At 65.0% G+C, this 179,870-nt stretch carries 183 protein-coding genes, 3 tRNA genes, 1 rRNA gene, 2 pseudogenes and 3 riboswitches; of the genes and pseudogenes, 73 read left to right on the top strand and 116 right to left on the bottom strand.

Annotated elements, in window-relative coordinates:
- The first annotated feature begins 605 nt into the window (after positions 1 to 605).
- The 3 genes from BLS61_RS18040 to BLS61_RS18030 all read left to right on the top strand — a co-directional run bounded on the left by BLS61_RS18040 (position 606) and on the right by BLS61_RS18030 (position 1,872).
- A complete protein-coding gene (locus BLS61_RS18040; RefSeq protein WP_004424680.1) occupies positions 606 to 1,085 on the top strand; it encodes an Lrp/AsnC family transcriptional regulator in 480 nt (159 codons plus the stop codon).
- Positions 1,086 to 1,175: 90 nt separating this feature from the next.
- Positions 1,176 to 1,394 carry a DUF2788 domain-containing protein gene (locus BLS61_RS18035; protein ID WP_003240295.1) on the top strand — a complete coding sequence of 73 codons (219 nt, stop codon included), beginning with the start codon at positions 1,176 to 1,178 and terminating at the stop codon, positions 1,392 to 1,394.
- A gap of 85 nt (positions 1,395 to 1,479) precedes the next feature.
- Positions 1,480 to 1,872 carry a globin gene (locus BLS61_RS18030; RefSeq protein ID WP_090433128.1) on the top strand — a complete coding sequence of 131 codons (393 nt, stop codon included), beginning with the start codon at positions 1,480 to 1,482 and terminating at the stop codon, positions 1,870 to 1,872.
- A gap of 194 nt (positions 1,873 to 2,066) precedes the next feature.
- Here the strand turns inward: BLS61_RS18030 and BLS61_RS18025 are convergent, their stop codons facing one another.
- A complete protein-coding gene (locus BLS61_RS18025) occupies positions 2,067 to 2,687 on the bottom strand; it encodes a pseudouridine synthase (protein ID WP_090433126.1) in 621 nt (206 codons plus the stop codon).
- 121 nt (positions 2,688 to 2,808) lie between these two features.
- Between BLS61_RS18025 and ahr the strand changes: the two genes are divergently transcribed.
- Positions 2,809 to 3,840, top strand: a complete 1,032-nt coding sequence (gene ahr / locus BLS61_RS18020) for an NADPH-dependent aldehyde reductase Ahr (protein WP_090433124.1) — start codon at positions 2,809 to 2,811, stop codon at positions 3,838 to 3,840.
- A gap of 59 nt (positions 3,841 to 3,899) precedes the next feature.
- A complete protein-coding gene (locus BLS61_RS18015; protein WP_090433154.1) occupies positions 3,900 to 4,343 on the top strand; it encodes a GNAT family N-acetyltransferase in 444 nt (147 codons plus the stop codon).
- Here the strand turns inward: BLS61_RS18015 and BLS61_RS18010 are convergent.
- Positions 4,333 to 5,676 (bottom strand): aminotransferase-like domain-containing protein, encoded by a 1,344-nt coding sequence (locus BLS61_RS18010; protein ID WP_090433122.1) that lies wholly within the window; start codon positions 5,674 to 5,676, stop codon positions 4,333 to 4,335. The two genes, BLS61_RS18015 and BLS61_RS18010, sit on opposite strands and share 11 nt — an antisense overlap.
- A gap of 80 nt (positions 5,677 to 5,756) precedes the next feature.
- Between BLS61_RS18010 and BLS61_RS18005 the strand changes: the two genes are divergently transcribed.
- Complete coding sequence (locus BLS61_RS18005; RefSeq protein WP_090433120.1) at positions 5,757 to 6,728, top strand: threonine dehydratase; 972 nt, start codon at positions 5,757 to 5,759, stop codon at positions 6,726 to 6,728.
- Between the two features lies 1 nt (position 6,729).
- On the opposite strand, the gene amn is transcribed toward BLS61_RS18005, so the two are convergent.
- Complete coding sequence (gene amn / locus BLS61_RS18000) at positions 6,730 to 8,202, bottom strand: AMP nucleosidase (protein ID WP_090433119.1); 1,473 nt, start codon at positions 8,200 to 8,202, stop codon at positions 6,730 to 6,732.
- Positions 8,203 to 8,323: 121 nt separating this feature from the next.
- Here amn and BLS61_RS17995 point away from each other — a divergent pair, with 121 nt between their 5' ends.
- Positions 8,324 to 9,058: a hypothetical protein gene (locus tag BLS61_RS17995; protein WP_090433117.1), complete on the top strand. Its 735-nt coding sequence runs from the start codon at positions 8,324 to 8,326 to the stop codon at positions 9,056 to 9,058.
- Positions 9,059 to 9,068: 10 nt separating this feature from the next.
- On the opposite strand, the gene BLS61_RS17990 is transcribed toward BLS61_RS17995, so the two are convergent.
- Positions 9,069 to 9,752, bottom strand: coding sequence for an energy-coupling factor ABC transporter permease (locus tag BLS61_RS17990; protein ID WP_090433115.1), 684 nt, complete (start codon positions 9,750 to 9,752; stop codon positions 9,069 to 9,071).
- Between the two features lie 39 nt (positions 9,753 to 9,791).
- Positions 9,792 to 9,993: riboswitch (cobalamin riboswitch) on the bottom strand.
- A 310-nt stretch (positions 9,994 to 10,303) separates the two neighbouring features.
- Here BLS61_RS17990 and BLS61_RS17985 point away from each other — a divergent pair.
- Positions 10,304 to 11,047 carry a carbonic anhydrase gene (locus tag BLS61_RS17985; RefSeq protein WP_090433113.1) on the top strand — a complete coding sequence of 248 codons (744 nt, stop codon included), beginning with the start codon at positions 10,304 to 10,306 and terminating at the stop codon, positions 11,045 to 11,047.
- Between the two features lie 524 nt (positions 11,048 to 11,571).
- Here the strand turns inward: BLS61_RS17985 and BLS61_RS17980 are convergent.
- From BLS61_RS17980 to BLS61_RS17950, 7 genes are all read right to left on the bottom strand, one after another.
- Complete coding sequence (locus tag BLS61_RS17980; protein ID WP_090433111.1) at positions 11,572 to 13,221, bottom strand: acyl-CoA dehydrogenase family protein; 1,650 nt, start codon at positions 13,219 to 13,221, stop codon at positions 11,572 to 11,574.
- Complete coding sequence (locus tag BLS61_RS17975; protein WP_090433109.1) at positions 13,218 to 13,859, bottom strand: TetR/AcrR family transcriptional regulator; 642 nt, start codon at positions 13,857 to 13,859, stop codon at positions 13,218 to 13,220. The genes BLS61_RS17980 and BLS61_RS17975 overlap by 4 nt, the downstream gene beginning before the upstream one ends.
- Positions 13,860 to 13,966: 107 nt before the next feature.
- Complete coding sequence (locus BLS61_RS17970) at positions 13,967 to 16,378, bottom strand: hybrid sensor histidine kinase/response regulator (protein ID WP_090433107.1); 2,412 nt, start codon at positions 16,376 to 16,378, stop codon at positions 13,967 to 13,969.
- Between the two features lie 90 nt (positions 16,379 to 16,468).
- Positions 16,469 to 17,359, bottom strand: coding sequence for an ABC transporter substrate-binding protein (locus BLS61_RS17965; RefSeq protein WP_090433105.1), 891 nt, complete (start codon positions 17,357 to 17,359; stop codon positions 16,469 to 16,471).
- Positions 17,356 to 19,332 carry a Fe(3+)-hydroxamate ABC transporter permease FhuB gene (gene fhuB / locus BLS61_RS17960; protein ID WP_090433103.1) on the bottom strand — a complete coding sequence of 659 codons (1,977 nt, stop codon included), beginning with the start codon at positions 19,330 to 19,332 and terminating at the stop codon, positions 17,356 to 17,358. Before fhuB ends, BLS61_RS17965 begins: the two co-directional genes overlap by 4 nt.
- 2 nt (positions 19,333 to 19,334) lie before the next feature.
- Positions 19,335 to 20,102: an ABC transporter ATP-binding protein gene (locus tag BLS61_RS17955; protein WP_090433101.1), complete on the bottom strand. Its 768-nt coding sequence runs from the start codon at positions 20,100 to 20,102 to the stop codon at positions 19,335 to 19,337.
- Between the two features lie 156 nt (positions 20,103 to 20,258).
- Complete coding sequence (locus BLS61_RS17950; protein ID WP_090433099.1) at positions 20,259 to 21,419, bottom strand: MFS transporter; 1,161 nt, start codon at positions 21,417 to 21,419, stop codon at positions 20,259 to 20,261.
- 143 nt (positions 21,420 to 21,562) lie between these two features.
- Between BLS61_RS17950 and BLS61_RS17945 the strand changes: the two genes are divergently transcribed.
- From BLS61_RS17945 to BLS61_RS17925, 5 genes are all read left to right on the top strand, one after another.
- Positions 21,563 to 22,360 carry a hydroxymethylpyrimidine/phosphomethylpyrimidine kinase gene (locus tag BLS61_RS17945; protein ID WP_090433097.1) on the top strand — a complete coding sequence of 266 codons (798 nt, stop codon included), beginning with the start codon at positions 21,563 to 21,565 and terminating at the stop codon, positions 22,358 to 22,360.
- 10 nt (positions 22,361 to 22,370) lie between these two features.
- Complete coding sequence (gene thiE, locus BLS61_RS17940) at positions 22,371 to 22,994, top strand: thiamine phosphate synthase (RefSeq protein ID WP_090433094.1); 624 nt, start codon at positions 22,371 to 22,373, stop codon at positions 22,992 to 22,994.
- A gap of 23 nt (positions 22,995 to 23,017) precedes the next feature.
- A complete protein-coding gene (gene hemL, locus BLS61_RS17935; RefSeq protein ID WP_090433092.1) occupies positions 23,018 to 24,307 on the top strand; it encodes a glutamate-1-semialdehyde 2,1-aminomutase in 1,290 nt (429 codons plus the stop codon).
- Positions 24,307 to 24,939, top strand: coding sequence for a DUF6962 family protein (locus tag BLS61_RS17930; protein ID WP_090433090.1), 633 nt, complete (start codon positions 24,307 to 24,309; stop codon positions 24,937 to 24,939). Before hemL ends, BLS61_RS17930 begins: the two co-directional genes overlap by 1 nt.
- A 106-nt stretch (positions 24,940 to 25,045) precedes the next feature.
- Positions 25,046 to 25,594, top strand: coding sequence for a tetratricopeptide repeat protein (locus tag BLS61_RS17925; protein WP_090433088.1), 549 nt, complete (start codon positions 25,046 to 25,048; stop codon positions 25,592 to 25,594).
- A gap of 113 nt (positions 25,595 to 25,707) precedes the next feature.
- On the opposite strand, the gene BLS61_RS17920 is transcribed toward BLS61_RS17925, so the two are convergent.
- The gene (locus BLS61_RS17920) at positions 25,708 to 26,031 is read right to left on the bottom strand and encodes a DUF1820 family protein (protein ID WP_013717157.1); all 324 of its coding nucleotides are present in this window, start codon (positions 26,029 to 26,031) and stop codon (positions 25,708 to 25,710) included.
- Between the two features lie 247 nt (positions 26,032 to 26,278).
- Between BLS61_RS17920 and miaB the strand changes: the two genes are divergently transcribed.
- The 5 genes from miaB to lnt all read left to right on the top strand — a co-directional run bounded on the left by miaB (position 26,279) and on the right by lnt (position 31,657).
- Positions 26,279 to 27,622 (top strand): tRNA (N6-isopentenyl adenosine(37)-C2)-methylthiotransferase MiaB, encoded by a 1,344-nt coding sequence (gene miaB / locus BLS61_RS17915; RefSeq protein WP_090433086.1) that lies wholly within the window; start codon positions 26,279 to 26,281, stop codon positions 27,620 to 27,622.
- An 87-nt stretch (positions 27,623 to 27,709) separates the two neighbouring features.
- Complete coding sequence (locus BLS61_RS17910) at positions 27,710 to 28,702, top strand: PhoH family protein (protein ID WP_090433152.1); 993 nt, start codon at positions 27,710 to 27,712, stop codon at positions 28,700 to 28,702.
- Positions 28,695 to 29,174: an rRNA maturation RNase YbeY gene (ybeY, locus tag BLS61_RS17905; protein ID WP_090433084.1), complete on the top strand. Its 480-nt coding sequence runs from the start codon at positions 28,695 to 28,697 to the stop codon at positions 29,172 to 29,174. The genes BLS61_RS17910 and ybeY overlap by 8 nt, the downstream gene beginning before the upstream one ends.
- Positions 29,175 to 29,180: 6 nt before the next feature.
- Entirely contained in the window at positions 29,181 to 30,020 is an 840-nt protein-coding gene (locus BLS61_RS17900; RefSeq protein ID WP_090433082.1) for a CorC family transporter, read from the top strand.
- Between the two features lie 113 nt (positions 30,021 to 30,133).
- Entirely contained in the window at positions 30,134 to 31,657 is a 1,524-nt protein-coding gene (gene lnt, locus BLS61_RS17895; RefSeq protein ID WP_090433080.1) for an apolipoprotein N-acyltransferase, read from the top strand.
- Positions 31,658 to 31,819: 162 nt separating this feature from the next.
- On the opposite strand, the gene BLS61_RS17890 is transcribed toward lnt, so the two are convergent.
- Entirely contained in the window at positions 31,820 to 32,590 is a 771-nt protein-coding gene (locus tag BLS61_RS17890; protein ID WP_090433078.1) for a YdcF family protein, read from the bottom strand.
- A gap of 23 nt (positions 32,591 to 32,613) precedes the next feature.
- Positions 32,614 to 33,042, bottom strand: a complete 429-nt coding sequence (locus tag BLS61_RS17885) for a hypothetical protein (RefSeq protein WP_090433076.1) — start codon at positions 33,040 to 33,042, stop codon at positions 32,614 to 32,616.
- 179 nt (positions 33,043 to 33,221) lie between these two features.
- On the opposite strand from BLS61_RS17885, the gene leuS reads away from it, so the two are divergent.
- The 6 genes and pseudogenes from leuS (at position 33,222) to lipA (ending at position 40,389) form a co-directional block, all read left to right on the top strand.
- Positions 33,222 to 35,834: a leucine--tRNA ligase gene (gene leuS, locus BLS61_RS17880; RefSeq protein ID WP_090433074.1), complete on the top strand. Its 2,613-nt coding sequence runs from the start codon at positions 33,222 to 33,224 to the stop codon at positions 35,832 to 35,834.
- 54 nt (positions 35,835 to 35,888) lie between these two features.
- A complete protein-coding gene (locus tag BLS61_RS17875; RefSeq protein WP_167358750.1) occupies positions 35,889 to 36,500 on the top strand; it encodes an LPS-assembly lipoprotein LptE in 612 nt (203 codons plus the stop codon).
- Positions 36,501 to 36,554: 54 nt separating this feature from the next.
- The gene (holA, locus tag BLS61_RS17870) at positions 36,555 to 37,589 is read left to right on the top strand and encodes a DNA polymerase III subunit delta (RefSeq protein WP_090433072.1); all 1,035 of its coding nucleotides are present in this window, start codon (positions 36,555 to 36,557) and stop codon (positions 37,587 to 37,589) included.
- Positions 37,590 to 37,721: 132 nt separating this feature from the next.
- Positions 37,722 to 37,868, top strand: a pseudogene (gene arfA, locus BLS61_RS17865) (alternative ribosome rescue factor ArfA); the annotation flags it as partial.
- Between the two features lie 81 nt (positions 37,869 to 37,949).
- Positions 37,950 to 39,206 (top strand): lytic murein transglycosylase, encoded by a 1,257-nt coding sequence (locus BLS61_RS17860; protein WP_090433068.1) that lies wholly within the window; start codon positions 37,950 to 37,952, stop codon positions 39,204 to 39,206.
- 130 nt (positions 39,207 to 39,336) lie between these two features.
- Complete coding sequence (lipA, locus tag BLS61_RS17855) at positions 39,337 to 40,389, top strand: lipoyl synthase (protein WP_090433066.1); 1,053 nt, start codon at positions 39,337 to 39,339, stop codon at positions 40,387 to 40,389.
- 186 nt (positions 40,390 to 40,575) lie between these two features.
- On the opposite strand, the gene lipB is transcribed toward lipA, so the two are convergent.
- The 11 genes from lipB to BLS61_RS17800 all read right to left on the bottom strand — a co-directional run bounded on the left by lipB (position 40,576) and on the right by BLS61_RS17800 (position 50,714).
- On the bottom strand, positions 40,576 to 41,193 hold the full coding sequence (gene lipB / locus BLS61_RS17850; RefSeq protein WP_090433148.1) for a lipoyl(octanoyl) transferase LipB: 618 nt from the start codon (positions 41,191 to 41,193) through the stop codon (positions 40,576 to 40,578).
- A 5-nt stretch (positions 41,194 to 41,198) separates the two neighbouring features.
- Complete coding sequence (locus BLS61_RS17845) at positions 41,199 to 41,477, bottom strand: DUF493 domain-containing protein (RefSeq protein WP_090433064.1); 279 nt, start codon at positions 41,475 to 41,477, stop codon at positions 41,199 to 41,201.
- Positions 41,478 to 41,540: 63 nt separating this feature from the next.
- Positions 41,541 to 42,701 (bottom strand): D-alanyl-D-alanine carboxypeptidase family protein, encoded by a 1,161-nt coding sequence (locus tag BLS61_RS17840; protein WP_090433062.1) that lies wholly within the window; start codon positions 42,699 to 42,701, stop codon positions 41,541 to 41,543.
- A gap of 111 nt (positions 42,702 to 42,812) precedes the next feature.
- Positions 42,813 to 43,826: a septal ring lytic transglycosylase RlpA family protein gene (locus tag BLS61_RS17835; RefSeq protein ID WP_090433060.1), complete on the bottom strand. Its 1,014-nt coding sequence runs from the start codon at positions 43,824 to 43,826 to the stop codon at positions 42,813 to 42,815.
- Positions 43,823 to 44,833 carry a lytic murein transglycosylase B gene (mltB, locus tag BLS61_RS17830; protein ID WP_090433058.1) on the bottom strand — a complete coding sequence of 337 codons (1,011 nt, stop codon included), beginning with the start codon at positions 44,831 to 44,833 and terminating at the stop codon, positions 43,823 to 43,825. Before mltB ends, BLS61_RS17835 begins: the two co-directional genes overlap by 4 nt.
- An 18-nt stretch (positions 44,834 to 44,851) precedes the next feature.
- Complete coding sequence (gene rodA, locus BLS61_RS17825) at positions 44,852 to 45,997, bottom strand: rod shape-determining protein RodA (RefSeq protein WP_090433056.1); 1,146 nt, start codon at positions 45,995 to 45,997, stop codon at positions 44,852 to 44,854.
- Positions 45,994 to 47,886: a penicillin-binding protein 2 gene (gene mrdA / locus BLS61_RS17820; protein WP_090433054.1), complete on the bottom strand. Its 1,893-nt coding sequence runs from the start codon at positions 47,884 to 47,886 to the stop codon at positions 45,994 to 45,996. The genes rodA and mrdA overlap by 4 nt, the downstream gene beginning before the upstream one ends.
- Before the next feature lie 6 nt (positions 47,887 to 47,892).
- On the bottom strand, positions 47,893 to 48,360 hold the full coding sequence (gene rlmH, locus BLS61_RS17815; RefSeq protein ID WP_090433052.1) for a 23S rRNA (pseudouridine(1915)-N(3))-methyltransferase RlmH: 468 nt from the start codon (positions 48,358 to 48,360) through the stop codon (positions 47,893 to 47,895).
- A gap of 9 nt (positions 48,361 to 48,369) precedes the next feature.
- On the bottom strand, positions 48,370 to 48,723 hold the full coding sequence (rsfS, locus tag BLS61_RS17810) for a ribosome silencing factor (protein WP_090433146.1): 354 nt from the start codon (positions 48,721 to 48,723) through the stop codon (positions 48,370 to 48,372).
- A gap of 65 nt (positions 48,724 to 48,788) precedes the next feature.
- Positions 48,789 to 49,448 (bottom strand): nicotinate-nucleotide adenylyltransferase, encoded by a 660-nt coding sequence (gene nadD, locus BLS61_RS17805; protein WP_090433049.1) that lies wholly within the window; start codon positions 49,446 to 49,448, stop codon positions 48,789 to 48,791.
- Positions 49,449 to 50,714 (bottom strand): glutamate-5-semialdehyde dehydrogenase, encoded by a 1,266-nt coding sequence (locus BLS61_RS17800; RefSeq protein ID WP_090433047.1) that lies wholly within the window; start codon positions 50,712 to 50,714, stop codon positions 49,449 to 49,451.
- 300 nt (positions 50,715 to 51,014) lie between these two features.
- Between BLS61_RS17800 and BLS61_RS17795 the strand changes: the two genes are divergently transcribed.
- The gene (locus BLS61_RS17795; RefSeq protein WP_090433045.1) at positions 51,015 to 52,244 is read left to right on the top strand and encodes an alpha/beta fold hydrolase; all 1,230 of its coding nucleotides are present in this window, start codon (positions 51,015 to 51,017) and stop codon (positions 52,242 to 52,244) included.
- A 41-nt stretch (positions 52,245 to 52,285) separates the two neighbouring features.
- Here the strand turns inward: BLS61_RS17795 and BLS61_RS17790 are convergent, their stop codons facing one another.
- Positions 52,286 to 53,140, bottom strand: coding sequence for a class I SAM-dependent methyltransferase (locus tag BLS61_RS17790; protein ID WP_090433043.1), 855 nt, complete (start codon positions 53,138 to 53,140; stop codon positions 52,286 to 52,288).
- Positions 53,141 to 53,206: 66 nt separating this feature from the next.
- Between BLS61_RS17790 and BLS61_RS17785 the strand changes: the two genes are divergently transcribed.
- Entirely contained in the window at positions 53,207 to 53,908 is a 702-nt protein-coding gene (locus BLS61_RS17785) for a DNA-3-methyladenine glycosylase (RefSeq protein ID WP_090433041.1), read from the top strand.
- Between the two features lie 11 nt (positions 53,909 to 53,919).
- Positions 53,920 to 55,236: a bifunctional DedA family/phosphatase PAP2 family protein gene (locus tag BLS61_RS17780; RefSeq protein WP_090433039.1), complete on the top strand. Its 1,317-nt coding sequence runs from the start codon at positions 53,920 to 53,922 to the stop codon at positions 55,234 to 55,236.
- Between the two features lie 20 nt (positions 55,237 to 55,256).
- On the opposite strand, the gene BLS61_RS17775 is transcribed toward BLS61_RS17780, so the two are convergent.
- The 3 genes from BLS61_RS17775 to BLS61_RS17765 all read right to left on the bottom strand — a co-directional run bounded on the left by BLS61_RS17775 (position 55,257) and on the right by BLS61_RS17765 (position 56,975).
- Positions 55,257 to 55,841, bottom strand: coding sequence for an LON peptidase substrate-binding domain-containing protein (locus BLS61_RS17775; protein ID WP_090433038.1), 585 nt, complete (start codon positions 55,839 to 55,841; stop codon positions 55,257 to 55,259).
- A 61-nt stretch (positions 55,842 to 55,902) separates the two neighbouring features.
- The gene (locus tag BLS61_RS17770) at positions 55,903 to 56,619 is read right to left on the bottom strand and encodes an LrgB family protein (RefSeq protein WP_090433036.1); all 717 of its coding nucleotides are present in this window, start codon (positions 56,617 to 56,619) and stop codon (positions 55,903 to 55,905) included.
- Positions 56,616 to 56,975, bottom strand: coding sequence for a CidA/LrgA family protein (locus BLS61_RS17765; RefSeq protein ID WP_090433034.1), 360 nt, complete (start codon positions 56,973 to 56,975; stop codon positions 56,616 to 56,618). Before BLS61_RS17765 ends, BLS61_RS17770 begins: the two co-directional genes overlap by 4 nt.
- Before the next feature lie 254 nt (positions 56,976 to 57,229).
- Here BLS61_RS17765 and BLS61_RS17760 point away from each other — a divergent pair, with 254 nt between their 5' ends.
- From BLS61_RS17760 to BLS61_RS17735, 6 genes are all read left to right on the top strand, one after another.
- Positions 57,230 to 57,685 carry a MaoC family dehydratase gene (locus BLS61_RS17760; RefSeq protein WP_090433032.1) on the top strand — a complete coding sequence of 152 codons (456 nt, stop codon included), beginning with the start codon at positions 57,230 to 57,232 and terminating at the stop codon, positions 57,683 to 57,685.
- Between the two features lie 149 nt (positions 57,686 to 57,834).
- Positions 57,835 to 59,559: a C13 family peptidase gene (locus BLS61_RS17755; protein ID WP_090433030.1), complete on the top strand. Its 1,725-nt coding sequence runs from the start codon at positions 57,835 to 57,837 to the stop codon at positions 59,557 to 59,559.
- A 117-nt stretch (positions 59,560 to 59,676) separates the two neighbouring features.
- On the top strand, positions 59,677 to 60,318 hold the full coding sequence (locus BLS61_RS17750; RefSeq protein WP_090433028.1) for an oxidoreductase: 642 nt from the start codon (positions 59,677 to 59,679) through the stop codon (positions 60,316 to 60,318).
- Between the two features lie 16 nt (positions 60,319 to 60,334).
- Positions 60,335 to 60,676, top strand: coding sequence for a DUF5629 family protein (locus BLS61_RS17745; protein ID WP_090433026.1), 342 nt, complete (start codon positions 60,335 to 60,337; stop codon positions 60,674 to 60,676).
- Between the two features lie 3 nt (positions 60,677 to 60,679).
- Positions 60,680 to 61,291: a class I SAM-dependent methyltransferase gene (locus BLS61_RS17740; RefSeq protein WP_090433024.1), complete on the top strand. Its 612-nt coding sequence runs from the start codon at positions 60,680 to 60,682 to the stop codon at positions 61,289 to 61,291.
- An 86-nt stretch (positions 61,292 to 61,377) separates the two neighbouring features.
- The gene (locus tag BLS61_RS17735) at positions 61,378 to 63,969 is read left to right on the top strand and encodes an EAL domain-containing protein (protein ID WP_208598818.1); all 2,592 of its coding nucleotides are present in this window, start codon (positions 61,378 to 61,380) and stop codon (positions 63,967 to 63,969) included.
- Positions 63,970 to 63,973: 4 nt separating this feature from the next.
- On the opposite strand, the gene BLS61_RS17730 is transcribed toward BLS61_RS17735, so the two are convergent.
- Positions 63,974 to 64,612, bottom strand: coding sequence for a response regulator transcription factor (locus BLS61_RS17730; RefSeq protein ID WP_090433022.1), 639 nt, complete (start codon positions 64,610 to 64,612; stop codon positions 63,974 to 63,976).
- 85 nt (positions 64,613 to 64,697) lie between these two features.
- Entirely contained in the window at positions 64,698 to 66,632 is a 1,935-nt protein-coding gene (locus tag BLS61_RS17725; RefSeq protein WP_208598817.1) for a sensor histidine kinase, read from the bottom strand.
- 141 nt (positions 66,633 to 66,773) lie between these two features.
- Between BLS61_RS17725 and BLS61_RS17720 the strand changes: the two genes are divergently transcribed.
- The 6 genes from BLS61_RS17720 to BLS61_RS17695 all read left to right on the top strand — a co-directional run bounded on the left by BLS61_RS17720 (position 66,774) and on the right by BLS61_RS17695 (position 74,651).
- A complete protein-coding gene (locus BLS61_RS17720; protein WP_090433020.1) occupies positions 66,774 to 68,393 on the top strand; it encodes an acyl-CoA synthetase in 1,620 nt (539 codons plus the stop codon).
- Between the two features lie 125 nt (positions 68,394 to 68,518).
- Positions 68,519 to 69,892 carry a solute carrier family 23 protein gene (locus BLS61_RS17715; protein ID WP_090433018.1) on the top strand — a complete coding sequence of 458 codons (1,374 nt, stop codon included), beginning with the start codon at positions 68,519 to 68,521 and terminating at the stop codon, positions 69,890 to 69,892.
- A gap of 57 nt (positions 69,893 to 69,949) precedes the next feature.
- Entirely contained in the window at positions 69,950 to 71,722 is a 1,773-nt protein-coding gene (locus BLS61_RS17710) for an acyl-CoA dehydrogenase C-terminal domain-containing protein (protein ID WP_090433017.1), read from the top strand.
- Positions 71,723 to 71,955: 233 nt separating this feature from the next.
- Entirely contained in the window at positions 71,956 to 73,134 is a 1,179-nt protein-coding gene (locus BLS61_RS17705; RefSeq protein WP_090433015.1) for an acetyl-CoA C-acetyltransferase, read from the top strand.
- Positions 73,135 to 73,171: 37 nt separating this feature from the next.
- Complete coding sequence (locus BLS61_RS17700; protein WP_090433013.1) at positions 73,172 to 74,038, top strand: MBL fold metallo-hydrolase; 867 nt, start codon at positions 73,172 to 73,174, stop codon at positions 74,036 to 74,038.
- A gap of 133 nt (positions 74,039 to 74,171) precedes the next feature.
- On the top strand, positions 74,172 to 74,651 hold the full coding sequence (locus BLS61_RS17695) for a YbaK/EbsC family protein (protein WP_090433011.1): 480 nt from the start codon (positions 74,172 to 74,174) through the stop codon (positions 74,649 to 74,651).
- A gap of 213 nt (positions 74,652 to 74,864) precedes the next feature.
- On the opposite strand, the gene BLS61_RS17690 is transcribed toward BLS61_RS17695, so the two are convergent.
- From BLS61_RS17690 to mpl, 4 genes are all read right to left on the bottom strand, one after another.
- Positions 74,865 to 75,152 (bottom strand): YceK/YidQ family lipoprotein, encoded by a 288-nt coding sequence (locus BLS61_RS17690; RefSeq protein ID WP_012019737.1) that lies wholly within the window; start codon positions 75,150 to 75,152, stop codon positions 74,865 to 74,867.
- Positions 75,149 to 75,433, bottom strand: coding sequence for a DUF2845 domain-containing protein (locus BLS61_RS17685; protein WP_167358749.1), 285 nt, complete (start codon positions 75,431 to 75,433; stop codon positions 75,149 to 75,151). Before BLS61_RS17685 ends, BLS61_RS17690 begins: the two co-directional genes overlap by 4 nt.
- A 14-nt stretch (positions 75,434 to 75,447) precedes the next feature.
- Entirely contained in the window at positions 75,448 to 76,077 is a 630-nt protein-coding gene (gene ubiX / locus BLS61_RS17680; RefSeq protein WP_090433007.1) for a flavin prenyltransferase UbiX, read from the bottom strand.
- 79 nt (positions 76,078 to 76,156) lie between these two features.
- The gene (gene mpl, locus BLS61_RS17675) at positions 76,157 to 77,509 is read right to left on the bottom strand and encodes a UDP-N-acetylmuramate:L-alanyl-gamma-D-glutamyl-meso-diaminopimelate ligase (RefSeq protein ID WP_090433005.1); all 1,353 of its coding nucleotides are present in this window, start codon (positions 77,507 to 77,509) and stop codon (positions 76,157 to 76,159) included.
- 383 nt (positions 77,510 to 77,892) lie between these two features.
- Here mpl and BLS61_RS17670 point away from each other — a divergent pair, with 383 nt between their 5' ends.
- A complete protein-coding gene (locus tag BLS61_RS17670; RefSeq protein WP_090433003.1) occupies positions 77,893 to 78,348 on the top strand; it encodes a GNAT family N-acetyltransferase in 456 nt (151 codons plus the stop codon).
- Positions 78,349 to 78,375: 27 nt separating this feature from the next.
- Here BLS61_RS17670 and BLS61_RS17665 read toward each other — a convergent pair whose 3' ends face one another.
- On the bottom strand, positions 78,376 to 79,959 hold the full coding sequence (locus BLS61_RS17665) for a serine/threonine-protein kinase (RefSeq protein WP_090433001.1): 1,584 nt from the start codon (positions 79,957 to 79,959) through the stop codon (positions 78,376 to 78,378).
- 114 nt (positions 79,960 to 80,073) lie between these two features.
- Here BLS61_RS17665 and BLS61_RS17660 point away from each other — a divergent pair, with 114 nt between their 5' ends.
- From BLS61_RS17660 to BLS61_RS17610, 11 genes are all read left to right on the top strand, one after another.
- Positions 80,074 to 80,901 carry a M90 family metallopeptidase gene (locus BLS61_RS17660; RefSeq protein WP_090432999.1) on the top strand — a complete coding sequence of 276 codons (828 nt, stop codon included), beginning with the start codon at positions 80,074 to 80,076 and terminating at the stop codon, positions 80,899 to 80,901.
- 77 nt (positions 80,902 to 80,978) lie between these two features.
- Positions 80,979 to 81,506: an inorganic diphosphatase gene (gene ppa, locus BLS61_RS17655; protein ID WP_017675534.1), complete on the top strand. Its 528-nt coding sequence runs from the start codon at positions 80,979 to 80,981 to the stop codon at positions 81,504 to 81,506.
- 150 nt (positions 81,507 to 81,656) lie between these two features.
- Positions 81,657 to 83,294, top strand: coding sequence for a methyl-accepting chemotaxis protein (locus tag BLS61_RS17650; protein ID WP_090432997.1), 1,638 nt, complete (start codon positions 81,657 to 81,659; stop codon positions 83,292 to 83,294).
- A 2-nt stretch (positions 83,295 to 83,296) separates the two neighbouring features.
- A complete protein-coding gene (locus BLS61_RS17645) occupies positions 83,297 to 83,791 on the top strand; it encodes a chemotaxis protein CheW (protein ID WP_090432996.1) in 495 nt (164 codons plus the stop codon).
- 4 nt (positions 83,792 to 83,795) lie between these two features.
- Positions 83,796 to 85,043 carry a CheR family methyltransferase gene (locus BLS61_RS17640; protein WP_090432994.1) on the top strand — a complete coding sequence of 416 codons (1,248 nt, stop codon included), beginning with the start codon at positions 83,796 to 83,798 and terminating at the stop codon, positions 85,041 to 85,043.
- Positions 85,036 to 85,719 carry a chemotaxis protein CheW gene (locus tag BLS61_RS17635; protein WP_090432992.1) on the top strand — a complete coding sequence of 228 codons (684 nt, stop codon included), beginning with the start codon at positions 85,036 to 85,038 and terminating at the stop codon, positions 85,717 to 85,719. Before BLS61_RS17640 ends, BLS61_RS17635 begins: the two co-directional genes overlap by 8 nt.
- Complete coding sequence (locus BLS61_RS17630) at positions 85,716 to 87,971, top strand: hybrid sensor histidine kinase/response regulator (RefSeq protein ID WP_090432990.1); 2,256 nt, start codon at positions 85,716 to 85,718, stop codon at positions 87,969 to 87,971. Before BLS61_RS17635 ends, BLS61_RS17630 begins: the two co-directional genes overlap by 4 nt.
- Entirely contained in the window at positions 87,968 to 88,972 is a 1,005-nt protein-coding gene (gene cheB, locus BLS61_RS17625; RefSeq protein WP_090432988.1) for a chemotaxis response regulator protein-glutamate methylesterase, read from the top strand. Before BLS61_RS17630 ends, cheB begins: the two co-directional genes overlap by 4 nt.
- Before the next feature lie 61 nt (positions 88,973 to 89,033).
- Positions 89,034 to 90,056 carry a response regulator gene (locus BLS61_RS17620; protein WP_090432986.1) on the top strand — a complete coding sequence of 341 codons (1,023 nt, stop codon included), beginning with the start codon at positions 89,034 to 89,036 and terminating at the stop codon, positions 90,054 to 90,056.
- 209 nt (positions 90,057 to 90,265) lie between these two features.
- Positions 90,266 to 90,706: a type II 3-dehydroquinate dehydratase gene (gene aroQ / locus BLS61_RS17615; RefSeq protein WP_090432984.1), complete on the top strand. Its 441-nt coding sequence runs from the start codon at positions 90,266 to 90,268 to the stop codon at positions 90,704 to 90,706.
- Positions 90,707 to 90,710: 4 nt separating this feature from the next.
- Positions 90,711 to 91,562: a shikimate dehydrogenase gene (locus BLS61_RS17610; RefSeq protein WP_090432982.1), complete on the top strand. Its 852-nt coding sequence runs from the start codon at positions 90,711 to 90,713 to the stop codon at positions 91,560 to 91,562.
- 251 nt (positions 91,563 to 91,813) lie between these two features.
- On the opposite strand, the gene BLS61_RS17605 is transcribed toward BLS61_RS17610, so the two are convergent.
- The 6 genes and pseudogenes from BLS61_RS17605 to BLS61_RS17580 all read right to left on the bottom strand — a co-directional run bounded on the left by BLS61_RS17605 (position 91,814) and on the right by BLS61_RS17580 (position 98,140).
- A complete protein-coding gene (locus tag BLS61_RS17605) occupies positions 91,814 to 92,485 on the bottom strand; it encodes a TetR/AcrR family transcriptional regulator (protein WP_090432980.1) in 672 nt (223 codons plus the stop codon).
- 99 nt (positions 92,486 to 92,584) lie between these two features.
- On the bottom strand, positions 92,585 to 94,492 hold the full coding sequence (quiC, locus tag BLS61_RS17600) for a 3-dehydroshikimate dehydratase QuiC (protein WP_090432978.1): 1,908 nt from the start codon (positions 94,490 to 94,492) through the stop codon (positions 92,585 to 92,587).
- A 189-nt stretch (positions 94,493 to 94,681) separates the two neighbouring features.
- Positions 94,682 to 94,924 (bottom strand): annotated as a pseudogene (locus BLS61_RS17595) (DMT family transporter); the annotation flags it as partial.
- A 65-nt stretch (positions 94,925 to 94,989) separates the two neighbouring features.
- Positions 94,990 to 95,808 carry a sugar phosphate isomerase/epimerase family protein gene (locus BLS61_RS17590; protein ID WP_090432976.1) on the bottom strand — a complete coding sequence of 273 codons (819 nt, stop codon included), beginning with the start codon at positions 95,806 to 95,808 and terminating at the stop codon, positions 94,990 to 94,992.
- 13 nt (positions 95,809 to 95,821) lie between these two features.
- On the bottom strand, positions 95,822 to 96,871 hold the full coding sequence (locus BLS61_RS17585) for a Gfo/Idh/MocA family protein (protein WP_090432974.1): 1,050 nt from the start codon (positions 96,869 to 96,871) through the stop codon (positions 95,822 to 95,824).
- 492 nt (positions 96,872 to 97,363) lie between these two features.
- Complete coding sequence (locus BLS61_RS17580) at positions 97,364 to 98,140, bottom strand: IclR family transcriptional regulator (protein WP_090432972.1); 777 nt, start codon at positions 98,138 to 98,140, stop codon at positions 97,364 to 97,366.
- 550 nt (positions 98,141 to 98,690) lie between these two features.
- On the opposite strand from BLS61_RS17580, the gene BLS61_RS17575 reads away from it, so the two are divergent.
- The 6 genes from BLS61_RS17575 to BLS61_RS17550 all read left to right on the top strand — a co-directional run bounded on the left by BLS61_RS17575 (position 98,691) and on the right by BLS61_RS17550 (position 107,189).
- Positions 98,691 to 99,161, top strand: coding sequence for a tripartite tricarboxylate transporter TctB family protein (locus BLS61_RS17575; RefSeq protein ID WP_090432971.1), 471 nt, complete (start codon positions 98,691 to 98,693; stop codon positions 99,159 to 99,161).
- 13 nt (positions 99,162 to 99,174) lie between these two features.
- The gene (locus BLS61_RS17570; protein WP_090432969.1) at positions 99,175 to 100,689 is read left to right on the top strand and encodes a tripartite tricarboxylate transporter permease; all 1,515 of its coding nucleotides are present in this window, start codon (positions 99,175 to 99,177) and stop codon (positions 100,687 to 100,689) included.
- Positions 100,690 to 100,757: 68 nt separating this feature from the next.
- On the top strand, positions 100,758 to 101,759 hold the full coding sequence (locus tag BLS61_RS17565) for a tripartite tricarboxylate transporter substrate binding protein (RefSeq protein WP_090432968.1): 1,002 nt from the start codon (positions 100,758 to 100,760) through the stop codon (positions 101,757 to 101,759).
- A gap of 126 nt (positions 101,760 to 101,885) precedes the next feature.
- On the top strand, positions 101,886 to 103,148 hold the full coding sequence (locus BLS61_RS17560; RefSeq protein WP_090432966.1) for an OprD family porin: 1,263 nt from the start codon (positions 101,886 to 101,888) through the stop codon (positions 103,146 to 103,148).
- A 99-nt stretch (positions 103,149 to 103,247) separates the two neighbouring features.
- The gene (locus tag BLS61_RS17555; RefSeq protein ID WP_090432963.1) at positions 103,248 to 105,182 is read left to right on the top strand and encodes a methyl-accepting chemotaxis protein; all 1,935 of its coding nucleotides are present in this window, start codon (positions 103,248 to 103,250) and stop codon (positions 105,180 to 105,182) included.
- A 312-nt stretch (positions 105,183 to 105,494) separates the two neighbouring features.
- The gene (locus BLS61_RS17550; RefSeq protein WP_090432961.1) at positions 105,495 to 107,189 is read left to right on the top strand and encodes an FAD-dependent oxidoreductase; all 1,695 of its coding nucleotides are present in this window, start codon (positions 105,495 to 105,497) and stop codon (positions 107,187 to 107,189) included.
- A gap of 92 nt (positions 107,190 to 107,281) precedes the next feature.
- On the opposite strand, the gene pcaC is transcribed toward BLS61_RS17550, so the two are convergent.
- From pcaC to pcaQ, 12 genes are all read right to left on the bottom strand, one after another.
- A complete protein-coding gene (pcaC, locus tag BLS61_RS17545; protein WP_090432959.1) occupies positions 107,282 to 107,677 on the bottom strand; it encodes a 4-carboxymuconolactone decarboxylase in 396 nt (131 codons plus the stop codon).
- An 84-nt stretch (positions 107,678 to 107,761) separates the two neighbouring features.
- Entirely contained in the window at positions 107,762 to 108,565 is an 804-nt protein-coding gene (pcaD, locus tag BLS61_RS17540) for a 3-oxoadipate enol-lactonase (protein WP_090432957.1), read from the bottom strand.
- Positions 108,566 to 108,574: 9 nt separating this feature from the next.
- A complete protein-coding gene (locus BLS61_RS17535; RefSeq protein ID WP_090432955.1) occupies positions 108,575 to 109,927 on the bottom strand; it encodes a 3-carboxy-cis,cis-muconate cycloisomerase in 1,353 nt (450 codons plus the stop codon).
- A 199-nt stretch (positions 109,928 to 110,126) separates the two neighbouring features.
- Positions 110,127 to 111,332, bottom strand: a complete 1,206-nt coding sequence (pcaF, locus tag BLS61_RS17530) for a 3-oxoadipyl-CoA thiolase (RefSeq protein WP_090432953.1) — start codon at positions 111,330 to 111,332, stop codon at positions 110,127 to 110,129.
- Positions 111,329 to 112,111 carry a CoA-transferase subunit beta gene (locus BLS61_RS17525; protein WP_090432952.1) on the bottom strand — a complete coding sequence of 261 codons (783 nt, stop codon included), beginning with the start codon at positions 112,109 to 112,111 and terminating at the stop codon, positions 111,329 to 111,331. Before BLS61_RS17525 ends, pcaF begins: the two co-directional genes overlap by 4 nt.
- Positions 112,111 to 112,962 carry a CoA transferase subunit A gene (locus BLS61_RS17520; RefSeq protein ID WP_090432950.1) on the bottom strand — a complete coding sequence of 284 codons (852 nt, stop codon included), beginning with the start codon at positions 112,960 to 112,962 and terminating at the stop codon, positions 112,111 to 112,113. Before BLS61_RS17520 ends, BLS61_RS17525 begins: the two co-directional genes overlap by 1 nt.
- A gap of 112 nt (positions 112,963 to 113,074) precedes the next feature.
- Complete coding sequence (locus BLS61_RS17515) at positions 113,075 to 113,920, bottom strand: IclR family transcriptional regulator (protein WP_090432947.1); 846 nt, start codon at positions 113,918 to 113,920, stop codon at positions 113,075 to 113,077.
- A gap of 161 nt (positions 113,921 to 114,081) precedes the next feature.
- Positions 114,082 to 115,029, bottom strand: a complete 948-nt coding sequence (locus BLS61_RS17510; protein ID WP_090432946.1) for an AEC family transporter — start codon at positions 115,027 to 115,029, stop codon at positions 114,082 to 114,084.
- Positions 115,030 to 115,063: 34 nt separating this feature from the next.
- Positions 115,064 to 116,074 (bottom strand): cell division protein ZapE, encoded by a 1,011-nt coding sequence (gene zapE / locus BLS61_RS17505; protein ID WP_244157975.1) that lies wholly within the window; start codon positions 116,072 to 116,074, stop codon positions 115,064 to 115,066.
- Positions 116,064 to 116,672, bottom strand: coding sequence for a protocatechuate 3,4-dioxygenase subunit alpha (gene pcaG / locus BLS61_RS17500; protein ID WP_090433141.1), 609 nt, complete (start codon positions 116,670 to 116,672; stop codon positions 116,064 to 116,066). Before pcaG ends, zapE begins: the two co-directional genes overlap by 11 nt.
- 12 nt (positions 116,673 to 116,684) lie before the next feature.
- Positions 116,685 to 117,404 carry a protocatechuate 3,4-dioxygenase subunit beta gene (gene pcaH / locus BLS61_RS17495; RefSeq protein ID WP_090432942.1) on the bottom strand — a complete coding sequence of 240 codons (720 nt, stop codon included), beginning with the start codon at positions 117,402 to 117,404 and terminating at the stop codon, positions 116,685 to 116,687.
- A 123-nt stretch (positions 117,405 to 117,527) separates the two neighbouring features.
- Positions 117,528 to 118,460, bottom strand: a complete 933-nt coding sequence (gene pcaQ, locus BLS61_RS17490; RefSeq protein ID WP_090433139.1) for a pca operon transcription factor PcaQ — start codon at positions 118,458 to 118,460, stop codon at positions 117,528 to 117,530.
- A 147-nt stretch (positions 118,461 to 118,607) separates the two neighbouring features.
- Here pcaQ and BLS61_RS17485 point away from each other — a divergent pair, with 147 nt between their 5' ends.
- The 7 genes from BLS61_RS17485 to BLS61_RS17455 all read left to right on the top strand — a co-directional run bounded on the left by BLS61_RS17485 (position 118,608) and on the right by BLS61_RS17455 (position 129,507).
- On the top strand, positions 118,608 to 119,384 hold the full coding sequence (locus tag BLS61_RS17485; RefSeq protein ID WP_090432940.1) for a sulfite exporter TauE/SafE family protein: 777 nt from the start codon (positions 118,608 to 118,610) through the stop codon (positions 119,382 to 119,384).
- A gap of 160 nt (positions 119,385 to 119,544) precedes the next feature.
- Positions 119,545 to 119,787 (top strand): exodeoxyribonuclease VII small subunit, encoded by a 243-nt coding sequence (locus tag BLS61_RS17480; protein ID WP_090432938.1) that lies wholly within the window; start codon positions 119,545 to 119,547, stop codon positions 119,785 to 119,787.
- The gene (locus BLS61_RS17475) at positions 119,784 to 120,671 is read left to right on the top strand and encodes a polyprenyl synthetase family protein (RefSeq protein ID WP_090432936.1); all 888 of its coding nucleotides are present in this window, start codon (positions 119,784 to 119,786) and stop codon (positions 120,669 to 120,671) included. Before BLS61_RS17480 ends, BLS61_RS17475 begins: the two co-directional genes overlap by 4 nt.
- Positions 120,672 to 121,048: 377 nt before the next feature.
- Entirely contained in the window at positions 121,049 to 124,321 is a 3,273-nt protein-coding gene (locus BLS61_RS17470; protein WP_090432933.1) for an acetyl-CoA carboxylase family protein, read from the top strand.
- Between the two features lie 5 nt (positions 124,322 to 124,326).
- Positions 124,327 to 125,277 (top strand): alpha/beta fold hydrolase, encoded by a 951-nt coding sequence (locus BLS61_RS17465; RefSeq protein WP_090432931.1) that lies wholly within the window; start codon positions 124,327 to 124,329, stop codon positions 125,275 to 125,277.
- Between the two features lie 82 nt (positions 125,278 to 125,359).
- Positions 125,360 to 127,255, top strand: coding sequence for a 1-deoxy-D-xylulose-5-phosphate synthase (dxs, locus tag BLS61_RS17460; RefSeq protein ID WP_090432929.1), 1,896 nt, complete (start codon positions 125,360 to 125,362; stop codon positions 127,253 to 127,255).
- Between the two features lie 72 nt (positions 127,256 to 127,327).
- A riboswitch (cobalamin riboswitch) is annotated at positions 127,328 to 127,530 on the top strand.
- A 90-nt stretch (positions 127,531 to 127,620) separates the two neighbouring features.
- A complete protein-coding gene (locus BLS61_RS17455; protein ID WP_090432927.1) occupies positions 127,621 to 129,507 on the top strand; it encodes a TonB-dependent receptor domain-containing protein in 1,887 nt (628 codons plus the stop codon).
- A 67-nt stretch (positions 129,508 to 129,574) separates the two neighbouring features.
- Here the strand turns inward: BLS61_RS17455 and BLS61_RS17450 are convergent, their stop codons facing one another.
- From BLS61_RS17450 to nrdR, 13 genes are all read right to left on the bottom strand, one after another.
- Positions 129,575 to 130,369 carry a cobalamin-binding protein gene (locus tag BLS61_RS17450; protein ID WP_090432925.1) on the bottom strand — a complete coding sequence of 265 codons (795 nt, stop codon included), beginning with the start codon at positions 130,367 to 130,369 and terminating at the stop codon, positions 129,575 to 129,577.
- A 1-nt stretch (position 130,370) separates the two neighbouring features.
- Complete coding sequence (locus BLS61_RS17445; RefSeq protein ID WP_024309622.1) at positions 130,371 to 130,784, bottom strand: hypothetical protein; 414 nt, start codon at positions 130,782 to 130,784, stop codon at positions 130,371 to 130,373.
- A complete protein-coding gene (ribA, locus tag BLS61_RS17440; RefSeq protein ID WP_090432923.1) occupies positions 130,781 to 131,401 on the bottom strand; it encodes a GTP cyclohydrolase II in 621 nt (206 codons plus the stop codon). The genes BLS61_RS17445 and ribA overlap by 4 nt, the downstream gene beginning before the upstream one ends.
- 110 nt (positions 131,402 to 131,511) lie before the next feature.
- Positions 131,512 to 132,156 (bottom strand): retropepsin-like aspartic protease family protein, encoded by a 645-nt coding sequence (locus BLS61_RS17435; RefSeq protein ID WP_090432922.1) that lies wholly within the window; start codon positions 132,154 to 132,156, stop codon positions 131,512 to 131,514.
- Positions 132,157 to 132,174: 18 nt separating this feature from the next.
- On the bottom strand, positions 132,175 to 132,909 hold the full coding sequence (locus tag BLS61_RS17430; RefSeq protein ID WP_090433137.1) for a substrate-binding periplasmic protein: 735 nt from the start codon (positions 132,907 to 132,909) through the stop codon (positions 132,175 to 132,177).
- A 13-nt stretch (positions 132,910 to 132,922) separates the two neighbouring features.
- Positions 132,923 to 133,450 (bottom strand): phosphatidylglycerophosphatase A family protein, encoded by a 528-nt coding sequence (locus BLS61_RS17425; RefSeq protein WP_090433135.1) that lies wholly within the window; start codon positions 133,448 to 133,450, stop codon positions 132,923 to 132,925.
- A gap of 15 nt (positions 133,451 to 133,465) precedes the next feature.
- Positions 133,466 to 134,419, bottom strand: coding sequence for a thiamine-phosphate kinase (gene thiL / locus BLS61_RS17420; protein ID WP_090432919.1), 954 nt, complete (start codon positions 134,417 to 134,419; stop codon positions 133,466 to 133,468).
- Positions 134,416 to 134,895 (bottom strand): transcription antitermination factor NusB, encoded by a 480-nt coding sequence (gene nusB, locus BLS61_RS17415; RefSeq protein ID WP_003463208.1) that lies wholly within the window; start codon positions 134,893 to 134,895, stop codon positions 134,416 to 134,418. The genes thiL and nusB overlap by 4 nt, the downstream gene beginning before the upstream one ends.
- Complete coding sequence (gene ribH / locus BLS61_RS17410; protein ID WP_012019761.1) at positions 134,892 to 135,368, bottom strand: 6,7-dimethyl-8-ribityllumazine synthase; 477 nt, start codon at positions 135,366 to 135,368, stop codon at positions 134,892 to 134,894. Before ribH ends, nusB begins: the two co-directional genes overlap by 4 nt.
- Positions 135,369 to 135,637: 269 nt before the next feature.
- Positions 135,638 to 136,717 (bottom strand): bifunctional 3,4-dihydroxy-2-butanone-4-phosphate synthase/GTP cyclohydrolase II, encoded by a 1,080-nt coding sequence (gene ribBA / locus BLS61_RS17405; protein WP_090432917.1) that lies wholly within the window; start codon positions 136,715 to 136,717, stop codon positions 135,638 to 135,640.
- A gap of 12 nt (positions 136,718 to 136,729) precedes the next feature.
- Positions 136,730 to 137,392, bottom strand: a complete 663-nt coding sequence (locus tag BLS61_RS17400; RefSeq protein ID WP_003243995.1) for a riboflavin synthase — start codon at positions 137,390 to 137,392, stop codon at positions 136,730 to 136,732.
- A gap of 127 nt (positions 137,393 to 137,519) precedes the next feature.
- Positions 137,520 to 137,674: riboswitch (FMN riboswitch) on the bottom strand.
- A gap of 167 nt (positions 137,675 to 137,841) precedes the next feature.
- Positions 137,842 to 138,957 (bottom strand): bifunctional diaminohydroxyphosphoribosylaminopyrimidine deaminase/5-amino-6-(5-phosphoribosylamino)uracil reductase RibD, encoded by a 1,116-nt coding sequence (gene ribD, locus BLS61_RS17395; protein WP_090432915.1) that lies wholly within the window; start codon positions 138,955 to 138,957, stop codon positions 137,842 to 137,844.
- On the bottom strand, positions 138,954 to 139,421 hold the full coding sequence (gene nrdR / locus BLS61_RS17390) for a transcriptional regulator NrdR (protein ID WP_003243991.1): 468 nt from the start codon (positions 139,419 to 139,421) through the stop codon (positions 138,954 to 138,956). Before nrdR ends, ribD begins: the two co-directional genes overlap by 4 nt.
- 145 nt (positions 139,422 to 139,566) lie before the next feature.
- Here nrdR and BLS61_RS17385 point away from each other — a divergent pair, with 145 nt between their 5' ends.
- The 3 genes from BLS61_RS17385 to trxA all read left to right on the top strand — a co-directional run bounded on the left by BLS61_RS17385 (position 139,567) and on the right by trxA (position 141,674).
- On the top strand, positions 139,567 to 140,007 hold the full coding sequence (locus tag BLS61_RS17385; RefSeq protein ID WP_090432913.1) for a hypothetical protein: 441 nt from the start codon (positions 139,567 to 139,569) through the stop codon (positions 140,005 to 140,007).
- A complete protein-coding gene (locus tag BLS61_RS17380; protein WP_090432911.1) occupies positions 140,004 to 140,663 on the top strand; it encodes a class I SAM-dependent methyltransferase in 660 nt (219 codons plus the stop codon). The genes BLS61_RS17385 and BLS61_RS17380 overlap by 4 nt, the downstream gene beginning before the upstream one ends.
- 138 nt (positions 140,664 to 140,801) lie before the next feature.
- Complete coding sequence (gene trxA, locus BLS61_RS17375) at positions 140,802 to 141,674, top strand: thioredoxin (RefSeq protein ID WP_090432909.1); 873 nt, start codon at positions 140,802 to 140,804, stop codon at positions 141,672 to 141,674.
- 120 nt (positions 141,675 to 141,794) lie between these two features.
- On the opposite strand, the gene BLS61_RS17370 is transcribed toward trxA, so the two are convergent.
- Positions 141,795 to 142,142, bottom strand: a complete 348-nt coding sequence (locus BLS61_RS17370; RefSeq protein WP_090432907.1) for a hypothetical protein — start codon at positions 142,140 to 142,142, stop codon at positions 141,795 to 141,797.
- A 110-nt stretch (positions 142,143 to 142,252) separates the two neighbouring features.
- Between BLS61_RS17370 and BLS61_RS17365 the strand changes: the two genes are divergently transcribed.
- The 4 genes from BLS61_RS17365 to BLS61_RS17350 all read left to right on the top strand — a co-directional run bounded on the left by BLS61_RS17365 (position 142,253) and on the right by BLS61_RS17350 (position 145,450).
- Positions 142,253 to 142,831, top strand: a complete 579-nt coding sequence (locus tag BLS61_RS17365; protein ID WP_090433132.1) for a DUF2796 domain-containing protein — start codon at positions 142,253 to 142,255, stop codon at positions 142,829 to 142,831.
- Between the two features lie 70 nt (positions 142,832 to 142,901).
- Positions 142,902 to 143,609, top strand: coding sequence for an ABC transporter ATP-binding protein (locus tag BLS61_RS17360; RefSeq protein WP_090432906.1), 708 nt, complete (start codon positions 142,902 to 142,904; stop codon positions 143,607 to 143,609).
- Position 143,610: 1 nt separating this feature from the next.
- Positions 143,611 to 144,876: an ABC transporter permease gene (locus BLS61_RS17355; RefSeq protein ID WP_090432904.1), complete on the top strand. Its 1,266-nt coding sequence runs from the start codon at positions 143,611 to 143,613 to the stop codon at positions 144,874 to 144,876.
- Positions 144,877 to 144,928: 52 nt separating this feature from the next.
- Positions 144,929 to 145,450 carry a DUF3299 domain-containing protein gene (locus BLS61_RS17350; RefSeq protein ID WP_090432902.1) on the top strand — a complete coding sequence of 174 codons (522 nt, stop codon included), beginning with the start codon at positions 144,929 to 144,931 and terminating at the stop codon, positions 145,448 to 145,450.
- Positions 145,451 to 145,635: 185 nt separating this feature from the next.
- Here BLS61_RS17350 and BLS61_RS17345 read toward each other — a convergent pair whose 3' ends face one another.
- Genes BLS61_RS17345 through BLS61_RS17320 form a run of 6 tightly spaced genes read right to left on the bottom strand, consistent with a single transcriptional unit; the run spans position 145,636 to position 150,501 of the window.
- Positions 145,636 to 146,733 carry a tetratricopeptide repeat protein gene (locus tag BLS61_RS17345; RefSeq protein WP_090432900.1) on the bottom strand — a complete coding sequence of 366 codons (1,098 nt, stop codon included), beginning with the start codon at positions 146,731 to 146,733 and terminating at the stop codon, positions 145,636 to 145,638.
- Between the two features lie 2 nt (positions 146,734 to 146,735).
- Complete coding sequence (locus BLS61_RS17340; RefSeq protein WP_090432898.1) at positions 146,736 to 147,419, bottom strand: energy transducer TonB; 684 nt, start codon at positions 147,417 to 147,419, stop codon at positions 146,736 to 146,738.
- Positions 147,419 to 147,829, bottom strand: coding sequence for an ExbD/TolR family protein (locus BLS61_RS17335; protein ID WP_012019771.1), 411 nt, complete (start codon positions 147,827 to 147,829; stop codon positions 147,419 to 147,421). The genes BLS61_RS17340 and BLS61_RS17335 overlap by 1 nt, the downstream gene beginning before the upstream one ends.
- Before the next feature lie 11 nt (positions 147,830 to 147,840).
- On the bottom strand, positions 147,841 to 148,389 hold the full coding sequence (locus tag BLS61_RS17330) for a MotA/TolQ/ExbB proton channel family protein (RefSeq protein ID WP_003243970.1): 549 nt from the start codon (positions 148,387 to 148,389) through the stop codon (positions 147,841 to 147,843).
- Complete coding sequence (locus BLS61_RS17325) at positions 148,382 to 149,731, bottom strand: MotA/TolQ/ExbB proton channel family protein (RefSeq protein ID WP_090432896.1); 1,350 nt, start codon at positions 149,729 to 149,731, stop codon at positions 148,382 to 148,384. The genes BLS61_RS17330 and BLS61_RS17325 overlap by 8 nt, the downstream gene beginning before the upstream one ends.
- Complete coding sequence (locus BLS61_RS17320; RefSeq protein WP_090432894.1) at positions 149,728 to 150,501, bottom strand: DUF3450 domain-containing protein; 774 nt, start codon at positions 150,499 to 150,501, stop codon at positions 149,728 to 149,730. Before BLS61_RS17320 ends, BLS61_RS17325 begins: the two co-directional genes overlap by 4 nt.
- Before the next feature lie 192 nt (positions 150,502 to 150,693).
- Here BLS61_RS17320 and BLS61_RS17315 point away from each other — a divergent pair, with 192 nt between their 5' ends.
- Positions 150,694 to 151,377, top strand: a complete 684-nt coding sequence (locus BLS61_RS17315; RefSeq protein WP_090432892.1) for an OmpW/AlkL family protein — start codon at positions 150,694 to 150,696, stop codon at positions 151,375 to 151,377.
- Between the two features lie 234 nt (positions 151,378 to 151,611).
- Here the strand turns inward: BLS61_RS17315 and BLS61_RS17310 are convergent, their stop codons facing one another.
- From BLS61_RS17310 to BLS61_RS17295, 4 genes are read right to left on the bottom strand one after another with little or no spacing between them, the layout of a single operon-like run.
- A complete protein-coding gene (locus tag BLS61_RS17310; RefSeq protein WP_090432890.1) occupies positions 151,612 to 152,532 on the bottom strand; it encodes an NAD-dependent epimerase/dehydratase family protein in 921 nt (306 codons plus the stop codon).
- Positions 152,525 to 153,409, bottom strand: a complete 885-nt coding sequence (locus tag BLS61_RS17305; RefSeq protein WP_090432888.1) for a sugar nucleotide-binding protein — start codon at positions 153,407 to 153,409, stop codon at positions 152,525 to 152,527. The genes BLS61_RS17310 and BLS61_RS17305 overlap by 8 nt, the downstream gene beginning before the upstream one ends.
- A gap of 19 nt (positions 153,410 to 153,428) precedes the next feature.
- The gene (locus BLS61_RS17300) at positions 153,429 to 153,920 is read right to left on the bottom strand and encodes a single-stranded DNA-binding protein (protein ID WP_003463262.1); all 492 of its coding nucleotides are present in this window, start codon (positions 153,918 to 153,920) and stop codon (positions 153,429 to 153,431) included.
- Positions 153,921 to 153,929: 9 nt separating this feature from the next.
- Positions 153,930 to 155,324, bottom strand: a complete 1,395-nt coding sequence (locus BLS61_RS17295; protein WP_090432886.1) for an MFS transporter — start codon at positions 155,322 to 155,324, stop codon at positions 153,930 to 153,932.
- Between the two features lie 191 nt (positions 155,325 to 155,515).
- On the opposite strand from BLS61_RS17295, the gene uvrA reads away from it, so the two are divergent.
- Entirely contained in the window at positions 155,516 to 158,350 is a 2,835-nt protein-coding gene (gene uvrA / locus BLS61_RS17290) for an excinuclease ABC subunit UvrA (protein WP_090432884.1), read from the top strand.
- A gap of 47 nt (positions 158,351 to 158,397) precedes the next feature.
- On the opposite strand, the gene bfr is transcribed toward uvrA, so the two are convergent.
- From bfr to rrf, 38 genes are all read right to left on the bottom strand, one after another.
- Positions 158,398 to 158,862 (bottom strand): bacterioferritin, encoded by a 465-nt coding sequence (gene bfr / locus BLS61_RS17285; protein ID WP_090432881.1) that lies wholly within the window; start codon positions 158,860 to 158,862, stop codon positions 158,398 to 158,400.
- A 136-nt stretch (positions 158,863 to 158,998) separates the two neighbouring features.
- Positions 158,999 to 161,149 (bottom strand): catalase/peroxidase HPI, encoded by a 2,151-nt coding sequence (gene katG, locus BLS61_RS17280; protein ID WP_090432880.1) that lies wholly within the window; start codon positions 161,147 to 161,149, stop codon positions 158,999 to 159,001.
- A 248-nt stretch (positions 161,150 to 161,397) separates the two neighbouring features.
- Positions 161,398 to 161,784 carry a 50S ribosomal protein L17 gene (gene rplQ / locus BLS61_RS17275; RefSeq protein WP_090432878.1) on the bottom strand — a complete coding sequence of 129 codons (387 nt, stop codon included), beginning with the start codon at positions 161,782 to 161,784 and terminating at the stop codon, positions 161,398 to 161,400.
- 44 nt (positions 161,785 to 161,828) lie between these two features.
- The gene (locus tag BLS61_RS17270; RefSeq protein ID WP_003243938.1) at positions 161,829 to 162,830 is read right to left on the bottom strand and encodes a DNA-directed RNA polymerase subunit alpha; all 1,002 of its coding nucleotides are present in this window, start codon (positions 162,828 to 162,830) and stop codon (positions 161,829 to 161,831) included.
- 22 nt (positions 162,831 to 162,852) lie between these two features.
- Complete coding sequence (gene rpsD, locus BLS61_RS17265; RefSeq protein WP_024309654.1) at positions 162,853 to 163,473, bottom strand: 30S ribosomal protein S4; 621 nt, start codon at positions 163,471 to 163,473, stop codon at positions 162,853 to 162,855.
- Positions 163,474 to 163,490: 17 nt separating this feature from the next.
- Positions 163,491 to 163,880, bottom strand: a complete 390-nt coding sequence (gene rpsK, locus BLS61_RS17260) for a 30S ribosomal protein S11 (RefSeq protein WP_003243933.1) — start codon at positions 163,878 to 163,880, stop codon at positions 163,491 to 163,493.
- Positions 163,881 to 163,910: 30 nt separating this feature from the next.
- Positions 163,911 to 164,267 (bottom strand): 30S ribosomal protein S13, encoded by a 357-nt coding sequence (rpsM, locus tag BLS61_RS17255; RefSeq protein WP_012019780.1) that lies wholly within the window; start codon positions 164,265 to 164,267, stop codon positions 163,911 to 163,913.
- Positions 164,268 to 164,400: 133 nt separating this feature from the next.
- Positions 164,401 to 164,517 (bottom strand): 50S ribosomal protein L36, encoded by a 117-nt coding sequence (rpmJ, locus tag BLS61_RS17250; RefSeq protein ID WP_002555468.1) that lies wholly within the window; start codon positions 164,515 to 164,517, stop codon positions 164,401 to 164,403.
- 28 nt (positions 164,518 to 164,545) lie between these two features.
- Positions 164,546 to 165,874, bottom strand: coding sequence for a preprotein translocase subunit SecY (secY, locus tag BLS61_RS17245; protein ID WP_003243925.1), 1,329 nt, complete (start codon positions 165,872 to 165,874; stop codon positions 164,546 to 164,548).
- A complete protein-coding gene (gene rplO / locus BLS61_RS17240) occupies positions 165,875 to 166,306 on the bottom strand; it encodes a 50S ribosomal protein L15 (RefSeq protein WP_013717341.1) in 432 nt (143 codons plus the stop codon). It lies immediately after the preceding gene.
- A gap of 2 nt (positions 166,307 to 166,308) precedes the next feature.
- Positions 166,309 to 166,488 carry a 50S ribosomal protein L30 gene (rpmD, locus tag BLS61_RS17235; RefSeq protein WP_003243922.1) on the bottom strand — a complete coding sequence of 60 codons (180 nt, stop codon included), beginning with the start codon at positions 166,486 to 166,488 and terminating at the stop codon, positions 166,309 to 166,311.
- 2 nt (positions 166,489 to 166,490) lie between these two features.
- Complete coding sequence (rpsE, locus tag BLS61_RS17230) at positions 166,491 to 166,991, bottom strand: 30S ribosomal protein S5 (protein WP_013717342.1); 501 nt, start codon at positions 166,989 to 166,991, stop codon at positions 166,491 to 166,493.
- A 3-nt stretch (positions 166,992 to 166,994) separates the two neighbouring features.
- A complete protein-coding gene (rplR, locus tag BLS61_RS17225; protein WP_013717343.1) occupies positions 166,995 to 167,345 on the bottom strand; it encodes a 50S ribosomal protein L18 in 351 nt (116 codons plus the stop codon).
- A gap of 11 nt (positions 167,346 to 167,356) precedes the next feature.
- The gene (rplF, locus tag BLS61_RS17220; RefSeq protein WP_003463285.1) at positions 167,357 to 167,890 is read right to left on the bottom strand and encodes a 50S ribosomal protein L6; all 534 of its coding nucleotides are present in this window, start codon (positions 167,888 to 167,890) and stop codon (positions 167,357 to 167,359) included.
- A gap of 12 nt (positions 167,891 to 167,902) precedes the next feature.
- Positions 167,903 to 168,295 (bottom strand): 30S ribosomal protein S8, encoded by a 393-nt coding sequence (gene rpsH, locus BLS61_RS17215; RefSeq protein ID WP_003243915.1) that lies wholly within the window; start codon positions 168,293 to 168,295, stop codon positions 167,903 to 167,905.
- 194 nt (positions 168,296 to 168,489) lie between these two features.
- Positions 168,490 to 168,795, bottom strand: coding sequence for a 30S ribosomal protein S14 (rpsN, locus tag BLS61_RS17210; RefSeq protein ID WP_003243912.1), 306 nt, complete (start codon positions 168,793 to 168,795; stop codon positions 168,490 to 168,492).
- Positions 168,796 to 168,810: 15 nt separating this feature from the next.
- A complete protein-coding gene (gene rplE, locus BLS61_RS17205; RefSeq protein ID WP_003243911.1) occupies positions 168,811 to 169,350 on the bottom strand; it encodes a 50S ribosomal protein L5 in 540 nt (179 codons plus the stop codon).
- Positions 169,351 to 169,369: 19 nt separating this feature from the next.
- On the bottom strand, positions 169,370 to 169,684 hold the full coding sequence (rplX, locus tag BLS61_RS17200) for a 50S ribosomal protein L24 (protein ID WP_003243909.1): 315 nt from the start codon (positions 169,682 to 169,684) through the stop codon (positions 169,370 to 169,372).
- 11 nt (positions 169,685 to 169,695) lie between these two features.
- On the bottom strand, positions 169,696 to 170,064 hold the full coding sequence (gene rplN / locus BLS61_RS17195; RefSeq protein WP_003243907.1) for a 50S ribosomal protein L14: 369 nt from the start codon (positions 170,062 to 170,064) through the stop codon (positions 169,696 to 169,698).
- A 23-nt stretch (positions 170,065 to 170,087) separates the two neighbouring features.
- The gene (gene rpsQ / locus BLS61_RS17190) at positions 170,088 to 170,354 is read right to left on the bottom strand and encodes a 30S ribosomal protein S17 (RefSeq protein WP_013717345.1); all 267 of its coding nucleotides are present in this window, start codon (positions 170,352 to 170,354) and stop codon (positions 170,088 to 170,090) included.
- A gap of 2 nt (positions 170,355 to 170,356) precedes the next feature.
- A complete protein-coding gene (rpmC, locus tag BLS61_RS17185; protein ID WP_003243902.1) occupies positions 170,357 to 170,548 on the bottom strand; it encodes a 50S ribosomal protein L29 in 192 nt (63 codons plus the stop codon).
- A complete protein-coding gene (gene rplP / locus BLS61_RS17180) occupies positions 170,548 to 170,961 on the bottom strand; it encodes a 50S ribosomal protein L16 (RefSeq protein ID WP_003243901.1) in 414 nt (137 codons plus the stop codon). The genes rpmC and rplP overlap by 1 nt, the downstream gene beginning before the upstream one ends.
- Positions 170,962 to 170,973: 12 nt before the next feature.
- Positions 170,974 to 171,660: a 30S ribosomal protein S3 gene (rpsC, locus tag BLS61_RS17175; RefSeq protein WP_003243898.1), complete on the bottom strand. Its 687-nt coding sequence runs from the start codon at positions 171,658 to 171,660 to the stop codon at positions 170,974 to 170,976.
- Between the two features lie 13 nt (positions 171,661 to 171,673).
- Entirely contained in the window at positions 171,674 to 172,006 is a 333-nt protein-coding gene (gene rplV / locus BLS61_RS17170; RefSeq protein WP_003103908.1) for a 50S ribosomal protein L22, read from the bottom strand.
- Between the two features lie 11 nt (positions 172,007 to 172,017).
- On the bottom strand, positions 172,018 to 172,293 hold the full coding sequence (rpsS, locus tag BLS61_RS17165; RefSeq protein WP_003243896.1) for a 30S ribosomal protein S19: 276 nt from the start codon (positions 172,291 to 172,293) through the stop codon (positions 172,018 to 172,020).
- A gap of 16 nt (positions 172,294 to 172,309) precedes the next feature.
- The gene (gene rplB, locus BLS61_RS17160) at positions 172,310 to 173,134 is read right to left on the bottom strand and encodes a 50S ribosomal protein L2 (RefSeq protein ID WP_003243893.1); all 825 of its coding nucleotides are present in this window, start codon (positions 173,132 to 173,134) and stop codon (positions 172,310 to 172,312) included.
- A 14-nt stretch (positions 173,135 to 173,148) separates the two neighbouring features.
- Entirely contained in the window at positions 173,149 to 173,448 is a 300-nt protein-coding gene (rplW, locus tag BLS61_RS17155) for a 50S ribosomal protein L23 (protein ID WP_003243891.1), read from the bottom strand.
- Entirely contained in the window at positions 173,445 to 174,047 is a 603-nt protein-coding gene (gene rplD / locus BLS61_RS17150; protein ID WP_090432876.1) for a 50S ribosomal protein L4, read from the bottom strand. The genes rplW and rplD overlap by 4 nt, the downstream gene beginning before the upstream one ends.
- Before the next feature lie 14 nt (positions 174,048 to 174,061).
- Positions 174,062 to 174,691 (bottom strand): 50S ribosomal protein L3, encoded by a 630-nt coding sequence (gene rplC, locus BLS61_RS17145; protein ID WP_013717347.1) that lies wholly within the window; start codon positions 174,689 to 174,691, stop codon positions 174,062 to 174,064.
- An 83-nt stretch (positions 174,692 to 174,774) separates the two neighbouring features.
- Entirely contained in the window at positions 174,775 to 175,086 is a 312-nt protein-coding gene (gene rpsJ, locus BLS61_RS17140) for a 30S ribosomal protein S10 (RefSeq protein WP_003243886.1), read from the bottom strand.
- Between the two features lie 155 nt (positions 175,087 to 175,241).
- Complete coding sequence (gene tuf, locus BLS61_RS17135) at positions 175,242 to 176,435, bottom strand: elongation factor Tu (protein ID WP_090432875.1); 1,194 nt, start codon at positions 176,433 to 176,435, stop codon at positions 175,242 to 175,244.
- A gap of 84 nt (positions 176,436 to 176,519) precedes the next feature.
- Positions 176,520 to 176,595, bottom strand: a tRNA-Thr gene (locus BLS61_RS17130).
- Between the two features lie 26 nt (positions 176,596 to 176,621).
- Positions 176,622 to 176,695, bottom strand: a tRNA-Gly gene (locus BLS61_RS17125).
- 24 nt (positions 176,696 to 176,719) lie between these two features.
- Positions 176,720 to 176,804, bottom strand: a tRNA-Tyr gene (locus tag BLS61_RS17120).
- 141 nt (positions 176,805 to 176,945) lie between these two features.
- Complete coding sequence (locus BLS61_RS17115) at positions 176,946 to 177,632, bottom strand: SPOR domain-containing protein (protein ID WP_090432873.1); 687 nt, start codon at positions 177,630 to 177,632, stop codon at positions 176,946 to 176,948.
- 8 nt (positions 177,633 to 177,640) lie between these two features.
- Positions 177,641 to 178,390 (bottom strand): pantothenate kinase, encoded by a 750-nt coding sequence (locus BLS61_RS17110; RefSeq protein WP_090432870.1) that lies wholly within the window; start codon positions 178,388 to 178,390, stop codon positions 177,641 to 177,643.
- Positions 178,387 to 179,346, bottom strand: a complete 960-nt coding sequence (birA, locus tag BLS61_RS17105; RefSeq protein ID WP_090433130.1) for a bifunctional biotin--[acetyl-CoA-carboxylase] ligase/biotin operon repressor BirA — start codon at positions 179,344 to 179,346, stop codon at positions 178,387 to 178,389. The genes BLS61_RS17110 and birA overlap by 4 nt, the downstream gene beginning before the upstream one ends.
- Positions 179,347 to 179,562: 216 nt before the next feature.
- Positions 179,563 to 179,678 (bottom strand): 5S ribosomal RNA (gene rrf, locus BLS61_RS17100).
- Between the last annotated feature and the right edge of the window lie 192 nt (positions 179,679 to 179,870).

The raw sequence follows: 179,870 nt of genomic DNA, 5'->3' as shown, positions 1-179,870 counted from the left end.
ATGAGCCGCATGGATGCGGCGAAAGGCTTAATGGGCCAGGGATGGCCCATGTAAGCCGGCCCCCGGAGCAGCACCGGAGCGAGGGAAGTTTCGCGTAGCGAAACCCGGATGTCGGGGTGCCCTTCTTTGGCACACCTTTCTTGGGCAAGCAAGAAAGGTGTGGCGCCCGTAAGGGGCGCAACCCAAACGCTCAGTACACGCGGTAATGGATAGTTCTAAGTCCGCAAGCGATACGCACACAAACTTGCCAGTCCGGTGTCAAGCGTATCTTCCCCGCGAGAATGCGAAGAGCCATGAAAAAAGGGGCCTTGCGGCCCCTTCGGGAAATCTGTCCGGTGCTGGCGTTGTTGTCGCCGCTTTCGTCGCCCGCCTGGTTGGGCAGTGCGGACCCGGGTGCCGGTGCGATCCGGTAGGACCGTCGGCGCCGGCTCACCTGGTTGGGCGAGGCCGGTAGGACTTGTCGTCCGGGCCGTGAAACTGAGAGAAAGCTTACGCCTGCCGCACCGAAATAAGATTGCGAAGATTGCTTTTCAATCCAACGATTGCGCAATTAATCGCTAAAGGAGCACTATTTACCGCAATGCAATAACGAGCTGTTAAAAAAAATGGACAAACTCGATCGTTACGACCTGAACATTCTTGCCGAATTGCAGCGCAATGCCGCCCTGTCCAATCAGGAGCTGGCCGAACGCATCGGCCTGTCACCCTCGCCCTGCTCACGCCGGGTCAAGCAACTGGAAGACGATGGCTACATCACCGGCCAGGTCGCCCTGCTCGACCGCAAGAAACTCGGCCTGAGCCTGACCGCCTACGTCCTGATCGGCATGGACCGGCATACGCCGGAACGCTTCGAGCATTTCCAGGACGAAATACGCAAATGCCCCGAGGTGCTGGAGTGCTGCCTGGTCACCGGGATGGACGCCGACTACCAGCTCAAGGTGGTGGTGCCGGACATGGATCATTACCAGAAGCTGCTACTGGGCACCCTGACTCGCATCGATGGCGTATCCAGCGTGCGCTCGAGCTTCGTGCTGCAGCAGATCCTGTCCAGCACCCAGTTGCCGCTGCAGCACCTGCGCGACTGAAAGTCGCAGGGAGAAACGGATCATGCCGCGGTCCAAGTCAGGGCGCGTATAATCGCCGCCCTGTTTTTCCCGTCCGAATCCCGAGGTCCCATGGAAACCGAACAATTCGAAGCCCTGATGATGTACGTGCTGGTGGGCGGGCTGATGCTGTTCATGTTCTTCATCATCTGGGACCTGGCGAAGAAGTCCAAGGCCGGCCGTCTCGGCACCGCCATCCTGTTCCTCGGCCTGGGCCTGTGCCTGTTCGCCTTCCTGGCCAAGCCGATCATCACCTACATCATCGAGACGGCGCGCGGCATCCACGGCTGAGGTAGCACCCAGCGCCCGCCACGCGTCCGACCGCTTCCGGGCCGCCTTGGTAAGGCGGCCCAGCCGTTAACCCAAGGAGTTTCACATGAGCGCCGCCAATCTGGTGATGCAGAGCTATGGACGCTGCTGCGCCAGCCCCGCCTTCTTCGACGATTTCTACCGCCACTTTCTCGCCAGTTCGCCGCTGATTCGCGAGAAGTTCGTCGATACCGACATGAGCGCGCAGAAGCAGCTGCTGCGCCAGGGCATCATGAATCTGGTGATGCATGCCCGCGGCATGCCGGACAGCAAGCTGCGCGCCCTTGGCGAATCGCACTCGCGCCAGCGCCTGGATATCCGCCCCGAACTCTACGACCTGTGGCTCGACGCGCTGCTGCTGACCATCAGCGAACACGACAAGGAGTGCGACGCGGACATACGCCAGGCCTGGCGTGAAGTGCTGAACAAAGGTATCGCCGTGATCAAATCCGGTTATTGATTCAGGTCATCCCGCCAGGGTCGACCTCTGCGACAAAACGTCCGCTGCGCGGTGACCACCGCGGCCGTCGCCGTTCTCCTCCTGCACCCGTCGTCCAGCGGCGACACGGGAACCCTGGTGCGCGCGGCGCACCCTACAGGGACACGGCGGCGTAGGGTGCGCCGTGCGCACCACTTCCGGAAATGACGCCACCCCTATGGCAATAACGCCGGCACCTCGCGCCACTGGCCGGGTTGCAGACCATCCAACGTCCAAGGGCCGATGGCCACACGCACCAGGCGCAGCGTGGGCAGGCCCACCGCGGCGGTCATGCGCCGTACCTGGCGGTTGCGCCCCTCGCGAATCACCAGCTCCAGCCAGCTGGTCGGCACGCTCTTGCGAAAACGTACCGGCGGATTTCTGTCCCACAACTGCGGCTCGCCCAATAGACGCGCCTCGGCCGGCAGGGTCGGGCCGTCATTGAGCGTCACGCCATCACGGAGCTGCTGCAGCTGCGCCTCGCTCGGCTCGCCCTCGACCTGCACCCAGTAGGTCTTCGGCAGCTTGTGCCTGGGGTCGGCGATACGCGCCTGCAGACGGCCGTCGTTGGTCAGCAGCAGCAGGCCTTCGCTGTCGCGATCGAGGCGCCCGGCCGGATAGACGCCGGGCACCTCGACGAAATCCCTGAGGGTGGCGCGGCCCTGCTCGTCGTTGAACTGGGTCAGCACGTCGAACGGCTTGTTCAGCAACAACAGGCGCGGCTGGGCGGGTGGCGCCTTGGCCACGCGACGGGGAGCGGCTGGGCGACGAGAGGCAGGGGGACGAGGACGTGGCATGCAACGGGCTTCGGCGGAACGGGGCTGCGCAGTGTAACCCACGATAAGCGGCACTGATGGTGCTTCACAGTGGCACGGCGGCAGCTAAGCTGCTGACTCAACCTGCCATCGGGAGCCAACCATGAGCAACAACGCCGAACTCGCCACCTTTACCGGCTGGGCCGCCACCGCGCCCAAGGCACCATTGGAGCCCCTGAGCTATGACCCCGGCCCGCTGGGGGCCGAGGAAGTCGAGATCGCGGTGGAATACTGCGGCATCTGCCATTCCGACCAGTCGATGATCGACAACGAGTGGGGCAACGCGCGCTACCCCTTCATCCCCGGCCATGAAGTGGTGGGCACCATCGTCCGCCTCGGCGAGCAGGCGCGCGGCCTCAAGCTGGGCCAGCGCGTCGGCATCGGCTGGTACAAGGGCAGCTGCATGCATTGCGGCTCGTGCATGGAGGGCTCGCACCAGCTGTGTCGTTCGGTCAAACCCACCATCGTCGGCAGCCACGGCGGTTTCGCCGACCGCCTGCGCTCGCACTGGGCCTGGGCCGTGCCGCTGCCCGACGGGCTCGACCCGGCACTGGTCGGCCCGCTGTTCTGCGCCGGCTCCACGGTGTTCAGCCCGCTGCTGGAATTCGACATCAAGCCCACCGACCGCGTCGGCGTGGTCGGCATCGGCGGCCTCGGCCACCTGGCGCTGCGTTTTCTCAACGCCTGGGGCTGCGAGGTGACCGCCTTCACCTCCTCGCTGAACAAGCAGGACGAAGCCAGGCGCCTGGGCGCGCACAAGGTGGTGGCCTCCACCGACAGCGCGGCGATGAAGGCGATTGCCGGCACGCTGGACTTCCTCCTGGTCACCGCCAGCGCCGATCTGGACTGGCAGGCGCTGATCGCCACCCTGCGCGGCAAGGGTCGCCTGCACTTCGTCGGCATCGTGCCCAGCGCCATACCGGTGCACGTGTTCAACCTGATCCCGCAGCAGAAGAGCCTGTCCGGCTCGCCGGTGGGCTCGCCGAGCACCATGGCGACGATGCTGGAGTTCTGCGCCCGCCACCAGATCCTGCCGCAGGTCGAGCAATTCCCCATGAGCCAGGTGAACGCGGCCATCGACCACCTGCGCAGCGGCAAGGCGCGCTACCGCGTGGTGCTCGACGCGAGCAAATGACAGCACAGGCGCGGAGCTGGCATGCTCTGCGCCCCGCTTCATCCAAGTTGCCCGCCGCCATGCCGCTGACGCTCGATACCCCCAGCCCTGCCGAACTGCCCATCCTGGTGGAAATCTGGGAGGCCGCCGTGCGCGCCACCCACCACTTCCTGCCGGAGAGCGACCTGCAGGTGATCAAACCGCTGCTGCGCGAGCATTATTTCCCGGCCGTGCAGCTGACCTGCGCGCGCGATGATGCGGGGCGGATCCTGGGTTTTCTCGGCACGACCGAGGGCATGGTGGAAATGCTCTTCGTCGACCCGGCCTGTCACGGCCAGGGCGTAGGCAAGCGGCTGATGCTTCATGCCATCGACGAACTGGGCGCCACGCGGGTCGACGTCAACGAGCAGAACCCCCAGGCCGTCGGTTTCTACCAGCACCTGGGTTTCGTGGTGACCGATCGCTCGCGCCTGGATGGCGGCGGGCGGCCCTTCCCGATTCTGCATATGGCGCTCAGCCCATAGGCCAGGCGTCGGCTATCCCTTCCAGTGCACGCTTGAGCTCGACCCGGCTGGCCGCCGCGGCGAGGCTGATGCGCACCGCATGCCCCGGATTAGCCTCCACCGCGAACACCTCGGCCGGCACCACCTCGACGCCATGCTGCCGACAGGCCTCGGCCAAACCAGCCGGCGGCGCGCCATCGAGCCACAGGTGCGGCGCCACCGCCCTGCCCTGCGGCATACGTGGCCCGAGCACCCGCGCGGCCAGGCGCCAGCGCTGCTGCAATTCCTCGATCTGCCAGGCCAGGCGCCGTTCGGCGATGCCGCTTTCGACCCATTCGCAGGCCAGCGCCAGGCTCAGCGGCGTCACGGCCCAGCGGGTAGCCTGAGCCTCGGGGTCGATACGCTCGAGCAGCTCGGGTGCGCCGGCGATAAAGCCCAGGCGCAAGCCCGGGGCCACGCTCTTGGACAAACTGCTGATCAGCAGGCAGCGTTCGGGCACCTGCACCGCGAGTGGCGCGGCGCTACCGAGCACGCCGTAGACGTCATCCTCGACGATCCACAGCTCGCGTCGGCGCGCCACCTCGGCGATGGCGGCGCGCCGCTCGGCGTCCAGGCTGGCGCCGGTGGGGTTCTGCAGGCAGGGCGTAAGCACCACCACGCGAGCACCGGTGGCACGTGCCTGGCGGTCGAGGTCATCGGGCAGGATGCCGCGCTCGTCCATCGCCACGCCATGCAGCGGCAGGCGCAACTGGCGCGCGGCGGCCTTGATCCCCGGCGCGGTGAAGCGCTCCACCAGAATCGGCTCGCCGGCCTCGCACAGCGCCAGCAGCGCTGCGGAGACGCCCTGCTGGGCGCCGGCGCAGAGCAGCAGGCCGTTCGGCGCCAGTTCCAGGCCGCGGCGGCGCAGCCAGGTGGCGCCGGCCAAGTGCGCACGCTCGACCAGCGCCGCCGAAGGATAGGCCTGCAGCCCATCCAGCTCGCCGCGTGCAGCCAGCGCAGCAAGGCTGACGGACAGGTCGCGGTTGTCCGGGTCGTGCACCGGCACATTGGTCGACAGATCGATCAGCGCGCCCTGCGCGGCCGGTTGTTTGAGGCGGAACAGGCTCGCCTCGCGGCTACCGGCCAATACATAAGTGCCGCGGCCGACCTCGCCGGAAACCAGATGGCGACGCGCCGCCTCGCGGTAGGCGAGCATCACCGTGCTCGGGTTGATACCCAGCGTCCAGGCCAGGCGCCGCTGCGGCGGCAGGCGTTCGCCGGGCTTGAGTTCACCTCGGCCGATGGCGGCAGCAATGGCCTCCACCAAGGCGAGGTAGGTGGGCAAGGAACTGCCGGTCAGGTCAGGGAGCCACATTGTTTGCCATGCAATATAAAGATTTACCCATACAATGCGCCGCACTAGCATCGGGGTCAACACCACCCGGAGTGCCCGTCATGTTCGACCTCGCCCAACTGCGCCAGAGCGCCCAACTGGTTCACCGCCATATGGCGTCCACGCCGCAGCTGAGCTGGCCGCTGCTGTGCGAGCGCACCGGCTGCGAGCTGTGGGTCAAGCACGAGAACCACGCTCCCACCGCCGCCTTCAAGGTGCGCGGCGGGCTGGTCTATATCGACGCGCTGCTGCGCCGCGAGCCGCAGGTGCGCGGGCTGGTCACCGCCACCCGCGGCAACCATGGCCAGAGCCTGGCCCTGGCCGCGCGTCAGGCCGGCCTGGCGATCCGCATCCTGGTGCCGCACGGCAACGCCCGCGAGAAGAATGCGGCGATGCGCGCCCTTGGCGCCGAGGTGATCGAACATGGCCGCGACTTCGACGAAGCGCGCGCAGAGGCCGCGCGCCTGGCCGAACGCGACGGACTGCACTGGGTGCCGTCACTGCATGAGGACCTGGTGCGCGGCGTGGCGACCTACGCCCTTGAATTGCTGGAGGCTGTACCGAACCTGCGCCGGGTGTACGTGCCCATCGGCCTCGGCTCGGGTATCTGCGGCATGATCCGCACCCGTGACCTGCTCGGCCTCGACACCGAAATCGTCGGCGTGGTCGCCAGCGGCGCCGATGCCTACGCGCAGAGTTTCGAACAAGGTTGCCTGGTACAGACCGAACGCGCCGTCACCCTGGCCGACGGCATGGCCTGTCGTCAGCCGCAGCCACTGGCGCTGGAGATGATCCGCGCCGGCGCCGCGCGCATCGTGCGCGTGACTGATGAAGAGATCCGCGCCGCCATCCGCGCCTATCACGAGGACACCCACAACCTCGCCGAAGGCGCCGGCGCCGCGGCACTGGCCGCGCTGATGCAGGAGCGCGAGCGCAACGCCGGCCAGCGCGTGGCCGTGGTGCTCAGCGGCGCCAATATCGACCGGCTGGCGCTGGCCGAGCTGCTGCGCGACGAGGCGCCAGCCGCAGCCTGAGCTAGCGGAACGGCGGCTCGTCGAAGCTGCGCAGCTTGCGCGAATGCAGCGAGTTGAGCTGGCTACGCATCAGTTCCAGCGCGGCGATGCCGATATGCAGATGCTGGGTCACCGCACGCTCGTAGAAGGCCCCGGCCGCGCCGGGCAGCTTGATCTCGCTATGCAGGGGTTTGTCCGACACGCACAGCAGCGTGCCGTAGGGCACCCGCAGGCGATAGCCCTGCGCGGCGATGGTGCCGCTCTCCATGTCCACCGCCACCGCGCGCGACAGGTTGATCAGCGGCCGTTCCTGTGCCCAGCGCAGTTCCCAGTTGCGATCGTCGTAGGTGAGCACGGTGCCGGTGCGCAGGCGTTTCTTCAGCTCGTCGCCCTCTTCACCGGTAACCAGCTTGGCCGCTTCCTGCAGCGCCTGCTGCACCTCGGCCAGCGCGGGCAAAGGGATATGTGGCGGCAACACGCGATCGAGAATGCCGTCGCGACGCATATAGGCGTGGGCCAGCACGTAGTCGCCGATGGTCTGCGATTGGCGCAGGCCGCCGCAGTGGCCGATCATCAGCCAGCAATGCGGGCGCAGCACGGCCAGGTGGTCGGTGATGTTCTTGGCGTTGGACGGGCCGACCCCTATGTTGACCAGGGTAATGCCGTGACCGTCCGCGGCCTGCAGGTGGTAGGCCGGCATCTGATAGCGGTGCCAGACCACGTTCTCGATCACTGCCTGCATCTCGCCTTCGGCCATGCCGCGCTCGACCACCACATTGCCCGGCAGCACCATGCGGGTGAAGCGCGAGTCCCCCACCAGCATGTCCAGACCATGGCGAATGAACTGATCGACATAGCGGTGATAGTTGGTCAGCAGAATCCACGGCTGCACATGGCGCCAGTCGCTGCCGGTGTAGTGCTGGATGCGCTTGAGCGAGAAGTCGGTACGCGCCGCGTCGAACAGTGCCAGCGGCAGCGGGTCGATGTTCTCCCAGTCGTACAGGCCGTCGGCAGTGCCGTCGGTGGCGGCGGACAGGTCGGTGCTGGGGAACACCCGCGCCAGCTCGGCAGCGGTCACGCCGCTGCCGGCCAGCTCGTCGCCGCCGTCGACCACGTAGGGGTAGGGAATGTTCTGCTGGCTGCGGCCGACCTCGACACGCAGGGTGAAGTCATTCATCAGCGGGCGCAGCTGCTCCAGCAGGTATTTGCGGAAGGCCGCCGGCTGGGTCACGGTGATCGCATAGGTGCCGGGCACCTGCACCTTGGCGTAGGCGCGCACGGTGGTCGGCACCTCGCCCTGGCACAGGTAGGTCAGGCGCAGTTCGGGGTAGCGGAACAGGCAGTGTTCGCTGGCATCCGGGCGGATGCGCTCCTTGAGGTAGCGTTTGAGCGCATGGCTCAGGGCACCGGTGGCTTCCTGGTGCAACGCGGCAAGGCGGTCGACCGCTTCTTCGGGAGTGTGGGCAATGATGAAATCATCTGAGCAGGCTTTCACGGCGCATCTTCCTGACTGAACGTTCGCGCCTATCTTGCCTGCATACGGTGACGAAAACATAGCGCGCGACGCCCTGCCGGCCGCTAGGCTTAGGGCAATCAGCCAGCCAGAGTGTCAGCTCATGCTCCGCATCGCCGCGCCATTGCTGCTTGCCCTGATCGGCTTCGCCACTCAAGCCGGCGAACTCGACGGCCACTATCACGTGGTGCTCGACGGCCAGCCGAGCGAGCTGATCCTGCGCCAGCACGGCGCCGCAGTGGAAGGCGAGTACGTGGAGAGCAAGCACCTGCGCCTGACCGTCAAGGGCCGCTACGACGGCAAGCTGCTGCGTGCCGAGATCAGCGATCCGCGCTCGGGTCTGTTGCTGGCCAACATGAATGCCACCTACGCCAATGCCATGCTCAACACCAGCATCGCCGCACGCGATCCGCGCAACGGCCAGGTGCTCGAGCGCCAGGCCCTGTTCCAGCGCATCGCCGCCCCCGCGGCGCAAACGCCGCCGGTAGCCACGCCAGGCAGGCAGGACCCGGCACTTGTCGGTACCTGGGTACACGAGAAGATCATCGACAGCGGCGGCGCCAGTTTCGCTTCGCTCACGACCCTGCTGACCCTGCAACTGAACGCCGATGGCAGTGCCACGCAGTGGACCCGTTCGGTCGGCGGCGGCAGCGACTGGAGCTACGACAGCCCCGGCGAGGTGCAATACAGTGGCCACTGGCGCAGCCAGGACGGCTTGCTGCTGGTGCGCCTGGCAGGCGCTGCCGACTATCAGCCGGCTGCCTACTACCGTTTCAGCGACCAGGCCCTGATCACCGAAAGCAATACCGGCAAGATGATCTGGCAGCGCCGCCGTTAGCGGCGCGAGCTCAGCTGGCGCTGTGGTGCAGGCGCACGTTGAACAGCGGCCCCTGGCTGAAACGCGACAGGGCCTTGGCTGTGGCCAGCACGCCCAGGTCGACCAGCGGCTCGATCAGGATCACGCTCATGTAGGCCAGGCCGAAACTGGCCACTGCCGCCAGGTTCTCGCCAGCCAAGCCCTGACCGTAGAAGGCCCAGAACGCCACCCAGGCGACGATGCCGCCCTGATAGGCGGTCGACAGCGCCAGCGCCTGCTTGTAGGAAAGGTCCACATAGGCCGTGCCCGGCGCGACGATGCGCTTGGCCAGCAGGCTGATACCCCACAGCGGCACTAGCAGGGTGGTGACGTTCATGCCGTACTGCGGCAGGTCGAACTGGGCGAACAGCAGCCCCTGCAGCAGCAGGCCGGCAGCCAGACCGATGGCCGTGGCACCGGCGCCGAACAGCAGCAGCAGGGTCGAGCCGAGAATCAGGTGCACCTCGGAAACCCCCACCGGGTGATGCGGCAACACCTCGAAGAAGCAGAACACCAGGGCAGTGGTCAGCAGGCTGCGCAGCGCCAGGGCGAGCACCCCGCCGTTGTCGCGGATGGCATCGCGCGCCAGTTTGGCGGTCAGGCCCAGGGCCGCGACGGCCGTTGCATAGCTGAGGAAGATCTTGGCGCCTTCGACGACACCGGGTTCGATATGCATGCGAGTTCCTTGGTCGCGCCCACCGCGCGACGAGTTTGAGGATCAATGGGTTCGATGGCAGGTCTCCTGGCTCACGGCTTGGCACTTCGCCCGCCTTCCCGACCGAAGTCAGTGGCATCGAGGGCATCGTTCGCCGCTTACAGTTGCGGGGGCAGCCAGGGCATTGGCGACGCAGCGCCGCACCCTGTTCCCTTTTCATCCGCGCGCCAGAGGCGGCGGAACCATCGGCGGCAACCTTACTCCGCCGCCAGAGCAAAAGACAGCATTGGCGCTCGATCGCCGCGCGCTCAGGCCTTCGACAGCAGCCGGAGCAGGCGCTGTGCCCCTTGTGGCGCATGCCAGGTGCGGCAGCGGAAAGCATCCCCGCTGTGTCGCTGCTGGCTGAACGCAGGCTGTCCGGAAAGCGCCCGATCTGCCCGCAAATGCGCCAACTGTCACACGGCCAAGGATAAACGTAACTTTTTATTACAATGACGTCGTAGTATTTCCGTACTCGCGTCGGCGCTGGCCACGCGAGCCTGCAGGCCCATCATCCAGTCACGAGAGCGCATATGAAGAAGACCCTGATCGTTGCGTTGACCGCCCTGTTCGCAACCGGCGCCATGGCCGCCGAACAGCAACCTCACTGGACCTACGACGGCAAGGAAGGCCCCGAACACTGGGCCCAGCTGGACCCAGGCTACGAAACCTGCGCGATCGGCCACGCCCAATCGCCCATCGACATCCGCAATGCCACGCGTGCCGCCCTGCCGCGCATCGCCTTCGACTATCAGGCCAGCCCGGCCGAAGTGGTGAACAACGGCCACACCGTCCAGGTGAACCTGGCCAATGCCGGCGGCATCGAGATCGACGGCAAGCCCTATCGCCTGGTGCAGTTCCATTTCCATACGCCCAGTGAGGAACACATCGCCGGCAAGGCATTCCCGATGGTGGCGCACTTCGTCCACCAGGCCGCCGACGGCCGCCTGGCGGTGGTCGCGGTGCTGTTCAAGGAAGGCGCGCAGAACCAGGCCCTGGCTCAGGTGTTCGACGCCATGCCACCCAGGGCAGGCGACAAAGTCGAACTGGCCGACAGCTTCACGCCGCAGGCCGTGCTGCCACAGCAGCAGGGCTACTACGCCTTCGCCGGCTCACTGACCACGCCGCCGTGCAGCGAGAACGTGCAATGGCGTGTACTGAAGCAACCCGTCGAGCTATCCCACGCACAACTGCTGCAGTTCCAGCACCTGTACGCCATGAACGCACGCCCGATCCAGGCGCTTCACGACCGTCAAGTGCTGGAAAGCGACGACTGAACCCGATGCGCCGGCCGCATGGCCGGCGCATCGTTACACCAACTCGACATCCCCGCTGGAGCGGGGAACACATATCCCGCCTTTATCGCAATGATGTTCACAAGAAACGGTGGAACGCGATCAGTCCCCTCGCCCCTCCGGGGAGAGGGTTAGGGAGAGGGGAAAATGGCAGTCCCGCGGTGTTTTCGGCCCTCTCCCCTAACCCCTCTCCCATAAATGGGAGAGGGGAACGAAGCGTGTACAACCTTAAGTGAACAGCATTACACCTTTATCGCGCTTTCCCTGTGTTCGGTTCATCCCCGCTGGCGCGGGGAACACAAGGAGCTGATCACCGCACCTGACCTCGGCTACGGTTCACCCCCGCTGGCGCGGGGAACACCGCACCACTCAAGGCAGTGATCCCGTAGCGAACGGTTCATCCCCGCTCACGCGGGGAACACACTTAGCGTAACCAACTGTTCCCAAAGGGAAAAATCAGTCGCTAAAAATCCACCAACTTTTCCTTGTTAAAGATCGCCCTCGCATCAAAGCAGATGCGGCATGCTGCGCGCCACCAGAGCCTCGACGTCGACGCTGCGCGGCAGGGTGCCGTAGACGCGGCCGCGGCCTTCCAGGCGACTGGCGATGAAGGCGTCGCTGACCGCGCTGTTGCCAGCCTCCAGCAACAGCTTGGCCTGCAGCGCCACGGCCATGTCCTCGGTCAGCTGGCGGGCGCGGTACTGGATGTCGGCGGTGTCGCTGAAGTCGGCTTTCAGGCGCTGGATGTGCGCCTTCAGGCGGGCATCGCCATGGCCGTCACCCAGCTCGTTGAACAGCGCGTCGAGCACGCCGGGCTCCTTGGACAGGGCACGCAGCACGTCCAGGCACTGCACGTTGCCCGAGCCTTCCCAGATAGAGTTGACCGGCGCCTCACGATACAGACGCGGCATGATGGTTTCCTCGACGTAGCCGGCGCCGCCCATGCACTCGCTGGCCTCGTAGATCATTTCCGGTGCGCGCTTGCAGATCCAGTACTTGCCCACGGCGGTGACCAGGCGGGCGAACTTGTCTTCCTGCTCGTCATGCTGATGATCGAGCGCGCGGCCCATGCGCATGCACAGCGCCAGGGCGGCCTCGCTCTCCAGTGCCAGGTCGGCCAGCACGTTCTGCATCAGCGGCTGGTCGGCGAGCAGCTTGCCGCCCACCTGGCGATGCGCGCAGTGGTGCGCGGCCTGGGTCAGCGCCTGGCGCATCAGGCTGCTGGACCCGACCATGCAGTCGAAGCGGGTCATGGCCACCATCTCGATGATGGTGGGCACGCCGCGCCCTTCCTCGCCGAGCATCCAGGCGAAGGCGCCGCGGTATTCCACTTCGCTGGAGGCGTTGGCCCAGTTGCCCAGCTTGTTCTTCAGGCGCTGGATGTAGAACTGGTTGCGCGTGCCATCCGGGCGATGGCGCGGCAGCAGGAAGCAGCTCAAGCCCTTGTCGGTGTAGGCCAGGGTGAGGAAGGCATCGCACATCGGCGCCGAGCAGAACCACTTGTGGCCGACCAGCTCGTACGCCTGCCCCGGCCCGCCTAGGCCGATGGGATAGGCGCGGGTGGTGTTGGCGCGCACGTCGGTGCCGCCCTGTTTCTCGGTCATGGCCATGCCGATGGTGACACCGGCCTTCTGCTCCATCGGCAGGTTGCGCGGGTCGTACTGCGTGGCAAGGATCTTCGGCAGCCACTGCTCGGCCACGTTGGGCTGCAGGCGAATGGCCGGCACCGCGGCGAAGGTCATGGTCAGCGGGCAGCCGCTGGCGGACTCGGCCTGGCTGTGCAGGTAGGAAAGCCCGGCGCGAGCGACATGGGCGCCGGCGCGCGGATCGGTCCAGGGCAGCGATGGCAGGCCATGTTCGATGGCCGTGCGCATCAGCTCGTGATAGGCCGGGTGAAACTCCACCAGGTCGATGCGGTTGCCGTAACGGTCGTGGCTCTTGAACACCGGCTTGTTCTCGTTGGCGAGAAAGCCGGCCTGCATCAGGGCGCCGCCGGCCAGCGCGCCATAGGCGCTCAGACGATCATCGGCCCAGCCGCCATCGTAGCGGCGAACCCACTCCTGCAACGGCAGATCGAGGCGATAGAGATTGGCGCCATCCAGGCTCGGCACCTGGTTGAACACCTCGTGGGTTTCGGCGTGCAGGCTGGGTTTCATCGCGTGGACTCCTCGGCGCCGACGGCGCGCAGGCAGAAGGTGACGAGGCCGGCGCTGACCTGCGCCAGCGACGGACTGGGTCGACCCGCTTCGCGAGCGGCGCGGGCAGGTGGTGACAGCGGCCCGACCAGGGCCTCGGCAATAGCGCCGACCAGACAGGCCGCGACCAGGCCGATCTGCTCGAGCCGGAACTCGCCGATACGAACACCCTCGTCGAGCAGGTCGCCGAACAGTTCGGCATAGGCTTCGCGATAGAGCAGGCGCTGCTCGTCGACTTCCGGATCGACCGGCTCGGCGATCAGTGCGAAGGCCAGGCGCCGGCTGTGCCAGGCACGGGCGGCGAACTGTTGCAGGCCGCTGCGCAGGCGCTCGCTGGCGCTACCCGGCCCACGCAAGGCAGCGGCCAGGGCATCCACCTCACGCTGGCTGGCAGCGGCGAAGACTTCGGCGGCCAACTCGCCCTTGCTGCGAAAGTGGCGGTACAGGCTGCCGGTGGCGATGCCGACATCGTCGGCCAGCGCCTGCATGGTCAGGGCCGCGAAACCACCCGCGACGACCCGCTCCAGCGCGCAGGCGAGAATGCGCTGACGCTGTGCCTGGTCACGGTCGATTCGAGCTTCGGTGATACGGTAGGCCATGGTCTGAATCCTGATTCATATCCAGCAGTGAATCAGGATTCAGACCATGACTAAAGGGACGATACGGCCAAATCTGCCGGCGAATCGGGAAGGAGCGGTGCAGGTCGTCAGATCGGAGCAGCGCCGCCGGATACCTGCGGCGGACGGCACAGCACCCAGTCGTGCAGCAGCACGCGCAACTCCTCGAACTTCACCGGCTTGGCCAGGTAGTCGCTCATGCCCGCGGCCAGACAGCGCTCGCGGTCGCCGCTATGGCTGTGCGCGGTAATCGCCAGCACCGGCACCTCGGCAAAGCCCGGCAGTGCGCGGATGGCACGGCAGGTGGCGAAGCCGTCCATCACCGGCATCTGGCAGTCCAGCAGCACGGCGTCGACCCCTTCACCGCGCAGCAGGTCCAGGGCTTCGGCGCCATTGTCGGCGGTACGCACGCGGTAACCCAACTTGAGCAGCATGCCGCGCGTCACCAGTTGGTTGATCGCGTTGTCCTCGACGATCAGCACCGTGCACTGCTGCGCCTGGCGCAGTGCCGTGCCACTCGGCACGCGCTGCGGACGGGCAACGGGCACCGCTTGCTGCTCCGGCAGCGTCAGCGGCACATTGAGACGAAAGCGGCTGCCAACACCGGGCTGCGATTCGTGGCCGAGGCTGCCGCCGAGCAGATCGACCAGCTGCCGGCAGATCGCCAGGCCGATGCCCAGGCCGCCGTACTTGCGCGTCATGGAGCCGTCGAGCTGGTGGAAGCGCTGATACAGATCGCCCTCGCCATGCGCGAAGCCGATACCGGTATCGCTGACCACCACGCTCAGCGGCAGGTTGCTGCCCTGGCTGCCGGCGCGGCCGACCTGCAGCGTCACGCCGCCCTCGCTGGTGAACTTGATGGCGTTGTCCAGCAGATAGCCCAGGGCCTGCGCCAGCTTGGCGGCGTCGCCTTCGAGGATATCGGGCAGGTTGTCATCCAGCTCCAGGGCGAAGGTCAGCCCCTTGTCCTCGGCACGCGGCGCGTACTGCGCGCGCAGCCCGTCGAACAGGCCGCGCAGGCTGAACGCCTCACGCCGCGGATAGAGCTTGCCGGCCTGCAGTTCGGTCAGGGCGAGGATGTCGTTGACCATGCGCATCATGTCGCGCGCCGAGGCGGCGGCGGTCTTCTGGTACTGCTCCAGTTCGACGTCCATCTTCACCGTCTGCATCAGTTCCAGCGAGCCAATCACGCCGTTCATCGGCGTGCGCAGTTCATGGGTCACGGTGGCGAGGAATTCGTCCTTGAAGCGGTTGCTGTCGGCCAGTTCCTGGTTCAGCTCCTCGAGCTTGCGCCCGGCCTCCTGGAGGATGCGCGTGCGCTCTTCCTTCATCGCGTTGATGCGGTCGGCCAGTGCCAGCGACAGCAGGCTGACTTCCAGGGCCGAGCCGATCTGGCTGGCGTACATGGTCAGGAAGACGTTGGGCAGGTAACCCAGCACCATCAGCGTGTTGACCAGGCCGCCGACGAGAAAGGCGGTCCAGGCGAAGATGAAATAGCGCGCCACGCGCATGCCGCGCAGCCAGGCGAGGATACCGGCGGCGAAGATCACCACGGTGAACAGCAGCGCCAGGTAGGTCGCCAGGCGCAGGGCGGTGGCGTAGCTGACGCTCAGCGCCAGGATCATCACCGCGGCGCCGCAGGCCATCAGCAGCAGCAACAGGCGGTCGACCCAGCGGCTGTGCTCGGCGGTGTGCAGGAAACTGCGCGCGAACTGGCAGCCGAACAGGGCAGCCGAGCCGATCAGGAAGGGGGTGGCGGCATTGGCCCACCAGGGATTGTCGGGCCAGAAATACTCGATGCCGGCGCCGTTGACCGAGACCTGATACAGGCCGAACGAGGCGATGTAGAGGATGTAGTAGAGGTAGCTGGTGTCGCGCACGCTGAGGAAGATGAACAGGTTGTACACCAGCATCACCAGCAGCACGCCGTAGATGATGCCGAGTACGTAGATGCGCCCGGGCTGCTCTTCCAGGTAGGCGTTGGGCGCCCACAGGGTCAGCGGCGCCTGGATCGAGCCCTGGCTTTCCAGGCGCAGGTAGATGCGCTTGCTCTGCCCCGGCTCCAGGTTCAGTTCGAACAGGTAATTGTTCTGGCGGATCTGCCGCGTGTCGAATGGCAGCGCATCGCCGGTGCGTTGCGCCAGGGCGAAGCTGCCCTGCTCATCCGGGACATACAGCTCGATATGGTCGAGCGGCGGATAGGCCAGCTCGAGCAGCCAGTTGCGGTCGCCCTGGGCCTGCACGGGGCGGTATTCCAGGTCCAGGCGCAACCAGAACACCGAACGCGAGTAGCCGGCGTTGAGCACCGGCTTGTCATGCAGGCGGAAACTGCCCTGCACCGCCGGCGAGGCGACATCGTCGATGCTGGCGTCGCCGCGCACGTCCTCGAACACGTACATGCTCTGCCCCAGCGGGAGCATGCGCGTCTGTTCGTCGAAGGTAACGGCGCCCACGAGCGAGGAAAAAACGAAGCTCAGAACGAGCAGGAGCAGCCGGTACATACAACCCCACGAGCCTTGTCGGACGACATCGGGGCCCCATTACCCCCTCGATGATGTCGTCACGCATGGCAGACTTATATTCGAATCGCACTACTCTAGGGGCTGGCGTGGCGCTTTTCCAGATTCAGAAGGCAGTTTCAGCAGCGCTTGAGCCATGGCCTCGGCCAGGTACTGCAGGGAAAACACCCCGCCATAGGTCCAGGTCGAAGGCATCCCGGCGAACCGCTGCTCACGCACGAAGGGCATCGCCTGCCACAACGGCGAGGCGAACAGCTGGGCCTCCTGGGCGAAGGGCTCGATGTGCAGCACCACGCCGCGATCGATGCGCCCCAGGGCGGTGATCGGCACCTGGGTGATGCCCCAGGGGCTGGGCGCCAACTCCATGGCCGGCTGCAGACCGAGCAAGTCCAGCGCGTGCTGCGGCATGGAGTTGGGGCCGTTGATGAAGGCTGCCGTCGGCGAGGACAGGCGGATCACCGTCACCGCGGGCAAGTGCCCGCCGTAATGCGCTTGCAGCCGCTCACGCCAGCGCGCCAGCTCGGCTTCCATCGCCTGCAGGCGCTGCTCGGCCAAGGCCACGCGGCCTAGCGCACGCGCCAGGTCGAGAAAGGCGTCGCGCTGCGCCTGCAGATTGTCGTGCTGCTGGCTGAAGCCCGGGTACACCTGCACCGGCGCGATCCGCTCGAGCAACGGGCGGATGTCCTCCAGCAAGGGAGGTATGACGATCAACTCGGGCCGCAGCTCGGCCAGCAGTTCGAGATTGGGCTCCAGGCGCGAGCCGGCCGAGGGCACGCCAGCGGGCAAGGTCGGCCGTACCACCCAGGTGCGGTAGTCGCCGGCATCGGCCACGGTCAGCGGCGTCACCTCGAGCATCAGCAAATGCTCGGTGGCCTCCCAGCTCAGCGCTGCCACCCGCGGCGCGGTATCAGCCCATACCGGCGCCAGCCAGAGCAGCAGCGCGCCCAGCAGCCACTGCCTCATGCCAGCCTCCCGCGGATCAGCAGGAAAACGAAGTAACCGCCGCACAGCACCGAGGCGACGATGCCCACCGGAATCTGCAGGGGAAAGATCAGCGTGCGCCCGGCCCAGTCGGCCAGCAGCATCAGCAGCGCGCCCAGGGCGGCGGCGAGAAACAGCTGCGGCGCCACCCGACGCGCGCCGAGCATCACCGCGATATGCGGCGCCAGCAGGCCCAGGAACGCCACAGGCCCGAGCAGGCTGGTGACCAGCGCACAGAGCAGCGCCACCAGCACCAGCAGCGCCAGGCGCAGCCGCGGCACGTCGAGGCCGCGGCTGGCGGCCACGCCATCGCCGATGCCGATCAAGGTCAGCGCGCGCTGGAACAGCAGCGCCAGCGCGCCAAACAGCAGCACGCCCAGCGTCAGCCACAGCGCCTGCGCCGGCGTGGCGCGGTAGGTGGAGCCGGCCAGCCAGCCCAGTAGCGCGAACGAATCGCTGCTGCCCTTGGCCAGCACGAACTGCAAGGCGGCGTTGAGCAGCGCGCCGAGGGAAATCCCCAGTAGCGCCATCAGCGCCGGCGAATACTGGTGACGGCGGCCCAGCAGCATCAGCAGTGCCAGAACGGCGAGGCAGCCGACGAAGGCCGCCAGCGGCGCGACGGCACCGAGCAAGGCGCCGCCGAACCAGGTCAGCGCCAGCATCACCGCCAGGGTGGCGCCGGCCGACAGGCCGAGGATATCCGGGCTGGCCAGGGGGTTGCGCAGCAGGCGCTGCAGCAACAGACCGGCAATCGCCAACCCGGCGCCCGCCGAGGCGGCGGTCAGCACGCGCGGCCAGCGCAGCGACCAGACCAGCGCCGACGGCCATTGCAGACGCCAGCCCTCGACGCCGCGCGCCAGGCCCAGGGCGAGCACAAGTGCCAGCCCAGCCAGCAGCCCGAGCCACAATGCGCCGCGCCAGCCGAAGCGTTCGGCGCCGGTCGGCAAGCGCAGGCCGTGCGGGTCTTCCGCCGCCAGATGCCGACGCGCCAGCCACAGCAGCACCGGTGCGCCGATCAGCGCAGCCGCCGCGCCGCTGGGTACCAGCTGGCCGCTGAGCTGGTTGGCCAGCAGCGCCAGGGCATCGGTGGCCAGCAGCAGCAAGGCGCCGAGCAGCACGCTGTAACTCAGCTCGTCGCGTGCCGTGCGGGCGCCCAGCATTTTCGCCAGATTGGGCGTGAGCAGGCCGATGAAGCCGATCAGGCCAACCGCGGTTATCGACACCGCGCACAGCCACAGCGCCGCCAGAAACAGCACCAGCATCACCGGCCACAGCGCCAGGCCACGGGCCTGAGCGGCGTCGCCGCCCAGCTGCAGCAGGCTCAACGGCCGCGGCGCGAGGATCAGCAGCGGCACGGCCAGCAGCAGCTTGGGCCACAGCCACTGCACCCAGTGCCAGTCGATCTGCGCCAGGTCCCCCGCACCCCAGACGAACAAGCCCTGGGTGTACTGGTTGTTGATCAGCACCAGCCCGGCAGCCAGCGCACCGAGCAGCAGGTTCATGGCCATGCCGCCGAGCACCAGCGGCAGGCCGCCGATGCCGCTGCGCCCGGCGATCAGCAGCACCAGGCCGACCGCCAGCAGCGCTCCGCCGAGCGCCGCCCACTGACCGTGGCTGGCGGCGAAGGCCGGCACCAGCAGGGTGGCCAGGACCAGGCCGAGCCAGGCCCCGGACGAGGCGCCAATGGTCATGGGGGAAACCAGGCGATTCTGCGTGATCTGCTGCAACAGGCTGCCGGACAAGCCCAGCGCAGCGCCCACCAGCAAGGCCATGCTCAACCGCGGCAACGCCGACAATTGCAGTTGCAGGCGCTCGAAGCTCTGCTCCGCAGCGCCGAGCATGGCCCAGAGTTCGAACGGGTCGAGGTCGGCTGCCAGCCACAGGTGCAGCAGCGCCAGGGGCAGCAACGCCAGCAGCGTCAGGACATGGCGTGACGGCGCCGAAACTGCCGCCATGCTCAGGCCACCACGGCGATCTTGCGCGCGCTGCCGGGCTGCTCGATCAGCTGGATGTCGATGTCGTAAAGCTGGCTGAGCAGCGGCCCGCTGAGCAGCTCGTCCGGGCTGCCATCGAAGAAGATGCGCCCCTGCTTGAGGGCGATCACCCGGTCGGCATGCCGCGCGGTGAGGTTGATGTCGTGGAGGATGGCAACGATGCCGCGCCCGCTGTCGCGGTTGAGCTGGCGCAGCAGGCCCATCAGCTCGTACTGGTGCGCCAGATCCAGCGCCGAGGTCGGCTCGTCGAGCAAAAGCAGCGGCGACTGCTGCGCCAGCAGCATGGCGATCCAGGCGCGCTGGCGCTCGCCGCCGGACAGGCTGTCGGCCAGGTGCTCGGCGTAATGGACGACATCGGTCTGCGCCAGCGCCTGATCGACGGCGGCGTGGTCGTCGGCACGCCAGCGACCGAGCAGCCCGCGCCAGGGAAAACGCCCCAGACGCACCAGCTCACGCACGGTCAGGCCGGCCACATCCGGCAGATGCTGCGGCAGAAAGGCCACGCGGCGGGCGAAGTCACGCGCGGAGAAGCGCGCCAGCGGCTGCTCGTCCAGCGCCAGCGTGCCGCGCGTCGGCTGCAACTGTCGCGCCAGCAGGTTCATCAGGGTCGACTTGCCCGAGCCGTTGTGGCCGAGGATCACGGTGAAGCGATCGCCTTCGAGGTGCAGCTCGTCCAGCGCCAGCGTCACCCGCTCGCCGCGACGCACTTCGATATCACGCAGCGTCAGCATGCCGGGGTCAGCTCCCCGGACAGACGGCGGCAGATCACATCGAGCGGCTTGAAGAGGTCTTGCATCGCGGCGAACCCGGACGGCGGCGGCTATGGCGGAGGGCGAATTTAAACATCGATACCCATCTGCATCAAATTATCATTCGCCACTCAAGACTCAGGTCGCGCGCGGTTTGCGCACCAGCAACGGAAACAGTGCAGCGGTCACCAGCAGGCCGGCAGTACCGACCCAGAACGGCATGGCCTGGCCGTAATGGCTGACCAGCAGGCCCGCGCCGTAGGCCGAGCCCATGTTGCCCAGGCACTGGAAGATGTTGATCTTGCTGAAGTCCACCGCGTAGTGCTCAGGCGAGCTGAGCTCGAACAGCAGTGCGTCGAGGCGCACGGTGACCTGATACAGCGCCCAGCCGAACAACACGCGGCCGAGCAGGATCAGCCACTGATCGCCAAAGCCCTGGATGAAGGTGGCCGCCGCGCCCAGCAGCAGACCGGCGAGAATGCCGTCACGGGTGTTGCCCTGTTTGGTCGCGCGGCGCCCCCACCACAGCGCCACCACGGCCACCGCGCCGGGCAGCGCATAGACGAAGCCGGCGGCCATCTCGCTGTTCCAGTGCGCCACCTGCTGCCAATAGACGGCAAAGAACGGCCGGGTGACGTAACCGACGAAGTAGAACAGCAGCATAACCAGGCACAGGCGGTAGATGGCCGGCAGGCTGCGCGCCTGGTTCTGCACCGGCGCCTCGTCGCTTGCCGGCTGCTCGCCCGGCGCCGGCAGGTAGCCGCGCACCAGATGCATGCAGATGGCCATCTGGATGAAGTCGCCGGCGGCCATCACCAGGAACACGTCGCCAATGTTCATCACCTGCAGGATCAGCCCGCCCAGCGCAGCGCCGAGAATGGCGCCGAAGTGCACCACCACTGACAGCGTGCCGATGGTCTGGGTGTGGTTGTCCTGCTGCTGCAGGCTCATCACGTAGGGGTACATCAGCAGGTAGCTGCCCTTGAACACCACCATCAGCAGCGACACCACCCAGAACAGCGGCAGCGAGTCGATGAAGTAGCAGGCAGCGGTCAGGCTACCGGCCATCAGCTGCGCGCTGATCAGGATGCGCACCGGATGCACGCGCCTGGCCAGACGCGCCCAGAGCGGGAACACCGCCATCACCACGAAGCTGACCACCGCCAGATACAGGCCGACGTGCTGCTCCGGCGGGTTGTCGAAGCGCTCGGCGAAGTACTGCGGATAGAAGGGAATGATCAGGTTGTCGGTGATCACCGCCAGGGCGGTCATCATGATCAGGCAGGTACGCAGCGTCATCGGAGGCAATCGGGCAAGGCGGCAGGGCCGCGCATGATGCCATCGACGAACCCGCCAATGCCAATACGGACGAGAATCAGAACGGCTAACAGCCGGCATGACATGCAGCGACCGACCGGCGGTTAGTGATAAGCTCGCGCACCATGAAAACGCCAAACTCCCGCCCCGTAGTGCTGTGCATGTCCGGTCACGACCCCAGCGGTGGTGCCGGCCTGCAGGCCGATATCGAAGCTCTGCTGGCGCAGGGCTGTCACGCCGCCCCGACGGTAACCGCGCTGACCGTGCAGGACACCGTCAACGTCTCCGACTTCCGCGTGCTCGACCGCGACTGGGTGCTGGCCCAGGCCCGCGCCGTGATCGCCGACATGCCGGTGGCCGCCGTCAAGCTGGGCATGCTCGGCTCGGTGGAGATGGTCGAGACCGTGCTCGAGGTGATGAGCCAGCTGCCGGGCGTACCGCTGGTCTGCGACCCGGTGCTGCGCGCCGGCGGCGGCGGCTCGCTGGGCAAGGACGACGTCGGCTATGCCATGCGCGAGCGCCTGTTCGCCGTGTCCACCATCGCCACGCCGAACCTGCCGGAAGCGCGCATCCTCGCCGAACTGCCGCAAGGCAGCGCCGACGAGTGCGCCGAGAAGCTGCTGCCTTTTATAGAACACCTGCTGATCACCGGCGGCCACGGTGACGAAGCCGAAGTGCACAACCGCCTGTACTGCCGTGACGGCAGCCGCCACACCTTCACCTGCGCGCGCCTGCCCGGCAGTTACCACGGCTCCGGCTGCACCCTGGCCAGCACCCTGGCCGGTCGCCTGGCCCTGGGCGAGGAACTGGTCAGCGCCGTGAAAAGTGCCCTGGACTACACCTGGCGCACCCTGCGCGACGCCGAAGAGCCCGGCCATGGCCAATACGTGCCGCGCCGCCTGCCTTTGGATTTTTCACAATGAAGAGCTGGGCATGAATCTTCGCGGCCTCTACGCCATCACCGACACCCCGCTGCTGGCCGGTGGCAAGCTGCTGCCCTATGCCGAAGCGGCGCTGATCGGTGGCGCGCGTCTGCTGCAATACCGCGATAAATCCGGCGATGCCGGGCGCCGTTTCGATGAAGCCCAGGCCCTGGCCGAACTGTGCCAGCGCCACGGCGCCACGCTGATCATCAACGATGACCTGGAGCTGGCGGCACGCCTGGGCGTCGGCCTGCATCTGGGCCAGACCGACGGCTCGCTGGCCGCCGCTCGCGCTCGCCTCGGCGCAGAAGTCGTGATCGGCGGTACCTGCCACGCCCAGCTGGAGCTGGCCGAGCGCGCCGTCGCCGAAGGCGCCAGCTATATCGCCTTCGGCCGCTTCTTCAACTCCAACACCAAGCCCGGCGCCCCGGCCGCCACCGTGGAGCTGCTGGATCAGGCGCGCGCGCGCTTTGCCCAGCCCATCGTCGCCATCGGCGGCGTGACCTTAGGCACCGCGCCAGGCCTGATCGCCCGTGGCGCCAGCATGGTGGCCGTGATCCACACCCTGTTTGCCGCGGACTCCGCCCTCGAGGTGCAAGACCGCGCCCGCGCCTTCGCCGCGCTGTTCGATTGACCCCTTTTCAGAGAGAACCTGCCATGTCCCGCTCCGAAATCCTCTTCGCCAATGCCCAAAAGCACATCCCCGGCGGCGTCAACTCGCCGGTGCGTGCCTTCCGCAGCGTCGGCGGCACGCCGCTGTTCTTCAAGCACGCCGAAGGCGCCTACGTGGTGGATGAAGACGACAAGCGCTACGTCGACTACGTCGGCTCCTGGGGCCCGATGATCCTCGGCCACAGCCACCCGGACGTGCTCGACTCGGTGCGTCGCCAGCTGCAGCACGGCTTGTCCTACGGCGCGCCGACCGCGCTGGAAACCGAGATGGCCGAATTGGTATGCAGCCTGGTGCCGTCGATGGAGATGGTGCGCATGGTCAGCTCCGGCACCGAGGCGACCATGAGCGCCATCCGTCTGGCCCGTGGCTATACCGGCCGCGACAGCATCATCAAGTTCGAGGGCTGCTACCACGGTCACTCCGACAGCCTGCTGGTCAAGGCCGGCTCCGGCGCCCTGACCCAGGGCGTGCCGAACTCCGCGGGCGTGCCGGCGGCCTTCGCCAAGCACACCCTGACCCTGCCGTTCAACGACATCGACGCCGTGGCCGAATGCCTGGCGCAGGTGGGTAAGGAAGTCGCCTGCATCATCGTCGAGCCGGTAGCCGGCAACATGAACTGCGTGCCGCCGGCGCCGGGCTTCCTCGAAGGCCTGCGCGAGCAGTGCGACAAGCACGGCGTGGTGCTGATCTTCGACGAGGTGATGACGGGTTTCCGCGTCGCCCTCGGCGGCGCCCAGGCGCACTACGGCGTCACTCCGGATCTGACCACCTTTGGCAAGATCATCGGCGGCGGCATGCCGGTGGGCTGCTTCGGCGGCAAGCGCGCGATCATGGAGTGCATCGCCCCGCTCGGCCCGGTGTACCAGGCCGGCACCCTGTCGGGTAACCCGCTGGCCATGGCCGCCGGCCTGACCACGCTGAAGCTGATCAGCCGTCCGGGCTTCCACACCGAGCTGACCGACTACACCACACGCATGCTCGATGGCCTGCAACAGCGCGCCGATGCCGCCGGCATCCCCTTCGTCACCACCCAGGCGGGCGCCATGTTCGGCCTGTATTTCAGCGGCGCCGACGACATCGTCACCTTCGCCGACGTGATGGCCAGCGACAGCGCGCGCTTCAACCGCTTCTTCCACCTGATGCTGGAAGGTGGCGTGTACCTGGCGCCGAGCGCCTTCGAAGCGGGCTTCACCTCCATCGCCCATGGCGACAAGGAGCTGGAGATCACCTTCGCCGCCGCCGAACGCGCCTTCGCCGAGCTGAAAAAAGCCTGATGCAATACAGCACCGCCTTCAGCGATGCATTGCTGGCCCTGGCCTGCGCCGTCTGCGTCGTATGGATCGGCCGGGCGCGCGGGCGCTACGGCGAGGGCGATCAGCCGGCGCTGTTCTGCGCCCTGCTCGGTTTTCTGCTGCCGGCTGCGGCGGCCGGCGTCGGCGTGATTCGTTACGGCTTCGACCCGAGCTGGCAGGTCGCGCACCTGTGGCTCTCCCAGGCCAGCAGCTTTCTCGGCCTGCCGCTGCTCGGCGCCGCGGCACTGGCGCTGGGTCGCGGCTGGGCCTGGAGTCGGCCGAACTGGGGGCGCATCGTCCTCGGCCTGTGCGCCTTCTTCGAGCTGTTTCGGCAACTGGGCTATCTGGAGGACTACCGCCTGGCGCTGAACCTGGCCAGCCTGGCGCTGATTCTCTACGCCGGTGCCGTGCAGTGGCCACGGCGCGCGCCGGTGATCGCCGCCGCCATGGTGGTGGGCCTGTTCCTGCTGGCCGGTCTGGCGGTCGGCACCGACGGCGTGATCGGACCGCTGCGCCGTATCGACCTGTTCCACGTGCTGCTGGCGCCGGCCTACCCACTGCTGGCCTGGCTGCTGCTGAGCCTGCCGGGAAGTGCGAAACGACAGACCGGGTAAAGCCTTTGTAACGAGCACGCGGTTTATTCCATAATGCGACGGTCGGCACGCTTTGCGCCGACCGGGCACGTCACCCGACCTGAACTGCCGAGGTCCCGTTATCCAGATGAACCGCACCGGCCGCACCCTGTCCCTGGGCTGCCTGTTGCTTTTCCTCCCGCTGTTTGCGTTCGCAGGCGGCAACTCTCTGCTGATCCCCGCCAGCGGCAGCTGCGCCCTGAACGCCTCCCCCGAAGAAATGCCCGATGCCCTGGCCAGCTGCCAGGAAATGGCGCGCGCCGGCAACATGCAGGCCGCCTTCGAGCTGGGCGAGTATTACTACGACGGCAAGCGCACCCCGCGCGACCTCAAGCAGGCGCTGACCTGGTTCGAGCGCGCCTCGCTGCAGGGCCACGCCGAAGCGCAACTGCGCCTGGGCACCATGTTCTTCCGCGGCGAAGGCGTACCGGCCAACAATGTGCAGGCCTACATCGTGTTGAAGATGGCGTCGGTCAATGGCTCGGACGAAGCCATGGACAGCGCCGACCTGGTTTCGGCGCAGATGCGTCGCGATGAACTGGAAATCGCCAGCCAGGTGCTGGGGCAGATCTTCCGCAGCTACCTGCTGGAGCTGCAGACAGCTGAAGGTCGCTCGCCTTTCGCGCCGCTGCCCTGAAGGGCCTTGACGCCGTAGGGTTCTTCAGGTCGTAGGGTGGGCTTCAGCCCACCAAGTGGCATCGCAATAAAGCTGGTGGGCTGAAGCCCACCCTACCTATCCCGTGCCGCCGCTTACTTGTCCGGCATCGGCATGGGGAATGGCATGACATTGCCGCCACCCTTGGCCTCGCTGATCTTCGCCGTGCCCAGGCGCTCCACCTCATCGATGCGGATGATCGCGTGCATCGGCACGAAGCTGCGTACCACACCCTCGAACTGCGCCTTGAGCTTCTCCTCGCTGGGGTCGACCACCAGTTGGCTGCGTTCGCCGAAGACGAACTCCTCCACCTCCAGAAAGCCCCACAGATCGCTCTGGTAGATCTGCTTGGCATACATCTCGTACACCTGGCCCTGGTTGAGGAAAATCACCTTGTAGATGGGATCGCGCTTGCTCATGGAGACTCGAAGGCAGGAAAAAACGGGGCGCGCAGAATAGCACAAGGCACAGGCAGCAGGCGGCAGGCGGCAGGCGGCAGGCGGCAGGCAAGCGTAGCCCGGATGCAATCCGGGGATGGACGCCGCAAGTCCCGGATTGCATCCGGGCTACCCGCCGACGCTCTTGCCTGTGGCCTGCCGCCTGTAGCCTGTAGCCCACCTCTCCCCTATAATGCGCGGTCATTTTTTAACCACCTCAGACAGTGCCATGACCAAGAAGCTCTATATCGAAACCCACGGTTGCCAGATGAACGAGTACGACAGCTCGCGCATGGTCGACCTGCTGGGCGAGCATCAGGCTCTGGAGGTTACGGAAAAACCCGAAGAAGCCGACGTGATCCTGCTCAATACCTGCTCGATCCGCGAGAAGGCGCAGGACAAGGTGTTCTCCCAGCTCGGCCGCTGGCGCGAGCTGAAGCAGGCCAACCCGGACCTGGTGATCGGCGTCGGTGGCTGCGTGGCCAGCCAGGAAGGCGCGGCGATTCGCGACCGAGCGCCCTATGTCGACGTGGTGTTCGGCCCGCAGACCCTGCACCGCCTGCCGGAAATGATCGACGCCGCGCGCACCACCAAGACCGCCCAGGTGGACATCAGCTTCCCCGAGATCGAGAAATTCGACCGCCTGCCCGAGCCGCGCGTCGATGGTCCCAGCGCCTTCGTCTCGGTGATGGAAGGCTGCAGCAAGTACTGCACCTTCTGCGTAGTGCCCTACACCCGCGGCGAGGAAGTCAGCCGCCCGCTGGTCGACGTACTGATGGAAATCACCTCCCTCACCGAGAAGGGCGTGAAGGAAGTCACCCTGCTCGGGCAGAACGTCAACGGCTATCGCGGGCAAGCCCCGGACGGCCATATCGCCGATTTCGCCGAGCTGCTGCATGCCGTTGCTGCCCTCGACGGTATCGAGCGCATCCGTTACACCACCAGCCACCCGCTGGAGTTCTCCGACGCCATCATCCAGGCTCACGCCGAAATTCCGCAGCTGGTGAAATACCTGCACCTGCCGGTGCAGTCCGGCTCGGATCGCATCCTCGCGGCGATGAAGCGCAACCACACCGCCCTGGAATACAAGTCGCGCATCCGCAAGCTGCGCGCCGCCGTGCCGGACATTCTGATCAGCTCGGACTTCATCGTCGGCTTCCCCGGCGAGACCGAGAAGGATTTCGAGCAGACCATGAAGCTGATCGAGGATGTCGGTTTCGACTTCTCCTTCTCCTTCATCTACAGCTCGCGCCCCGGTACTCCGGCCGCCGATCTGGTCGACGACACCCCGGAAGAAGTGAAGAAGCAGCGTCTGGCCCTGCTGCAGCACCGCATCAACCAGAACGGTTTCGAGAACAGCCGGCGCATGGTCGGCACGGTGCAGCGCATCCTGGTCAGCGACTACTCGAAGAAGGACCCGGGCATGCTCCAGGGCCGCACCGAGCAGAATCGCATCGTCAATTTCCGTTGCGACAATCCGCGCCTGATCGGCCAGTTCGTCGATGTGCACATCGACGACGCCCTGCCCCATTCGCTGCGCGGCACCCTGCTGGATGCCGACACCCTCCATTAACGCACTGGTCGCCCACACTTTGCGTTGTGGGCGACCGGCGTTATGCTGCCTTTCACTACCCAGACAAGTGACGATCACACCATCACCTTGAAAGCCTCTCTAGAACCTCATCGCTTCACCCTCGAACCTTTCGAGGCCCGCCGTTTCGCCAACCTCTGCGGCCAGTTCGACGAGCACCTGCGCCTGATCGAAGAGCGCCTCGGTCTGGAAATCCGCAACCGCGGCAACCAGTTCGAGATGCTCGGCAGCGCCGACAAGACCCAGGCCGCCGAGACCCTGCTGCGCAAGCTGTACCGCGAAACCAAAGCCACCGAGCTGTCGCCTGACCTGGTGCACCTGTACCTGCAGGAGTCCGGCGTCGAGGAGCTGGTCAACCCCAGCAACGTGCCGCAGGTGACCCTGCGCACGCGCAAAGGCGTGATCAAGCCGCGCGGCGCCAACCAGCAGCGTTACGTCAAGGCCATCCTCGACAACGACATCAACTTCGGCATCGGCCCGGCCGGCACCGGCAAGACCTACCTGGCCGTGGCCTGCGCCGTCGATGCGCTGGAGCGCGAGCAGGTGCGGCGCATCCTGCTGGTGCGCCCGGCGGTGGAAGCTGGCGAGAAGCTGGGCTTCCTGCCCGGTGACCTGGCGCAAAAGATCGACCCTTACCTGCGCCCGCTGTATGACGCACTCTATGAAATGCTCGGCTTCGATCACGTGGCCAAGCTGATCGAGAAGCAGGTGATCGAGATCGCGCCGCTGGCCTACATGCGCGGTCGTACGCTTAACAACAGCTTCATCATTCTCGACGAGAGTCAGAACACCACCGTCGAGCAGATGAAGATGTTCCTCACCCGTATCGGTTTCGGCTCCACCGCCGTGATCACCGGCGACATCACCCAGGTCGACCTGCCACGCGGCACCAAGAGCGGCCTGGCGCACGTCATCGAAGTACTGCGCGATGTGCCCGGCATCAGCTTCACCCACTTCAAGCCCAAGGACGTCGTGCGCCACCCGCTGGTGCAGCGCATCGTCGAAGCCTACGAGCGCCACGACGCGCGCCTGAATGGCAAGGGCGACGGCAACGATGCTTGAACTGGACCTGCAACTGGCCACTGACGGCCAGCACCCGGACGAGGCGCAACTGCGCCGCTGGTGCGAACTGGCGCTGCGCCAGCGCACGGCCGATTCGGAGCTGACCATCCGGCTGGTCGACGAGGCCGAGGGCCGCGAGCTGAACCACACCTGGCGGCACAAGGACTACGCCACCAACGTCCTGTCCTTCCCCGCCGAGATTCCCGAAGGGATTCTCGACATCCCGCTGCTGGGCGACCTGGTGATCTGCGGGCCGGTGGTCGAGCGCGAAGCGGCCGAGCAGGGCAAAACGCTGGAAGCGCACTGGGCGCATCTGGTGATCCACGGCTGCCTGCACCTGCTGGGCTATGACCATATCGAGGAAGACGAAGCCCTCGAGATGGAAGAACTGGAACGACAATTGCTCGCCGAGCTGGGTCACCCCGACCCCTATGCCGGCGACGAACCTCCTAATGAAAAGGACCCCGAGTAAAACGCCATGAGCGAAGACCGATCGAGCAACGAGCAGAAGTCCTGGTTCAACAAGCTGACCCAGGCTTTTGCTCATGAGCCGAGAAACCGCCAGGAACTGCTGGAAGTCCTGCGCGAAGCCCACCAGAACAAGCTGCTCGACAGCGAAGCGCTGGCCATCGTCGAAGGCGCCATCCAGGTCGCCGACCTGCAGGTACGCGACATCATGGTGCCGCGCTCGCAGATGATCAGCATCAAGGCCAACCAGAGTCCGCGCGAATTCCTGCCCGCCATCATCGATGCCGCCCACTCGCGCTACCCGGTAGTCGGCGAGAGCCTCGACGACGTCATCGGCATTCTCCTGGCCAAGGATCTGCTGCCGCTGATCCTGCAGGGCGAGCAGCCCAACTTCAACATCAAGGACCTGCTGCGCCCGGCCACCTTCGTGCCCGAGTCCAAGCGCCTCAACGTCCTGCTGCGCGAGTTCCGCGCCAACCACAACCACATGGCCGTGGTGATCGACGAATACGGCGGCGTCGCCGGTCTGGTGACCATCGAGGACGTGCTGGAACAGATCGTCGGCGACATCGAAGACGAGCACGATGTCGAGGAAGACGGCTACATCAAGCCGCTGCCCTCCGGCGACTACCTGATCAAGGCGCTGACGCCCATCGACAGCTTCAACGAGACCTTCGACAGCGAGTTTTCCGACGACGAATACGACACCGTCGGCGGCCTGGTGATGAACGCCTTCGGCCACCTGCCCAAGCGCAACGAAGTCACCGAGATCGGCGAATTCCGCTTCCGCGTGCTCAACGCCGACAGCCGCCGCATCCACCTGCTGCGCCTGACTCCGGTCAACCGCTGACGGAGTATCCGGGGATGGCTGGCGCGCCTCCCCGGATTGCATCCGGGCTACCACTTGCCGCCTGCCACTGCCTGCCCCTACCCTTGCGCCACTCCGCTTCCAAGGATCACCCCATGCTGCAATGGATCACTCGTCCGGGCTGGCCCGGCCACCTGCTCGCCTGCGGCGCAGGCGCCCTGACCACCCTGGCGCTCGCCCCCTTCGACCTGTGGCCGCTGGCCGTGCTGTCCATTGCCCTGTTCTATCTCGGCCTGCGCGAACTGCGTCCGGGCCAGGCGGCGCTGCGCGGCTGGAGCTACGGCTTCGGCCTGTTCGCCGCCGGCACCAGCTGGGTGTATGTCAGCATCCATGACTATGGCGCCGCCTCGCCGGCGCTGGCAGGCATTCTCACCCTGGGCTTCGTCGCCGGACTGGGCCTGTTCTTCGCCCTGACCGCCGCGCTCTGGGCGCGTTGGATACGCCGCAGTGAAGCGCCGCTGGCCGACGCCCTGGCGTTCGCTGCGCTGTGGGTGGTGCAGGAGGTGTTTCGCGGCTGGTTCCTTACCGGTTTTCCCTGGCTCTACGCCGGCTACAGCCAGCTCGAAGGCCCGCTGAGTGGTCTGGTGCCGGTCGGCGGGGTCTGGCTGGCCTCCTTCGTCATCGCCCTGTCGGCCGCGCTGATCATCAATCTGGAGCGTCTGCGTGCGCACAAACCGCGCTACATCTGCGCCCTGCTCCTGCTGCTGGCCCCCTGGCTTGCAGGCCTGGCGCTGAAGGGCCACGAATGGACCCGCGCAGCAGGCGGCAGCCTGAGCGTCGCCCTGGTGCAGGGCAATGTCGAACAGAACCTGAAATGGGACCCGGCCCAGCTCAACGCGCAACTGGCGCTGTATCGCGACCTCAGCTTCAGCGCCAAGCAGGTCGACCTGCTGGTCTGGCCGGAGACCGCCATTCCGGTGCTCAAGGACCTGGCCCAGGGCTATATCGGCGTGATGGACCGCTTTGCCCGTGACCGCAACAGTGCACTGATCACCGGCGTGCCGGTGCGGCAGTCCAACGAGCGCGGCGAGATTCGTTACTACAACGCCATCACCAGCTTCGGCGAAGGCCAGGGCACCTATCTCAAGCAGAAACTGGTGCCCTTTGGTGAGTACGTGCCGCTGCAGGAAGTGCTGCGCGGATTGATCGCCTTCTTCGACCTGCCGATGTCCGACTTCGCCCGCGGCCCGGCCGACCAGCCGCCGCTACTGGCCAAGGGGTATCGCATTGCGCCGTTCATCTGCTACGAGGTGGTCTACCCGGAATTCGCCGCGGCGCTGGCGGCGGACAGCGACATCCTGCTGACGGTGAGCAACGACGCCTGGTTCGGCACCTCCATCGGCCCCCTGCAACACCTGCAGATGGCGCAGATGCGCGCGCTGGAGGCCGGGCGCTGGATGATCCGCGCCACCAACAACGGCATGACCGTGGTGATCGACCCGCAGGGCAGGATCCAGACGGCACTGCCGCAGTTCGAGCAAGGCGTGCTCTACGGCGAAGTGCTGCCGATGCAGGGGCTGACGCCCTACCTGCAATGGCGCATCTGGCCGCTGGCGATTCTCTGCGCCCTGCTGCTGGGCTGGGCGCTGCTGGCCAGTCGTATGGCCAAGACGCTTTAGCCGCTACGCCGCCTGCAGTTCCTAGGGTGCACCTTGCGCACCGGAGGAGCGCACTTCCGTTTCAGGGCGTGGATTGGCCTGGAGCGCTGGTGCGCACGGCGCACCCTACTTCCCTGCCGCACGGATCGCCGCGGCTCCTTCTTGCAGCTTTTGGCTTATCGCTTAACGCTGCCCATAGGCCAGAGGATAAAACCACAGGCCCAGCGCCTCGTTGAGCAGCTGGCTGTTCTGCCAGATGGCCCGGGACTCCGGTAGCCAGCCGCCCAGCGGGCGCTGGTAGCCAGCGCTGAGAAAGCCCATGGGCGCCGTGATCACCTCGAAGCCGGCCTGCTCGAAACACCAGCGCGCCCGCGGCATATGCCAGGCCTGGGTCACCAGCACCACGCGCCGCACACCCTGCGCCTGCAGCAGCTCGGCGCTCAGCTGGGCATTCTCCCAGGTGGTGCGGCTCTGCTCCTCCAGCCAGCGGATTGTGAGCCCGTAGTCGCGCTGCATGACATCGGCCATCAGCGCCGCCTCGCTGGGCGGCTGGCCGTAGTGCAGGCCGCCAGTGGCGGCCAGCGGCAGACCGGAGGCGCGTGCCAGTCGCGCTGCATAACGCAGGCGCTCAAGGGCCATCAACCCAGGCTGATCGACATGCCCCCAGCCCGGATCGCCCTGCTCGCGCCCTGCTCCCAGAATCACGATGGCATCGGCGCGCTGAGCCAGGCCCGCCCACTGCGCCTCAGCCAATGCCGGCTCGCTCTCCAGCTGCCGCGCGCTCCACTCCACCACGGCCGGAAGGCTCATCAGCCAGAGGCCGCCCACCCCAGCGACGAAGCAAACGGCCGCCAGACGAGGAAAGCGTCGGCGCAGCCACCAGGCGAGCAGGATGAGCAGCAGGAGCACGCCGGGCGGCATCAACAGCTGTTTGAGGGTGAAGCGAATCGGCATGGGCACCTCCAGGGTGCCCAAGCCTAACGAGGATTGCCGCTACGAAACAACTTGGAGCCACAGGCCTGGCAGGCCTGAGCATCCTGCCCCCGATGCCAGCTCACCGGCGTACCGCAGAGTGCGCAGCACAGGGCCTGGCGCCGTTTCATCAGCGGCTTGAACTTGCTCGCTGGTCTGCCGCCAGCGGCCTTGGCGCTGCGCATGGGCTGACGCTGGATCAGCGCCAGCTCCTCGGCCGCTGCATGCCAGCCACGCAGCCAGTGAAGGTCACGATTGAGGTAGGCGCGGATCAGTTCCAGCTCGGCCGGGCTGAGACCATCGAGCTCCAGCTCGCGCAGCGGCACGGCATGCAGGCGGCTGGCCGTGTCGGCTTCCTCCAGCGCCAGGGCGAGCCGCTGCAAGAGCCGCTCGTACAGCCCACCGCCTCGTTCCGCCTGCCGTGCATCCACCATGCAACACCTCGCAAGGCCCGAGATTCGCGGCCCTTGCATAAAGCTTAGCGAAGGCCCTGCAAGCAGCCGGACGCCGCGACAAACGGCGGACGCGGCGCAATCTGGGTTTCCCTCGGCAGACGGCGCTCATGTATGCTACGACGTTTTCCGAAAAGCCCCATTCCTTCAGCGCCAGAGCCATGCACGAACAGTACTCGCCCCGTGAAATAGAAGCCGCCGCGCAGTCCCACTGGGACGCGCAGAAATCCTTCGTCGTCAGCGAACAGCCCGGCAAGGACACCTTCTACTGCCTGTCGATGTTCCCCTACCCCAGCGGCAAGCTACACATGGGGCACGTGCGCAACTACACCATCGGTGACGTGATTGCCCGCTACCAGCGCATGCAGGGCAAGAACGTGCTGCAGCCGATGGGCTGGGACGCCTTCGGCATGCCGGCGGAAAACGCCGCGATGAAGAACCAGGTGGCGCCGGCCAAGTGGACCTACGAGAACATCGCCTACATGAAGTCCCAGCTCAAATCGCTGGGCCTGGCCATCGACTGGACGCGCGAAGTCACCACCTGCAAGCCGGACTACTACCGCTGGGAACAGTGGCTGTTCACCCGCCTGTTCGAGAAGGGCGTGATCTACCGCAAGAACGGCACCGTCAACTGGGACCCGGTGGACCAGACCGTACTGGCCAACGAGCAGGTCATCGACGGCCGGGGCTGGCGTTCGGGCGCGCTGATCGAGAAGCGCGAAATCCCGATGTACTACTTCAAGATCACCGCCTATGCCGATGAGCTGCTGAGCAGCCTGGACGAGCTGGATGGCTGGCCCGAGCAGGTCAAGACCATGCAGCGCAACTGGATCGGCAAGAGTTTCGGTGCCGACATCGTGTTCGACTACGACGTCGCCAGCATCGGCATCGATGGTCAGCTGAAGGTCTACTCCACTCGCCCCGACACCCTGATGGGTGCCACCTACGTCGCCGTGGCCGCCGAACATCCGCTGGCCCAGCGCGCTGCCGAATCCAATCCGGCCATCGCTGCCTTTATCGCCGAGTGCAAGGCCGGCTCCGTGGCCGAGGCCGACATGGCCACCATGGAGAAGAAAGGCCTGGCCACCGGCCAGTTCGTCATTCATCCGCTGACCGGCGACAAGCTGCCGGTCTTTGTCGCCAACTACGTGCTCTGGGGCTACGGCGAAGGCGCGGTGATGGCCGTGCCGGCGCATGACGAGCGTGACTTCGAATTCGCGGGCAAGTACGACCTGCCGATCAAGCAGGTATACACCGGCGAAGGCAAGGACTACGACACCAGCACCTGGCAGGACTGGTACGGCGACAAGGCCGGCCTGACCACCATCAACTCCGGCAAGTACGACGGTCTGGATTTCAGCGCCGCCTTCGACGCCATCGTCGGCGACCTGGAAGCCAGCGCGCACGGCGCGCGCAAGACCCAGTTCCGCCTGCGCGACTGGGGCATCAGCCGCCAGCGCTACTGGGGCTGCCCGATCCCGATCATCCACTGCGAAAGCTGCGGCGACGTACCGGTGCCGGAAGACCAGCTGCCGGTGGTGCTGCCCGAAGACGTGGTGCCGGACGGCGCAGGCAGCCCGCTGGCGAAGATGCCCGAGTTCTACGAGTGCAGCTGCCCGAAATGCGGCGCCCCGGCCAAGCGCGAAACCGACACCATGGACACCTTCGTGGAGTCGTCCTGGTACTTCGCCCGCTACGCCAGCCCGAACTACGAGGGCGGCATGGTCGACCCGCAAGCGGCCAACCACTGGCTGCCGGTGGATCAGTACATCGGCGGCATCGAGCACGCCATCCTGCACCTGTTGTACGCGCGCTTCTTCCACAAGCTGATGCGCGACGAAGGTTTGGTGTCATCGAATGAGCCGTTCAAGAATCTGCTGACCCAGGGCATGGTGGTTGCCGAGACCTACTACCGCACCCTGGAAAACGGCGGCAAGGACTGGTTCAACCCGGCCGACGTCGAGGTCGAGCGTGATGCCAAGGCCAAGGTCATCGGCGCCAAGCTGAAGAGCGACGGTCTGCCGGTGGAGATCGGCGGCACCGAGAAGATGTCCAAGTCGAAGAACAACGGCGTCGACCCGCAGGACATGATCGATCAGTACGGCGCCGACACCTGCCGCCTGTTCATGATGTTCGCCTCGCCGCCCGATCAGAGCTGCGAATGGTCGGATGCCGGCGTCGAGGGCGCCAATCGCTTCCTGCGTCGCGTCTGGCGTCTGGCTCACGCTCACGTCAGCGCCGGCCTGCCGGGCAAGCTGGATATCACCAGCCTCAGCGACGAGCAGAAGGCCGTGCGCCGCGCCATTCACCTGGCGATCAAGCAGGCCAGCAACGATATCGGCCAGCACCACAAGTTCAACACCGCCGTCGCCCAGGTGATGACGCTGATGAACGTGCTGGAAAAGGCCGCCACCGCAACCGAACAGGACCGCGCGCTGGTGCACGAAGGCCTGGAGATCGTCACCCTGCTGCTGGCGCCGATCACCCCGCACATCAGCCACGAGCTGTGGCAGCGCCTGGGTCACAGCGATGCAGTGATCGACGCGCAATGGCCGCAGGTCGACGAATCGGCCCTGGTGCAGGACAGCCTGACCCTGGTGGTGCAGGTCAACGGCAAGCTGCGCGGGCAGATCGAAGTACCGGCCTCCGCTTCCCGCGAAGAAGTCGAGGCCGCCGCCCGCGCCAACGAGAACGTGCTGCGCTTCACCGAAGGCCTGAGCATCCGCAAGGTCATCGTGGTGCCGGGCAAGCTGGTCAACATAGTCGCCAACTGATTAAGCTCGGCGCCACCGATACGTGGCGCCGTGATCCGCCAAGGGGATATGAGAATGATGAAACGGAATCTGCTGGTCATCGGCCTGGCCGGCCTGCTCAGCGCCTGTGGCTTCCAGCTGCGCGGCACCGGCGACGTGCAGTTCGCCCTCAAGGAACTGGACGTCAGCGCGCGCGACGCCTACGGCGACACCGTGCAGCAGGTGCGCGAAGTGCTGGAGAACAATGGCGTGCGCGTTTACGCCGGTGCGCCCTACAAGCTGGTGATCGCCCGCGAAACCGAGAACCGCCGCAGCGCCAGCTACAGCAGTGGCGCTCGTACCGCCGAGTATGAGCTGACCATGGCGCTGGACTATGAAATCCGTGGCGGGCAGAACCTGCTGCTGACCGGCAACAAGGTGGAAGTGCAGAACTACTACCAGCAGGACGACAACAACCTGGCCGGCTCCGACCAGGAAGCCGCGCAGCTGCGCAGCGAACTGCGCCGCGAGATGATCCAGCAGCTCACGCAGAACCTGCAGCAGATCACCCCGGCCCAGCTCGACCAGTTGCAGCAGACCGCCGAAGCCCGCGCCAGGGCAGAAGCCGAAGCACTGGAAGCGGCTCGTCGTGCTCGCGAGAGCCAGGTCGCGCCGCAGCAGTCGCCGATCGAACTGCCAATCCAGTAAGGCACCAGGGCCGCCTCTGCGGCCCTCGCCCACTCGCCTCATGACATCACCTCGATGAAGCTCGCCCCCGCGCAACTCGGCAAACACCTGCAAGGCGCGCTCGCACCCGTCTATGCGATCAGCGGTGACGAGCCGCTGCTCTGTCAGGAAACCGCTGACGCCATCCGCAACGCCTGCCGCCAGCAGGGTTTCAGCGAACGCCAGGTGTTCAACGCCGAAGCCAACTTCGACTGGGGCAATCTGCTGCAGGCCGGCGCCAGCCTCTCGCTGTTCGCCGAAAAGCGTCTGCTGGAACTGCGCCTGCCTTCCGGCAAGCCAGGCGACAAGGGCACCGCAGCGCTGCTCGAATACCTGTCTCGGCCGCCCGAGGACACCGTGCTGCTGCTGAGCCTGCCCAAGCTCGACGGCAGCACGCAGAAATCCAAATGGGCCAAGGCGCTGATCGACGGCCAGGTGAGCCAGTTCATCCAGATCTGGCCGGTGGACGCCAACCAGCTGCCGCAATGGATTCGCCAGCGCCTGGCGCAGGCCGGCCTGAGCGCCAGCGCCGATGCGGTGGAAATGATCGCTGCCCGCGTCGAAGGCAACCTGCTGGCCGCCGCCCAGGAAGTGGAAAAGCTCAAGCTGCTCGCCGAAGGCAATCAGGTGGATGCCGAAACCGTGCAGGCCGCCGTGGCCGACAGCGCCCGCTTCGACGTGTTCGGCCTGATCGACTGCGCCCTGGCCGGCGACGCGGCGCACGCCCTGCGTGTCCTCGAAGGGCTGCGCGGCGAAGGCGTGGAAACCCCGGTGATCCTCTGGGCACTGGCGCGCGAGATTCGTCTGCTGGCCGGCATCGCCCACCAGCAGAGCCAGGGCATGCCACTGGACAAGGCCTTCGCCAGCGCCCGTCCGCCGGTGTGGGACAAGCGCCGCCCGCTGGTTTCCAAAGCCCTGCAGCGCCACAGCAGCAAGCGCTGGGGCCAGTTGCTGCAGCAGGCGCAACTGATCGACGCGCAGATAAAGGGCCAGGCACCCGGCGATCCCTGGAGCGAACTGGCCATGCTGACCCTGCAACTGGCCGGGCAGCGCCTGCGTCTTTCTCCGTAGGGCGGGTGCAACCCGCCACCCGATGATGGCGGGTTGCACCCGCCCTACGCCCCCGTCTGGACATTTTCTGAACAGCGGCGCATAGTCCGCGCCGTCTGCATTGGCGCAGGCCAGTTCGCATGAGGAAACGCCATGAGCAAGAAAACCGGCAAACGGCCGAACAAGGCCAAATCCATCATCGCCCAGCCCCTGTTTCGCTCCCGCCAGGAACGACCGCAGAAAGGCAAAGGCAGCTACCGCCGCGAAGCCTCCCACAATTGGGAGGCTTCTTGCTTTATGGGCCGGTTAGCTGCGCTGATAGCCCAGAATCCGGCGCGAGCATGCTAAGGTAGCAGCCTGCTTAAACGCCTTGAGATAGACATGCCACACCAGTTTCCCCGTCGCGCCCTGGCTTTGCTTCCTGTCCTGCTGCTGGCGGCCTGCGCCCAGGCCCCGGCGGAAAACCTGCCCACAGTTGCCCCCCAGGCAACCGCCCAGACCCCAGCCGAAGAACCGCTGGCCAGTTTCGCCGACTGGCGACGTGCACTGCGCAGCGAGGCGATTGCCGCCGGCATCGACGCCGCGCTGTTCGATCGCGTATTCGCCGGCGTCACCCCCGACCCGGCAGTGCTCAAGGCCGACAGCAGCCAGCCCGAGTTCACCCGACCGGTGTGGGAGTATCTCGACGGCGCCGTCTCCTCCAGCCGTATCGGCCGTGGCCGGGTACTGCTGGCGCAGCATAACGCCGTGCTGCAGCGCATCGAACGGCAATATGGCGTGGAAGCTCCGATCCTGGTGGCCATCTGGGGCCTGGAAAGCAACTTCGGCAGCAACATCGGCAGTCATAGCGTGATTCGCTCTCTTGCGACCCTGGCCTACGACGGCCGTCGCCAAGGTTTCTGGCGCGTGCAGTTGCTGGCCGCGCTGCAGATCCTGCAGAACGGCGATGTGCCCAGCGAACGCATGATCGGCTCCTGGGCCGGCGCCATGGGCCAGACCCAGTTCATGCCCACTACCTACAACCAGCATGCAGTGGACTTCGACGGCGACGGCAAGCGCGACCTGTGGGGCTCCTCGACCGATGCACTGGCTTCGGCCGCCCACTACCTGCAGGCATCGGGATGGCAGCGCGGCCAACCCTGGGGCTTCGAAGTGCGCCTGCCGAGCGGCTTCGATTATTCGCTGGCCGACCCGGACCAGCGCCGCACGCTGGCCGAATGGGCCGAACTCGGCGTGCGCCCGCTGGCGCCCACCGGAGCAGCCGCCAGTGCCCGCGCCAGCCTGCAACTGCCTGCCGGGCACAAAGGCCCGGCCTTCCTGCTGCTGGACAACTTCCGCAGCATCCTCAAGTACAACAACTCCACCTCCTACGCGCTGGCCATCGGCCTGCTCGCCGACAACCTGCTGCGCCCCAGCGAAATCCAGGGTCAGTGGCCCCGAGGCGAGCGGCAACTGGGCCGCAGCGAGCGCGTCGAGCTGCAGGAGCGGCTGGCCCAGGCGGGCTTCGACCCCGGCCCGGCCGACGGCATCATCGGCGCCAATACGCGCAAGGCCATCCGCGCCCTGCAGCTGCAGCTGAACTGGCCGGCCGATGGCTACCCCAACACCGAGTTGCTGCAACAGCTGCGCGCCCGCTGAGCCTGGGAGGCGCCTTGCCGATGGGGTTGTCGACAGGCGGCCCCAGCGTCTGCATACACCTTCTGTGGTAGACTGGCGGGCGGCCAAAAGCCACCTGCCCACGGAGCCTCTACCGGAGCCCAGATTTCCGATGTCCGACACTCCCTCGCCCAAATCCGTCGCCAGCGGCGAAAAATTCCGCACTGCCCAAGGCATCACCGCGATCAAGGATGGTCAGAAGCGCCGCGCCTCGGCCGAGCCCCAGGTCTTCGAGCCCAAGCCCAAATGGCTGCGGGTCAAGGCCCCGGGTGGCAGCCGTTTCGAGGCGGTCAAGCGCAACGTCGGCGAGCACCGCCTGAGCACCGTGTGCCAGGAATCGCATTGCCCGAACATGGGCGAGTGCTGGTCCAACGGCACCGCCACCATCATGCTGATGGGCTCCGTATGCACCCGCGCCTGCCGCTTCTGCGCCGTGGATACCGGCAACCCGAATGGCTGGCTGGATCTGGAAGAGCCGCAGAACACTGCCAAGTCGGTGGAACTGATGGCCCTGCGTTATATCGTGCTGACCTCGGTGGATCGTGACGACCTGGAAGATGGTGGCGCCGCTCATTACGCCGCCTGTGTCCGCGCGATCAAGGAAAACACCCCGCAGGTGGTGGTCGAGGCCCTGACCCCGGATTTCGATGGTGATCACCAGGCCATCGAGCGCGTCGTCGACTCCGGTCTGGAAGTCTTCGCGCAGAACGTCGAGACGGTCAAACGTCTGACCCATGTGGTTCGCGACCCGCGCGCCGGCTACGAGAAGACCCTCAAGGTACTCGAACACGCCAAGAAGCATCGCCCCGACGTGCTGACCAAGACCAGCCTGATGCTCGGCCTGGGCGAAACCGACGAGGAAATCCTCGAAACCATGGACGACCTGCGCGCCATCGGCGTGGACATCCTCACCCTCGGCCAGTACCTGCAGCCGACGCGCAACCATCTCAAGGTGCAGCGCTGGGTCAGCCCCGAGGAGTTCAACCGCCTGCGTGACATCGGCTTGGCGAAGGGCTTCATGGAAGTCGCCGCCGGCCCGCTGGTCCGTTCCAGCTACCGCGCCGACCGTGTGTTTGAGAAGAACAACCTGGGCCTGGCCGCCCCGGTTCCGGTGCCCGGCCAGGAAGTCGATGCCAGCCTGATTCCGGCGCTGAACCTCAACTGAGCCCGCTCTTCACGACAAACGAAAGGGACGCCAAAGCGTCCCTTTTTCGTTGCTGAGAACAATGCGTGGCGCTGAAATTCAATGGCCTCATTGGTGCGCACAGCGCACCCTACGCATGCCTCGACCGGGCCACCGTCGTAGGGTGCGCCGTGCGCACCACGAGCTCCAAGCCAGATTTTTCGGCGCCTAGGAATATCCCAATCTATTGCGCAGTGCCTGTTCCAGTCGCTGCGCCACCTCCTCGAGCGAGGGCGGCGTGGCGAGCAGATCGCGCATCTGCGCCATCTTCAGCCCCGCGTAGCCGCAGGGATTGATGCGCGAGAAGGGCGTCATGTCCATGTCGACGTTCAGCGCCAGGCCATGGAAGGAACAGCCGCGGCTGACCCGCAGGCCCAGCGAGGCAATCTTGTCGCCTGCTACATATACACCCGGCGCATCCGCCTTCGGCGCAGCCTCGATGTCGTAGCCGGCCAGCAGGTCGACCAGGCTCTGCTCCATGGCGGTCACCAGCTCGCGCACGCCGAGATCGAGGCGACGCAGATCGAGCATCAGGTAGGCAACCAGCTGGCCAGGGCCGTGGTAGGTCACCTGGCCGCCGCGTTCGACCTGCACCACCGGGATATCGCCCGGCGCCAGCAGGTGTTCGGCCTTGCCGGCCTGGCCCTGGGTGAACACCCTGGGATGCTGCAGCAGCCAGATCTCGTCCGGCGTCTGCTCGTCACGCTCACGCGTCAACTGACGCATCGCTTCCAGCGTGGGCTGATACTCGACCAGCCCCAGGTGACGGACGACGAGCTCGGGCATGGCGATCACAGCACCATGTGCACGCGGCCGGTGGCGCGCAGGTCGACATGGATCGCCTGCAGCTGCTCGACGCTGGTGGCGGTGATCAGCACCTGCACCGAGAGGAAGTTGCCGTTGCGGCTGTCGCGCATCACCAGCGTCGAGGCATCCAGATCCGGAGCGTGACGCTGGATCACTTCGATCACCAGGTCGGAGAAACCCTCGCCGGCGGTACCGATGACCTTGATCGGGTAGCGCTCGCAGGGGAATTCGATTTTTGGCGGTTGAACGTCGTTATCGGTCATGGCGTCAGCGGGCTCTAAGCCCGTCCAGAAGAGGGCCGCCCCGGGTCGGAGCGGCCAGGCTTGTCAATTGAAGAGGCCGAAGAAGAACAGGCGGATGCTGTCCCACAGACGACGCAGCAGGCCGCCCTCTTCCACCGACTGCAGGGCCACCAGGTCGGTGCTGCGTACCACCTCGTCACCCAGCTTGACCTCGACCTTGCCGATCACGTCGCCCTGCTGGATCGGCGCAACCAGTTGCGGGTTGAGCGTCATGCTGGCCTGCAGCTTCTCCAGCTGGCCCTTGGGCATGGTCATGGTCAGGTCTTCGGCCAGGCCGGCCTTGACCTGGCTCGCCGCGCCTTTCCATACGGTGGCCTGGGCCAGCTCGGCGCCCTTCTGATAGAAGGTGCGGCTTTCGAAGAAGCGGAAGCCATAGGTCAGCAGCTTCTGCACTTCGGCAGCACGAGCCTGCTCGCTGACGGTACCGAATACGGCGGCGATCAGGCGCTGGCCGTCACGCACGGCAGACGCCACCAGGCAGTAGCCGGCCTCTTCGGTGTGGCCGGTCTTCAGGCCGTCCACGGTGTTGTCGCGCCACAGCAGCAGGTTGCGGTTGGGCTGCTTGATGCCGTTCCAGAGGAATTCCTTCTGCTTGTAGATGGCGTAGTGCGCCTGATCTTCGTAGATGATCGCGCGAGCCAGCTTGGCCATGTCGTGGGCCGAGGAATAGTGCTCCGGGTCCGGCCAGCCGGTGGAGTTCATGAAGTGGGTGTTGCTCATGCCGAGGCGCTGGGCATGGGTGTTCATCATGTCGGCGAAGGCATCCTCGCTACCGGCGATGTGCTCGGCGATGGCGATGCTGGCGTCGTTGCCGGACTGGATGATGATGCCGTGCAGCAGGTCGTCCACCGAGACTTCCTTGCCCACCTCGATGAACATCTTCGAACCGCCCTTGCGCCAGGCCTTCTCGCTGACGCGGACCATGTCGCTTTCCTTGATCTGGCCGCGGTTGATCTCCAGAGTGGCGATGTAGGCGGTCATCAGCTTGGTCAGGCTGGCCGGCGGCAGACGCTGGTCACCGTTGTTCTCCACCAGCACCTGGCCGCTGGCGGCATCCATCAGGACATAGGAGGTGGCCGCCAGTTGCGGAGGCGCGGGGATCACTTGCTGGCTGGACCAGGCGAGCGGAGCGGTCAGCAGGCCCAGGAAGAGGAAGGCACGTTGCGCGAAGCTGGTGATGTTCATCCGTCTCTCGAAGTTTATTGCTTGGGTTAAGCGACCCCGAAGGGTCATCTGGCAGCTCGCCGCGAGCGGCGAGCCTCGGATTTAGTCCGGCGCGAGCCGGTTAAGTTGCCATCAGTCGGCACGCACCAGGGTGGGCTGCCCGAGGTTGGCCAGGCGCACGCTGCTCTGCAGCTGCTCAGCCTCGCCCTGGTTGCTGATCGGCCCCATGCGCACCCGGTGCAGAATCTGCTGGTCGCGCACTACCGAGCTGATGAACACCGGCACACTGCTGGTCTGGCTCAGCTTGGACTTGAGCAGCTCCGCAGCGTCCGGATTGGCGAAGGCTCCCACCTGGAGATACAGGCCAGAGGCTGCGAGTGAATCGTTTTTTTTTGCGTCGATCTGCACCGGCACCACCGCAGCGGCGTGCTGTGTCGGCGGCGGCGAGTAGTGCTCGACGGCCTGCGAGACGGGCTGCGCGACAGGTTGGGCGACCGCGGCCTTGGCCGGCTGGTTGTTGGCCAGCACCAGCGGCACCGGACGCCCCTGCTGCGCCCACCACTCGTGAGGATCGATGCCTTCGACCTTGACCCGCGCGGTGCCCTTTTCGGCGTAGCCGAGCTTCTTCGCCGCGGCGAAGGACAGGTCGATGATGCGGTCGGAGTAGAACGGCCCACGATCGTTGACCCGCAGGATCACGCTCTTGCCGTTCTCCAGGTTGGTCACGCGCACGTAGCTGGGCAGCGGCAGCGTCTTGTGCGCTGCGGTCATGCCGTACAGGTCGTAGGTCTCGCCGTTGGCCGTGGCCTGGCCATGGAACTTGGTGCCGTACCAGGAGGCCGGACCGACCGCCTGGTAGCGGCGCGCGTCCTGGATCGGAAAGTACTGCTTGCCAAACACCACGTAGGGGCTGGCCTTGACCGGCCCGTAGTGCGGCATGGGAATGGCGTCCTGAATCTTCGAGACGTCGACGTCCCACCAGGGCGCGCCATCCTTGTGCGGGCGGTTGAAATCATCCGGACCGGAAATGCCGGTCGACTGACCGGGCACCACCGCAGGCTGCGGAGCCCGATTGGAAGAGCAGCTCGCCAGCAGCAGCGCTGCCGTTACGCAGGCTGCCAGCGGCAGCAGTTTGGACGCACTCATCGATTACCCCGTGCTTCGACCAGCAGCTCGGCCAGTTGATTGACCGCCATGGCATACATCACGCTGCGATTGTAGCGGGTGATGGTGTAGAAATTGGGCAAACCGAACCAGTATTCGTCGCCTTCGGCACCTTCCAGACGAAACGCCGTGACCGGTACGTCCTCGGCCAGCCGGTCCTGGCTGTTCCAGCCCAGCGCGCGCAACTCGGCGACGTTCTTCACCGGGTCCAGGCCCTGGGTCAGGCCCTCGTCGACGCGCGCACCGCTGACCTGGACGCGGCTGGCGACCTGGCCGCCGGCCTGCCAGCCATGGCGTTTGAAATAGCTGGCGACACTGCCGATGGCATCGGTCGGGTTGCTCCAGATGTTGATGTGGCCGTCGCCGTCGAAGTCCACGGCATAGGCGCGGAAGCTGCTCGGCATGAACTGCGGCAGGCCCATGGCACCGGCGTAGGAGCCTTTCAGCGAAAGCGGATCGACCTGCTCCTCGCGGGTCAGCATGAGAAATTCGCGCAGTTCCTTGCGAAAGAACGGCGCGCGCGGCGGGTAATCGAAGGCCAGGGTGGACAGCGCGTCCATCACTCGCCAGCTGCCGGTGTTGCCACCGTAGAAGGTCTCCACGCCGATGATCGCGACGATGAACTGCGGCGCTACGCCGTACTCGGCCTCGGCCTTCTCCAGCGCAGCCTGATGCTTGTTCCAGAACTCCACGCCCTGGGCGATGCGCTTGTCGGTGATGAAGATCGGCCGGTATTCCTTCCACGGCTTGACCTTCTCGGCCGGACGCGAGATGGCGTCGAGGATCGCCTGCTTGCGCTCGACATCGGCGAACAGCGCGTACAGCTGCTCGCTGGCGAAGCCGTAGTCACGGGTCATTTCCTCGACGAACTCGGTCACCTGCGGCGAATTCCGGTAGTCGGCGGCCAGGGTCTGGGCGCTGGCGCCAAGCATGCCGGCGATGCCGACTCCGATCATGGTGCGAACTGCCCAACTGCGCAGAGAATGCATTAACTCAAAACCCCCAAATCAAACCTGAGCGATCCACTTTCTGTGGGTGTGGATCGCCATCAATATCCCGAAGCCTGACAACAGCGTGACCAGATGGGTTCCGCCGTAGCTAATGAAGGGCAGCGGCACTCCAACCACCGGCAGCAGCCCGCTGACCATGCCGATGTTGACGAATACGTAGACGAAGAAGGTCATGGTCAGCGCCCCGGCCAGCAGCTTGCCGAACAGCGTCTGCGCCTGGGCAGTGATGACCAGGCCGCGCGCCAGCAGCAGCATGTAGAGCAGCAACAACAGACAGACGCCAACCAGGCCGAACTCCTCCGCGAGCACGGCAATGATAAAGTCCGTATGGCTTTCCGGCAAAAAATCCAGGTGCGACTGAGTGCCCAGCAGCCAGCCCTTGCCCAGCACGCCACCGGAACCGATCGCCGCCTTGGACTGGATGATGTTCCAGCCGGCGCCGAGCGGATCGCTCTCCGGGTTGAGGAAGGTCAGCACGCGGCGCTTCTGGTAATCGTGCATGACGAAGTACCACATGCCCACCGCCACCGGCACCACGGCTGCAGCGGCGCCAATGATCCAGCGCCACTGCAGGCCGGCCATGAACACCACGAAGGCGCCCGAGGCGAGAATCAGCAGCGAGGTACCCAGATCCGGCTGCTTGGCGATCAGCACCACGGGGATGGCGATCATCGCCAGGCTGACCAGCAGATGCTTGAAGCGCGGCGGCAGGTTGTGCCGCGCCAGATACCAGGCAATGGTCATCGGCATGATGATCTTCATCAGCTCCGACGGCTGGAAGCGGATCACCCCGGGGATGTTGATCCAGCGCGTGGCACCCATCGCGGTGTGGCCCATCACCTCCACCACCACCAGCAGGACGACGCCGATCACGTAGGCCAGGGGCACCCAGCGCGCCATGAAGCGCGGATCGAACTGGGCAATCACCACCACCGCGAGCATGCCGATGCCGAAAGAGGAGGCCTGCCTGATCAGCAGGTCGACGTTCTTGCCGCTGGCCGAGTAGAGAATGAACAGGCTGCCGGTGCCCAGGATCAGCAGCAGCAACAGCAGCCAGCCATCGATATGCAGGCGCTGCAGCAGGCTGGCGCGACGACGCAGGACGTCCTCATCGGACAGGGTGCGATCGAAATTGCTGATCATCGTTGGCTGACCTCGGACCTCTTGGGCGACGCGAATTCGGCCTTGAGCTGACCGGTCTCCTTGTCCAGCAACCAGGCATCCATCACCTGCTTGACCACCGGCGCGGCGACGCCGGAGCCGGATTCACCGTTTTCCACCATCACCGCGACGGCGATCTGCGGGTTGTCCGCCGGGGCGAAGGCGATGAACAGGGCGTGGTCGCGGTGGCGTTCCTGGACCTTGTTGCGGTCGTACTTCTCGCCCTGCTTGATCGCCACCACCTGCGCCGTACCGCTCTTGCCGGCGATGCGATAGACCGAGCCGTCCCCGACCTTGCGCGCGGTGCCGCGTGCACCGTGCAGAACCTCTTCCATGCCGCGAATGCCGTAATCCCAGAACTTCGGATCACGCAGCACGATATCCGGCATGGGGTTGGGGTCGACCGGCAGGCGGCCATCGACGCTCTTGGCCAGGTGCGGGCGAATCCACTTGCCACGGGTGGCCATCAGTGCGGTGGCCTGCGCCAGTTGCAGCGGCGTGGTCTGCATGTAGCCCTGGCCGATGCCGAGAATCAGCGTCTCGCCCGGGTACCAGGGCTGGCGATAACGCGCCCGCTTCCAGTCGCGCGAAGGCATCAGGCCGGCGGTTTCCTCGAACATGTCCAGCGCCACGCGCTGGCCGAGGCCGAAGCGGCTCATGTAGTCATGCAGGCGATCGACGCCCATCTTGTGCGCCAGGTCGTAGAAATAGGTGTCGTTGGAACGGGCGATGGCCAGGTTGAGGTCGACCCAGCCGTCACCGGTACGGTTCCAGTTGCGGTATTTGTGGCTGTGGTTGGGCAACTGATAGAAGCCGGGGTCGAACACCCGCGAGGTGGGCGTGACCACGCCGGCATCCAGGCCGGCCACCGCGACCATCGGCTTGATGGTCGAGCCCGGCGGGTAGAGGCCACGCAACACGCGGTTGTACAGCGGCTGATCGATGGAGTCGCGCAGCTCGCCATAGGCCTTGAAGCTGATGCCGGTGACGAAGGGGTTGGGATCGAAGCTGGGCTGACTGACCATCGCCAGCACCTCGCCATTGTTCGGGTCGATCGCCACCACCGCACCGCGACGACCGCCCAGGGCATTCTCGGCCGCTTCCTGCAGATGCACGTCGAGGCTCAGGACGATGTCCTTGCCCGGCTTCGGGTCAATGCGATTGAGCACACGCAGCACACGGCCGCGGGCATTGGTCTCGACTTCCTCGTAACCCACTTCGCCGTGCAGCTCGTCCTCGTAGAAGCGCTCGATGCCGGTCTTGCCGATATGGTGGGTACCGGCGTAGTCGGTCGGATCGAGGCGCTTGAGCTCCTGCTCGTTGATGCGTCCGACATATCCGACCGAATGGGCGAAGTGCTCCTGCTGCGGGTAATGCCGCACCAGCTGCGCCGCCACCTCGACGCCGGGCAGGCGGAACTGGTTGACCGCGATGCGGGCGATCTGCTCCTCGGAGAGTTCGAACAGGATAGGCACCGGCTCGAACGGACGCCGCCCCTGGCGCACACGACGTTCGAACAGCGCGCGCTCGTCCTCGGACAGCTCCAGCACTTCGACCACCGTATCGAGCACGCTCAGCCAGTCACCGGCACGTTCGCGGGTCACGGTCAGGCTGAAGCTGGGGCGGTTGTCGGCGATGATCACGCCGTTGCGGTCGAAGATCAGCCCGCGCGTCGGCGGCAGCGGCTGCACGTGGATGCGGTTGTTCTCCGCCAGGGTGCTGTGATGCTCGTACTGGATCACCTGCAGGTAGTACATGCGCATGATCAGCACGCAGGTCAGCAGGATGATCGCCACGCCGCCGACCAGCACGCGGCGCTTGACCAGGCGAGCGTCCTTTTCGTGATCCTTGAGGCGAATCGGCTGCGGCATCGATGACTACTTGTGATACGGGTGGCCGGACAGCAGGGTCCAGGCACGGTAGATCTGTTCGCCGAGCAGAATCCTGACCAGCGGGTGTGGCAGCGTCAGCGGCGACAGCGACCAGCGCTGTTCGCTGCGCGCGCAGACCTCCGGCGCCAGGCCTTCCGGGCCGCCGACCATGAGGTTGACGTTGCGCGCGTCGAGACGCCAGCGCTCCAGCTCAGCCGCTAGTTGCTCGGTGCTCCATGGCTTGCCATGGACCTCCAGGGTGACGATACGTTCGCCGGGCTGCACCTTGCTCAGCATGGCCTCGCCCTCCTGACGGATCAGGCGGGCGACGTCGGCGTTCTTGCCGCGGGTATTGAGGGGAATTTCCACCAGCTCCAGCGGCAACTCGGCCGGCAGACGCTTGACGTACTCCTGCCAGCCCTCCTCGACCCAGCGCGGCATGCGCGAACCGACGGCGATCAGCTTGATGCGCATTGCGCCGCCTTATTCAGTGGAATGCTGGGCGCGGCTCTGCTCGGCGCCCTGCCACAGGCGCTCCAGATCATAGAACTGGCGCGCGGTCGGCAGCATCACGTGGACGACGATGTCGCCCAGGTCGAGCAGGGCCCATTCGCCGCTGTCCAGACCTTCGCTACCGATCGGGCGCACGCCCTGCTCCTTGACCTTCTCCAGCACGTTTTCCACCAGCGACTTGACCTGGCGACTGGAGCTACCGCTGGCGATCACCATGAAATCGGTGATGCTGGTCTTGTCCTTGACGTCGATCACGGTGATGTCGGTCGCCTTGATCTCTTCCAGCGCCGCCACGGCGATCTTGACCAGCTCCTCGCTGGGCATGTTCTGCTTGCTCATAAAAACTCGTTTGCCTCGTGTAATGGACGCCAGCGCACATGCGCGGCGTTTCAAGCATTGGGCGCACGGTACAGATCGTGCGCCTGAATATAGGCCAGTACCGCATCGGGCAGCAGATAACGCGCCGAGCGGCCGGTTGCCAGTAAATGGCGGATCTGCGTGGCGGAAATCGCCAACGGAGTCTGCCAGATGAAACTGATTTGCCCGCCTGCGCCCTCCAGGCTCAGCGGGTCGCTGACACTGCGCGCGGCCAGCAGATCGCGCAGCGCCTCCGGCGCTTCGCTGTCGGCGTCCGGCCGCTGCAGCACCAGCAGATGGCAGTGCTGCAGCAGCTCCTGCCAGCGATGCCAGCTCGGCAAGCTGCAGAAGGCGTCCCAGCCGAGCAGCAGAAACAGCTGATCGTCCGCCGCCAGTTCGGCGCGCACCGACTCCAGGGTGTCCACCGTGTACGACGGTTTGTCGCGTTTGAGCTCGCGGTCATCCACCGTCAGCCGCGGCTCGCCAGCAACTGCCAGTTCGACCATGGCCAGACGCTGCTCGGCACTCGCCTGCGGCGTGTCGCGGTGCGGCGGCCTGGCGCTGGGGGTCAGCCGCAGCTCGTCCAGCGCCATGAATTCGGCCACTTCCAGCGCGGCACGCAGATGCCCGTTGTGCACCGGGTTGAAGGTACCGCCGAGCAGGCCGATGCGTCGGGCGCCAGTCCGTTTCATTTATGTGCGAATGTGTCCGTCGCCGAAGACCACGTACTTCTCGCTGGTCAGGCCTTCCAGGCCGACCGGGCCGCGTGCGTGCAGCTTGTCGGTGGAGATGCCGATCTCCGCGCCCAGGCCGTACTCGAAACCATCGGCGAAGCGGGTCGAGGCATTGACCATCACCGAAGCGGAATCCACTTCGGTGAGGAAACGCCGCGCATCGCTGAAGTTCTCGGTGATGATCGAGTCGGTATGGTGCGAACCATAGTGGTTGATGTGCTCGATGGCCGCGTCCAGCGAGTCGACGATGCGAATCGCCAGGATCGGCGCGTTGTACTCGGCGAACCAGTCGTCCTCGCTCGCCTCCAGCACGTCGCTGCCGAGCAGTTCACGGGTGGCGGCATCGCCGCGCAGCTCCACGCCCTTGTCGCGGTAGATGGCAGCCAGCGGCGGCAGCACGCGCGCGGCGACGGCCTGGTGCACCAGCAGGGTTTCCATGGTGTTGCACGGCGAGTAGCGCTGGGTCTTGGCGTTGTCGCAGACGCGGATGGCCTTGTCGAGATCGGCGGCGACGTCGACATAGACGTGGCAGACGCCGTCCAGGTGCTTGATCACCGGCACCTTGGCGTCGCGGCTGATGCGCTCGATCAGGCCCTTGCCACCGCGCGGCACGATCACGTCGACGTACTCGGGCATGGCGATCAGCTCACCGACCGCGGCGCGGTCGGTGGTTTCCACCACCTGCACGGCGGCTGCCGGCAGATCCGCTTCGGCCAGGCCCTGCTGGATGCAGCGGGCGATCGCCTGGTTGGAATGAATGGCCTCGGAGCCGCCACGGAGGATGGTGGCGTTGCCGGACTTCAGGCACAGGCTGGCGGCATCGATGGTCACGTTCGGCCGCGACTCGTAGATGATGCCGATCACCCCCAGCGGCACACGCATCTTGCCCACCTGAATGCCGGAAGGCAGGTAGCGCATGCCCTGAATCTCGCCGATCGGATCGGGCAGGGTCGCCACCTGGCGCAGCCCTTCGATCATGCCGTCGATCACCTTCGGCGTCAGCGCCAGGCGGTCGACCATGGCCGGTTCCAGACCGCTGGCGCGGGCGGCGGCCAGGTCTAGTTCGTTGGCGGCAGTCAGTTCGGCGCGAGCGGCGTCGAGGGCATTGGCAGCGGCCAGCAGCGCGCGATTCTTCTGCGCGGTGCTGGTGCGGGCAAGCACCTTTGATGCCTGGCGGGCGGCCTGGCCCAGGCGGGTCATGTAAGCGTGCACGGACTCGGTCATGGCTGCGGAGGTCTGGCAGTTGGAAAAAGGGGCTGATTATAGCGGGCTCGCAAGGCCGCGCCCAGCGGCGTCTGGCAAGCGGTAGACAGCGCGTCCGCTCAACTCCCGCGGTAACGCCCGCAGGCGCGCCAGACAGGCGCCCTGGCCGCAACGGTGACACCCGCAGGCCGGGGCCGCCCGAAGGTTGGGTAAACAAATCACCCCCCGATGTTTACCTTGCAATCGAGGTTTTGCCGAACGGCGAGACGGCGCCGCGTGCCGCCCCACCAGAACGACAACAAAGGACACTGGAGTGCACCCATGCGTTACCGCACCGACTACAGCGCCGCCTTGCTCGCCAGCCCACCCGCAGTCATCGATATCGCCGGCTGGCGCCTGCACTATCAGGCCTATTCCACACGCCAGCGAGATAGCCGCCCGCCAGTACTGATGCTCGGTGGCGCCTTCCAGAGCTTTCGTTCGTTTGCCGCGGAAGTCGACGAGCTACTGGCCGAACACCCGGTAATCCTGCTCGATCTGCCCAGCCAGGGCGGCAACCTGCAACTGGCTCCCGAGCTCGGCCTGGAACAGCTGGCCGACCTGATCGCCGCCTTCGCCGAACAATTGCAATTGCCGCCGCTGATGCCCATCGGCCTGTCCTATGGCTCGGCGCTGGCGGCGCTGTTCGCCGCCCGCCATCCGCAACGCTGCGCGCGCCTGCTGCTGGCCGGTATCACCGCCTTCGGTCGCCCAGGCGCAAGGCGGATGCTGGAGGAAGGCCTGGCCCTGCTCGATGAAGGGCGCAACGGCGAATTCGCCCAGGGCGCCCTGAGCGGGCTGCTCAACCCGCTGCAGCTGCAGGAAACCGGCGTCTCGCCGGTGTTTCGCAAGGCGCTGCTGCGGCAGATTCAGCGCCTGTCACCCATAGAGGTGGAACGTTACCGGCAGAACAGCCGGCGCCTGCTGGCCTTCGACGGCTTCAGCCAGCACCCGCCATGCCCGACCCTGGTATTGGCCGGCGAGCACGACCATTTCACCCAGCCCTGGGAGCACGCGCACTTCGCCGCGGCCTGCGCCCAGGCCGATTGCGTGCTGATCCACCATGCCGACCATCTCGCCCAGTTCGAACGACGCGAAGCCTGCGCCGCACTGTACCGCCCCTTCCTGGGCGGGCGAGCGCTGCCGGCGCGCAGCCCGGGCAGCACCCGCCTGCAAGCCGAACACCTGCTGAAGCTGGAGAAACGCTGCGAGCCCCGCCTGGCACCGCGCCAACGCCAGGCGCAACTGCAACATGCCGAAGGCTGGCAGTGGACGGTGGAGCTGAGCGAGCTGGGCTTTTTCGGTGGGCTGCTGCAGGGCGACCTGCCCGGGGACCTGCCAATGCGTGGCTGGCGGCTGCAGTGCGCCGACCTGCCGAGCCAGCCCGTGCTGCCGCTACGGTGCGATGACCAGGGCCTGGCCTTCGTCTTTCCGCATACCGATGCCGAGGCCAGCCAGGCGCTGGCCGCGCGCATCCATCCGGCGCCGCTGCCGACGGCGGCCTGCGCCTAGCGCCGACATAGCCAGCCCAGCCAAGGTGCGCACGGCGCACCCTACGTCCGCGCCTGGATCACTCGCACCAGCCCCGGCAGGCGGGCCGGCGGCAGGCCTAGACTCACGGCATCGGCACTGGGGTCCAATACCTGCACCACAGCGAAGCCGCAACGCTGGAAGCCTGCGATGATCTCGTCGTGATTGCGGTAATGCAGCGGGTAGCTGCCGCGGGTCAGCCGGCCGATCAGCTCGACACCCCAGCGCAGCTGACGGTAGCGCGGATGTTCACGCAGGTCTGGATAGAGCTCGGTCAGGTAGGTAGCAGCGGGGAACTCGCCAAGTTCGTTGGCGAGCCGGCTCCAGAAGCCCTCGATCAGCGTCAACGGAAAGTAGTTGACCAGCCCCTCGGTAATCACCACCACCGGCTGGCTGCGGTCCAGATCCGCGAACAAGGCGCTCAGGCGCTGATTACCGCGTTCGGCGAGGATATCCACGGCGCGTACCTGATGCCGGCCATCCAGCCAGCCTTCGCCATGCAACAGCAGACGCTTGCGCGCCGCCATGGCCGGCAGATCCGCCTCCAGATACCGAAGCTGTGGATAGCGACAGCAGAAACGCCGGCCGCGAGGCGACAGGCCACAGGCAATTTCCACCACCTGGCGCACCCCCTGCTGCTCGATGGCCTCGGTCAGTTGCGCATCGATCTGCAGATGGCGCTGCAGCAGAAAGGCCTCGATATCCAGACCGAAGCCGGCCCTGGCGCCCCAGGTGACGGGCCACAGCAGCTTGTGCACGAAACGGCCGAAGGCAGTGACGAACGCAGGCTCGGCCAGATGGTGGCGGTACCAGACATAGCCGGTGTAATGCGCCGAAGGGCTGATATGGGCGCTGCTGGCGCGGGAACGTTCAGGCATCTTTAAGGTTCTTGTTGTTATGCTCGCGGCCCCAGATTAGAACGCCGCGAGCGCCTTCGACAGATCATGCCCGCCGAACCCACCCTTAGTTTGCCCTGGCCCGGCGCCAAGCCGCTGCCCGATACCTTTTTCGACCGCGACGCCCAGCTGCTCGCCCGCGAGCTGCTCGGCATGGTGATTCGCCATCGCGTCGGCAAGCGCTGGCTGAGCGCACGGATCATCGAGACCGAGGCCTATTACCTGGCGGAAAAGGGCAGCCATGCCTCGCTCGGCTACACCGAGAAACGCAAGGCGCTGTTCGCCGATGGCGGGCACATCTACATGTACTACGCACGCGGCGGCGATTCGCTGAACTTCAGCGCACACGGGCCCGGCAACGCGGTACTGATCAAGTCCGGGCATCCCTGGGTCGATGCCGTCAGCGGCGCCGATTCGCTCGCCGCGATGCAGCGCAACAATCCTGACAGCCTCGGCATGCCGCGTGCGCCCGAACGCCTGTGTGCCGGGCAGACGCTGCTGTGCAGGGCGCTCGGCCTGAAGGTGACGGACTGGGACGCGCGCCGCTTCGACCTGCAGCGCTTGTTCGTCGAGGATGTCGGCGAACGCCCGCACTCGATCATCCAGTGCGCGCGCCTGGGCATTCCAGTGGGGCGCGACGAACACCTGCCGTACCGCTTCGTCGACGCGCAGTATGCTCGCCACTGCACGCGCAACCCTTTGCGCCGCGGACAGGTCGAAGGCCAAGACTATCGATTGATGAGCGTTTAGGGAGCAGAACGATGAGCGTCTGGCTGGACAACCTGACCACCTGGCTGAGCGGCAACCCGCAATGGCTGGGACTGGCGATCTTCCTCATCGCCCTGCTCGAATGCCTGGCCCTGGTGGGCATCGTGCTGCCAGGCGTGGTGCTGCTGTTCAGCGTCGCGCTGCTCGCCGGCAGCGGCGTGCTGACCCTCTGGCAGACACTGCTGCTGGCCTACGCCGGCGCGCTGTGCGGCGACATGATTTCCTACGCGCTGGGCAGGCGTTTCAAACGCAACATCGGCCGTCTGCCAGTGCTGCGCCATCACCCGCAATGGATCCTGCGCGCCGAGCTGTATTTCCGCCACTACGGCGTGGCCAGCCTGCTGGTCGGGCGTTTCATCGGCCCGCTGCGGCCCATGCTGCCCATGGTGGCCGGCATGCTGAACATGCCGCTGCTGCGCTTCATTCTGGTCAGCCTGGTGGCTGCAGCGGGCTGGGCCCTGGCCTACCTGCTACCCGGCTGGGCCACCGGCGCGGCCCTGCGCCTGCCGATGGCGGAGGGTTTCTGGACCGAGGCGGCGGTGCTGCTGGCCGGCATCGGCGTGATCCTGCTGCTGACCATCCAGGCCAGCCTGGCGGAAAAGCAGCGGGCCAGCCTGCTGGGTGGCGGGCTCAGCCTCGTGCTGCTGCTGGCCATGGTCATCGGCTGGCCGCATCTCGATGCGCTGGATCAGGGCCTGATGACCCTGGTGCAGGAGCAGCGTCAGGCGCACCTGGACCAGTGGATCGGCACCCTGACCCGGCTGGGCGACTTCCATATCCAGCTGGTCGCGGCCGCGCTGCTGTGTACCCTGCTGCTGCTGGCGCGACGCTGGCGTCACCTGCTGTTCGCCGCTTTGACCCTGCTGCTCACCGCCATCGGCAACAGCACGCTCAAGCATGGCTTCGCCCGAGCGCGCCCCGATGTGCTTAGCGAACCGCTGACCACCTTCAGCTTTCCCAGCGGCCACAGCTCGGCAGCCTTTGCCTTCTTCCTGGTGCTGGGTGTGCTGGCCGGGCGCGGGCAATCGGCACGCCTGCGCCTGGCCTGGCTGGTGGTGGCCTGCCTGCTGGCTGCAGCGATCGCCCTGTCGCGGGTCTACCTGGGCGTGCACTGGCCCAGCGATATCATTGCCGGCGCGCTGCTGGCCTCGGCCGTGTGCGGCCTGAGCCTGGCGCTGTGTCAGCGCCGCGAGGTGCTGCCGGCACTGCCGGCGCGTCTGTGGTGGATCATCCTGCCCGCCTGCATCGCGGTACTGGGCGGTATGGCGACCTGGCAGCTGTCCCATGCGCTGCTGCGCTACGCCTACTGAGGCGCCAGGCGTGCGTCGCCTCAGGCCTCCCCCTGAAGCATTTCCAGCATGGCGTGCAGCTGCTCAAGGCGCAGGGCTGGCTCGTCGAGCTGAAGCAGTTGCAGCTTCTGCGCCGGCTCCAGCGGCAGCAGGTAGGCCAGCTGGTTGGCCAGTTGCTGCTGGCCGGTGACCACGCCCGCCATGGCCAGGCCGGCCACCAGCGGATGTTCGGCCAGCGCCGCGTGCAGGGCGGCGAGGTCGGCATGCTCGGCCTGCAGCGGGCTGTCTGGCGGCTCCTGCAGCCACTGCACCTCGGCGACGGTCAGCTGGTCGGGCAGAACCTGGGCACGCTCGACGCGAAAGCGCCGCCCGCCCTCGACGCGAATCCCCAGCAGGCCATTGGCGCGCTGCTGAAAGTCGCGCACCACTGCCTCGCAGCCGATGGCCGCGAAACGGCTGGCAGCCTCGCCCACTTCCTCGCCCTCGACGATGCACACCACACCGAAGCCCGAGCCCTGCTTCATGCAGCGGCTGATCATGTCCAGGTAGCGCGCCTCGAAAATCTGCAGGTCGAGCACGCAGCCGGGAAACAGTACGGTGTTGAGCGGGAACAGCGGGAGATTCATGGGTTCACGGCCTGTTATCAACGCGATGCTGCCGGGCATCAGGAAGTTGCCAGGGAGGCTCTCACAGGAACAGGACAATCGCCAGAGGCAGCAGCACGGCGGTGATCACCCCCATCAGGCTCATCGCCAGCGCGGCGAAGGCGCCGCATTCGTCGCTCTCCTGCAGCGCGCGGGCCGTGCCCACGGCATGGGCGGTGATGCCCAGCGCCATGCCCTGTGCCGCCGGATGGCGAACCCGGCACAGGCGCAGGATGGACGGCCCGACGATGGCACCGAGAACCCCGGTGATCATCACGAACACCGCTGCCAGCGCCGCGATACCGCCGATCTGATCGGCCACCAGCATGGCGATCGGCGAGGTCACCGACTTGGGCGCCATGCTCATCAGCATCAACCGTTCGGCACCAAACAACCAGGCCAGTCCGGCCCCAAGCACGGTGGCGACGGTGCCGGCGACCAGCAGGGTGAGGATGATGGGCCAGAACAGCTGGCGAATCCGCCGCAGATTGAGATACAGCGGCACGGCCAGGGCCACGGTGGCCGGGCCGAGCAGCAGGGTCAGCGCCGCGACGCTACTGCGGTATTCGGCGAAGCTCAGGCCGCACAGCAGCAGGATGCCGATGACCGTGAGCATCGAGACCAGCACCGGCTGCAGGAATACCCAGCGGGTGCGCTCGTAGGCGGCCATGGCCAACTGATAGGCACCGAGGGTGATGCCGATGCCGAACAGCGGGTGATGGGTCAACGCCTGCCAGGCGCCCTGCCAATCCGGACTCATGCGTCCTCCCGGCGCTGCTGGCGCTCGATCAGTTTCTGCATCAGCCAGCCGGCGAAGGCCAGCGATACCAGCAGCGACAGCACCAGGGCGCCGACCACTGCCCAGAAATCGGCGGCAATATCACTGGCATAGGCCATCACACCCACCGCGGGCGGTACCAGAATCAGCGGCAGGTACTTGAGCAGGCTGCTGGACGCCACGCTGAGCGGCTCGCCCACCTCGCCACGGGCGATGAGAAAGACGAACAGCAGCAGCATGCCGATGATCGGCCCGGGTAGCATCGGTAACAGCAGCACGTTGAGAACGGTACCCAGCAACTGGCACAGCACCAGCCAGGAAAGGCCGCGAAGCAGCATGTTTGAGGTCTCCACAAGACGAGCGATGGCCGCGATTCCGCTCGCGAGAGGGGATTCCGGGCATCTATTGAGGCATGTCGGCCATTATAGGCGCGATGCACCTCAGCTGGCCTCCGGATTGCTTCGCCAGGCTGACCTATGCCGCGTCATTCAGCACGCCTGGGCAGGCTTGACCCGCCGTCGCCCCCGTGCTGATCTAGACCGCAACGGTTTTACGCACACAAGAAAAACACCCGCGTCCTCAAGGAGGAACTATGCCGTTCGTACCCGTAGCAGAACTCAAGGATCATGTTGGCAAGGAACTCGGCAAGTCCGAGTGGCTGACCATCGATCAGCAGCGCATCAACCAGTTCGCCGAGTGCACCGGCGACCACCAGTTCATCCACGTCGACCCGGAAAAGGCCAAGCTCACCCCCTTCGGCACCACCATCGCTCACGGTTTCCTCTCGCTGTCGCTGGTGCCGATGCTGATGGAAGGCATCATGATCATGCCGCAGGGCCTGAAGATGGCGGTGAACTACGGCCTGGACAGCGTGCGCTTCATCCAGCCGGTGAAGGTCGACTCCAGGGTGCGCCTGACGGTGACCCTGACCGACGCCAACGAGAAGAACCCCGGCCAGTGGCTGCTCAAGGCCCGCGCCGTGCTGGAGATCGAAGGCCAGGAAAAACCGGCCTATATCGCCGAGCCGCTTACCCTCTGCTTCGTCTGATCCCGCCCGGACATCCCCTGTCGCTCCCGTTTTCCGCGCCATGCGCCGGAGCGGGAGCGATCCTGCATCGCTTAAGCGTGCGACTCGGCAGCGCAAGCCTGCAGGCTTGCGGCATACTGCCGAGCAAAGCACCGACCTGGACGTCCATCATGACTGCCCCTGCCCTGCGCCTGCTGCCTCTTTGCCTGTCCCTGCTGATCGTCGGTTGCGACGAAGCGCGCCCGCTGTTGCCGGCCAATGCCACCCTGCCCGACGGCGGCCGCTATCGCGGCGAGATCGTCGACGGGTTGCTGCAAGGACCGGGGCGCCTGGACTACCGCAATGGCAGCTGGTTCGTCGGCCAGTTCAAGGACGGCATGCTCGAAGGCAGCGGCGAGTGGCAGGGGCCTGGTGGCGAACACTACCTGGGCGAATTCCATGAAGGCATGTTCCATGGCCAGGGCACCCTGACCTACAGCGACGGCAGCCGCTACGAAGGCAGTTTCGAGCGTAATAGATTCAGCGGCGTCGGCCTGCTGGAACAGGGCGGCCAGCGCTACCGGGGCGAGTTTCTCAACGACCACTTCCACGGCCTGGGCAAACTGGAAATGGCCGATGGCAGCAGTTTCCAGGGCCAGTTCGTCAAGGGTCGGTTCGAGGGCCAGGGCGTGCGCATCGACGCCTATGGCAACCAGTTCAGCGGCGTGTTCGCCCAGGGCCTGCTCAACGGTCAGGGCAGCTACCACAACGCCGACGGCGACAACTACAGCGGCGGATTCAAGAACGACGAGTTCCATGGCAAGGGCCGCTACCAGAGCGCCAGCGGCGAAACCTGGGCCGGCGAGTTCGTCGAGGGCGTAATGCAGGGCCCCGGCGAATACAGCGACGGCGAAGGCACGCGCTACCTCGGTGAATTCGCCGACTGGCAGTACGAAGGCCAAGGCCTGCTCACCCTGCCCGACGGCAGCGCCTACCGCGGCCATTTCTCCGGCGGCGAATACAACGGCGAGGGCACCCTGACCCTGGCCGATGGCAGCCGCCAGTCCGGCACCTGGCAAGGCGGGCGACTGATCCGTGACGAACAGGGCCAGGTGTTGCCCGACAGCCTCGAGCTGGGTTTGCTGCAACAGGGCCAACTGCTCGATGAGGCGATCGCCGCGATCCCGGCCTCGACACCGGCACGCGAACTCTATGCACTGACCCTGGCGGGCGACGGCAAGCAGAGCGTATTCATGCGCGAAGCCGACTATGTCGGCAGGCTGATGCGCGATCGTTTTGGCGCCTACGGCAGCATCAGCCTGGTCAACCACCGTGACCATCTCGCCGACCGCCCGCTGGCCACCCGCGAGAACCTTACCCGCGCGGTCCAGGCCCTGGCCGAACGCAGTGGCGAGGAAGACCTGGTCTTCATCTACCTGACCAGCCATGGCTCGCGCCGCCACGAACTCAACCTCGACCAGCCGCGCCTGCAACTGGCCGACCTGCCTGCCAGCGAGCTCGCGGCGCTGCTGGCTCCACTCAAGCAACGCAACAAGGTGGTGGTGATTTCGGCTTGCTACTCCGGCGGTTTCATCCCACCACTGAAAGACGAAAAGACCCTGGTGATGACCGCCGCACGCGCCGACCGGGTTTCCTTCGGCTGCAGCGAGGAGAACGACTTCACCTATTTCGGCCGCGCCCTGTTCGCCGAGGCCCTCGGCGAAACCGACAACCTGGAACGGGCCTTCGAACTGGCCAGGGAACGCGTCGCCGAGCGTGAGCAAAGCGACGGCTTCGAACCTTCCGAGCCGCAGATCTGGGCGCCACGCGGCGTACTCCAGCACTGGCGCGAGCTGCGCCAGAGCCAGGCCGAGCGTGCGCTGGGGGCCGTGGCCAGCGGTCCGGCAAAGGACTGACAGGCCGTTGAAAAACGCAGGCGAGGCAGGCAAGGCTGTTTTTAACGCAGCATTGCCAACGCAGGTAGTTTTTCCACAGCCTGTTAAGCTGAACTGTAACGGACAAGAGACAACCGCATGTACCTGACCCCGCAGCACATCCTTCTCGCCGGCGCCACCGGACTCACCGGTGAGCACCTGCTCGACCGCCTGCTCAGCGAGCCGACGGTCGCCCGCGTGCTGGCACCGACCCGCCGGCCACTGGCCGCGCACCCGCATCTGGAAAACCCGGTGGGCGACCTGCAGAGCCTGCTGCCGCAGCTCTCCGGCCAGGTCGACACCGCCTTCTGCTGCCTGGGCAGCACCATCAAGCAGGCCGGCTCGCAGGAGGCCTTTCGCGCTGTCGACCACGACCTGGTGCTGGCCTTCGCCCGCCGCGCTCGCGAGCTGGGCGCACGGCATCTGGTGGTGATCAGCGCGCTGGGTGCCAATCCCAACTCATCAGTGTTCTACAACCGCGTCAAGGGCGAGACCGAGCAAGCGCTGAAAGCCATGGACTGGCCACAACTGACCATCGCCCGTCCGTCGCTGCTGCTCGGCGCACGCCAAGAGTTTCGTCTTGGCGAACGCCTGGCGGCGCCGCTACTGCGCTGGCTGCCGGGCAAGTACCGTGGCATCGACGCCTGCGCCCTGGCCCGCGCGCTGTGGCGCCTGGCGCTGGAAGAGGAAGACGGCGTGCGCGTGATAGAGTCCTCCGACCTGCGCCGCCTGGGACGCTGAAGCCGTGGATGAAGCGATGAAACCGACAAGCCTCATCGAAGCCCTGCAAGACGCCGACATGCTCGAGATCGATGGCCTGTATGCCTGGCAGTTCGACCTCGACACCGACCTGCTGGCGCAGATCAGCGCCGGCACGGCGGGCAGCGACAGCGCCGCCAGAGCCTTGCTGCAGGTGCACTGCATGGATGGTCGCGAGCGCCGCCAGTGGACGTTCTCCCTGGCTGCGGTGCAGGCCGCGCGCCACAGCGAAGCGGATGACAGCTGGCTGATCGAAGGCCGCGACGCCAGCCACAGCCTCAAGTGTTTCGCCGCCTATCGCGGCGACAACGAGGACGAAGACGAGCAAGGCGAAGTCTGAGCCATGGGCTTCTACGACCGCCATGTCCTGCCGCACCTGATCGACTTCGCCTGCGGCATGGGCGCGGTGATGAAGGCGCGTGCGCAGATCGTGCCGCAGGCGCAGGGCCGTGTGCTGGAAATCGGCATCGGCAGCGGTCTGAACCTGGGCTTCTACGATGCGCAGCGGGTCGAGGTGGTGGTCGGCGTCGACCCGTCGGCCGAGATGCAGGCCCTGGCCCGCGAACGCGCCGCGCACTGCCAGGTGCCGGTAGAGATGATCGCCCTGGAACTTGGGCAGCTCCAGGCAGCCGATGCCAGCTTCGACGACATCGTCTGCACCTTCACCCTGTGCACCATCCCCGATGCGGTCGCCGCCCTCAGGGAAATGCGCCGCGTGCTGAAACCTGGCGGACGCCTGCTGTTCTGCGAACACGGCCTGGCACCCGACCTGCCCGTGGTGCGCTGGCAAAGGCGCCTGACCCCCTGGTGGAAGCCGCTGGCCGGCGGCTGTCACCTGGACCGCGACATACCGGCATTGATCGAAGCCGGCGGCTTTCAGGTCCGCGAACTGAGCACCGGCTACCTGAAAGGGCCCAGGCCCATGACCCACGTCTACCGCGGCTGGGCCGACTGAGTGCAAGCCCGCACTCGCACACTCGGCATAGACGACCATAATGCACAACAGGTTGCAGGAATCTGCGAATGGAAGTCGACCCGCGTATGAAGCCCCTTCGTTCACCTCGTCTCGCTCACCTGTTGCTGTGCCTCGGCCTGCTGAGCTGCGCCTGGAGCCATGCCGCAGAAGCCCAAACGGTGCGGGTCGGCGTCTATGCCAACGAGCCGAAGATCTTTGCCGATGCCAGCGGGCAACCGACGGGCATTCTGGGCGAGCTGTTGCAGGCCATGGCCAACGAAGAAAAGTGGCAGTTGCAGACAGTGCCCTGCGCCTGGCAGCAATGTCTGCAGCTGCTGCAGGAGGGCGAGATCGATCTGCTGCCGGATGTCGCCTTCAGCGAGGAACGGGCACGGCTGATGGACTTCCACCAGGTGCCTTCGCTGTTCAGCTGGTCACAGCTTTACAGCCACGAGGAACTGCGCCTGCACAGCGTGCTCGATCTGCGCGGCCTGCGTATCGCTGCCCTGGAGGGCTCGATCCAGTACCAGTACCTGCAGAGCCTGCTCGACAGCTTCGGTCTGCAGGCGCAGATGATTGCGCTCAGCGACCTGCGCCAGGGTTTCGCCATGGTCCACGACGGCGACGCCGATGCGGTGGTGGCCAACCAGTTGTTCGGTGATTACCACGTCGCCAACTACCGCCTGAGCGCGACACCGATCATGTTCCAGCCCGCGCAGCTGTTCTATGCCACACCCAAGGGCGAGAACCGCAACCTGCTCGAGGCCATCGACCGGCACCTGCAGAACTGGCAGGCCTCACCCGGCTCGATCTACTTTCAGGTGCTGCAACGCTGGAGCGGCGAGGCGCAACGGCGCAGCATTCCCGTCCTGTTCTGGTGGGGCCTGGCCCTGCTCGCCGCATTGCTGACCCTGGCCATTGGCGGCAGCCTGCTGCTGCGTCGCCAGGTTGCCGACAAGACCCGCCATCTCAAGGCCAGCGAGGCACGCCTGAATACCATCCTCGACAGCGTCGAGGCGCATATCTACATCAAGGATCCGCAACTGCGCTATCAGTACGCCAACCGCAAGGTCTGCGAGCTGTTCGGGCGCACTGTCGATCAGGTGATCGGCCATACCGATGCCGATTTCTTCGACAGCGAAACAGCGCAGGCACTGGGCATCAACGACCGCCGCGTGCTGGCGGGCGAACGCATCGAGAACGAGGAAACCAACCGCGACCGCCAAGGCCGCAACGAGCGCACCTACTTTTCGGTGAAGCTGCCGCTGCGCGCAGCGGATGACAGCATCTACGCCCTGTGCGGCATTTCCACCGACATCACCGAGCACAAGAAGAACCTCGAACAGATCCACCAGCTCGCCTACTACGACGCCCTCACCGGCCTGCCCAATCGCCGCCTGCTGCTCGAGCACCTGCAGTTCGCCCTGGCCCGCAGTGCACGCAGCGGGCGCGAGGGCGCACTGCTGTTCATCGACCTGGACAACTTCAAGCAGCTCAATGACACCCTGGGCCACGACATGGGCGACCTGCTGCTGCAACAGGTCAGCAGCCGCCTGCTCGATCAGGTGCGCCTCGAGGACAACCTGTCGCGCCTGGGCGGCGATGAGTTCGTACTGATTCTGGAGAACCTCGACCCGGAACCCCAGGCCGCCATCGCCATCATCGAGCAGGTTGCCGACAAGCTGCTGCGGGCCCTGGCCAGGCCATTCGAGCTACCCGGCTACAGTCACAGCGGCAGCGCCAGCATTGGCGTGGCGCTGTTCTCACAGCCCTACGACAAGCCCGAAGAGCTGCTCAAGCACGCCGACCTGGCCATGTACGAGGCCAAGGCCGCCGGGCGCAATACCCTGTGCTTCTTCGACCCGCGCATGCAAGAGGCACTGGCGGCCCGCGCCACCCTGGAACACGAGCTGCGCCGTGCCCTGAGCGAGGGCCAACTGCTGCTGCACTACCAGCCGCAGGTGGACGAACAGGGCGAGCTGCTCGGCGCCGAGGCCCTGATACGCTGGCGACATCCGCAGCGCGGCCTGGTGCCGCCCGGCGAGTTCATCCCGCTGGCGGAAAGCACCGGGCTGATCCTGCCCATGGGCCGCTGGATTCTGCACACGGCCTGCCGGCAGCTCGCCGCCTGGGCTGACGACCCGCAGCGCGCCGAGCTGACCGTGGCAATCAACGTCAGCGCCCGCCAGTTCCACCACCCTGACTTCGTCGCCGACGTGCTCACCGCACTGAAAGAGACCGGAGCCGCTCCCCACAGGCTGGAGCTGGAACTGACCGAGAGCCAGCTGGTGCAGGATATCGAAGCGCTGATCGACAAGATGGGGCAACTCAAGGCCCACGGCGTGCGCTTCTCACTGGACGACTTCGGCACCGGCTACTCCTCGCTCAGCTACCTGAAACGCCTGCCACTGGACCAGTTGAAGATCGACCGCAGCTTCGTCCACGACCTGCTCGACAACGCCAGCGATACCGCCATCGTGCGGACCATTCTCGCCCTGGGCCAGGAACTGGAGTTGCGCGTCATCGCCGAAGGCGTGGAGAGCGAGGCGCAGCGAGATGCCCTGCTACGCCTGGGCTGCCGTCACTTCCAGGGCTACCTGTATGGCGCCCCGCAGCCGGCCGAGCAGATCGGTGCCCATGGCCGGGCCACCCTCGCCCTGCACCTGGGCTCGGCCTGAGGCTTCAGTCGCGCGATGCTGCACGCAGCGCCAGCGGATCAACCAACCCGGCGGCGATAACCATGCCCACCAGCTCCGGCAGCGTCTCGGCCTGCATGCGCTTCATCACCCGCGAGCGATACAGGTCGACGGTCTTCACGCTGATATCGAGCTGCTCGGCCACTTCGCGGTTGGTGTAGCCGCGCACCAAGGGCAGCAGCACGTCACGCTCACGCGGGGTGAGCTGATCGAGCCGTGCCTGCACCTCGGCCAGACGCGCGTCGCGCCTTGGCCGGGCCGGGCGGCGATCCAGCGCCTGCTGCACGCTGTCGAGCAACAGTTGCTCGTTGTAAGGCTTCTCGATGAAATCCACCGCGCCGGCCTTGAACGCGCGCACCACGATCGGCACGTCGGCATGGCCGCTGACGAAGATCACCGGCAGGTCGATACCACGCGCGCGCATCTCCTCCTGCACGTTCAGCCCACCCATGCCGGGCATGCGCACATCGAGCAGCACGCAGGCATTGGCAGTCGGATCGCAAGCCTCGAGAAAGGCCCGGCCGCTGGTGAAGGGCACGCCGCTCAGCCCCACCGACTCCAGCAGCCAGAGCGTCGAGTCGAGCATGCCCTGGTCGTCGTCGACCACGTAAACCCGTTGTTGCATCCCTGTACTGCTCCTCTTGTTGTTATGCGTTTCATTGGTCGCGGCTGAAGCCCCTCCCACAGTGTGCACGCTCCGTGGGAGGGCTTCAGCCGCGACCGTTCGACAACGACTCATCGTCCCTGCCCAAAGGCAAACGACATTCCAGACACAGCCCACCACCCTCGGCCGGGAACGCCTCCAGCGCCCCGCCAAAGCCTTCGATGATGCTGCGGCTCATGGACAGGCCGAGCCCCAGTCCATCGGCCTTGCTGGTGTAGAAGGGGGTGAACAGCTTGGCCATCTGCTCGTCGCTGACGCCCGGCCCCTGATCGATTACCCGGATGGCCAGGCAGCCGTCAGCTTCGCCAGCCTCCAGACGCACCTGCGAAGGCGCGCCGGGGTGACGTTCGCGATTGGCATCGATGGCATTGCGCAGCAGGTTGAGCAGTACCTGTTCGAGCAGGACGCGGTCGGCGAATACCGGCGGCAGATTGTCCGGCAAGACGTCGTTCACCGCCACCTGCGCCGTACCGGCCTCCCAGTTGCACAGACGCACCGCTTCGCGCGCCACCTCGGCCAGATCCAGCGCCTGCATGCGCCGCTGGCCCTTGCGCAGGAAGGCGCGCAGGCGCCTGATCACCACCGCGGCGTGGTTGGCGTGCTCGGTGATGCGCGCCAGGCCCTGGGCCACCTTGTCGACACCGGCCGGATCGCCGCCGATGCCCTGCAGGTAGCGCTGGCTGGCGCTGGCGTAGTTGACCACCGCCGCCAGCGGCTGGTTGATCTCGTGGGCGATACCCGAGGCCAGTTCGCCCAGGGTGATCAGCCGCGTGGTGTGCGCCAGCTCGTCCTCCAGGCGGCGCTTGTTCTCCTCGGCCTGGATGCGCGCGGTGATGTCGCGCGACACGCTGACCACCTCGACCACCGCACCGGTGTAGGTCTCGCGAATGGCGCGGCTGGCGGTTTCGAACCACAGGTAATGGCCGTCGCGATGACGAATGCGATAGGTCATGGTGTGGTAGCCATCCTGCTCCAGGGCCTCGCGCGCCTGCTTGGCCTGCTGCAGTTGGTCCTGCGGATGCAGCAGGCTGTCGACGGCCATGCCGCGCAGTTCTTCCGGCCAGTAGCCGAGCAAGGTCCAGCTGGCAGGCGTGGCGTCGAGAAAAACGCCCTCCGGCGTGTGCCGGGAAATCAGGTCGGTGGTGTTCTCGGTGATCAGCCGATACAAGCGCCGCGCCCGCGCGGCCTCACGCTGCTCACGAACCTCGCGGGTGGCCTCGCGGCAGCGCGCCAGCACGCGGCGCTCGGCGACATCGGGAATGAAACTCCAGATCAGGATGCGCTCGCCATCCTGCGCTTCCACCGACTCCACGGCGCGCGACTGCTCCAGGCAGGCGCGCACCAGCGGCAAATGGTTCACCGGCAGCAGCTCGCCCAGCTGCGTCAGCGCGCGTTCACCAAGCAGCCCCTGCAACGCCGCGTTGCTCTCCAGCAAGCGCGCCTCGGCGTCGAGCAGCAGCGCCGGCTGCGGGTCGGATGACAGCAGCGGCGCACTGCGCGCCAGCCCCGAGGCCAGTTCGACCATCTGCACCAGCAGTTCACGCAGCCAGGGCAGCCATTCCAGCCCGGCCGTCTCGTCGACCTGCAACAGCAGCACGCCAGATTGGCCAGTCTGCAGCTGCAGGGCCAGCGCCTGGCCATGATGCAGCGCGGCGCGGCGTAGACGCCCGGCCAGCCAGCAGGGCAGCCGGCGCAGGGCGTCGAAGGTCAGGCTCGGTTGCTCACCAAGCGCAGCGAACAGCGTCTCGTCACTGGCCTCCAGCGGGTCGCCCGTGCCCGGTGGCAGACGCGGCCCGTCGTCCATCTGAGCGTAGGTACGACTGGCCGGCTGCCAGGCCAGGTACCAGGCCTGGCGCACCTGCGGGCAGCCCAGCAGGGCCTGGCGCAGGGCCTCGGCCCGCTCGCCCAGGGGCGGCGCCTCGCGCTGGATGCGCAGCCAGGACTGCAGGGGAACCGCGGAGAGATGAGCGTCAGCCTTCATATAGTATTTATTCTATAAAACCTTGGTACAACTTCCATACAGAATAGAAATGACCTATAAATTATCACCAGCAAGCTTCGGTAATGCCTGCATCATTACCGGAATAACCAGAGCTAACAATCAGCCAAAGGTGTATCCGCCATGTCGATCTACGAGCAGGGCCTCGGCCGCGCCGCCGTTAATCACGTCGCCCTCAGCCCCCTGAGCTTCATCGAACGTACCGCGGCGGTATACCCGCACTATCCGGCGGTGGTGCATGGCTCGATTCGCCGCAACTGGGCCGAGACCTATGCGCGTTGCCGGCGGCTGGCCTCGGCGCTGGCCGGCCGTGGCATCGGCAAGGGCGACACGGTGGCGGTGATGCTGCCGAACATCCCGGCCATGCTCGAAGCGCATTTCGGCGTGCCAATGATCGGCGCGGTGCTCAACACCCTCAACGTGCGCCTGGATGCCGAGGCCATCGCCTTCATGCTGCAGCATGGCGAAGCCAAGGTGGTGATCGCCGACCGCGAGTTCTTCGATGTGATCCACGCCGCCATCGGCATGCTCGACCACCCGCCGCTGGTGATCGACGTCGACGACCCCGAGTACGGCGAGGGCCAGGCAGTCAGCGAGCTGGACTACGAGGCCTTCCTCGCCGAGGGCGACCCCGAATTCGCCTGGCAGTGGCCCACCGACGAGTGGCAGGCGATCAGCCTCAACTACACCTCCGGCACCACCGGCAACCCCAAGGGCGTGGTCTATCACCACCGCGGTGCCTTCCTTAATGCCATGGGCAACCAGATGACCTGGAACATGGGCAACCACCCGGTCTACCTGTGGACCCTGCCGATGTTTCACTGCAATGGCTGGTGCTACCCCTGGACGATCACCGCACTGGCTGGCGTGCATGTGTTCCTGCGCCGCGTCGACCCGGCGAAGATCCTCACCCTGATCCGCGACGAGCAGGTCACCCACCTGTGCGGCGCGCCCATCGTGCTCAACGCCCTGGTGAACATGCCGGCCGAAGCCAAGGCGGCCATCGATCACCCGGTCAAGGCCATGGTCGCTGGTGCCGCGCCGCCGGCGAAGGTGATCGGCGCGGTGGAGGAGATGGGCATCCACGTCACCCATGTGTACGGCCTGACCGAGGTCTACGGCCCGGTGACCCTGTGCGCCTGGCACGCCGAATGGGACGAACTGCCGCTGGAAGAACGCGCCACCATCAAGGCGCGCCAGGGCGTGCGCTACCCGACTCTGGAAGGGGTGATGGTGGCCGACCCGAAAACCCTGGAGCCGGTGCCGCGTGACGGTCAGACCATCGGCGAGATCTTCATGCGCGGCAACACCGTGATGAAGGGCTACCTGAAGAACCCCAGCGCCACCGCCGAAGCCTTCGAGGGCGGCTGGTTCCACACCGGCGACCTGGGCGTGTGCCACGCCGACGGCTACGTGGAAATCCGCGACCGCCTCAAGGACATCATCATCTCCGGCGGCGAGAACATCTCCACCATCGAGGTCGAGGGCGTGCTCTATCGCCACCCGGCGGTGCTGGAGGCGGCGGTGGTCGCCCGCCCGGACGAGAAATGGGGCGAGACGCCCTGCGCCTTCATCACCCTGAAGACCGGCCAGCAGGCCAGTGAAACCGAGATCATGACCTTCTGCCGCGAGCACCTGGCCGGCTTCAAGGTGCCCAAGACAGTGGTCTTCACCCAGTTGCCCAAGACCAGCACCGGCAAGATCCAGAAGTTCGTCCTGCGCGATATGGCCAAGGCCCTCTGATCACGTAGCCCGGATGCAATCCGGGGACAGCGATTCGGATTCCCCGGATTGCATCCGGGCTACGGCAAAACCGCACCGTTTTCACAACAACAAGAACCGGCCCAGGCGGCCGACGGAGAACCCTCATGCAAATTTTCAAGCGCCGTGACGGCGACGAACAACCGCACTGGCCCCTCGGCCCGTTCAAGGTGCGCCTGCCCTTCGTGCATTACCGCTGGGAAACCGCCGAGATGCTGCAGGCACTGATCATGTTCGTGGTCAGCCTGGCGATGATCCCGCTGCTGGAGAAATACCTCGGCCTGCCCTACGACGTGGCCCTGGCCTACGTGGTGGTGTGCGGCATCGGCTTCATGCTGCCGGCGCTGCTCGGCGTGCCGCTGGTGCCGGGCTGGATCACCCCCGGCATTCCGGTGGTGCTGCTTTTTCTCGGCAACTACGAGCCGGGTCCTGCGGCCATCCAGGCGCTGTTCGCCCTGCAGTTTCTGGTGTTCGTGATCTTCCTCTTCCTCGGCGTCACCCGCCTGGGCAGCGCGCTGGTGCGGCTGATCCCCAACTCGATGAAGGGTGGCATCATCATCGGCGCCGGCATCGCCGCACTGATGGGCGAAATCAGCGCCGGCGGCCGCCTGGCCAACACGCCGATCTCCCTGGTCCTCGGCAGCCTGATCTGCCTGTACCTGATGTTCTCTGTGTCGTTCAAGGGCCTGACCGAGCGCGTGCCGCTGGCGCGCAAGATCGTCAACTACGGCATGGTGCCGGGCATGCTGATCGCCATCTTCATCGGCATCGCCGTGGGCGAGTACAAGATGCCGGACGTGAAGTGGGGCATCACCGCGCCGGCCTTCGGCGAGATGTGGAACTACCTGCCGTTCAACGTCGGCTTCCCCGGCCTGGACGTGTTCATGCTGGCCGTGCCCACCGCGGTGATCGCCTACGTGATCGCCTTCGGCGACATCATCGTCGGCCAGTCGCTGATGCAGCGCGCCGATGAACTGCGCACCGACGAGGTGATCGAAAACAACGTCGACCGTATCCACCTGGTGACCGCCATCCGCAACGCCCTGCATGCCTTCTTCGCACCCTACCCGGGCCTGGCTGGCCCGCTGTGGACGGCGGTGGCGGCGACCATGGCCGAGCGCTACAAGTACGGGCGCAAGGCGATGGACTCGATCTACAGCGGTGCCGGCACCTTCTGGATCACCGGTTTCGCCGCGTTGTTCATGCTGCCGCTGGTCAGTTTCTTCCAGCCGGTACTGCCGATCGCCCTGTCGCTGACGCTGATCCTCACCGGCTATATCTGCCTGATGGTCGGTTTCGAACAACTGAACAACAACACCGAGCGCGGCATCGCCGGCACCATGGGTGTGGTGCTCGCCGTCTACGGCGCGGGCTGGGGCCTGGCCGCGGGTGCGGCGCTGTACATCCTGGTCGAACGCACCCATCTGCTTAAATTCACCAGCATCAAGGATAAGTCGCGTAGTCCGGCGGAAGCCGACTGACGCATTTCGTTCCACGCGCCGCGCCTGTCGCGGCGCCTCCGCTGTCGAGGTTGCACCATGCCCGAATTCAACGCCCCGCTGCGCGATATGCGCTTCGTCCTCCATGACGTCTTCCAGGCGCCGAGCCTGTGGGCACGCCTGCCGGCCCTGGCCGAAACCGTCGATGCCGACACCGCCGACGCCATCCTCGAAGAAGCGGCCAAGGTCACCGGCGGCCTGATCGCCCCGCTCAACCGCAGCGGCGACGAAGAAGGCGCACAGTGGGTCGATGGCGATGTGCGCACCCCGACCGGTTTCCGCGAGGCCTACGCCACCTACACCGAAGGCGGCTGGGTCGGCCTGTCCGGCAACCCGAATTACGGCGGCATGGGCATGCCCAAGATGCTCGCAGTGGCCTTCGAGGAAATGCTCTACGCCGCCGGCTCCAGCTTCGCGCTGTACTCGGCGTTGAGCTCCGGCGCCTGCCTGGCCATCGACGCCCATGCCAGCGAAGATCTTAAAACCACCTACCTGCCGCCGATGTACGAGGGCCGCTGGGCCGGCTCCATGTGCCTGACCGAGGCCCATGCCGGCACCGACCTCGGCATCATCCGCACCCGCGCAGAGCCGCAGGCCGATGGCAGCTACAAGGTCACCGGCAGCAAGATCTTCATTACCGGCGGGGAACAGGACCTGACCGAGAACATCATCCATCTGGTGCTGGCCAAGTTGCCGGACGCGCCAGCCGGGCCGAAAGGCATCTCGCTGTTCCTGGTGCCCAAGGTGATGGTCAACGCCGATGGCAGCCTCGGCGCGCGCAACGCCGTGAGCTGCGGCTCCATCGAGCACAAGATGGGTATCAAGGCCTCGGCTACCTGCGTGATGAACTTCGACGGCGCCACCGGCTACCTGATCGGCGAGGTCAACAAGGGCCTGGCGGCGATGTTCACCATGATGAACTACGAGCGTCTGTCCATCGGCATCCAGGGCATCGGCTGCGCCGAGGCGTCCTACCAGTCGGCCGTCAGCTACGCCCGCGAACGCATCCAGAGCCGCGCCGCCACCGGCCCGGTGAACCACGGCAAGGTCGCCGACCCGATCATCGTGCATGCCGACGTGCGTCGCATGCTGCTGACCATGAAGGCGCTGAACGAGGGCGGCCGCGCCTTTGCCTGCTACGTCGGTCAGCAGCTCGACCTGGCCAAGTACGCCGAGGACGCGAGCGAACGGCAGAATGCCGAAGCCCTGGTGGCTCTGCTCACCCCGGTGGCCAAGGCCTTCTTCACCGACACCGGTCTGGAAAGCTGCGTGCACGGCCAGCAGGTCTTCGGCGGCCACGGCTATATCCGTGAATGGGGCCAAGAGCAGCTGGTGCGCGACGTGCGCATCGCACAGATCTACGAAGGCACCAATGGCATCCAGGCGCTCGACCTGCTGGGGCGCAAGGTGGTGGCCAACGGCGGCGCCGCGCTGCGCCTGTTCGCCGCCGAGGTGCGCGACTTCGCCCACGCCCATGAATCGCCTTACCGCGAACGCCTGATCGAGGCCCTGGAACGCCTGGAGGCGGTCAGCGGCTGGCTGCTGGAGCAGGCCAAGAGCGAGCCCAATGCCGTCGGCGCCGCCTCGGTGGAGTACCTGCACCTGTTCGGCTATGTCGCCTACGCCTACATGTGGGCGCGCATGGCGGCCGTGGCGCAGAGCAAGCAGGGCGAAGACGAGGCCTTCTATGGCGGCAAGCTGGCCACTGCGGAGTTCTTCTTCGCCCGCCTGCTGCCGCGCACCCTGAGCCTGGAGGCGAGCATTCGTGCCGGCAGCCAGCCGCTTTATGGTCTGGCTGCCGAGCAATTTTGAAGACTGTGTCTGCGTTACCTGTCCAGGGCTCATGGGAGGACCGAACAGCCGTTCGCGTGGGCTGAAGCCCACCCTACAGGACCGCCCGCCGAACAGTTTTAAACGTAGGGCGGGTGCAACCCGCCACCGCCGAGCCGGTGGCCCTACAAGGTTGAGCGTGTTGCGCGGCGCTTCGGCGCCGCGCTTTTTTATTCGAGCCTCGGCTGGCGCTGCCCAGCCGACGAGGAGTCCTTATGCGTGAAGTCGTGATAGTCGCCGCCTGCCGTACCGCCATCGGCAGCTTTCAGGGTGCGTTGAGCCGCATACCCGCGCCACAACTGGGCGCCGCGGTGATCCGTGAACTGCTCGCCCGCACCGGCATTGCAGGCGAGCAGATCGACGAGGTGATTCTCGGCCAGGTGCTCACGGCAGGCTCCGGGCAGAACCCGGCCCGGCAGAGCGTGCTGCTCGCCGGTCTGCCGCATACGGTGCCGGCCATGACCCTGAACAAGGTCTGTGGCTCCGGCCTCAAGGCGGTGATCCTTGGCGCCCAGGCCATTCGTGGCGGTGACGCGGAGATCATCATCGCCGGCGGCCAGGAGAACATGAGCCTGGCGCCCTATGTCATGCCCGGCGCCCGCAGCGGCCTGCGCATGGGCCATGCGCAATTGGTCGACACCATGATTCAGGACGGCCTGTGGGACGCCTTCAACCACTACCACATGGGTATCACCGCGGAGAATCTGGCCGAGCAGTACGGCGTCACCCGCGCCGAGCAGGACGCCTTCGCCCTGCGTTCGCAGCAGCGTGCCCAGGCGGCCATCGACGCCGGACGCTTTGCCAGCGAGATCGTCCCGGTGGAAGTCCCCCGGCGCGGCGCCGAACCGCTGCGTTTTGCCCAGGATGAACAACCGCGCGCCGGCACCAGCCTGGACAGCCTGGGCAAGCTGCGCCCGGCGTTCAAGAATGACGGCACGGTGACCGCCGGCAACGCCTCGACGCTCAACGACGGCGCCGCCGCCGTACTGCTGATGAGCGCCGAGAAGGCCAACGAACTGCGACTGCCGATCCTTGCGCGCATCGCCGCACACGCCAGCGCCGGGGTCGATCCGGCGGTGATGGGCATCGGCCCGGTATTCGCCAGTTGCAAGGCGCTGGAGCGCGCCGGCTGGAGCCTGGAACAGCTCGACCTGATCGAGGCCAACGAAGCCTTCGCCGCCCAGGCCATCGCCGTCGGCCGCGAACTGCATTGGGACAGCGCCAAGGTCAACGTCAACGGCGGTGCCATCGCACTCGGCCACCCCATCGGCGCTTCCGGTTGCCGCATCCTGGTCAGCCTGATCCACGAGATGCAGCGCCGCGATGCCCGCCGTGGCCTGGCCACCCTGTGCATCGGTGGCGGCCAGGGTGTGGCCCTGGCCATCAAACGCTGAAACAATCGCCGCGAACGGACAAGAACAAGAGAAAACCATGCGAACCCTGACCACCCTGACCGGCAACAGCCAGAAACTCGATGGCGGCGCCATGTTCGGCAACGCGCCCAAGACCCTCTGGCAGCGCTGGATGCCGGCCGACGAACTGAACCGCATCGATCTGGGCTGCCGCGCCCTGCTGGTGCAGGAAGACGAGCGCAACATCCTGGTGGAAACCGGCATCGGCGCCTTCTTCAGCCCCGAGCTGAAACAGCGCTTCGGCGTGCAGGAAGACCACCACGTGCTGCTCGACGAACTGGCGAAGGTCGGTTTGAGCGATGCCGACATCGACATCGTGGTGCTCACCCACCTGCACTTCGATCATGCCGGCGGCCTGCTCGCCGCCTGGCAGGCGGACCAACCCGCGCGCCTGCTGTTTCCCAACGCGCGCTTCCTCACCGGCCGTCGCCAGTGGCAGCGCGCCTGCAAGCCACACGCCCGGGATAGAGCCTCCTATATCCCGGAACTGCTCGACCTGCTGGAAAACAGCGGCCGCCTGCTGCTGATCGACGAAACCGACCGCTGCGAGCTGCTCGGCCCAGACTGGCGCCTGCACTGGAGCGACGGCCACACGCCCGGCCAGTTGCTGCCGGAAGTGGCCATGCCGGGCGGGCCGGTGGTGTTTCCCGGCGACCTGATCCCCGGCGCGCCCTGGGTGCACCTGCCGATCACCATGGGCTACGACCGCTTCCCCGAAGGCCTGATCGAGGAGAAGGAGACGCTGCTGGCCGACCTGATCGCCCGCGGCGGCCGCCTGGTATTCACCCACGACCCCGACGTGGCCATGGGACGGGTGACGCGAGACGAAAAAGGTCGCTACGGGCTCGATGAAGCGGTGAAAGCGGCCCATCTGCTGGCAAACTGACGCCATCGGACCTTGACGAGCAGGCCATGCAGCGCGAGCATGGCCGCTTGTTTTTTCGCCGTGGTCATGACCACACCAGCATCGGGCTGGAATCTGCGTCGTGGCCATTTCGACAGCCCTGGGGAATCGCTTCATGAGCCTGGCCTCTGTACGCGCCTTCTTCGCCGCCAAGGCGCCCGACATCGCGATCATCGAGCTGCAGACCAGCACCGCCACCGTGGCGCTGGCGGCCGAGGCGCATGGCGTCGCGCCGGGGCAGATCGCCAAGACCCTGGCCTTTCGCATCGCCGAGCGCAACGTGCTGATCGTCGCCCGTGGTGACGCGCGCATCGACAATCAGAAGATGAAGGAATGCTTCGGTGCCAAATCGCGCATGCTCGATGCACAGACCGTGGTCGAGCTGACCAGTCACCCGGTCGGCGGCGTCTGCCCGTTTGGCCTGGCCACGCCCTTGAGCGTCTACTGCGACCGCTCGCTGCTGGCCTTCGACGAAGTGCTGCCGGCTGCCGGCGCCACCCACAGCGCCGTGCGCATCACCCCGCAACGCCTGGCCGAACTGGTGGACGCCGAGTGGATCGACGTGTGCCAGGAAGTGGAAACGGAACCCTGCTGAACGGGCGACGTAGGGTGCGCCCCGCGTACCGGGGCGTTTGCGGATCAACTCCAGGCCATGCACCGCCGCCAAAAACCGGTGCGCACAGCGCACCCTACGGCGCCCTGGCACCATCCCGGATTGCACCGGGCTACAGTTTTCCAGACACCGCAGCCTTCCGTAGCCCGGATGCAATCCGGGGCCGGTTATCAGAGAGGGACGTATCTCGTTGGCCTACAACCCGCCGCTGACGCCCAGGCTTACACCCAGCGCGGTGGCCAGCGAGAATGGCAGCAACAGCGTATCGAGCAGCGCACTGGCCGGCAGATCCAGGCCCGGATAGCGCGGTGCCTCGGCACCGAAACGATCCAGCGGGCAGCAGCCGCCATTGATGGTGTACCAGTCCAGCCGGGTACCGGCGTAGACCACCGGCGCACCGGGTTTGGCCGCGTCCAATGTGCGTACCGTGGCGCAGCCGGTCAGGCTCAGCAGCGCCAGGCCGGCGACCAGCCCTCGCCTCATCCGCGCGTGACCCGGATCTCGACCAACTTGCCGTCGAGAAAGCGCAGGTAACGATACATGCCGTTGCTTGGCCCGTAGACCCACTGCTCCACCGTTACCCCGCCACCTTGCGGACTGCTGGGTGGGATCACCTCGCGGTGGTCAGGCTCGCCGCATTTGCGTCGGACATCCACCGTCAGATCGCCCTCGTTTATCAGCGTAGTGCCACAGCGCATCGAAGCCTGCGCAGCAGGCATCATAGAAAGGGCCAACAGGCAGCCCAACAGGTAACGACTGGCCATGGACATTGATCTCCCTATTCGTCCGACACCATATGATGCTCGCCCCAACGGGGAAGCATGTCCTGGGGTATGCCCAGGCAGTTGAGGATACGCGCAACCACGAAATCCACCAGGTCATCCAGCGTTTGCGGCTGGTGATAAAAGCCGGGCGAAGCCGGCAGGATGGTAACGCCCAGATTCGACAGCTTGAGCATGTTCTCCAGATGAATGCTCGAATACGGCGCCTCGCGCGGTACCAGGATCAGCTGGCGACGCTCCTTCAGCGCCACGTCGGCGGCGCGTTCGATCAGGTTGTTGCAGGCGCCGGTGGCGATGGCCGACAAGGTGCCGGTTGAGCACGGCACCACCACCATGGCCGTCGGCGCGCCGGAGCCGGATGCCGCTGGCGCCATCCAGTCTTCCTTGCCGTAGACGCGGACCTGCCCCGGCGCTGCGCCGGTGTATTCGGTGAGGAACTGCGCCATGGCCTGCGGCTTGGCCGGCAGCGCCACGTCGGTTTCGGTGGCCATCACCAGTTGCGCGGCCTTGGAGATCAGAAAGTGCACCTCGCGCTCTTCCTGCACCAGACAATCGAGCAGGCGCAGGCCGTATTGCGCGCCGGAGGCGCCGGTCATGGCCAGGGTGACGCGTTCAGGGCCGCTCATGAGTGCTCCGTAGGGCGGGTGCAACCCGCCGGTTTTCCATACATGGCGGGTTTCACCCGCCCTACCGCAAGGTTGTGACTCAGGCCAGGGCCTTGGCCAGCTTGCCATGCAGGCCGCCGAAGCCGCCGTTGCTCATGATCACCACCTGAGTGCCGGGGCGCGCCAGGGCCTTCACGCCATCGATGATCGACTCCAGCGAGTCGCACACGCGCGTCGGATTGCGCGCCTGCGTCACGGTGGCCGCCAGGTCCCAGCCGAGATTCGGCGGCGCATACCAGAACACCGCATCGGCCTGCTCGGCCGACTCGGCCAGGCCGTCGCGATGAGCACCGAGCTTCATCGAATTGGAGCGTGGCTCGATCACCGCGATCACCTGGGTGTCATCGCCGACACGCTTGCGCAGGCCATCGAGCGTGGTGGCGATGGCCGTGGGATGGTGGGCGAAATCGTCGAAGATGGTCACGCCGCTGACCTCGGCAACCTTCTCCATACGCCGCTTGGCGTTGATGAACTTGCCCAGCGCCTCGATGCCCAGCGCCGGCACCACGCCGACATGGCGCGCTGCCGCAAGCACGGCCAGGGCGTTGGCAACGTTGTGCTGGCCGGTCAGTTGCCATTCCACCACGCCCTCGACCTTGCCCTCGAAGCTCACCTCGAAGCGCGAGCCATCGGCGCTGAGCAGGCGCGCCTGCCACTGCCCGCCTTGACCGGTGGTCTGCACAGGCGTCCAGCAGCCCATCTCGATCACCCGCGCCAGCGCGGTTTCGCTGGCCGGGTGGATCACCAGGCCCTCGCTGGGGATGGTGCGCACCAGATGGTGGAATTGCCGCTCGATGGCCGCCAGGTCCGGGAAGATGTCCGCGTGATCGAACTCCAGATTGTTGAGGATCGCCGTGCGCGGGCGGTAGTGGACGAACTTGCTGCGCTTGTCGAAGAAGGCGCTGTCGTATTCATCGGCCTCGACCACGAAGAACGGCGTGCCGCCCAAACGCGCCGAGATCCCGAAGTTCTGCGGCACGCCGCCGATCAGAAAGCCCGGGCTCATGCCGGCATGCTCCAGCACCCAGGCCAGCATGCTAGAGCTGCTGGTTTTGCCGTGCGTGCCGGCCACCGCCAGCACCCAGCGCCCCTGCAGCACATGGTCGGCCAGCCACTGCGGGCCGGAAACGTAGGGCAGGCCCTTGTTCAATACATATTCGACTGCCGGATTGCCGCGGCTCATGGCGTTGCCGACCACCACCAGATCGGGCGCTGGTTGCAGGTGCGCCGGGTCATAGCCCTGCATCAGTTCGATGCCCTGGGCTTCGAGCTGGGTGCTCATGGGCGGATAGACGTTGGCGTCGGAGCCGGTGACGCGGTGGCCGAGTTCCTTGGCCAAAACGGCGAGCGAGCCCATGAAGGTGCCGCAGATGCCGAGAATATGGATATGCATGAATGACCTCTATGAAGCCCGACGCAGGGGCGTGAAGCGATGGCCGCAGGTTAGCACAGCGCCCAGCGGGCGGCTGCTGCGCCCTGCTCAGACCCATGCGTCACGAGCAAGTTGCCGACCAGCCGAAATCAAACGCTTGCTTGGATTGCGCATTCAACTGGCTTTGAGGCAGCATCGGCTAGCAGGCCGTTGAAAAACGTAGGCGAGGCAGCCAGTGCAAGGCAAAAACAGGCGAAAAAGCGCAGTTTACGAGTTGTAAATGAGCATTTTGAGCCTGTTTTTAACGCAGCAATGGCAACGCAGGTAGTTTTTCAACAGCCTGCTAACGCTGGCACAACAGCTGCATCGTCCATCCAGTTCAATCACAGAAGCCGAGGCCCGCCATGCGCATCGTCCAAGCCACCCTGGAGCACCTGGACCTGCTGACCCCGCTGTTCGTCAAATACCGCGAGTTCTACAACGAACTGCCCTACCCCGAGTCGTCGCGCAAGTTCCTCGAGAAGCGCCTGCGGCGCAAGGAGTCGGTGATCTACCTGGCCCTGGCCGACGATGAGGACAAGCTGCTCGGTTTCTGCCAGCTCTATCCCAGCTACTCGTCGCTGTCGCTCAAGCGCGTGTGGATCCTCAACGACATCTACGTGGCCGAGGATGCGCGCCGCCAACTGGTCGCCGACCGCCTGCTACATACCGCCAAGCAGATGGCCAAGGAAACCAACGCCGTACGCATGCGCGTGGCCACCAGCCGTGACAACGAGGTGGCGCAGAAGGTCTACGAGTCCATCGGCTTCGTCGAGGACGAGCAGTTCAAGAACTACGTACTGCCGATCAACGCCGACTGACCGCGTCATCAGAATGGCGGCTGACCGTCAGCCGCCGAGACTGAGCAGCAGCCCCAACAGCAGCGGCAAGGCGAACAGCCCCAACGCAGCCAGGCGCGCCGGTTGCAGGGGCACGCGCCGCAGCGCGTGGTTGCGCCGTTCGTGCAAGGGCTGCTGCAGCGCCAGCTGAAACTCCGAAAGCGCTTCGAAACGCGCCTGCGGCTGCGGCGCCAGCGCACGGGCCAATACCCCATCCCAACCTTGCGGCACCTGCACAGCGAAGCTGGCCAGGGGCACATAGCAGTGGCCTGGGCCGACATTCTCACGCGCCGCTGCTGGCCATTGCCCGCACATCAGCCAGTAGACCAGCGCCGCCAGGGCGAACTGATCCGCACGACCGTCCAGCGCACGACCACCGCGCAGCTCGGGCGCCAGCGGCACCGCCTGTTCGGGTAGCGGCTGCCGCGCAACACCCGGAAGAATCGCGGCCGCACCTGGCAACAGCATCACCTGTCCGTCATCGCCGAGCAGGATCTGCCTGGGGTTGAGCCACAACCCCTGCATGCCGCGGCGCTGCAGCGAGCGCACGGCGGCGATCAATTGCGTCACGATGCGCAGCAGCGTTTGTGCATCCGGCGCGCCCCGGGCGGCGACCCAATCGAGCAGGTTGCGCATGCCGCGTGGCGGTTTGTCCATAGCCAGGTATGCATGGCTGCGGGCCTGGTGCATCGAGAGTACCTGCGGCAAGGCCTGTTGCGGGCTGCGTCGCAAGGCCCACTCGCGCTGCCAGAAGGCCTCGTCGGCGTCCTCGTCGGCGAACCAGAGCACGGCTTCTCGACCGTCCGCATCGCGGCCGACGAACATGCGCCCTGACGGGCCATAGGGACATTCGCGCAACAACGTCCAGCCATCGACTTGCTGACCGCAGACAATCTGCCTCAGTGCGGGTCTTGCCGGCGCTGGTAGCAACACTGGCGGACATTGTCTTTCACCGATGCGTAGCAATACCGCAGCGCCCGGAGCCTGCAGCAAGGGTTGCAGCATCGCGTCCAGCGTCATCTCTGCAGGAGTACGCAGCCGTTGCAGATCGCTGACGTCGAGCAGCGGCTGTGGCGCCAGCAACAGATGCTCGCCACGCCCTGGCTGCAGGCTGTGCTGCACCAGCGCCAGCTCCGCCTGGGTACCAAGGGCCTGGCCCTCGCGCCCGGGCAGGATGTGCAGATCGTTGACCTGCGCGCGCGCCAGGCCGACGCTGCCGGCCTGCAGGAACTGCAACTCCTCGCCCTGAAGCAGCAACACGCCGGCATGCAGCTCCGCGATGCCGCGCCCGCCCTGCTGACGACGAAACAGTTGCAGATTCAGCGCTGCCAGCACCTGGCGCGCCGCCTGGGTTTCGCTCCAGGCCTGCGGCGTGCAGCGAAAATCGGCGAATAGCGCATCGAGCTGATGCTCCAGGCTTTGCACCACGTCGGGGCAGTGGCGCGCCCAAAGGAGCATCACCAGCAGTAGCGGCGGGTGCTGCTGGCGACCGGCCAGCCACATCGCCCGAGCCCGCGCGGCCTGGTGTGGCAGGTCCAGTCCGGTGCCGGATGCCAGGCTGATTCCGGGATGTTCCAGCAATTGCAGCGCCATGCTCGACCCTCCTGCTGCAGCGAAGCTGCCGGCGGTGTTGCAGCCTTTGTGCCGACTTGTCGCCAGCGCCGGGCGCCCTTATGGTGGCCGGATGTTTCCAACGAGCCTGCATGCATGTGGTCCTTCAAGGCCTGGCGCCGTCGTCGCACCCTCGAACGCAACCCTGTCGACCCTGCCCACTGGGCGGAAGTACGCAGGCGCCTGCCGATTCTCGATGGCCTCGACGAACACGAGGAGCAGCAGCTGCGCGAGCGCGCCGTGCTGTTCCTGCATGAAAAGCACCTGACGGCTCTGCCCGGCCTGCAGCTCGGCCCGGTCGAGCACCTGCTGCTGGCCGCCCAGGCGCAGTTGCCGCTACTGCACCTGGGCGATCTGGACTGGTACCAGGGTTTTCACGAGATCGTGCTCTACCCCGATGACTTCCTCAGCCCGCAACGCCACCGCGATGCCAGCGGCATCGAACACGAATGGGACGACGCACGCAGCGGCGAAGCCTGGCAACAGGGACCGGTGATCCTCGCCTGGCCCGGTGTCGAGGCCAGCGGCGGCTGGGAAGGCTACAACCTGGTGATCCACGAGCTGGCGCACAAGCTGGACATGCTCGAAGGCAGTGCCAACGGCCTACCGCCGCTGCACCGCGACATGCGTGTGCAGGACTGGGCCCACGCCATGCAGAGCGCCTATGACGCACTGAACGCAGAGCTGGATGCCAACCCCGAGGCGGAAACCGCCATCGACCCCTACGCGGCCGAAGACCCGGCGGAGTTCTTTGCCGTGACCAGCGAATACTTCTTTAGCGCACCGGATCTGCTCGCCGCGGCCTTTCCCGAGGTCTACCGGCAACTGACGCTGTTCTACCGCCAGGACACCCTGGCCCGATTGCAGCGCCTGCAGGCGGAACACCCTGACTACGAGACGGTCGAAACCGCGACCAATGGCTGATTCACGTGGCGTAGTAACGCCATGCGAATCCGCCTATAATGCGCCCCACTTTTTTGGCCCTTCCTGGGAGTTCCCCCATGAGCTACAGCAAGATCCCGGCTGGTAAAGACCTGCCGAACGACATCTACGTTGCCATCGAAATCCCGGCCAACCATGCGCCGATCAAATACGAGATCGACCATGACAGCGACTGCCTGATGGTCGACCGCTTCATGGCCACCCCGATGTTCTACCCGGCCAACTACGGTTTCATCCCGCACACCCTGGCCGACGACGGCGACCCCCTCGACGTGCTGGTCGTGACTCCCTACCCGGTCGCGCCGGGTTCGGTGATCCGCGCCCGTCCGGTGGGCGTACTGCACATGAGCGACGAAGCCGGCGGCGACGCCAAGCTGGTTGCGGTTCCGCACGACAAGCTGACCGTTCTGTACAAGGACGTTCAGGAATACACCGACCTGCCCGCGCTGTTGATCGAGCAGATCAAGCACTTCTTCGAGAACTACAAGGATCTCGAGAAGGGCAAGTGGGTCAAGGTAGAAGGCTGGGGCGGCGCTGAAGAAGCCCGCGGCCTGATCAACAAGGCAGTCGCGGCTTACCAAAAATAAGTCCTGACCACCTCCGAAGAGCCGGCCACAAGCCGGCTTTTTTATTGCCTTTGTCCCGTCCCGGATAAGGTTTACAGTCGGGACACCCAGGCAAAACGGCGCCACGCCGATATGCTGTAATCGATGCGCAACCCTGATCAGCCAGGCCCCATGGATATGATGAACCTGACCGTACGCAATCGAATCATCCTCAGCTTCCTGCTGATCATCACCGTTCTCGTCCTCCTGGCAGGCGTTTCCTATCTGCGCCTGATGAAGATCGAAGACGAGGCCAACGGCATCCGCAACGAGTCGATTCTCGGCCTTTATTACCCCGGCAAGGCTCAGGAAATCTGGGCTCGGCACATGCTCGACACCCGTCGCATGCTGCTGCGTTTCGACGACGACGGCGAATCCGATCGACTCGGTGCCTACCGTGACCAGTTCGCCACCCTGGAACAGGCGCTCGACGAGGAATTCGGCCGCTACCAGGGCGCCACCGCAGACGAGCAGGAACTTGCCCTGGCCGAACAGTTTCGCCAGGCCCAGCGCCAGTACCTGAACCGTCACGCGCAGTTGCTCGACATCCTGCCCCAGGTCGGGCTGAAGCAGGCTCGCCAGTTCAGCGCCGAGCGCGTGTTCCCGGAATGGGAGAAGGGCCAGCGCCTGCTCAGCGACCTGATCGAGATGAATCGCAGCCAGGCCGACGCCGCCGCGCTGGAGATTCGCAGCGCCGTTCGCACTCTGGAAGCGGGCCTGCTGATCGCCATTCTGCTGGCCATCGTGGTTGCGGCGCTGTGCGGCTGGCTGCTGATGCGCGCCATCACCACGCCGGTCAATCGCATCGTCACCAGCCTCAAGGCTCTGGAGAGCGGTGACCTGTCGGTGAAGCTGGACCTGCACCGGCGCGACGAATTCAACGCCATCGAGCTGGGCTTCAACAGCATGGTCGGCGAGCTCAAGAACCTGGTGGGCAACGCCCAGCGCTCGGCGGTGCAGATGACCACCTCGGTCACCGAGATCGCCGCCACCTCGCGCCAGCAGCAGGCCACGGCCACCGAAACAGCCGCCACCACCACGGAAATCGGCGCCACGTCACGGGAGATCGCCGCCACCTCACGTGACCTTGTGCGCACCATGGGCGAGGTTTCCGACACCGCCGAGCAGACCTCGATCCTCGCCGGCACCGGCCAGCTCGGCCTGGCGCGCATGGAAGAGATCATGCATCAGGTGATGGGCGCGGCCGACGTGGTCAACGGCAAGCTGTCGATCCTCAATGAGAAGGCCGGCAACATCACCCAGGTGGTGACCACCATCGTCAAGGTGGCGGATCAGACCAACCTGCTGTCGCTCAACGCCGCCATCGAGGCGGAGAAAGCCGGTGAGTACGGCAAGGGCTTCGCCGTAGTCGCGGTGGAAGTGCGCCGACTGGCCGACCAGACCGCCGTGGCCACCTACGACATCGAACAGATGGTGCGCGAGATTCAATCCGCGGTCTCGGCCGGCGTGATGGGCATGGACAAGTTCTCCGAGGAAGTGCGCCGCGGTATCGGCGAAATGGCGCAGATGGGCGATCAGCTCAGCCAGATCATCCAGCAGGTGCAGGCCCTGGCGCCGCGCATCCAGATGGTCAACGAAGGCATGCAGGCACAGTCCACCGGCGCCGAGCAGATCAACCAGGCGCTGGTGCAGCTCGGTGAGGCCAGCAGCCAGACCGTCGACTCGCTGCGCCAGGCCGGCGCCGCCATCGACGAGCTCAACCAGGTGGCCAACAACCTGCGCGTTGGCGTCAGCCGCTTCAAGGTCTGAGCATGCCGGCCTCCAGCAAAGCGGCGAAGGGCGAACTGCACCTGCAGTTCCAGCTCGGCGAGGATCGCTATGCCCTGCCCGCCAGCCAGGTGGTCGAGGTGTTGCCGCTGCGCCGCCTGAAGCAGGTTCCCGAAGCGCCGCCCTGGGTAGCCGGGCTGTTCGAGCATCGCGGCAGGATGATCCCGGTACTCGATCTCAGCCGCCGCGTGCTGGGCCGCCCGGCGCTGCCACGCAGCAGTACACGGCTGGTGCTGGTGCGCTTCGATCGAGCGCAGGGCGAGCGATCACCGGTGCTCGGGCTGATTCTCGAGCAGGCCACCGATACCCTGCGCCTGCCTGGCGAGGCCTTCCAGGCCAGCGGTCTGGAAGCGGGCCAGGCGGATTATCTCGGCCCGCTGCAACGCGACGCCCGCGGCATGATCCAGCGTATCGAGGTCGCCGGCCTGCTCGACGACGACGTGCGTGCCTTGCTGTTCCAGCCAACGGACCAGGGCTGACGGCATGATCGAGCATATCGAACGCCTGCTCAAAAGCCGCATCGGCCTGGACGCCGAATCGGTCGGCCGCAGCGTGATCGAACGCGCCGTGCGCCAGCGCATGGGCGCCCTCGGCCAGCACGATCTGGAAGGCTACTGGACCACACTTGGCGGCTCGCCGCGCGAGCAGCAGGCGCTGGTGGAAGCCGTGGTGGTGCCGGAGACCTGGTTCTTCCGCTACCCGGAATCGTTCAACGCGCTGGCCAGCCTGGCCCAGGAGCGTCACACCCAGCTGCACGGCGCCCGCCCGCTGCGCCTGATCAGCCTGCCCTGCTCCAGCGGCGAAGAGCCCTACTCCATCGCCATGACCCTGCTCGACGCCGGCTTCGCCGCCGAGCAGTTCCGGATCGACGCGCTGGACGTCAGCGACAGGGTGCTGGAACAGGCACGCCAGGGCCTGTACGGACGCAACTCGTTCCGCGGCGATGCCCTGGCCTTTCGCGAGCGCTTCTTCGACGAGCAGGCCACCGGCGGCTTTCTGCTCGCCGAGCGGGTGCGCAGCTGTGTCAGGTTACGCACCGGCAACCTGCTCGATCCCGGCCTGTTCGCCGGCGAGCCCGGTTATGACTTCATCTTCTGTCGCAACCTGCTGATCTACTTCGATCGGCCGACTCAGTTGCGTGTGCTGGAGTTGCTCAAGCGCCAGCTGCAGGAAGGCGGCACGCTGTTCATCGGTCCGGCCGAAGCCAGCCTGGCCAGCCAGAACGGCCTGCAGGCGCTGGGCCGGCAACAGACCTTCGCCTTTCGTATGGCGTCAACCATACCGGCCGCCAGCCTGCCGTTCCGTGCGCCAGGCAATCGCACGCGACCGGCAGCGATCACGGCGCCGCGCCCCAGCCCGCCGAGCAGGCCAAGACCCGTGACCAGGACGCTCGGTGCAGCGGCGCCAGCAGCGGTCGCAGTGGATATCTGGACCGAGGTTGCCCACCTGGCCAATGCCGGGCGCACCGACGAGGCGCGCCAGCGCAGCGAGCAACATCTGCAGCAGCACGGCCCCAGCGCCGCCGCCTATTACTGGCTGGGCCTGATCTGTGATTCGGCAGGCCAGGGCGACCAGGCCTGCGCCTACTACCGCAAGGCGATCTATCTCGAACCACAGCATCGCGAAGCGCTCACGCACCTGGCCGCGCACCTGCAGGCACAGGGTGATGAAGCAGGTGCCCAGCGCCTGTATCGGCGCGCCCAGAACCCCGAGGTAGGCGAAGGTGACTGATCAGAACCTGCTGCACCACCAGCCCGCGGTGGACGACTGCTGGAATCGTATCGGCGTGTTCGGCGACAAGAGTTGCCCACGCCTGGAGCGACACATCCACTGCCGCAACTGCGAGGTCTACGGCGCCGCGGCCATCGCCCTGCTCGATCGCTACGGCAGCGCCCTGGAGCGTGGGGATGACGATTATGGCCAGGGTGAAACCGAGGAAATGCAAGGCGAACAGCGTTCGCTGCTGATCTTCCGCCTCGGCGAGCAATGGCTGGCCATTGCCACTCGCTGCCTGGCCGAGGTGATGCCGGTCTCGCCGATCCACGTGCTGCCGCACCGCAAGAATCGAGGCCTGCTTGGCGTGACCAATGTGCGCGGCACGCTGGTCGCCTGCCTGTCGCTGGCCGAGCTGCTCGACCTCGAGCCCGGGCAGGACACCCGCCGCAGCGAGCGCCGGGTAATCCCGCGGATGCTGATTCTCGAAACCGACAGCGGCCCGCTGGTAACCCCGGTGGATGAGGTCAGCGGCATCCAGCGCATTCCCCTGGCGCGTATCGGCAGCGCCAAGCATGATGAAAAGCGCACCATCAGCCGTTTTACCGCTGGCGTCCTGCAATGGCGGGAACACAGCATCACCCTGCTGGATGACGAGCGGCTGCTGCAGACCATGATCGGGAGCCTCGCGTGACACCGGACCAGATGAGGGATGCATCGCTGCTTGACCTGTTCCGGCTGGAGGCCGAGGCGCAGAAGCAGGTGCTCGACACCGGCCTGCTGATTCTCGAGCGTGACCCCGGCAATGCCGGCCAGCTGGAAGCCTGCATGCGCGCCGCGCACTCGCTCAAGGGCGCGGCGCGTATCGTCGGCCTGGACAACGGCGTGCAGGTCGCCCACGCCATGGAGGACCTGCTGGTCGCCGCCCAGGAAGGCCTGTTGCGCCTGCTGCCCGATCATATCGATGCATTGCTGCAAGGCTCCGACCTGCTCCTGCGCATCGGCCAGGCGCAGCAGGATGACGGGGTGCAAGCGCGGGTGGAAAGCCTTACCGCACGCCTGCAGATGCTGCTCGGCAATGCCGTGCCGGCACTACGCACGCAGCCCGACAACAGCACTCTGCTGCCGCAGCAAAGCGCTGAGCCCAGACAGCCCGAGGCAGCCGGCGCGCAGCCGGCGGAGATGCCAGGCGAGGAACGCAACAGCCGCGTGCTGCGGGTATCGGCCGAGCGTTTCGACCACCTGATCGATCTGTCCGGCAAATCGCTGGTGGAGTTCCAGCGCACCAAGCCGCTGAACGAGTCCCTGCATCGCCTAAAGCGCCAGCAGGAATCGGCACGGCGCACGCTGGAGACATTGCGCGAGCACCTGCTGGGCACCGACCTGGACGCCACTGCGCAGGCACTGTTCACCGAAAGCCGCAACCTGTTGCTGGAATGCCAGCAACAGCTGCAGGCGCACCAGGAACTGTTCGACGACTTCGTCTGGTATGGCGGACAGCGCACGCAGCAGCTGTACGACCTGGCCCTGGCCTCGCGCATGCGTCCGTTCGCCGATGTATTGACCGGGCAGACGCGCATGCTGCGCGACCTTGGCCGTTCGCTCGGCAAACAGGTACGTCTGGAGATCGAGGGCGAGAACACCCAGGTCGACCGCGACGTGCTGGAGCGTCTGGAAGCGCCGCTGACGCACCTGCTGCGCAATGCCGTGGACCACGGTATCGAGCCACCGGCGCTGCGTGCGCGCAAGGGCAAGGCGGAAGAAGGCGTGGTGCAGCTGCGCGCCCGTCATCATGCCGGCATGCTGGTCCTGGAAGTCGCTGACGACGGGGCCGGCATCGACCTCGAGCGGGTCGGCCAGGCGGTGATCAAGCGTCGCTTCGCCACCGCCGAGCAGGTCGAGCAGATGACCGAGGAAGAGCTACTGGCCTTCCTCTTCCTGCCCGGTTTCAGCATGAGCCAGCAGGTCACCGAAGTCTCCGGCCGAGGCGTCGGCCTGGACGTGGTGCAACACGAAATCCGTCGCATGCGCGGCAACGTCAGGCTGTTGCAAAGCCCCGACCAGGGCTGCCTGTTCCACCTCGAACTGCCGCTGACTCTTTCGGTGGTGCGCGCCCTGGTGGTGAGCATCGGCGGCGAGGCCTACGCCTTCCCGTTGGCGCAGATCGAGCGCATGCTGCGCCTGCCACGCAGCGCCATCGTCCAGCTCGAGGGGCGTCAGCACTTCTGGCTGGAGAACGAACACGTCGGCCTGATATCCGCAGCCCAATTGCTGCAATGCAGCGAGAAACAGGGCGACGATGACAGCATTCCCATCGTGCTGATCCGCGACCGCGAGCAATATCACGGCCTGGCGGTCGAGGCCTTCCTCGGCGAATTCACCCTGGTGCTGATGCCGCTCGATGCGCGCCTGGGCAAGGTACGCGACGTCGCCGCCGGCGCCTTGCTGCACGATGGCACGCCAGTGCTGATCCTCGACGTCGACGACCTGCTCAACTCCGTGGGCAAGCTGCTCGGCGACGGTCATCTGGAGCGTGTCGACCACGCCGGCAACGTGCGCCAGGCCGTCAGCAAGCGCGTGCTGGTGGTGGACGATTCGCTGACGGTGCGTGAGCTGGAGCGCAAGCTGCTGCTCAGCCGTGGCTACCAGGTGGCGGTGGCCGTGGATGGCATGGACGGCTGGAACGCCCTGCGCGCCGAGCCTTTCGACCTGCTGATCACCGACATCGATATGCCGCGCATGGACGGCATCGAACTGGTCACCCAGGTGCGCCAGGATCCGCGCCTGCGCTCGCTGCCGGTGATGGTGGTGTCCTACAAGGATCGCGAAGAGGACCGGCGCCGCGGCCTGGAGGCCGGCGCCGACTACTACCTGGCCAAGGCCAGCTTCCACGACGAAGCACTGCTGGACGCCGTACAAACCCTGATCGGTGAGGCCCGCGAATGAGGATCGCCATCGCCAACGACATGCCCCTGGCCGTCGAAGCCCTGCGCCGCGCCCTGGCGGCCGAACCCGAATATCAGCTGATCTGGGTCGCCGCCAACGGCGAGGAAGCGGTCAGCCGCTGCCGCGACGACCTGCCCGACCTGCTGCTGATGGACATGCTCATGCCCGGCATGGACGGCGTCGAGGCGACGCGACGGATCATGCACGACACGCCCTGCGCTATTCTCATCGTCACCTCGGACGTCGAACGCAACATGTCGCGGGTATTCGATGCCATGGGCGCCGGCGCGCTGGATGTGGTCGCCGCGCCGTCGCTCGGCCCGCAGCAGGTGCTGGACGCTGCGGCCGTTCGGCGCAAGATTCACAACATCGCCTGGATGATCGGCCACAAGACCTCGCGCTCGGTCAAACCGACACCGCTGCGCAGCACCGACAATCGCGGCAAGCGCCTGGTGGCCATCGGCGCCTCGGCCGGCGGTCCGGCCTCGCTGGTGGAGCTGCTGCGGCAGATGCCGGCGGACTTTCCCGCCAGCATCGTGCTGGTGCAGCACGTCGATGAAGTCTTCGCCGCCGGCATGGCGCAGTGGCTGGCCAGCGAATCGCACATGCCCGTGCGCCTGGCACGCGAAGGCGAAGTGCTGCAGCCGGCCAGCGTCCTCCTGGCCGGCACCAACAACCACCTGTACCTCGCGCCCGAGGGACGCCTGGTGTACCGACGCGAGCCGGCCGACCAGGTCTACCGGCCGTCCATCGATGTATTCTTCGAGAGTGTGGCCAGCCATTGGCGAGGGGAAGCGATCGGTGTGCTGCTTACCGGCATGGGTCGCGACGGCGCCAGGGGCCTGAAGCTGATGCGCGAGCGCGGCTTTCACACCATCGCCCAGGACCAGGCCAGCAGCGCCGTCTACGGCATGCCCAAGGCTGCAGTGGCATTGGACGCCGCCACGGAGGTGCTACCTCTGGACAGAATCGCGGCGCGTCTGATCGAGCGCCTCGGCTGACGACGCCGACCACGCTCCAGACAGCTGCGCAACTTACGAAAACAAAGGCGGAGACGCACTCATGCAACGTGCTCAAGCGAACCCCAGTCATTATCACGGCCTGCCCGACTATTCGATGATGGTGCTGCTGGTCGACGACCAAGCCATGATCGGCGAAGCCGTGCGACGGGCGCTGAGCGAGGAAAGCGATATCGACTTCCACTTCTGCTCCGACCCGCATCAGGCACTGAGCGTGGCCCAGCAGATCAAGCCGACAGTGATCCTGCAGGACCTGATCATGCCCGGCGTCGACGGCCTCGAACTGCTCGCCCAGTACCGCACCGCACCCGGCCTGCGTGACGTGCCGATCATCGTGCTGTCGACCAAGGAAGAACCCAAGGTCAAGAGCGCCGCCTTCGCCGCTGGCGCCAACGATTATCTGGTCAAGCTGCCGGACGTGATCGAACTGCTCGCCCGCATCCGCTACCACTCGCGCTCCTACCTGACCATGCTGCAGCGCGACGAGGCCTATCGCGCCCTGCGCGAGAGCCAGCAACAGTTGCTCGACACCAACCTGGTTCTGCAGCGCCTGATCAAGTCCGACAGCCTCACCGGCCTGGCCAACCGGCGCTATTTCGACGAGTACCTGGAGATCGAGTGGAGCCGTGCGCTGCGCGATCAGAGCGAGCTGTCGCTGCTGATGATCGACGTGGACTACTTCAAGGCCTACAACGACCAGCACGGACATGTCGCCGGCGACGACGTTCTGCGCCGTGTCGGCGAATCGCTACGCAACAGCTGCACGCGCGCCACCGACCTGGCTGCGCGCTACGGCGGCGAAGAATTCGCCGTGATCATGCCCGGCACCGCCGCTGGCGGCGCGCGCCTGCAGGCGGAAAAGATCCGCCGTGCGGTCGAGGCGCTGGGCATCCCCCACGACCTGCCCACACCAGGCTCGCCGATCAGCGTGAGCATCGGCATCGCCACCATCCGCCCTTCGGTGGAACATGATCCGCTGAGCCTGGTGATCAAGGCCGACGAAGGCCTGTACCTGGCCAAGCACAGCGGGCGCAATCAGGTGGTGCAGGGGGGAGAAAACGGCTGAGCCACGCCACCCGTATCAAGCGGCCGATAACCGCCCACTTTTCCTGTCCTTGCCTCACCCGTCGCAACCCGCATATTCGCTGAGCTCGACGCCCCTGCCAGGGGCGTCGGGTAGCGCTGCCCCCTTGGGAGACGGCAGTCACATAATTGACTGAATTAACCAGTTAGTACATTTTGCTGCAGTCACGTCACAACAACAAGAGACACCCCATGACGCCCTGCATTCTGGTACTCAACGGCCCCAATCTGAACCTGCTCGGTACGCGCGAGCCGGCTACCTACGGCCACGAAACCCTCGCCGACATTTCCCGGCTTTGCGCCGATACCGCCGCCGAACAAGGCCTGACAATCGAGTTTCGCCAGACCAACCACGAAGGTGAAGTGCTCGACTGGATCCACACCGCGCGTGGACGCTGCGCCGGCATCCTGATCAACCCCGCAGCCTGGACCCACACCTCGGTGGCGATCCGTGACGCCCTGGTGGCCAGCGAATTGCCGGTGATCGAAGTGCACCTGTCCAACGTGCACAAGCGCGAGCCGTTCCGTCATCACTCCTTCGTTTCCTCCATCGCCGTAGGCGTCATCTGCGGGCTCGGCAGCCAGGGCTATCGCCTTGGGCTGCAGTACTTCGCTCAATCGCTCAAGGGATAAGCTCATGTCGTCGCTTTCTTCCGGCATTCTTGCCGGCCTGATCGGTCGCGGTATCCAGGCCTCCCGTACCCCTGCCCTGCACGAACGCGAGGGTGATGCGCAGGGCCTGCGCTATCTCTACCGGCTGATCGACCTGGACCAGCTCGGCCTGGATCTCGATGCCCTGCCGAGCTTGCTCAATGCCGCGCAGCACATGGGTTTTACCGGCCTCAACATCACCTTCCCGGCCAAGCAGGCGATCATCCCGCTGCTCGACGAGCTGTCGGACGAAGCCCGTGGCATCGGGGCGGTGAACACCGTGGTACTCAAGGATGGCAAGCGCGTCGGCCACAATACCGACTGCCTGGGCTTCGCCGAGGGCTTTCGGCGGGGCCTGCCCAACGTCCCCCGTCGGCGCGTGGTGCAGATGGGCGCGGGCGGGGCCGGCGCTGCCGTGGCGCATGCCCTGCTTGCCGAGGGTGTCGAGCGACTGTGCCTTTTCGAGGTGGAGCCCGGCCGCGCCCGGGCCCTGGCGGACAATCTCAATGCGCACTTCGGTGCCGAGCGGGCCATTGCAGGTGACGACCTGGCCAGCGAAGTCGCCGCAGCCGACGGCCTGGTCAACACCACCCCGGTCGGCATGGCCAAGCTGCCAGGTACGCCGCTACCGGTGGAGCTGCTACATGCCGGATTGTGGGTCGCGGAGATTATCTATTTCCCACTGGAGACCGAGCTGTTGCGCCACGCCCGCGTACTCGGCTGCCGCACGCTGGATGGCGGCACCATGGCGGTGTTCCAGGCGGTCAAGGCGTTCGAACTGTTCAGCGGCCGCCCGGCCGATGCCGAACGTATGCAGGCGCACTTCGCCAGTTTCTGAGAGGGTGTCTACAAAATGGCTGCACTTGGCAATACTGCGTTGAAAACGATCTCGAAATGCTCATTTACAGCTCGTAAACTCCGCTTTCTCGATCGCTTTCGCCTTGTCTTGCCTTCGTTCGCCTATCTTGTAAACACCCTCTGAAAAACTGCAACCGAAAAGCCCCTGAACGCAGCCTTGCGCTCAGGGGCTTTGCTTTTGGGTGGTTGCAGGCAGCGCAGAACACTTCCCGGATTGCATCCGGGCTACTTTCAGCCCTGGATATAACGCAACACAGCCTCGCAGATCATCGCCTTGTGGCGCTGCTTGACCTGCTCGTCAGGCAGATCGATCTGGAAGATTTCGCCGAAGGTGTGGCGGTTGGATACCCGATAGAAGCAGAACGAGCTGATCAGCAGATGCACGTCGAGCACATCGATATCAGGGCGGAACACACCCTCTTCCGCACCGCGTCGCAGGGTCTTGCCGAGGGTATCGAGCACCACGTTGCTCATCTGACGGATGGCCGGCGACTGCTTGACGTACTCACCGTAGTGGATGTTCTCGATACTGACGATGCGCACGAAGTCGACATTGCGGTCGTGGTGATCGAAGGTGAACTCCACCAGTCGACGGATCGCCAGCACCGGCGGCAGGGACGCCAGGTCGAGGCGGCTCTCAGTACCGCGGATATCACCGTAGAGCTTGACCAGTACCTCGAGGTAGAGCTGCTCTTTGCTGCCGAAGTAGTAATAGATCATCCGCTTCGAGGTCGCGGTACGCTCGGCAATGGCATCCACCCGGGCGCCGGACAGGCCCTGCTGGACGAACTCCGTGATGGCGGCTTGGAGAATGCTCTCGCGGGTCTTCTCCGGGTTGTTCTTACGTACCTTGCGCACCACCTCGGTAGGTTGGCTGGCCAGGTTGGCAACGGCTTCGGTCATACGGCAATGGTCTTTTTTATAGGTATCGATGAAGCGGATTATGGCAGGCCGCGCAGGAGCCGGGCAGCGGCAACCGGACAGGCTGCCGCGCGAGCCTGCTCACAGGCGCGGACGCTTCAAGCCACCGCTGCGCGCCTTGGCCATGGCCGCCAGGCGTACCGCGACGTTGGCCGCACCGTAGCCCACGTAGTCGCCCTTGCGCTGAATGATTTCGAAGAAGAAGCGCTCCTCGAACGGCTCAGTATAGACGTGGAACAGCTCACCGCCCTGGGCATCACGGTCGTAGAGCACGTTGTAATAGGCCAGCTCGCTGAGGAACTCGTCGTCGAAATCGAAGCGTGCGGCCAGGTCGTCGTAGTAGTTCAGCGGAATCTCCAGCAGCGGCACGCCGGCCTCCTTGGCCCGTGCCACCTCGGCGAAGATGTCATCGCAGGAAAAGGCGATGTGATGCACGCCGGAGCCCTGATAGCTGGACAGCGCATGGGCGATGGCAGTGTTGCGGTTCTCGGAGATGTTCAGCGGCAGGCGAATCGAGCTGCAGCGGCTGCGAATCGCCCGACTTTTCACCAGCCCGTAGGGATCGGGCAGCACCACCTCGTCGTCGGCCTCGAAATCCAGCAGGCTCTTGTAGAACAGCACCCAGCTGTCGAGCGAATCGGCCGGCAGCGCCAACGCCATGTGATCGATCCGTTGCAGCCCACCGCTGACCTGAGCGCTGGCATCGAGGCTGAAATCGGTGTCGTAGATGGTCTGCCCTTCTCCGCCCTGCTCTACCAGATAGATCAGGCTACCGTCCGGCGCGCGCACGGCTGGAATTTCCCGCTCGTTGGGTCCGACCAGGCCACGATAGGGCTGGCCGCGGTAGTCACAGGCACGCTGCAATGCCTCAGCGCCGCTTCTCACCCGCAGTGCAGTGGCGCAGAGCGAAGGACCGTGCGACTCGAAGAAGTTGTGGGCAAAGGAGTAAGGCTCGGCGTTGAGCACGATGTTGATGTCACCCTGACGCAGCAGGCTGACATCCTTGGAGCGATGCTGCCCGGCACGAACAAAGCCCAGGCGCTCCAGCCAGCCGGACAGACGTGCGCCGACGGCCTCGTCGACGGCGAACTCAAGAAACTCGACACCGTCGTAGCGGTGGGCGGCTGGCGGGGTGAAGAGCACGCCTGGCTCGATCTGATAACCCTCTTTCTCCAGACGCTTGTAGGTCTTTTCCTCGAGATAGAGCAGCGAGCGCAGACCGTCGGCGGCGTTCTGCCGAGGTGGCGCGGCGCGGAATCCATCGTTGAAGATCTCCAGCGACAACGGACCGCGATAACCGCTACGCAGGATGGGAGCGAGGAAACCCGCCAGATCGAATTCTCCCTGCCCTGGGAAGCAGCGGAAGTGTCGGCTCCACTCCAGCACGTCCATCGCAAGAATCGGCGCATCGGCCATCTGCACGAAGAAGATCTTGTCGCCCGGAATATCGGCGATGGCCGCCGGATCGCCCTTGAGCGACAGGGTATGGAAACTGTCGAGGATCACCCCGACAGCCGGATGGTCGACCTGACGCACCAGGTTCCATACCTGCTGGTAGGTGTTGACGTGACGCCCCCAGGCCAGCGCTTCATAACCGATGCGCAGGCCACGTGCGCCTGCACGTTCGCCGAGCAGGCGCAAATCATCGATGAGGATTTCATCATCGCCCAGCGAGTCGGCGGCGACGTTGCTGCACACCAGCACCAGGTCGGTGCCCAGTTCCTGCATCAGATCGAACTTGCGCTCGGCACGGTCGATGTTGCGCTGCAGACGGTCGCGGCGACAGCCTTCGAAATCACGAAATGGCTGGAACAGGGTGATGGCCAAGCCGAGGTCAGCGCAGCGCTTGCGGATTTCGCCGGGGCTGCCGTCGTAGTAGAGCAGGTCGTTCTCGAAGATTTCCACACCGTCAAAGCCGGCAGCAGCAATGGCTTCGAGCTTCTCGGGCAGGGTACCGCTGAGGGACACGGTGGCAATTGAACGCTGCATAGACGGCTCCGGGCTGAGACGGCGCCGTGGCAGGCGGTGTGCGGGGCGAGACGCGCTCGGGAGCCCTCACTCGGCCGGTTGGTCGGCGCTCATGGATTGTTCGTAGCCTGGATTATTGGCAGAGCAATGCAGATCAGCAATTCAAAATGAACGAACCAGTTAGTTTTCCGTTCGATAATCGAACAATGCTTATTTGCGAGGCTGTCGCCGGCTCTGCCAGGCTGCCGCCAAGCCACTGAGGCAGATGATGCCGAGCAACGCCGTATTGTCCGGTCAGTGCTGAAACACCAGCAGACCCAGCAGGCCGGCGAAGACGATCTGTACATAGCCGAACGGTGCCAGCAAAGCGGGAGCCGCGTAACGAAAGGCATGGGTCAACAGCAGGTGCGCCGCCATGCCAAAGCCGCCCAGTGCGAGCATCATCAGGCCATGTGGGAAACCAACTATACAGAGCACAACCGGACGGCGCCCATGCGCCGTGCGAGCAACTGAGGGGTTTACTCCTGACGATCAAGCAACTGCCGGGTCTTCTCCAGCGCCAGGCTGGCCCGCTGCAAAGCGCTGACGCCCTGCTCCAGCAACTGCCGGGTGGGAATTTCCAGGCTCAGTGGAATGTTCGCCGGCAGGGTTCGCAGCAAGCCCGGCAGGTCAGAATCACCGTCACCAGGGAAGCGCCGCTCGTTGCGCGCCTGGCGCAGGATCTCGTCCATGTCATCGGGACGTGGCCCGGCTACGTCGCACAACTGAGCGTAGCGCAGGCGCTCGGTGGGCACTGCCGCCAGATCCTGCAGGCGTGAGCCAGAACGGTCGAAGTGGAAAGCATCGACCAGCACGCAGCCATTGGCTCGCCCCGCGGCATTGACGATACGCACCGCCTGAGGCAGATCGCGAGCGTCGGTCCAGGGCATGAATTCCAGGTGCGGATGCAGGCCGTACTGCGCGGACAGATCACAGAGCGCAGCGAAGTTGTCGGTCAGGCGCGCCTCGAGCGGATCGTTGCCGGCTACCAGCAGTTCGCTGGCACCGCACTCGGCGCCTACGGCAAGGATGGCCTCGAAGTCGCTGACGCGGGTTTGCGCCCTCAGGCGCAGAATTTCCACATCGAGCACCTGGATGCCGGTATCGCGCAAACGCTGCAGGGTCCGTGCACGCAGGGCGGCATCGGCCACCAGCGGGAAGTGATGTTCCTCCGGTGTGGCCGGCACCAGACGCAAGCCAACATGGCTATAGCCGGCGCGCGCCGCCACCTCGACCATTTGCGGCGGCGACAGCTCGAGCACGGTCAGGGCGGCCAGGGACAGAATACGTTCGCTCATGATGATTCTCTGCTCAGAGGGTTTCGGGGACGCAGGCCTGGCCGCTTTCCGCCGCCTGGCGAATGGCCTCGACCAACGCCAGAGTGCGACCGGCATCGGCAGCGCTGACCAGCGGCTCAACCTGGCCACGGGCGACCTGGACGAAATGCTGCAACTGGCGGTATAGCGCCTCGCCTGCGTCGAAGTGCTCCTGCACCTGCTGCAGCGGATCATGCCAGCCGGCTCCAGCCTCGGCGTAATGCCAGCGTTTGAGCTGCGGAATGCTCAGCGCCCCACGCGTACCAGCGAGCAGATAACAGGGCTGGTCGGCCTGGCGCGGGTAGACCGGATTCTCGCCCGCGGTCAGTTCCCAGCTCCAAGGCGCCACGGCGGCGTCGGAGCCGGTCAGGCTGCCCAGCGCACCGTTTTCGAACTGCAGCAGCACCGCAGCGCTGTCCTCATTGGCGAAGCCGCGTACGCCGTTGTTGGTGACGGCCTGCACCTGGCGTACTTCGCCGCACAGGTGACGCAACAGATCGAGGTCATGAATCAGGTTGGTCAGCAACATCCCGGCACCGGCCTCGCGGCGCCAGGCTATGTCGTAGTAGCTGTCCGGCTTGTGCACCTGCCACAGTGCGGTCACCGTGGTCAGCCGCCCCAGCGCGCCTTGCGCGATCAACTGGCGGGCACGCACGATCAGCGGATTGTGCCGGCGATGATGACCGACCAGCACGGGTACACCGCTGCGTTCGCTGGCCGTGACCAGCTCGCTCACCTCGTCCAGGTGCACGCCGACCGGCTTTTCCAGCAACACCGGCACGCCTGCGGCGATGCAGTCGAGCGCGGTGCTGACATGCAGGGCGTTGGGGTTGGCAACGATCACCGCCTCGGGGTTCGCCGCGGCCAGCATCTGCCGGTGCTCGGTGAAATGCGCCACGCCGCACTGCGCGGCGAATTCGGCGGCCTGCGGGCCGGGATCGGCGATGGCACAGAGTTGTGCCTCAGTGAGGTTCTGCAGGTGCTGATGGTGCTGTCGGCCCATGACGCCAGCGCCGATCAGGGCAATACGCAGGGGGGAAGTCACGCGTTGATCCTCTTGTTGTCGTCTTTACGCGGGGGCACAGAATGCATCAGGCGCAGACCTTTTTAATATTTAGAACTTAGTTCCAAAAGTTGCGCAAGCCGGAAATGCAGGGAATGCCCCAGGCTTCGCTGCACACCCAGAAGTCGACACGGGATTCGTAGGGCGCGCCATGCGCACCGCGCCTTGAGAGCAATCGGCTTCGGGGTCAGGCCCGCGGGTTACCTGCAGGCGCAGCGGTGCCGCGAAGGACGCTGATCGCGGCTGAAGCCGCTCCTACGTTGAGGTGGACGCGCTGCCTTCCAGCCGATCAGGCGAACAGCTCGGAGGCAGGGCTGGCAGCGGACAACTCGTCGGCAGTTTCGTAGGGTGCGCCGCGCGCACCGGCAGCGGAATCGGATTGGACAGACCGTAGGAGCGGCTTCAGCCGCGATGGACGCTGATTCGCGGCTGAAGCCGCTCCTACGAGGGCTGGGCGTGTGGCTTGCTACGTGCTCAGGCGAACAGTTCGGAGGCAGGGCTGGCGGCGGACAGTTCGGCAGCGGCGGCCAGCAACTCAGGCGCCAGTTGCTCGATACGCGTCAGAGGCAGACGCGCGCTGGGCCCGGCGATGCTCAATACACCGATCACCCGCTCTTCGACGGGGTGGCGCACCACAGCGGCCAATGCCGCGGTGCCGAGCGATGAACTTTCCATCACCCAGGCATAGCCCTGCTGACGAGCCAGGGCCAGACGTTGCAACAGTTCCTGCTCGTTGCGCGGCGCATTGGGACCGAACTCTGCGGGGTCGGCCACACCTTGTCGCGCCACCAGCGCCAAGGCCTCGGCATCGCTCATGCTGGCCAGCCAGGCATGCCCGGAAGCGGTGTAGAACAGCGGTGCGTCACGCCCCATGTCGGGATCGTAGCGCAGGCCGGAGCGGGCGCCCTGGCTCTTGGCGATCCAGGTCTGCCGCTCGCCCTCGATGACGCCCAGACGCACCAGCTCGCCGCTGCTCTCGGCCAGGCTGTCGAGAATCGGCTGCACCACGTCGGCACCGCTGTTGGCCAGGTAGCGAAAACCCAGTGCCACCAGCTTGGTGGAAAGCCGATAACGGCTGGTGAGTGCATCCTGGCGTACGTAACCCAGGCGAATCAGCTCGGCGAGCATGCGATGCGTGGCGCTCTTGGGAATATCCAGCTCATCGGCCAGTGCCTGCATCTGCACCCCGCGGGCGTCGCGAGTGAGGCTTTCGAGAAGGCTGAACGCACGTTCGATCTGACTGCCGGCCATGAGAGTGTCTCTGGATAATTTGCGCCGATTCTAAGAGACAAGCGCCGGCAGATGCGAGCTGACGGCCACTGCCTCTGGATGCACGGACGCGGACGCGCGATACTGCCGACGCGACGCGTAATGTACTAACCAGTTCGTTCTTGTTCGATTATCGAACAAAACCCCGTTTAGCGAATTGAAATGGCCGGTGTGGTCGGCCCACTATTCCGACACGCCTGAAAACGAAGTGATCTTCTGCCTGGTGCATCACGCTTCGAACGTTTCAGCAGCCAATAAATATAAGAAGGTCAATTGTCATGTCACAGCCTCTGCACCTGCGTGCCCCGGCCACCCATGCCAAGGCGAGGATCGCTCCCCGCCCGGCACTCCGCTCATCGTTCGATGACAGGTCACCCCCATCCACTCTGGCCATACCCTCCCGCGCTTCTGCCTGTGCCGATATGCATGGCGCATCGTGGCCGTGCCTGCCCGCCACGGCGATGGCCAAGCAGCCGCCCGCGCGCAACGCCTGACTCGACCCATTCCTTCCACACTCTGTCGGAGCGATAGCATGAACAAGACAGACAAGATGCTGGTCGGCGAGCGCACCTTCTGTGTCCTGCTGTTGCTGGCCAGCCTGGTGATTTTCTACCTGGCCTACCAGATTTCCGGTTTTTCCTCGGTCAACTCCCCCGGGGCATTTCCCATCGGCGTCGCGCTGGTGATGATCCTCTCCGCAGTGAAGATCGCCTTCGAGCTGATCGGCAAGACCAGGCCCGACTGCAGCGACTGGCTGGACGCCTTTCGGCAGTTTCGCGACACCCACTTCCCGCGCCGCACCCTAGTCTTTGGCCTACTGGCCGTGGCGTACCTGGCGGCAATTCAGTGGGCCAGCTTCTACGTCAGCACCTTCGCATTTCTGGTGCTGTCGATCGTCTACCTGCGAGGCGGCCGCGTACTCAACGCGATCCTGATCGCAGCTGTGTTGCTGGTGCTGATCTACCTGCTGTTCAGCCTGGCGTTCAGCGTTTACCTGCCATAACGAGGCACCCGAGATGAGCGATACCCTTTCCTACCTGCTGATGGCCTGGAGTGACCCGCAGTTGCTGATGCTGACTGCGCTGGGCACTTTCGCCGGCATCTATATCGGCGCCATCCCGGGCCTGTCGGTGACCATGGCGGTGTCCATCCTGGTGTCCTTCACCTTCTCCTGGGATGTCAACGATGCACTGGCACTGATCGTTGGCATCTTCATCGGTGGCGTTTACGGTGGCTCGCGCAGCGCCATCCTGCTGAATATCCCCGGCGCCCCCTCCTCCGTGGCCACGGCCTTCGACGGCTATCCGCTGGCGCAACAAGGCGAGGCCGGTCGCGCTATCGGTCTGAGCACCGTAATGTCGGTGGTAGGCGGTATCGTCGGCACCATCATGCTCGCCAGCGCCGCACCGCTGATCGGCGAGCTGGCCCTGCGCTTCGCCCCGCGCGACTACTTCCTGGTCGCCACCATCGGCCTGCTACTCGTCGGCAGCCTGGCCGAGGGTTCACTGGCCAAGGGCATCTTCGCCGCCGCACTTGGCGCGGTGATCGGCCTGGTGGGCATGGACCCGGTCACCGCCGAAGGCCGCTTCACCCTGGGTCAGGTCGAGCTGATGGGCGGCATCCATTACGTGGTGCTGATGATCGGTCTGTTCGGCGTCGCCGAAGCCTTCTATCAGCTGCACAACCTCGACAGCCCGGTCATCCGCCAGAAGGTGGACAAGATCCTGCCCTCCTTCGCCATGGTGCTGAAGTTCCTGCCGCTGTCGATCCGCACCTCGATCATCGGCGTGATTGTCGGCGTGCTGCCTGGCGTCGGCGGCGACATTGCCGCGCTGATGGCCTATGACCATGCCAAGCGCACCGTGAAGAATCCGACCAAACCCTTCGGCAAGGGTGCCTACGAGGGCCTGGTGGCGCCGGAAACCGCCAACAGCGCAGCGGTCGGTGGTGCCTACGTGCCGATGCTGACGCTGGGCATGCCCGGCGACGCGGTTACTGCGGTGATCATCGGCGCCCTGGTGGTGCATGGCCTGAATCCCGGCCCGATGCTGATGGTGGAAAACCCGCACATCTTCTACTTCACCGTCGGCAACCTGCTGCTGGCCAACGTGTTCCTGATGATCTTCGGCCTGATGGGCATCAAGCTCTTCGCCAAGTTCGTGGAAATGCCCAAGGCCGTGCTGATTCCGCTGATCCTGGTGCTCTGCGTGGTCGGCACCTACTCGATCAACAGCAGCATGACCGAGGTGTATTGGATGCTCGGTTTCGGTGTGCTCGGTTACCTGATGAAGATCTTCGGCTTCCAGATGGGCCCGATCATCCTCGGCGCCATACTCGGCCCGCTGATGGACACTTCGTACCGCCAGGCCATGTCCTCGGCCGGCGACAACCCGCTGGAGCTGCTGCAGGGCCTCGTCACCAGCCCGCTGTCGCTGATCCTCACCACTGCGGTAGTGCTTATCCTGCTGGGCAACACCCCGCTGCTGAAGAAGATCAAGAACAAGTTCAGTCCGGCTTCGGCACGCGGCTGATACCCGGTTTCACCAGGCGCGCCCCGGCCAGCAGGGGCTCACAACAACAACCGATGGAGAGTCTCCACATGTTCAAATCGCTTCTGACTGGCGCAGCCCTCGGCCTCAGCGCCCTCACTCTCGCTCTGCCGGCCCATGCCGAATACCCCGAGCGCAGCATCCAGGCAGTCATTCCCTGGGGCGCAGGCGGCGCTACCGACAACGTCATGCGTAGCCTGACCCCGTACGTGGAGAAGGAGCTGGGCGGCAAGTTCATCCTCAACAACCGTCCGGGCGGCACCGCCGTCATCGGCAGCACATTCGTCAAGACCCAGCGTCCTGACGGTTACACCGTCCTGCTCGGCGCCGAGAACCCGCAGCTTTACAAAGTGCTGAAACTGGCCGACTTCGACTACGCCGACTTCTACCCGGTGAGCATCATCGGCCAGAACGTGGTGGTGATCGCCGCCAACGCCGATGCTCCGTTCAACAACATGGCCGAGCTGCTGGCCGCTGCCAAGGCCAACCCGGACACCCTGCGCATGGGCTCCACCGGTGCCGGTGGCCTGCCGAGCACCGTCAGCGCGATGATCAACGCAGTCGACGAACTGAAAGTGCGTGAAGTGACCTTCGGTGGCGACGGCCCCGGTATCACCGCGCTGATGGGCAACCACATCGACTTCATGCCGCTGAGCCTGGCCGCCGCGCGTGAGCTGGTACGCAGCGGCAAGCTCAAGGCCCTGGCCGTGTTCGCCAAGGAAGAAACCCCGGAGCTGCCGGGCGTGGAGCCGATCACCAAGTCGCTGCCGGCGATTGCCGAGTACCTGCCGTGGGGCCCGTTCTGGGGCGCCTTCGTGCGCAAGGACACCCCGGATGACGTCAAGCAGAAGCTGGTCGATGCCTACGCCAAGGCCGTGGCCAACCCCGAATTCCAGGGCTTTTTGAAGAACTTCGGCGCCCAGAGCCTGAACCTCAACGGTGCCGAGGCCGAGGAGTTCCTCAAGCGCTGGCAGTCGGTCACCACCTGGTCGATGTACAAGGCCAAGGCCATCGAGATCGCCCCGGATTCGGTCGGCATCCCCAAGCCCTGATGCCTGGCTGATCCGCCGCCGGCCCGGCTGAGCCGGCGGCGCCTTCCCCCTCGTTTCTGGCGTATCTGCGCACGCGGAGGGGTTCGTGCGCGCTGAACACTCTGTCAACCAAGAGGAACAACAACAATGAAATCCACCCTTACCCACCTGCTGCCCAGCGCCCTGGCGCTGGCCGTAATCGCTGCCCTGCCGGTCGGCGCCCAGGCCGCCGGCTTCGTCGACGACGCCAAGGTCTCGCTGAACCTGCGCAACTACTACTTCAACCGCAACTACCTCAACGGCACCGACCCGACCATCAATGGCGAGCGCCAGGGTCAGGCCGAAGGCTGGACGCAGAGCTTTATCCTCGACGCGCGCTCCGGCTACACCGAAGGCACCGTCGGCTTCGGCCTCGACGTGCTCGGCCTGTACAGCTTCAAGCTGGACGGCAACCGTGGCGCCGCCAACACCCAGTTGATGCCGATTCACGACGACGGCGAAGCCGCCGACCAGTTCGGTCGCACCGCTGTGGCGGCCAAGGCGAAGATTTCCAAGACCGAGCTGAAGGTCGGTGAGTGGTTCGCCGTACTGCCGATCCTGCGTGCCGACGATGGCCGTTCGCTGCCACAGACCTTCCAGGGTGCGCAGATCACCTCCAACGAGATCGATGGTTTGACCCTGTATGGCGGCCAGTTCTGGAAGAACAGCCAGCGTAACGATGCCAGCCGCGAAGACATGTCATTCGGTGGAGTGAAGGGCGACGACTTCAACTTCGGCGGCGGCGAATACCGCTTCAACGGCAACGCCACCATGGTTGGCGTCTGGCACGCGCGCCTGGAAGACGTCTACCAGCAAAGCTACGTGCAACTGACTCACAGCCAACCGGTCGGTGACTGGGTACTCGGCGCCAACCTCGGCTACGTCACTGGCAAGGAAGAAGGCGCAGCCAAGGCCGGCAACCTGGACAACAAGGTCTACCAGGGCAGCTTGTCGGCCAAGACTGGCAACAACACCTTCACCGTGGCTTATCAGAAGCTCAGTGGCGATACCAAGTTCATGCGTATCGACGGCACCAGCGGCGGTACCCTGGTCAACGACGGCTTCACCAACAGCTACGACAACCCGGAAGAACGCTCCTGGCAGATCCGCCACGACTACAACTTCGCCGGCCTCGGCATTCCTGGCCTGACCCTGATGAACCGCTACGTCAGCGGCGACAACGCCCGTCTCGGTGGACGTGACAACGCCGAGGAGTGGGGCCGTGAATCCGAGCTGGCCTACACCATCCAGGAAGGTAGCCTGAAGAACCTCAGCGTGCGCTGGCGCAACTCCGACGTTCGTCGTGACGGTAGTGCTCAGGATCTGCACGAGAACCGCCTGATCATCAACTACCCGCTGTCGCTGCTGTAAACGCTGCACCGCTGCACGATTGACTCCAATGTGTTACGGCACCTTCGGCCCGTCCTCGCGACGGGCCTTTTTCTGCCCCGAGTTCGAGGACTTACCGCCATGCGCTGGATTATCGAACGCACCGCCGATCTCAAGGTCGGGCACAAACTGCTGATCGGCTTCTCCCTGGTGATGCTGCTGACCCTGGCCGTGGCGCTGGGTGGCTGGCGCACCGCCGCCGACATCCTGCGCCACAACGCGCAGTTCGCCGATGCTGCCGAACTGCAGCAAGGCATCCTGCAACTGCGCCTGCAGGAAAAGGATCACCTGCTCGCGCCGCAGGCCGGGCACGATCGCCAAGTGCTCGCGACACGCGACAGCATCGCCACGCAACTCGCACAACTGCACGCCGATGCTCTACCTGTGACTGGCCTGCTCACCGGCATCGATGACTACAGCAAACGCTTTGACCGTTTGCGTAGCGCTCAGAAGGAGGCCAGCGCCGCGCAGACCGGCATGGCCATTCGCGCCGACGAAGCGCTGATCCAGTTCGACATGGTCACCCAGGATCAATTCAGCTTGCTACGCGACCTGTTGCTCGACGCTGCAAGCGATACCGGCAACGCTCTCGAACAGGCCGAAGCGGCAGCACGACTGCGTCAGTTGCTGCTGCAACTGCGCCTGGCCGAAGCGGCCTTCATCAACACCGGTGAAGCGGCACTGGCCGATGACTGGCAACGCCAGTTCGACAGCATGATCGATGCGGCCAAGGCGCTGCGCCCCAACCTGGCGAGCCTGCAACAGGCCTCCCTGGACGAAGTCATGCGCGCGCTGCAGGAATACCGCGACTCTTTCGCCCACTACCGCGACAGCCTGGCCAACGAGGCCGCCAGTCGCGAGCAACTGGGGGAGCTGGCGCAGCGCATGCTGCAACAGGGCGACGCCCTGCTGCAGCAACAACAACAGGCCATCGCTACAGAGAACCGCCACGCCCTGCTGCGCCTGGCGCTGCTGACCAGTGCGGCTCTGCTGCTGGCCTTCGCGGCCAGTTGGCTGATTCGCCAGTTGATCGTCAGGCCACTGCAACAATGCCTGAGCCTGGCCGAACAGGTGGCCGCAGGTGATCTCGGCGGTCAGCGCATCCAGGCCGGGCGCGATGAAGCCGGGCAATTGCTGACCGCCCTGCAACGCATGCGCGAGAACCTGCGCGAGCTGATCGGCCAGATTGGCGGCAGCGCTACCCAGATCGCGGCGGCCGCCGAGCAATTGTCTGCCGTCAGCGAACAGACACGCGCCGGCGTCCATGAACAGAGCCTGGAATCGAACCAGACCGCCAATGCCATGCAGCAGATGGTCAGCAGCGTGCAGCAGGTCGCTGGCGACGCCGAACAAGCCTCGCAGGCAGCCCGCCAGGCCGAGCAGCAGAGCCGTGATGGCGACCAGCGTGTGCGCGAAGTGATCGCCCGCATCGAACGCCTGGCCGCTGAGGTACTCGACACCGGGACCACCGTCGGCCAGGTACAGGCCGAGAGCTTGCGCATCGGCAGCGTGCTGGACGTCATCAAATCGGTCGCCGAGCAGACCAACCTGCTCGCCCTCAACGCCGCCATCGAAGCGGCACGCGCCGGTGAACAGGGTCGCGGCTTCGCCGTGGTCGCCGATGAAGTGCGCGCCCTGGCCCGCCGTACCCAGGACTCCACCCGCGAGATCGAAGCCCTGATCGAAAGCCTGCAGCAACGGGTTCGCCAGGCCGTGACCCAGACCGAGGCCAGCCAGCGACTGAGCCAGGACGCGGTCGCCAGTGTCGAACAGGCCGGGCACAGCCTGACACGCATCAACCAGGCGGTGGCCGTGATCGAACGGATGAACCAGCAGATCGCCAGTGCCGCCGAGCAACAGAGCGCGGTCGCCATGGAGATCAACCGCAGCCTGGATAACGTGCGCGGCATCGGCGAGCAAAGCGCCAGCGCCACCGAACAGACCGCCCTGTCCAGCGCGGAACTGGCCAGGCTCGGCGGTGAACTGCAGGAACGCATCGGCCGCTTCCGCAGTTGAGGCATAACGCCGCATTCCCGTGGAGGCTCTAGCCGCAGCCGCTAGCAATCGCGGCTAAAGCCCCTCCCACAGGTAAGCACTCGAATTGGCGCCCACGCCTTCAGGCCACCCCGTGGGAGGTGCTTCAGCGGCGGCGGTGCTTGAACATGTGCACAGGTGAAAGCTGCAGTCCAACGGCGGCAAAGCGCACGACAAATGGTCGCTAACCGCACGACATCCCAAGCCCTTCTCTCCCGCTACCCTTGGCGCCTCCATGTGCCCAACGTAAAATATGGAACAAAGTTCCAATAAATCAAAATCCGGAGACCTGCCATGCCCCATGCTCAACTCGATTGCGACCTGCTGGTGGTCGGCTCCGGCGCTGCCGGGCTGGCGGCCGCCGTCAGCGCCGCGCACCTGGGCAAGCGGGTGATCCTGGTGGAAAAGGACGCCGTACTGGGCGGCGCGACCGCCTGGTCCGGCGGCTGGATGTGGCTGCCGCGCAACCCGCTGGCCCGGCGCGCCGGCATCGTCGAGGACATCGACCAGCCGCGCACCTACCTGCGCAACGAGCTGGGCGAGCATTACCGCGCCGAGCTGGTGGATGCCTTCCTCGAGCACTGCCCGGACATGGTCGCCTTCTTCGAGCAGCACACCGCGTTGCAGTTCGCCGACGGCAACGGCATCCCCGACATACATGGCGACACGCCGGGCGCTGCCACCGGAGGCCATCAGGTGATCGCCGCGCCCTATGATGGCCGCGAGGTGCTCGACCTGCTGCCGCGCCTGCGCAAAACCATGCGCGAGACCTCCTTCATGGGCATGCCGATCATGGCCGGCGCCGATCTGGCCGCCTTCCTCAACATGACCCGTTCGCCCAAGGCGCTGCTACACGTCATCCGCCGCTTCACCAGCCACCTCTACCACCTGGCTCGCTATGGTCGCGCCATGCACCTGGTCAACGGCGTGGCACTGATCGCCCGCCTGGCGCGCTCTGCGCAGGATCTCGGTGTACAGATGCTGGAATCCACACCCGCGCAACGCCTGATCGTCGAGAACGGCAGCGTATGCGGCGCCGTGGCGCTGCATGCCGGCGAGGAAATGCCTATCCGCGCCAAGGCCGTCGTGCTCGCGGCGGGCGGTTTTCCCAATGATCCGCAACGGCGCCAGGCGATGTTCCCGCGTGATACCAGCGGCCACGACAACCTCGCCCTGCCGCCGCTCAGTTGCTCCGGCGATGGCTTGCGCCTGGGCGAAAGCGCTGGCGGCCACGTCGCCGACGACCTGCGCTCGCCAGTGGCCTGGGCGCCGGTGTCCAAGGTGCCCTACCCCGACGGCAGCGTCGGCCACTTCCCGCACATCATCGACCGCGGCAAGCCCGGCATCATCGGCGTGCTGCAAAACGGCCAGCGCTTCGTCAACGAGGCTGGTGGTTACTACGATTACGTCGACGCCATGCTCAAGGCGATCCCCGAGGATCAGGAAGCCTGCTCCTGGCTGATCTGCGACCATCGCTTCCAGCGCCGTTATGGCCTCGGCTTCGCCCGCCCGGCACCGCTGCCGGTGGCGCCGCATATCCGCAACGGCTACCTCAAGCGCGGCGCGACCCTCGAAGAACTAGCCGTTGCCTGTGGCATCGACCCGCTTGGTCTGGCCACCACCGTCAGCGAATTCAATCGTCATGCGCGCCTGGGCGAAGACCCGCAATTCGGCCGTGGCAGCACGCCCTTCAACCGCCGCAGTGGCGACGCCCAGCACACCGGCCCCAACCCCTGCGTGGCGCCCATCGAGCACGGGCCGTTCTATGCGGTGAAGGTACAGCCCGGCTGCTTCGGCACCTTCGCCGGGCTGCGCACTGATGGTCAGGCGCGGGTGCTGGATGCCAACGGTCAGCCGATACCTGGGCTGTATGCGGCAGGCACCGATATGGCCAGCCCGTTGGGCGGGCACTATCCGTCCGGCGGGATCAACCTCGGGCCGGCGATGACCTTTGGCTATATCGCTGGACGCCATGCCGCCACGCGCTGACGTTCGGCGCGCATGGAAGGCAGACATAAAAAAGCGCCACCCGGATGCGTGGTCCGGGCAGCGCTCCATTCGGGTAGCCAGAGGCCGAAAAGTCAGCCTTCCAGCGACTCCACACCCAGCTCGTCCCACACCGCCTCAGCCAGGTGGAAGGTGGCGTTGGCCGCCGGAATGCCGCAGTAGATGGCGCTCTGCATGATCACTTCCTTGATCTCCTCGCGGCTCACCCCGTTGTTCTTCGCCGCACGTAGGTGCAACTTCAGCTCACCCTCGCGGTTCATGCCGATCAGCATGGCAATGGTGATCAGGCTGCGGGTGTGGCGTGGCAGGCCCGGGCGCGTCCAGATATCGCCCCAGGCATGACGGGTGATCATCTCCTGGAACTCTTCGTTGAACGGCGTCAGGTTCTGCAGGCTGCGGTCGACGTGGGCGTCGCCCAATACTGCGCGGCGCACCTGCATGCCGGCTTCGTAGCGTTGTTTCTCATCCATCGGTCAGTCCTCTAATTGGATCTGTAGGAGCGGCTGGGGGCATTGCGTTCTAGCCGTGAAATCGAATCGCGGCTGAAGCCGCTCCTACAAAAAACTGTGTTCAGCCGTCAGGAAGACCAGCACGCGCTGGCTGAAGTCATCGCCAGCCTGCACGTTGGACAGGTGCGCGGCGTGGAACTCCACCAGCTCGGCACCCGCGATGCGCTCCTGCATGAAGCGGCCATGTTCGGGGGTGGTGACCGGGTCGCCGCTGCCGCAGACGATCAGCGTCGGTGCGACGATGCTGCCAAGCTGCTCGCGGAAATCGGCATCGCGCACTGCCGCGCAGTTGGCCGCATAGCCTTCGGGCGAGGTTTGCGCCAGCATGCCGACGATGGGCTCGACCTTGTCCGGGTTGGCCTCGGCGAAGTCGGCGGTGAACCAGCGCGAGATCGACGCATCGCGCAGATCGCGCATGGCCTGCGCGCCACCGGCCAGCACGGTTTCGATGCGCGGGTTCCACACCTCGGGCGTACCGATCTTGGCGGCGGTGTTGCACAGCACCAGGCGTTCGATGCGCTCGGGCGCGTTGATGCCCAGCCACTGGCCGATCAGACCGCCCATGGACAGGCCGCAGAAATGCGCCTTGGCGATGCCTAGGGCATCGAGCAGGGCCAGCACGTCGCGGCCGCTCTGCTCGATGCTGTACGGGCCGTCGGTCACCAGCGAGGCGCCGTGGCCGCGGGTGTCGTAGCGCAGCACCTGAAAGTGCTGGGTGAAGGCTTCAATCTGCGCATCCCACATGTGCAGGTCGGTGCCCAGGGAGTTGGACAGCACCAGCACCGGCGCACCAGCCGGGCCTTCGAGCAGGTAGTTCAGATCGCCATCGGCGAGACGTACGGCAGGCATGGATAACTCCTAAGAGGAAAATTGCGTGTGTTCGGCAACGGCGCGCTCGACCCAACGGCGGGCCTGGCCCAGGTAATGCGCCGCATCGAGCAGGCGATCCAGCTCGTCAGCAGAAAGTTGTGCGCTGACCTCGGCGTTGGCGCCAAGCACGGTGCGCAGGTGGGCGCCCTCACGCACCGCCTGTTTGCAGCACTGTTCGATCAGGTGATGGGCGGCGTCGCGGCCGATCTTCTGCGCCAGGGCGATGCTGACCGCCTCGGCCAGCACCAGACCCTGGGTCAGCTCCAGATTGGCGCGCATGCGTGCGACATCCACCTCAAGCCCCGGCACCACGACCAGCGCCTGCTGCAGGGCGCCGGAGACCAGACAGCACAGTTCCGGCAGGGTCTCCCACTCGGCGTGCCACAGGCCGAGGCTGCGCTCGTGCTCCTGCGGCATGGCGGCCAGCATCGTCGCCACCAGGCCCGGTGCACGGGTGGCGGCGCCGATCAGCACGGCGGCGCTGACCGGATTACGCTTGTGCGGCATGGTCGACGAACCGCCCTTGCCGGGCGCCGACGGTTCGAAGACTTCGCCGGCCTCGGTCTGCATCAGCAGGCTGAGATCGCGACCCAGCTTGCCCAGGCTGCCGGCGATCATCCCCAGCAGGCTGGCGAATTCCACCAGGCGATCACGCTGGGTGTGCCAGGGCTGCTCGGGCAGGGTCAGTTCCAGCTCCTGCGCCAGCGCACCGCTGACCGACCAGCCGGCATCACCCAGCGCCGCCAGGCTGCCGGAGGCGCCGCCGAACTGCAGGCTCAGCAGGCGCGGCTTGAGTTCGCTCAGGCGCTGGCGATGGCGGGTCACCGCACCGAGCACACCGGCCAGCTTCATGCCGAGGGTGACCGGCGTGGCCTGCTGCAGCCAGGTGCGCCCGGCCAGGGGGGTGTCGATATGGCGCTCGGCCTGCGCCGCCAGGGCATCGGCCAGCTTCGCCAGATCGCTTTGCAGCAGGCCGATGGCGGCGCGCAGTTGCAGCACCAAGCCGCTGTCCATGGCGTCCTGGCTGGTGGCACCGAGGTGCACGTAGCGCTCGGCCTCCGGGTCAGTGGCGGCGATGCGCTTGCCCAGTGCCTTGACCAGCGGGATGGCGGAATTGCCCGCCGTGGCGATGGCCTGGGCCAGCGCCGGGTAATCGTAGAGCTCGGCCTTGCAGGCGGCCTCGATGGGCGACACGGCCTCGGCGGGGATCAGCCCGACACGCGCCTCGGCCCGTGCCAGGGCGGCCTCGAAATCGAGCATGCCCTGCACCCGCCCGGCGTCGCAGAAGATCGCGCGCATGGCCGGCGCGGTGAAATAGGCATCGAAAAGTTGGTTGCTCACGCGCGCAACGCTCCTGGGAAAAATGTACGGCTAGTGTGGCATCAACCGGCGGAGCCGCGCACGGAGGGTGTCTGTGGGAGGTGGGCCGGGCGGCGATCCGTTTCAGCCCACCGTGATGAACTCAGGCCGTAGGGTGGGCTTTAGCCCACCAATAGCCGTAGTGGACATGGTGGGCTGAAGCCCACCCTACAGGTATCCATCACACCCGCTCGATGGCCAGCGCCAGGCCCTGGCCGACGCCCACACACATGGTCGCCAGACCGAGCGTGCCGCCGCTCTTCTCCAGATGGTGAACGGCGGTGAGTACCAGGCGGTTGCCGCTCATACCCAGCGGGTGGCCGAGGGCTATGGCGCCGCCGTTCGGGTTGACCTTGGGACTGTCGTCCGGCAGTCCGAGATCACGGGTGACGGCCAGGCCTTGAGCAGCGAAAGCTTCGTTCAGCTCGATCACGTCGAACTGCTCGATGCTCAGGTTCAGCCGCGCCAGCAGCTTGCGCACCGCCGGCACCGGGCCGACGCCCATGATGCGCGGCGCGACGCCGCCGCTGGCCATGCCCAGCACCTTGGCGCGCGGTTTGAGGCCGTATTTCTTAACAGCTTCAGCCGAGGCCAGGATCATCGCCGAGGCGCCATCGTTGAGGCCCGAGGCGTTGCCGGCGGTGACGGTCTTGCCTTCGCCATTGACCGGTTTGAGCTTGGCCAGACCTTCGGCGGTGGTGTCGGCACGCGGGTGTTCGTCACGATCGACGATGATCTCGCCCTTCTTGGTCTTGATCACCACCGGGACGATTTCCTCGGCGTAGTAACCGCTCTCCTGAGCCGCCGCCGCACGCTGCTGGCTGCGCAGGCCGAAGGCATCCTGGTCGGCACGGCTGATGCCGTAGTCCTCGGCGACGTTGTCACCAGTGACGGGCATCGGGTCGACGCCGTACTGCTCCTTCATCAGCGGGTTGACGAAGCGCCAGCCCAGGGTGGTGTCTTCCAGCTTCTGGCCGCGACCGAAGGCGCTGTCGGCCTTGCCCATCACGTAGGGCGCACGGGTCATGGACTCGACGCCAGCAGCGATGGCCAGCTCCATTTCGCCCGTGGCGATGGCGCGGAAGGCAGCGCCCACCGCCTCCATGCCCGAGGCGCACAGGCGATTGAGGGTCACGCCCGGCACCGTCTCCGGCAGGCCGGCGAGCAGCAGCGCCATGCGGGCGACGTTGCGGTTGTCCTCGCCGGACTGGTTGGCGCAGCCCATGAACACTTCATCGACGGCAGACCAGTCGACCTGCGGGTTACGCTCGACCAACGCCTTGAGCGGAATCGCCGCGAGGTCGTCGGCGCGCACCGCCGACAGCGCGCCATTGAGGCGGCCAATCGGCGTGCGGATGGCGTCGCAGATAAATACGTCGCGGCTCATTCTTCACCCCCAGCCTGGCCGTGGGCGGCGGCAGTGCGCGCTTCCAGATCACGCAGCGCGGCCAGCTCCGTGGCGGTCGGCGCCTCGGTGGTGGTCACGTTGTCGGCGAAGCGAATATGCCAGCCGGTGTTCTCGATCACCTGCTCGCGGGTCACGCCCGGGTGCAGCGAGGTGACGATGAATTCGTTGGTGCCGGCTTCCGGCTCCATGATGCACAGGTCGGTGATGATCGCCACCGGGCCTTCGCCCGGCAGGCCTAGCTGCTTGCGATGGTCACCGCCCTCGCCGTGACCGACCGAGGTGATGAAGGCCAGCTTGTCGACGAAGGTGCGATGGCCCTGCTTGAGGATGATCAGCACCTTTTTCGCCGAACCGGCGATTTCCGGGGCGCCACCGGCGCCCGGCAGGCGCACTTTCGGCGCGTGGTAGTCGCCGATCACGGTGGTGTTGATGTTGCCGTACTTGTCGACCTGGGCGGCGCCGAGGAAGCCGACGTCGATGCGCCCGCCCTGCAGCCAGTAGCGGAAGATTTCGCCGGTCGGCACCACGGTGTCGGCGGTTTCCGCCAGCTCGCCGTCACCGATGGACAGCGGCAGCACGCTCGGCTTGGCGCCGATGGGGCCGGATTCGTAGATCAGTACCACTTCCGGGGCGTGGGTCAGGCGCGCCAGGTTGGCAGCCTTGGATGGCAGGCCGATGCCGACGAAGCACACGCTGCCATTGCCGAGGCGGCGAGCGGCGGCCACGGTCATCATTTCATTGGTGTTGAACTCGCTCATCACTTGGCCTCCCCATTCACTTTCGCCTGGTACTGCGCAAAATCCTCGGTGCCACGGATGTACTCATCGATCCAGGCGGTGAAGGTGTCGCGGTCACGGGCAATCGGATCCCAGGCCTGGTAGAAGCGGTTGTCGCGCTCGTAGTAGCCGTGGGCGTAGGACGGATGGGCACCGCCGGGCACCACGCAAACGGCGCTGATGGCCCAGGTCGGCAGCACGCAGGCGTTCATCGGCGCCTGCAGGTCGTCGACGATTTCCTCGACGGTGACGATGCAGCGCTTGGCAGCCAGGGCGGCTTCCTTCTGCACGCCGAGGATGCCCTGAATCAGCACGTTGCCCTTGCGGTCGGCCTTCTGCGCGTGGATCACGGTGACGTCCGGGCGTACGCTGGGGATCGCCGCCAGCTTCTCGCCGGTGAACGGGCACTCGATGAACTTGATGTCCGGGTTGACCTTGACCAGGTCGGAACCCTGATAGCCGCGCAGCACGGCGAATGGCAGGTTGGAGGCACCGGCCACGTAGGCGTTGGCCATGGCGGCGTGGCTGTGCTCGCTGATCTCCAGCTTTTGCGGCCAGTGCTTCTCGACCGCGTCGCGCAGGCGATGCAGCGAACCGACACCGGGGTTACCGCCCCAGGAGAAGGTCAACTTGCGCGCGCAACCGGCACCAATCAGCAGGTCGTAGACCAGATCCGGGGTCATGCGCACCAGATGCAGGTCTTTCTTGCCCTGGCGGATGATCTCGTGGGCAGCGGCAGTGGGAATCAGGTGAGTGAAGCCTTCGAGGGCGATGCAATCGCCGTCGTAGACATGGCGCGCAATGGCGTCGCGCAGCGTGATAATGTCGGCCATCTTGGTGTTCTCGTAGGTGGCAGTTACCGGGTGACTGCCACCTTAAAAAACGGCCTGAACGAGAACAATCCGATAATCGCCATACGGGGCGATTATCGAACGACTTCCATTTTCAGGCTGGCCGGAACAGCTGGCTGCTCAACTCGCGGCTGGCGCTGAGCATCAGCGGCAGGAAGCGCTTCTCCAGCTCGGAGACGGGTACGCGGCTGGCGTGGGTGCTGATGTTCATCGCCGCCAGCACATGGCCGGCCGAGTCGTAGACCGGTACGGCCAGCGAACGCAGGCCCTGCTCCAGCTCCTGATCGACCACGCACCAGCCCTGATGGCGCACGCGCTGCAGGCATTCCCACAGTGCCTCCGGAGTGTGCAGAGTGCGGCTGGTCTTGGGCAGCAGCTCGGCGTGGGCGAGGTAGTCCTGCAACTGGTCATCGTCCAGCGCAGCAAGGAGGATGCGGCCCATGGAGGTGCAGTAGGCCGGCAGGCGGCTGCCGACGCTCAGATCCACCGAGATCAGCCGCTGCGGAATCGCCGAGCGCGCCAGGTAGAGCACCTGCTCCCCCTCCAGTGTGGCCAGGTTGCAGGCCTCGTGCAGTTGCTCGCTGAGGCGATCGAGAAAGGGCTGCGCGGACACCGCCAGCGGTGTCGAAGACAGGTAGGCGTGGCCCAGCGTCAGCACCTTGGGCAGCAGCGAGTAGGTGCGCCCGTCGGTGGTGACGTAGCCCAGCTTCATCAGCGTATAGAGACAGCGGCGCACGGCAGCGCGGGGAATCTCGGTACGGTGGCTGATCTGCGCGATGGTCAGGTGGCGCTTGCGCTCCTGAAAGGCATTGATCACCGCCAGGCCTCGGGCTAGGGAGGTCATGAAGTTGGGGTCACCAGCGAACTCTTCGATGCGCTTGGCCGGCGACACATAGGGCGGCGGCGCAAGGCTGGCAAGGGGCGGACGGGTTTCGCTCATGGGGCCTCCGAGGCTGGGCAGACAGCGCCTGGCGATTATCGAACCATCGTGCGGTTATCGTAAATAGGCGAATCAAGTGGCCCTTGGGAGGGCTTCAGCCGCGACTGCCGTAGATTCGAATTGGCTTCAGAAGCTCACCGCTGAAGCGCCTCCTACAAGCTTCAGCCTGGCAATAACCCCTGCCAGCGCAGCAGCGCGAGCACTACGCTGACGCTGAAGAACGCCAGCACGGTGCAGACCACCAGGGCAGCAGCACAGCGTTCCTCGAGGCCGAAGCGCTGGCCGAGGATGGGGAACACGCTCATCATCGGCGCGCAGGCGAACAGCACGCCGGTCACCATCAGTGTCGAATCGACACCCGGCATCAGCCACAACGCGGCGAACATCAGCAACGGGTGCAGCAGCAGCTTGCCAATGGAGGTCTGCGCCACATCGGCGGCCGTACCACCGACCTTGAGCCCATTGAGCGCCGCGCCGATAACGAACAACGCCACCGGCGCCGTCGCGCCAGCGAGCATCTCGATCACCCGCGACGCAACCACCGGCAAACGCAACTCCAGCAGCGATACCGCAAGGCCCAGCACGATCGCGATGATCATCGGGTTGCGCAGCAGCCTGCTGGCGGTTTCACGCAGCACGGCCAGCCCCCTGCCCTGCTGCTGCCCGGCCTCAGCCATGGCCAGAGCCAGCGGAATCATCAGCAGGTTCTCCACCAACATGCCCAGCGCCATGGCCAATGCGGCCGTGGGGCCGGTGACCATGACCGCGATGGGGTAGCCGATGAAGGCGCTGTTGGACACCGACATGCCCATGGCCAGAATCGCGCTAGACGACAGGCCCTGCCCACGCCAGCGCCGCGCCAGCAGCAGGCCGAAGCCGAACAGGCTCAGCGAGGCCAGGGCATAAGCAGCCAGATAAGGCCAGTTGAGCACCTCACCCAGGCTACGCTCGGCCAACGCCTTGAACACCAGCGAGGGCAACGCGAAGTGGATGACGAAGGTGCCCATGCCACGGGCCTGCTCGCGGTTGACCAGGCCAATGCGGGCGGACAGAAAGCCCAGGCCGATGATGATGAAGATCGGGGCGGTGATGCTCAGTACAGCCAGCATGCCAGGGGCTCGTATCGGGAAAGACCGGAAGGTGTCATGCAGCGCACTCGAGGCGCAACTGCGCCAGGCGACTGCGGGTGCGCAGAAAGTCGCCATGCCCTACGCCGGCACACAGCGCGTCCAGCCCGTGGGTACTGTGCAGCCACAGCTCGCGGCCGCTGTCGTAGGCGATATCGACGAAATTGACCAGACGCTGCTGTTCGTCCAGCGAGCAACGCGACAACGCCGGCACCTCGCTGAGGACGATATGGGCGAAACGCTGGCACAACTGCAGGTAGTCACTGCTGGCCAGGGGTTGCTGGCACAGCGCGGCGAAGTCCAGCCACAGGGTACGAGAGTCCATGCCGCGCAGTGTCAGCCGACGGCGCGCCAGAGACAGCTGCGCGGTAGCCGGCAGGTGGCCCAGACGATCCCGTAGGCGGCTCGTCGGCGCCTGCAGATAGAGCCCCCAATGTTGCTTGCTGGCCGCGCGATAATCGGGGCCGGCATCCATTTCCAGCACCAGGCAGCGTTTTTCCAACAGCGCGGCGAAGGGTTTGAATCGGCTGTGATACAGCGGATTGGGGCAGAGCTGCGCAGGGGCGTAGTTGGAGCTGAACAGCAGGATGCAGCCGCGCGCGATCAAGGGTTGCAAGAGGCGTCCAAGCAGGATCGCATCACCGATGTCGTGCACATGAAATTCGTCGAGGTAGAGCAGGCGCGCTTCGCCGGCCAACTCATCGGCCACCCGCAGCAGCGGGTCGGCCTGCCCGGCATGGGTCAGCATGCGTTGCTGCACTTCCTGCAGCAGGGCGTGCACATGCACGCGACGCTTGTTGGCCAACGGAGCGGCCTCGAACAGCGCCGCCAACAGCAGGCTCTTGCCACGCCCGACGCCACCCCAGAGGTAAGCGCCAGCCGCCACTCGCCGCCACCAGGCGGACGGCCGCAAGCGCGCCTGCAGCCAATCGGCCAGGCGGGCAAGCATGCGCTGCTGGGCGTCATCCAGATGCAGGCCGCGCGCCTCGATGAGGTGCACGGCCTGGGCGTACAACTCAGAAGTCAAAGAAGACCGTCTCTCCCTCACCCTGGATATGGATGTCGAAGCGATAGGCCGGCTTGCCATCGACTTCGCAACGCTTGGCGATCAGCGTCTCGCGGCGCTGCGGCTGCTCGATCAGATTGAGCACGGGATCCTTGGCGTTGGCCTCGGCTTCGTCCTCGAAATACAGGCGGGTGTTCAGGTGGATGTTGATGCCACGAGCGAACAGCGCGACGTTGACGTGCGGCGCCATCGGCACACCGGCGGCGTTTTTCACCACGCCCGGCTTGACCGTGTAGGCGAACCACTCGCTACCAGCATCGAAGGTGGTGGCGGTACGAGCAAAACCATTGAAGGCCTTGCTCTGGTCGTAATCCTCGTCGTAGTTGCCCTGATGGTCGGCCTGCCACAGTTCGAGGAAGGCATCGCGCACCAGGTGGCCATTGCCGTCGTAGACGTGGCCAACCAGGACGATGTGCTCACCCGGCGCGCCGGGCTTGGCCATCTGGTTCCAGATTTCCTGCTCGCGGGTCGGGTTGCCGGCCGCAGCCAGGGCCAGGCCGATATGCACGTAGGGGCCGGCGGTTTGCGAAGGGGTTTCCGGCAGCAATTCAACAGGCATGGTCATCCCTCCTTATTTGTTCTCGAAATGGGTTTTCCGCTGGCCACGCAGCACGATGTCGAAGCGATAGGCCAGGCAATCCATCGGATTGGCCGTGCTCATATCCAGCTTGGCGATCAGCGTCTGCACGGCGTCCGGGTTGGCGATGGACTTGACGATCGGGCACAGCGGGATCAGCGGGTCACCTTCGAAGTACAGCTGGGTGATCAGGCGCGTGGAGATCGACGGACCACTGATGGAAAAGTGGATGTGCGCCGGACGCCAGTCGTTCGGCCCGTTGCGCCACGGATAGGGGCCGGGCTTGATGGTGCGGAAGATATAGCGACCTTCGCTGTCGGTCAGGGCACGGCCGACACCACCGAAGTTGGGATCGAGCGGCGCCAGGTAGCGGTCGTTCTTGTGACGGTAACGGCCACCGGCGTTGGCCTGCCACATTTCCACCAGGGTATGCGGGATCGGCTTGCCGTACTGATCCATGACCCGACCGGAAACGATGATGCGCTCACCAACGGGCAGGCCGCCGTTGTTGAAGTTGAGCAGCAGGTCGTTGTCGTGCTCGCCGAACTTCAGGTGCGAGAAGTCCGGGCCGGTGGTTTCGGAAATCGACTGCGGGATGCTCACCAGCGCCTGACGCGGCGAGCGGGCGATGGAAGTCTTGTAGTCGGGGGTGAAAGCTTTCGGATGCCAGTTGCGGTCGCGCATGGCAAAGCGACGGTTGTCCTCGGCAGGCATGGTGCACTCCTGTTGTGGGTATTGTGGAGTCGACCCGGGATGTCGTCCGGGAAGTGGCCGCAGTCTCGGCCAAAGCGCGCCCGCTGAAAATTGAAAAGACGCCTCTCAAACATAACCAAATGGTTATGGAAAAACGCCCTCGCGGTAGCCGTGGGCCACCTCACGCAGTGCCTCGCAGAAGCGCTCGGCGGCCAGCGGCAAGCCGAGCGCGCCATTGCGACAGATACCCACCGAACCACCCGGCTCGCGTACATGCAACTGCAGTTCGATCAGCTCGCCACGCTGCACATCGAGGCAGACCGCATCCTGCGGCGCCACCCACAACGCATCGCTGCACAGCACGTAGCGTCGGCTCAAGGCCGGTGACAGGGTTTCCAGACGCTGCCGCGAGGGCGTCACACCACACTGCACGAACAGGCTGTCGGCATGCTTGCGGATTGTCGTGCCCGCCGTCGGCAACACCAGCGGATAGTCACCGAGCCGACCCATGACGCTCTCGCCAGCATCGAGCAACGGATGCCCCGGACGCGCCACCAGGGTCATGGATTCGCTGTACAGGTGCTCGAAGATCAGGCCCTGGATGTCCGGGCTGTCGGTCATGCGGCCGATCACCAGATCCAGCTCGCCGACGCGCAACTGGCTGAGCAGATAGGCTCCCGGCCCGGTGGCGACGCTGACCACCAGCGCCGCGTGGCGCTCGTGCAGCCGCCGCACCACCTCGGGGATCAGCAGGCTCTCGACGGTAGACAGCACGCCGACACGCACCTGCCCGGCCTCGTGCTCGCCCTCGCGCAGGCTGTTCACGCCATCGCGCAGGGCCTGCACGCAAGGGCCGGCGTAACGCATGAAGGCTACACCGGCAGCGGTCAGGCTTACGCCACTCTTGCCTCGCTCGAACAGACTGGCCTCAAGAATTTCCTCGAGTTCCTTGAGCGTCTTGGAAATAGCCGGCTGGCTGACCGCCAGGGTGTCGGCAGCCTTGGCGAAACTGCGCTGGCGGGCGATCTCGAGAAAGCACAGCAGGTGGCGGAATTTGATGCGGGTGTCGATATTCATCGCAGGCACCGGTGAGCAGATGTCCGCGATGATGCCGCAAAGCATGGGCCTGGCACAGACGACAATTGACCGATTCGCCACCTTGGTCGCACTTGGCTGACCGAATGGTCAGCCCTATGCTGCACTCTTTTTGTGCGAGCCTGCGCCATGTCCCTGCCTGATCTGCTGCTGTTGGCCCTCGCCGGTTTCGCCGCTGGCGGCATGAATGCCCTGGCCGGCGGCGGCACCTTCTTCTCCTTCCCTGCTCTGCTCGCTGCCGGCCTGCCACCGGTGACCGCCAATGCCACCAACGCCGTGGCGCTGTGGCCGGCCAGCCTGGCTGGTGCCTGGGCTGCGCGAGCGTCGCTGCGGCCGCTGGGTCGTTATCTGATCCCGCTGCTGCTGGCCGGCCTGGCGGGTGGCCTGCTCGGCGGCCTGTTGCTGCTGGCCGGCGGCGATGACGTATTCCGCGTGCTGATTCCCTGGCTGCTACTGGCCGCTACCGCGCTGTTCGCCGCCAGCCCCTGGCTGGGACGCTGGCTGGCCGAACGGCGCAAGAACAAGACATCCGAGCACCCGCCACACACACCACTGTCGCTCGGCGCGCATATTGGCGTGTCGATCTACGGCGGTTACTTCGGCGCCGGCATGGGCATCCTGCAACTGGCCGCCTTCTCCATCGAGGGCCATGTCCTGGCCCGCGCCAACGCGCTGAAGAACCTGATCTCGGCAGTGATCTACAGCATCGCCACGCTGACCTTCGTCATCGCCGGGCGGGTCAGCTGGTACGAGCTGGCCATCCTGCTCACCGGCGCCACCCTTGGCGGCTACGCCGGCGGGGCACTGGGCGAGAAGCTGCCGCCAGCGCTGCTGCGTGCATTCGTTATTCTGGTGGGTAGCGGTATGACGTTGTACTACTTCTGGAGCACCTACTTCTCTGCCTAGGCCGTAGGGTGTGCCGTGTGTTCCATCGCCGAGCCCGGTGCACACGGCGCCCCCTACGCCGAGTCCAATCCCGAACCACATCCTCGGGTCACCTGATTTGCCCGAGTGGCGTGGCTCTGCTAGTGTCGCGCCCGTTCCAGAACCAGCGAGAACCCGCGCCATGGCCCGCAAGAAAGCCGTCCCCGACTTCGAACACTCCCTCGCCGAGCTGCAGACCCTGGTCGAACGCCTGGAGAGTGGGGAACTGTCGCTGGAAGATTCGCTGACTGCCTTCGAGCAGGGCATTGGCCTGACTCGCGAGTGCCAGGCCGCCCTGGCTCAGGCCGAGCAGAAGGTGCAGATCCTCCTGGAGCGCGATGGCGAGCTGCAGCCGGCGCCCTTCGACGCGGACCCGAACGCATGATCAAGGCCTACCAGGCGAGCTGCCAGGCACGGGTCGACGCCGCCCTCGAGCCGCTGTTCCAGGCTCCCCGTGCCGAGCTCCAGCGCCTGTACGACGCGATGCGCTACAGCGTGATGAATGGCGGCAAACGCGTGCGCCCGCTGCTGGTCTACGCCGCCTGCGAAGCGCTGGACGGCGATCTCGAGCGTGCCGACGGCGCGGCCTGCGCCGTTGAGCTGATCCACGCCTACTCGCTGGTGCACGACGACCTGCCGGCGATGGACGATGACGACCTGCGTCGTGGCCAACCGACCACGCACAAGGCCTTCGACGAAGCCAGCGCCATCCTTGCCGGCGACGCCTTGCAAAGCCTGGCCTTCGGCGTGCTCGCCGACCGTCGACGCAACCCGCAGCAGGCCGAGACGCGCCTGCAAATGATCGAACTGCTTAGCCAGGCCGCAGGCCCGGCCGGCATGGTCGGCGGCCAGGCCATCGACCTCGGCTCGGTGGGCCTGCAACTCGACCAGCAGGCCCTGGAGATCATGCACCGGCACAAGACCGGCGCGCTGATCGAGGCCAGCGTAGCGCTCGGTGCCCTGGCCAGCGGCAGTACCGACGAACTCGCGCGCAAGGCCCTGCTGCAATACGCCCGCGCCATCGGCCTGGCCTTCCAGGTGCAGGACGACATCCTCGACGTGGAGAGCGATACCGCTACCCTGGGCAAGACCCAGGGTAAGGACGAGGCCAACGAAAAGCCCACCTACCCCGCCCTGCTCGGCCTCGACGCCGCCAAGGACTACGCGCTGGAGCTGCGCGATCAGGCCCTGCACGTGCTACGTCCCTTCAGCAACAGTGCCGAACCGCTGCGCGAGCTGGCGCGCTATATCGTCGAGCGACGCAGCTAGCAGGCTGTTGAAAAACTACCTGCGTTGGCAATACGGCGTTAAAAACAGCCTCACAGTCGAAGACTGAACGCGCTTTAGCGCGGCCCTTGAGGGGATGAGCGAAGCGAATCAAATGCTCATTTACAACACGTAAAGTCGAGCGCGACCCCGAGCGTTTCGGCTGTTTTTGCGGGGCCGCCATCGGTATTGTCTTGCCTGCCTCGCCTACGTTTTTTAACGGCCTGCTAGGCGGCTCTTGTGGGAGCGGCTTCAGCCGCGATGGCCATCCCGCTCCATCATTGTCATCTATGACCGCATGATCGCCGCATAAGGCTTGCTTTACCCCCGCGACCAGCCTCCTAAGATGGCTCCATAACGACAAGACGTCCGGAGCCGCCATGCCCTTCCCCGCCCTGCTGATCGCCAACCGTGGCGAGATCGCCATTCGCATCGCCCAGGCCTGCGCCGACCTCGGCATCCACAGCGTGGCGGTATTCGCCGAAGACGACAGCGCCTGCCTGCACACTCGCAAGGCCGATCAGGCCGTCGCGCTGGTCGGTCGCGGTGTCGCGGCCTATCTGGATATGGATCAGCTCATTGCCATCGCCCGTGAACAGGGCTGCACGGCCATCCACCCCGGCTACGGTTTTCTCGCCGAGAACGCCGAGTTCGCCCGCCGCTGCCAGGTCGCCGGGCTGACCTTCGTCGGCCCAACGCCGGAAACCCTGCAACTGTTCGGCGACAAGGCCGCCGCCCGTGCCCTGGCCGAACGCTGCGCAGTGCCGCTGGTACCGGGGATCAACCAGGCGGTGACGCTGGAGCAGGCCGCGGACTTTCTTGCCGAACACGGCAGCGTGATGCTCAAGGTCCTGGCTGGCGGCGGCGGGCGCGGCATGCGTGCAGTGGACGATGCCGCGCAACTGGCCGAGGCCTTTGCCCGCTGCGCCTCGGAGGCCCAGGGCGCCTTCGGCAGCGGCGCCCTGTACGTGGAGAAGCGAGTGCGCCGCGCCCGGCATATCGAAGTGCAGGTACTCGGCGACGGCAGCGGTGCGGTCAGCCACCTGTGGGAGCGCGACTGCAGTCTGCAGCGCCGCCACCAGAAGCTGGTGGAGATCGCCCCCAGCCCCGACCTGGATGTGGCCACCCGTGACGCTATCATCGCCAGCGCCCTGCGCCTGGCGGCCGAGGTTCAATATCGCGGCATCGGCACCTTCGAGTTCCTGCTCGACCTCGACCAGCCGGGGCGCTTCTACTTCATGGAAGCCAACCCGCGCGTGCAGGTGGAGCACACCGTCACCGAGCAGGTCACCGGCGTCGACCTGCTGCACACGCAACTGCACCTGGCCGCCGGCAAGAGCCTGGCCGAGCTGAACCTGCTCACTCCACCGCCCGCGAAAGGCTATGCCGTGCAGGTGCGCCTGAATCTGGAAACCCTGCACGCCGATGGCAGCGCGCGCCCGGCCAGCGGCGTGCTCGGCGCCTACCAGCCGCCCAGTGGCCCCGGCCTGCGTGTGGATGGCTGCGGCTACGCCGGTTATGTCGTCAGCCCGGCCTACGACTCGCTGATCGCCAAGCTGATCGCCAGCGCCAGCGACTACCCCGGCGCCCTGCGTCGCGCCTACCGGGGGCTGTGCGAGTTCCGCCTCGAAGGCGTGGCGAGCAACCTGCACCTGCTGCAGAACCTGCTGCAGCGCGACGAGGTCATCGCCAACCAGGTCGACACCACCTATGTCGAGCGTCACCTGGGCGAGCTGCTGGCCCCTCGCGAGCAGGCCCATCCGCACCGTTACTTCGCCAACGACACATCTGCGCAAAGCGCCAGAGCCAGCCTCGAAGCCCCGCCCGGTACCCTGGCCCTGAGCGCCCCCAGTGCTGGCGTGCTGGTCAGCCTGGCGCTGGCCGAAGGCGACGCCGTGGCCGCCGGTCAGCGCATCGCCGTGCTGGAGGCAATGAAGATGGAATTCGAGGTCAAGGCCGAGCACAGCGGCATCGTCCGTGCACTGGCCGTGGCACCCGGTGAGGCCGTCGGCGAGGGCCAGGCGCTGGCGTTCCTGGAACCGGCCGAGGTGGATGGCTTCACCGAGCATGGCGAGCAGGCGGTCGACCTGGCACATATCCGCGCCGACCTGGCCGAAGTGCTGGAGCGCCATGCTCGGCTGACCGATGCACGCCGCCCCGAAGCCGTGGCGAAAAGGCGCAAGACCGGCCAGCGCACCGTGCGCGAGAACCTGGCGGATCTGCTCGATGACGGCAGCTTTATCGAATACGGCGCCATGGCCCTGGCCGCCCAGCGCCGCCGCCGTTCGCCCGAGGAACTACTGGAGCTGAGCCCGGCCGATGGCCTGGTCGCCGGTATCGGCACGGTAAACGCCGCGCGCTTCGGCAGCGAGGCCGCGCGCTGCATGGCCATCGCCTACGACTACACGGTATTCGCCGGCACTCAAGGGGTGATGAACCACAAGAAGACCGACCGCATGCTGGCCCTGGCCGAGCAATGGCGCCTGCCAGTGGTGCTGTTCGCCGAAGGTGGCGGCGGGCGGCCGGGCGATACGGATTTCGTCGGCGTGGCCGGGCTGGACTGCCACACCTTCGTCGCCATGGCCAAACTCTCCGGCCTGGTGCCGACGGTGGGCGTGGTCTCCGGTCGCTGCTTCGCCGGCAACGCCGCGCTGCTCGGCTGCTGCGACGTGATCATCGCCACGCGTAACGCCAGCATCGGTATGGCCGGCCCGGCGATGATCGAAGGCGGCGGCCTGGGCAGTTTCACCCCCGAGCAGGTCGGCCCGACCAGCGTGCAAGGCCCAAACGGGGTGATCGACGTGCTGGTCGAAGACGAGGCCGCAGCGGTTGCCGTGGCCAAGCAGTACCTGGGTTATTTCCAGGGCCCGGTGAGCGACTGGCAATGCAGCGATCCGCGCGAGCTGCGCCAGGTGATCCCGGAAAACCGCCTGCGCGTGTACGACATCCGCCAGGTGATCGAGCTGCTGGCCGACGACGGCAGCGTGCTGGAGCTGCGCCGCCAGTTCGCCCCCGGCCTGATCACCGCGCTGATCCGCATCGAGGGCAAGCCCTTCGGCCTGATCGCCAACAACCCCGCGCACCTGGGTGGCGCCATCGATGCCGTGGCCGGCGACAAGGCCGCGCGCTTTCTGCAACTGTGCGAGGCCCATGACCTGCCCATCGTCTCGCTATGCGACACCCCCGGCTTTATGGTCGGGCCGGAGGCGGAGAAACAGGCCACGGTACGCCACGTCTCGCGCCTGTTCGTCACCGCCGCCAGTCTCACGGTGCCCTTCTTCACCCTGGTGCTGCGCAAGGGCTACGGCCTCGGCGCCCAGGCAATGGCCGCCGGCAGCTTCCACTCGCCGCTATTTACCGCCGCCTGGCCCAGTGGCGAATTCGGCGCCATGGGCCTCGAAGGCGCGGTACGCCTGGGCTTCGCCAAGGAGTTGGCAGCCCAGCCGGACGAGGCCGCGCGCCAGGCGCTGTTCGACAAGCTGGTGGCCAAGGCCTACGACAACGGCAAGGCGCTGAACATGGCCAGCTACCTTGAGATCGACGCCGTGATCGATCCGGCCGACAGCCGCGCTTGGCTGCTGCGCGGCCTCAATGCGGCGCCGCGTCCGCCGTGGCGTGATGGCAAGAAACGTCCCTTTATCGACACCTGGTAATCGCCATGCACCTCGACCACCGCCTGCTCTCCGTCAACGGCATCGAACTCAGCCTGTACAGCGCCGGCCCCGAGCACGGCAAGCCGGTGTGGCTGCTGCATGGCTTTCCCGAGTGCTGGTACGCCTGGCATCCGCAGATCGAGGCGCTGGCCGCCGCCGGCTACCGCGTGTTCGCCCCGGAGATGCGTGGCTACGGCGCCAGCAGCGCGCCGGCCGATCCGGCGGCCTATGAGCTGCTCACCCTGTGCGGCGATATCCAGGCGGCGATGGACATGCTCGGCCAGCGCGAGGTAGCGGTGGTCGGCCACGACTGGGGCGCCCCGGTGGCCTGGCACCTGGCGCTACTGGAGCCTGAGCGGGTCAAGGCCCTCGGCGCGCTGTCGGTGCCTTTCGGCGGCCGGCCGAAACGTCCGGCTATCGAAATGATGCGCGAGGCGTATGCCGGGCGCTTCCACTACATCCTCTACTTCCAGCAGCCGGGCGTGGCCGAGGCCGAGCTGGACGAATACATCGGCCGCAGCCTGCGCCTGCTGCTCGGCGGCCTGGGCGATGCCCTGCTGGCGACGGACAAACCGGCCGACGCGCGGCTGTTCGACGGCGTGCCGGACGACCTGCCACTGCCGGCCTGGTGCAGCGAGGCGACGTTCACCCACTACCTGCGCATCTTCGAGCGCCACGGCTTTCGCGGCGCGCTGAACTGGTACCGCAACTTCGAACGCAACTGGCAACGCACCGAGCATCTGACCGGGCTGCAGGTGACACAGCCGACGCTGTTCCTGCTCGGCGAAAACGACCCGGTGGGCCGCTTCGAAGCGCCGACGCTCAAGCGCATGGCCGACAAGGTACCGCGTCTGGAACGCCACGACCTGCCTGGCGCCGGCCACTGGCTGCAGGGCGAATGCGCCGAACGGGTCAGCGTCCTGCTGCTGGATTTCCTTGCAAGAAACTACCGGTAACGGCGATATGGACAGCGGATTGGGCTGTTTTCCTGGCATCAGGTAAACTGCCGCATCTTTTACGCCTATAACGATTCGCCTGATGCCGACCACTTTCCACGAGATCCCCCGCGAGCGCCCGTTGACGCCGCTGCTCGACAGCGCCAACACGCCCGACGAACTGCGCCGCCTGGCCGAAGCGGACCTGGAAACCCTCGCCGATGAGCTGCGCCAGTACCTGCTCTACAGTGTCGGCCAGAGCGGCGGGCACTTCGGTGCCGGCCTCGGCGTCATCGAGCTGACCATCGCCCTGCACTACGTCTTCGACACCCCCGATGACCGCCTGGTGTGGGACGTCGGCCACCAGGCCTACCCGCACAAGATCCTCACCGGCCGTCGCGAGCGCATGGGCACGCTGCGCCAGAAGGACGGCCTGGCCGCCTTCCCGCGGCGTAGCGAGAGCGAATACGACACCTTCGGCGTCGGCCACTCCAGCACCAGCATCAGCGCGGCGCTGGGCATGGCCATCGCCGCCCGCCTGAAGGGCGAGAAACGCAAGAGCGTGGCGGTGATCGGCGACGGCGCGCTGACTGCCGGCATGGCCTTCGAGGCGCTCAACCACGCCACCGACGTCGGTGCCAACATGCTGGTGATCCTCAACGACAACGACATGTCGATCTCCAAGAATGTCGGCGGCCTGTCCAACTACCTGGCCAAGATCATCTCCAGCCGCACCTACGCCAGCATGCGCGAGGGCAGCAAGAAGATCCTCTCGCGCCTGCCCGGCGCCTGGGAAATCGCGCGCAAGGTCGAGGAACACGCCAAGGGCATGCTGGTACCCGGCACCCTGTTCGAGGAGCTGGGCTGGAACTACGTCGGCCCCATCGACGGCCACGACCTGCCGACCCTGCTTGCTACATTACGCAATATGCGCGACCTCGACGGCCCGCAGTTCCTGCATGTGGTGACCAAGAAGGGCAAGGGCTTCGCCCCGGCCGAGCTTGATCCCATCGGCTATCACGCCATCACCAAGCTGGAACCGGTAACGCCTGTCGCTGCCCCCAAGAAGCCCAGCGGCCCGAAATACTCCAACGTATTCGGCCAGTGGCTGTGCGACATGGCCGCAGCCGACAACCGCCTGGTGGGCATCACCCCGGCGATGAAGGAAGGCTCCGACCTGGTGGCCTTCGCCGAGCGCTTCCCCGAGCGCTACTTCGACGTGGCGATTGCTGAGCAGCACGCCGTGACCCTGGCCGCCGGTATGGCCTGCGAAGGCGCCAAGCCGGTGGTGGCTATTTATTCCACTTTCCTCCAGCGCGCCTATGACCAGCTGATCCATGACGTCGCAGTGCAGAATCTCGATGTACTCTTCGCCATCGACCGCGCCGGCCTGGTCGGCGAAGACGGCCCGACCCACGCCGGCAGCTTCGACCTGTCCTACCTGCGCTGCATCCCCGGCATGCTGGTGATGACCCCGAGCGACGAGAACGAGCTGCGCCGCATGCTCACCACCGGCCACCTGTTCGACGGCCCGGCCGCGGTGCGCTACCCACGCGGCAGCGGCCCCAACGCACCGCTCGATGCCGGCCTGCAGCCGCTAGAGATCGGCAAGGCGGTGGTACGCCGCCAGGGCCAGGGCGTCGCCCTGCTGGTGTTTGGCGTGCAACTGGCCGAAGCCCTGCGCGTGGGCGAAACGCTGGATGCCACCGTGGTCGACATGCGCTTCGTCAAACCGCTGGACGAAGCCCTGCTGCGCGAACTGGCCGGCAGCCACGCACTGCTGGTGACCATCGAGGAAAACGCCGTGATGGGTGGCGCCGGCAGTGCGGTCAGCGAATTCCTCGCCGCCGAGAACCAGCAGGTGCCGATGCTGCACCTGGGCCTGCCCGATTACTACGTCGAGCACGCCAAGCCGGCGCAGATGCTTGCCGAATGCGGCCTCGACGAAGCCGGTATCGAGCGTGCAGTGCGCGAGCGCCTGGGCCTGCTGCAGGCCTGAGCATTAGCCCCGCTCATCGCCGAATGAACGGGGCTTGCTTGTCATTCATACTCGCGCGCACTAAGGTGCGCGCCATTCATGTTCCGCCAGGGTGCGCTGCGCAAGCGGCGTTAAACGGGAAGTCGGTGTGCTCTTCACGAGCAATCCCGACGCTGCCCCCGCAACGGTAATCGACGGCAGGCTGCAGCCTGCACCTTGTCCACGGCCACTGGGTATTCCCGGGAAGGCGGACCGGGGTCGAGAGCCCGGAGACCGGCCAAGGCGGTGCGACTGGTGTTGCGGAGGGCAGCACGGTCAAGCGCTGCTGCCCTGCCCGCGCTTGCGCCTGCCCTCCTCGAACGTCTGCCGACCTTTGAGGAAAGAGAATGAAACTGTCCCGTCTGGCTCTGGCCATTGCCGTTCTGCCAGGTCTAGCCACCGCCGCCGAGCCCTATGTGACCGAACCACTGGTCGTCACCTCCGGACGCCTGGCCGAACCGCAGGCGCAGGCTACCGCTGCCACCACGGTGTTCGAGCGGGAGGACATCGAACGTCTGCAGGCCAGCAGCGTGCCCGATCTGCTCAGCCGCGTACCCGGCGTATCCATCGTGCAGAATGGCGGCCGTGGCAGCCTGACCAGCCTGTTTCTGCGTGGTGCCAACGCCAACCAGACCCTGGTACTGGTCGACGGCGTGCGCCTGAACGCCGCTGCAAGCGGTCTGGCCCGCCTGGAATTCCTTAGCCCCGAGCAGATCGAGCGCATCGAGGTGGTACGCGGCCCACGTTCGGCGTTATACGGCGCCGACGCCATCGGCGGGGTTATCCAGATTTTCACCCGCCAGGGCGAAGCCGGTCTGCAGCCGCGGCTGCGCCTGGCCGCCGGCAGTCAGCAGAGTTTCGAACGCAGCCTGGGTCTGTCCGGCGGCGATCAGCACACCCGCTTCGATCTCGGCGCCAGTCTGGCCGAACGTGCCGGCTTCGACCGCTCGCAGGATGCCCGTGGCAACGACGGCGACCACGACGGTCTGCGCCGCAAGTCATTCAATCTGAGCCTGGAACATCGCTTCAGCGAGCGCCTCAAGGGCGGCCTAAGCCTGGTAGACCAGCGTGGCGAGAGCGAATACGACGATCTGTTCAGCTTCGAGCCGGGCAACCCCAGCGAGCGCTTCAGCGTTTCCACCGCTGCCGCCCATCTCGAAGCGCAACTCGCTGAGCGCTGGAGCAGCCGCCTGGAACTGGGCCATAGCGAGGACAAGAGCGACAACCGCGACCCGCTGAACGCCGACAATAACTACAGCTTCAACACCTACCGCGACAGCGCCGCCTGGCTCAATACCCTGCATCTGGACGAGGCCAACCAGTTGCTGCTGGGCCTCGACTGGTTCGAGGACCGCTTGAGCACGGACAGCGACTTCAGCCAGAGCGAGCGCTGGAATCAAGCCGCCTTCGTCCAGCACCGCCATCGCGGCGACGGTTTCGCTACCGAGCTAGGCCTACGCCACGACAAGAATGAGCAATTCGGCAGCGAGAACACCTGGAACGCGGCACTGAGCCTGGACCTGGTGGAACGACTGGAGCTACTGCTGAGCTATGGCGAGGGTTTTCACGCCCCCACCTTCAACGATCTGTACTACCCCACCAGCGCCTTCTATGGCGGCAATCCGAACCTCGCGCCCGAGCGCTCGAAAACCTACGAGGCGCAATTGCGCGGCGATCACCTGAGTACCCGCTGGAGCTTGTCGGCCTACCGCACCGAGGTCGAAGACCTGATCGCCGTGGTCAGCGACCCGGTAACCTTCTTCAGCACGCCGATGAACGTCAACCAGGCGCGTCTGCAAGGCTTGGAACTAAGCCTGGAACGCGAGGTGCTGGGCTGGCAGGCCGTGCTCGGCGCCAGCCTGCTCGACCCACGTGATCGCGACAGCGGCCATACCCTGCCGCGCCGCGCCAAACGCAGCCTGAGCCTAGACCTGGATCGCCCGTTCGGCGCCTTCGCCGCTGGCATCACCTGGCAGGCCTTCTCCGGTCGCTATGACGACGCCGCCAACACTCGAGAGATCGCCGGCTACGGTTTGCTCGGTGCGCGTGCGAGCTGGCGGATGAGCGATGAGCTGCTGTGGCAAATCAAGGTCGACAACATCTTGGACAAGGACTATTCCCAAGCTCTGTATAGCCGACCGAACGATCCGTTCTTCAGCAGCGTGAACTATTACGGCTATCGCGAAGAAGGCCGTAGCGCCCTGCTCTCTCTGAGCTGGACGCCGCAACTTTGACCTCGGTGCGCACGGCGCACCCTACGGCGCTCGTAGGGTGCGCCGTGCGCACCAAGCTGCTGCGGGGCTACCGCGCCGCCGCCATGAGCTCGCACAGCTGTTCGATGGCCCCCAGCATCTGCCGGCTGGGCCGTTCCAGGCCCTTGTCCGGCACGGCCCACACCTGGCTCAGGCGCACCGCATGCAGTTGCGGCCAGGCCTGCCAGGCGCTCAGCTCGGCATTGCTGCCGCCGAGAATCACGTCCGGGTCACGCGCCAGCACCGCCTCGACACTGACCTGCGGTGCAGGCTGCGGCAGATCGGCGAACAGGTTGCGCCCGCCACACACGGCCAATGCATCGCCGATCAGTTGTTCGCCGCCGATGGTGTACAGCGGCTGATGCCAGATCTGGTAGAACACCGACAACGGCTGCTCGCGCTGGTAGCGCTGGCGCAATGCATCCAGCTCAGCCCGAAACTCGGCAGCCAGGCGACGCCCCTGCTCCCCCCGGCCCACCCGCTCGCCAAGGCGTATGAAGGCATCGCCGAGCTGATCGAGCCGCTGCGGCTCGATCACCAGCAAGGCAATGCCCAGACGCTGCAGTTGCGCCTGCTGCGCCGGCGGCACGCTGCCCGGCGCGATCAGGATCAGATCCGGCGCCAGCTGCAGCAGACGTTCGAATTCCAGCTGGCCATAACGCCCGACAGTGGGAAGGTGCGCCAATGCGGCGGGACGCTCGTCGCCTTCGAGCACACCGACCAGCAGGTCTGCAGCTTCCAGGTCGAGCATGATTTCGCTGAGCGAGGGCGCCAGGCTGACCACCCGTGGCGCGGCCGCCAAGGGCAGCGCCAGCAGACACAGGGCCAGCAGCAGAGTGCGCATGTCAGCCGAGTTGGCGGGGTATGCGATAAAGGCTGTGCAGCACGATGGACGACAGCGCCAGCAGCACCAGCGGAATGGCCTCAAGGCCAGCCAGCACCGCCAGGGCGGCGATCCAGGCCGGCAGCGCCGCGCCGAGCAGGGCACGCAGGCGCACGCGATCCAGTTCCAGCCACGCAGCCGGCTCGGCGTCGCTGTCGAGGGCCTTCTCGGTGGCGATCAGGGCGCGCTTGTAGGCGGAAAACAGCGGCAGGCTGACGAACATCGAAGCCAGGCCGGCGATGAACAGCGGCATGGTCAGCACCGTGGTGCCACCGCCGCCGAACAGCAGGTTGAAGACGAACAGCGGCGCCAGGGCCACGCCCAGCTGGCGCCACCAGGCCAGCGCCAGGCGGCGCTTCACCTGGCCTCGGGTCACAGGCTTTCCTCGGTCTCGCCCTGATGCTGGTTGCCCAGCATATGGCCGAGCTTGCCGGCCTTGGTGGCGAGGTAACGCTTGTTGTAGGGGTTGTGCGCGATCTGCAGCGGCACGCGATGGTCAACGGCGATGCCCATCTCGCCCAGCGCCCTGACCTTGCGCGGGTTGTTGGTCATCAGCTTGAGGCTCTTGATGCGCAAATGTTCGAGCATCGGCAGGCAGATGGCGTAGTCGCGCATATCGGCGCCGAAGCCCAGGCGCTCGTTGGCCTCCACGGTGTCGGCACCGCCATCCTGCAGTTCATAGGCGCGAATCTTGTTCAGCAGGCCGATGCCGCGGCCTTCCTGACGCAGGTAGAGCAGCACGCCGCGGCCTTCGCTGGCGATGGCCTGCAGCGCCGCCTGCAGCTGGGCACCACAGTCGCAGCGCAGGCTGAACAGGGCATCGCCAGTCAGGCATTCGGAGTGCAGACGGCCCAGCACGGGCGCGCCGTCGGACACATCACCGAAGGTCAGGGCGACGTGTTCCTTGCCGGTGGCCTCGTCGAGGAAACCGTGCATGGTGAATACGCCGAAGGGCGTAGGCAGTTGGGAGGCGGCGACGAACACGACGGACACCGGATACTCCTGGCAATGAGTACGAAACAGGGGCGGCATTGTATCAGCAGGCCCCGCCGGCGGGTCAGTCTGAATTGCCGATCATCACTATCGAAACGGTCAATGCGGCGCTAGAGCTTGGACTCGAGCACCAGCATCCCCTGCTCCTCGCGCCAGCCGACCCGACTCAGGAAGCTCATGCCCAGCAGCGCCTCGTGCGGCGCGCTGCCTTCCAGCACCACGGCCTCGACGCCGAGCACCTCCAGGTCGCCAACCTTGACCCGGTCGAGCACGACCCGCCAGCCACGCGCGACGCCACTGGCAGTATTGACCTGCAGGGGGCGGCCACTGACCCGGTAATCGATGCCCAGGCGTTTGGCGTGGGCATCGTTGAGCGCCACCGACGTGGCGCCGGTGTCCACCAGAAACTGCACGGTCTGACCGTTGACCGAACCGGCCACCCAGTAGTGGCCGCCGATGCCCTTGGCGATGCTCAGGCGTTTTCTGACCGGCTCGGCGAAGCCGGCGCTGTATTCGCGACTCAGCGGATAGGCGCGCTCGACACCATCGATGCGCAGCACCGCCCCCTGCTTGTCGACGCTCACCACCTGCACCCCACCCGGCCCGGTCTGGCCGACGCGGACCAGCTTGCGCTGGCCGTCGACATTGAGCACCGCCGCACCGGGAAACAGGCCAACCACCTGCACCTGACTTGCAGCCCAGGCCAGGCCCGAACACAACAGGGCGAAACCGGCGAGACAGTAACGAAACGGCATGAACAATGGCCTCCCGGCTCAGTCGAAGGGATAGGGCTGCTGCCAGCGCTCGAAGATCGGCCTCAGCGTGCCGGCCTCGACCAGTTGCGCCATGCGCTGATCGAAGAGGTCGGCCAGCGCATGCCCTCTGGAGTTGTCGGCGAAACCGAGGTACAGCGGCAACCACGCCAGATCGGTCACCTGGTAGCGATCGCGCACGTCCTGCGCGACCTGCTCCAGCAACACTTCGATCTCGACCCGGGCATCGATGTAGAAATCGGCATGACCTTGATCGAGCATGCCAAGGATACCGCTGTGCCGACGAACTTCCCGGTAATGTCGCACATTCGGCAGGTAGCGCTGGTATTCGTAGCCACGCATCCAGATCAGGCGCAGTTCGCCGAGCTGATCCAGTGCTGGCGCCGGTTTGTCCTTCAGGCCAAGAGCACTGATCTGATCACCGTCGTAATGCCAGCGAGGGTAATACACGCCTTCGTCGACCTCGTCGCGGTAGGCGCCAACATAGGCATCGACGCCGCCTCGCTGCACCAGGCCCACCGCGCGCGTGTAGGGAACACTCTGCAGGCGCAAGGCAACTCCAGCCGGCTCGAACACCTCGCGCAGGATATCCCAGCCCATGCCGGTGCCGTCGGCATTGGTGTGGCCCTCCCAGACCTCGCTGGCCACATGGATCTCGCTCGGTAGCTGCAGCTCGGCATGCACCGTCAGCATCACGACCATACCCAGCAGCAGCGTCAGCCGCCTAGCTGCCATCGCCATCGCCTCTCTAGAAGCCCAACACCACCGCATAACGGTCCCAACCCCAGACCAGCCCCTGCATGGCCAACCAGGCGAACACGCCAGCGATTACATCGTCGAGCATGATGCCGACACCGCCATGCACGTGCCGGTCGATCCAGCGAATCGGCCAGGGTTTGACGATGTCGAACAGACGAAACATAAGAAAGCCTAGCAGCAACCAGACCCACCCCTCGGGCACCAGCCACAGGGTGATCCACATGCCGACCATCTCGTCCCAGACGATGCCTTCGTGGTCATGCACGCGCAGGTCGTCGGCCACCTTGCCGCACAGCCAGAAGCCGAACAGCATGGTCACCCCGAGCATCAGCCAGTACCCCCAGTCCGGCAGCATCTGCCACAGCGGCACGAACGGCAGCGCCACCAGCGAGCCCCAGGTGCCGGGGGCCTTGGGCAGGGTACCGGAGCCGAAGCCGAAGGCGATGAAGTGCCAGGGATTGCGCCATACCGACGGCGGTACGTATTCGGCGGGAACCTGGTTGGGGTGATCGGTCACGCGCATTCCGTCCTGTCAGAAATGTTGGTAGCCGCCACGCGGCGGCTCGATGGGCTGGCCGGTGGTGTCCAGCAACTCTACCCCAGTACCGGCCTGCACACGGCCAATCACCCGTATTTCGGGCCAATCGGCCTGCAGATCGGCGAGCAGGGCTGGCGGTAGGGTAAAGGCCAGTCGGTAGTCATCGCCACCGCCCAGCGCGCAGATCCGCGCCTGCTCCTCGCCGGCGAAGGCGCGCAGCGGCGCAGACAGCGGCACTTGCTCCAGCTCGATCTTAAGGGCCACCTGTGAAGCCTTGGCGATATGCCCGCAGTCGGCCAGCAGTCCGTCGGAAATATCCAGCGCGGCCGTGGCCCGCCCACGCAAGGCCTGGCCCAGGGCCAGCTGCGGCTGCGGCGACCAGTAGCGCGCCAGCAATGCTTCGCTGATGTCCGCCGCCGCCTCGCGCTGACCCAGCACCAGCGGCAGCGCGCCCGCGGCATCGCCCAGTTCGCCGCCGACGCAGAGCAGATCCCCCACCTGCGCGCCACTGCGCAGCAGCGCCTGTCCATTCGGCACCCGGCCGAACACGGTCAGCGTCAGGCTGAGCGGGCCGCGCGTGGTATCGCCGCCGACCAGCGCCAGTGCACAGTTCTGCGCCATCGTTTGCAGGCCGCGAGCGAACTCGGCCAGCCAGGTTTCATTGGCGCTCGGCAGGGTCAAAGCAAGAGTAAAGGCCAGCGGCGTAGCGCCCATGGCGGCCAGATCACTGGCGGAAACGGCCAGCGCACGCTGACCGAGGAGAAAGGCATCACAGGCTGCGGGAAAGTGCACCCCGGCGACCAAGGTGTCGGTGGAAACCGCCAGCTGTTCACCGGCGGGCAACGCCAGCAGCGCGCAGTCATCACCAATACCGAGAACCACTCCGTCGCCGCCCTGAGCACAACGGGCGGCGGCGAAGTAGCGGCGGATCAGTTCGAACTCATTCACCGCTTGTTGGCGTTGACTTCGGCGGCACGCAGCTTGGGCGCGAGCTTGTCGAGGATGCCGTTGACGAACTTGTGCCCATCGGTGGCACCGAACACCTTGGCCAGCTCGATACCTTCGTTGATCACCACCTTGTAGGGGACGTCGACGCGGTTCTTCAGCTCGTAGGTGGACAGGCGCAGGATGGCCAGCTCGACCGGATCGATCTCTTCCAGCGGGCGATCGAGCAGGGGCGTGAAGGCCTCGTCCAGCTCGGTCTTCTGCCGCGGCACGCCGTGCAGAATCTCGTGGAAGTAGGCGCCGTCGACCTTGCTGAAGTCGTTGTCGACGCGAAACTGCGCTTCGATCTCGTTCAAGGGCTGGCCGGCGATGTGCCAGGAGTACAGAGCCTGCATGGCCAGGGTACGGGCTTCGCGGCGCGCGAGAATCTTGCCGCTGGGGCCCTTCTTGGCCGGCTGGCCGTTACCGGAGTTGCTCACTTGGCCTCCAACTGCGCCAGCAGGCTGACCATTTCCAGGGCAGACAGCGCAGCTTCGGCACCCTTGTTACCCGCCTTGGTGCCGGAACGTTCGATGGCTTGTTCGATGGAGTCGACGGTCAGCACGCCGAAGGCGACCGGCACGCCGTATTCCATGGACACCTGGGCCAGGCCCTTGGTGCACTCGCCCGCCACGTATTCGAAGTGCGGGGTGCCGCCACGAATGACCGCGCCCAGGGCGATGATCGCCGCGTACTCGCCACGCTGAGCGACCTTCTGGGTCACCAGCGGAATCTCGAAGGCGCCCGGTGCGCGGATGATGGTGATGTCGCTCTCGCTCACGCCATGGCGAACCAGGGCGTCGATGGCGCCGCTGACCAGGCTCTCGACGACGAAGCTGTTGAAACGGCCCACCACCAGGGCGTATTTGCCCTTCGGGGCGATGAAGGTACCTTCGATGGTCTTCAGGGTCATGACGGGTCTCACATGGGTTAAAGAGCCGGGGCGCTGTGCGCTCCGAAAATAAAATTCGTTTGTCGGCGTAGCCCGGATGCAATCCGGGGCCAGCGTGCCGATCTTCCCGGATTTCATCCGGGCTACGGGGTTTTGCTCCCCTCTTCCACTTGTGGGAGAGGGGCTGGGGGAGAGGGCTGCGCGTTGGTCACAACACCCTCTCCCGCCCTCCGGGCACCCTCTCCCATAAATGGGAGAGGGTCATCGGATGCGACTCCTGCGGAGCCGATTTATTTAGAAGGCAAGTATTCTACAACCTCGAGGTCGAAGCCGGATATCGCGTTGAACTTCATCGGCGAGCTCATCAGGCGCATCTTGCGCACGCCGAGGTCGCGCAGAATCTGCGAGCCGGCGCCGACGGTGCTGTAGGTCGCAGGGTTGGCCGGCTGCTGACGGCTGATCAGCGCCAGCAACTCCGGCCCGGTCAGCGGGTTGCCGAGCAGCAGCACCACGCCGCTACCGGCCTTGGCCACTTCCGCCATCGCCGCACGCATGCTCCAGCGGCCCGGCTGGTTGACCAGGAACAGGTCGCGCAGCGGGTCCATGTTGTGCACGCGCACCAGAGTCGGTTCCTCGGCGCAGATGGTGCCCAGGGTCAGCGCCATATGCGCGGTGTCTTCCACCGCGTCGCGGTAGGTCACCAGATTGAACTGACCCAGCTCGGTATCCAGCGGCTGCTCGCTGATGCGCTCGACGGTGCGCTCGTGGATCAGACGGTAGTGGATCAGGTCGGCGATGGTGCCGATCTTCAGATTGTGCTGCTCGGCGAAGGCCTCGAGCTCCGGGCGACGGGCCATGGTGCCGTCATCGTTCATGATCTCGCAGATCACCCCGCTCGGCTCGAAACCGGCCATGCGCGCCAGGTCGCAGGCCGCTTCGGTATGGCCGGCCCGCGCCAGCACGCCGCCGGGCTGGGCCATCAGCGGGAAGATGTGACCGGGGCTGACGATGTCGTCGGCCACCGCATTGCGCGCCACGGCGGCCTGCACGGTACGGGCGCGGTCGGCGGCGGAGATGCCGGTGGTCACGCCCTCGGCGGCCTCGATGGAAACGGTGAACTTGGTGCCGAAACCGGAGCCGTTGCGCGGTGCCATCAACGGCAGCTTGAGCAGCTCGCAGCGTTCGCGGGTCATCGGCATGCAGATCAGGCCACGGGCGAAGCGGGCCATGAAGTTGATGTGCTCGGCGGTGACGCATTCGGAGGCGATGATGATATCGCCTTCGTTCTCGCGGTCCTCGTCATCCATGAGGATGACCATCTTGCCGGCGCGGATGTCTTCGATCAGTTCTTCAGCGGTGTTGAGCGCCATCGGGGCGTCTCCTCAATTCTTCAGGTAGCCGTGTTCGGCGAGAAAGCTTTCGGTGAGGCCCGAGGCCTTGGGTTCTGCGGCCTTGTCGCCGAGCAGCAGGCGCTCCAGGTAACGCGCCAGCAGGTCCACCTCGAGGTTGACCTTACGCCCCGCCTGGTAGTCGACCATGATGGTCTCGGCCAGGGTGTGCGGCACGATGGTCAGTTCGAACTCGGCGCCATCGACCGCGTTGACGGTCAGGCTAGTGCCGTCGACGGTGATCGAGCCCTTGTGCGCGATGTACTTGGCCAGCTCACGCGGCGCACGCACCCTGAACTGCACGGCGCGGGCATTATCGGCGCGCGAGACGATCTCGCCGACGCCATCGACGTGACCGCTGACCAGGTGCCCGCCGAGACGGCTGGTGGGCGTCAGGGCCTTTTCCAGGTTCACCGCGCTGCCGGGCTTGAGGTCGACAAAGGCGGTGCGCGCCAGCGTCTCGCGGCTGACGTCGGCCCAGAAGCCGTCGCCGGGCAGTTCCACCGCGGTCAGGCACACGCCGTTGACGGCGATGCTGTCGCCAAGCTTGACGTCGCCCAGATCGAGTTTGCCGGTGGCCACGTAGACGCGCACGTCGCCGCCCTTGGGCGTCATGGCGCGGATGCTGCCGATGGCTTCGATTATGCCGGTGAACATACGCCCTCCGGTTTCACGTAGAAGATGGTGCTGAACAGCATGGACGAACTCCTGTTTTGGTCAAAAACAGGGCAATGCCGATCGATAGGGATTTCGCGGACGCGCAAAAAGGCGCCCGAGGAGGGAATCCCGCTCTCTCTTTATCCGGACTATACCGTCGGCCCCGGAATCGCACCGGGTCTGCTGGACCTCGCCAGGCAGGAGCCATGGCGAGCGCTCGCGGGCTAGGTTCTGCGAACCATTACCGCCGGTGGGGAATCTCACCCCGCCCTGAGAACGTTGCGGCCATATGAATGGCCGCGTGGCGTTTTACCACATTTATCGCCGCGGCGCATGGTTCGTAAGGTGCGCCGCGCGCACCAGGGTCAACCACCGATCCGCCAGGCCCGCGCCTGCTCGAATGGTAACCGCTGCTCAAGCGGTACGAGCCGCGGTGCGCACGGCGCACCCTACCTGGCCTTGGGCACCGCGGTGATCTGCCAGTCGTCGCCGACGGCACGGATATCGAGAATCTGCAATTCCGGCGCTTCGGCCATGCGGTTGAGCGGCAGCTCGAACAATGGCCGCGCATGGGAGCCCAGCAGCTTGGGTGCAACGAAGATGCGGTACTCGTCCACCAGCCCGGCACGGGCGAAGGCGCCCGCCAGGCGAGGCCCGGCCTCCACCAGCACTTCATTGACGCCACGCCCGGCCAACTCCTGCAGCAGCTTGCGCAGGTCGACATGACCATTGCTACCCGGCACGGCGAGCAGTTCGTGGCCATCGGCCAGGTAGCGGTCACGTGCAGCGGCCGCAGCGCAGGTCGCCACCAGCGCCGGGCCGACCTGGAAGAACGACTTGCTCAGCGGCACCCGCAACCGACCATCGATCAACACCCGCAGCGGCGGCCGCGAAGCCGCCATGAAGGTGGCCTCCACCCCCAGCCCCAGCTCGTCGGGACGCACGGTCAACCGGGCGTCGTCGGCCAGCACGGTGTCGGCGCCGCTGAGCACCACACTGGACTGGGCGCGCAACCGCTGCACCTCGGCGCGAGCCGCCGGGCCGGTGATCCACTGGCTCTCGCCGCTGGCCATGGCCGTGCGGCCATCCAGACTCATCGCCGACTTGACCCGAACGAATGGCAGGCCGCTTTCCATGCGCTTGATGAAGCCGACGTTGAGCGCCCGTGCCTCGGCCTCCAGCACACCGGACAGCACTTCGATCCCGGCATTGGCCAGGCGCAGCAGGCCGCGACCGGCGACCTGCGGGTTGGGATCCTGCATCGCCGCGACCACCCGACCGACCCCGGCGGCGACCAGCGCATCGGCGCAGGGCGGCGTACGCCCGTGGTGGCTGCAGGGTTCCAGGGTGACGTAGGCGGTGGCACCACGCGCGCGCTCACCGGCCTGGCGCAGAGCATGCACCTCGGCGTGCGGCTCGCCGGCACGGGCATGCCAGCCCTCGCCGACGATCTCGCCGTCACGCACGATGACGCAGCCGACACGCGGATTCGGATGGGTGGAGTAAAGGCCTTTGCGCGCCAGCTTGAGGGCACGCGCCATGAAGAAGTGGTCGCGCTCGCTCATCGGCTTTTCGACGGCTCACGGGCCAGACGTTCGATCTCTTCGCGGAATTCGTTAAGGTCCTGGAAGCGTCGATAGACCGAGGCGAAACGGATGTAGGCCACCTCGTCGAGCTTGCTCAGCTCGGTCATCACCAGCTCACCGAGCACCAGCGATTTCACCTCGCGCTCACCGGTGGCGCGCAGTTGCTGCTTGATGCGGGCGATGGCCTCTTCCAGGCGCTCGACGCTGACCGGGCGTTTTTCCAGCGCACGCTGCATGCCGGCGCGCAGCTTCTCTTCGTCGAAGGGCTGGCGGCTGCCGTCCTGCTTGATCAGGCGCGGCATCACCAGCTCGGCGGTTTCGAAGGTGGTGAAACGTTCACCACAGGCCACGCATTCGCGGCGGCGGCGCACCTGATCGCCCTCGGCGACCAGACGGGAATCGATGACCTTGGTGTCGTTGGCGGCGCAGAAGGGACAATGCATGGCAGGCGCGGACTATTGGCGGCAAAGGCGTCATGGTAGCGCATAGCACGCCATTGAAAAATGTAAGGAGCCTTGAGATGGCCTGCTTAGAGGCCGCAAGACAAATTAAGCTATGCCCATAAACGTTTAAAAAGCAGAACCTGCCATGAACCGATACCTGCCCTTCCTGCCACTGGCATTGAGCGGCCTGCTAGCCGCCTGCGCCAGCGAACCCACTGCGACCACAGCGCCTGCCACGCCCGCGCCGACAGAGATCGAAGCCAGTACGCCTGCCATCCAGGGCCCCGGACTGCGCGGCGAGCTGCTCGGCGTCGCCGCTGGCGCCGATGTCGATCTGGCGCTGTTGGGCGTGGATATGCGCGGCCGGCCGCGCGCCCTGCTGGGCCAGGTTCATCTGCGTGGCAACGGCGCAGCGCTGCCGTTTCATCTGCCGCTGAACACGCAGCAGGCGCCGCAGGATCTGCGCCTGGAACTGCGCGGCCGGGTCAGCCAGTCCGGCCGCCTGGTGCAACGCCTGCCGGCACGCACCATTGCCGAACTCAAGGATCAGGACCTCGGTTCACTGCAGTTGGTGCCGGCACCATGAGGCCACCCGAGGCGCTGCAGCAGGCACTGAGCGAACTGCTCGGCGATGCCCGCCTGGTGGCCGAAACGCTGCCAGGCACCGATATCGCCCTGTGGCTGATCGACGCCAGCAACATGGATCGCGCGTTCAACCCCGAGGAAACCCGGCGCATCCTCGAAGAGCCGCCCTACTGGTGCTTCTGCTGGGCCAGCGGCCTGGTGCTGGCGCGCTGGCTGGCCGAGCGTCCCGAGTGGGTGCGCGACAAGCGCGTGCTGGACTTTGGCGCAGGCTCCGGCGTGGCCGCGATTGCCGCCGCCAAGGCCGGCGCCGCCGAAGTGGTGGCCTGCGATCTCGACCCGTTGGCGCTGGCAGCCTGCCGCGCCAATGCCGAGATCAATGGCGTGACGCTGAGCTACTCGGATGATTTCTTCGCCGAAGCGGACCGCTACGACCTGATTCTGGTCGCCGACGTGCTCTACGACCGCGCCAATCTGCCGTTGCTGGACCACTTCCTCAGCCGCGGCCGTCAGGCGCTGGTGGCCGATTCGCGGGTCAAGGACTTCCGCCATCCGCTGTACCAGCGCCTGGCATTGCTGGATGGCTGTACCTGGCCGGACCTGGCCGAGCCAGCGGAGTTTCGCGAAGTCAGCCTGTATCATGCGCGACGACCGACGTAGCCCGGATGCAATCCGGGGAACAGGGTGCCCAGCCATTCCCGGATTGCATCCGGGCTACAGGCAACATCGGCGGCCCCCTTGTTTCGCGAACCACCTGCCCGCATTAATAGTGCATTGCCCCGCTTTTCGAGACCGACCATGAGCGACTCCCCCTACATCTTCGATATCTCCGGCGCCGCCAACTTCGAGCAACTGGTGATCGAGAATTCCTTCCACAAACCGGTGCTGGTGGACTTCTGGGCCGAATGGTGCGCGCCGTGCAAGGCGCTGATGCCGATGCTGGCGAAGATCACCGAGGACTATGCCGGTGAGCTGCTGCTGGCCAAGGTCAACTGCGATATCGAGCAGGACATCGTCATGCGCTTCGGCATCCGCAGCCTGCCCACCGTCGTACTGTTCAAGGACGGCCAGCCGGTGGATGGCTTCGCCGGTGCCCAGCCGGAAGCGGCGATCCGCGAGATGCTCAAGCCTCACGTTGCCGAGCCGGCGCCCGCTGCTGCCGACCCGATGGAAAGCGCCCAGGCACTGTTCGCCGAAGGCCGTTTTGCCGAAACCGAAGCGCTGCTCAAGCAGGTGCTGACCGAGAACAACGAGAACGGCGCGGCGCTGATTCTCTACGCGCGCTGCCTGGCCGAGCGCGGGGAGCTGGGCGAGGCCGAAGTGGTACTCGACGCCGTGAAGGGCGATGAGCACAAGCAGGCGCTGGCCGGCGCCAAGGCGCAGCTGACCTTCCTGCGCCAGGCCGCCGACCTGCCGGAAGTGGCCACGCTGAAAAGCCGCCTGGCACAGAATGCCGAGGATGACGAAGCGGTCTACCAGCTCGCCGTGCAGCAACTGGCGCGTCAGCAGTACGAAGCCGCGCTGGAGGGTCTGCTCAAGCTGTTCGTGCGCAACCGCAGCTACGGCGACGGCCTGCCGCACAAGACCCTGCTGCAGGTATTCGATCTGCTTGGCGGCGACCACCCGCTGGTCACCACATACCGCCGCAAGCTGTACCAGGCGATCTACTGACCTCAGCGTTCATCGTACTCGCCGTAGGGTGTGCCATGCGCACCGGGGTCTAGCCAAATCGAGCAGACGCTACCCGGTGCGCGCGGCGCACCCTACAGGCAGATCGCCATTCGGCATGCCTTACTCCGCCACCCAGTGATAGATCGGCGCATCCGCGCCGGTTTCCATGCGAATCTGCGCGCAATGGCGCAGACGCACCAGCAGGCGCTTGCCCGCAGCCTCACCACCCGCCAACGCCGCCAACTGGCTCATTAACCGCGGCCCTTCGACCTGACCCGCATCACGCACCAGTTGCAACGCGGTCTGCCACAGGGCGTCGCCCGCATCGGCCGCGGGAGCAGCAGCAGGCGCTGGCGCGCTGGCCGGCGCAAGCGCCATATGCTGCGCCAGTTGCGCCCAGTCTCCGGCATCCAGTTCCAGTGTCAGGTCTACCGGCCAATCACCGATTCGCCCACGAATTCGCACCATGTTCAGCCTCCAGTCAGAATTCGCATGCTCCCACGGCAGTGGCGGGCTGGCCAGCTCACCGCGAAAGTTGTTATAACGTAACAACAACCGTACCCATGCTGGAGACCACCATGCGCCACCTGCTGCTCGCCCTGCCCTTCGCCCTGCTGCCCCTGGTCGCCGCCCAGGCCCATGAGCACGGCCATGATCACGACCATGAACACGCTCACGATAGCCTGGGCGCCCATGAGCATGGTGTCGCCAGCCTCAATGCCGCGCTGGACGGCAATCTGCTGGAGTTGCAGCTGGAAAGCCCGGCGATGAATCTGGTCGGTTTCGAGCATGCCGCCAAGAGCGATGCCGACAAGGCCAAGGTCGCTGCGGCCAAGGGCGAACTGGAGCAGCCCATCACCTTGTTCGCCCTCGGCAGCGGTGACTGCAAGGCCACCGAGGTCGAGCTGAAAAGCCCATTATTCGGCGACGCCGACCACGACCACGACCACGACCATCATGCTCATGAAGGCGAACACAGCGACATCCACGCGCACTACCGCTTCGAATGCGCCAAGGCCAACGAATTGAAACAGTTGGATCTCGCCGAACTGTTCAAACGCTTCCCCGCCACCGAGAAGATTCAGGTACAACTGATCGGCCCGAACGGCCAGCAGGGTGTGGAGCTGACGCCGGAGCAGCCACGCCTGAGCTTCTGACCTGCCATGTCCCAAGCCGGAGCGAGCCCTCGCTCCGGCTTGGGCGCATTCTCCCGACACACAGCAGACAATGACCGAACCTCTGATCGAACTCGCCAATCTCGGCTTCGCCTGGCCCGGCCAGGCACAGTTGCTGGATATTCCCACCTTCACCCTGGCCCGCGGTGAAACCCTCTTTCTGAAAGGCCCCAGTGGCAGCGGCAAGACCACCCTGCTCGGCCTGCTCGGCGGCGTACAAAGGGCGCAAAGCGGCCATATCCGCCTGCTCGGTCAGGACCTGAGCCAGCTCTCGGCCGGTGCCCGCGACCGTTTCCGTGTCGATCACACCGGTTACATCTTCCAGCAGTTCAACCTGCTGCCCTTTCTTTCGGTGCGCGAGAACGTCGAGCTGCCCTGCCGCTTCTCGCGCCTGCGTGCCGAACGTGCACGCCAGCGCCATGGCAGCATCGATGCCGCGGCCGCGGCGCTGCTCGACCATCTGGGACTGCGCGCCGACCTGCTCGGCCGCCGCGCCGACGAGCTGTCCATCGGCCAACAGCAACGCGTCGCCGCTGCCCGGGCGCTGATCGGCCAACCGGAGCTGGTGATCGCCGACGAGCCCACTTCGGCGCTGGATTTCGACGCCCGCGAGGCCTTCCTGCAGCTGCTCTTCGCCGAATGTCGCGCGGCCGGCGCCAGCCTGCTGTTCGTCAGCCACGACCAGAGCCTGGCCTCCCTGTTCGACCGCAGCCTGTCGCTGAGCGAACTGAACCGCGCCGCCAAGCCCGTCGAGGTCTGAGATGCATCTTCTGCGTATAGCCCTGGCCAGCCTGGCCAATCGTCGTTTCACCGCCCTGCTCACCGTGTTCGCCATCGCCCTGTCGGTGTGCCTGCTGCTGGCCGTGGAGCGTGTGCGCACCGAGGCCCGCGCCAGCTTCGCCAACACCATCAGCGGCACCGACCTGATCGTCGGCGCGCGCTCGGGCAGCGTGAACCTGCTGCTGTACTCGGTGTTCCGCATCGGTAACGCCACCAACAACATCCGCTGGGACAGCTTCGAGCGCTTCGCCAATCACCGTCAGGTCAAATGGGCCATTCCCATCTCGCTGGGCGATTCGCACCGCGGCTACCGGGTGATGGGCACCAGCACTGCCTATTTCGAGCACTACCGCTATGCTCGCAGCCAGGCGCTGCAACTGGCCCAGGGTCGCGCCTTCGCCGACGATCCGTTCGAAGTAGTGCTCGGTGCGGAAGTGGCGCAGGCGCTGGGCTACGGCCTCGGCGAGAAAATCGTCCTGGCGCACGGGGTCGCCACCATCAGCCTGGTCAAGCACGACGACAAGCCCTTCACCGTGGTCGGCATCCTCGAACGCACCGGCACGCCGGTTGACCGTACCCTGCACATCTCCCTGGCCGGGATGGAGGCGCTGCATATCGACTGGCAGAACGGTATGCCAGCACGCGGCGCGGCGCAGATCAGCGCGGATCAGGCACGCACCATGGACCTTCAGCCGAAGCAGATCACCGCCTTCATGCTTGGCCTCAACAGCAAGATCGCCACCTTCAGCCTGCAGCGCGAGATCAACGAGTTCCGTGGTGAGCCGTTGCTGGCGATTCTGCCAGGCGTAGCGCTGCAGGAGCTGTGGAGCCTGATGGGCACGGCCGAGCAGGCACTGTTCGTGGTCTCGCTGTTCGTCGTGCTCACCGGCCTGATCGGCATGCTCACGGCGATTCTCACCAGCCTCAACGAGCGGCGCCGGGAAATGGCCATTCTGCGTTCGGTGGGCGCACGGCCCTGGCATATCGCCAGCCTGCTGGTACTGGAGGCCTTTGCCCTGGCATTGGCCGGCGTGGCTTTCGGTGTCGCGCTGCTCTATTTGGGCATCGCCGGCAGCCAGGGCTTCGTGCAGGCCAACTACGGCCTGTATCTCGCGCTCAGCGCCCCGTCGAGCTACGAATGGAAGCTGTTGGGCAGCATTCTCGCGGCAGCCGTGGCGATGGGCAGCGTGCCGGCCTGGCGCGCCTATCGGCAGTCACTGGCCGATGGGCTGTCGATACGCCTGTAAGGTGCGATTCGCCTGTACACTGTGCAGGCGAATCACTGCACAGAGGTAATCCATGTTCCGCCCCCTGCTCGCCAGCCTGCTGCTGACTCTGGCACTGCCACTGGCCGCCGCCGATGTGCGCGAAATCACCTGGTCGGAACTGATCCCGCCGGATGCACCGCCGCAGGTCATCGACCCCGCGCCGATTCACGACCTGTCGCAACTGGCCGACGCCCTGGCCGAGTCCGGCCCGGCGGCCATGCAACAATCGCCAGCCGCTCCGGTGGTCAAGGAACTCAACGGCCAGGCCGTGAAGCTGCCCGGCTATATCGTGCCGCTGGACGTGACCGACGAAGGCCGGGTGGTTGAGTTCTTGCTGGTGCCCTACTTCGGCGCCTGCATCCACGTGCCACCACCACCATCGAACCAGATCGTCCACGTCACCAGCGAACTCGGCGTGCTGCTCGACGCGCTGTACCAGCCGTTCTGGGTGGAAGGCCCGCTGAAGGTCGAGCATGTCAGCAGCGAGCTGGCCGAAGTCGGCTACCAGATGGCAGCGGACAAGATCTACGCCTACGAATTGCCCGATAGCTAATCTTCACAGGAGCGGCTTCAGCCGCGAAAAGATTCGCGGATGAATCGGAACGCCGCCCGCCGCTCCTACAAATCCCGCCCAAGAAAAAGCCAGGCCCCAGGGCCTGGCTTTTTACTTGGTGCGCGCGGCGCACCCTACGGGTGGCGGCCACCCACGTAGAATGAGCCGCGCACACCGCGAACGACTCAACTACGACTGGCGACGCGGTTTTCCTGCTCGAAACGCAGCTCGCTTTCCGCCCACTGCCGCCATGAACGCACCTTGGCCCGCTCGGCACCGCCACGTTCGGCACGCGCCAGCGCATCCAGGCCGGCCTGCCAGCGCGACTGCTCCAGCTCCAGCTGCGCGACATAAAGCCAATGCTTGCCATTGCCGCTGCGCTCGGCCAGCGGGCGCAATACGCGCACCGCAGCCGCGCGATCACGCGCCTGCCACCAGAACAGTCCCAGGCGCTCCTGACGGGCAGCGGTGTTGGCCAGCAGTCCGCTGTCGAGCATGCCGGCCAGCAGCTTGGCGCCCTGCCAGGGCTGATCGGCGGCGCCAGCGAGCAGGACCAGGTTGTCCAGCTCCGCCTCGCTGAAACGCAGGCCCTTGCTCTGTGCAGCGCGCAGGGTCGCCAGCGCCTTGTCGTTGCTACCGGCCATCTGCTGCAGGCCGGCCAGCTGGCGCCAGGCCTTGGCATCGTTCGGTTGGCGGGCGAGCAACTGACGCTGCCAGCGCTCGGCCTGGGCATAGCGCTTGAGGTCGGCGTTGGCGCCCACCAGAAACTGCAGCCAGATGTCATCGGCCTTGGGATTGGCCTGCACGTAGCGCTCGGCGAGCGGCAAGGCCTTGGCCGGCTGGTTCATGCCCTGATAGGCCTGCACCAGGATCTGCAGCACCTCTTCGGAAGCCTTGCCCTGCTCCGCTGCCAGCAGCTCGACGACCTTGGCATAGCGGCGCTCGCCCAGGTTGAGCTTGGCCAGGTTGAGGCGCTCGCCGGCCAGCATCTCCGCGTCCAGCTTGCCGCTGCGCACGGCCTTGTCCAGCCAGTCGATGGCCTGACCGCTATTGCCGGCCGACCAGGCAACATAGGCCTTGCTGCGCCAGACCAACGCCTCTTCGAGACTGCCACTCTTGGCCTGGACCTCATCCAGCGCACGCCGTGCGGCGGCATAGTCACCCTTCTGCTGCGCGCTCTGCGCCGCATTCAGGGCCTTGAACACGGCCGGATCGACGGTCTGCTGGGCCATGCCGGGCACGGCCGCGGCACTGAGCATCACGAGCAACAACCAACGGTACATGGTCAGCTCCTTTCCAGACGGAAGTAGAGGGTCTTCACCGCTTCGCGGTCCACCGCCAGGCCGCCTTCGGTACGTGGCGCGAAGCGCCAGCGAGAGGCGGCACGACGCGCTTCGCGCTCGAAGACGTTACGCGGATTGGCCTCCAGCACGCGGATGTTCTCCACGTTACCGGAGCGGTTGATGGTGAACGCCAGCTTGACGAAACCTTCGATGCCGCGCTGCAGGGCGTAGCGCGGGTATTCCGGGCGCACATCGTTGAGCGGCATGACTTCGCTCTCCATGCCGCCCATCTGCCCACCGGAATCGGCGGCCTCGCTCGGCGGCGTCGGCGTTGGCGCGCCAGGGGCGAGACCGGACAGACTCGGCGCCGGCGCGCTGTTGACGGCGATACCGCTGGCCAGGCTGGGCAGCTGGATGTCCAGCGCCGGCAGGTTGGCATTCGGCGTGGCCGTTTGCGGCGTCGGCGGCGTGGGCGGCTGCGGTGTTTGCGGCTGCGGCGGCTGCGGTGCCTGCTGACGGGTACGGCTGGCGGTCTCGCTGGCGTTGCCGTCCATGCGCACGAAGTTGGCCACGCTGACCGGGTCCTGGCTGACCTTGGCGCTCGGCGGCGCGACCATGTACAGCATCAGGGCGAACAGCCCCAGGGCCATCAGGCAGGCGCCGAGAAAAGACAGCGGCAGGCGCATCAGTTGACTCCGCTACCGGCAGCCAGCGCGACATCCTGCACACCGGCCAGACGCGCCTGATCCATCACCTGGACGACCAGGCCGGTACGCGCATCCTTGTCGGCCTGCACCACCACGGCGCCTTCCGGCTGATCGACGCGCATGCGCTCGACATGGGCGCGCACGCTGCGGATGTCTACCGACTGCTTGTCCATCCAGATCTGCCCGTCGGCGGTGACGGCGATGAGGATGTTGCCCTTGTCCTGCGGATTGGCGGTTTCCGCCTGCGGGCGCTGCACTTCGACCCCGGACTCGCGAATGAACGAGCTGGTGACGATGAAGAAGATCAGCATGATGAAGACCACGTCGAGCATCGGCGTGAGGTCGATGCCGGTGTCTTCGTCCTGCTGGTGGTGACGACGCATTCTCATGTTGGGCGATCTCAGTCGTGACGCAGCTGGTCGGCCAGCCGCTCGATGGCCTGGCTGGCTTCGCGCTCGAGGCGCGCCAGGCTGAACAATCCGGGGATGGCCAGGACCATGCCGGCCATGGTCGGCAGGGTCGCCTGCCACACGCCTGCGGCCATGCCGCGTGGGTTGCCGGTGCCGTTGAGGGCGAGCACGTCGAACACGGCGATCATGCCCAGCACGGTGCCGAGCAGCCCCAGCAGCGGATACAGCGCCACCAGGGTCTTGCCCAGGCGCAGCGGCGCTGCCAATTGCTGACGCGCCTGCGCCAGCCAGGCCAGGCGCACGGCGCGCTGCCAGTTGCCGTTGTCATCGGCCAGCACCTGCTGCCAGGCCTCGCGGCGCTCCTGCACCCAGCGCGGGAAGATCCGCCGCATGTACCAGAAGCGCTCGAACACCAGGGTCCAGAACACCACGCAGAGCAGCGCCAGCGCCCACATCACCACGCCGCCGGCGCTCATGAAATCGAGCAGTGCATAGGCACTGTCGACCACGCGCAGCCAGAAGGCGAACAGATCAGTCACGGCGCGGCGCTCCCGACAGATGCAGGGCGATCAGACCGGCGCTCTGCTGCTCCAGGATCTGGATCAGGCCCTTGCTGCGGCTGGCCAGCAGGCTATGCAGGAACAGCAGCGGGATGGCCACCACCAGGCCCAGCACAGTGGTCACCAGGGCCTGGGAAATGCCGTCAGCCATCAGACGCGAGTCGCCGCCACCGCTCTGGGTGATGGCCTGGAAGGTGACGATCATGCCGGTCACGGTACCCAGCAGACCGAGCAGCGGCGCCACGGCGGCGAGCAGTTTGAGCAGGCCCTGGCCTTTTTCCAGCGGCGGGGTCTCCTGCAGGATCGCCTCGTCCAGCTTCAGCTCCAGGGTTTCCAGGTCTGCCAGTTGCGGCTTGGCGCCCAGCACACCGATCACGCGGCCCAGCGGGTTGTCGTCACGCGGTGCGCTGAGGTCATGCATCTGCGCCTTGACGCCACTGCCGACACGGCCCAGATACAGCATGCGCCAGAGCGCCAGCAGCAGACCGAGAGCACCCAGCACGACGATCACCCAACCGACCAGACCGCCCTGCTGCAGACGGTCCCACAGGGTCGGCTGCTGCTGCAGCTGCGCCAGCAGGCTGCCACGGCTCGGGTCGATGGGCAGCGTGGCCAGTGCATCACGGCTGCTCAGGTAGTCCTTGACCTGGCCCAGGCCGGAGGGCTGACGCGGCGGCGCCACCAGCTGGCCGGCATCGGCGTCGTAACGCAGGAAGGCATCCTCGCCATACACGGCGAAGGCACCGACACGCAGCACCTGCTGCTCCTGACGCGAACCATCGGCATTCACCACCGGCAGTTGCACGCGCTCGATACGGCCGCTGGCGGCCAGGTCTTCGAGCAGCAGCATCCAGTAGCCGTCGAGATCCTCGGCGGACGGCAGCGAGCGGCTCTCGGCCAATGCCTTGAGGCGCTTGAGGCGCTCCGGGTACTGGGCGTTGAGCAGGCTGTCCTGCCACTGTCCGGCGACATCGCCGGCGCTCTGGCGCACCACGCCGAACAACTCGCCAAGATGACCGACGCGCTGCGCCAGCAGTTTTTCCTGCTCGGCCAGTTGGGCTTCCTGGCGGTCGAATTCGGCCTTGAGACGCTCGCTTTCGGCCTTCTGGGTATTCAGCGCGGCACGCGCGGCGGCCAGCAACTGCGCCTGCTCGCTGCGCTTGGCCAGGAAGGCCTGTTCGCGCTCCTGCATGGCGCTGACTTCGGCAGCGCGCTCGCTGCGGATGCGCTGCAGCAGCTGATCGGGACTGAGGGTTTCGGCCACGGCGGCCAGGGCCGGCAACAGGCTGAGCGCCAATACGGCTACAACACGACGACTCATTGTGCGGCCTCCTCGGCCAGGGTCTTGATCGGCAGGGACAGCACGGCGGGCGCCTGCTGCTGACGGGCGATGGCGATGGCCTGGGTCAGCGGACGACGCGCGCTGCCATCGAGCACTTCCCAGGCCCTGGTCTGCGGGTTCCACCAGCCGCTCTCGTGGGCATCGAGGGTCTGGTAATAGAGCATGCTGCGGCCTAGGCGCAGGAACTCGACGCTGCGCGAACCGCCGTCCGCCTGATTCAGCTCGCCACGCCAGGCCTCCAGGGTGCGACCGTAGTCGCTCTCGATCTGGTAGGCCTCGAGGATGCGGCGGTATTTGTCGGCCAGGCTGACATCGGCGCGCGGCAGCAGGTCCTGCAGCTGGGCCAGACGATCTTCACGCTCCTCGGGCAGGAACGGCAGGTCGGCGGCGATGAACTGGCCCAGCACCTCGACCATCTTGACCATCTGCGGGCTGACCGCTTCCTGGGTGCGCTCGATGCCATCGAGCTGCTTCTGATAACTAGCCAGCTCCTGACGCTGGGCTTCGACCAAGTCACGAAGTTGACTGTTATAACCTTTCAAAGCCTCAGCCTGCTGCAGGGCGTTACGGTACTCATTGAGCATCTCGCGGCTGGCGTCATCCAGTTGCTCGATACGACCCTGCGAGGCTTTCGCCTCGGCGGCCAGGCGCTGGCTCTCATCCAGCGCAGCATCCAGCGGCGCGGCGGCCAGCGAGCCGCTGGCCAACATCAGGGCAACGGCCAGGGAACGGAGGGGGAAGCGATTCATGCGCAGAGGGTCCTCGACAGACAGGCTTGCTTCAAAAAGAGAAACATTATCATCTAGAGATGCATTCGAAGCAATGGACAAAACTCCATGGCAGAGCCCACCGATCTATTGAGCCAGGTCAAAAAGTGGATTGTTGCTTGGCTTAGCATTAATCGCAGCCAAAGACACAACCGACTCGAACTGGAGCTCGCTATGTACAAATCGCTGTTCACTGCCTCACTGCTGGCCCTGGCCATCGCCACCCCCATCGCCCAGGCTCACCAGGCAGGCGATATCATCGTCCGCGCCGGCGCCATCACCGTCGATCCGCACGAAGACAGCGGCAATATCGACCACGCCGTGCTCGGCAAGGTCCCCGGCAGCAGCGCCACCCTGGACAGCGACACCCAGCTGGGCCTGAACTTCGCCTACATGGTCACCGACCATTTCGCCATCGAACTGCTGGCGGCCACCCCGTTCAGCCATGACGTCGGCGTCAAGGGCATGCCCGGCGCCTTCGCCGGCCTGAATGGCAAGCTGGGCAGCCTCAAGCACCTGCCGCCGACCCTCAGCGCCGTCTACTACCCGCTGGACAAGAGCTCGGCCTTCCAGCCCTATGTCGGCGTCGGCATCAACTACACCTGGTTCTTCGATACCGAACTGAGCAGCGAAGCCGAAGCCAAGGGCTTCCGCGGCCTGGACATGAAGGATTCCTGGGGCCTGGCCGGGCAGGTCGGCATGGACTACATGCTCACCGACAGCCTGATGCTCAACGCCCAGGTGCGCTACATCGACATCGACACCACCGGCACCACTCACCTGGCCGGCGACAAGGTCAAGGTCGACGTGGATGTCGACCCCTTCGTCTACATGGTCGGTCTGGGCTACAAGTTCTGATCGCCCACGCGGAAACGAGAAAGCCGGCAGATGCCGGCTTTTTTCATTTCCGCAGTCCGAAATCCGAACAGCCTTTGGTGCGCATGGCGCACCCTACCTAGCACAGCGGCAGCCGGGCTTGCGTAGGGTGCGCCGCGCGCACCGATGAAGTCGCATCATTCGCTGCGCACAGCGCACTCTGGGGCGGGCCTGGCCACTGGGCCTGACGTCGCGGCGTCTGGCGTTTTCGGCGGCTTACACCCCGAGCAGCTGGCGCAAGCCTTCACGCAGCGGTGTCTGCTGCGGCATGCGGTAATGCGCCTGCAAACGGGCGTTGTCGGCGCGCGAGTGGCGGATATCGCCGGCACGCGCCGGCAAGTGCGTCACCTGCGGCAGACCACCGCAAAGCGCACCGATTTCCGCCAGCAACTGATTGAGGCTTACGGCCTGGTTCCAGCCGACATTCACCGGCTGTTCGACGAACTCGCCGAGCAATCCCTGCATCAACAGCTCGATCAGATCGCCGACATAGAAGAAATCGCGGGTCTGCTCGCCATCGCCGAACACGCTGATCGGCAGCCCCTGCTGCGCCCGCTGGGTGAAGATGCTGATCACCCCCGAGTACGGCGACGATGGGTCCTGACGCGGCCCGAAGATATTGAAGAAGCGAAATACCGCCGGCTCCAGCGCATGCTGGCGGCGATAGAAATCCAGATAGTGCTCGCCGGCCAGCTTGTCGGCTGCATAGGGCGTCAAGGGTGCCTTGGCAGTGGCCTCGTCGATCGCCACGCCCTCACCGTTGTTACCATAGATCGCCGCACTGGAGGCATAGACCACGCGCCGGACGCCATGCCGACGCATGGCCTCGCAGAGGTTCAGGGTACCGATGAAGTTGCTCTGATGCGTGGCCACCGGGTCGTCCACCGAAGCCTGCACCGAGGCCACTGCCGCCAGATGCGCCACGGCTGAGCAGCCAGCCACTGCCTGCATGACCACCTCGGCATCGGCCACATCCCCTTCAATGAAGCGCAGACGCGGATTGTCCAGCGGCAGGTTGCTGCGCTTGCCCATGGACAGATTGTCCAGCACGCGCACCTCGTGGCCGGCCGCCAGCAAGGCGTCCACCAGATTGGAACCGATAAAACCCGCACCACCCGTTACAAGAAATTCAGCCATGACGATAGAAACGATCCAGTAGGCTCGGCAGACCGGAACGCCAGGCGCGCGGTTTGATGCCAAAGGTGTGAAGAATCTTCTTGCAGGCCAGCACCGCGTGTTGCGGCTCATCGGCGGCATCCGGACGCGCGGCATGCGCCTGCGGCGCGATGTCCTCGACCAGATTGCTGCGGTAGTGACGCGCCTCGCTCAGCACCGCCTGCCCCAGGCTCAGCGACGTAATGGCCTCGTGACCACCATAGTGATAGGTGCCCCACAAGGGCGACTCGCAATCGAGCTGCTTGAGTACCGCCAGAATCACGCGTGCGGCATCGTCCACCGGGGTCGGATTGCCGCGCCGGTCATCGGCCAGGTACAGCGCGTCGTCGCGCTCGGCACGCTGCAGGAAGCGCCCCAGCAGGCCCTCACGGCTGTCATCGAGCAACCAGCCGAAGCGCAGCAGCACATGCCGCGGGCATATCGCCCGCACGCTCTGCTCCAGTCGCCATAGCGCCTGGCCACGCAGGCCGAGCGGCACCGGCTCTTCCTTCTCGCTGTAGGCAGTGACCCGCGAACCATCGAAGACCCGATAGCTGGACGGTTGCAGCAGGACGATGGAGTGATGCTGGCACAGCTCGGCCAGACGCTCCACGGCGCGCTCCTGGGTCTGCAGGCGTGACTCGGCCACCGACTCGGCCTGAAACCAGTCGAAGTAGTAAGCCAGGTTGATCAGTGCATCCGGGCGGGTGTCATCGAGCAGCTCGGTCAGGCTGGCAGCATCCCAGCCCGTTTCCGGCGGGCGTGGCGCGAGGAAGCCGATGTCTTCCTCGGCGCCAAGACGGATCAGCGCTTGCCCCAGGGCACTACCGCCGCCCAGCAGCATCAGGCGCATTCGCATAGGCTAGAGCCCGCTCGGATCAGAACGGGATGTCGTCGTCGAAGCTGTCGTAGTCAGGCGCTGGCTGGGCCTGCTGCGGAGCCGGACGCTCCTGACGCGGGGCCTGCTGCGGCTCGCGCTGCGGAGCCGGACGCGACTGGCGCGGCGCGCCACCTTCGTCACCGCTCGGACGACCGCCCAGCAGCTGCATGGTGCCCTGCATGTCGACGATGATCTCGGTGGTGTAACGCTTGATGCCGTCCTTTTCCCACTCGCGGGTCTGCAGCTTGCCTTCGATGTAGACCTGCGAGCCCTTGCGCAGGTACTCGCCGGCGATCTCAGCGACCTTGCCGAACAGCGCGACGCGGTGCCATTCGGTCTTCTCGACCTTCTGCCCGGTCTGCTTGTCGGTCCACTGCTCGCTGGTGGCCAGGCTCAGGTTGGTTACCGCGTTGCCGCTGGGCAGGTAGCGTGTTTCCGGGTCCTGGCCGCACGTGCCGACCAGAATGACTTTGTTAACCCCACGGGCCATAACGTTCTCCTAGACTCGGCACGCCGCTGGTGCCGATACGATCAGGCTTTCCAGCGTCGTGCGATCCACTTGTTGGGTATCGACTTTGATATAGATGGCCGCTTCGTCGACCACCACCACGGCGTCCGCCACTCCCGGCGTCGCCTTGAGGCGCTGGACCAGTCCGACATCGGCCAATGCCGCGGCATCGAGCGGCAGGCGCAAACTGGTCACATACGGCGGTTCGCGCATAGTAACAGCAATGGCCAGCCAAATTGCACAGAGCGCAGCGCAGCCGATGAACACACCGCCCAGGCCCACGTGCTGGTACAGCCAGCCGCCGAGAATGCCGCCCAGGGCGGCGCCGAGGAACTGGCTGGTGGAGTAGACGCCCATCGCCGTGCCCTTGCCGCCGGCCGGCGCCACCTTGCTGACCAGCGATGGCAGCGAGGCCTCGAGCAGGTTGAAGGCGGTGAAGAACACCACGATACCCAGCACCAGCGCGCGCAGACTGCTGCCGAAGAAGACGAAATGGAGTTCGCAGAGCAGCAACACCGTCACCGCGCCGAGCAGTACGCGCTTCATCTGGCGCTTTTTCTCGCCGTAGATGATGAACGGCACCATGCCGAAGAAACCGATCAGCAGCGCGGTGAGGTAGACCCACCAGTGCTCCTCCTTGACCAGCCCGCCCTGCTCCACCAGCGCCAGCGGCAAGGCAACGAAGCTGGCCATGAGTACCGCATGCAGGGCCAGGATGGCGAAATCCAGGCGCAGCAGGTCGCCATGCCTGAGGGTCGGCCACAGCGCCTGCGCCGCCACGCCGGACTCGCGGTGCTGCAGCGGCCCGGCGTCTTTCGGCACGATACCGGCGACGATCAGGATGCCGAGCAGCGCCATCGCCGCCGTGGCCCAGAACAATCCGGACAGGCCGAAGGCACGGGTCAGCAGCGGGCCGACCACCATGGCCACGGCGAACGACAGGCCAATGCTCATGCCAATCATGGCCATGGCCTTGGTCCGATGCTGTTCGCGGGTCAGATCCGAGAGCAACGCCATCACCGCAGCCGAGATCGCCCCGGCGCCCTGCAGCACGCGCCCGGCGATCACGCCCCAGATCGAGTCGGCGTTGGCCGCCAGCACGCTGCCGGCGGCGAAGATCAGCAGGCCGACGTAGATCACCGGACGTCGGCCGATACGGTCACTGACGATGCCAAAGGGAATTTGCAGCACAGCCTGAGTCAAACCATAGGCACCGATGGCCAGACCGATCAGCGCGGGCGTGCTGCCGGTCAGATCCATGCCGTAGGTGGCCAGTACGGGCAACACCATGAACATGCCCAGCATACGAAACGCGAACACCATGGCCAGGCCGCCGGCCGCGCGGGTCTCGCTACTACTCATGCGCTCGCTGTGCGGATCGTGCATCGAATAAACCCTGAGGAAATCAGCCGGCGATTCTAGCAGTCGGCATCGTTCCGGCACAGGCGCACACTTTGCCGCAGGGAGGCAGCAAGCCCTATACTCGACCGTTTTCCGCCCGCCCGGCGAGGCCCGTTGCAAGCTGCCGCCGTCTGACGCGGCAGCGGCAATGCAGACAGCTTTCAGAGGTTCCCTAAGTGGACAAGATCCTGATTCGTGGGGCACGCACCCACAACCTCAAGAACATCGACCTGACCCTGCCGCGCGACAAGCTGATCGTGATCACCGGCCTGTCCGGCTCGGGCAAGTCATCCCTGGCCTTCGACACGCTCTATGCCGAAGGCCAGCGCCGTTACGTCGAATCGCTGTCGGCCTATGCCCGGCAATTCCTGTCGATGATGGAAAAGCCCGACGTCGACACCATCGAAGGCCTCTCCCCGGCCATTTCCATCGAGCAGAAGTCCACCTCGCACAACCCGCGCTCGACCGTGGGCACCATCACCGAGATCTACGACTACCTGCGCCTGCTCTATGCCCGCGTCGGTACGCCGCGCTGCCCGGACCACGACGTGCCGCTGGAGGCGCAGACCGTCAGCCAGATGGTCGATCAGGTGCTGGCCCTGCCGGAGGGCCGCAAGCTGATGCTGCTGGCCCCTGTCGTGCGCGAGCGCAAGGGCGAGCATCTTTCGGTATTCGAGGAGCTGCGCGCGCAGGGTTTCGTCCGCGCCCGGGTCAACGGCAAGCTGCATGAGCTGGACGAGCTGCCCAAGCTGGACAAGCAGAAGAAGCACAGCATCGACGTGGTGGTGGACCGCTTCAAGGTGCGCGAAGACCTGCAGCAGCGCCTGGCCGAATCCTTCGAGACCGCCCTCGGCCTGGCCGACGGCATTGCCCTGATCGCGCCGATGGACGATGAAGAAGGCGAAGAGATCATCTTCTCCGCGCGCTTCGCCTGCCCGCACTGCGGCCATTCGATCAGCGAGCTGGAACCCAAGCTGTTCTCCTTCAACAACCCGGCCGGAGCCTGCCCGACCTGCGACGGCCTGGGCGTGAAGCAGTTCTTCGACGCCAAGCGCCTGGTCAACGGCGAGCTGACCCTGGCCGAAGGCGCCATCCGCGGCTGGGATCGACGCAACGTCTACTACTTCCAGATGCTCGGCTCGCTGTCCAGTCACTACGGTTTCAGCCTGGAGCAGCCGTTCGACGAACTGGCCGCCGAACACCAGAAGGTGATCCTGTTCGGCAGCGGTACGCAGAGCGTCGACTTCAAGTACCTCAACGACCGCGGCGATATCGTCAAACGCTCGCACCCCTTCGAGGGCATCATCCCCAACCTTGAGCGTCGCTATCGCGAGACCGAGTCGAACAGCGTGCGCGATGAACTGGCCAAGTTCCTCAGCACCCAGCCCTGCCCCGATTGCCGCGGCACGCGCCTGCGTCGCGAAGCGCGGCACGTTTGGGTCGGCGAGAAGACCCTGCCGGCGGTGACCGGCCTGCCGGTGGGCGATGCCTGCGATTACTTCGGTGATCTGCACCTGACCGGCCGCCGCGGCGAGATCGCCGAGAAGATCCTCAAGGAAATCCGCGAGCGCCTGCAGTTCCTGGTCAACGTCGGTCTCGACTATTTGACCCTCGATCGCAGCGCCGACACCCTGTCCGGTGGCGAAGCGCAGCGCATCCGCCTGGCCAGCCAGATCGGCGCCGGCCTGGTGGGCGTCATGTACATCCTCGACGAGCCGTCCATCGGCCTGCACCAGCGCGACAACGAGCGCCTGCTGGCCACCCTCACCCACCTGCGCAACCTGGGCAACACGGTGATCGTGGTCGAGCACGACGAGGACGCCATCCGCCTGGCCGACTACGTGGTGGACATCGGCCCCGGTGCAGGCGTGCACGGCGGACGGATCGTCTCCCAGGGCACACCCGACCAGGTGATGGCCGATCCCGAGTCGCTGACCGGCAGCTACCTGTCCGGGCGCAAGAAGATCCAGTACCCGGCCACGCGTACTCCGCGAGACAAGAAGAAAACGCTGAAACTCAAGGGCGCACGCGGCAACAACCTGCGCAAGGTCGACCTGGAGATCCCGGTCGGCCTGCTCACCTGCGTCACCGGCGTGTCCGGCTCGGGCAAGTCGACGCTGATCAACAACACCCTGTTCCCCATCACCGCCACCGCACTGAATGGCGCCACCAGCCTGGAAGCGGCGCCCTACGACTCGTTCGACGGCCTGCAGCATCTGGACAAGGTAGTGGATATCGACCAGAGCCCGATCGGCCGCACGCCGCGCTCCAACCCGGCCACCTACACCGGTCTGTTCACGCCGATCCGCGAGCTGTTCGCCGGCGTGCCGGAGTCGCGCTCGCGCGGTTACGGCCCGGGCCGCTTCAGCTTCAACGTCAAGGGCGGGCGCTGCGAGGCCTGCCAGGGCGACGGCGTGATCAAGGTGGAGATGCACTTCCTGCCGGACATCTACGTGCCCTGCGACGTGTGCAAGGGCAAGCGCTACAACCGCGAAACCCTGGAAGTGAAGTACAAGGGCAAGAGCATCACCGAGGTGCTGGACATGACCATCGAGGATGCCCGCGCCTTCTTCGATGCCGTGCCGGCCATCGCCCGCAAGCTGCAGACGCTGATGGACGTGGGCCTGTCCTACATCAAGCTGGGGCAGTCGGCGACCACCCTGTCCGGTGGCGAGGCGCAGCGGGTCAAGCTGTCGCGCGAACTGTCCAAGCGCGACACCGGCAAGACCCTGTACATCCTCGACGAACCCACCACCGGCCTGCACTTCGCCGATATCCAGCAACTGCTCGACGTGCTCCATCGCCTGCGCGACCACGGCAACACCGTGGTGGTGATCGAGCACAACCTGGACGTGATCAAGACCGCCGACTGGATCGTCGACCTCGGCCCGGAGGGCGGCTCCAAGGGCGGCATGATCATCGCAACCGGCACCCCGGAAGAGGTCGCGGCCAACCCGGCTTCGCATACCGGGCACTTCCTCAAGCCGCTACTGGAACGCGACCGCGCCTGAAACGAAAGAGCCCCGCACATGCGGGGCTCCTACTTTGGCAAGTCAGCTTACATCTGGCTTTGCAGGTACTTCTCCAACCCCAGCTTGTCGATCAGCTGCAGCTGAATTTCCAGCCAATAGGCGTGGTCTTCCTCGGTGTCCTTGAGCTGAGCCAGGAGGATGTCGCGGGTTTGGTAATCCTGATGCTTCTCGCACAACTCGATGCCCTTGCTCAGGGCCGCGCGCACTTCGTACTCCAGGGCCAGATCCAGCTTCAGCGCCTCGGGCACGGTCTGCCCGAACCTGAAGGCGTTGGGCACCATATCCGGCACACCCTCGAGAAAGATGATGCGTTTGAGCAGCGCATCGGCATGCTGGGTTTCCTCTTCCATCTCATGGTTGATGCGCTCGTAGAGCTTGCTGAAGCCCCAGTCCTCGTACAGCCGCGAGTGGATGAAATACTGGTCACGAGCGGCCAGCTCGCCTTTGAGCAGATGCTTGAGATAGTCGACGACTTCGGTATGGCCTTTCATGCCGGGCATTCCTTGTTGCATTCATGAACAGGGAGCAATGCTCCGCCTGACACGGGGCTCGGTCAAGCGAAAGCACAACGCCTCCACGAGGGAGGCGTTGCGGTTTACTGACGCACCAGCGATGCGCCTGTCAGGCTCAGGCCAGATCGAAACGATCCAGGTTCATCACCTTGGTCCAGGCCGCGACGAAGTCATGGACCAGCTTCTCCTTGCCGTCGGAGCTGGCATAGACCTCGGCGTAGGCACGCAGGATGGAGTTCGAGCCGAACACCAGATCGTTGCGGGTAGCGGTGTACTTCACCTGACCGTCCTTGCGCGTACGCCCCTCGAAGACTTCATTGCTGTCATCGGTGGCCTTCCATACGGTGCCCATGTCCAGCAGATTGACGAAGAAGTCGTTGGACAGCACGCCGACCTTGTCGGTGAACACACCATGCTGGCTGCCGTCATGGTTGGCCCCCAGAACCCGCAGGCCGCCGACCAGCGCGGTCAGCTCCGGCGCGGTCAGGGTGAGCATCTGCGCCTTGTCCACCAGCATCGTCTCGGTCGGTACGCCCAGGTTGCCCTTGCTGTAGTTGCGGAAGCCATCGGCAGCCGGCTCGAGCACGTCAAAAGACTCGACATCGGTCTGATCCTGACGGGCATCGACACGGCCGGCGGCGAACGGCACGTCCACCGCGACGCCGGCAGCCTTGGCCGCCTGCTCGACACCGACGTTGCCGGCCAGGACGATCACGTCGGCCAGCGACGCCTTGCCCGAAGCCTGCTGGATCTCCACCAGCTTCGGCAGCACCTTGATCGCCCGCTGATTGACCGCCCAGTCCTTCTGCGGCGCCAGAGCCAGACGCGCGCCATTGGCGCCGCCGCGCTTGTCGCCACCGCGGAAGGTGGAGGCCGAGGCCCAGGCCACGGACACCAGATCACCAACCGACAGCCCGGACGCCGCGATCTTCGCCTTCAGGTCAGCGATATCGGCAGCAGTCGGGTTGTGCGTGGCAGCCGGCAGCGGGTCTTGCCAGATCAGGTCCTCTTTCGGCACTTCCGGACCCAGGTAACGGGCTTTCGGCCCCATGTCGCGGTGGGTCAGCTTGTACCAGGCGCGTGCGAAGGCATCGGCGAAGGCCTGCGGATCATCCAGGAAGCGCTTGGAGATCTTGCCGAACTCAGGGTCGAAGCGCATGGTCAGGTCAGTGGTGAGCATGGTCGGCTTGTGGAATTTGCCCGGTACATGCGCGTCCGGGATGATTTCCGGGGCGTCCTTGGCTACCCACTGCTTGGCGCCGGCAGGCGACTTGGTCAGTTCCCATTCGAAACCGAACAGGTTCTCGAAGAAGTTGTTGCTCCACTGGGCCGGGGTTTTCGTCCAGGTCACCTCGAGACCACTGGAGACGGTGTCCTTGCCGAAGCCGCTGCCGAAATTGCTGGTCCAGCCCAGGCCCTGGGCTTCGATCGGTGCCGCTTCCGGCTCTGGCCCCTTGTGCGATTCCGGGGCAGCGCCGTGAGCCTTGCCGAAGGTGTGGCCGCCGGCGATCAGGGCGACGATTTCCTCGTCGTTCATCGCCATGCGATAGAAGGTGGCACGGATGTCCTTGGCCGCGGCAAGGTAGTCGCCACTGGCGTTCGGGCCTTCCGGGTTCACGTAGATCAGGCCCATGTGCGTGGCACCGAACGGGGCGGTCAGCTCGCGCTCATCGTTGACGCGCTTGGGATCGACACCCAGCCAGGCGACTTCGGCGCCCCAGTTGACGTCCTGATCCGGCTCCCATACGTCCTCACGGCCGGCACCGAAGCCGAAGGTGCGGAAGCCCATGGATTCCAGCGCGACGTTACCGGCGAGGATGTACAGATCGGCCCAGGAAATGGACTGGCCGTACTTCTGCTTGATCGGCCACAGCAGGCGGCGCGACTTGTCGATGTTGACGTTGTCCGGCCAGGAATTCAGCGGCGCGAAACGCTGCTGACCACGACCACCGCCGCCGCGACCATCAGTGGTGCGATAGGTGCCGGCAGAGTGCCAGGCCATACGGATGAACTGCGGGCCGTAGTGACCGAAGTCGGCAGGCCACCAGTCCTGGCTGTCGGTCATCAGTTTGACCAGATCGGCCTTCAGCGCCTTGTAGTCGAGTTTCTTGAACGCTTCGGCGTAGTTGAACTTTTCGCCCAGGGGGTTGGATCGATCGGAATGCTGATTGAGCAGGTCCACACGCAGCTGGTTCGGCCACCAATCTTTGTTGGTCGTGCCACCACCAGCGACGTGGTTGAACGGACATTTACCTTGGTTCGACATGCTTCTCTCCTTCTCCTCATCGGGTCGGTCGCCGCCTGTGCGACCAACGATGGGACAAGCCTAGACCCGCTTTGCCAGGCGAACCAATTCATGAAGCGTAACGGCCCGATAGTTAATTTCTTTCGTCGAGCAAGCGCGCCCTCCAACGCAAAGGCCTGCCGACGACGACTCGATTGCCGCATTCGCAACCTGAAATCCGGGCAACAAAAAACCGGGCACTAGGCCCGGTTCTTCGTACAACCAGCAACTTACTCGGCGTCTACAGCTGCACCGGCGACCGGACGGTCGACCAGTTCAACGTAAGCCATCGGAGCGTTGTCGCCAGCGCGGAAACCGCACTTGAGGATGCGCAGGTAGCCGCCGTTACGGGTGGCGTAGCGCTTGCCCAGATCGTTGAACAGCTTGCCGACGATGGCTTTCGAACGGGTACGGTCGAAGGCCAGACGACGGTTGGCAACGCTGTCTTTCTTGGCCAGGGTGATCAGCGGCTCGGCAACGCGACGCAGTTCCTTGGCTTTCGGCAGGGTAGTTTTGATCAGCTCGTGCTCGAACAGCGAGACCGCCATGTTCTGGAACATGGCCTTGCGGTGAGCGCTGGTGCGGCTGAGGTGACGGCCACTTTTACGATGACGCATGGTTCAATTCCTTACCAAACTTGTTCGTTCGGTGATGATGACGATCAGGCAGTGGCCTTATCGTCTTTCTTCAGACTTGCCGGCGGCCAGTTATCGAGGCGCATACCGAGGGACAGACCGCGAGAAGCCAGAACATCCTTGATTTCGGTCAGGGATTTCTTGCCCAGGTTCGGGGTTTTGAGCAGCTCTACTTCGGTGCGCTGAATCAGGTCGCCGATGTAGTAGATGTTCTCTGCCTTGAGGCAGTTGGCCGAACGTACGGTCAGTTCCAGGTCATCGACAGGACGCAGCAGGATCGGATCGATCTCGTCTTCCTGCTCGACCACTACCGGCTCGCTGTCGCCCTTGAGGTCGACGAACGCGGCCAGCTGCTGCTGCAGGATGGTCGCGGCACGACGGATGGCCTCTTCGGGATCCAGGGTACCGTTGGTTTCCAGGTCGATAACCAGTTTGTCCAGGTTGGTGCGCTGCTCGACACGGGCGTTTTCCACCACGTAAGCAACCCGACGCACAGGGCTGAACGAAGCATCCAGCTGCAAGCGACCAATGCTGCGGCTTTCATCTTCGTCGCTCTGACGCGCGTCAGCCGGCTCATAGCCGCGACCACGAGCTACGGTGAGCTTCATGTTCAGCGAGCCATTGGCCGCCAGGTTGGCGATGACGTGGTCGCCATTGACGATTTCGACATCGTGATCCAGCTGAATATCGGCAGCGGTAACTACGCCCGGGCCCTTCTTAGCCAGAGTCAGGGTCACTTCGTCACGGCCGTGCAGCTTGATAGCCAGACCTTTCAGGTTGAGCAGGATCTCGATGACATCTTCCTGCACACCTTCGATCGCGGAGTACTCGTGGAGTACGCCGTCGATCTCGGCCTCGACTACTGCACAGCCAGGCATGGAGGACAACAGGATGCGACGCAGCGCGTTGCCCAGGGTATGGCCGAAACCACGCTCGAGAGGCTCGAGGGTGATCTTGGCGCGGGTCGGACTGACCTCCTGCACATCGATGTGACGGGGGGTCAGGAACTCATTTACCGAAATCTGCATGGATGCACCTATTTTCTAGCCCTTACTTGGAGTAGAGCTCGACAATCAGGCTCTCGTTGATGTCAGCGGACAGATCGCTACGAGCCGGTACGTTCTTGAACACACCGGACTTCTTCTCAGCGTCTACTTCTACCCACTCAACACGGCCGCGCTGGGCGCAGAGCTCGAGAGCCTGAGCGATGCGCAGCTGGTTCTTCGATTTCTCGCGAACAGCAACGACGTCGCCAGCTTTAACCTGGTAGGACGGTACGTTTACGGTCTGACCGTTGACGCTGATTGCTTTGTGCGAAACCAGCTGACGGGACTCGGCACGGGTAGCACCAAAGCCCATACGGTAAACCACGTTATCCAGACGGCACTCCAGCAGTTGCAGCAGGTTTTCGCCGGTGGCGCCCTTCTGGCTGGCAGCTTGCTTGTAGTAACCGCTGAACTGACGCTCCAGAACGCCGTAGATACGACGGACTTTCTGCTTTTCACGCAGCTGGGTACCGTAGTCGGACTGGCGACCACGACGCTGACCGTGAATACCGGGAGCTGCTTCGATGTTGCACTTAGATTCAAGCGCGCGAACACCGCTCTTCAGGAAGAGATCGGTGCCTTCACGGCGAGACAGTTTGCACTTGGGACCAATGTAACGAGCCATTTCTCACTGTCTCCTGTTTACACGCGACGCTTCTTCGGCGGACGGCACCCGTTGTGCGGGATCGGCGTCACGTCGGTGATGCTGGCGATTTTGTAGCCGCAGGCGTTCAGAGCACGCACAGCGGATTCGCGACCTGGACCCGGGCCCTTGACGTTGACGTCGAGGTTCTTCAGGCCATATTCCAGAGCGGCCTGACCAGCGCGCTCGGCGGCGATCTGGGCAGCGAACGGAGTGGACTTACGCGAGCCGCGGAAACCCGAACCACCGGAGGTAGCCCAGGACAGGGCGTTGCCCTGACGGTCGGTGATGGTCACGATGGTGTTGTTGAAAGACGCGTGGATATGGGCGATGCCATCAACCACCGTCTTTTTGACTTTCTTACGAGTACGAGCAGCAGGTTTTGCCATGACTAAATTCCTGTCGATTCGCGAATGCGATTACTTGCGGATCGGCTTACGCGGGCCCTTACGGGTGCGAGCGTTGGTCTTGGTGCGCTGACCGCGAACCGGCAGACCTTTACGATGACGCAGGCCGCGGTAGCAACCCAGATCCATCAAGCGCTTGATCTTCATATTCACTTCACGACGCAGGTCGCCTTCGGTATTCACCTTGGCTACTTCGCCACGCAGCTGTTCGATCTGCTCGTCAGTCAGATCCTTGATTTTCGCAGCCGGGTTTACGCCGGTAGCGGCACAGATTTTCTGTGCAGTGGTGCGACCAACACCATAGATGTAGGTCAGCGAGATAACAGTGTGCTTGTTATCCGGAATGTTAACGCCTGCAATACGGGCCATTCAGTGGAACTCCAATTGACAGCTACCTACGCCCCGGAAGCCAAGAAATAGGGCGCGAGATATTAACGCTGTAAAAACAAATAATCAACCCGGCAGCGCACTAGCTGCCGGGCTTATCACGCGTGGTTCACACTCAGCCTTGGCGCTGCTTGTGACGCGGCTCTGCGCTGCAGATCACCCGCACGACACCTTCGCGACGGATAATTTTGCAGTTACGGCACAGCTTTTTCACCGATGCACGAACTTTCATTACCAACTCCTCGAACCTTACGGGTGGATCAGCGGAGCATGCCGCTGCCATAGCCCTTCAGGTTGGCTTTCTTCATCAGGGAATCGTACTGGTGAGACACGAGGTGCGATTGCACTTGGGACATGAAGTCCATGACAACCACGACCACGATCAGCAACGAGGTCCCGCCAAGGTAGAACGGAACGTTGGCCGCAACCACCAGGAACTGGGGCAGCAGGCACACGGCCGTCATGTACAGAGCACCGAACATGGTCAAGCGGGTCAGAACGCCATCGATATAGCGCGCCGACTGCTCGCCCGGACGGATGCCCGGAATAAAGGCACCGGACTTCTTCAGGTTTTCCGCTACGTCTTTCGGGTTGAACATCAGCGCTGTATAGAAGAAGCAGAAGAAAATGATCCCTGCACTAAACAGCAGAATGTTCAACGGCTGACCAGGAGCGATAGCCTGCGAAATGTCCTGCAGCCAGCCCAAACCCTCGGACTGACCGAACCAGGCACCCAGCGAGGCCGGGAACAGCAGAAGGCTGCTGGCGAAGATGGCCGGGATTACGCCCGCCATGTTCACCTTCAACGGCAGGTGGCTGGTCTGCGCAGCGAAGACCTTGCGGCCCTGCTGACGCTTGGCGTAGTGCACCGCAATGCGACGCTGACCACGCTCGATGAACACCACGAAACCGATGATCGCTACTGCCAGCAGGCCGATGGCGATCAGAGCGAAGATGTTGATATCGCCCTGACGAGCAGACTCGAAAGACTGCCCGATCGCCGACGGCAGACCGGCCACGATGCCTGCAAAGATCAGCATCGAGATACCGTTGCCGACACCGCGCTCGGTGATCTGCTCGCCCAGCCACATCATGAACATCGCGCCCGCCACGAAAGTGGTGATCGCCACGAAATGGAAGCCGAAATCGACCGAGAACGCCACGCCCTGACTGGCCAGACCAACGGACATGCCGATGGCCTGAACGAACGCCAGGACGAGAGTGCCGTAGCGGGTGTACTGGCTGATCTTGCGACGGCCAGCTTCACCTTCCTTCTTCAACTGCTCCAGCTGCGGGCTGACGGCGGTCATCAGCTGCATGATGATCGATGCCGAGATATACGGCATGATCCCCAGCGCAAAGATGCTCATCCGCTCCAGCGCGCCGCCGGAAAACATGTTGAACAAGCTAAGAATGGTCCCCTCATTCTGCCGGAACAGATCCGCCAGTCGGTCTGGGTTGATGCCAGGAACCGGGATGTGCGCACCTATCCGGTAGACGATGATCGCCATGAACAGGAAGCGCAGACGAGCCCAGAGTTCGGACAACCCGCCACCTGCCAGCGCTGAGAGAGCACCTTGCTTAGCCATTTAGTCCTCGAACTTACCGCCAGCTGCTTCGATAGCCGCACGCGCACCCTTGGTGGCGGCGATACCTTTCAGGGTGACCGCACGGGTAACCTCACCGGACAGCATGACTTTGACGCGCTGTACGTGTTGGCCAACCAGATTGGCATCCTTCAGAGCCTGCAGGGTGACAACGCCTTCCACCTTGTTCAGCTCGGAGGTACGCACTTCGGCGCGATCCATAGCTTTCAGGGAAACGAAGCCGAACTTCGGCAGACGACGGTGCAGCGGCTGCTGACCACCCTCGAAGCCCGGAGCGATGGAACCACCGGAGCGGGAGGTTTGACCTTTGTGACCACGGCCACCGGTCTTGCCCAGACCGCTACCGATGCCACGGCCCGGACGGTGCTTTTCGCGACGGGCACCCGGCGCGGAACGCAGATCGTTCAGTTGCATGATTAACCCTCCACCTTCAGCAGGTAGTAAGCCTTGTTGATCATGCCGCGGTTTTCCGGAGTATCCAGAACCTCTACGGTGTGACCAATGCGACGCAGGCCCAGGCCCTTGACGCAAGCTTTGTGATTGGCCAGGCGGCCATTGGTGCTCTTGATCAGAGTCACTTTGACGGTGTTAGCCATGGTTAGAGAATCTCCTCGACGCTCTTGCCACGCTTGGCCGCAACGGATTCCGGAGACTGCATGGTCTTCAGACCGTTGAAAGTGGCATGAACCACGTTCACCGGATTGGTCGAGCCGTAGCACTTGGCCAGAACGTTCTGTACACCAGCCACTTCCAGTACGGCACGCATGGCGCCGCCGGCGATGATACCGGTACCTTCCGAAGCCGGCTGCATGTACACCTTGGAGGCGCCATGAGCGGACTTGATCGGGTACTGCAGAGTGGTGCCGTTCAGATCCACCTGGATCATGTTGCGACGCGCAGCTTCCATCGCCTTTTGAATGGCAGCCGGAACTTCACGGGACTTGCCACGGCCGAAACCAACGCGGCCCTTGCCATCACCCACCACGGTCAGCGCGGTGAAGGTGAAGATACGGCCACCCTTTACGGTCTTGGCAACGCGGTTAACCTGAACCAGCTTCTCGATGTAGCCTTCGTCGCGCTTTTGGTCGTTATTTGCCATAACTTAGAACTCCAGCCCGCCTTCACGAGCAGCATCAGCCAGCGCCTTGACGCGGCCGTGGTACTTGAAGCCAGAACGGTCGAATGCCACCTGGGTCACACCAGCGGCTTTCGCACGCTCGGCAACCAGCGCACCAACTTTCTTGGCCGCGTCGACGTTGCCGGTGGCGCCATCACGCAGTGCTTTGTCCAAGGTAGAGGCGCTGGCCAGAACCTTGCTGCCGTCGGCCGAGATGACCTGGGCGTAGATGTGCTGCGAAGAGCGATACACGCACAGACGCACGGCTTCGAGCTCGTGCATTTTCAGGCGTGCTTTGCGAGCGCGACGCAGACGAGTAAGTTTTTTGTCGGTCATTTCTCAGCCCCTTACTTCTTCTTGGCTTCTTTACGACGGACAACTTCATCCGCGTAACGAACGCCTTTGCCCTTGTAAGGCTCAGGACGACGGAAGTCACGGATCTCCGCAGCCACCTGACCCACCAGTTGCTTGTCGATACCCTTGATCAGGATCTCGGTCTGGTTGGGGGTTTCGGCCACGACGCCAGCTGGCAGTTCGTAGTCGATCGGGTGAGAGAAGCCCAGCGCAAGGTTCAGCACTTGGCCCTTGGCCTGGGCCTTGTAGCCTACGCCGACCAGCTGCAGCTTACGCTCGAAGCCTTGGCTGACACCGATAACCATGTTGTTAACCAGAGCGCGAGTAGTACCGGCCATGGCGCGGTTCTGCTGGTCGCCATTACGAGCGGCGAAACGCAGTTCGCTGCCTTCCTGGATAACTTCTACGGACGAGTGAACGTTCAGTTCCAGGGTGCCCTTGGCGCCCTTGACCGAAAGCTGCTGACCGGCGAGTTTGATCTCGACACCGGCAGGCAGCACAACGGGGTTCTTAGCAACGCGAGACATGCTTATCCCCCCTTAGAACACGGTGCAAAGCACTTCGCCGCCGACACCGGCAGCGCGCGCAGCGCGATCCGTCATCACACCTTTGTTGGTGGAGACGATGGAAACACCGAGACCGCCACGAACCTTCGGCAGGTCATCGACGGATTTGTACTGACGAAGGCCAGGACGGCTCACGCGCTTGACTTCCTCGATGACCGGACGGCCTTCGAAGTACTTCAGCTCGATGGACAGTTGTGGCTTGGCTTCGCCATTGACTTCATAACCCGCAATGTAACCTTCGTCTTTGAGAACCTTGGCTACAGCCACCTTCAGAGTGGAAGAAGGCATGCTTACGACGGACTTTTCAGCCATCTGGGCATTACGGATACGAGTTAGCATGTCCGCTAACGGGTCCTGCATACTCATGGGCTAGACGCTCCTGATACAAAAAGAACAGCCCGAGGGCTGTGGGATCATCCAAAAGCTCGGCATGGAAATACCAGGCTCAGGAGAGCCGGACATTCTAGAGACCGATCAAAAATGAAGCAAGCCCCAAAAGGGGCTTGTTCAATAAAAGGCAAAGCCGGCACAAGGCCGGCTTCGCTTTCAGCTACCGCTGATTACCAGCTGGCTTTCACCAGGCCCGGTACGTCACCGCGCATGGCGGCTTCGCGCAGCTTGTTACGCGACAGACCGAACTTGCGGTAAACGCCGTGCGGACGGCCGGTGATGCGGCAGCGGTTACGCAGGCGCGAGGCGCTGGCGTCACGCGGCTGCTTCTGCAGAGCGACCTGAGCCTCCCAACGAGCTTCCGGAGTGGAGTTCGGGTTGGCGATGATCGCTTTCAGCTCGGCACGCTTCTTGGCGTACTTGGCAACCGTTTGCTGACGCTTCAGCTCGCGGTTCTTCATGCTTGTCTTGGCCATTGTCCAGGACTCCGATCAGTTGCGGAACGGGAAGTTGAAAGCACGCAGCAGAGCGCGGCCTTCATCATCGTTACGGGCAGTGGTAGTCAGGGTGATGTCCAGACCACGCAGCGCATCGATTTTGTCGTAATCGATTTCCGGGAAGATGATCTGCTCTTTCACGCCCATGCTGTAGTTGCCGCGACCATCGAAGGACTTGGCATTCAGGCCGCGGAAGTCACGCACGCGCGGCAGGGAGATGGACAGCAGACGATCCAGGAACTCGTACATACGCTCGCGACGCAGAGTGACCTTGACGCCAATCGGCCAACCTTCACGAACCTTGAAACCTGCGATCGACTTGCGGGCATGAGTCACAACGACTTTCTGACCAGTGATCTTCTCGAGGTCGGCAACGGCGTTCTCGATGACTTTCTTGTCACCGATCGCTTCGCCCAGGCCCATATTCAGGGTGATCTTGGTGATGCGCGGAACTTCCATCACGTTGGCCAGCTTCAGTTCTTCCTTCAGCTTGGGCGCGATTTCCTTCCGGTAAATCTCTTTCAGTCGTGCCATGGTATTTACCTACGGATTCTCAAGCGCCAACCGGCTTCTGGGTGGACTTGAAGACACGAATTTTCTTGCCGTCTTCGATCTTGAAGCCAACGCGGTCAGCCTTGTTGGTCTCAGAGTTGAAGATAGCAACGTTGGAAGCGTGCAGCGGCGCTTCTTTCTCGACGATACCGCCTTGAACGCCCGACATCGGGTTCGGCTTGGTATGACGCTTCACCAGGTTGATGCCACCGACGACCAGACGGTCGTCAGCGAGAACCTTGAGCACCTTACCGCGCTTACCTTTGTCTTTACCGGCGATCACGATGATCTCGTCGTCACGACGAATCTTTTGCATGTCGGATCTCCTTAAAGCACTTCAGGGGCGAGCGAGACGATCTTCATGAACTTCTCGGAACGCAGTTCACGGGTCACTGGCCCGAAGATACGGGTACCGATCGGCTCCTGCTTGTTGTTCAGCAGAACAGCAGCGTTGCCGTCGAAGCGGATGATCGAACCGTCGGCACGGCGAACGCCGTGACGGGTACGAACGACCACTGCGGTCATGACCTGACCTTTCTTCACTTTGCCGCGCGGAATTGCTTCCTTGACGGTGACCTTGATGATGTCGCCGATGCCGGCGTAGCGACGATGCGAGCCGCCCAGCACCTTGATGCACATAACGCGACGTGCACCACTGTTGTCAGCCACATCGAGCATGGATTGAGTCTGAATCATAAAATTTCTCCGACCCCTAGCCCTTAGACGTCAACGGCGCGTTCAACGACTTCAACCAGAGCCCAGGACTTGGTCTTGGACTGCGGACGGGTTTCGCGAATGGAAACCTTGTCGCCGATCTTGCACTGGTTGCTTTCGTCGTGAGCGTGCAGTTTGGTCGAACGCTTGACGTATTTACCGTAGATCGGGTGCTTGACGCGACGCTCGATCAGAACGGTGATGGTCTTGTCCATCTTGTCGCTGACAACACGGCCGGTCAGCGTACGGACTGTTTTTTCAACTTCGGCCATGATCACTTACCTGCCTGCTGGCTGAGGACAGTCTTGACGCGAGCGATGTCGCGCTTCACTTGCGAGAGCAGGTGAGACTGCCCCAGCTGGCCAGTTGCCTTCTGCATACGCAGATTGAACTGGTCGCGCAGCAGCTCGAGCAGTTGCTCGTTCAGCTGTTGTGCGCTTTTTTCACGAAGTTCGGTCGCTTTCATCACATCACCGTCCGCTTAACAAAGGTGGTGGCGAGCGGCAGCTTTGCAGCAGCCAGGGCGAATGCCTCGCGCGCCAGCTCTTCGGATACGCCTTCGATCTCGTACAGGACCTTGCCTGGCTGGATCTGGGCTACCCAGTATTCAACGCCACCCTTACCTTTACCCATACGCACTTCGAGAGGCTTCTTGGTAACCGGCTTGTCCGGGAAGACGCGGATCCAGATCTTGCCGCCACGCTTAACGTGACGGGTCAGAGCACGACGAGCGGACTCGATCTGACGAGCGGTGAGACGACCGCGGGCGACAGACTTCAGCGCGAATTCGCCGAAGCTGACCTTGCTACCGCGCTGAGCCAGACCACGGTTGTGGCCGGTCATCTGCTTGCGGAACTTCGTACGCTTTGGTTGCAACATGATGCGTACTCCTTATTTCTTAGCAGCTTTACGAGGAGCGGGCGCTTGCGGCTTCAGCTCTTCAGTGCGGCCACCAATGACCTCACCCTTGAAGATCCAAACCTTGACGCCGATCACACCGTAAGTGGTGTGCGCTTCGTAGGTGGCGTAATCGATATCGGCACGCAGGGTGTGCAGAGGCACACGACCTTCGCGATACCACTCGGTACGGGCAATTTCAGCGCCGCCAAGACGACCGCTCACCTGGATCTTGATACCCTTGGCACCAATGCGCATGGCGTTCTGTACAGCGCGCTTCATGGCGCGACGGAACATAACGCGACGCTCCAGCTGCTGAGCTACGCTCTGCGCAACCAGCATACCGTCGAGCTCCGGCTTGCGGATCTCTTCGATGTTGATGTGCACCGGCACACCCATTTGCTTGGTCAGGTCCTGACGCAGCTTCTCAACATCTTCACCTTTCTTGCCAATCACGATGCCGGGACGAGCGGTGTGGATGGTGATGCGTGCGGTTTGAGCCGGACGAGCGATGTCGATACGGCTAACGGACGCGCTTTTTAGTTTGTCTTGCAGGTATGCACGAACCTTCAGGTCGGCGTTCAGGTAGTCGGCGTAATTGCGACCATCTGCGTACCAGACCGAAGTGTGATCCTTGACGATTCCCAGGCGGATGCCAACGGGATGTACTTTCTGACCCATCTGATCGACTCCGTTACTTGTCCGCAACCTTGACAGTGATATGGCAAGACCGCTTGACGATGCGATCAGCACGGCCTTTGGCACGCGGCATGATGCGCTTAAGCGAACGCCCTTCGTTGACGAAAACGGTGCTGACCTTCAGGTCATCAACGTCTGCGCCTTCGTTGTGCTCGGCGTTGGCAACGGCCGACTCCAGCACTTTCTTCATGATCTCGGCTGCTTTCTTGCTGCTGAAAGCCAGCAGGTTGAGCGCTTCGCCCACCTTCTTCCCGCGGATCTGGTCGGCGACCAGGCGAGCTTTCTGGGCGGAGATGCGAGCGCCCGACAACTTAGCGGCTACTTCCATTTCCAAACCCCTTAACGCTTGCCTTTCTTGTCGGCAACGTGACCACGATAGGTACGGGTGCCGGCAAATTCGCCCAGTTTGTGGCCGACCATGTCTTCGTTCACGAGGACCGGGACATGCTGACGACCGTTATGCACAGCGATGGTCAGACCGACCATCTGCGGCAGGATCATGGAGCGACGCGACCAGGTTTTAACCGGCTTGCGATCGTTCTTTTCCACCGCCGCTTCGACCTTCTTCAGTAGGTGAAGATCGATAAAAGGACCTTTTTTCAGAGAACGTGGCACTGTCGTATCCCTCTATTTACTTGCGACGACGGACGATCATGTTGTCGGTGCGCTTGTTAGCACGGGTCTTCGCGCCCTTGGTCGGGAAGCCCCACGGCGACACCGGATGACGACCACCGGAGGTACGACCTTCACCACCACCGTGCGGGTGATCAACCGGGTTCATGGCAACACCACGAACGGTCGGACGAACGCCACGCCAGCGCTTGGCACCAGCCTTACCCAGCGAACGCAGGCTGTGCTCGGAGTTCGAGACTTCGCCCAGGGTCGCACGGCACTCAGCCAGGACTTTGCGCATTTCGCCGGAGCGCAGACGCAGAGTCACATAAGCACCTTCACGCGCGATCAGCTGAGCGGAAGCACCAGCGGAACGAGCGATCTGCGCGCCTTTGCCCGGCTTCAGCTCGATACCGTGAACGGTCGAACCCACCGGAATGTTGCGCAGCTGCAGGCTGTTGCCCGGCTTGATCGGCGCCATGTTGCCGGCCACCAGCTGATCGCCAGCTACAACGCCTTTCGGGGCGATGATGTAGCGACGCTCACCGTCGGCATACTTCAGCAGAGCGATGTGAGCAGTACGGTTCGGATCGTATTCCACGCGCTCGACGGTGGCGGGGATGCCATCCTTGTCGTTGCGACGGAAGTCGACCAGACGGTAATGCTGCTTGTGGCCACCACCGATATGACGGGTGGTGATACGGCCGTTGTTGTTACGACCACCGGACTTCGACTTCTTCTCGAGCAGCGGAGCGTACGGAGCGCCTTTGTGCAGCTCCTGATTGACCACCTTGACCACAAAACGGCGGCCAGCGGAAGTCGGTTTGCATTTAACGATTGCCATGATGCACCCCTTCCTTACTCAGCACTGCTGGTGAAATCGAGATCTTGGCCCGGCTGAAGGGAGATAACTGCCTTCTTCCAGTCGTTACGCTTGCCCAGACCGCGAGCGGTGCGCTTGCTCTTGCCCAGAACGTTCTGGGTAGTAACGCGCTCAACCTTCACGTTGAACAGGCTTTCGACGGCCTTCTTGATTTCCAGCTTGGTCGCATCGGTAGCGACTTTGAAAACGAACTGACCTTGCTTGTCAGCCAGAACCGTGGCCTTCTCGGAGATGTGCGGGCCAAGCAGCACTTTGAATACGCGTTCCTGGTTCATCCCAGCAGCTCCTCGAATTTCTTCACGGCCGAAACAGTGACCAGCACTTTTTCGTACGCGATCAGGCTGACCGGATCGGAACCCTGGACGTCACGTACATCGACGTGCGGCAGGTTGCGGGCAGCCAGGTACAGGTTCTGATCGACCGCATCGGAGACGATCAGCACATCGTTCAGACCCAGGCCGTTCAGCTTGCTCAGCAGAGCCTTGGTTTTCGGAGCTTCGACAGCGAAGTCTTCAACCACTACCAGACGGTCGGTACGAACCAGCTCAGCAAGGATGGAGCGCAGAGCAGCGCGATACATCTTCTTGTTCAGCTTTTGCTCGTGGTTACGGGTGGACGCTGCGAAGGTCACACCACCGCCACGCCAGATCGGACCACGAGTGGTACCGGCACGAGCACGACCGGTGCCCTTCTGACGCCAAGGGCGCTTGCCGCCACCGGAAACGTCGGAACGGGATTTCTGGCCTTTGGTGCCCTGACGGCCGCCAGCCATGTAGGCTACGACTGCTTGGTGAACCAGGGTCTCGTTGAACTCGCCACCGAAGGTCGCATCGGACACTTCGATCGCCTGAGCGCCATTTACATTCAATTGCATCTCAGATTCTCCCCTTACGCCTTGACAGCCGGACGAACGATAACGTCGCCGCCAGTAGCGCCCGGAACGGCACCCTTGACCAGCAGCAGGTTACGCTCGGCGTCTACGCGAACGACTTCCAGGGACTGTACGGTCACGCGCTCAGCGCCCATATGACCGGACATCTTTTTGCCCTTGAATACACGACCCGGGGTCTGGCACTGACCGATGGAACCCGGTACACGGTGAGAAACGGAGTTACCGTGAGTGTTGTCCTGGCCGCGGAAGTTCCAACGCTTGATGGTACCGGCGAAGCCTTTACCTTTGGACTGACCGGTGACATCCACCAGCTGACCAGCTTGGAAAATTTCAGCGTTGATCAGATCGCCGGCCTGGTAGTCGCCTTCTTCAAGACGGAATTCCAGAACGGTACGACCTGCCGCGACGTTCGCCTTGGCGAAGTGACCGGCCTGAGCCTTGCTGACGCGCGAGGCGCGACGCTCGCCGACAGTGACCTGCACTGCGCGGTAGCCATCGGACTCCTCGTTTTTGAACTGGGTGACGCGATTCGGCTCGATCTCGATGACCGTGACCGGAATGGAGACACCTTCTTCGGTGAAAATGCGGGTCATGCCGCACTTACGACCGACTACACCAATAGTCATGTTGTAAACCTCATGAGTGTACGGGGCTTTCACCCGCTATGGCCGCCCATTTCAGAGCGTTACACGACTAAAACCGCCAGGTTTTAGCCGAGGCTGATCTGCACTTCCACGCCTGCCGCAAGGTCGAGCTTCATCAGCGCGTCAACGGTTTTATCCGTCGGCTGGACGATGTCCAGAACACGCTTATGAGTGCGGATTTCGTACTGATCACGCGCGTCCTTGTTGACGTGCGGAGAGATCAGAACGGTGTACCGCTCCTTACGAGTAGGCAGAGGAATCGGACCACGCACCTGAGCACCAGTACGTTTCGCGGTTTCCACGATTTCCTGGGTAGATTGATCGATCAGGCGATGGTCAAAAGCCTTCAACCGAATACGGATTTGTTGGTTTTGCATTTTGACCTCAGATTCCAAGCTGCTAATCCCCACAGACGGACTACGCCCGCTCGAGGGAGGCGCAATTGTACGGATGCCCCCTGGGGGTGTCAACTTTTAACCAGTTCAAAAGAAAAGGGCCCCGAAGGGCCCTTTTCTCTCAAGCGGATCGTCGATTACTCGATGATCTTGGCAACCACGCCGGCGCCGACGGTACGGCCACCTTCGCGGATCGCGAAGCGCAGGCCGTCTTCCATGGCGATCGGCTTGATCAGGGTGACAACCATCTTGATGTTGTCGCCCGGCATTACCATCTCAACGCCTTCCGGCAGTTCGCACGAACCGGTCACGTCAGTGGTACGGAAGTAGAACTGCGGACGGTAGCCCTTGAAGAACGGGGTGTGACGACCACCTTCTTCCTTGGACAGAACGTACACTTCAGCTTCAAACTTGGTGTGCGGCTTGATGGTGCCCGGCTTGGCCAGAACCTGACCACGCTCGACTTCATCACGCTTGGTGCCGCGCAGCAGCACGCCGCAGTTCTCACCAGCACGACCTTCGTCCAGCAGCTTGCGGAACATCTCAACGCCGGTGCAGGTGGTCTTGGTGGTCGGACGCAGACCAACGATTTCGATTTCTTCCTGGATCTTGACGATACCGCGCTCTACACGACCGGTTACCACGGTACCGCGACCGGAGATCGAGAACACGTCTTCGATCGGCATCAGGAACGGACGATCGATGGCACGAACCGGCTCAGGAATGTAGGTATCCAGAGTCTCGACCAGCTTCTTGACGGCACTGGTGCCCATCTCGTTGGTGTCTTCACCGTTCAGCGCCATCAGCGCGGAGCCGATGATGATCGGAGTGTCGTCACCCGGGAAATCGTAGGTGCTCAGCAGGTCGCGAACTTCCATCTCGACCAGCTCCAGCAGCTCGGCGTCGTCAACCATGTCGGCCTTGTTCAGGAACACGACGATGTACGGTACACCAACCTGACGGGACAGCAGGATGTGCTCACGGGTTTGCGGCATGGGGCCATCGGCAGCCGAGCAGACCAGGATCGCGCCGTCCATCTGGGCAGCACCGGTGATCATGTTCTTCACGTAGTCGGCGTGGCCCGGGCAGTCAACGTGCGCGTAGTGACGAATGTTGGAGTCGTACTCTACGTGCGCAGTGTTGATGGTGATACCACGAGCTTTTTCTTCCGGAGCGCTGTCGATCTTGTCGAAGTCAACACGAGCCGAACCGAATACTTCGGAGCAGACGCGGGTGAGAGCAGCGGTCAGAGTGGTCTTACCGTGGTCAACGTGACCGATGGTGCCGACGTTGACGTGCGGTTTGTTACGTTCGAATTTCTCTTTAGCCATCTTGACCGTCTCCTAGCGAAGAATTGAGCAAGCCATGCCGCCATTAAAACAAAGGCAGATACTTTCATATCTGCCTTCATTAGATGGAGCTCATGAGCGGATTTGAACCGCTGACCTCACCCTTACCAAGGGTGTGCTCTACCAGCTGAGCTACATGAGCCAAACTCTATTGCGCCAACCACAAACTGGAGCGGGTAGCGGGAATCGAACCCGCATCATCAGCTTGGAAGGCTGAGGTTCTACCACTGAACTATACCCGCGGAGCCTGCAGCTCACGCCGAATCTGGTGGAGGGGGAAGGATTCGAACCTTCGAAGTCGATGACGTCAGATTTACAGTCTGATCCCTTTGGCCGCTCGGGAACCCCTCCAAAGTGAGGCGGCATTTTCTAGATCTGCCACCCTGCTGTCAAGCTTTTTCTCATTAAAATCTTGAGGTTAGCTACTTTGACAACATCTTCGTCGGGAACCAACTTTGACCACCCTGCGAAGCGGGCGCCATTCTATGCAAACTACTGAAGCAATGCAACGCCTTCACAAGGCATTAATTGATGCTGCAAACCGGCAAAGTCTCCAGCCAGTCGCCCAAGCAGAAACTCATCGGCCAGGCGCCGACTCTGTGGCGCCACCCTCACCCAGAAACTGCGGTGCGCACGCGACAATTCGCGGATCTGTGGCTCATAGCCGACATCACGCAAACGCTGCATGACGCTGTTGGCCGAATCGTTACGGGGGAATATGCCGAGCGATATGCCGTTGGCCAGCTCGCCCTGAGTGATGATGTAGCTGTCGATACGCCGCGCCTGCAGCTCGCGCAACTGCCTCAGTGACGCCTGCCGAGAAGCCAGGGGCGGCAGGTACACCCAGTACTCGACACCGGCAGCTGCATCTATGCTGCGCACCTCGGCCTGTATATCCAGACTCAGCAAACGCTGCTCCACCACCCTCGCCCTCGTCTCTTCATCGAAACTGCCAAGGAAGAGGCAAACAGCCGCCTCGGGGGTGACCGCATCGGCAGCCGCGGAAGACTCGCTGCGCGAACGCGGCGCATCTGTTTCGCTCAACAGACGAATATCCTTGCGAGCCGCCTGGTACGCGTTTGCCGGAGCGACCTCCTTGGCACGCAGGGGAGCCTGCTGCTGATGCCAGACGTAGTAGAAGGCATTAAGTAGCAGGAGCAGTAGCAGAATCCAGCGCATGCTTCGCCTCAACTCAAGGGACAGGCTATAGCCAGCCCGACAAATACCAGGTCCGTGACGACTTGCGCTCCCGGCACCACATCGCGCACCAGGTCCGCATCGCCTCCAGTCAGGAAGACCTCGAAACCTTCGGGGAAGCGAGCCCGCGCCTGCAGCAACTGCTCAGCCACGAAACCGCGCAACATCAGCACGCAACCGCGCTCTACCGCCTCGGCGGTGGAGCGTCCAGGCTCCAGCTCCTGCAACGCGGCCAGAGCCACCTGACGGTCGTAGCGAATACGCCGCGTGTGCGTACTCAGCTGATCGCGCATCAACGGCAACCCTGGGCAAATGAAACCACCCTGGTGCATACCATCAGCCGATATGAAGTCTGCGGTTACCGCCGTCCCGAGATCCACCACCAGACAAGCGCGCTGCCCCAGATGATAGGCGCCCAGCACAGCAAGCCAGCGATCCAGACCAAGGCGCCGGAAATCCTCATAACCGTTGCGCACCATACCGACCTGACTGGCCGATTGCGCGCACACTGCTTCGACCCCCAGGAGTTCACGCAAGCGCACCACCAGCTGCTCGGTCTCGGCATCACTGCGCACACTGACCAGACGACAGCGACTCACCCGCAATTCGGGGGCTGCAGCCAGGGACTCGAATAGAGCGGAATCGGAATCCACCACACCCGCGAAAAGACGCTGACTCCCATCCTCGGAAATCACCCGCCACTTGATGAAGCTATTGCCGCAGTCGAGCTCAAGAATCATTGTTGCAACCTCAAGCTCAACTCCCCGCCACTGAAAGCGCGATCGACACCATCGACATTCAACCTAATGGCGCCTCGTTCATCCACCCCGAGCACGACGCCCAGGGTCGCGTTACTACCTGCGGTCAACGCCACGGAGCGTCCGCGCCATGCATGCAATGCTTCCCACTGCTCGCGCAGACCGGCAAAACCATGCTGCCAGTGTACCGAGAGGCAATCGTGCAACTGCAGAAGCAGTTCAGCAGCCAGATCGTTTCGATCGATTGCGCGCCCCAGACACTGGCGCACCGAGGTCCAGGGCTGATCGATAACACCGGGCACATCGAACGCCATGTTGACGTTGATTCCGATGCCTATCACCACGTGACAGACATCCGCCGGGTCCCCGGCGAGCTCCAGAAGTATTCCGGATATCTTGCGTCCATCGACCAGCACATCATTCGGCCACTTCAGCCGGGCGCCTTCAACGCCACAGGCCTGCAGCGCTCTGGCGACAGCAAGCCCCACTGTCAGACTCAGCGCCTCCACCTGGCTCATCCCGCCATCCACACGTAGAACGAGGCTGCAATAGAGGTTTTCTGCGAACGGACTGGCCCATACGCGCCCCCGCCGGCCGCGCCCAGCGGTCTGCCGCTCGGCCATCAGCACGAACGGCGCAGGCGTGCCTGCATCGAGACGACGAAAGATTTCGGCATTGGTGGAATCCACACTGGACCGGACCAGGATCGGCCAGTGCAGACCGGGCGCACTGCGCGATATCCGCTCGACATCGAGCAAGACCATGGGCGAGGCCAGTCGATAGCCGCGCCCGGGGACCTTGAACACCTCAACCCCGAACTCGGCCTCCAGGCCCTGCAACTGCTTCCAGACGGCACTTCGGCTTATCCCAAGCTGAGCCCCGAGGGCTTCACCGGAATGGAATCGCCCATCCTGTAGAAGTTTCAACAATTCCAGCATGCCAGGCCCCGCTACGAACAAGGCTGGCATGATAACGACGAGGCCTCGGCTTGCATAGAAAACGGAAACCGACAGGATATCAACCATAGGGTGCGCCATGCGCACCTTCGTAACCGCGTCATTGTCGGCGCGCACAGCGCACCCTACGCGCACTGTTTTCCCGAGCGCAAAGAAGAAACCCCAGACCGCGTATGCGATCTGGGGTTTCGTATAGGAGCTTGACGATGACCTACTCTCACATGGTGAAGCACCACACTACCATCGGCGATGCGTCGTTTCACTTCTGAGTTCGGGATGGGATCAGGTGGTTCCAACGCTCTATGGTCGTCAAGCAATTCGGTTGGGATGTCGCGGTTAGGCGCTATCCCTTGGATACGTGATAGAGGCTTGTAGCGCTCGCAAATTTTCGGCTTTCTGTCGACTTCACCATCGACACCCTCTGCTGTGAGAGCAGATTGTTTGGGTGTTATATGGTCAAGCCTCACGGGCAATTAGTATGGGTTAGCTCAACGCCTCACAGCGCT

Origin of the sequence: Ectopseudomonas guguanensis, from assembly GCF_900104265.1 — a bacterium.
Lineage (GTDB): Bacteria > Pseudomonadota > Gammaproteobacteria > Pseudomonadales > Pseudomonadaceae > Aquipseudomonas > Aquipseudomonas guguanensis.
The sequence above is the reverse complement of the archived record's forward strand: the minus strand, read 5'-3'. Positions and strand labels throughout refer to the sequence as shown.

Coding starts and splice junctions, on each gene's coding strand:
- BLS61_RS18040 (WP_004424680.1), top strand. CDS start 606: ATGGACAAACTCGATCGTTACGACCTGAACATTCTTGCCGAATTGCAG.
- BLS61_RS18035 (WP_003240295.1), top strand. CDS start 1,176: ATGGAAACCGAACAATTCGAAGCCCTGATGATGTACGTGCTGGTGGGC.
- BLS61_RS18030 (WP_090433128.1), top strand. CDS start 1,480: ATGAGCGCCGCCAATCTGGTGATGCAGAGCTATGGACGCTGCTGCGCC.
- BLS61_RS18025 (WP_090433126.1), bottom strand. CDS start 2,687: ATGCCACGTCCTCGTCCCCCTGCCTCTCGTCGCCCAGCCGCTCCCCGT.
- ahr (WP_090433124.1), top strand. CDS start 2,809: ATGAGCAACAACGCCGAACTCGCCACCTTTACCGGCTGGGCCGCCACC.
- BLS61_RS18015 (WP_090433154.1), top strand. CDS start 3,900: ATGCCGCTGACGCTCGATACCCCCAGCCCTGCCGAACTGCCCATCCTG.
- BLS61_RS18010 (WP_090433122.1), bottom strand. CDS start 5,676: ATGTGGCTCCCTGACCTGACCGGCAGTTCCTTGCCCACCTACCTCGCC.
- BLS61_RS18005 (WP_090433120.1), top strand. CDS start 5,757: ATGTTCGACCTCGCCCAACTGCGCCAGAGCGCCCAACTGGTTCACCGC.
- BLS61_RS17995 (WP_090433117.1), top strand. CDS start 8,324: ATGCTCCGCATCGCCGCGCCATTGCTGCTTGCCCTGATCGGCTTCGCC.
- BLS61_RS17990 (WP_090433115.1), bottom strand. CDS start 9,752: ATGCATATCGAACCCGGTGTCGTCGAAGGCGCCAAGATCTTCCTCAGC.
- BLS61_RS17985 (WP_090433113.1), top strand. CDS start 10,304: ATGAAGAAGACCCTGATCGTTGCGTTGACCGCCCTGTTCGCAACCGGC.
- BLS61_RS17980 (WP_090433111.1), bottom strand. CDS start 13,221: ATGAAACCCAGCCTGCACGCCGAAACCCACGAGGTGTTCAACCAGGTG.
- BLS61_RS17975 (WP_090433109.1), bottom strand. CDS start 13,859: ATGGCCTACCGTATCACCGAAGCTCGAATCGACCGTGACCAGGCACAG.
- BLS61_RS17970 (WP_090433107.1), bottom strand. CDS start 16,378: ATGTACCGGCTGCTCCTGCTCGTTCTGAGCTTCGTTTTTTCCTCGCTC.
- BLS61_RS17965 (WP_090433105.1), bottom strand. CDS start 17,359: ATGAGGCAGTGGCTGCTGGGCGCGCTGCTGCTCTGGCTGGCGCCGGTA.
- fhuB (WP_090433103.1), bottom strand. CDS start 19,332: ATGGCGGCAGTTTCGGCGCCGTCACGCCATGTCCTGACGCTGCTGGCG.
- BLS61_RS17955 (WP_090433101.1), bottom strand. CDS start 20,102: ATGCTGACGCTGCGTGATATCGAAGTGCGTCGCGGCGAGCGGGTGACG.
- BLS61_RS17950 (WP_090433099.1), bottom strand. CDS start 21,419: ATGACGCTGCGTACCTGCCTGATCATGATGACCGCCCTGGCGGTGATC.
- BLS61_RS17945 (WP_090433097.1), top strand. CDS start 21,563: ATGAAAACGCCAAACTCCCGCCCCGTAGTGCTGTGCATGTCCGGTCAC.
- thiE (WP_090433094.1), top strand. CDS start 22,371: ATGAATCTTCGCGGCCTCTACGCCATCACCGACACCCCGCTGCTGGCC.
- hemL (WP_090433092.1), top strand. CDS start 23,018: ATGTCCCGCTCCGAAATCCTCTTCGCCAATGCCCAAAAGCACATCCCC.
- BLS61_RS17930 (WP_090433090.1), top strand. CDS start 24,307: ATGCAATACAGCACCGCCTTCAGCGATGCATTGCTGGCCCTGGCCTGC.
- BLS61_RS17925 (WP_090433088.1), top strand. CDS start 25,046: ATGAACCGCACCGGCCGCACCCTGTCCCTGGGCTGCCTGTTGCTTTTC.
- BLS61_RS17920 (WP_013717157.1), bottom strand. CDS start 26,031: ATGAGCAAGCGCGATCCCATCTACAAGGTGATTTTCCTCAACCAGGGC.
- miaB (WP_090433086.1), top strand. CDS start 26,279: ATGACCAAGAAGCTCTATATCGAAACCCACGGTTGCCAGATGAACGAG.
- ybeY (WP_090433084.1), top strand. CDS start 28,695: ATGCTTGAACTGGACCTGCAACTGGCCACTGACGGCCAGCACCCGGAC.
- BLS61_RS17900 (WP_090433082.1), top strand. CDS start 29,181: ATGAGCGAAGACCGATCGAGCAACGAGCAGAAGTCCTGGTTCAACAAG.
- lnt (WP_090433080.1), top strand. CDS start 30,134: ATGCTGCAATGGATCACTCGTCCGGGCTGGCCCGGCCACCTGCTCGCC.
- BLS61_RS17890 (WP_090433078.1), bottom strand. CDS start 32,590: ATGCCGATTCGCTTCACCCTCAAACAGCTGTTGATGCCGCCCGGCGTG.
- BLS61_RS17885 (WP_090433076.1), bottom strand. CDS start 33,042: ATGGTGGATGCACGGCAGGCGGAACGAGGCGGTGGGCTGTACGAGCGG.
- leuS (WP_090433074.1), top strand. CDS start 33,222: ATGCACGAACAGTACTCGCCCCGTGAAATAGAAGCCGCCGCGCAGTCC.
- BLS61_RS17875 (WP_167358750.1), top strand. CDS start 35,889: ATGATGAAACGGAATCTGCTGGTCATCGGCCTGGCCGGCCTGCTCAGC.
- holA (WP_090433072.1), top strand. CDS start 36,555: ATGAAGCTCGCCCCCGCGCAACTCGGCAAACACCTGCAAGGCGCGCTC.
- BLS61_RS17860 (WP_090433068.1), top strand. CDS start 37,950: ATGCCACACCAGTTTCCCCGTCGCGCCCTGGCTTTGCTTCCTGTCCTG.
- lipA (WP_090433066.1), top strand. CDS start 39,337: ATGTCCGACACTCCCTCGCCCAAATCCGTCGCCAGCGGCGAAAAATTC.
- lipB (WP_090433148.1), bottom strand. CDS start 41,193: ATGCCCGAGCTCGTCGTCCGTCACCTGGGGCTGGTCGAGTATCAGCCC.
- BLS61_RS17845 (WP_090433064.1), bottom strand. CDS start 41,477: ATGACCGATAACGACGTTCAACCGCCAAAAATCGAATTCCCCTGCGAG.
- BLS61_RS17840 (WP_090433062.1), bottom strand. CDS start 42,701: ATGAACATCACCAGCTTCGCGCAACGTGCCTTCCTCTTCCTGGGCCTG.
- BLS61_RS17835 (WP_090433060.1), bottom strand. CDS start 43,826: ATGAGTGCGTCCAAACTGCTGCCGCTGGCAGCCTGCGTAACGGCAGCG.
- mltB (WP_090433058.1), bottom strand. CDS start 44,833: ATGCATTCTCTGCGCAGTTGGGCAGTTCGCACCATGATCGGAGTCGGC.
- rodA (WP_090433056.1), bottom strand. CDS start 45,997: ATGATCAGCAATTTCGATCGCACCCTGTCCGATGAGGACGTCCTGCGT.
- mrdA (WP_090433054.1), bottom strand. CDS start 47,886: ATGCCGCAGCCGATTCGCCTCAAGGATCACGAAAAGGACGCTCGCCTG.
- rlmH (WP_090433052.1), bottom strand. CDS start 48,360: ATGCGCATCAAGCTGATCGCCGTCGGTTCGCGCATGCCGCGCTGGGTC.
- rsfS (WP_090433146.1), bottom strand. CDS start 48,723: ATGCCCAGCGAGGAGCTGGTCAAGATCGCCGTGGCGGCGCTGGAAGAG.
- nadD (WP_090433049.1), bottom strand. CDS start 49,448: ATGAAACGGACTGGCGCCCGACGCATCGGCCTGCTCGGCGGTACCTTC.
- BLS61_RS17800 (WP_090433047.1), bottom strand. CDS start 50,714: ATGACCGAGTCCGTGCACGCTTACATGACCCGCCTGGGCCAGGCCGCC.
- BLS61_RS17795 (WP_090433045.1), top strand. CDS start 51,015: ATGCGTTACCGCACCGACTACAGCGCCGCCTTGCTCGCCAGCCCACCC.
- BLS61_RS17790 (WP_090433043.1), bottom strand. CDS start 53,140: ATGCCTGAACGTTCCCGCGCCAGCAGCGCCCATATCAGCCCTTCGGCG.
- BLS61_RS17785 (WP_090433041.1), top strand. CDS start 53,207: ATGCCCGCCGAACCCACCCTTAGTTTGCCCTGGCCCGGCGCCAAGCCG.
- BLS61_RS17780 (WP_090433039.1), top strand. CDS start 53,920: ATGAGCGTCTGGCTGGACAACCTGACCACCTGGCTGAGCGGCAACCCG.
- BLS61_RS17775 (WP_090433038.1), bottom strand. CDS start 55,841: ATGAATCTCCCGCTGTTCCCGCTCAACACCGTACTGTTTCCCGGCTGC.
- BLS61_RS17770 (WP_090433036.1), bottom strand. CDS start 56,619: ATGAGTCCGGATTGGCAGGGCGCCTGGCAGGCGTTGACCCATCACCCG.
- BLS61_RS17765 (WP_090433034.1), bottom strand. CDS start 56,975: ATGCTGCTTCGCGGCCTTTCCTGGCTGGTGCTGTGCCAGTTGCTGGGT.
- BLS61_RS17760 (WP_090433032.1), top strand. CDS start 57,230: ATGCCGTTCGTACCCGTAGCAGAACTCAAGGATCATGTTGGCAAGGAA.
- BLS61_RS17755 (WP_090433030.1), top strand. CDS start 57,835: ATGACTGCCCCTGCCCTGCGCCTGCTGCCTCTTTGCCTGTCCCTGCTG.
- BLS61_RS17750 (WP_090433028.1), top strand. CDS start 59,677: ATGTACCTGACCCCGCAGCACATCCTTCTCGCCGGCGCCACCGGACTC.
- BLS61_RS17745 (WP_090433026.1), top strand. CDS start 60,335: ATGAAACCGACAAGCCTCATCGAAGCCCTGCAAGACGCCGACATGCTC.
- BLS61_RS17740 (WP_090433024.1), top strand. CDS start 60,680: ATGGGCTTCTACGACCGCCATGTCCTGCCGCACCTGATCGACTTCGCC.
- BLS61_RS17735 (WP_208598818.1), top strand. CDS start 61,378: ATGAAGCCCCTTCGTTCACCTCGTCTCGCTCACCTGTTGCTGTGCCTC.
- BLS61_RS17730 (WP_090433022.1), bottom strand. CDS start 64,612: ATGCAACAACGGGTTTACGTGGTCGACGACGACCAGGGCATGCTCGAC.
- BLS61_RS17725 (WP_208598817.1), bottom strand. CDS start 66,632: ATGAAGGCTGACGCTCATCTCTCCGCGGTTCCCCTGCAGTCCTGGCTG.
- BLS61_RS17720 (WP_090433020.1), top strand. CDS start 66,774: ATGTCGATCTACGAGCAGGGCCTCGGCCGCGCCGCCGTTAATCACGTC.
- BLS61_RS17715 (WP_090433018.1), top strand. CDS start 68,519: ATGCAAATTTTCAAGCGCCGTGACGGCGACGAACAACCGCACTGGCCC.
- BLS61_RS17710 (WP_090433017.1), top strand. CDS start 69,950: ATGCCCGAATTCAACGCCCCGCTGCGCGATATGCGCTTCGTCCTCCAT.
- BLS61_RS17705 (WP_090433015.1), top strand. CDS start 71,956: ATGCGTGAAGTCGTGATAGTCGCCGCCTGCCGTACCGCCATCGGCAGC.
- BLS61_RS17700 (WP_090433013.1), top strand. CDS start 73,172: ATGCGAACCCTGACCACCCTGACCGGCAACAGCCAGAAACTCGATGGC.
- BLS61_RS17695 (WP_090433011.1), top strand. CDS start 74,172: ATGAGCCTGGCCTCTGTACGCGCCTTCTTCGCCGCCAAGGCGCCCGAC.
- BLS61_RS17690 (WP_012019737.1), bottom strand. CDS start 75,152: ATGAGGCGAGGGCTGGTCGCCGGCCTGGCGCTGCTGAGCCTGACCGGC.
- BLS61_RS17685 (WP_167358749.1), bottom strand. CDS start 75,433: ATGGCCAGTCGTTACCTGTTGGGCTGCCTGTTGGCCCTTTCTATGATG.
- ubiX (WP_090433007.1), bottom strand. CDS start 76,077: ATGAGCGGCCCTGAACGCGTCACCCTGGCCATGACCGGCGCCTCCGGC.
- mpl (WP_090433005.1), bottom strand. CDS start 77,509: ATGCATATCCATATTCTCGGCATCTGCGGCACCTTCATGGGCTCGCTC.
- BLS61_RS17670 (WP_090433003.1), top strand. CDS start 77,893: ATGCGCATCGTCCAAGCCACCCTGGAGCACCTGGACCTGCTGACCCCG.
- BLS61_RS17665 (WP_090433001.1), bottom strand. CDS start 79,959: ATGGCGCTGCAATTGCTGGAACATCCCGGAATCAGCCTGGCATCCGGC.
- BLS61_RS17660 (WP_090432999.1), top strand. CDS start 80,074: ATGTGGTCCTTCAAGGCCTGGCGCCGTCGTCGCACCCTCGAACGCAAC.
- ppa (WP_017675534.1), top strand. CDS start 80,979: ATGAGCTACAGCAAGATCCCGGCTGGTAAAGACCTGCCGAACGACATC.
- BLS61_RS17650 (WP_090432997.1), top strand. CDS start 81,657: ATGGATATGATGAACCTGACCGTACGCAATCGAATCATCCTCAGCTTC.
- BLS61_RS17645 (WP_090432996.1), top strand. CDS start 83,297: ATGCCGGCCTCCAGCAAAGCGGCGAAGGGCGAACTGCACCTGCAGTTC.
- BLS61_RS17640 (WP_090432994.1), top strand. CDS start 83,796: ATGATCGAGCATATCGAACGCCTGCTCAAAAGCCGCATCGGCCTGGAC.
- cheB (WP_090432988.1), top strand. CDS start 87,968: ATGAGGATCGCCATCGCCAACGACATGCCCCTGGCCGTCGAAGCCCTG.
- BLS61_RS17620 (WP_090432986.1), top strand. CDS start 89,034: ATGCAACGTGCTCAAGCGAACCCCAGTCATTATCACGGCCTGCCCGAC.
- aroQ (WP_090432984.1), top strand. CDS start 90,266: ATGACGCCCTGCATTCTGGTACTCAACGGCCCCAATCTGAACCTGCTC.
- BLS61_RS17610 (WP_090432982.1), top strand. CDS start 90,711: ATGTCGTCGCTTTCTTCCGGCATTCTTGCCGGCCTGATCGGTCGCGGT.
- BLS61_RS17605 (WP_090432980.1), bottom strand. CDS start 92,485: ATGACCGAAGCCGTTGCCAACCTGGCCAGCCAACCTACCGAGGTGGTG.
- quiC (WP_090432978.1), bottom strand. CDS start 94,492: ATGCAGCGTTCAATTGCCACCGTGTCCCTCAGCGGTACCCTGCCCGAG.
- BLS61_RS17590 (WP_090432976.1), bottom strand. CDS start 95,808: ATGAGCGAACGTATTCTGTCCCTGGCCGCCCTGACCGTGCTCGAGCTG.
- BLS61_RS17580 (WP_090432972.1), bottom strand. CDS start 98,140: ATGGCCGGCAGTCAGATCGAACGTGCGTTCAGCCTTCTCGAAAGCCTC.
- BLS61_RS17575 (WP_090432971.1), top strand. CDS start 98,691: ATGAACAAGACAGACAAGATGCTGGTCGGCGAGCGCACCTTCTGTGTC.
- BLS61_RS17570 (WP_090432969.1), top strand. CDS start 99,175: ATGAGCGATACCCTTTCCTACCTGCTGATGGCCTGGAGTGACCCGCAG.
- BLS61_RS17565 (WP_090432968.1), top strand. CDS start 100,758: ATGTTCAAATCGCTTCTGACTGGCGCAGCCCTCGGCCTCAGCGCCCTC.
- BLS61_RS17560 (WP_090432966.1), top strand. CDS start 101,886: ATGAAATCCACCCTTACCCACCTGCTGCCCAGCGCCCTGGCGCTGGCC.
- BLS61_RS17555 (WP_090432963.1), top strand. CDS start 103,248: ATGCGCTGGATTATCGAACGCACCGCCGATCTCAAGGTCGGGCACAAA.
- BLS61_RS17550 (WP_090432961.1), top strand. CDS start 105,495: ATGCCCCATGCTCAACTCGATTGCGACCTGCTGGTGGTCGGCTCCGGC.
- pcaC (WP_090432959.1), bottom strand. CDS start 107,677: ATGGATGAGAAACAACGCTACGAAGCCGGCATGCAGGTGCGCCGCGCA.
- pcaD (WP_090432957.1), bottom strand. CDS start 108,565: ATGCCTGCCGTACGTCTCGCCGATGGCGATCTGAACTACCTGCTCGAA.
- pcaF (WP_090432953.1), bottom strand. CDS start 111,332: ATGAGCCGCGACGTATTTATCTGCGACGCCATCCGCACGCCGATTGGC.
- BLS61_RS17525 (WP_090432952.1), bottom strand. CDS start 112,111: ATGAGCGAGTTCAACACCAATGAAATGATGACCGTGGCCGCCGCTCGC.
- BLS61_RS17520 (WP_090432950.1), bottom strand. CDS start 112,962: ATGGCCGACATTATCACGCTGCGCGACGCCATTGCGCGCCATGTCTAC.
- BLS61_RS17515 (WP_090432947.1), bottom strand. CDS start 113,920: ATGAGCGAAACCCGTCCGCCCCTTGCCAGCCTTGCGCCGCCGCCCTAT.
- BLS61_RS17510 (WP_090432946.1), bottom strand. CDS start 115,029: ATGCTGGCTGTACTGAGCATCACCGCCCCGATCTTCATCATCATCGGC.
- pcaG (WP_090433141.1), bottom strand. CDS start 116,672: ATGCCTGTTGAATTGCTGCCGGAAACCCCTTCGCAAACCGCCGGCCCC.
- pcaH (WP_090432942.1), bottom strand. CDS start 117,404: ATGCCTGCCGAGGACAACCGTCGCTTTGCCATGCGCGACCGCAACTGG.
- pcaQ (WP_090433139.1), bottom strand. CDS start 118,460: ATGAATATCGACACCCGCATCAAATTCCGCCACCTGCTGTGCTTTCTC.
- BLS61_RS17485 (WP_090432940.1), top strand. CDS start 118,608: ATGTCCCTGCCTGATCTGCTGCTGTTGGCCCTCGCCGGTTTCGCCGCT.
- BLS61_RS17480 (WP_090432938.1), top strand. CDS start 119,545: ATGGCCCGCAAGAAAGCCGTCCCCGACTTCGAACACTCCCTCGCCGAG.
- BLS61_RS17475 (WP_090432936.1), top strand. CDS start 119,784: ATGATCAAGGCCTACCAGGCGAGCTGCCAGGCACGGGTCGACGCCGCC.
- BLS61_RS17470 (WP_090432933.1), top strand. CDS start 121,049: ATGCCCTTCCCCGCCCTGCTGATCGCCAACCGTGGCGAGATCGCCATT.
- BLS61_RS17465 (WP_090432931.1), top strand. CDS start 124,327: ATGCACCTCGACCACCGCCTGCTCTCCGTCAACGGCATCGAACTCAGC.
- dxs (WP_090432929.1), top strand. CDS start 125,360: ATGCCGACCACTTTCCACGAGATCCCCCGCGAGCGCCCGTTGACGCCG.
- BLS61_RS17455 (WP_090432927.1), top strand. CDS start 127,621: ATGAAACTGTCCCGTCTGGCTCTGGCCATTGCCGTTCTGCCAGGTCTA.
- BLS61_RS17450 (WP_090432925.1), bottom strand. CDS start 130,369: ATGCGCACTCTGCTGCTGGCCCTGTGTCTGCTGGCGCTGCCCTTGGCG.
- BLS61_RS17435 (WP_090432922.1), bottom strand. CDS start 132,156: ATGCCGTTTCGTTACTGTCTCGCCGGTTTCGCCCTGTTGTGTTCGGGC.
- BLS61_RS17430 (WP_090433137.1), bottom strand. CDS start 132,909: ATGGCAGCTAGGCGGCTGACGCTGCTGCTGGGTATGGTCGTGATGCTG.
- ribH (WP_012019761.1), bottom strand. CDS start 135,368: ATGACCCTGAAGACCATCGAAGGTACCTTCATCGCCCCGAAGGGCAAA.
- ribBA (WP_090432917.1), bottom strand. CDS start 136,717: ATGGCGCTCAACACCGCTGAAGAACTGATCGAAGACATCCGCGCCGGC.
- BLS61_RS17400 (WP_003243995.1), bottom strand. CDS start 137,392: ATGTTCACCGGCATAATCGAAGCCATCGGCAGCATCCGCGCCATGACG.
- ribD (WP_090432915.1), bottom strand. CDS start 138,957: ATGAGCGAGCGCGACCACTTCTTCATGGCGCGTGCCCTCAAGCTGGCG.
- nrdR (WP_003243991.1), bottom strand. CDS start 139,421: ATGCATTGTCCCTTCTGCGCCGCCAACGACACCAAGGTCATCGATTCC.
- BLS61_RS17385 (WP_090432913.1), top strand. CDS start 139,567: ATGAACCGATACCTGCCCTTCCTGCCACTGGCATTGAGCGGCCTGCTA.
- BLS61_RS17380 (WP_090432911.1), top strand. CDS start 140,004: ATGAGGCCACCCGAGGCGCTGCAGCAGGCACTGAGCGAACTGCTCGGC.
- trxA (WP_090432909.1), top strand. CDS start 140,802: ATGAGCGACTCCCCCTACATCTTCGATATCTCCGGCGCCGCCAACTTC.
- BLS61_RS17370 (WP_090432907.1), bottom strand. CDS start 142,142: ATGGTGCGAATTCGTGGGCGAATCGGTGATTGGCCGGTAGACCTGACA.
- BLS61_RS17365 (WP_090433132.1), top strand. CDS start 142,253: ATGCGCCACCTGCTGCTCGCCCTGCCCTTCGCCCTGCTGCCCCTGGTC.
- BLS61_RS17360 (WP_090432906.1), top strand. CDS start 142,902: ATGACCGAACCTCTGATCGAACTCGCCAATCTCGGCTTCGCCTGGCCC.
- BLS61_RS17355 (WP_090432904.1), top strand. CDS start 143,611: ATGCATCTTCTGCGTATAGCCCTGGCCAGCCTGGCCAATCGTCGTTTC.
- BLS61_RS17350 (WP_090432902.1), top strand. CDS start 144,929: ATGTTCCGCCCCCTGCTCGCCAGCCTGCTGCTGACTCTGGCACTGCCA.
- BLS61_RS17345 (WP_090432900.1), bottom strand. CDS start 146,733: ATGTACCGTTGGTTGTTGCTCGTGATGCTCAGTGCCGCGGCCGTGCCC.
- BLS61_RS17340 (WP_090432898.1), bottom strand. CDS start 147,419: ATGCGCCTGCCGCTGTCTTTTCTCGGCGCCTGCCTGATGGCCCTGGGG.
- BLS61_RS17335 (WP_012019771.1), bottom strand. CDS start 147,829: ATGAGAATGCGTCGTCACCACCAGCAGGACGAAGACACCGGCATCGAC.
- BLS61_RS17325 (WP_090432896.1), bottom strand. CDS start 149,731: ATGAGTCGTCGTGTTGTAGCCGTATTGGCGCTCAGCCTGTTGCCGGCC.
- BLS61_RS17320 (WP_090432894.1), bottom strand. CDS start 150,501: ATGAATCGCTTCCCCCTCCGTTCCCTGGCCGTTGCCCTGATGTTGGCC.
- BLS61_RS17315 (WP_090432892.1), top strand. CDS start 150,694: ATGTACAAATCGCTGTTCACTGCCTCACTGCTGGCCCTGGCCATCGCC.
- BLS61_RS17310 (WP_090432890.1), bottom strand. CDS start 152,532: ATGGCTGAATTTCTTGTAACGGGTGGTGCGGGTTTTATCGGTTCCAAT.
- BLS61_RS17305 (WP_090432888.1), bottom strand. CDS start 153,409: ATGCGAATGCGCCTGATGCTGCTGGGCGGCGGTAGTGCCCTGGGGCAA.
- BLS61_RS17300 (WP_003463262.1), bottom strand. CDS start 153,920: ATGGCCCGTGGGGTTAACAAAGTCATTCTGGTCGGCACGTGCGGCCAG.
- BLS61_RS17295 (WP_090432886.1), bottom strand. CDS start 155,324: ATGCACGATCCGCACAGCGAGCGCATGAGTAGTAGCGAGACCCGCGCG.
- bfr (WP_090432881.1), bottom strand. CDS start 158,862: ATGAAAGGCCATACCGAAGTCGTCGACTATCTCAAGCATCTGCTCAAA.
- katG (WP_090432880.1), bottom strand. CDS start 161,149: ATGTCGAACCAAGGTAAATGTCCGTTCAACCACGTCGCTGGTGGTGGC.
- rplQ (WP_090432878.1), bottom strand. CDS start 161,784: ATGCGTCATCGTAAAAGTGGCCGTCACCTCAGCCGCACCAGCGCTCAC.
- BLS61_RS17270 (WP_003243938.1), bottom strand. CDS start 162,830: ATGCAGATTTCGGTAAATGAGTTCCTGACCCCCCGTCACATCGATGTG.
- rpsD (WP_024309654.1), bottom strand. CDS start 163,473: ATGGCTCGTTACATTGGTCCCAAGTGCAAACTGTCTCGCCGTGAAGGC.
- rpsK (WP_003243933.1), bottom strand. CDS start 163,880: ATGGCAAAACCTGCTGCTCGTACTCGTAAGAAAGTCAAAAAGACGGTG.
- rpsM (WP_012019780.1), bottom strand. CDS start 164,267: ATGGCCCGTATTGCAGGCGTTAACATTCCGGATAACAAGCACACTGTT.
- rpmJ (WP_002555468.1), bottom strand. CDS start 164,517: ATGAAAGTTCGTGCATCGGTGAAAAAGCTGTGCCGTAACTGCAAAATT.
- secY (WP_003243925.1), bottom strand. CDS start 165,874: ATGGCTAAGCAAGGTGCTCTCTCAGCGCTGGCAGGTGGCGGGTTGTCC.
- rplO (WP_013717341.1), bottom strand. CDS start 166,306: ATGCAACTGAACGATCTGCGTTCCGCGCCGGGTGCCCGTCGCGAAAAG.
- rpmD (WP_003243922.1), bottom strand. CDS start 166,488: ATGGCTAACACCGTCAAAGTGACTCTGATCAAGAGCACCAATGGCCGC.
- rpsE (WP_013717342.1), bottom strand. CDS start 166,991: ATGGCAAATAACGACCAAAAGCGCGACGAAGGCTACATCGAGAAGCTG.
- rplR (WP_013717343.1), bottom strand. CDS start 167,345: ATGACCGACAAAAAACTTACTCGTCTGCGTCGCGCTCGCAAAGCACGC.
- rplF (WP_003463285.1), bottom strand. CDS start 167,890: ATGTCTCGCGTTGCTAAGAACCCCGTTGTGCTGCCTGCCGGTGTCGAG.
- rpsH (WP_003243915.1), bottom strand. CDS start 168,295: ATGAGTATGCAGGACCCGTTAGCGGACATGCTAACTCGTATCCGTAAT.
- rpsN (WP_003243912.1), bottom strand. CDS start 168,795: ATGGCCAAGACAAGCATGAAGAACCGCGAGCTGAAGCGTCAGCAAACG.
- rplE (WP_003243911.1), bottom strand. CDS start 169,350: ATGGCACGACTGAAAGAGATTTACCGGAAGGAAATCGCGCCCAAGCTG.
- rplX (WP_003243909.1), bottom strand. CDS start 169,684: ATGCAAAAGATTCGTCGTGACGACGAGATCATCGTGATCGCCGGTAAA.
- rplN (WP_003243907.1), bottom strand. CDS start 170,064: ATGATTCAGACTCAATCCATGCTCGATGTGGCTGACAACAGTGGTGCA.
- rpsQ (WP_013717345.1), bottom strand. CDS start 170,354: ATGGCCGAAGTTGAAAAAACAGTCCGTACGCTGACCGGCCGTGTTGTC.
- rpmC (WP_003243902.1), bottom strand. CDS start 170,548: ATGAAAGCGACCGAACTTCGTGAAAAAAGCGCACAACAGCTGAACGAG.
- rplP (WP_003243901.1), bottom strand. CDS start 170,961: ATGTTGCAACCAAAGCGTACGAAGTTCCGCAAGCAGATGACCGGCCAC.
- rpsC (WP_003243898.1), bottom strand. CDS start 171,660: ATGGGTCAGAAAGTACATCCCGTTGGCATCCGCCTGGGAATCGTCAAG.
- rplV (WP_003103908.1), bottom strand. CDS start 172,006: ATGGAAGTAGCCGCTAAGTTGTCGGGCGCTCGCATCTCCGCCCAGAAA.
- rplB (WP_003243893.1), bottom strand. CDS start 173,134: ATGGCAATCGTTAAATGCAAACCGACTTCCGCTGGCCGCCGTTTTGTG.
- rplW (WP_003243891.1), bottom strand. CDS start 173,448: ATGAACCAGGAACGCGTATTCAAAGTGCTGCTTGGCCCGCACATCTCC.
- rplD (WP_090432876.1), bottom strand. CDS start 174,047: ATGCAATTGAATGTAAATGGCGCTCAGGCGATCGAAGTGTCCGATGCG.
- rplC (WP_013717347.1), bottom strand. CDS start 174,691: ATGACTATTGGTGTAGTCGGTCGTAAGTGCGGCATGACCCGCATTTTC.
- rpsJ (WP_003243886.1), bottom strand. CDS start 175,086: ATGCAAAACCAACAAATCCGTATTCGGTTGAAGGCTTTTGACCATCGC.
- tuf (WP_090432875.1), bottom strand. CDS start 176,435: ATGGCTAAAGAGAAATTCGAACGTAACAAACCGCACGTCAACGTCGGC.
- BLS61_RS17115 (WP_090432873.1), bottom strand. CDS start 177,632: ATGCGCTGGATTCTGCTACTGCTCCTGCTACTTAATGCCTTCTACTAC.
- BLS61_RS17110 (WP_090432870.1), bottom strand. CDS start 178,390: ATGATTCTTGAGCTCGACTGCGGCAATAGCTTCATCAAGTGGCGGGTG.
- birA (WP_090433130.1), bottom strand. CDS start 179,346: ATGCTGGAATTGTTGAAACTTCTACAGGATGGGCGATTCCATTCCGGT.